General features: G+C 66.9%; 174 protein-coding genes, 1 tRNA gene and 3 pseudogenes. 84 read left to right on the top strand and 94 right to left on the bottom strand.

Translation table 11 applies throughout. From position 1 onward, the window contains the following. Both AC5Y46_RS13270 and AC5Y46_RS13265 read right to left on the bottom strand, forming a co-directional pair. On the bottom strand, nucleotides 1-496 hold a 496-nt coding region (locus AC5Y46_RS13270), incomplete at its 3' end, for a DUF222 domain-containing protein (protein ID WP_499991541.1). 152 nt (nucleotides 497-648) lie between these two features. After that, nucleotides 649-888, bottom strand: a complete 240-nt coding sequence (locus AC5Y46_RS13265; RefSeq protein WP_499991540.1) for a hypothetical protein — start codon at nucleotides 886-888, stop codon at nucleotides 649-651. 68 nt (nucleotides 889-956) lie between these two features. Here AC5Y46_RS13265 and AC5Y46_RS13260 point away from each other — a divergent pair, with 68 nt between their 5' ends. Together AC5Y46_RS13260 and AC5Y46_RS13255 are read left to right on the top strand one after the other, a co-directional pair. Continuing rightward, entirely contained in the window at nucleotides 957-1,451 is a 495-nt protein-coding gene (locus AC5Y46_RS13260) for a UCP032817 domain-containing protein (protein WP_499991538.1), read from the top strand. 106 nt (nucleotides 1,452-1,557) lie between these two features. Continuing rightward, the gene (locus AC5Y46_RS13255) at nucleotides 1,558-2,346 is read left to right on the top strand and encodes a thioesterase family protein (protein WP_499991557.1); all 789 of its coding nucleotides are present in this window, start codon (nucleotides 1,558-1,560) and stop codon (nucleotides 2,344-2,346) included. Here AC5Y46_RS13255 and AC5Y46_RS13250 read toward each other — a convergent pair. The 5 genes from AC5Y46_RS13250 to AC5Y46_RS13230 all read right to left on the bottom strand — a co-directional run bounded on the left by AC5Y46_RS13250 (nucleotide 2,340) and on the right by AC5Y46_RS13230 (nucleotide 6,581). After that, nucleotides 2,340-2,915, bottom strand: coding sequence for a DUF998 domain-containing protein (locus AC5Y46_RS13250; protein WP_499991537.1), 576 nt, complete (start codon nucleotides 2,913-2,915; stop codon nucleotides 2,340-2,342). The genes AC5Y46_RS13255 and AC5Y46_RS13250 overlap by 7 nt on opposite strands. A gap of 25 nt (nucleotides 2,916-2,940) precedes the next feature. Next, the gene (locus AC5Y46_RS13245) at nucleotides 2,941-3,369 is read right to left on the bottom strand and encodes a hypothetical protein (RefSeq protein ID WP_499991534.1); all 429 of its coding nucleotides are present in this window, start codon (nucleotides 3,367-3,369) and stop codon (nucleotides 2,941-2,943) included. A gap of 42 nt (nucleotides 3,370-3,411) precedes the next feature. Then, nucleotides 3,412-4,623: an acyl-CoA dehydrogenase family protein gene (locus AC5Y46_RS13240; protein ID WP_499991533.1), complete on the bottom strand. Its 1,212-nt coding sequence runs from the start codon at nucleotides 4,621-4,623 to the stop codon at nucleotides 3,412-3,414. Beyond that, nucleotides 4,620-5,249 carry a TetR/AcrR family transcriptional regulator gene (locus AC5Y46_RS13235; protein WP_499943742.1) on the bottom strand — a complete coding sequence of 210 codons (630 nt, stop codon included), beginning with the start codon at nucleotides 5,247-5,249 and terminating at the stop codon, nucleotides 4,620-4,622. The genes AC5Y46_RS13240 and AC5Y46_RS13235 overlap by 4 nt, the downstream gene beginning before the upstream one ends. Nucleotides 5,250-5,366: 117 nt before the next feature. Next, nucleotides 5,367-6,581 (bottom strand): GNAT family N-acetyltransferase, encoded by a 1,215-nt coding sequence (locus tag AC5Y46_RS13230; RefSeq protein ID WP_499991532.1) that lies wholly within the window; start codon nucleotides 6,579-6,581, stop codon nucleotides 5,367-5,369. Between the two features lie 241 nt (nucleotides 6,582-6,822). Here AC5Y46_RS13230 and AC5Y46_RS13225 point away from each other — a divergent pair, with 241 nt between their 5' ends. The 3 genes from AC5Y46_RS13225 to AC5Y46_RS13215 are packed head-to-tail and all read left to right on the top strand — an operon-like array spanning nucleotide 6,823 to nucleotide 9,158. Beyond that, complete coding sequence (locus tag AC5Y46_RS13225) at nucleotides 6,823-7,767, top strand: metal-dependent hydrolase (protein ID WP_499943744.1); 945 nt, start codon at nucleotides 6,823-6,825, stop codon at nucleotides 7,765-7,767. Next, nucleotides 7,764-7,952 (top strand): ferredoxin, encoded by a 189-nt coding sequence (locus AC5Y46_RS13220; protein ID WP_499943745.1) that lies wholly within the window; start codon nucleotides 7,764-7,766, stop codon nucleotides 7,950-7,952. Before AC5Y46_RS13225 ends, AC5Y46_RS13220 begins: the two co-directional genes overlap by 4 nt. 3 nt (nucleotides 7,953-7,955) lie before the next feature. Further along, nucleotides 7,956-9,158, top strand: a complete 1,203-nt coding sequence (locus tag AC5Y46_RS13215) for an NAD(P)/FAD-dependent oxidoreductase (protein WP_499943746.1) — start codon at nucleotides 7,956-7,958, stop codon at nucleotides 9,156-9,158. A 3-nt stretch (nucleotides 9,159-9,161) separates the two neighbouring features. Here AC5Y46_RS13215 and AC5Y46_RS13210 read toward each other — a convergent pair whose 3' ends face one another. Beyond that, on the bottom strand, nucleotides 9,162-10,640 hold the full coding sequence (locus tag AC5Y46_RS13210) for an FAD-dependent oxidoreductase (RefSeq protein WP_499943747.1): 1,479 nt from the start codon (nucleotides 10,638-10,640) through the stop codon (nucleotides 9,162-9,164). Beyond that, a complete protein-coding gene (locus AC5Y46_RS13205; protein ID WP_499943748.1) occupies nucleotides 10,637-11,038 on the bottom strand; it encodes a hypothetical protein in 402 nt (133 codons plus the stop codon). The genes AC5Y46_RS13210 and AC5Y46_RS13205 overlap by 4 nt, the downstream gene beginning before the upstream one ends. Before the next feature lie 94 nt (nucleotides 11,039-11,132). On the opposite strand from AC5Y46_RS13205, the gene AC5Y46_RS13200 reads away from it, so the two are divergent. Continuing rightward, entirely contained in the window at nucleotides 11,133-11,708 is a 576-nt protein-coding gene (locus AC5Y46_RS13200) for a TetR/AcrR family transcriptional regulator (protein WP_499943749.1), read from the top strand. On the opposite strand, the gene AC5Y46_RS13195 is transcribed toward AC5Y46_RS13200, so the two are convergent. The 3 genes from AC5Y46_RS13195 to AC5Y46_RS13185 are packed head-to-tail and all read right to left on the bottom strand — an operon-like array spanning nucleotide 11,695 to nucleotide 15,448. Beyond that, complete coding sequence (locus tag AC5Y46_RS13195) at nucleotides 11,695-13,164, bottom strand: flavin-containing monooxygenase (RefSeq protein WP_499943750.1); 1,470 nt, start codon at nucleotides 13,162-13,164, stop codon at nucleotides 11,695-11,697. The genes AC5Y46_RS13200 and AC5Y46_RS13195 overlap by 14 nt on opposite strands. Further along, nucleotides 13,161-14,396, bottom strand: coding sequence for a sulfotransferase family protein (locus AC5Y46_RS13190; RefSeq protein ID WP_499943751.1), 1,236 nt, complete (start codon nucleotides 14,394-14,396; stop codon nucleotides 13,161-13,163). The genes AC5Y46_RS13195 and AC5Y46_RS13190 overlap by 4 nt, the downstream gene beginning before the upstream one ends. Further along, the gene (locus tag AC5Y46_RS13185; RefSeq protein ID WP_499943752.1) at nucleotides 14,393-15,448 is read right to left on the bottom strand and encodes a DUF1214 domain-containing protein; all 1,056 of its coding nucleotides are present in this window, start codon (nucleotides 15,446-15,448) and stop codon (nucleotides 14,393-14,395) included. The genes AC5Y46_RS13190 and AC5Y46_RS13185 overlap by 4 nt, the downstream gene beginning before the upstream one ends. 97 nt (nucleotides 15,449-15,545) lie before the next feature. On the opposite strand from AC5Y46_RS13185, the gene fdh reads away from it, so the two are divergent. From fdh to nrfD, 3 genes are read left to right on the top strand one after another with little or no spacing between them, the layout of a single operon-like run. After that, nucleotides 15,546-18,821, top strand: a complete 3,276-nt coding sequence (gene fdh / locus AC5Y46_RS13180; protein WP_499943753.1) for a formate dehydrogenase — start codon at nucleotides 15,546-15,548, stop codon at nucleotides 18,819-18,821. Then, complete coding sequence (locus tag AC5Y46_RS13175) at nucleotides 18,821-19,786, top strand: 4Fe-4S dicluster domain-containing protein (RefSeq protein WP_499991523.1); 966 nt, start codon at nucleotides 18,821-18,823, stop codon at nucleotides 19,784-19,786. Before fdh ends, AC5Y46_RS13175 begins: the two co-directional genes overlap by 1 nt. Further along, nucleotides 19,783-20,853 carry an NrfD/PsrC family molybdoenzyme membrane anchor subunit gene (gene nrfD / locus AC5Y46_RS13170; protein WP_499943755.1) on the top strand — a complete coding sequence of 357 codons (1,071 nt, stop codon included), beginning with the start codon at nucleotides 19,783-19,785 and terminating at the stop codon, nucleotides 20,851-20,853. Before AC5Y46_RS13175 ends, nrfD begins: the two co-directional genes overlap by 4 nt. On the opposite strand, the gene selD is transcribed toward nrfD, so the two are convergent. Next, nucleotides 20,850-21,815, bottom strand: a complete 966-nt coding sequence (selD, locus tag AC5Y46_RS13165) for a selenide, water dikinase SelD (protein WP_499943757.1) — start codon at nucleotides 21,813-21,815, stop codon at nucleotides 20,850-20,852. The two genes, nrfD and selD, sit on opposite strands and share 4 nt — an antisense overlap. 129 nt (nucleotides 21,816-21,944) lie before the next feature. On the opposite strand from selD, the gene AC5Y46_RS13160 reads away from it, so the two are divergent. From AC5Y46_RS13160 to selB, 3 genes are all read left to right on the top strand, one after another. Next, a tRNA-Sec gene (locus AC5Y46_RS13160) sits at nucleotides 21,945-22,038 on the top strand. A 32-nt stretch (nucleotides 22,039-22,070) separates the two neighbouring features. Then, nucleotides 22,071-23,378: an L-seryl-tRNA(Sec) selenium transferase gene (gene selA / locus AC5Y46_RS13155; protein WP_499943758.1), complete on the top strand. Its 1,308-nt coding sequence runs from the start codon at nucleotides 22,071-22,073 to the stop codon at nucleotides 23,376-23,378. Between the two features lie 11 nt (nucleotides 23,379-23,389). Then, nucleotides 23,390-25,168, top strand: coding sequence for a selenocysteine-specific translation elongation factor (gene selB / locus AC5Y46_RS13150; RefSeq protein WP_499943759.1), 1,779 nt, complete (start codon nucleotides 23,390-23,392; stop codon nucleotides 25,166-25,168). A gap of 103 nt (nucleotides 25,169-25,271) precedes the next feature. Here selB and AC5Y46_RS13145 read toward each other — a convergent pair whose 3' ends face one another. The 3 genes and pseudogenes from AC5Y46_RS13145 to AC5Y46_RS13135 all read right to left on the bottom strand — a co-directional run. Then, nucleotides 25,272-26,309 (bottom strand): phosphotransferase family protein, encoded by a 1,038-nt coding sequence (locus tag AC5Y46_RS13145; RefSeq protein WP_499943760.1) that lies wholly within the window; start codon nucleotides 26,307-26,309, stop codon nucleotides 25,272-25,274. Further along, nucleotides 26,306-27,526, bottom strand: a complete 1,221-nt coding sequence (locus AC5Y46_RS13140) for an acyl-CoA dehydrogenase family protein (protein WP_499943912.1) — start codon at nucleotides 27,524-27,526, stop codon at nucleotides 26,306-26,308. Before AC5Y46_RS13140 ends, AC5Y46_RS13145 begins: the two co-directional genes overlap by 4 nt. Nucleotides 27,527-27,583: 57 nt before the next feature. Continuing rightward, a pseudogene (locus AC5Y46_RS13135) lies at nucleotides 27,584-27,691 on the bottom strand (hypothetical protein); the annotation flags it as partial. A gap of 98 nt (nucleotides 27,692-27,789) precedes the next feature. Between AC5Y46_RS13135 and AC5Y46_RS13130 the strand changes: the two are divergent. Then, nucleotides 27,790-28,383, top strand: a complete 594-nt coding sequence (locus tag AC5Y46_RS13130; protein WP_499943761.1) for a hypothetical protein — start codon at nucleotides 27,790-27,792, stop codon at nucleotides 28,381-28,383. Between the two features lie 485 nt (nucleotides 28,384-28,868). Here AC5Y46_RS13130 and AC5Y46_RS13125 read toward each other — a convergent pair whose 3' ends face one another. Further along, complete coding sequence (locus AC5Y46_RS13125) at nucleotides 28,869-29,486, bottom strand: TetR/AcrR family transcriptional regulator (protein ID WP_499943762.1); 618 nt, start codon at nucleotides 29,484-29,486, stop codon at nucleotides 28,869-28,871. Nucleotides 29,487-29,636: 150 nt separating this feature from the next. On the opposite strand from AC5Y46_RS13125, the gene AC5Y46_RS13120 reads away from it, so the two are divergent. Both AC5Y46_RS13120 and AC5Y46_RS13115 read left to right on the top strand, forming a co-directional pair. After that, the gene (locus AC5Y46_RS13120) at nucleotides 29,637-30,464 is read left to right on the top strand and encodes a phytanoyl-CoA dioxygenase family protein (protein ID WP_499943763.1); all 828 of its coding nucleotides are present in this window, start codon (nucleotides 29,637-29,639) and stop codon (nucleotides 30,462-30,464) included. Between the two features lie 14 nt (nucleotides 30,465-30,478). Further along, nucleotides 30,479-30,865, top strand: coding sequence for a RidA family protein (locus tag AC5Y46_RS13115; RefSeq protein WP_499943764.1), 387 nt, complete (start codon nucleotides 30,479-30,481; stop codon nucleotides 30,863-30,865). On the opposite strand, the gene AC5Y46_RS13110 is transcribed toward AC5Y46_RS13115, so the two are convergent. The 12 genes from AC5Y46_RS13110 to AC5Y46_RS13055 form a co-directional block, all read right to left on the bottom strand. Next, complete coding sequence (locus tag AC5Y46_RS13110; protein WP_499943765.1) at nucleotides 30,801-31,079, bottom strand: ribbon-helix-helix domain-containing protein; 279 nt, start codon at nucleotides 31,077-31,079, stop codon at nucleotides 30,801-30,803. The genes AC5Y46_RS13115 and AC5Y46_RS13110 overlap by 65 nt on opposite strands. Before the next feature lie 226 nt (nucleotides 31,080-31,305). After that, the gene (locus AC5Y46_RS13105) at nucleotides 31,306-33,543 is read right to left on the bottom strand and encodes an NADP-dependent isocitrate dehydrogenase (protein WP_499943766.1); all 2,238 of its coding nucleotides are present in this window, start codon (nucleotides 33,541-33,543) and stop codon (nucleotides 31,306-31,308) included. Between the two features lie 115 nt (nucleotides 33,544-33,658). Further along, nucleotides 33,659-35,356: a class I adenylate-forming enzyme family protein gene (locus AC5Y46_RS13100; RefSeq protein ID WP_499943767.1), complete on the bottom strand. Its 1,698-nt coding sequence runs from the start codon at nucleotides 35,354-35,356 to the stop codon at nucleotides 33,659-33,661. Between the two features lie 2 nt (nucleotides 35,357-35,358). Then, the gene (locus tag AC5Y46_RS13095) at nucleotides 35,359-36,540 is read right to left on the bottom strand and encodes a MaoC family dehydratase (RefSeq protein WP_499943768.1); all 1,182 of its coding nucleotides are present in this window, start codon (nucleotides 36,538-36,540) and stop codon (nucleotides 35,359-35,361) included. Between the two features lie 12 nt (nucleotides 36,541-36,552). Beyond that, entirely contained in the window at nucleotides 36,553-37,536 is a 984-nt protein-coding gene (gene acuI / locus AC5Y46_RS13090) for an acrylyl-CoA reductase (NADPH) (RefSeq protein ID WP_499943769.1), read from the bottom strand. A gap of 7 nt (nucleotides 37,537-37,543) precedes the next feature. Beyond that, nucleotides 37,544-38,977: an aldehyde dehydrogenase family protein gene (locus tag AC5Y46_RS13085; RefSeq protein ID WP_499943770.1), complete on the bottom strand. Its 1,434-nt coding sequence runs from the start codon at nucleotides 38,975-38,977 to the stop codon at nucleotides 37,544-37,546. 24 nt (nucleotides 38,978-39,001) lie between these two features. Then, a complete protein-coding gene (locus AC5Y46_RS13080; RefSeq protein WP_499943771.1) occupies nucleotides 39,002-40,708 on the bottom strand; it encodes a thiamine pyrophosphate-binding protein in 1,707 nt (568 codons plus the stop codon). A gap of 2 nt (nucleotides 40,709-40,710) precedes the next feature. Continuing rightward, entirely contained in the window at nucleotides 40,711-41,928 is a 1,218-nt protein-coding gene (locus tag AC5Y46_RS13075; RefSeq protein ID WP_499943913.1) for a CaiB/BaiF CoA transferase family protein, read from the bottom strand. Nucleotides 41,929-42,049: 121 nt separating this feature from the next. Next, entirely contained in the window at nucleotides 42,050-42,973 is a 924-nt protein-coding gene (locus AC5Y46_RS13070) for an SDR family NAD(P)-dependent oxidoreductase (protein ID WP_499991511.1), read from the bottom strand. After that, nucleotides 42,974-44,824 carry a flavin-containing monooxygenase gene (locus tag AC5Y46_RS13065; protein ID WP_499991507.1) on the bottom strand — a complete coding sequence of 617 codons (1,851 nt, stop codon included), beginning with the start codon at nucleotides 44,822-44,824 and terminating at the stop codon, nucleotides 42,974-42,976. It lies immediately after the preceding gene. Beyond that, the gene (locus AC5Y46_RS13060) at nucleotides 44,821-46,206 is read right to left on the bottom strand and encodes an aromatic ring-hydroxylating oxygenase subunit alpha (protein ID WP_499991504.1); all 1,386 of its coding nucleotides are present in this window, start codon (nucleotides 46,204-46,206) and stop codon (nucleotides 44,821-44,823) included. The genes AC5Y46_RS13065 and AC5Y46_RS13060 overlap by 4 nt, the downstream gene beginning before the upstream one ends. After that, nucleotides 46,206-47,051, bottom strand: coding sequence for an SDR family NAD(P)-dependent oxidoreductase (locus tag AC5Y46_RS13055; protein WP_499991499.1), 846 nt, complete (start codon nucleotides 47,049-47,051; stop codon nucleotides 46,206-46,208). The genes AC5Y46_RS13060 and AC5Y46_RS13055 overlap by 1 nt, the downstream gene beginning before the upstream one ends. Before the next feature lie 215 nt (nucleotides 47,052-47,266). Here AC5Y46_RS13055 and AC5Y46_RS13050 point away from each other — a divergent pair, with 215 nt between their 5' ends. Genes AC5Y46_RS13050 through AC5Y46_RS13035 form a run of 4 tightly spaced genes read left to right on the top strand, consistent with a single transcriptional unit; the run spans nucleotide 47,267 to nucleotide 52,007 of the window. Further along, complete coding sequence (locus tag AC5Y46_RS13050) at nucleotides 47,267-48,877, top strand: Vgb family protein (protein ID WP_499991495.1); 1,611 nt, start codon at nucleotides 47,267-47,269, stop codon at nucleotides 48,875-48,877. After that, complete coding sequence (locus AC5Y46_RS13045; protein ID WP_499991492.1) at nucleotides 48,877-49,626, top strand: GntR family transcriptional regulator; 750 nt, start codon at nucleotides 48,877-48,879, stop codon at nucleotides 49,624-49,626. Before AC5Y46_RS13050 ends, AC5Y46_RS13045 begins: the two co-directional genes overlap by 1 nt. Before the next feature lies 1 nt (nucleotide 49,627). After that, entirely contained in the window at nucleotides 49,628-51,232 is a 1,605-nt protein-coding gene (locus tag AC5Y46_RS13040; protein WP_499991489.1) for an AMP-binding protein, read from the top strand. After that, nucleotides 51,225-52,007, top strand: coding sequence for an SDR family NAD(P)-dependent oxidoreductase (locus AC5Y46_RS13035; RefSeq protein ID WP_499991487.1), 783 nt, complete (start codon nucleotides 51,225-51,227; stop codon nucleotides 52,005-52,007). The genes AC5Y46_RS13040 and AC5Y46_RS13035 overlap by 8 nt, the downstream gene beginning before the upstream one ends. A 1-nt stretch (nucleotide 52,008) precedes the next feature. Here AC5Y46_RS13035 and AC5Y46_RS13030 read toward each other — a convergent pair whose 3' ends face one another. Next, the gene (locus AC5Y46_RS13030) at nucleotides 52,009-53,169 is read right to left on the bottom strand and encodes an NDMA-dependent alcohol dehydrogenase (RefSeq protein WP_499943780.1); all 1,161 of its coding nucleotides are present in this window, start codon (nucleotides 53,167-53,169) and stop codon (nucleotides 52,009-52,011) included. Nucleotides 53,170-53,235: 66 nt separating this feature from the next. Between AC5Y46_RS13030 and AC5Y46_RS13025 the strand changes: the two genes are divergently transcribed. Beyond that, the gene (locus AC5Y46_RS13025; RefSeq protein WP_499991483.1) at nucleotides 53,236-54,177 is read left to right on the top strand and encodes an alpha/beta fold hydrolase; all 942 of its coding nucleotides are present in this window, start codon (nucleotides 53,236-53,238) and stop codon (nucleotides 54,175-54,177) included. Here the strand turns inward: AC5Y46_RS13025 and AC5Y46_RS13020 are convergent. The 4 genes from AC5Y46_RS13020 to AC5Y46_RS13005 form a co-directional block, all read right to left on the bottom strand. Continuing rightward, nucleotides 54,153-55,769, bottom strand: a complete 1,617-nt coding sequence (locus AC5Y46_RS13020) for an FAD-binding protein (RefSeq protein ID WP_499991482.1) — start codon at nucleotides 55,767-55,769, stop codon at nucleotides 54,153-54,155. The genes AC5Y46_RS13025 and AC5Y46_RS13020 overlap by 25 nt on opposite strands. Beyond that, nucleotides 55,766-56,416, bottom strand: coding sequence for a hypothetical protein (locus tag AC5Y46_RS13015; RefSeq protein WP_499991480.1), 651 nt, complete (start codon nucleotides 56,414-56,416; stop codon nucleotides 55,766-55,768). The genes AC5Y46_RS13020 and AC5Y46_RS13015 overlap by 4 nt, the downstream gene beginning before the upstream one ends. A gap of 9 nt (nucleotides 56,417-56,425) precedes the next feature. Further along, the gene (locus AC5Y46_RS13010) at nucleotides 56,426-57,130 is read right to left on the bottom strand and encodes a PP2C family protein-serine/threonine phosphatase (protein ID WP_499991479.1); all 705 of its coding nucleotides are present in this window, start codon (nucleotides 57,128-57,130) and stop codon (nucleotides 56,426-56,428) included. A gap of 118 nt (nucleotides 57,131-57,248) precedes the next feature. Continuing rightward, entirely contained in the window at nucleotides 57,249-58,472 is a 1,224-nt protein-coding gene (locus tag AC5Y46_RS13005; protein WP_499991477.1) for a cytochrome P450, read from the bottom strand. A 209-nt stretch (nucleotides 58,473-58,681) separates the two neighbouring features. Between AC5Y46_RS13005 and AC5Y46_RS13000 the strand changes: the two genes are divergently transcribed. Continuing rightward, nucleotides 58,682-61,987 carry a LuxR C-terminal-related transcriptional regulator gene (locus AC5Y46_RS13000; RefSeq protein WP_499991474.1) on the top strand — a complete coding sequence of 1,102 codons (3,306 nt, stop codon included), beginning with the start codon at nucleotides 58,682-58,684 and terminating at the stop codon, nucleotides 61,985-61,987. Between the two features lie 67 nt (nucleotides 61,988-62,054). Here the strand turns inward: AC5Y46_RS13000 and AC5Y46_RS12995 are convergent, their stop codons facing one another. The 4 genes from AC5Y46_RS12995 to AC5Y46_RS12980 all read right to left on the bottom strand — a co-directional run bounded on the left by AC5Y46_RS12995 (nucleotide 62,055) and on the right by AC5Y46_RS12980 (nucleotide 66,069). Continuing rightward, nucleotides 62,055-63,347, bottom strand: a complete 1,293-nt coding sequence (locus AC5Y46_RS12995; protein ID WP_499991472.1) for an aromatic ring-hydroxylating oxygenase subunit alpha — start codon at nucleotides 63,345-63,347, stop codon at nucleotides 62,055-62,057. Nucleotides 63,348-63,357: 10 nt separating this feature from the next. Beyond that, nucleotides 63,358-65,118, bottom strand: a complete 1,761-nt coding sequence (locus AC5Y46_RS12990) for an N-acyl-D-amino-acid deacylase family protein (protein WP_499991470.1) — start codon at nucleotides 65,116-65,118, stop codon at nucleotides 63,358-63,360. 102 nt (nucleotides 65,119-65,220) lie between these two features. Then, nucleotides 65,221-65,649, bottom strand: a complete 429-nt coding sequence (locus AC5Y46_RS12985; RefSeq protein ID WP_499991468.1) for an ATP-binding protein — start codon at nucleotides 65,647-65,649, stop codon at nucleotides 65,221-65,223. Between the two features lie 42 nt (nucleotides 65,650-65,691). Further along, nucleotides 65,692-66,069 carry an STAS domain-containing protein gene (locus AC5Y46_RS12980; protein WP_499943790.1) on the bottom strand — a complete coding sequence of 126 codons (378 nt, stop codon included), beginning with the start codon at nucleotides 66,067-66,069 and terminating at the stop codon, nucleotides 65,692-65,694. Between the two features lie 311 nt (nucleotides 66,070-66,380). On the opposite strand from AC5Y46_RS12980, the gene AC5Y46_RS12975 reads away from it, so the two are divergent. Together AC5Y46_RS12975 and AC5Y46_RS12970 are read left to right on the top strand one after the other, a co-directional pair. Then, on the top strand, nucleotides 66,381-67,430 hold the full coding sequence (locus AC5Y46_RS12975) for an ABC transporter permease (protein ID WP_499991465.1): 1,050 nt from the start codon (nucleotides 66,381-66,383) through the stop codon (nucleotides 67,428-67,430). 3 nt (nucleotides 67,431-67,433) lie between these two features. Beyond that, the gene (locus AC5Y46_RS12970) at nucleotides 67,434-68,435 is read left to right on the top strand and encodes an ATP-binding cassette domain-containing protein (RefSeq protein ID WP_499991464.1); all 1,002 of its coding nucleotides are present in this window, start codon (nucleotides 67,434-67,436) and stop codon (nucleotides 68,433-68,435) included. 237 nt (nucleotides 68,436-68,672) lie between these two features. Here AC5Y46_RS12970 and AC5Y46_RS12965 read toward each other — a convergent pair whose 3' ends face one another. Further along, entirely contained in the window at nucleotides 68,673-69,605 is a 933-nt protein-coding gene (locus AC5Y46_RS12965; RefSeq protein ID WP_499991462.1) for an extracellular catalytic domain type 1 short-chain-length polyhydroxyalkanoate depolymerase, read from the bottom strand. Nucleotides 69,606-69,673: 68 nt separating this feature from the next. Between AC5Y46_RS12965 and AC5Y46_RS12960 the strand changes: the two genes are divergently transcribed. Beyond that, on the top strand, nucleotides 69,674-70,123 hold the full coding sequence (locus AC5Y46_RS12960; protein WP_499991460.1) for a MarR family winged helix-turn-helix transcriptional regulator: 450 nt from the start codon (nucleotides 69,674-69,676) through the stop codon (nucleotides 70,121-70,123). Here AC5Y46_RS12960 and AC5Y46_RS12955 read toward each other — a convergent pair. The 4 genes from AC5Y46_RS12955 to AC5Y46_RS12940 all read right to left on the bottom strand — a co-directional run bounded on the left by AC5Y46_RS12955 (nucleotide 70,120) and on the right by AC5Y46_RS12940 (nucleotide 74,188). Continuing rightward, nucleotides 70,120-71,463, bottom strand: a complete 1,344-nt coding sequence (locus AC5Y46_RS12955) for an acyltransferase family protein (RefSeq protein WP_499991459.1) — start codon at nucleotides 71,461-71,463, stop codon at nucleotides 70,120-70,122. The genes AC5Y46_RS12960 and AC5Y46_RS12955 overlap by 4 nt on opposite strands. Nucleotides 71,464-71,516: 53 nt before the next feature. Then, the gene (locus AC5Y46_RS12950) at nucleotides 71,517-71,828 is read right to left on the bottom strand and encodes a hypothetical protein (RefSeq protein WP_499943797.1); all 312 of its coding nucleotides are present in this window, start codon (nucleotides 71,826-71,828) and stop codon (nucleotides 71,517-71,519) included. Nucleotides 71,829-71,954: 126 nt separating this feature from the next. Beyond that, on the bottom strand, nucleotides 71,955-73,127 hold the full coding sequence (locus tag AC5Y46_RS12945) for a sulfotransferase family protein (protein ID WP_499991457.1): 1,173 nt from the start codon (nucleotides 73,125-73,127) through the stop codon (nucleotides 71,955-71,957). Beyond that, a complete protein-coding gene (locus AC5Y46_RS12940) occupies nucleotides 73,124-74,188 on the bottom strand; it encodes a DUF1214 domain-containing protein (protein WP_499991455.1) in 1,065 nt (354 codons plus the stop codon). Before AC5Y46_RS12940 ends, AC5Y46_RS12945 begins: the two co-directional genes overlap by 4 nt. 17 nt (nucleotides 74,189-74,205) lie before the next feature. Here AC5Y46_RS12940 and AC5Y46_RS12935 point away from each other — a divergent pair, with 17 nt between their 5' ends. Next, a complete protein-coding gene (locus AC5Y46_RS12935; protein ID WP_499991454.1) occupies nucleotides 74,206-74,814 on the top strand; it encodes a TetR family transcriptional regulator in 609 nt (202 codons plus the stop codon). On the opposite strand, the gene AC5Y46_RS12930 is transcribed toward AC5Y46_RS12935, so the two are convergent. Continuing rightward, on the bottom strand, nucleotides 74,804-75,373 hold the full coding sequence (locus tag AC5Y46_RS12930; RefSeq protein WP_499991451.1) for a TetR/AcrR family transcriptional regulator: 570 nt from the start codon (nucleotides 75,371-75,373) through the stop codon (nucleotides 74,804-74,806). The two genes, AC5Y46_RS12935 and AC5Y46_RS12930, sit on opposite strands and share 11 nt — an antisense overlap. A 142-nt stretch (nucleotides 75,374-75,515) precedes the next feature. On the opposite strand from AC5Y46_RS12930, the gene AC5Y46_RS12925 reads away from it, so the two are divergent. From AC5Y46_RS12925 to AC5Y46_RS12885, 9 genes are all read left to right on the top strand, one after another. Continuing rightward, complete coding sequence (locus AC5Y46_RS12925; protein WP_499991448.1) at nucleotides 75,516-77,738, top strand: acyl-CoA dehydrogenase family protein; 2,223 nt, start codon at nucleotides 75,516-75,518, stop codon at nucleotides 77,736-77,738. A gap of 9 nt (nucleotides 77,739-77,747) precedes the next feature. Further along, a complete protein-coding gene (locus AC5Y46_RS12920; protein ID WP_499943803.1) occupies nucleotides 77,748-78,956 on the top strand; it encodes a thiolase family protein in 1,209 nt (402 codons plus the stop codon). 15 nt (nucleotides 78,957-78,971) lie between these two features. Beyond that, nucleotides 78,972-79,388, top strand: a complete 417-nt coding sequence (locus AC5Y46_RS12915) for a Zn-ribbon domain-containing OB-fold protein (protein WP_499943804.1) — start codon at nucleotides 78,972-78,974, stop codon at nucleotides 79,386-79,388. Nucleotides 79,389-79,551: 163 nt separating this feature from the next. Next, the gene (locus tag AC5Y46_RS12910; protein ID WP_499943805.1) at nucleotides 79,552-80,910 is read left to right on the top strand and encodes an amidohydrolase family protein; all 1,359 of its coding nucleotides are present in this window, start codon (nucleotides 79,552-79,554) and stop codon (nucleotides 80,908-80,910) included. Further along, nucleotides 80,907-83,237 (top strand): CaiB/BaiF CoA-transferase family protein, encoded by a 2,331-nt coding sequence (locus tag AC5Y46_RS12905; RefSeq protein WP_499943806.1) that lies wholly within the window; start codon nucleotides 80,907-80,909, stop codon nucleotides 83,235-83,237. Before AC5Y46_RS12910 ends, AC5Y46_RS12905 begins: the two co-directional genes overlap by 4 nt. Before the next feature lies 1 nt (nucleotide 83,238). Continuing rightward, nucleotides 83,239-83,568: a hypothetical protein gene (locus tag AC5Y46_RS12900; RefSeq protein ID WP_499943807.1), complete on the top strand. Its 330-nt coding sequence runs from the start codon at nucleotides 83,239-83,241 to the stop codon at nucleotides 83,566-83,568. 12 nt (nucleotides 83,569-83,580) lie between these two features. Next, nucleotides 83,581-84,741, top strand: coding sequence for a thiolase family protein (locus tag AC5Y46_RS12895; RefSeq protein ID WP_499943808.1), 1,161 nt, complete (start codon nucleotides 83,581-83,583; stop codon nucleotides 84,739-84,741). Next, nucleotides 84,738-85,151, top strand: a complete 414-nt coding sequence (locus tag AC5Y46_RS12890; RefSeq protein WP_499943809.1) for a Zn-ribbon domain-containing OB-fold protein — start codon at nucleotides 84,738-84,740, stop codon at nucleotides 85,149-85,151. Before AC5Y46_RS12895 ends, AC5Y46_RS12890 begins: the two co-directional genes overlap by 4 nt. After that, nucleotides 85,148-85,789, top strand: a complete 642-nt coding sequence (locus tag AC5Y46_RS12885) for a PadR family transcriptional regulator (RefSeq protein ID WP_499943810.1) — start codon at nucleotides 85,148-85,150, stop codon at nucleotides 85,787-85,789. The genes AC5Y46_RS12890 and AC5Y46_RS12885 overlap by 4 nt, the downstream gene beginning before the upstream one ends. Here the strand turns inward: AC5Y46_RS12885 and AC5Y46_RS12880 are convergent. Both AC5Y46_RS12880 and AC5Y46_RS12875 read right to left on the bottom strand, forming a co-directional pair. Continuing rightward, entirely contained in the window at nucleotides 85,786-86,547 is a 762-nt protein-coding gene (locus AC5Y46_RS12880) for an SDR family NAD(P)-dependent oxidoreductase (protein WP_499943811.1), read from the bottom strand. The two genes, AC5Y46_RS12885 and AC5Y46_RS12880, sit on opposite strands and share 4 nt — an antisense overlap. Before the next feature lie 299 nt (nucleotides 86,548-86,846). Then, a complete protein-coding gene (locus AC5Y46_RS12875) occupies nucleotides 86,847-87,677 on the bottom strand; it encodes an alpha/beta fold hydrolase (RefSeq protein WP_499943812.1) in 831 nt (276 codons plus the stop codon). A gap of 64 nt (nucleotides 87,678-87,741) precedes the next feature. Between AC5Y46_RS12875 and AC5Y46_RS12870 the strand changes: the two genes are divergently transcribed. Beyond that, complete coding sequence (locus tag AC5Y46_RS12870; RefSeq protein ID WP_499943813.1) at nucleotides 87,742-88,347, top strand: TetR/AcrR family transcriptional regulator; 606 nt, start codon at nucleotides 87,742-87,744, stop codon at nucleotides 88,345-88,347. 78 nt (nucleotides 88,348-88,425) lie between these two features. Then, entirely contained in the window at nucleotides 88,426-89,571 is a 1,146-nt protein-coding gene (locus tag AC5Y46_RS12865; RefSeq protein WP_499991439.1) for an LLM class flavin-dependent oxidoreductase, read from the top strand. A gap of 59 nt (nucleotides 89,572-89,630) precedes the next feature. On the opposite strand, the gene AC5Y46_RS12860 is transcribed toward AC5Y46_RS12865, so the two are convergent. Continuing rightward, nucleotides 89,631-90,194 (bottom strand): DUF3558 domain-containing protein, encoded by a 564-nt coding sequence (locus tag AC5Y46_RS12860; protein ID WP_499943814.1) that lies wholly within the window; start codon nucleotides 90,192-90,194, stop codon nucleotides 89,631-89,633. Between the two features lie 165 nt (nucleotides 90,195-90,359). Further along, entirely contained in the window at nucleotides 90,360-91,169 is an 810-nt protein-coding gene (locus tag AC5Y46_RS12855) for a polysaccharide deacetylase family protein (RefSeq protein WP_499943914.1), read from the bottom strand. 213 nt (nucleotides 91,170-91,382) lie between these two features. On the opposite strand from AC5Y46_RS12855, the gene AC5Y46_RS12850 reads away from it, so the two are divergent. Beyond that, a complete protein-coding gene (locus tag AC5Y46_RS12850) occupies nucleotides 91,383-91,850 on the top strand; it encodes an SRPBCC family protein (RefSeq protein ID WP_499943815.1) in 468 nt (155 codons plus the stop codon). A gap of 21 nt (nucleotides 91,851-91,871) precedes the next feature. Here the strand turns inward: AC5Y46_RS12850 and AC5Y46_RS12845 are convergent, their stop codons facing one another. Together AC5Y46_RS12845 and AC5Y46_RS12840 are read right to left on the bottom strand one after the other, a co-directional pair. Next, nucleotides 91,872-92,588 carry a cutinase family protein gene (locus AC5Y46_RS12845; RefSeq protein WP_499943816.1) on the bottom strand — a complete coding sequence of 239 codons (717 nt, stop codon included), beginning with the start codon at nucleotides 92,586-92,588 and terminating at the stop codon, nucleotides 91,872-91,874. Nucleotides 92,589-92,651: 63 nt separating this feature from the next. Beyond that, nucleotides 92,652-93,299, bottom strand: a complete 648-nt coding sequence (locus AC5Y46_RS12840) for a TetR/AcrR family transcriptional regulator (protein WP_499943817.1) — start codon at nucleotides 93,297-93,299, stop codon at nucleotides 92,652-92,654. A 55-nt stretch (nucleotides 93,300-93,354) separates the two neighbouring features. On the opposite strand from AC5Y46_RS12840, the gene AC5Y46_RS12835 reads away from it, so the two are divergent. From AC5Y46_RS12835 to AC5Y46_RS12820, 4 genes are all read left to right on the top strand, one after another. Further along, nucleotides 93,355-93,987 carry a TetR/AcrR family transcriptional regulator gene (locus AC5Y46_RS12835; RefSeq protein WP_499991435.1) on the top strand — a complete coding sequence of 211 codons (633 nt, stop codon included), beginning with the start codon at nucleotides 93,355-93,357 and terminating at the stop codon, nucleotides 93,985-93,987. Between the two features lie 69 nt (nucleotides 93,988-94,056). Next, nucleotides 94,057-95,850 (top strand): flavin-containing monooxygenase, encoded by a 1,794-nt coding sequence (locus AC5Y46_RS12830; protein WP_499991433.1) that lies wholly within the window; start codon nucleotides 94,057-94,059, stop codon nucleotides 95,848-95,850. Further along, nucleotides 95,847-97,400, top strand: coding sequence for a flavin-containing monooxygenase (locus AC5Y46_RS12825; RefSeq protein WP_499991431.1), 1,554 nt, complete (start codon nucleotides 95,847-95,849; stop codon nucleotides 97,398-97,400). Before AC5Y46_RS12830 ends, AC5Y46_RS12825 begins: the two co-directional genes overlap by 4 nt. 84 nt (nucleotides 97,401-97,484) lie before the next feature. Beyond that, nucleotides 97,485-99,047, top strand: a complete 1,563-nt coding sequence (locus tag AC5Y46_RS12820) for a PE domain-containing protein (RefSeq protein ID WP_499991429.1) — start codon at nucleotides 97,485-97,487, stop codon at nucleotides 99,045-99,047. 22 nt (nucleotides 99,048-99,069) lie between these two features. Here the strand turns inward: AC5Y46_RS12820 and AC5Y46_RS12815 are convergent, their stop codons facing one another. After that, nucleotides 99,070-99,552 (bottom strand): hypothetical protein, encoded by a 483-nt coding sequence (locus AC5Y46_RS12815; protein ID WP_499991427.1) that lies wholly within the window; start codon nucleotides 99,550-99,552, stop codon nucleotides 99,070-99,072. Between the two features lie 63 nt (nucleotides 99,553-99,615). Here AC5Y46_RS12815 and AC5Y46_RS12810 point away from each other — a divergent pair. Beyond that, nucleotides 99,616-100,101: pseudogene (locus AC5Y46_RS12810) on the top strand (STAS domain-containing protein); the annotation flags it as partial. Between the two features lie 4 nt (nucleotides 100,102-100,105). Here the strand turns inward: AC5Y46_RS12810 and AC5Y46_RS12805 are convergent. Both AC5Y46_RS12805 and AC5Y46_RS12800 read right to left on the bottom strand, forming a co-directional pair. After that, on the bottom strand, nucleotides 100,106-100,927 hold the full coding sequence (locus AC5Y46_RS12805; RefSeq protein WP_499991426.1) for an SDR family oxidoreductase: 822 nt from the start codon (nucleotides 100,925-100,927) through the stop codon (nucleotides 100,106-100,108). Between the two features lie 188 nt (nucleotides 100,928-101,115). After that, nucleotides 101,116-101,934, bottom strand: a complete 819-nt coding sequence (locus tag AC5Y46_RS12800; protein WP_499991424.1) for an SDR family NAD(P)-dependent oxidoreductase — start codon at nucleotides 101,932-101,934, stop codon at nucleotides 101,116-101,118. A 93-nt stretch (nucleotides 101,935-102,027) separates the two neighbouring features. On the opposite strand from AC5Y46_RS12800, the gene AC5Y46_RS12795 reads away from it, so the two are divergent. The 5 genes from AC5Y46_RS12795 (at nucleotide 102,028) to AC5Y46_RS12775 (ending at nucleotide 105,968) form a co-directional block, all read left to right on the top strand. After that, nucleotides 102,028-102,888, top strand: a complete 861-nt coding sequence (locus AC5Y46_RS12795) for a helix-turn-helix domain-containing protein (protein WP_499991553.1) — start codon at nucleotides 102,028-102,030, stop codon at nucleotides 102,886-102,888. A 108-nt stretch (nucleotides 102,889-102,996) separates the two neighbouring features. After that, nucleotides 102,997-103,773 carry a DUF2127 domain-containing protein gene (locus AC5Y46_RS12790; RefSeq protein WP_499991422.1) on the top strand — a complete coding sequence of 259 codons (777 nt, stop codon included), beginning with the start codon at nucleotides 102,997-102,999 and terminating at the stop codon, nucleotides 103,771-103,773. 67 nt (nucleotides 103,774-103,840) lie between these two features. Beyond that, the gene (locus AC5Y46_RS12785) at nucleotides 103,841-104,335 is read left to right on the top strand and encodes a PaaI family thioesterase (protein ID WP_499991551.1); all 495 of its coding nucleotides are present in this window, start codon (nucleotides 103,841-103,843) and stop codon (nucleotides 104,333-104,335) included. 24 nt (nucleotides 104,336-104,359) lie between these two features. Next, nucleotides 104,360-104,827, top strand: a complete 468-nt coding sequence (locus tag AC5Y46_RS12780) for a winged helix-turn-helix transcriptional regulator (RefSeq protein ID WP_499991421.1) — start codon at nucleotides 104,360-104,362, stop codon at nucleotides 104,825-104,827. Nucleotides 104,828-105,161: 334 nt separating this feature from the next. Further along, nucleotides 105,162-105,968 carry an SDR family NAD(P)-dependent oxidoreductase gene (locus tag AC5Y46_RS12775; protein WP_499943830.1) on the top strand — a complete coding sequence of 269 codons (807 nt, stop codon included), beginning with the start codon at nucleotides 105,162-105,164 and terminating at the stop codon, nucleotides 105,966-105,968. A gap of 1 nt (nucleotide 105,969) precedes the next feature. Here the strand turns inward: AC5Y46_RS12775 and sigC are convergent, their stop codons facing one another. After that, complete coding sequence (gene sigC, locus AC5Y46_RS12770) at nucleotides 105,970-106,536, bottom strand: RNA polymerase sigma factor SigC (protein ID WP_499991419.1); 567 nt, start codon at nucleotides 106,534-106,536, stop codon at nucleotides 105,970-105,972. A 106-nt stretch (nucleotides 106,537-106,642) separates the two neighbouring features. Here sigC and AC5Y46_RS12765 point away from each other — a divergent pair, with 106 nt between their 5' ends. Next, a complete protein-coding gene (locus tag AC5Y46_RS12765; RefSeq protein ID WP_499991417.1) occupies nucleotides 106,643-108,880 on the top strand; it encodes a heavy metal translocating P-type ATPase in 2,238 nt (745 codons plus the stop codon). A gap of 17 nt (nucleotides 108,881-108,897) precedes the next feature. Here AC5Y46_RS12765 and AC5Y46_RS12760 read toward each other — a convergent pair whose 3' ends face one another. Next, on the bottom strand, nucleotides 108,898-109,599 hold the full coding sequence (locus tag AC5Y46_RS12760) for a zf-HC2 domain-containing protein (RefSeq protein WP_499991415.1): 702 nt from the start codon (nucleotides 109,597-109,599) through the stop codon (nucleotides 108,898-108,900). 63 nt (nucleotides 109,600-109,662) lie between these two features. Further along, nucleotides 109,663-110,472 (bottom strand): class I SAM-dependent methyltransferase, encoded by an 810-nt coding sequence (locus AC5Y46_RS12755; protein WP_499991414.1) that lies wholly within the window; start codon nucleotides 110,470-110,472, stop codon nucleotides 109,663-109,665. A 97-nt stretch (nucleotides 110,473-110,569) separates the two neighbouring features. Here AC5Y46_RS12755 and AC5Y46_RS12750 point away from each other — a divergent pair, with 97 nt between their 5' ends. From AC5Y46_RS12750 to AC5Y46_RS12725, 6 genes are all read left to right on the top strand, one after another. Then, the gene (locus AC5Y46_RS12750) at nucleotides 110,570-111,976 is read left to right on the top strand and encodes a PPE domain-containing protein (protein WP_499991412.1); all 1,407 of its coding nucleotides are present in this window, start codon (nucleotides 110,570-110,572) and stop codon (nucleotides 111,974-111,976) included. 184 nt (nucleotides 111,977-112,160) lie between these two features. Next, on the top strand, nucleotides 112,161-113,030 hold the full coding sequence (gene scoE / locus AC5Y46_RS12745; protein ID WP_499991410.1) for a (3R)-3-[(carboxymethyl)amino]fatty acid oxygenase/decarboxylase: 870 nt from the start codon (nucleotides 112,161-112,163) through the stop codon (nucleotides 113,028-113,030). Further along, nucleotides 113,027-113,587, top strand: coding sequence for an FcoT family thioesterase (locus AC5Y46_RS12740; protein WP_499943837.1), 561 nt, complete (start codon nucleotides 113,027-113,029; stop codon nucleotides 113,585-113,587). The genes scoE and AC5Y46_RS12740 overlap by 4 nt, the downstream gene beginning before the upstream one ends. 25 nt (nucleotides 113,588-113,612) lie before the next feature. After that, complete coding sequence (fadD10, locus tag AC5Y46_RS12735; RefSeq protein WP_499991408.1) at nucleotides 113,613-115,199, top strand: fatty acid--CoA ligase FadD10; 1,587 nt, start codon at nucleotides 113,613-113,615, stop codon at nucleotides 115,197-115,199. Beyond that, nucleotides 115,192-115,437, top strand: a complete 246-nt coding sequence (mmaB, locus tag AC5Y46_RS12730) for an acyl carrier protein MmaB (RefSeq protein ID WP_499943839.1) — start codon at nucleotides 115,192-115,194, stop codon at nucleotides 115,435-115,437. Before fadD10 ends, mmaB begins: the two co-directional genes overlap by 8 nt. Continuing rightward, on the top strand, nucleotides 115,424-119,581 hold the full coding sequence (locus AC5Y46_RS12725) for an AMP-binding protein (protein WP_499991406.1): 4,158 nt from the start codon (nucleotides 115,424-115,426) through the stop codon (nucleotides 119,579-119,581). The genes mmaB and AC5Y46_RS12725 overlap by 14 nt, the downstream gene beginning before the upstream one ends. Here the strand turns inward: AC5Y46_RS12725 and AC5Y46_RS12720 are convergent. Then, nucleotides 119,567-120,178 carry a DUF5134 domain-containing protein gene (locus AC5Y46_RS12720; RefSeq protein ID WP_499991405.1) on the bottom strand — a complete coding sequence of 204 codons (612 nt, stop codon included), beginning with the start codon at nucleotides 120,176-120,178 and terminating at the stop codon, nucleotides 119,567-119,569. The two genes, AC5Y46_RS12725 and AC5Y46_RS12720, sit on opposite strands and share 15 nt — an antisense overlap. 61 nt (nucleotides 120,179-120,239) lie before the next feature. Between AC5Y46_RS12720 and AC5Y46_RS12715 the strand changes: the two genes are divergently transcribed. Further along, the gene (locus AC5Y46_RS12715) at nucleotides 120,240-122,204 is read left to right on the top strand and encodes a cytochrome c oxidase assembly protein (protein ID WP_499991404.1); all 1,965 of its coding nucleotides are present in this window, start codon (nucleotides 120,240-120,242) and stop codon (nucleotides 122,202-122,204) included. An 8-nt stretch (nucleotides 122,205-122,212) separates the two neighbouring features. On the opposite strand, the gene AC5Y46_RS12710 is transcribed toward AC5Y46_RS12715, so the two are convergent. The 10 genes from AC5Y46_RS12710 to AC5Y46_RS12665 form a co-directional block, all read right to left on the bottom strand. Then, nucleotides 122,213-122,431, bottom strand: a complete 219-nt coding sequence (locus tag AC5Y46_RS12710) for a heavy-metal-associated domain-containing protein (RefSeq protein WP_499991403.1) — start codon at nucleotides 122,429-122,431, stop codon at nucleotides 122,213-122,215. Further along, the gene (locus AC5Y46_RS12705; RefSeq protein WP_499991402.1) at nucleotides 122,428-124,680 is read right to left on the bottom strand and encodes a heavy metal translocating P-type ATPase; all 2,253 of its coding nucleotides are present in this window, start codon (nucleotides 124,678-124,680) and stop codon (nucleotides 122,428-122,430) included. Before AC5Y46_RS12705 ends, AC5Y46_RS12710 begins: the two co-directional genes overlap by 4 nt. Before the next feature lie 22 nt (nucleotides 124,681-124,702). Next, a complete protein-coding gene (gene lipJ, locus AC5Y46_RS12700) occupies nucleotides 124,703-126,070 on the bottom strand; it encodes a bifunctional lipase/adenylate cyclase LipJ (RefSeq protein WP_499991399.1) in 1,368 nt (455 codons plus the stop codon). Between the two features lie 34 nt (nucleotides 126,071-126,104). Beyond that, nucleotides 126,105-127,190, bottom strand: coding sequence for an enolase C-terminal domain-like protein (locus AC5Y46_RS12695; RefSeq protein WP_499991550.1), 1,086 nt, complete (start codon nucleotides 127,188-127,190; stop codon nucleotides 126,105-126,107). Beyond that, nucleotides 127,190-128,767 carry a GMC family oxidoreductase gene (locus AC5Y46_RS12690; RefSeq protein ID WP_499991548.1) on the bottom strand — a complete coding sequence of 526 codons (1,578 nt, stop codon included), beginning with the start codon at nucleotides 128,765-128,767 and terminating at the stop codon, nucleotides 127,190-127,192. The genes AC5Y46_RS12695 and AC5Y46_RS12690 overlap by 1 nt, the downstream gene beginning before the upstream one ends. An 89-nt stretch (nucleotides 128,768-128,856) precedes the next feature. Next, complete coding sequence (locus AC5Y46_RS12685) at nucleotides 128,857-129,564, bottom strand: gluconate 2-dehydrogenase subunit 3 family protein (protein ID WP_499991397.1); 708 nt, start codon at nucleotides 129,562-129,564, stop codon at nucleotides 128,857-128,859. After that, complete coding sequence (locus AC5Y46_RS12680; protein ID WP_499943848.1) at nucleotides 129,564-130,019, bottom strand: hypothetical protein; 456 nt, start codon at nucleotides 130,017-130,019, stop codon at nucleotides 129,564-129,566. Before AC5Y46_RS12680 ends, AC5Y46_RS12685 begins: the two co-directional genes overlap by 1 nt. Next, a complete protein-coding gene (locus AC5Y46_RS12675) occupies nucleotides 130,016-131,815 on the bottom strand; it encodes a thiamine pyrophosphate-requiring protein (protein WP_499943849.1) in 1,800 nt (599 codons plus the stop codon). Before AC5Y46_RS12675 ends, AC5Y46_RS12680 begins: the two co-directional genes overlap by 4 nt. Beyond that, entirely contained in the window at nucleotides 131,808-132,323 is a 516-nt protein-coding gene (locus AC5Y46_RS12670; RefSeq protein WP_499943850.1) for a hypothetical protein, read from the bottom strand. Before AC5Y46_RS12670 ends, AC5Y46_RS12675 begins: the two co-directional genes overlap by 8 nt. Nucleotides 132,324-132,336: 13 nt before the next feature. Beyond that, the gene (locus tag AC5Y46_RS12665) at nucleotides 132,337-133,347 is read right to left on the bottom strand and encodes an SDR family oxidoreductase (protein ID WP_499943851.1); all 1,011 of its coding nucleotides are present in this window, start codon (nucleotides 133,345-133,347) and stop codon (nucleotides 132,337-132,339) included. Nucleotides 133,348-133,488: 141 nt separating this feature from the next. Here AC5Y46_RS12665 and AC5Y46_RS12660 point away from each other — a divergent pair, with 141 nt between their 5' ends. Genes AC5Y46_RS12660 through AC5Y46_RS12650 form a run of 3 tightly spaced genes read left to right on the top strand, consistent with a single transcriptional unit; the run spans nucleotide 133,489 to nucleotide 135,345 of the window. After that, entirely contained in the window at nucleotides 133,489-133,974 is a 486-nt protein-coding gene (locus tag AC5Y46_RS12660; RefSeq protein WP_499943852.1) for a MarR family winged helix-turn-helix transcriptional regulator, read from the top strand. After that, a complete protein-coding gene (locus AC5Y46_RS12655) occupies nucleotides 133,971-135,041 on the top strand; it encodes a hypothetical protein (protein ID WP_499943853.1) in 1,071 nt (356 codons plus the stop codon). The genes AC5Y46_RS12660 and AC5Y46_RS12655 overlap by 4 nt, the downstream gene beginning before the upstream one ends. A 10-nt stretch (nucleotides 135,042-135,051) precedes the next feature. After that, the gene (locus tag AC5Y46_RS12650) at nucleotides 135,052-135,345 is read left to right on the top strand and encodes a hypothetical protein (protein WP_499991392.1); all 294 of its coding nucleotides are present in this window, start codon (nucleotides 135,052-135,054) and stop codon (nucleotides 135,343-135,345) included. On the opposite strand, the gene AC5Y46_RS12645 is transcribed toward AC5Y46_RS12650, so the two are convergent. From AC5Y46_RS12645 to AC5Y46_RS12625, 5 genes and pseudogenes are all read right to left on the bottom strand, one after another. Next, on the bottom strand, nucleotides 135,342-135,629 hold the full coding sequence (locus AC5Y46_RS12645; protein WP_499943855.1) for a hypothetical protein: 288 nt from the start codon (nucleotides 135,627-135,629) through the stop codon (nucleotides 135,342-135,344). The genes AC5Y46_RS12650 and AC5Y46_RS12645 overlap by 4 nt on opposite strands. Nucleotides 135,630-135,631: 2 nt before the next feature. Next, complete coding sequence (locus tag AC5Y46_RS12640; protein WP_499943856.1) at nucleotides 135,632-137,122, bottom strand: molybdopterin-dependent oxidoreductase; 1,491 nt, start codon at nucleotides 137,120-137,122, stop codon at nucleotides 135,632-135,634. 15 nt (nucleotides 137,123-137,137) lie between these two features. Next, nucleotides 137,138-137,638 carry an oxidoreductase gene (locus AC5Y46_RS12635; RefSeq protein WP_499991390.1) on the bottom strand — a complete coding sequence of 167 codons (501 nt, stop codon included), beginning with the start codon at nucleotides 137,636-137,638 and terminating at the stop codon, nucleotides 137,138-137,140. 44 nt (nucleotides 137,639-137,682) lie between these two features. Next, nucleotides 137,683-139,472: pseudogene (locus tag AC5Y46_RS12630) on the bottom strand (glycoside hydrolase family 15 protein). Continuing rightward, nucleotides 139,465-140,100, bottom strand: coding sequence for a TetR/AcrR family transcriptional regulator (locus AC5Y46_RS12625; protein ID WP_499991388.1), 636 nt, complete (start codon nucleotides 140,098-140,100; stop codon nucleotides 139,465-139,467). Before AC5Y46_RS12625 ends, AC5Y46_RS12630 begins: the two are co-directional and overlap by 8 nt. A 131-nt stretch (nucleotides 140,101-140,231) precedes the next feature. Between AC5Y46_RS12625 and AC5Y46_RS12620 the strand changes: the two genes are divergently transcribed. From AC5Y46_RS12620 to AC5Y46_RS12610, 3 genes are all read left to right on the top strand, one after another. Continuing rightward, nucleotides 140,232-141,152, top strand: coding sequence for an oxygenase MpaB family protein (locus AC5Y46_RS12620; RefSeq protein ID WP_499943860.1), 921 nt, complete (start codon nucleotides 140,232-140,234; stop codon nucleotides 141,150-141,152). Nucleotides 141,153-141,339: 187 nt separating this feature from the next. Further along, nucleotides 141,340-142,224, top strand: coding sequence for an SDR family NAD(P)-dependent oxidoreductase (locus AC5Y46_RS12615; protein ID WP_499943861.1), 885 nt, complete (start codon nucleotides 141,340-141,342; stop codon nucleotides 142,222-142,224). 10 nt (nucleotides 142,225-142,234) lie between these two features. Then, entirely contained in the window at nucleotides 142,235-143,797 is a 1,563-nt protein-coding gene (locus AC5Y46_RS12610; protein ID WP_499943862.1) for an AMP-binding protein, read from the top strand. A gap of 100 nt (nucleotides 143,798-143,897) precedes the next feature. Here the strand turns inward: AC5Y46_RS12610 and AC5Y46_RS12605 are convergent, their stop codons facing one another. Both AC5Y46_RS12605 and AC5Y46_RS12600 read right to left on the bottom strand, forming a co-directional pair. Beyond that, on the bottom strand, nucleotides 143,898-148,739 hold the full coding sequence (locus AC5Y46_RS12605; protein ID WP_499991383.1) for a cation-translocating P-type ATPase: 4,842 nt from the start codon (nucleotides 148,737-148,739) through the stop codon (nucleotides 143,898-143,900). Between the two features lie 264 nt (nucleotides 148,740-149,003). After that, the gene (locus tag AC5Y46_RS12600; protein WP_499943864.1) at nucleotides 149,004-149,228 is read right to left on the bottom strand and encodes a hypothetical protein; all 225 of its coding nucleotides are present in this window, start codon (nucleotides 149,226-149,228) and stop codon (nucleotides 149,004-149,006) included. 91 nt (nucleotides 149,229-149,319) lie between these two features. On the opposite strand from AC5Y46_RS12600, the gene AC5Y46_RS12595 reads away from it, so the two are divergent. Next, the gene (locus AC5Y46_RS12595; protein ID WP_499991382.1) at nucleotides 149,320-150,174 is read left to right on the top strand and encodes a rhomboid family intramembrane serine protease; all 855 of its coding nucleotides are present in this window, start codon (nucleotides 149,320-149,322) and stop codon (nucleotides 150,172-150,174) included. A 216-nt stretch (nucleotides 150,175-150,390) separates the two neighbouring features. Beyond that, on the top strand, nucleotides 150,391-150,852 hold the full coding sequence (locus AC5Y46_RS12590) for an SRPBCC family protein (RefSeq protein ID WP_499991380.1): 462 nt from the start codon (nucleotides 150,391-150,393) through the stop codon (nucleotides 150,850-150,852). A 24-nt stretch (nucleotides 150,853-150,876) separates the two neighbouring features. Here the strand turns inward: AC5Y46_RS12590 and AC5Y46_RS12585 are convergent, their stop codons facing one another. Continuing rightward, complete coding sequence (locus AC5Y46_RS12585; RefSeq protein WP_499991378.1) at nucleotides 150,877-151,407, bottom strand: hypothetical protein; 531 nt, start codon at nucleotides 151,405-151,407, stop codon at nucleotides 150,877-150,879. 335 nt (nucleotides 151,408-151,742) lie between these two features. On the opposite strand from AC5Y46_RS12585, the gene AC5Y46_RS12580 reads away from it, so the two are divergent. Then, nucleotides 151,743-153,695 (top strand): SGNH/GDSL hydrolase family protein, encoded by a 1,953-nt coding sequence (locus AC5Y46_RS12580; protein WP_499991547.1) that lies wholly within the window; start codon nucleotides 151,743-151,745, stop codon nucleotides 153,693-153,695. Here AC5Y46_RS12580 and AC5Y46_RS12575 read toward each other — a convergent pair. The 4 genes from AC5Y46_RS12575 to oxc form a co-directional block, all read right to left on the bottom strand. Then, the gene (locus tag AC5Y46_RS12575) at nucleotides 153,692-154,348 is read right to left on the bottom strand and encodes an O-methyltransferase (protein ID WP_499991375.1); all 657 of its coding nucleotides are present in this window, start codon (nucleotides 154,346-154,348) and stop codon (nucleotides 153,692-153,694) included. The genes AC5Y46_RS12580 and AC5Y46_RS12575 overlap by 4 nt on opposite strands. Nucleotides 154,349-154,548: 200 nt before the next feature. After that, complete coding sequence (locus AC5Y46_RS12570; RefSeq protein ID WP_499991372.1) at nucleotides 154,549-155,304, bottom strand: L,D-transpeptidase; 756 nt, start codon at nucleotides 155,302-155,304, stop codon at nucleotides 154,549-154,551. 202 nt (nucleotides 155,305-155,506) lie between these two features. Further along, nucleotides 155,507-155,722: a hypothetical protein gene (locus tag AC5Y46_RS12565; protein ID WP_499943871.1), complete on the bottom strand. Its 216-nt coding sequence runs from the start codon at nucleotides 155,720-155,722 to the stop codon at nucleotides 155,507-155,509. 60 nt (nucleotides 155,723-155,782) lie between these two features. Further along, a complete protein-coding gene (oxc, locus tag AC5Y46_RS12560; protein ID WP_499991369.1) occupies nucleotides 155,783-157,474 on the bottom strand; it encodes an oxalyl-CoA decarboxylase in 1,692 nt (563 codons plus the stop codon). 159 nt (nucleotides 157,475-157,633) lie between these two features. Between oxc and AC5Y46_RS12555 the strand changes: the two genes are divergently transcribed. Further along, nucleotides 157,634-159,175 (top strand): FadD7 family fatty acid--CoA ligase, encoded by a 1,542-nt coding sequence (locus AC5Y46_RS12555; protein ID WP_499991368.1) that lies wholly within the window; start codon nucleotides 157,634-157,636, stop codon nucleotides 159,173-159,175. Here the strand turns inward: AC5Y46_RS12555 and AC5Y46_RS12550 are convergent. Next, nucleotides 159,172-161,325: an elongation factor G-like protein EF-G2 gene (locus tag AC5Y46_RS12550; RefSeq protein WP_499991367.1), complete on the bottom strand. Its 2,154-nt coding sequence runs from the start codon at nucleotides 161,323-161,325 to the stop codon at nucleotides 159,172-159,174. The two genes, AC5Y46_RS12555 and AC5Y46_RS12550, sit on opposite strands and share 4 nt — an antisense overlap. A 153-nt stretch (nucleotides 161,326-161,478) precedes the next feature. Next, nucleotides 161,479-161,895, bottom strand: a complete 417-nt coding sequence (locus tag AC5Y46_RS12545; protein ID WP_499943877.1) for a TIGR03668 family PPOX class F420-dependent oxidoreductase — start codon at nucleotides 161,893-161,895, stop codon at nucleotides 161,479-161,481. A gap of 253 nt (nucleotides 161,896-162,148) precedes the next feature. On the opposite strand from AC5Y46_RS12545, the gene AC5Y46_RS12540 reads away from it, so the two are divergent. The 4 genes from AC5Y46_RS12540 (at nucleotide 162,149) to AC5Y46_RS12525 (ending at nucleotide 167,237) form a co-directional block, all read left to right on the top strand. Beyond that, the gene (locus AC5Y46_RS12540) at nucleotides 162,149-163,192 is read left to right on the top strand and encodes a S1C family serine protease (protein ID WP_499991366.1); all 1,044 of its coding nucleotides are present in this window, start codon (nucleotides 162,149-162,151) and stop codon (nucleotides 163,190-163,192) included. Between the two features lie 122 nt (nucleotides 163,193-163,314). Then, nucleotides 163,315-165,132 (top strand): maltose alpha-D-glucosyltransferase, encoded by a 1,818-nt coding sequence (gene treS, locus AC5Y46_RS12535; RefSeq protein WP_499991364.1) that lies wholly within the window; start codon nucleotides 163,315-163,317, stop codon nucleotides 165,130-165,132. Then, the gene (locus tag AC5Y46_RS12530) at nucleotides 165,116-166,489 is read left to right on the top strand and encodes a maltokinase N-terminal cap-like domain-containing protein (protein WP_499991363.1); all 1,374 of its coding nucleotides are present in this window, start codon (nucleotides 165,116-165,118) and stop codon (nucleotides 166,487-166,489) included. The genes treS and AC5Y46_RS12530 overlap by 17 nt, the downstream gene beginning before the upstream one ends. A 46-nt stretch (nucleotides 166,490-166,535) precedes the next feature. Continuing rightward, a complete protein-coding gene (locus AC5Y46_RS12525; protein ID WP_499991362.1) occupies nucleotides 166,536-167,237 on the top strand; it encodes a YoaK family protein in 702 nt (233 codons plus the stop codon). Nucleotides 167,238-167,291: 54 nt separating this feature from the next. Here the strand turns inward: AC5Y46_RS12525 and ag85C are convergent, their stop codons facing one another. The 5 genes from ag85C to AC5Y46_RS12500 all read right to left on the bottom strand — a co-directional run bounded on the left by ag85C (nucleotide 167,292) and on the right by AC5Y46_RS12500 (nucleotide 171,097). Further along, nucleotides 167,292-168,326 (bottom strand): diacylglycerol acyltransferase/mycolyltransferase Ag85C, encoded by a 1,035-nt coding sequence (gene ag85C, locus AC5Y46_RS12520; RefSeq protein ID WP_499943882.1) that lies wholly within the window; start codon nucleotides 168,324-168,326, stop codon nucleotides 167,292-167,294. A 185-nt stretch (nucleotides 168,327-168,511) separates the two neighbouring features. Continuing rightward, the gene (locus AC5Y46_RS12515) at nucleotides 168,512-169,339 is read right to left on the bottom strand and encodes an ABC transporter permease (RefSeq protein ID WP_499943884.1); all 828 of its coding nucleotides are present in this window, start codon (nucleotides 169,337-169,339) and stop codon (nucleotides 168,512-168,514) included. Beyond that, nucleotides 169,329-170,123, bottom strand: coding sequence for an ATP-binding cassette domain-containing protein (locus AC5Y46_RS12510; protein WP_499991360.1), 795 nt, complete (start codon nucleotides 170,121-170,123; stop codon nucleotides 169,329-169,331). Before AC5Y46_RS12510 ends, AC5Y46_RS12515 begins: the two co-directional genes overlap by 11 nt. Next, nucleotides 170,120-170,581, bottom strand: a complete 462-nt coding sequence (locus AC5Y46_RS12505; protein WP_499943919.1) for a MarR family winged helix-turn-helix transcriptional regulator — start codon at nucleotides 170,579-170,581, stop codon at nucleotides 170,120-170,122. The genes AC5Y46_RS12510 and AC5Y46_RS12505 overlap by 4 nt, the downstream gene beginning before the upstream one ends. 18 nt (nucleotides 170,582-170,599) lie before the next feature. Continuing rightward, nucleotides 170,600-171,097: a metallophosphoesterase family protein gene (locus AC5Y46_RS12500; RefSeq protein WP_499991358.1), complete on the bottom strand. Its 498-nt coding sequence runs from the start codon at nucleotides 171,095-171,097 to the stop codon at nucleotides 170,600-170,602. A 40-nt stretch (nucleotides 171,098-171,137) separates the two neighbouring features. Here AC5Y46_RS12500 and AC5Y46_RS12495 point away from each other — a divergent pair, with 40 nt between their 5' ends. After that, the gene (locus tag AC5Y46_RS12495) at nucleotides 171,138-171,593 is read left to right on the top strand and encodes a MaoC family dehydratase (protein ID WP_499991356.1); all 456 of its coding nucleotides are present in this window, start codon (nucleotides 171,138-171,140) and stop codon (nucleotides 171,591-171,593) included. Nucleotides 171,594-171,670: 77 nt separating this feature from the next. Here the strand turns inward: AC5Y46_RS12495 and AC5Y46_RS12490 are convergent, their stop codons facing one another. Both AC5Y46_RS12490 and AC5Y46_RS12485 read right to left on the bottom strand, forming a co-directional pair. Beyond that, the gene (locus tag AC5Y46_RS12490; protein WP_499991352.1) at nucleotides 171,671-172,966 is read right to left on the bottom strand and encodes an acyl-CoA dehydrogenase family protein; all 1,296 of its coding nucleotides are present in this window, start codon (nucleotides 172,964-172,966) and stop codon (nucleotides 171,671-171,673) included. A gap of 85 nt (nucleotides 172,967-173,051) precedes the next feature. Continuing rightward, nucleotides 173,052-173,762, bottom strand: coding sequence for a GAF and ANTAR domain-containing protein (locus AC5Y46_RS12485; RefSeq protein WP_499943889.1), 711 nt, complete (start codon nucleotides 173,760-173,762; stop codon nucleotides 173,052-173,054). A gap of 131 nt (nucleotides 173,763-173,893) precedes the next feature. Here AC5Y46_RS12485 and AC5Y46_RS12480 point away from each other — a divergent pair, with 131 nt between their 5' ends. Together AC5Y46_RS12480 and AC5Y46_RS12475 are read left to right on the top strand one after the other, a co-directional pair. Further along, nucleotides 173,894-174,499 (top strand): GNAT family N-acetyltransferase, encoded by a 606-nt coding sequence (locus AC5Y46_RS12480; protein WP_499943890.1) that lies wholly within the window; start codon nucleotides 173,894-173,896, stop codon nucleotides 174,497-174,499. A gap of 110 nt (nucleotides 174,500-174,609) precedes the next feature. Next, nucleotides 174,610-174,939: a hypothetical protein gene (locus tag AC5Y46_RS12475; protein ID WP_499943891.1), complete on the top strand. Its 330-nt coding sequence runs from the start codon at nucleotides 174,610-174,612 to the stop codon at nucleotides 174,937-174,939. Nucleotide 174,940: 1 nt separating this feature from the next. On the opposite strand, the gene AC5Y46_RS12470 is transcribed toward AC5Y46_RS12475, so the two are convergent. Then, nucleotides 174,941-175,639: a TetR family transcriptional regulator gene (locus AC5Y46_RS12470; protein WP_499943892.1), complete on the bottom strand. Its 699-nt coding sequence runs from the start codon at nucleotides 175,637-175,639 to the stop codon at nucleotides 174,941-174,943. A 70-nt stretch (nucleotides 175,640-175,709) separates the two neighbouring features. Between AC5Y46_RS12470 and AC5Y46_RS12465 the strand changes: the two genes are divergently transcribed. The 4 genes from AC5Y46_RS12465 (at nucleotide 175,710) to AC5Y46_RS12450 (ending at nucleotide 179,615) form a co-directional block, all read left to right on the top strand. Continuing rightward, nucleotides 175,710-176,807 carry a ferredoxin reductase gene (locus AC5Y46_RS12465; protein WP_499991342.1) on the top strand — a complete coding sequence of 366 codons (1,098 nt, stop codon included), beginning with the start codon at nucleotides 175,710-175,712 and terminating at the stop codon, nucleotides 176,805-176,807. A gap of 29 nt (nucleotides 176,808-176,836) precedes the next feature. After that, a complete protein-coding gene (locus AC5Y46_RS12460) occupies nucleotides 176,837-177,949 on the top strand; it encodes a fatty acid desaturase family protein (RefSeq protein ID WP_499991340.1) in 1,113 nt (370 codons plus the stop codon). Nucleotides 177,950-178,059: 110 nt separating this feature from the next. Then, nucleotides 178,060-178,575, top strand: coding sequence for an SRPBCC family protein (locus AC5Y46_RS12455; protein ID WP_499943895.1), 516 nt, complete (start codon nucleotides 178,060-178,062; stop codon nucleotides 178,573-178,575). Then, nucleotides 178,575-179,615 carry an LLM class flavin-dependent oxidoreductase gene (locus AC5Y46_RS12450; protein WP_499991338.1) on the top strand — a complete coding sequence of 347 codons (1,041 nt, stop codon included), beginning with the start codon at nucleotides 178,575-178,577 and terminating at the stop codon, nucleotides 179,613-179,615. Before AC5Y46_RS12455 ends, AC5Y46_RS12450 begins: the two co-directional genes overlap by 1 nt. Before the next feature lie 63 nt (nucleotides 179,616-179,678). Here AC5Y46_RS12450 and AC5Y46_RS12445 read toward each other — a convergent pair whose 3' ends face one another. Both AC5Y46_RS12445 and AC5Y46_RS12440 read right to left on the bottom strand, forming a co-directional pair. Continuing rightward, nucleotides 179,679-180,797 carry a DUF1214 domain-containing protein gene (locus AC5Y46_RS12445; protein ID WP_499991337.1) on the bottom strand — a complete coding sequence of 373 codons (1,119 nt, stop codon included), beginning with the start codon at nucleotides 180,795-180,797 and terminating at the stop codon, nucleotides 179,679-179,681. Then, on the bottom strand, nucleotides 180,794-181,369 hold the full coding sequence (locus AC5Y46_RS12440; RefSeq protein ID WP_499991336.1) for a TetR/AcrR family transcriptional regulator: 576 nt from the start codon (nucleotides 181,367-181,369) through the stop codon (nucleotides 180,794-180,796). Before AC5Y46_RS12440 ends, AC5Y46_RS12445 begins: the two co-directional genes overlap by 4 nt. A 111-nt stretch (nucleotides 181,370-181,480) precedes the next feature. On the opposite strand from AC5Y46_RS12440, the gene AC5Y46_RS12435 reads away from it, so the two are divergent. Both AC5Y46_RS12435 and AC5Y46_RS12430 read left to right on the top strand, forming a co-directional pair. Continuing rightward, nucleotides 181,481-182,644, top strand: a complete 1,164-nt coding sequence (locus tag AC5Y46_RS12435; RefSeq protein WP_499991334.1) for a sulfotransferase family protein — start codon at nucleotides 181,481-181,483, stop codon at nucleotides 182,642-182,644. Between the two features lie 10 nt (nucleotides 182,645-182,654). Next, entirely contained in the window at nucleotides 182,655-183,545 is an 891-nt protein-coding gene (locus AC5Y46_RS12430) for an alpha/beta fold hydrolase (protein ID WP_499991333.1), read from the top strand. On the opposite strand, the gene AC5Y46_RS12425 is transcribed toward AC5Y46_RS12430, so the two are convergent. Beyond that, complete coding sequence (locus tag AC5Y46_RS12425; RefSeq protein ID WP_499943900.1) at nucleotides 183,542-184,147, bottom strand: TetR/AcrR family transcriptional regulator; 606 nt, start codon at nucleotides 184,145-184,147, stop codon at nucleotides 183,542-183,544. The two genes, AC5Y46_RS12430 and AC5Y46_RS12425, sit on opposite strands and share 4 nt — an antisense overlap. A gap of 125 nt (nucleotides 184,148-184,272) precedes the next feature. Between AC5Y46_RS12425 and AC5Y46_RS12420 the strand changes: the two genes are divergently transcribed. Further along, nucleotides 184,273-185,601 carry a cytochrome P450 gene (locus AC5Y46_RS12420; protein WP_499991328.1) on the top strand — a complete coding sequence of 443 codons (1,329 nt, stop codon included), beginning with the start codon at nucleotides 184,273-184,275 and terminating at the stop codon, nucleotides 185,599-185,601. On the opposite strand, the gene msrA is transcribed toward AC5Y46_RS12420, so the two are convergent. Beyond that, nucleotides 185,598-186,113: a peptide-methionine (S)-S-oxide reductase MsrA gene (gene msrA, locus AC5Y46_RS12415; RefSeq protein ID WP_499943902.1), complete on the bottom strand. Its 516-nt coding sequence runs from the start codon at nucleotides 186,111-186,113 to the stop codon at nucleotides 185,598-185,600. The two genes, AC5Y46_RS12420 and msrA, sit on opposite strands and share 4 nt — an antisense overlap. Nucleotides 186,114-186,195: 82 nt before the next feature. On the opposite strand from msrA, the gene AC5Y46_RS12410 reads away from it, so the two are divergent. From AC5Y46_RS12410 to AC5Y46_RS12400, 3 genes are all read left to right on the top strand, one after another. After that, nucleotides 186,196-186,702, top strand: coding sequence for a nuclear transport factor 2 family protein (locus AC5Y46_RS12410; protein WP_499991327.1), 507 nt, complete (start codon nucleotides 186,196-186,198; stop codon nucleotides 186,700-186,702). Beyond that, complete coding sequence (locus AC5Y46_RS12405) at nucleotides 186,699-187,724, top strand: NAD-dependent epimerase/dehydratase family protein (protein ID WP_499991325.1); 1,026 nt, start codon at nucleotides 186,699-186,701, stop codon at nucleotides 187,722-187,724. Before AC5Y46_RS12410 ends, AC5Y46_RS12405 begins: the two co-directional genes overlap by 4 nt. A gap of 91 nt (nucleotides 187,725-187,815) precedes the next feature. Continuing rightward, a complete protein-coding gene (locus AC5Y46_RS12400) occupies nucleotides 187,816-188,190 on the top strand; it encodes a DUF427 domain-containing protein (RefSeq protein ID WP_499991323.1) in 375 nt (124 codons plus the stop codon). Here the strand turns inward: AC5Y46_RS12400 and AC5Y46_RS12395 are convergent. Continuing rightward, entirely contained in the window at nucleotides 188,187-188,531 is a 345-nt protein-coding gene (locus AC5Y46_RS12395) for a nuclear transport factor 2 family protein (RefSeq protein WP_499943921.1), read from the bottom strand. The genes AC5Y46_RS12400 and AC5Y46_RS12395 overlap by 4 nt on opposite strands. 98 nt (nucleotides 188,532-188,629) lie before the next feature. On the opposite strand from AC5Y46_RS12395, the gene AC5Y46_RS12390 reads away from it, so the two are divergent. Together AC5Y46_RS12390 and AC5Y46_RS12385 are read left to right on the top strand one after the other, a co-directional pair. Then, entirely contained in the window at nucleotides 188,630-189,541 is a 912-nt protein-coding gene (locus tag AC5Y46_RS12390) for a DNA-3-methyladenine glycosylase family protein (protein WP_499991321.1), read from the top strand. Between the two features lie 76 nt (nucleotides 189,542-189,617). Beyond that, nucleotides 189,618-190,163, top strand: a complete 546-nt coding sequence (locus AC5Y46_RS12385) for a Dps family protein (RefSeq protein WP_499943907.1) — start codon at nucleotides 189,618-189,620, stop codon at nucleotides 190,161-190,163. The last annotated feature ends 453 nt before the right edge of the window (nucleotides 190,164-190,616 follow it).

Raw genomic sequence — 190,616 nt, 5'->3', positions numbered from 1 at the left:
GGCGGAATCCGGTGGCCACCAACACCAGCTTGGCTTCGGCATCAGCACGGGTGGCCGCGTCGACCGCCTCGGGCAGCTTCTTGAAGAACTTCTGGACGATCCCCACCTGCTCGCTGCCGAGCAACCCCTCACGCTCCGCCGCGGCGGTTTGAGCCAGCACCGGCTCCAGCGGCTCACCCGTGAGCGCGCGGCGCGGACCCAGATCCGCGGCGTGGGCGATGCGCTGAGCGGCCTCGGCCTTGGTGATCCGCAACCGGTTCGCCAACGCCTCGCGCAACGAACCCCCCAGCTCCTGCGCGGTGGCTTCGGCACCGAGTTGGTTGATCAACGCGTGCTGGGGCACCCGGGCCCGACGGATCCCCCGCTCGATGCGGTCCATGATCTCCATCCGCCGCGGATTGTCCTGCGCATCAAAACTCAGCTCGCACAACCGATCCAGAGCATCACCATACGCGACGAGGACCTCCTCGATCTCCGCGTACGTGCTGGCCGGCATGCCATGATTCTACGAAGGGGCACCGACAAGCACGCGAAGCCAAAGACCAAGCTGTGCACAAACATTCAACTGTGGAAAAGTGCTGCGAACCACAAAACGTCTGCGGCAGCGACCAATTCGTCAACGTACGTCGATCCGCGCTTAGGCGAGACCTAGTCGCCACCGCCGCAGCCGCCACCACACCCGCCGCCGCAGCCTCCGCCGTCGCTGCCACTGCAACCGCCGGCGTCGCCGCCGCCGCAACCACCCGACCCGTCCGAACCCGATCCGGACGACCAGATCCCACGGCCCCCATTGCGTCGGGCGTCTGGCGAGTTGCGCAAACCTTGGACGACGCCCCAGAGCAGCAGGCCACCGGCCCCGCCGATGATGCCCAGTACGACGCTCGACATGCGCCAAGGTTACGCCGGATATCACGCGTATCTGCCGGCATCTCGATGCGCCGCTCTACAGTGATGCGGTGCGGTATCGACGACAGGATCGATACGAACGAGCAAGCCGTGCGGTCGCTGATCTCCAGTTGCCGGAGGCCGTCTTCAAGACGTGCCCCTGGCAGCCGCGCGCGCTCATCGAGACCGGGCTGCGCCAATGGCTTCGGTGCTGCGCACCGGCGTTGCGGGACAAACAGGTGATCGGCATGCCGTCCCACGCGGTAGACGAGGCCTGGCACGGTCTGATCCTGTGTACCGCCCGGTATGCGACGTTCTGTGATCAGGCGTACGGCCGGTTTCTGCACCACCACCCCGATGGTGCTGCGCCGGAGGGGAGCCGCGCGGCGAGCGATTCGGCCGACGAGCAACTGCGCCGCACCGTGATCGCCTGGCACTTGGTGGCTCAACCCGGAGAGCAATGTGTGCTGTGGGACCTCGACGAGCAGGTCGGAGTCGAACATCCCTGGGGCATCCCGGCGGCCCGGGTCAACGAGATCCGGACCGCGGCCGCGCGGCTCGTCTGACGGGGTTGACGTGACCCGCCGCGGAACCGATCCGGGTGTGCTGTAGAAAAATCATGTGCCAGGCGATTTTCCCGACGCCACCGACGCGGCTTCGTTGCCGTACTTCGTGCGTGACGAAAACCATTACGTCCCAACTGTTATCGCTCGCGGGGGCTGGGGGCCTTCGCTGAGCGGCCACGTTGTCGGTGGCCTGCTCGGCTGGGCGACGGAACGCGCGGTCGACGACCCGCAGTTCCAACCGGCACGGCTCACTGTCGACCTGCCCCGGCCGACCGCGCTGAAACCGCTCGAGGTGCACACCCGCGTGCAGCAGGACCGGCGACGGCTGCGAACCGTCGAAGCCACCTTGATCCAGGACGGGGCGATCGTCGCGAACGCCAGCGCGCTGTTCTTGCGGCGCGGTGAACAGCCCGACGGGCAGGTGTGGTCGACACCGGTGCAACTGCCGCCGCTGCCAACCGATCCGGACGGCGTCCAGTCACTGTTCATCCGGACCTACGGTTGGGGCACCGACGTGCAGAATCCCGATCCGGAATGGACGCAACAGCAGGGTCCCAAGTACACCTGGCTACAGGAGACCCGGCCTCTGATCGACGACGAACCGTTCACGCCCTTCACCCGCGCCGCAATGGCAGGCGACATCACGGCGTCGATCGCCAACTGGGGCACCAGAGGGTTGCAGTTCATCAACGTCGACTACACGCTCACCCTGAGCCGACTGCCCGACGGACCTCATATCGGTCTTGCGTCACTGACGCACTACAGCAACGACGGGGTCGCCACCGGCGCGGCCGTCCTAGTCGACCAGAACGGGCCGATAGGCAACGGTGTCGCGGTCGCCATCGCGCAATCCGGATTCCGTCCCACCTCGGCGAAGCCATCGGACGGTCAATGATCCCGATCACTCAACAGGCACAGCGCGGTGAGCAACTGCCACAACAGGATCGAGTACACACTGCCGCGTTCCCATGTGCCCTTGGGAATCGACTGCAGCACCGGCAACCCGCTGGCGAACCCGACAAAGCATAGGAAGCCCAGCGCTGCAATCGCTTTGGAGACCCTGCGGTACCAGGCGCGCTGACTGAGCACGCCCGAACCGGCCACGATGGCGGCATTTCCGCCCACGATCGCCAGCACGGCCCCGACAGCGTGCAACGTGCCGCGGTGCACGGTGCCGACTATGCAGTTGCCGACGGCATTCGCGGCGGCCAGGCCGAGCAGGACACGGGCACCGCCCGTGGGCGGCCGACCGATGATCAAACCCGCTCCGAGCAGGAACAGCACGCCTTGCCAGCAGAACGCGAAATGCATCAGGCGCGTCCGAGGACCGAACAGGCCGAGGTCACTGATGTAGTTGTGCGCGTAGCTGTAATCGGATCCGAGGGCGGTCGCCGCGATCGCTTCCAGGAGCAGGTATCCGACTGGTCCCAGGATCCACAGGACGGCCCCGAGTCGCGCTGCCAAGCCGGCTAACCTCTTCCGTGCCTACTCACGCCGCGGGAACCAGATGAATGTTCCTGGCGCCCTTGACGTTTCGCAAACCCGAGCAGTTAACGCAGCCGATGCAACCGACGCAATCGGTGCAGCGCACGCACGCGAAGCAGGCAACGCAGCGGGTGCAGGCCACGCAGGCCAGGCACGCCACGCATTCCCGCACGGCGACGCACACCACCGTCAGCAGGCTTGCGACCACAGCGACGCTGCCGGCAGTGGCCGCCGATGCCGCGACCGCCACGCTGCCCGCGGTCGCAACCGATCCCGCGACCGCGACGCTTCCTGCGGTCGTCGCCGACCCAGCCACCGCGACGCTGCCCGCAATCGCGACCGAACCCGCCACCGCGACGCTGTCCTGGACGGCGATCGAGCCCACCACCGAGTCACTGTCGGCGGTAACCGCCGAATCCAACGCAATCGCCATGGCTGCCATCATGGCAGCCGTCCGACGGAGCCTCGGCGCGGCCTAGCGGATAGCCAACCCGGTCAGCGCGCGGGAGATCACCAGGCGCTGGATTTCGCTGGTGCCCTCGAAGATCGTGAAGATCTTGGCGTCCCGGTGCATCCGCTCCACCGGGTAGTCGCGCGTGTAACCGTTGCCGCCCAGGATCTGGATCGCCTCGTCGGTGACGTAGACGGCGGTCTCGCTGGCGACCAGCTTGGCCATCGAGCCCTCGGCGGATTCGAAGTTCTGGTTGTTGCGGGCCATCCAGCCGGCCCGCCATACCAGCAGCCGGGCAGAGTCGATCCGGCTCTTCATGTCGGCCAGCTTGAACGCCACCGCCTGGAACTCACCGATCTTGCGGCCGAATTGCTCACGCTGGCAGGCGTAGTCGAGCGCGTACTCGTAGGCGGCGCGGGCCACGCCGACGGCCATCGCGCCGACGGTGGGCCGGGTTCGCTCGAACGTCTTCATCGCCGCCTGTCCGCCTGCGGACGCGCCGGACTTGACCCGGGCGATCCGGGCCTCGAACTTCTCCCGGCCGCCCAGGATCGCGTCCTCGGGCAACCGGACGTTGTCGAGCACCACCTCGGCGGTGTGCGACGCGCGGATGCCGTGCTTTTTGAACTTCTGGCCCTGCGCAAGGCCTTTGGTGTCGGGCCCGATGACGAAGCTGGCCTGGCCCCGGGTGCCGAGTTCGGGATAGACCGAGGCCACCACGATGTGCACATTGGCGATACCACCGTTGGTGGCCCAGGTCTTGGTGCCGTTGAGCACCCACTCGCCGGTCGCCTCGTCGTAGCGCGCCCTGGTGCGGATACCGCCGACGTCGGAACCGGCGTCGGGCTCCGAGGAGCAGAACGCGCCCAGTTTGGGCTCGTCGGCGGTGCCGAACATCTCGGGCAGCCATTGTCCGAGCTGCTCGGGAGTTCCGTTGCCCGCCAACGCCGCTGCGGCCAGCCCGGTGCCCATGATGGACAACGCGATGCCGGCGTCACCCCAGAACATCTCCTCGAACGCGGTCAGCATGCCCAGTCCGGTCTCCTCGGCGGCCTGCTGTGCGAAGAAGTCCGGTGAGTACAGACCGACCTTCGCCGCCTCCTGAATTACCGGCCACGGGGTTTCCTCGCGCTCGTCCCATTCGGCGGCGGCCGGGCGGATCACGTCGGCGGCGAACTTGTGCACCCAGTCGCGCACCTCGATCACGTCGTCGCTGAGTTGCATATTGAAAGTCACGGCTGTGCTCCTGATGGTGTCGATTTCGGTGTTCGGTACTGCGCGAGGACGCTGAGCGTCTGATTCACCCACGCCTCGAAGTAGCGGTCTTCGTCGATGTTGCCGGGCAGCCGGCCGGTCAGCGCCTGCAGCGTCGCGGCGTACGACAGCGATCCGATGGCCACCGCCGCGGCCGCCTCGGGATCCGGGATGTCGGTGCGGCCGGTGCGGTTGGACGCGGCGAGTTCGTCGGCGAATCGCTGGTAGGCGTTGTCGGTGATCACCTGCCAGGTCTTGTCGTCGAGGTCGCCAAGTTCGTCGGGCTCCCGGAGCATGACCTTCAGCAGGTCCTCGCTTTCCTTCATGTGGTGCCAGATCAGCCGGCCCGCGGTGCGCACGGCGTGTTCGACGCCCTCGGGCTCTTCGGCGTCGTACTGCTCGCGGGCGGCGACGACCCCGTCGATGCGGTGCGCGACGGCGGCTTCCAGCAACTCGCGTTTGGAGCCGAAGTGCTTGTAGAGCGCCCCGGATCCGGGTGCCAGACCCGACGCCCGTTGGATGTCGGCCACCGACGTGGCCGCGTACCCCTTGGCCGCGAACAGCTTCAGCGCTTCGGCGAGTAGCCGGTCGCGTCCAGCGGTTCCCATAAGGTGAGAGAGTACTCACTCACCGACGTGACCGGCAAAATCTGTGGCAAGCATCACCGGGCCGTCAGGCGAGGACCACCAAGCCGCAGCTTCCCGCGCCGACGACGACGATCCTCGTCAGAAGTAGAACCCGGCGTAGGGCGCCTGCGGCACGGCGAACAACCGATCGGCCGCCGCCAGCACGGCAGGATCCTCCGCCTGCACCAGTCCGGCCACCGCGAGGCCGGCCCAGGTCGCACCGCCCAGCAGTACGCTGCCGAGCCCGGCGATTCCGACCCGCAGTTGCGGACGCTCCACGGTCGGCTCGGCACCGTCGCCGGTGACAGCGTAAGTAGCCGAATTCTGTTGCAAGAGCGGGTCATCGACTGCGATGGTGACCGAGTCCGCACCGGCATAGCGGCGGGCCGCCAAGGCCTTTGCGACGTCGACGATGCGCAGCCAGGTCTCGTCGTACACCGCGGTGACCTTCGCGGCCCGCCGATCGCGCAGCAGCACCGGCAGCGGATCGTCGAGCGGCAGCATCCAGAACAGCACGCGGTCAATGAGATCCAGTCCGAAGAGGAACCGCAGCAAGCCGAGGTAGGCGTCGGGGCTTGGTGCGAAGAGGTCTTCCACCACAATGGTGCGCTGATCGCTGACGAACCATTTCTCGGTGTCGATGGGACGGTAGCGCACGAAGCCCGACTCGGCACCCGGTTCACCGTGCACCGCGAAATACGAAGGCCCCGGCGATGATTCGTTGCGCAGTCGCACGCTCTGCCACCACACCTGGGGCCGGTCGAGGCTGCCCGGCCGGGACGGCCGATGCTCGGAGTAGATGCGCGGCAGCAGCTCCCACGCTTCGGCCGCATCCAACAGCCGAACCGGACCTCCCGAGCCGGCGCCGGGACGTAACACCGCCCGCGCCGTCGTGACCTCCACGCTCTGCACCGAACTCGCCACGCCGTAGCCGTAGCGCTCGTAGATCGTCGCCTCCGACGCCCGCAACGTCGCGACCACTTCGCCGCGGGCGGCGAAGTCGCGTAGTTGGTGGTGCACCAACTCGGTGGCGATGCCCTGTCGGGTGGACGACGGCAGCACCCCGATATGCGTGACGGCGGCATGGCCGACGATCGCTCCGCCGGGCAGCGTCAGCCGGCTGGTCACGGCATCTGCGGTGCCGACCAGTCGGCCGTCGACGAACGCACCGATGGTGCGGCCCGGTTCCAGCAGGGTGCCGATCTGGCCGGGCTGCAGGCTGAGGGGCGGGAATCCGACCATCGCCGTGCGGAACACGTTCGACGCCGCGATGAGCTGTTCCTCGGTGTCGAGCACGCGGATTTCGGTGTTCACCGGCCTATCATGCCGCGAGGCAAGAACTTTGGAGTGCGCGGCTCGACACTGACGGTCGGCCGAAGCAGATCAGCTGGCGGGATTACGCGAGCGCTCGCAGCAAATTGCCAGGGAAGTGTCCTTCGCTGAGGCGTTAGGCCATGGCGCCAGGTGGGTACATGTTTGAGTGAACGGTTGTTCGCAGAGCTAAAACGGGGCGCGGCAGCAGCGCCTTGAAGGCTCGATTCGCGGAGGAGTATTCATGCCTGAAGTCGCACTTCATCACGACGGATACCCGAAGTATCGCCGGATGGTGCGCTTCGATTGGTCGGACACGCCCCTGCACTGGGTGCCGGATGACCCGTTCTCGACGCACATGATCAATGTGTTGCACCTGCTGCTGCCGGAGGGAGAGCGGCATTTCATCAAGGCCGTCCTCGAGGCGTCGTCGCTGGTCGACGATCCGGAACTGGAAGCGGCGATCAAACCTTTCATCCAGCAGGAGTCCTGGCATGCCTGGGCGCATCAGATCGTGCTGGACCATCTGGCCGAACAGGGCATCGACACCAAGCCGTACACCGACCGGCTCGGCAAGACGTTGTCGGTCAGCCTCGGTGATCCGCCCAAGTTCTTCCCGCCGGCGCTCAAACGCTGGTGGCTGTATCGACGCCTGGCGGATGTGGCCGCGCTGGAACATTTCACCGCGATGCTGGGCGAGTGGGTGCTGACGAACCGCGGTCTGGACTACGCTAAGGCCGACCCCATGATGCTGGATCTGTTGCGTTGGCACGGCGCCGAGGAGGTCGAGCACCGCTCGCTGGTTTTCGACGTCTACCAGCACGTGTGCGGGAACTACGCCATCCGGGCTTTCTCCATGCTGATGACCGCCCCGTTGTTCATCGGCTGGTGGATCGCCGGCGCCAGATACCTGATGAATAGCGACCCGACCATCGACGACAAATGGCGGTGGCGCGACTGGATGCGGGCGGCGCGTCAGTACCGGCTGCCCGGACCCTGGAAACTGCTGGTGACCTCACCCGCCCGGTACATGCGGCCCAGCCATCACCCCGGCGCCGAAGCCGACAGCCAGATGGCGATCGATTACCTGAACTATTCGCCGGTGGCCAAGGCGGCGCGCGAACGCGCGCGTGGCGCAGCACGTTTCGACAGTTTCGATGGGGGAGCGGAGAGGGTCGCGGTGCGATGAGAGTCTCGGTGGATCTCGACACATGCGATGGGAACGGCGTCTGCATGAGCATTTGCCACGAGGTGTTCGACGTGCGGGAAGACGGGCTGCACGTACTTCAGGACGAGCCCGAGGCAGCGCTGCGCCAGCAGTTGAAGGGCGCTGAAGTGTCCTGTCCGACTCAGGCGATCACGGTGCGGGACTAAGTGATGCCGACCGATCTGAAACGGGTGGTCGTCGTCGGCGCCGGGGTCGCCGGGACGCGGGCCGCCGAGACGTTGCGGTTGGAGGGCTACGACGGCGAACTCACCGTCGTGGGGTCCGAACGGCACGCGCCGTACCATCGTCCGCCGTTGTCGAAGAAGTTCCTCAGTGGGCAGGTGCACCGGGCCGGCATCGATCTGGCTCCGCAATTCGATATGGAGGCACGCGTACTGCGCGGAGCATCGGCGCTGAGCGTCGACATGTCCTCGAGGACCGTGCGGGTCCGAGACGGTGACGACGAACTCGCGCTGCCGTTCGACGGTCTGGTGATCGCCAGCGGCGCAGTCCCCCGCGAATGGCCGGCGGGACCGGTTCCCGACGGCGTCTTGGTGCTCCGCACGGTCGAGGACTGCCTGGCCATCCGCGAACGCCTTGCCTCGCGACCCCGGGTAGTGATCGTCGGTGGGGGATTCATCGGTGCCGAGGTCGCGGCAACCTGCCGCTCGATCGGGTTGGACGTGGTCCTCGTCGAGCAGGGTGATAATCCCTTACTCGGCGCGCTGGGAAAGGAGTTGGCTCCCCGTTGGGCCGACCTGCACCGTCAGCATGGCGTCGACCTGCGCGTCGGCGTCGGCGTCGACGAGTTCATCGGCAACGGGCAGGTCCAGTCGGTGCGACTGACCGACGGGTCGGAGCTGCCGGCCGACCTTGTCATCATCGGGCTGGGGGTGACTCCGGCCACCGATTGGCTGGACGGCTCGGGACTGCGCGTCGACGACGGCGTCGTCTGCGACGCAACAGGCGCAGCCGAAGGCGGTGAGGGCGTCGTCGCCGTTGGTGACGTGGCGTCGTGGTGGCATCCGCTCTATGAGCGCCAGCTGCGTGTCGAACACTGGGACCATGCCGGCCAGCAAGGCGTGGTGGCGGCTCAAACGCTGCTCGCGGGGCCCGGACACGGACGTGAATATGACGAGATTCCGTACTTCTGGTCCGATCAGTATGCCGTCAAGGTCCAGATGCTGGGTGTGCCAACGGATTACGACGCAGTCGAGGTTGTCGAAGGCGATCCGGACGGGTGGGAATTCGTTGCCGCCTATGGACGCAACGGCCAGACGATTGCGGTTTTGGCAACCGTGACAGGGCGAGTGGGGGCTTACCGCGACGCGATCGCCGACCGCGCGCCGTTCCCGCCCAGCCGGCCGGATTAGAAATCAGTTGCCCGCCAGATGGTTACCGGCGGCGGTGACCAGAGCCGCTTCGGTCCAGCGCCGCAGCACCGCGGACCACGCCGGTCGATCGGTCGAGTCTCCCGCCCAGGCGATGTAGCCGTCGGGACGCACCAGCACCGCCGGGCCGTCGTCCGTCCGTTCGGCCTGGACCAGGTCGAACGCATCGACGGGGTGTGCTCCGCGTTCGCGGACGAGCACGAAACCCGGTAGCAGACGCTGCAATTCGGTCAGTCGCCGTCCGGTCATCAGCGGAATCTGGGTGGCCCGGGTGCCCACCAGCGGGCTCTCGCCGCGCCGGCGCGGATACCGCAGCGCCGTCCCGGCGAAACTGCCGGCTACCGCGTCCCGTACCCGGGGCCGACGTAGCAACAAGGGCGCCAACATGTTTCGCAGCGCGCGTGCCGGCCGCGGATGGAGGGTGACGGCCCGGGCCAGCAGGCCGGATTGCAGCAGGACTCGCTTGCCGATCGGGTGACGCTCGTCGTGATAGGTGTCCAGTACGGCATCGGCGGCGCCGTCGAGTACCGCGTCGATCTTCCATGCCAGGTTCGCCGCGTCCTGGATGCCGGTGTTCATGCCCTGCCCTCCCATCGGGGAGTGGACGTGCGCGGCGTCGCCTGCCAGGAAGACGCGGCCGTGCCGATAGCGCGTGACTTGCCTTTCCTCAGAATGGAAACGGGACTTCCACTCGATGTCGAGCACGTCGAGGTCGGCGCCGATCGATTGGGCCAGGATGCCGGTGATTTCGGCGTCTCGTACCGGTTCGCTGTCGGGTAGCTGGTTGTTGCGGTCCCAGACCATCGTGCGGTACCAGGTGCCGGCGGCGTCGGTGCGGCGGTAGGGCGCCAGGAACGCGAAGGTGTTCCGGGTGCTGCCGACTCGCAGGCTGTCGCCGGCCGGTCGGCGTGCCACCTTGATGTCGGCCAGCACCACCGACGACAAGATCGTCTTTCCGGGAAAGTCCGCGCCCAGTAGCGTGCGAACCGTGCTGTGCGCACCGTCAGCACCGATGACATAGCGTGCGCGCCAACGGGTTCCGTCTTTGGTCGTGACGGTGACACCGTCGGCGTCTTGCTGGAGTTCGGTGACTTCGACGCCGCGGCGGATGTCGGCACCGTGGGCGGCGGCGTAGTCATGTAGTGCCTGGTCGACATTGACCTGCGGCGTCACCATCACGAAACGGTAGGCCGAGTCGAGATGGGTCAGGTCGATGCGCGCACCGCCGAAAATCGTCACACCCGGCGCCCGATGCGCCTGAGCCAGCAGATCCTCGGCCAGGCCGCGGGCGTCCAGCACCTCGAGAGTGCGGGCCATGGTGGCGAACGCGCGGCTGGACGGGTTCACCGTCGGCCAGCGGTCGAGCACGATCACCGACCGGCCCGCCCAGGCCAGGTCACCGGCGGCGGTGAGTCCGGTGGGTCCGGCGCCCACGACCAGCACGTCAACGTCATGAGCGGTCATTTCGCCACCGCCTCGGGGTACCAGCGCCGGATGTCGTCCGGGGTGGACTGGGCCGCGCGATTGAAGACGAATCGACAGCCGGGTTGGCTGATGTGCGCGGCGTTGATGATGGCTTCGAACAGCAACGTGTTGGCTGCGACCAGTCGTACGCCGGCTCCGATGAGTACCGCGTCGTAGTGGCCGGCTTCCAGCCACCGGCGGGCTTTGGCGGCACCGGGCTCGCCGAAGCCGATCAGGCAGTTGTCGACGTGGTAACCGGCGGCGCGCAACGCGGCGACGTTGTCGTCGTTGGCGGCGCGCAGCCCCTCCCTGTTCAGGCCCGGGAACTGGGCGAAGTCGGGCGAGGAGTAGTCGATCACGTCGGGATCGAGCCCGATCTGGATTGCTGTGACGGCCATGTCCGCTACCTCCTGCCGCGAGTTCAACAACTGTTGAATCTCAACGTAGACCCCGCGGATGGCCATGTCAACAGTTGTTGAATACACTGCTGGCATGGCTTCCAGGACGCGCGATACCCGAGACGGGCAGACCACCCGGGCGACGATCCTGGCCACCGCGCGGTCCCAGTTCGGTGACCACGGTTTCGAACGCACGACCATCCGTTCGGTGGCGTCCGCGGCCGGTGTCGACCCCGCGCTGGTCATGCACTACTTCGGAAGCAAGGCCGAATTGTTCGCCGCCGCTTCGCGATTCGACATCACGTTCCCGGATCTGTCCGGTGTCGCGCCCGAGCGCCTCGCCGACGTGCTGCTGCCGATGTTCGTCTCGGTGTGGGGTTCGGAGGGACCGTTTCTGCCCCTGCTGCGCGCCGCGGCCACCAACCCCGTTGCCGCGGACGCGTTGCTCGAGGTGTTCGTCGAGCGGGTGGCCCCGGCCCTGGCCGCAGCCGTTCCCGATCGCGCCGCCGAGCGCGCCGCGCTGGTCGGATCGCAGATACTGGGCTTGGCGACCGCACGCTACGTGTTGCGGATTCCGGCACTGGCCGACATGGACGACGCGACTCTGACCGAGTGGTTGCGGCCGGTGCTCGCGCACTACCTGACCGGGGCCGGCCCTAGCGGACCGTGAAGTGGCCGGACTCCGGTTCGGCGAGCATGCTCGTCAGCGTCGCGCGGTCGTACGGCCACAGGTCGACGCTGTTGTTCTCGGTCAGATACCACGAGTTGCAGCCGGTGTTCCACACCGTCGGTCCCATCGCCTCGGCCACGTCGGCATTGAATTCGTCGGTGGCTTCCTCGGTCACTTCGATCGACGTGGCCTCGCCGTCGCGAAGCATCTCCAAGAACCGGGCGATGTAGTTGGCCGTCCGTTCCGCCGAATACTGCAGCGAGATGGATCCGGTGGGGGAGTTGGGGCCCAGGACGGTGAAAAGATTGGGGAATCCCGGGATCGCCGTCATCCGGTACGCCCTCGGTCCGGCGGCCCAGGCCTTGTCGATGGTCAGGCCGTCGCGTCCGGTGATCTCCATGGGGCGCATGTAGTTGTGCGCCAGGAATCCGGTGGCCAGCACGATGACGTCGGCAGGCCGGGTCCGGCCGTCGGCCGTGCGGACACCGGCCGGGGTGACCTCGGCGATCCGCTCGGTCACCAGCTCGGCGTTGTCGGATTGGATTGCGCGGTAATAGGTTCCCGAGACCACTTGCCGTTTGCACAGCGGCTGATAGTCGGGAGTGAGCTTTGCCCGCAGTGCTTGGTCACGCACCTGTATACGCAGACACAGGCGGGCATAACCCTGTACCGCGCGCCGCCGCCAGGACGGGCGGGTGGTGACGTCGGCCAGAATGCCCGAAACCCACAGCAACCTCTGATACATCCAGTCGTGGGCGGTAGGGAAGCGCTGTAGCGCGGCCCCGAGAAAGCTGCTCTGCCGCAACGACATCGGGGCCCACAGGATCCATTGCGCAGAGCGGACGTAGTGAGTGACGGAGCGCGCCTTCGGTTGCAGGGCGGACACGATCTGCACGCCGGTGGATCCGGTCCCGATCACCGCGATCTGCTTCCCGACCGTGTCGACGGTGTCGTCCCACCGTGCGGTGTGCACGACCGGGCCAATGAACTCATCGAGTCCGGGTATGTCGGGGATGGCGGGATGGTGCAGCACGCCCGTCGCGCAGACGACCACGTCGGCAGCGATCTCCTCGCCGGCGTCGGTGCACAACGTCCAGCCGGCACGGTCCTCATCCCATTGCGCGGCAACGACTTCGGTGTTCAGCCGGATCCGCTCGGCGAGCCCGAGTCGGTCGACCACGTCGCGGTGGTAGCGCTGGATGGCGTCCCCGTCGGCCCAGATATGGGACCAATCGGGCTTGGGCGCGAACCCGAATTGGTAGATCTGCGAGGGTACGTCGCAGGTCAGGCCGGGGTAACGGTTCCAGTGCCAGACTCCGCCGACGTCGGTGCCCTTCTCCAGCACGGTGACGTCGTCGAATCCGCGTTGGGTGAAGACGTGCAGCGCGGTGATCCCCGCCAGCCCCGCGCCGATGATCACGACTCTGGGCGCAGATGTCGTGCACCGGTCCGTCATCGCTTCTCCCTCGAGGGTCTAGGGGCACCCGTTCGGGACAGAAAGGCGAACCGTTCCCGCAGCTCGTCCTCATCGATCCCGAACTCCGCTGGCGTGTAGCGGTGCCGTCCCCTGTCGGCGGTGTGCGACGAATGGTAGTCGGCGACGAATTGCTCGAGTGCGCCCGGCGGCTCCATGCCCGCGGCACGATAGATGACATCCAGTGCGGCAGCAGGATTCGCGGTGAATCGGCGGTAGTCGAGGTCGACGAAGGTCACGTCGTTCGCTGCGGGCGACGCGCGGAACTCGCTCGCCCGACGCAACCACAGTTCGCTCTGCTCGACCTGTTGTCGGCCGACCTCGACTGCATCGACGTCGTCGCTGTAGGTGGACCGGTACACGGCGAACAAGCTGGATCCCGACGTCAGCGTCTCCACGATGTCGCGTTCGATCTGTACGACGACGGCGCCGGGAAAGGTGGCGACCAGATGCCGCAGTTCCGCGGTGTGGGCCGGTGCTTTGAGGACGAAGCGGCGGTCGTCGTGCGTCGCCAGCAGCTGCAAGACTTCCCGATAGCGGGCGTAGCTGGCGCCGAAGTCCTGCTCGGACAACCACTTTGCGTACTGCGGCAACCGCAGCATCGACGTGAAACCCCAGTTGCGCAGGTCGGTCCCCATCCCCAACACGCATTCCTCGGGCAGCGTGGGTCCCGACGGATGAACGAACGCCATATCGGGATTGAGTGTGTGCAGCATCAGGGTTGCCGGCGCGGTGATGAACGGGTCCGGGGGCGGTTGTGGGCCGGCGAACAGCCATGGGGCGACGAGTTCTGCGGGCAGCGGAGCGCGCAAACGTGGGTCGCTACCCAGCAGCCGGAACAGAAACGTCGTTCCCGTCCGCCAGCCACCGATGATGACGATCGGCGGGACGAGCTGTGCGGCAGCGACTTCGGGGTGATCGGCACGGTACTGAGCGATGGTGGCACCGGCGGTCAGTCTGCCGACGGCCAGTTGACGCGCCATTCGTATCCCGATCGCGTTGAGCCGCGCATCCTGGTGCGCTGACTTCAAGAACGCGTCCAGTCCGTTGCGCCAGCCGTCGGCGAACAGCGATTCGTCGCAGCGGCGCGAGGCCTTCTCGATCACGGCTTGCGGATCGAGGAGGTATCGCTCGGGATGCTCTGCGCGTTCCCGTTCGGCGGCCGCATAGATGGCGGCTGCCTCCGGGCTTCGTGCCGGGGCGCGCCAGCTCATCCGAGCTCACCGAGTGGGACGCGGCGCACGGTGGGCAGCTCCGGTTCGGTTGCCGGCTGCAGGAACCGCATGACGAACAGGCCGAAGGCACGTCCTTCGGTGTCGAGCCAGTCGTATCCGGCGACGTGCGGATCCCGGCCGGCGAGTACGAAGCGAAAGCGTCCGTCGGTGAGCGTGCTGGTCGCCCCGGTACGTGAAACGACCCGATGGCGATAGTCCAGCGAGTTCAGGAAACGGTTGTACAGCACGATGTTCCAATGCCGGCATGTCACCGATGGCCCCTCCACGACAAGCGCTTCGTCGGGTCCCAGCTGCCAGGCTCCGCGTAGATAGTGGATCCCGGGCTCGGTGAACGCCGCCCCGCCGACCATCGACGTCCAGTGACGTACGGTGTTGGGCGCCTTGAGGTCGTCGGCCACAGCGAACCCGAGCAGCGTGGGCAGCTGACCCACGAACGTGCCGACCCGAGACAGCTCGCGGTCCACGCGTCGCCGGTCGACCGGTGCCACGGCCGCACCGTTCAGCGCCTCGATGCGACACCACCCCGGACGGGCCGGACGAGTCTCGTCGTGGACGTAACGCACCCACACCGAGGTCGAACCTTCCGGCAACCGCAAAGCCACACCATCATCGGAGCTGTTGGGGGACAACGCGATCGAGAACTCACCGGCGGCGTCGGGTACCAGGTCGCCGCTGTCGATGCGCGCCACGGCGCTCGTCGTCGCGATATTCGTCCCGGCGTAGACCGTGACCGACTGATACACCGAGTCGCCGATGTTGCCGGTGATCCGGTACTCGCCGTCGTCGCGGATGTCGGTGATCCAGTAGCGGTAATCCGGATTGTCCATGAAGAACTTCTCGCGCCAACCGTTGAACGGCACGAGTTCGGGGACATCACGGTCGATTTCGACCCGTCCGAGCAGATTGTTCAGCGCCCGCAACAACGCGAGTTGAGCGTCGGCATCGTCTTCGGCAGCCGACATCGCTTCACTGGCAGCCGACAGCCCGGAAATCAGATCCCGCCAGCCGTCGCCCGAGCCGCCCGTGACCATCGGAAGCGAGTTTCGCTCAGCGGCACTGGCCTGTCAACGCGCGAAGAGCCCGCGTTCGGCGTGGCTGTCGTCGACGCGGACGCACTAGTCTTCGACTATGGCTCCCAAAAACCTGTCCCGCCTGTTCCTGGAATGGCCCGTGGTGCGGCAGTTGCGGTCCGGTGACGTGTTGGGCCGCGGTCCGGCGGTGACCTCCAAGCAGACCCGGGCGCTCACCCCGCGCACCGCCACGGCCGACCGGGTGGTGCAGAGCGTGTGCCCGTACTGCGCGGTCGGTTGCGGGCAACGGGTCTACGTCAAGGACGAGCGAGTCGTCCAGATCGAAGGCGACCCGGATTCGCCGGTTTCCCGCGGCCGGCTCTGCCCGAAGGGTTCGGCCAGCGAACAATTGGTGAACTCGCCGGGGCGGCAGACCAAGATGTTGTATCGGCCGCCCCGGGCCACCGAGTGGCAGTCACTGGACGTGGACACCGCTATCGACATGGTGGCCGACCGGTTCATCGAAGCGCGCCGCCACGCCTGGCAGGACATCGACAAGAAGGGCCACCCCCTGCGGCGCACCATGAAAATCGCGGCGTTGGGCGGGGCCACGCTGGACAACGAAGAGAACTACGTCATCAAGAAACTCTTCACCGCCGCGGGCGCCATACAGATCGAGAACCAAGCGCGTATTTGACACAGCTCCACGGTTCCCGGTCTGGGAACCTCCTTCGGGCGCGGCGGCGCCACTCAATCACTGCAAGACATGGCCAACGCGGACTGCATCGTCATCCAGGGCTCCAACATGGCCGAGTGTCACCCCGTCGGCTTCCAGTGGGTGGAGGAAGCTAAAGCCCGCGGCGCCAAGGTCATTCACGTCGACCCGCGCTTCACCCGTACGTCGGCGGTGTCCGACAAGCACATCGGGATCCGGGCCGGGTCGGACGTGGTGCTGCTCGGTGCGTTGATCAACTACGTGATCACCCACGACCTGTGGTTCGCCGACTACGTCATCGCCTACACCAACGCCGCCACGCTGATCAACGAGAAGTACCGCGACACAGAGGATTTGAACGGGCTGTTCTCCGGGTTCGATCCCGAAACGGGCCACTACGACCCCTCGACGTGGGCCTATGCCGAACACGAATCAGACGACGAACACGGCGCGAGTGCTTCGGCGCGCGCCGCAGGGGATGATCATGGCAGCGGCGGCCCCCCGCTGCGGCATGCCCACGTGCAACGCGACGAGACGCTGCAGCATCCGCGCACCGTGTTCCAGATCCTCAAGCGGCATTACGCCCGCTACACACCGGAGATGGTGCGCGACGTCTGCGGCATCAGCATCGAGGATTTCACCTACCTGGCGCGCGCGGTGACCGAGAATTCGGGACGCGAACGGACCACCTGTTTCGCCTATGCCGTGGGCTGGACCCAGCACACGCTGGGTGCTCAATTCATCCGCGCCGCAACGATTCTGCAGCTGCTGCTGGGCAACATCGGCCGTCCGGGCGGCGGCATCATGGCGCTGCGCGGCCACGCCACCATCCAGGGCTCCACCGACATCCCGACACTGTTCAACCTCCTGCCCGGCTATCTGCCGATGCCCAAAGCCGGCAGTCACGACACCTTCCGCGACTACGTCGAGGCGGTCGGACCCAAACAGCAGAAGGGTTTCTGGGCCGACGCCGACAGGTACCTGGTCAGCCTGCTCAAGGCGTGGTGGGGGGAGGCCGCCCGCGAGGACAACGACTGGGCCTACGACTACCTGCCGCGGCTGTCGGGTCCGCACGGTACCTATCAGACCGTGATGGCGATGCTCGACGACGAAGTCGACGGGTACTTCCTGCTGGGCCAGAACCCGGCCGTCGGATCCGCGCACGGCCGGATGCAGCGGATGGGTATGTCGCACCTGAAATGGTTGGTGGTGCGCGACCTCAACCTCATCGAGTCGGCCACGTTCTGGAAGGACGGCCCGGAGATCGCGTCGGGCGAGCTGAACACCGAGGACATCGAGACCGAGGTGTTCTTCTTCCCGGCGGCGACGCACGTCGAGAAGGCCGGCTCGTTCACCCAGACCCAACGCATGGTGCAGTGGCGGCATCAGGCCGTCAACCCGCCCGGGGACTGCCAGAGCGAGCTGCAGTTCTTCGTCGAGTTGGGTCACCGGATCCGCCGGCGCCTCGCCGGTTCGACCGACCCACGCGACCGGCCATTGCTCGATCTGACTTGGGACTATCCCGTCGACGAGCACGGCGAGCCGGACTCGGAGGCGGTGCTCGCCGAGATCAACGGCTGCCACCTCGCCGGCCCCGACGCCGGCCGACCTGTGTCCGGCTATCCCGAATTGCGGGCCGACGGCACGACGTCGTGTGGGTGCTGGATCTACGCCGGGGTGTACGCCGAGGGCGTGAATATGGCCGCGCGCCGCGCGCCGCTGGGCGGACCGAGCCCGAGCCAGTCCGAGTGGGGTTGGGCGTGGCCCGCCGACCGGCGCATCCTCTACAACCGTGCCTCGGCCGACCCCGACGGCAGGCCGTGGAGTGAGCGCAAGCGTTACATCTGGTGGGACGAGCAACGGGGTCGCTGGGTCGGCGACGACGTTCCCGACTTTCCCGAAGACCGCCCACCGCACGCTCGGCCCGACCCGGACGTCGGCGGGCCGGATGCGTTGGCCGGCGACGATCCGTTCATCATGCAGGCCGACGGGAAGGCCTGGCTGTTCGCGCCCAAGGGCCTGGTGGACGGACCGCTGCCCACCCACTACGAACCGCAGGAGTCCCCCGTCGCCAACCTGCTCTACCCGCAACAGCAGAATCCGTCACGGATCATGTTCCCGCGCAAGGACAATCTGTGGGCGCCCAGCGCGGGGGAGCCCGGCGTCGACGTCTACCCGTTCGTCTTCACCACCTACCGGCTCACCGAACACCACACCGCCGGCGGCATGAGCCGCTGGCTGCCGTACCTGTCCGAGTTGCAACCGGAGATGTTCTGCGAGGTCTCACCGGAACTGGCCGCCGAACGCGGTCTCGAACCGTACGGGTGGGCCACCATCATCTCGCCGCGCGCGGCGATTGAGGCCAAAGTGCTTGTGACAGAACGAATGTCACCGCTGGTGATCGGCGGGCAGACCATCCACCAGATCGGCCTGCCCTATCACTGGGGCGTCGGGGGTGACGCCGTCGTCAGCGGGGACGCGGCCAACGATCTGCTGGGTGTCACGCTGGACCCGAACGTGCAGATCCAGGAATCGAAGGCGGGGTCCTGTGACATCCGGCCCGGTCGCCGACCCCAGGGTGAGGCATTGCTGCGGCTCATCGAGGAATACCAGTCGCGCGCGGGGGTAACCGTCGAGACGGACAATAGGCGCGTCACCGACGCCGAGAGGGAGGGCTGATGGGCCAGCTGGCCGGGCCGACCGATCCCACCGCGGACGCGAGATGGCCGCAACCTCAGCCACGCAAGGGTTTCTTCACCGACACTTCGATCTGCATCGGCTGCAAAGCATGTGAGGTGGCCTGCAAAGAGTGGAACCGCAATCCGCTCGACGGCGACCTGCAGATACTCGGGTCGTCCTACGACAACACCGGCCAGCTGGGTGCCAGCACCTGGCGGCACGTCGCGTTCGTCGAGCAGGGGCGCGAGCGCATCGAACAGGCCCGCGAATCCGGGCGTGCGCTGGTCGATTTGGGGATGCCCGGGGTCGCGGGACGTCCGGACACCAGCCCGCCGGACACTCCGGAGTTTCGCTGGTTGATGGCGTCCGACGTGTGCAAGCACTGCACGCACGCCGGGTGCCTGGACGTCTGCCCGACGGGTGCGCTGTTCCGCACCGAGTTCGGCACCGTCGTCGTGCAGCACGACGTCTGCAACGGGTGCGGCACGTGTGTGGCCGGGTGTCCGTTCGGGGTGGTCGAACGCCGCAGTGACGGCACCTACACCACACCGGTCAAACGCTCCGAGCAGCCGGGGCACGAGTTCGTCACCGGTGTCGCCCAGAAGTGCACCCTGTGTTACGACCGGTTGCTCGAGGACCAGACACCGGCGTGCGCGCAAGCCTGCCCGACGACGTCCATCAAGTACGGCGATCACGACGATCTCGTCGCCCAGGCCCGCGAACGCGTCGCCAAACTGCACGCGCAGGGACTCACCGAAGCCCGCCTGTACGGCGCCAACGAGCACGACGGGGTGGGCGGCATCGGTTCGGTCTTCCTGTTGCTGGACGAGCCGGAGGTCTACGGGCTGCCGCCCGATCCGCGGGTGTGCACGACGGACCTGGTGACCATGTTCAAGCGCGCTGGCCTCGCCGGAGCGGGCATGGTCGCCGCGGCGGCTTGGGCATTCCTCGGGGGGCGCCGGTGACGACGTCGGAGTTCGACAGTCTGCGTCCGCCCGAACCCGCCCGCGGCCCGAAGCGTCGCCGTCGGGGTAACCGGCGCCGCCGCGACGAGTCGCTGATGGTGCCGGAGGCGGAGTTCAGCAGTTACTACGGACGCCCGGTGGTCAAGCCGGCGCCGTGGGGCCACGAGGTGGCGGCCTACCTGTTCCTGGGCGGTCTGGCCGGAGGTTCGGGCTTGCTGGCCGCGGGTGCGCAGCTCACCGGGCGGCCGTTGCTGCGGCGCAATACCCGGCTGTCCGCTCTGGCGGCGGTGGTGCTGAGCGCGGGTGCTCTGGTGTACGACCTGGGCCGGCCGGAGCGGTTCGTCAACATGTTGCGGACCATCAAGCTGACGTCCCCGATGAGCGTCGGGTCGTGGATTCTCAGCGCCTTCAGCGCCGGTATCGGCGTTGCCTCGGTGTCGGAACTGGATCGGCTGACGGGGTCGCGGTTGCCGCTGGGTGTGTTGCGTCCGGTGCTGCGGGCGGTGGAGGGGCCGGCCGGTCTGGAGGCCGCGGTGTTTGCCGCGCCCTTGGCGGCTTACACCGCGGTGCTGCTGTCCGACACCGCGACCCCGACCTGGAACGCGGCTTACAAGGATCTGCCGTTCGTGTTCGTCAGTTCGGCGAGCATGGCCGCGTCCGGATTGGCGATGATCACCACGCCGGTCGCCGAGGCCGGCCCGGCGCGGCGGCTCGCCGTCATCGGTGCGATCGGCGATCTGGTCTCCGCCCGGGTCACCGAGCACCGGATGGACCCGGTGACCACTGAACCGCTGCACCACGGCACGCCCGGGTGGATGCTGCCGTGGAGCGAAAGGCTCGCTATCGCAGGCGGTTTGGCCGCTTTGCTCGGTGGACGGCACCGCGGCGTCGCCGTGTTGTCTGGCCTTGCCCTCATGACAGCGTCGGCTTTCATGCGGTTCGGCTTCTTCGAGGCGGGCAAGGCGTCGGCGCGCGATCCGCGCTACACCATCGAGCCGCAGAAGCGGCGGCTGGCGGCGCGGCGCGCGGCGGGTATCACCGACGACTCGATCACGACGGCCGGTTAGCGGATCTGGATCCCCGGTTCCGTGACGGTGTGCCCGATCACCGCATAGCCGGGCACTTCGCCGACCACCAGCAGCCCACCGGAGGTCTGCGCATCGGCCAGCAGCAGCAGGTCGTCCTCGGGCACGTCGTGACGTAGGTGTGGCCGCACCCAGTCCAGGTTGCGTCGGGTGCCGCCGGAGACGAACCCGTCCCGCAGTGCCGCGCGGGCGGCCTCGAGCACCGGCACAGCCGCGCGGTCGACGACCGCACCCACGTTCGAGGCCCGGCACATCTTGTGCAGGTGACCGAGCAGCCCGAATCCGGTGACGTCGGTGGCCGCCTTTGCACCCGCCGCGGCGGCGGCTGCGGCGGCGTCCCGGTTGAGCTGAGTCATTGTTGCGACGGCTTCGGCGCAGACCTCGCCGGTCTGTTTGTGCCGGTTGTTGAGCAGGCCGGTGCCCAGCGGTTTGGTGAGGGTGAGCGGCAGACCTGGTTCGGCCGCGTCGTTGCGCAGCAGCTTGGTCGGGTCGGCGACGCCGGTGACGGCCATGCCGTACTTCGGTTCCGGGTCGTCGATCGAGTGCCCGCCGATCACCGGGCAGCCGGCTTCGGATGCCACGGCCAGCCCGCCGCGCAGCACTTCGGTCATCAGCTCGAGCGGGAGTTTGTCGCGCGGCCAGCCGACCAGGTTGATGGCGACCACCGGGCGGCCGCCCATGGCGTAGATGTCCGACAACGCGTTCGCGGCGGCGATCCGGCCCCAGTCGTAGGCGTCGTCGACGACCGGGGTGAAGAAGTCCGCGGTGGACAGCACCGCGAGGTCGCCGACCAGCACCGCGGCGGCGTCGTCGCCGTCGTCGAGACCGACCAGCACGTTGTCGCCGTGCTGGCCGACCAGACCGCGCACCGCTTCTTCGAGCTCGCCGGGCGGGATCTTGCAGGCACAGCCGCCGCCGTGGGCGTACCCGGTGAGCCGCGTCATGGGGCGAGCGTACGCGGGGGGCGGGTGGCTGCCGGGTTGGTCCGCCCGGGCGCCGAACGTGCGGCTGGCCGCACACCGGGCGCGAGGTCCCCGGGTGGACGGCCCGATTGTCCGACTAAATTCACCGGTGGAGGCGTTTGGGTTCCTGGTGGTCCCCCCGGTCTTCAAAACCGGTGAGATCGAGTATCTCGGTCTGGCGGGTTCGATTCCCGTCCGCCTCCGCGTACGGCCCCACCACGGAAGCAGGGACGAGCAGTGACGCAAACGGACCCGCGCCGGGCGATTCCCCGCACGGATCAGTTGCTTGCCCTATCCGCCGTGCGGGAGGCGCGAAATCGGCTCGGCGACAACGTTGTTCGCGCGATTGTGCGCGAGTTGCAGGACCGGGCCCGCCGCGGTGACCTGCCGCCCGATCAGGTGCAGGACGCCCTCGCGGCAGCGCTGGAAAGACACCGGACCACCTCGCTGCGCCCGGTGCTCAACGCCACCGGCGTCGTCGTCCACACCAACCTCGGACGCGCACCTCTGTCGGAAGGCGCGGTCGAGGCGCTGGTCGCGGCCAGCGGCTACGTCGACGTCGAACTCGACCTGGGCACCGGCACCCGGTCCAAGCGCGGCGTCGGCGTCCGCCAAGCGCTGCGCGACGCCTGCCCCGCCGCCGAGGACGCGCTCGTCGTCAACAACGGCGCCGCCGCGCTGGTACTGGTCACCACCGCGCTGGCCACCGGTCGCGAGGTGGTCGTCAGCCGCGGCGAGCTGATCGAGATCGGCGCCGGCTTCCGGCTGCCCGACCTGATCGCCTCCACCGGCGCCCGGCTGCGTGAAGTCGGCACCACCAACCGCACGCATCTGCACGACTACCAGACCGCCATCGGGCCCGACACCGGCTGCGTGCTCAAAGTGCATCAGAGCAACTTCCGGGTGGACGGGTTCACCGCCGCCACGTCGCTCACGGAGTTGCGAAAGTTGGCCGACGCCAACCAGATTCCGCTGATCGCCGATCTCGGCAGCGGCCTGCTGCAACCCGACCCGCTGCTACCCGACGAGCCCGACGCCGCCACCGCACTGTCCGAGGGCGCCGACGTCGTCACCGCCAGCGGCGACAAACTGCTCGGCGGCCCGCAGGCCGGCATCATCCTGGGGCGCGCTGAGATTCTCGGCCGCCTCGCACGGCATCCGCTGGCGCGCGCGGTCCGCGCCGACAAGCTCACGTTGGCCGCCCTGGAAGCCACCGTCCGCGCCGACCAATCCCCGGTGACGCAGGCGCTGCACGCCGACCGTGAACGGTTGCGGAGCCGCACCGAAACGCTCGCCGCCGCAGTGGGAGCGACCGTCGTCGCGCACGACGGACGCGTCGGGGGCGGGGGAGCACCCGGGGTGCCGCTGCCGGGATGGGCAGTGCGCCTACCGGAGTCGACGGGCGCCGCGTTGCGCGCTGGTGACCCGGCGGTGCTGCCGCGGGTGCATGACGGGGCCTGCCTGCTGGACCTGCGCTGCATCCCCGAAGCCGACGACGACAGGCTGCTTGCCGCGGTACGTACGGCGTTGGGTGCACAACGCTGAACACGACGCACGTGGTGGCCACCGCCGGCCACGTCGACCACGGCAAGAGCACCCTTATCCACGCGCTCACCGGCATGGAGCCCGACCGGTGGGAGGAGGAACGCCGCCGCGGCCTGACGATCGACCTCGGGTTCGCCTGGACCAGCCTGCCCTCGGGTCGACGAGTCGCGTTCGTCGACGTGCCCGGTCACCACCGGTTCCTCGGCAACACACTGGCCGGACTCGGACCGGCCCCAGTGGTCTGCTTCGTCGTGGCCGCCGACGAAGGATGGCAGGCGCAGTCCAGTGACCACCGCGATGCCGTTGCGGCACTGGATATTCGACACGGACTCATCGTCGTCACCCGTGCCGACCGGGCACCGGACCAAGGCGCCGAAGCTCTGGCGCAGGCCCGCGCGGAGCTGGCCGACACCGGTCTGCGCAACGCGCCGTCAGTCGTCGTCTCGGCGACAGCCGGCACCGGTTTGAGCGACCTGCGTGCTGCCCTGGACGATGTCCTGGCACACCTTCCGGCTCCGCAGACCAGCGCCCGGCTGCGGCTGTGGGTCGACCGGTCGTTCACCATCACCGGTGCCGGCACGGTGGTGACCGGAACCCTGTCGGCGGGCTCGCTGGCCGTCGGTGACCGACTCGAACTCCTCGGCAGCTCACGCGGCCGGGGCGTGACGATCCGCGGACTGCAGAGCTGCGGCGAACCGCATCCGAGGCTGGGTCCGGTGACCCGGGCGGCGCTGAACCTGCGCGGCGTCGCTCGCGACTCCGTCCGCCGCGGTGACGTGCTGGTCACTCCCGGCGCCTGGCCGAGCACCCGGACGCTCGACGTTCGGCGCACCACCGGCGGGCCGTTCACCGACGCGCCCGCGCAGCTCGTCGTCCATGTGGGCACCGCGGCCGTGCCCGCGCGGCTGCGGCCGTTCGACGGCGAGAACGCCCGCCTCACCCTGGACCGTCGGTTGCCGTTGGTGTTGGGTGACCGCCTGGTGTTGCGTGATCCGGGCAGCGCCCGGGTGCTGGGTGGAGCTCAGGTGCTCGACGCCGAGCCGCCCGCGCTCCGGCGGCGCGGCGACAGCGCCCGGCGCGCCGCGGCGCTGAACGGGTTGGACGCTGCCGGCGACGTCGGCCACGAGGTGGCGCGTCGGGGAGCGGTGCGGGCCAGCCACCTGCGGCGGCTCGGGCTGTCGCCTGGCGCGGTCCCGGAACAGGTTCACGTAATCGATGATTGGTGGATACACACCCCGACATATGACGCTTGGCAGCAGCGGTTGCGAGCGGCGATTCAGGATCTGGCCGCACGAGATCCACTGGCCGACGGCATCTCTCGGGGTGCCGCGGCCGATCTGCTGGCGTTGCCGGACGAGGCCCTCATCGATGCCGTCGCCCGGGACGCGGGTCTCGAACAGCACGCCGGCCACTTCAGAGCGACAGGCGCTCGCACCGACCTCGGCGCTGCAGAAACCGCGATCACCGAATTGGAAACCCGGCTGCAGGCCGAACCGTTCCGGGCCCCGGAAGCTCACGAACTGCAAGCACTGACACTCGGCATCCGTGAATTGGCAGCCGCCGAGCGCGCCGGAAGGGTGCTGCGGTTGCGTGACGGCATCGTGCTGCTGCCCAACGCGCCCGCGCTGGCGATGCGCCAACTCGCCCAGCTCGATCAACCCTTCACCACAAGCCAAGCGCGACAAGCACTTAACACCACCAGACGTGTCGCGATACCACTACTGGAACATCTCGACGCCCGCGGCTGGACCCGCCGAGTCGACGCCGGCCACCGCGAAGTCGTGCGCTAGCGGCGATACGCGGCTTAGCCAAACCGTTCGAAGAGCGCGGCGCCGTCGACGTCAAAGACAAGGATGTCATGCGCACCTGGCACCTGGTTGGTCGGCGGCAGAGTTAAATGCCTGCCGCGTCGGCGATTTCGCGTGCCCTGCGTACCCGTGCGTCGATCCAGCTGGTATCGGGAGTGCCAGCCGACGCCTTGTTCAGGGGATGGTCCAGCGCGCGGCGCATCACACCTTCGGCGATGATCGCCAGTTTCCACAGCCCCAGTGCGTGCCAGTACTGCAACGCACTCGAATCACGCCCCGTCGCTTCGAGATACAGCCGGGTCATCTCCGCGCGGTCGGGAAAACCCGGCAGCGTCGACGGCGCGTAGTCGCCCTGCAACGCTTCACCCGGCTCCGCCCAGTAGGTGAGCAGTGAACCCATGTCGGCCAACGGATCTCCCAGGGTGGACAATTCCCAGTCCAGGGTCGCCACGATCTCCCCGGTCTCCGGCGAAGTGATGAGGTTGCGCAGGTGAAAATCGCCGTGGACCAGGCTGATTTCGCGTTGTTCGGGTGCGGCGGCAGTGAGTCGACGGGTGAGGTCGTCGAGTTCCGGCAGATCCCGCGTCTTGGACAACTCCCATTGGCCCGTCCAGCGTTTGATCTGGCGTTGCGCATACGGCTTATGGCTGGCCAGGTCCGCCAATCCCACCTCGGCGAGGTCGACGGCGTGAATCCTGGTCAGCGTGCGCGGCAGGTCCACCGCGATCTGATGACGCTGCTGCGGGGTCAGCGCCTCGGCGACCTTCATCGTGTCGACGACCAACCCGTCGACGAACTCCATCAACACCAGCGGTGCGTCGCAGAACTCGGGATCGGTTGTGGTGGCAAGGATTCGAGGTACCGGCACATCGGTGTCGGCCAGGGCTGCGATGATGCGCGCTTCCCGCAGGACGTCGTGCGCTGACGCCAACAAGTGACCCAGCGGCGGGCGGCGCAGCACCCAGGCGCGCCCGGCGGCGTCCTCGACGCGATACGTCAGATTCGACTGACCCAGGCCGATCCGCTGGAACTGCAGAGGCATCTCGAACTCGATGCCCAGCGTGGTGAGCCAGCGGGCGACGGCGTCGGGGTCGAGTCCGGCGGTTCTTGCTTCGGAGGTCATGACGGTGCCTCTGCGCGGTACTTGCGCAATTCCTGGCTGGCGATGGCGCGCTTGTGCACCTCGTCGGGCCCGTCGGCCAGCCGCAGCGTGCGCAGATGCGCCCACGCCATCGCCAGCGGAAAGTCGTCGGTGACACCGCCGCCGCCGTGCACCTGGATGGCGCGGTCGACGATCTTCAATGCGATGTTGGGCGCGGCTACTTTGATCGCGGCGATCTCGGTGCGGGCCTCTTTGTTTCCCACGGTGTCCATCAGGTAGGCGGCCTTCAGGGTGAGCAATCGGATCATCTCGATGTCGATGCGGGCCTCGGCGATCCAGTCCCGGATGTTGGCATTGTCGCTGATCGGCTTCCCGAAGGTGACGCGGGATTGGGCCCTCCTGCACAACAGCTCCAGCGCGCGTTCGGCCATCCCGATGGCGCGCATGCAGTGATGGATGCGTCCGGGTCCCAGCCGGGCCTGGCTGATCGCAAACCCCTCACCCTCACCCTTGAGGACATCTTTGACGGGCACTCGCACGTCGACGAAGTCGATCTCGGCATGTCCCTCGCGGTCCTGGTAGCCGAAGACCGAGAGATTGCGCCGAACAGTGAGCCCGGGCGCGTCGATCGGCACCACCATCATCGACTGCTGGCGGTGCGGGGCGGCATCCGGATCGGTCTTACCCATCACGATCAGCACCTTGCAGTTGCGGTGCATGCCGTTGGAGGCGAACCACTTTCGACCGTTCAGAAGATAGTCGTCACCGTCTCGGACCATCGACATCTCGACATTGGCCGCATCTGAGCTCGCAACCGCCGGCTCAGTCATCGCGAAGGCCGACCGGATCGTGCCGTCCAACAGCGGCTTGAGGTAGCGCTCCTGGTGCTCTCCGGTGCCGAACAACGTCAGCACCTCCATGTTGCCGGTGTCCGGGGCGCTGCAGTTGCACGCCTCGGATGCCAAATGGCTACGCCCCATGATCTCGGCCAGCGGCGCGTACTCGAGATTGGTCAGTCCCGGGCCCCACTCGGGGTGCGGGTGAAACAGGTTCCACAGACCGCGCTTTCGCGCCTCGGCCTTCAGATCCTCCAGGATGGGCGGGTGGAAGTGCGGATCACCGGCGTCCCGCATCTGCTGGTCGTAAACGGCCTCGGCCGGGTAGACATGCGAATCCATGAACTCGAGCAGATCGGACTGGTATTGCCGGGCGCGATCGGAGATGTCGAACAGGGACATGAGGACCTCGGCCATCTAGGGAGACGGTGTGTTCTTCCCTTCCTACACCGTGCGCCCCTAATGGATGATGACGCCGCGAATGTTCTTGCCGTCGCGCAGATCCTGGTTGACCTGGTTGACCTGCGCGAGGGAGTACCTGGTCGTCACCAGTTCGTCGAGCTTCAGTCACGGATGGTCTTTTCGGTGAGGGTGAGCCTCGCACCGGAGACTATCCTTGATTCGGGCGGCACTCTGTTACCGGATGGATCGGGAGCCAATTTGTCATGACGCAGCCGTTTCCCGGGACTTCTATTGCACGTTTTCTGTCAACAGCATCGCCAGTTCATCGGGGGTTGTTTGCGCTCTCGAGCGCACAGCGGGCGTGGACGTTAGCCGAAGACGTCCTACACGGCGTGCAAAGTGAGGATCGCGAAGTTCTGCTCGGTGCACTCGATACATGCTGGTCTGTGCGCGACACACGGGATGTATCCACTCTGACCGCGTTGCTTCCGCCTCTCATGGCACGCCTCGTAGACGAGGACGACGAGTCCTACGGTTTTTATAACTCTGTCGTGAATGATGCGCTCACTTCAACGATTTACTCTATTCGCGCATGGGAGGACTCGACTGAGTCGCGCTCGAGCGCGCGATATGCGGCAGAAACTTTTTACAATCTGGTGGACATGCTCCTTCATCGCGACGAAGTCCGATATGTCAAAAACCTTGCTGCTGAGCCGATGATGCATGATGCGGCCGAGTGCATCGAACGGGATACGACGAGCGTGGGTAATATCACCGGACCAAAAGACAGTGCTTACTATCGCGACCTATGCATCGCTGATGGCCATCACATTGCGCGACTTGCCAGCGATAACTGAACTCCGCCGCCACTCGCGAGCCATTCCGAGAGTTGGCTGCTGCCTTCGCACCAAGGCATGGGGTGCGATACCAGCGTGAGTCGGACCGCGGGCTACTTCCGACGGCGAGCATTCGCTGGTGCCATTTCATGCTTGCTTGTGAACCGTTGGCGTTCATTGTGAAACTACGGCGTTGAGAGTGAGCTCAGGGCGGGATTTCGGCCAGATCCACACCCAGGCTTCACGCCCGACGCCCAGGCTTCACACCCAACGCCCAGGCTTCACGCCCGACTATCTCGGACCGCGGGCTACTTCCGACGGCGAGCATTCGCTGGTGCCGTTTCATGCTTGCGTGTGAACCGTTGGCGTTCATTGTGAAACTACGGCGTTGAGAGTGAGCTCAGGGCGGGATTTCGGCCAGATCCGCACCCAGGCTTCACGTCCAACGCCCAGGCTTCACGCCCAACGCCCAGGCTTCACACCCAACGCCCAGGCTTCACGCCCGACTATCTCGACCGGCGTGCCGCATACGTCTGGAGATAGGCGGTCAACAAACGACGCACCTCAGCCAGCACCGCTTCGTCACCGGCGGGAGACCCCCGAAAGGCGACGTCGAACAGTCGGTTGCCGGCCTCGAAGGCCAACTGCACGACAAGCTGAGGTGTGTCGGCGCGAACCAACTTCCGGTCGATCAGATAGCTCCAGAACTGCTTGGCCTGGAACTCGTCGAATTGCAGCGCCAGTTCGCTCAGCGTCGGGGTCCGACCGGCGAACCACAGTTGCAGGAAGTCGGGGTGCTCGCGGAAGTAGGCGAGGTAGGGATCGACGACGGCGTCGACGGCGTCGCCCAGGGTGCGCACCTTCGAATTGCCCACCGAGGCGGAGATCTGCGCATCGAGTTCGCGCAGATGACGTTGCACCAGCGCGGCGTCGACCTGATGCCGGTCCGAAAAGTAGTGGTACAGCGAGGCGGTCGGGATGCCGGCACGCTCGCCGATCGCCTTCAGCGTCGCGGCTTCGTAGCCGTGCTCGCCGAGCAGAAACTCGGCCGCATCGAGGATCGCCTGCACGCGTTCGATCCCGCGGCGCTGCACCACGGCCGGGCGGGCGGAATCATCGAACACGAGTCGAGATCGTATCAGCCGCCGATGGCTCGGCTCAATCATGTTGTGCGGTAACCGTGTTCGACAAAGACTCGACTCGTGCATTGACAACCGCTCATCGCAAACCTTAAAGTCGATTACGAATCGAGTTTGAGAAACTAGGAGCATGCCATGCTAGTCACCCAGCAAATGAAGCACGACCTGGCCACCGACGGCGCCATCGTCGTCCGCGGTCTGTTTCCGCCCGAACAACTGCAGCGGGTACGGGAGTGCTTCGATTACGGCATCGCGCACCCGGGACAGGCCAGCAAGGTCTACGAGGGAACCGACGACGAACACTTCAACGAGTACGGCAACCCCGCCAACATCGAGCAGTACCTGGCGCTCATCAAGGAACTCGAACTCGAAGAATTCGTTGCGTCCCTGTGGGATTCGCAGAACGTCTGGTTCCTCGGCGAGGAACTGTTCATCAAGTCCGGCGGCAAGGCCGGCCGCTCACCCTGGCATCAGGACACCGCCTACATGCCGGCCAACGGCCCCCACCTGCTCAACATCTGGATCAGCTTCGAGCGGATCCCGAAGGAGAACTCACTGGAGTTCGTGCGCGGCTCGCACCGCGGCGTCGAATACGACGGTACGTCCTACCTCGATCCGACAGATCCCACCGCGCCGGTCTGGGGTGCGGAGCACTTCCCCCGGCTGCCTGACATCGAGACCGAGCGCAAGCAGGACCCGACGTCCTGGGACGTCATCTCGTGGGACATCGAACCGGGCGATGCGCTGGTGTTCCACTCCGGAAGTCTGCACGGCGGCGCTCCGGTGTCGCCGGCCTGCCCGGTCCGTCACACCCTGGTGCTCAGGTTCTTCGGCGACAAGTTGTTCTACCGGCCGCTGCCGGAGAAGCGGGCCAATTTCGCGGCCGATCCGAGTTCCCTCAACGACCCGTCGCTGGTCGCGGGAGATCCCTACCACCCCAACTACTTTGCCCAACTGCGCTGAGTGAGGACCAAGCCATGAAGCAAATCATTCCGGAGTGGATGAAGCCGCTCTACGACACCCATCATTTCGCGCCCGCGCTGATCGACGGCGAGCACCTGCGGTGCTCGGGAATGATCGGGCTGCGACCGGATCTCAGCGTTCCGGAAGACCCGGCGGCACAGTTCACTCAGGCCTTCGAGAACCTGCGCGGACTTCTCGACGAGGCCGGTCTGACATTCGCCGACGTGACGGAGATCAACTCTTACCATGTCGGATTGCAGACGCACATAACGACTTTCACGACGGTCAAGGACGAGTTCATAGTCGCACCCTATCCGGCGTGGACGGCGGTCGGCGTCACCGAACTCGCCGTTCCCGGCGCGCTGGTGGAGATTCAGTTGACTGCGCGGATAACGCGGTAGCGGGCCGAGTTCCATTGCGCCGCGGTAGCGGAGGGGGCGGCGCACCAGTCCCCAGATCGGCGACGCGGGTCTGGAAGGGCGGCGGTGCGGGACGGCCTCGGGCACCGGCGCGTATTGCGTCATTGAGCGCCTGCTTGAACGACACGCCACGCTCCCGCATCAGTTGCTGCACCACGACGACCGTGTCGTCGTCCAGAGTTACGGTCGTGCGCATTGTGACAACATAGCGTCACCCCCAATGACAGCATGCTGTCATTGAGGGGCGTGGCCGCGAACGTGACGTGGCTGCGATTTTCCGTTCAAAATTTCGCAGTGGCGTCACGCTCGCGGCCAAGCCCGAGGGCGCGGCCAAGCTTGAAGCGCCGCCAAGCCTGAGGGCGCGGCCAAGCCCGAAGACGTGGCCAAGCCGGGAGCCAAGCCAAGCTCGCCAGGGCGCGGCGTTACTCCCGCGCGTCGTCCAGCGCGTCGTTGAGTGTCTTGCTCGGCCGCATCACCGCCGCGGTCTTCTCCGCATCCGGGTAGTAGTAGCCGCCGATGTCGGCTTCGCTGCCCTGCGCCTCGTTGAGCTCGGACACGATCTTTTCTTCGTTCTTGGCGAACACGTCGGCGAGCTTGCCGAAGTGCTCCTTCAGTTCTTCGTCGTCGTCCTGATTGGCTAGTTCCTGCGCCCAGTACAGCGCGAGGTAGAACTGGCTGCCCCGGTTGTCGAGCTCGCCGGTCTTGCGCGACGGACTCTTGTTGTTCTCCAGCAGTTTGCCGATCGCCTGATCCAGAGTCTTGCCCAGGATCTTGGCCCTCGCGTTGTCCGTCTTGATCCCGATGTCCTCGAAGCAGGCGCCCAGCGCGAGGAACTCGCCGAGTGAATCCCAGCGCAGGTGGTTCTCCTCCTTGAGCTGGTGCACGTGCTTGGGCGCCGAACCGCCTGCGCCGGTTTCGTACAGTCCGCCGCCCTTCATCAGCGGCACGATGGACAGCATCTTCGCGCTGGTGCCGAGCTCCAGGATCGGGAACAGGTCGGTCAGGTAGTCGCGCAGGATGTTGCCGGTGGCGGCGATGGTGTCCAGGCCGCGGATCAGGCGCTCGAGGGTGTACCGCATGGAACGCACCTGCGACATGATCTGAATGTCCAGACCTTCGGTGTCGTGATCCTTCAGATAGGTGTTGACCTTATTGATCAGCTCGTTCTCGTGCGGGCGGTACGGGTCGAGCCAGAACAGCACCGGCATGCCCGAGTTGCGTGCCCGGTTGACGGCCAGTTTGACCCAGTCCCGAATCGGTTCGTCCCGCACGATGGGCATCCGCCAGATGTCGCCTTCCTCGACGTTCTGGGTGAGCAGCACTTCACCCGATTCGAGATCGACGATGTCGGCCACCCCGTCCTCGGGGATCTCGAATGTCTTGTCGTGCGAGCCGTATTCCTCGGCGCGCTGGGCCATCAGACCGACGTTGGGCACGGTGCCCATCGTGGTGGGATCGAACTGGCCGTTGGTCTTACAGAAGTTGATGATCTCTTGGTAGATGCGGGAGAACGTGGATTCAGGGTTGACGGCCTTGGTGTCCTTCTGCCGCCCGTCGGCGCCGTACATCTTGCCGCCGGCGCGGATCATCGCGGGCATCGAAGCGTCGACGATCACGTCGCTGGGGGAATGGAAGTTCGAGATCCCCTTGGCCGAATCGACCATCGCCAACTCGGGGCGGTGTTCGTGGCAGGCGTGCAGGTCCCGGATGATCTCGTCGTGCAGGGACGCCGGCAGTGACTCGATCTTGTCGTAGAGGTCGGTCAGCCCGTTGTTGACGTTGACGCCCAGCTCGTCGAACAGCTCTTGGTGCTTGGCGAAGGCGTCCTTGTAGAAGATGCGCACCGCATGCCCGAACACGATCGGGTGGCTGACCTTCATCATCGTCGCCTTGACGTGCAGCGAGAACATCACACCGGTTTTGTGCGCGTCCTCCATCTCCTCTTCGTAGAACTCGATCAGAGCCTTCTTGCTCATGAACATGCTGTCGATGATGTCGCCCTCGAGCAGCTCGACTTTCGGCTTGAGCTCGATGGTCTCCCCGCTCTTGGTATTCAGCACCATCTTCACGTTGCGCGCCCGGTCCAGCGTCATCGACTTCTCGCCGTGATAGAAGTCGCCGTGCTTCATGGTCGCGACGTGGGTGCGGGAGGCCTGTGACCACTCGCCCATGCTGTGCGGGTGCCTGCGCGCGTACTCCTTGACCGCCTTGGGCGCACGCCGATCCGAGTTGCCTTCCCGCAGAACGGGATTGACCGCGCTACCCAGGACGTTGGCGTAACGCTGCCGAATCTCCTTCTCCTCGTCGGTCTTCGGGTTGCCGGGGAAGTCCGGAATGTTGTAGCCCTTGTTCTGCAGTTCTTTGATTGCCGCGACCAGCTGCGGCACCGAGGCACTGATGTTGGGCAACTTGATGATGTTGGTGTCCGGATCCTGGGTGAGTTTGCCCAGCTCTGCCAGGTTGTCGGGCACGCGCTGATCTTCGTCGAGTTCGTCCGGGAACTGGGCGAGGATCCGGGCCGCGACCGAGATGTCACTGGTCTTGATCTTGATGCCGGCCGGCTCGGCGAAGGCCCGCACTATCGGCAGGAAAGCGTAGGTCGCCAGCAAAGGCGCCTCGTCGGTCAGCGTGTAGATGATGGTCGGCTGCTCGGCGCTCATGCGTAGTCTCCCGGCGTCAGTGTCGGTCGGATTGTGGAGGGCTCAGTTCTTCGTCAGCCACACCAGCGACCCTAACGTACGGGGCCGATCGGGGTTCGGGTCAGACGCTGCGACGTCACCTGGCTGACAGTCTCTGAACGGCCAGTTCGCGGAGCTCACCGGCCTTGATCTTGGCGTTCCCGGTGACCGCCACTTCGTCCTCACGGAAGAACAGCACGTGACGCGGCACCTTGTAGCTGGCCAACCGCTGCCGCAGGAACACCAACAGCTCTTCGGTGTCGATGGTCGCTCCGTCGTGCGGGACGACGCAGGAGACGACGAGCTCGCCGAGCTTGTCGTGCGGGACGCCGACCGTCTGCGCAACCCGGACCCCGGAGTGCGCGATGAGCGCCTCGTCCACCTCGCGTGGCGAGACGTTGGCCCCGCCGGTCTTGATGATGTCGGTGAGCCGGCCCTGCCAGAAGAGCCGGCCGTCGTCGTCGAGGTAGCCGCCGTCGCCGGTGGGGAAGAAGCCCTCCGAGTCCAGCGTTTCGGCCAGCGGGATGCCGATATAGCCGAGCATCAGCGTGGGTCCCTTGACGCCGATCTCGCCGGGCTCCCCGCGCGCAACGATCTGCCCGGTGAGCGGGTCGGTGATCTTCAGGGTCACCCCGGACAACGGCACCCCGAAACTGTCCCGATGGACATCGGGCGGGGTGTTGGCCGGGTAACCCGTTGTGATGGTGAATGTTTCGGTGTTGCCGTAGGCGTGGCCCGGCTCGTACCACTCGCCGGAGACCGTTGGATGATGCGCGATCGGGGTCTTGAAGTCCGCGAACCTGACGCAGCTCAGGTCCACCTCGTTCCAGTTCGGTGCGCCCTCCAATTGGGCCCATTGGTGCGGCCAGGCGAACGGGAAGTTCACCCGCTCGGCCTGCATCAACTCGAGCGCTCCGGCGGCGTCGAAGGTGGACTGCAGGACGAGGGATCCGCCGCTGGCCAGTGTCGAGCCGAGCACCATCGCGAAGTTGCCGGACCAGAAGAAGCCGTTGGCGGTCCAGCCCCGGACGCGGTCGTCGGGGGTGAAGCGGTACATGCGGCGGAACCGCCACAGCTGGATCGAGACCCCGCGGTGGGAGCTGAGGATTCCCTTGGGCTTGCTTGTCGAGCCCGACGAGAAGAACAGCACCGCCGCATCGCTGGGCAGCACCGCCGCGGCTGTCGCCTCGACGACTTCGCGGGGCTCGTCGTAGCCGGCGGCCAAGAACTCATCCCATGTCTCGATGCCGGGCGCCGCGTCGCCCACCGCCGCGATGCGGCGCAGGAACGGATACTTCGCCGATTGCAGCGGGCCCGCAACGCCGATCGCCGGCTCCAGCTCGACCAGAGTCGCCGCGAAGTCCTTGGTCAGCACCCGGCGCTCGAGGAGCAGCACCGAAACCGAGGAGGCCCGCAGCAGATAGTCGAGTTCGGCCGGCGTGGAGAAGGTGCTGAGGGTGACCGCCACCCCGCCGGCCAGCGCCGTCCCGAATACCGCGGCAAGCCATTCGGGCCTATTGGTCATCAACACCCCGACCCGGGCGTCCTTACCCAGTCCGCACCCGCGCAGCGCCTGCGCTACCTCGACCGCCCGTTCCCACAATTGCGTATACGTCCACCGGGTGACGTCGTCGCCGGCGTGCCAGACCAGCGCCTCGCGTTCGCCGTAGGCCTGCGTGACCTCGCGCAGAAATCCCGGCAGCGTCAACGTCCCGAGCCCGGGCTCCTCGGACAGCGGCGGCCCGGAGACGAGCGAAAGATTGTGCGCCGCTGGCGGTTCCGTATCGTCAACCATGGCTACAGCGGCAGCTCGACCTCGGCTGTGCAGCCCACCAGCAGCTCGCCGTTCTGATTGGTCAGACGCAGCTTGACCTGCACCAGGGGAACACCCCAGGTCGATTCCGCCTTCTTGTCGACGACCTCGGCGTCGAAGTAGGTCACGTCGCCCTCGAAGGCGGGGGTTCGGAAGTCGGCCTTGGAGTGGCGCACCATGCCCTCGTGGCCGGCCCAGTACGCCAAATAGTCGGTGCACCAGGCGCCCATCGTCGCGCCGTAACCGTAGGCGCGCGCCATGCCGACCTCGCTGGCCCGGTCGGCGTCGATATGCCCGCGCGACGGGCCGACGTACAGGCCGTCGCGCTTGCGGGGATCGATCATCGCGTCTTCCTCGTCGAAGGCGAAATCCTTGCCCCAGCCGGGATCCTGGTAGACCCACGGATCGTCCATACCGGGCGGCGCGACCCAGTGGAACGTCCCCCAGATGTTGAACAGAAACGCCCGGTATTCGGTGGTGAAGCTGGCGATGCTGTGCGGGCCGATCACCCGGCGCGGCAACGTATCACCGATCTTCACTTCGTCGAAGCGCGGCGAAACACCCGTCCGGTTGGACTCCAGCCAATCCCGGCGCAGCCGCTCGATCTCCTCCAGTTCGAGTTGGGTCCAGCGCTTGATCTCACCGAGCTGGCTTTCGAACATTCCCCGTTTGGTCGCTTCCTCGTAGAGGTAGCGGATCGCGGTGGAACGCTCCCGGGCGACCAGGGTGCCGTGCTGGTTGGTGTGGGTGGTGTCGCCGCGGGAAAACATCGTCGGGCCCGCGAATTTCGTCTCGGTCACCTTGTAGTCGTGAAACCGCCGCTCTTGGAACAGCTTGTCCCCGGGTCGCACCGGACAACCGTAGAACCACCATTCCTCACCACCGAAGATCAAGTGGCTGTTGGGAATATGGCCCACGCAGGCCGGCGCGGCGCCGTGCCCGTAGTCCAGGGCGACCGCGATGGACTGGGGCGCGACGATGCCGCCGAACTTCGAGTCACGGGCGAAGCGCTCGTCCCAGTGCAGCGGGTTCGGGTAGTCCATCGCCATCACCCAGCGGCGGATGTCGGAGGAACTACACGGGTCCCACAATTGGCCGCCGCCCACGGGTTTGCCGACCCGGTGCTCGACGTCGGACAGATCGAGTTGCGGACTGTGCTCGGGCATCTCAGCGCTCCCTCAGCGGTTGACGTCGACGACGATGCGCCCGCGCACCTTGCCGTCCATCAGTTCTCGTGCCGAGTCGATTGCCTCGCCCAGGCCGATCTCCCGGGCGATCGAATCCAGCGCCTGCGGGTCCAGGTCGCGTGCCAGTCGTTCCCAGGCTGTCAGGCGGCGCTCCTTGGGTGCCATCACGCTGTCGATGCCCAGCAGCGAAACACCCCGCAGGATGAACGGGGCAACTGTCGCCGGAAAGTCCATGCCCTGCGCCAGTCCGCAGGCGGCTACCGCCCCGCCGTAGCGGGTCTGCGCGCAGGCGTTGACCAAGGTATGGCTGCCGACGGTGTCGACGACACCCGCCCACCGTTCCTTCTGCAACGGTTTGCCCTTCTCGCTCAACTCGGCGCGGTCCAGGATCGCGACGGCACCGAGTTGCTTCAGGAACTGCTCTTCGGACGATTTCCCGGTGGAGGCGACCGGTTTGAATCCGGCTGCGGCCAACAGCGCGACGGCGACGGTCCCGACGCCGCCGGTGGCGCCGGTGACCAGGATCTCACCTGCATCGGGTGAAACCCCTTGCTGGATCAGAGCTTCCACGCACAGGCTGGCGGTGTATCCGGCGGTGCCGATCGCCATCGCCTGGCGGGTGGTGAACTGCGACGGCAGCGGCACCAGCCAGTTACCGTCGAGCCGCGCACGCTGAGCCAGTCCGCCCCAATGGGTTTCGCCGACGCCCCACCCGTTCAGTACGACACGGTCACCCTGCTTCCAGTCGCTGTGGTCGCTGTCGGTCACCGTTCCGGCCAGGTCGATACCGGCGACCATCGGAAACTTGCGTACCACCGGAGATTTGCCGGTGATGGCCAGCCCGTCCTTGTAGTTCAGCGTGGAGTACTCGACCTCAATGCTGACATCACCGTCGGGCAGCTGCGCCTCGTCCACCTCGGTGACGCCGACCGTCTGGCCGTCCCCGCCCTTTTCGATCAGAACTGCGGAAAACATCTGTGTCTCACTCCTTTTCGTCGGGTGCGTAGCCCAAGGCGCTTTTGACCTCCAGGTATTCGTGGAACCCGGCGTCGCTCCACTCGCGGCCGTTGCCGCTGTGCTTGTAACCGCCGAACGGTGCGTTCATGTCGAAAGCGTGATTGATCGTCACCCAACCGGCGCGGATCTTGCGGGCCACCTCCCGCGCCTTGCCCAGGTCGGCACCCGACACGTATCCGGCCAGACCGTAATCGGTGTCGTTGGCGATCGCGACGGCCTCGTCCAGGTCGTCATAGCCGAGGATGCACAGCACCGGACCGAAGATCTCTTGGCGCGCGATGGTCATGTCGTTGGTGACGTTCGCGAAGACGGTCGGCTTGACGTAGTAGCCGTTGTCCAACGAGTCCGGCCGGCCCGCGCCACCGGCGACCACGGTCGCGCCCTCCTCGATGCCTTTCTGGATCAGGCCCTGGACTTTCTCGAACTGCATCTTGGACGCCACCGGTCCGATTGCGGTCTTGTCCGCGGGATCACCGACCTTGACCTGCTCGGCCGCCTCCCGCGCGATGTCGATCGCTTCGGCCATCCGCGAATTCGGCACCAGCATCCGCGACGGTGCGTTACAGCTCTGCCCCGAGTTGGGCATCATGTTGCGCACCCCGGCGCGCACACTGTCCTGAAAAGCCGCGTCGTCGAGGACGATGTTGGGGCTCTTGCCGCCGAGTTCCTGCGTCACCCGCTTCACTGTCGGCGCGGCGTTGCGCGCCACTTCGACTCCGGCCCGGGTGGATCCGGTGAACGACACCATGTCGATGTCGGGATGGCTGGAAAGAGCCATGCCGACGCCCGGACCGTCTCCGTTGACCAGGTTGAACACCCCGGCCGGCACTCCCGCCGACGCGAGCACCTCGGTGAAGATGTGGGCCGAGTACGGCGCCACCTCCGACGGTTTGAGGATCATGGTGCAACCCGTCGCCAATGCCGGGTAGACCTTGACCGCGATCTGGTTGAGCGGCCAGTTCCACGGGGTGATAAGCCCGCAGACGCCGATCGGCTCCTTGAGGATCAGCGTCGCGTCACGCTGTTGTTCGAAGGAGAAATTCTTCAGCACGTCGATCGCCGTCATCAGGTGACCGATACCCAGCTGGACCTGCGGGCCGGCAGCCAGCGACGGCGGTGCGCCCATCTCCTCGGTGACCGCATCGGCGAGATCCGTTGCCCGCTTCTGGTATTCGGCGAGAATGGCCTGCAGCAGGTCCAAACGCTCTTCGCGGCTGCTCTGCGACCAGGAGGCGAAGGCGCGCCGGGCCGCGTTGACCGCCACGTCGACGTCGGCGGCCGAACCGAGTGAGATCTTTCCCGAGACCTGTTCGGTGGCCGGGTTTTCGACGTCGAAAGTGTTGGGCCGCAACGGGTCGACCCATTGGCCGTCGATGTAGAACTTCAGGTATTCACGCATGGGATCAGCCTTCCTGCTCGCGCATCACTGGGTGCCTTCGGCGTACCACGTTCTGAATTCGTCGTACTTGGGCATCTCTTCGGAGTTTGCCTTCGGGTCGATGCAAACATGAACCACGGCTGTCTTGCCGCTGGCGTAGGCCCGCGCGATGACGGGGCCGATCTCGTCCTCCTTCTCGACATACTCACCGTGGCAACCGAATCCCTCGGCGATCTTGTCGAATCGCACGTCCTTACTCCAGTGCACCCCGGGTTGCGCCGACGGCTGGGCGAACGTGCGCTTGTAGACGCCTACCTCCAGCCCCCACTGGTGGTCGACGCCGACCACGCACACCAGCGGAAGATTGTGCCGCGCAGCGGTTTCCAATTCGGCGATATGGAACAGGAACGCGGAGTCACTGGTCAGCAGCATGACCGGGCGCTTGCCGCCGTCGGCGACCGACGCGCCCACCGCGTACGGCAGACCGGTGCCGAGATGGCCGAAGTTCTGATTCCAGATCACGTCGTGCGGCTTGGCTTGCGAGTAGGTCCATTGGAAGATCACAGTCGCCCCGCCGTCGCGCACCAGGATGCCGTCTTCGGGGAAGGCTCGGGTCGCCTCGACGACGAAGCGGGCCGGATGCACCGGGGTTCGCCCGCTGGGCGCATTCTCCGCGAGTTGGGCGAGTTCTTCGGCGTCCTCCCGAATCCAGCGATCGAGGTCAGCGGAGGGCTGGCGCGGATTGTCGCGCAGCGCGTCGACGAGCTGGGGGACGACGCCGCGCAGGTCCCCGACCAACGGCACGTCGATTGGACGGTTCACACCGATCGCAACCGGATCCTGCTCGACCAGAATCCATTTGCGTTCGGCGTTGTTCTTCGCCCAGTGCCGCGTCCTGCCGTAATGGCTCGGCTCGCCGAGTTCGGTGCCGAGCGCCAGGCACAGGTCGGATTGCACCACTGCCTCGACAGCGGCCGGTGAGAAGCCGTAGGCGAAGGTGCGGTCCTCCAGCCCGGCGATGAACGATGTGCCGCCGGAAGTCTGAATCACCGGGCAGGCCATCAGGTCCGCGAGTTCCTTGACCGCCGCCCCGGTGCGGGAGGTGTGCACGCCGTGTCCCACCAGCAGGATCGGGCTCTTGGCCGCCCGGATCAACCGGACGGCTTCGTCGACCTCACCCGCTCCGGCGCCCTGGTTGACGAGGCGATACCTGTTGGGCGGCAACGGGTCGGCGACGTCGAGCTCTTCGAGGATCACGTGCGACGGGAACTCGATGTAGGACGGTCCCGGGGTACCGGACATCGATCGGCGGATCGCTTCGTGGACGATCTCGTCGGTCTGGTCGGCGTACTCGATCGAGCTGCTGTATTTGACCGACGGGGTGAACAGACCTTCCTGTTGCACGAATTGGATTCGGCCGCGGCGCACCCGCCGTTCGGTGATGCGGGCTCGCTGACCCCCGAGGAAGATCACCGGCGAGTTCTCCACCAAGGCGCACATCATCGCGCCGGCGATGTTGGCGACACCGGGGCCCAGGGTGCCGATGCACAGGCCGGGCTGGCCGGTCATCCGCGACACCGCCTCGGCCATGAACCCGGCGCTCAACTCGTGGTGCGGTGCCACCACCGACCAGCCACGCGCGTCCGCCTCGTGGAACATGTGCACGAAGTTCGGGTCGGGGATGCCGAAAATCGTGCGCACACCTTCGGCTTCGAACAGATCCAGGATCCGTTTGTACACGGGCACGGTCATGGTCAGACTTCCTTTCCTTCGCGGGCCGGGGGTACCGCCCGCTTGCGGGGGAGTGTGAACTCCCCATCGGGCAGGCCATTGGGGGAGTTGTTGCGTTTGCGCGCGCCGATTTCAGCGAGCACTTCCTCGGTGTGGGCGCCCAGTTCTGGTGCCGGGCCTGCAACGCGGCCGGGCGTCTGGGAGAACCAGGTGGGCACGCCGGGGAAACGCACCGGTCCGTGCGGGGTGTCGACGGTCTCGAACATGCCGACGGCGTTGAGGTGCGGGTCGTCGAACAACGCGCCGGGTTCGTTCAGCGGGGCGGCGGGGATCTCGAGTTCGTCGAACAGCCTCAGCCACTCACCGGTGGTGCGTTCCTTCATGGTCTCGGCCACCAATCCGTAGATGGTGTCGATCTGACGCGCGCGCTGCTCCAGCGTCGAGTACGACTCGTCGGCCCACGGGGGCCGTACCGAGTTCATGAACGCGTTCCAGTGCTTGTCGTTGTAGATCAGCGCGGCGACGAAGCCGTCGCTGGTGCGGTACGGACGACGGTTGGGTGCCACGGTGCGTGGATATACCGCCGGTCCCAGGGGCGGATCGAACAGCGCACCGTTGGCGTGTTCGACGAGCATGAACGACGCCATGGCTTCGAACATGGCGACTTCGACTTCCTGACCCGTCCCGGTGCGCTCCCGGTGGAACAAAGCCATGGTGGTCGCGTACAGCGCCGTCAACCCGGCGATCTTGTCGGCCATGATGGTCCCGACGTAGTCGGCCTCGCCGGTGAGTTGCTGCTGGACAGCCGGCAGGCCGCATTCGGCTTGGATGGTGTCGTCGTAGGCCGGCCGGTCACGGGCGGGTCCGCGACGGCCGTACCCGTAACAGTTGGTGTAGACGATCGCCGGGTTGATGGCGGCGACGTCGTCGTAGCCGAATCCGAGCTTGGCAATGGCTTTGGCGCGCATCGAGTGGATGAAGACGTCCGCGGTCTCGATCAGCATCCGCAGTTCCCGCGCCCCGGCGTCGGTCCGCAGGTCCAGCACGACACTGCGCTTGCCGCGGTTGACGTTCACGAACACCCCGCTCATGCCCGGTGCGGGGCCCACCGAGATATAGCGGGTGTTGTCGCCTTGTGGCGGTTCAACTTTGACGACGTCCGCACCCATGTCGGCCATGATCTGCGTGCAGTACGGCCCCATCACCATCGCGGTGAGGTCGATGACGCGGATGCCGGCCAGTGGACCGCTAGGTCGATTGGCGGCGACCCGCGGCGCCCGGCTATCGCCGCGCTTGCGATCGCCGCTAGGTCCATTGGCGGCGACCCGCGGCGCCCGGCTATCGCCGCGCTTGCGATCGCCGCTAGGCACGGCGCGCGTCCTGGACGGCCATCGAAAAGCTGTAGCGGATGTGCTCACCGTGCCCGTCCGGCACCACCGGGAACACGACCGGGTTCGACGTGTCGCGGATCGCCTCGATATCGGCGTCCACATCCTCGATCGACCACGACGGCCGATACACACCCGGCGCTTCGGCGACGACGGCCCTGGCTACCCGACCGGCCAACGCGATCAGCACTTCGCCTGTCACCGAACAGGACTCGTGCGCCAGCCAGCCCACCACCGGTGCCACGAGTTCGGGTTCCATTGGCGGATATGCCGACGTGTCGATGCCTTCGGCCATCCTCGTCACGGCCGCCGGCACGATCACGTTACTCTTCACTCCCTCGGCCGCCCCCTCCAGCGCGGCGACGTGGGACAGCCCGATCACACCGGCTTTGGCGACCGCGTAGTTGGCCACCCCGTGGTTTCCGTACAGCCCGCCGATGGACGACGTCAGGACGATGCGGCCGTAGCCCGCGGCGCACATCACCGGAAACGCCGGCCGCACAACATGAAAGGCCCCACGTAGATGGACGTCGAGCACCGCCTCGAAGTCTTCGTAGTTCATCTCTTTGAGCGATGCGCGGCGCACGATCCCGGCGTTGTGCACCAGGATGTCGAGGCGGCCATAGGTGTCGAGCGCCGCGTCGACGATCGCCTTACCGCCGGCTGCGGTGGCCACGGAGTCGGTGTTGGCGACGGCGTGACCGCCGGCCGCGACGATCTCGCGCACCACCTGATCGGCCGGAGCGCCGTCGGCACCGTCACCGGTCAGACCACCGCCGGGATCGTTGACGACGACCGCCGCGCCCCTGGCCGCGAGCAGGGTGGCGTAGCTGCGGCCCAACCCGCGCCCTCCGCCGGTGACAACCGCCACCCTGCCGTCGAATCGCAAGTCGGCCACCTATTCACCGAGAACCAGGCCGGAGAGGTCGCCTTGGGCGCGCCATTGCGTGAGGAGTTCGTCGAAGACGTAGAAGCCCGGCATGTAGGGGTCCCCGATTGCCGAACGAATGCCTTCACCACCCCCGCCGCCCTCGTTGTTGTAGTAACCGGGTGTGCAGGAGATCGCGAACTCCGATGCGTCGATGGAGGTTTCGCGGATCGTCTGGACCCAGTCGTCCTGGGCTTGCTGGCTCGGTTCGACGGTCGCCGCGCCGCGCGCTGTTGCCTCGGAGATGATGTAGGCGATGTGTTCGGCCTGTTGCTCGAGCATCGCGGTGGTGTTGCCGGCCACTCCGCCCTGGATGAAGCCGGTGAAGAACTGGTTGGGAAAGCCGCGGCTCGTCATGCCGTGCAGCGACTTGTATCCGTCGCGCCAGTGATCGAAGAGCGACAGGCCGCCGCGGCCCTCGATCGCGTCGAGCGCGTACCGCCGGCTGATGTCCGTGGTGATCTCGAAACCGCTGGCGAAGATCACGCAATCCACCTCGTACTCGACGCCGCCGGCGACGATCCCCTTCGGGGTAAGCCGTTCCACCCCTTTGGATTCCGACACGTCGACCAGCGTGACGTTCGGACGGTTGAAGGTCGGCAGGTATTCGTCGTTGGAGCAGGGACGCTTACACATGAAGCGGTAGTACGGCTTCAGGGCCTCGGCGGTCGCCGGATCCTCGACGACCTCCTCGACACGACGCCGCAGTCGCTCCATGACCTTGTAGTCCTCTTCTTCGCGGAAGGTCATGATCTGCTCGATGCTCAACGCGGTGGGATCCTCGGAAGCGGCGATCCGCGCGGTCAGGTTGCGCCCCAGTTCCGTCCAGAAGTCGCAGACCATGTCCGGTTCGTCGAACACCGCGCCCTCCCCGAGTGGCGACCAACGGTGGAAGTTACGCTTGCGTTCTTCCTGCCAGCCCGGCTGCAGTGCTGCCGCCCACTGCGGGTCGGTGGGCACGTTGCCGCGCAGGTCCACCGACGAGGGAGTGCGCTGAAAGACGTACAGATGCTGCGCATCTCGGCCCAGGTGGGGTACCAGCTGGACCCCGGTCGCACCGGTGCCGACCAGCGCGACCCGCTTGTCGTGCAGCTTGTGCAGTCCGCCGTTGGCATCCCCGCCGGTGTAGTCGTAATCCCAACGGGCGGAATGGAAGATGTGTCCCTGGAAGTCTTTGATTCCTGGGATGCCGGGCAGCTTCGGACGGTTGAACGAGCCCTGCGCCATGACCACGAACCGGGCCCGGATGTCGTCGCCGCGATTGGTACTCAAGCGCCACCGCTTGATCGACTCGTCCCAGCGCGCCTCGCGCACCTGGGTCGAGAAGATCGCACCGTCGTAGAGACCGAAATGCTTGGCGATGCGCTGGCAGTGCTGGTAGATCTCGGCGCCGTCGGCGAACTTCTTGGACGGGATGTAGTTGAGTTCCTCCAGCATCGGGATGTAGCAGTAGGCGTCGTTGTCGCACTGGATGCCCGGGAAGCGGTTCCAGTACCAGACCCCGCCGAAGTCTCCGCCCATCTCGATGATGTGGACGTCGTCGACGCCCGCCTTCTTCAGGTAGGCGCCGGCCAGCAGGCCGGTGATGCCGCCACCGAGGACCGCGACTTCGATGTTCTCGTCGATCGGCGTTCGGGGCGTCACCGGGGTGTGCGGGTCGACCTCCGAGAACTCCGAGAAGTCGCCCGCGAGTTCCAGGTACTGCTTGGACCCTTCCGGGCGAAGACGCTTGTCGCGCTCGATCCGGTACTTCTCTCGCAGCGCGTCGATGTCGATGTCGTCGGGGGTCCGCGTGGGTCCGCAGGTCTCGAATAGTGTCATTTGTCTCGAAGCTCCTGCGGTTCGCCGGTACCCATGTATTTCGCCAGTTGGTAGTGGAGGTTGACGGTGCTGCGTTCGCGGTACGGGTTGGGCTTGGTGCCCGGGAAGCCAAGGGATTTCATGCCCTGCTGTACCGCGGCCATGTTGGAGAAGTCCTGCGGCAGCACCGATCGCCACCTGGGGTCACCCACCGGGGTGTACTCCCACTCCGTCTGCGGCTCTTGACCTTTCGGGTACAGCTCGAAGACCGAGACCTCGAAGATGCATTTGTCGGGGTTGTAGCTGGGGTGCGGCCGCGCGCCGTAGCACAGCGCGCTGGTCAGGCCCTGCCCGATCTGGAAGTTCGGAAAGATCTGCCACGCGGTACCGGCCTGACCCAGGATGTCGGCCGGAATCGTCGGCCAGACCACGCCGCGCGCTTCGTCGTCTCGGCGTGCCGAGGCCAACCAGTGTTCGAGCACCTTGTCGGCCGGTGTCCCCTCGGGCAGTTCGTCCACCAGTCGCTTGGCGGCGTTCACCAGCGTCTCGGTGGTGGTGGCGTTGGTCTCCTCCATCGTGTAGATCTGCATCTCCGCGGTCGACACACGCGGATCGGTGCCGATGCCGAGGCGGATCTTGGACTTGGTGGCCTCCATGTCCTTCGGAGCGTCATAGCCGATGTTGCTGTGCCGGCCCTGCGCCTTGGCCCAGCCCTTGAATTCGCCGAACTTGTTGAATTCCGGGTGCGTGGTGAAAACGTGGTAGGTCTCGTTGAACGCCTCGAGCGCGACCTTCCAATTGCAGTCGAAGGACAGCCATTTGCGCCATTTGCAGCGCATGTTCTCCAGGCCGAACGGGTCGAGGATCTTGGCGGCGGGAAACAGGTAATCGGCCAGCGGCTCGCAGTCGGGGTCCATGTTGATCCACAACCAACCGCCCCAGGTGTCGACGCGGACCGGACGCAGTCGGGTGTTGTCGGAGGACAGCGTTCCCTGCCAGTCGTCTTGCTCGCGGATGTGGGTGCATGCCCCGTCCAGGCTGTAGCTCCAGCCGTGGAAGCCGCAGACGAACGATTTGCGGGCACGCCCGCGGGCGTTCTTGGCGCCCTCGGGGGTGTCGATCAAGCGACGGCCGCGGTGCATGCAGACGTTGTGGTGCGCGTGAAACTCGTGCTCGCCGGTGCGCACCACGATGATGGAGTCGTCGAGAATGTCGTAGGTCAGGTAGCTGCCCACGTCGGGCAGTTCTTCGACCCGGCCGACCTGCTGCCAGACTTTCCGCCACAGCTTGTCGCGCTCTGCTCGGGCATAGTCCGCGCTGATGTATGCGTCGACACCGATGGTCATCGGGGTCGAGAGTTCCTCAGCCGCAGCAGAATTCACGTCTTTCGCGACATCGGTCATCACATCCTCCTAATCGACGCGCGGAAGGATTCGTCTTTGAGAAACAGCGACGTGTTGTCGGCACCCAGATGGTTCCATTTGAGGTTGAGCCCGCCGTCGACGAGCAGCGTCTGCCCGGTGATGTAGCCCGATAGCTCCGAGAGCAGGAAGAGGATGGCGCCGGCCTGCTCCTCGGGGCGGCCCCGCCTGCCCATGGCGATCGCCCGCTGATCCCGTTCGGGGTCCGCTTCGGTGTAGGTGCGCGAGGCCGCGGTCTCGGTGACCCCCGGCGCGACCGCATTGACCCGGATGCCCGACGGTGCGAGCTCGACAGCCATCGTGCGTGTCATGGCGACGACCGCGGCTTTCGCTGTGCCGTAGGCGATGTGGAAGGGCGCGCTGTTCATGCCGCTGATCGACGAGATCGACACGATCGATCCGGGTAGCTGCTGCGCAACGAGTTCGGCTGCGACGGCGCGGCTCATGAAGAACGCCGTTTCGAGGTTGTCGGTGAAGATCTGGCGCCAGTCGCTGCGCGCGACCCGGGTGGACGGCATCCACGTCGATGGCGCGGCGCCGCCGGCGACGTTGACCAGACCGTAGAGGCTGCCGTCGGTACGCCGCGCCTGCTCCATGATCGACTCGATGCCTTCGTCGGTGGACGCGTCGGCCGCGACAGGGATGACCGCGAGACCTTCGCGCGCCAGCGGTGCGACGTGCTCGTCGAGGTTTTGCTGCGATCGGCTGACCGCGATCACGGTGGCGCCCGCACGGGCCGTCATCGCGGTCACCGTGGTGCCGATACCGCCGCCGCCGGCGCCGGAAACGACCACGATGCGACCGTCGAGTCTGAGGAAGTCGTCCATACCTGCTTCCGTTGCTGCGGCCGGAGCAAAGTCGCCGCCGCCATTTTGTCCGGACAAAATATGGCATTCTGTCTACACGAGAACACTATTTCGATCGTGAGACGGGCCTGTCAAGATGAGGGCAGCTGCTTGCGCAGCTATTGTCTGGACTAGCTGCATCTTGATAACGTCCCGACGACGCACGTGTTTCGAAGCGGAAGGATCCGGGCGGGACCATGGCTCTGATGGCGCAGCCCTCGCGGTACGCACTGGCGCACCCGGTCGAAGTCGCCGAGGGCTGGCGACTCGAACGGGTCACCCCGCCGAGTCGTCTATTCGGCGCCAACGGTCTGCGAACGGGCCCGGACGGCCGCATCTACATCGCGCAGGTGACCGGCAGTCAGATCAGCGCATTGGATCACCGCACCGGACTGGTCACAACGGTCAGCGCCAAGGGTGGCGACATCATCGCGCCCGACGACGTCGCGTTCGACAACAACGGGAACCTCTATGCGACCGAGGTGATGGACGGTCGGGTGAGCATGCTCGATCCCGCCGGGCGAACTCGTCTGCTGCGCGACGATCTTCCGTCGGCCAACGGCATCACCGTCTATCGGGACCGGTTGTTCATCAACGAGTGCCGGGAAGGTGGCCGGCTGCTGGAACTGGATCTCAACGGCGGCCCGCCCCGGTTGCTGTTGGAGAACCTGCCGATGCCCAACGCGATGGAGGTCGGTCCGGACGGACTGCTGTACTTCCCGGTGATGGGCGCCAACGAGATCTGGCGTGTCGATCCGGAGGGCGGCGAAGCGCAGGTTGTCGCAGGTGATCTCGGTGTGCCCGACTCGGTGAAGTTCGACGCGCAGGGCTTCATCGTGTCGACCCAGGTGGCCAGTGGGCAGGTGCTGCGCATCGATCCGCGCAGCGGCGCCAAACAGGTGCTGGCCCAACTCAATCCGGGCCTGGACAACTGCACCTTCGTCGACGACAAGCTGCTCGTGTCCAACTTCACCGGCGAGATCACCGAGCTGTCCCCGGACGGTGGGATGCGGATGGTGTTGCCGGGTGGCCTGAACTGGCCGCTGGATCTGACCGTCGGCCACGACGGGCGGCTCTACATCGCCGACGGCACGTACTTCTACGCCGCTGAGCCCGGCGGATCTCTGCAGACCGTGGCGATGCTGTTCAGTCCCGGCTATCCGGGATTCCTGCGCGGCGTCGACGTCAGCGGACCCGGTGAGTTCATCGTGACCACTTCCATCGGACAGGTCACCCGCTACCGACCGGCCGCGAACGAAAGCGAAGTACTGGCCGAGGGTTTCGACCAACTCTATGGTGTCGCGGTCGTGCCGGGCGGGGTGATCGTTGCCGAGTTCGGCACCGGGCGGGTGCTGTCCGTGCGGTCGGGACACACCGAGGTGCTCGCGACCGGGTTGCGCGAGCCGATCGGGGTCGCGATCGGCGCCGACGGCGCGTGTCTGATCGCGGAGGCCGGCGCCGGGCAGGTGGTGAAAGTCGGTGGTCTGAATGCCGAGGCCGTCGTCACCAATCTGCAACGCCCGGAAGGCATTCTGGTGCGCGACGGTGTGTTGTACATCGTCGACTCCGGAGCCAAGCAGTTGATCTCCTACGATCTGCAGACCAATGCGCGGCGCACCCTGGTGTCCGGCCTGCCGGTCGGACCTGCGCCGGGTGTGGTCGCCAAACCGTTGAAGGGCATGCCGCCGTTCTCCGGACCCCAGGGACCCTTTGCTGGCATCGCGGCCGCGCCCGACGGCACGTTGTTCATCTCGGCCGACGCCGACGGCAGCGTACTGGCCCTGCGTCCGTCACCGGACGGGCCGTGATGTCCCAAGCTATCTCGAACGATCACCGTTATCTGCAGATCGCGCGCACTCTGCGCAAGGAGATCGTCGACGGTGTGTATCCGGTGGGCTCGCAGCTGCCGACCGAGCAGCAATTGTGCGAGCGATTCGCGGTCAGCCGCTACACGGTGCGCGAAGCGCTGCGGCGGCTGCGTGAGGACAACCTCGTCGCGTCGCGACCACGCGCGGGCACCCGCGTGGTACCCCGGGCGACGGCGAGTTCCTATGCGCAGGACGTGATGTCGATCGACGACCTGCTCGCCTTCGCCTCCGGTGCGCAGCTCACCATCGAGTCCAACGCGATGGTGACAATCGACGACGAGCTTGCCGGCCGCACCGGACTCGACGTCGGCACGCAGTGGCTGTCGGTGCGCGGCTACCGGCAGGCCGACGACGCGTCGGTGCCGCTGTGCCGGGCGGAGTACTACATCAACCGGGCATTCGCCGCGGTCGGCAGGCTCCTGCAACGACACACCGGCCCGGTTTTCCCGTTGATCGAGGACTTGTTCGGCGTCAGTATCGCCGAGTTGCAGCAGGAGATCGCCGCCGTGCTGCTGCCACCCGAGGAAGCCGGCCCGCTCGGCGTCGAGACGGGAACGGCTGCGCTGCAGATGCGGCGCACGTACAAAACCTCGGACGGCGAGATCGCGCAGGTGACCGTCAACACGCACCTGTCGTCGAGCTTTCGGTACGCGATCACCATGCGCCGCGTAACTGGATACGCCGGTTGAGGTGACGGTCCGGGCGCATCAGGACCCGGCCCGCGCGGCGGAGGCATACCGGCGCGGGCTGTGGGTGCATACCACGCTGGCGGACTCGATCCGCGCTGCCGCGGCCAGCTCGCCCCAGCGAATAGTATTGGTGGACAACGATATCCGGCTGGACTGCGCGACGCTCTACGACCAGGCGACCACCCTGGCGGGCGCGCTGCTGTCCCGCCTGCGGACCGGCAGCGTGGTGTCGTTCATGTTGCCGAACTGGCACGAGGCCGCCGTGGTGTACTTGGCCGCGACGCTGGCCGGGATGGTGGTCAACCCGATCCTGCCGTCGCTGCGGGATCACGATCTGCGGGTGATCCTCGAAGACGTCGGGGCTGGGATGATCTTCGTCCCGGGCCAATTCGGCGGTCACGACTACGCGGGGATGCTTGACCGGGTGGCGGGCGCGATGAGCTCGCCCCCCGAGGTGGTGGTGGTGCGTGGGGAATCCGGCTCACACACATCGTTTTCGGCGGTGCTGCAGCGAAACGATCCCGAACCGGAGCCGCTACCGGAGCTCGACCCCGACGCCGTGCGCCTGGTGCTGTACACATCAGGTACCACCGGACGCCCCAAAGGTGTTCTGCACAGCCACAACTCGATCCATGCGCTGATCCGCCAGATCCGCGAGGCCTGGGCCGTCGAGCCGGGCGACACCTTTTTGGTGCCGTCCCCGGTCGCGCACATCGGCGGCTCGATCTACGCGTTCGAGTGCCCGCTGCTGCTGGGCACCACCGCGGTACTGATGGACAAGTGGGATCCGGCAACGGCGTTGGCGCTGATGGACGGTGAGCGGTGCACTCACATGGCCGGGGCGACACCTTTTCTGCAGCAACTTCTGGCGGCCGCCGACAGGACCGGCAACCGCCTGCCCCATTTGCGGGTGTTCATCTGCGGGGGTGCCGCGGTGTCACCGACGCTGATCCGCCGTGCCGCCGCTCATTTCGAGCGGGCGGTGATCACCCGGGTCTACGGTTGCACCGAGGTGCCCGTCGCGACCGTCGGCGCACCGCGACCCGACGAAGCGGAGTACGCCGCAGACACCGACGGACGACCCGGCATCGCCGAGATCACGCTCGCCACCCACCCCGCCGCGCCAGCAGGCGAAGGTGAGATCTGTCTGCGCGGTCCGCAGATGCTGGTGGGTTACCGGAATCCGGAGGACGACCGCGACTGCTTCGACGCCGCCGGGTTTTTCCGCTCCGGCGATCTGGGCCGTTGGGTCGAGGACCGGTACCTCGTCGTGACCGGTAGGGCCAAGGACATCATCGTGCGCAATGGCGAGAACATTTCGGCCAAAGAAGTCGAGGACTGGCTCATCGGCCACGACGGCATCGCCGAAATCGCGGTCGTCGGGGTTCCCGACCAGCGCACCGGGGAACGGGCGTGCGCGGTGATCGTGCCGGCCGGCCCGCAACCGCCGGACGTCGCAAGTCTGGGGTCGATGCTCGAACGGATGGGTGTCGCGAAATTCAAAGCACCGGAACAGGTTTTCATCTGGGATGCGTTGCCCAAAAACGATGCGGGGAAAGTTCTCAAGCATCAGATCAGAGCGGTGCTGGTGCAGAAGGATGGCTGAGATGCAGGTCGCAATCGTCACGGGAGCAAGCAGTGGCATCGGTTTCGGGTGCGCGACGAAACTCGCCGAGATGGGAATGGCGGTCCTGGGTACCGGGCGCAGCGACGAGCGGTTGGCGGAGCTGGAGGACGCCATCGACGATCCACACCGGGTCGCGACGCTGGCTGTCGATCTGACCGACGACGACGCACCGCGGCGCATCGTGGAACGTGCGGTAGATCGGTGGGGCCGCATCGATTTCCTGGTCAACAACGCCGGGGTGGGCAGTCCCAAGCCACTACACGAAACCGACGACGAAACGCTGGACTATTTCCTGGATCTGATGCTGCGTGCCCCGTTCCGGTTGGCCCGCGACGTGCTGCCCCACATGCGGGCCGGAGCGGCGATCATCAACGTCACGTCGACTTTCGCTGTCATCGGTGGTCTCCGCGGCGGCGCGTACTCCGCTGCCAAGGGCGGACTGACCGCGCTGACCACCCACATCGCCTGTCAATACGGGGCGTCAGGCATTCGTTGCAACGCGGTCGCGCCGGGGGTGACGGTGACGCCGATGACCGAAAAGCGTTTGGAAGAACCGCGATTCCGCAAGATCAACACCGAGATGACGCCCCATCAGCGGCTGGGCAGCATCGACGACATCGCCAGCACCGTCGCGTTCCTGTGCTCACCGGGGGGGAGTTTCATCAACGGGCAGACGATAGTCGTAGACGGCGGCTGGAGCGCGACGAAGTACCTCTCCGAATTCGCGCTGACATCGGAGTGGATCGCCCGCTGACTCACAGGTCGCCAAACTCGATGATGCCGCGGATGTTTCGGCCGTCGCGCAGGTCCTCGAAGGCTTCGTTGATGTCGTCGAGCCGGTATTGGCGGGTGACCAACTCGTCGAGTTTCAGGGTCCCGGCGCGATACATCGACAGCAGCTTCGGCACGCTGGTGCGTGGATTCATCCCGCCGTAGAGCACCCCTTTGAGTTGTTTGGCCGACAGCACCATCTCCTGCAACACCAGCGGCACCAAGGGTTCGCTGTACGGGGTGATGCCGGTGACCACGCACGTACCGCCCTTGCGCAGCAGCCGCATCGCCAACGGGATCAGGTCCACATGCACCACGCCGGCTGTCACGATGACGCGGTCTGCCATCACCCCGGCGGTGAGGGCTTCGGTGAGTGGGATCGCCTCCTCGCAGCTGGCGACGGTATGCGTGGCGCCGAAGATCTTGGCCGAATCCCGCTTGGTGTCAACGGGATCGACTCCGACGATATAAGTTGCCCCCGCGGCGCGCGCACCCTGCAGCGAGTTCATCCCGACACCGCCGGTGCCGATGACGACAACGGTGTCACCGGGCTCGGTGCCCGCCGACACCGTCGCTGAACCCCAGCCGGTGCTGACGCCGCACGACACCAGCGAGGCGGCGTGAAAGGGAATCGCGTCGTCGATCTTGATGACGGACCGTTCGGACAGCACCGCGTATTCGGCGAACGTGCCGAGTTGGCCGTAAGCCAACAGCTTTTCGCCGTCGAGGTGCCGACGACAGGTTCCGTCCGTGGGCATCTCTTTAGCGAACAGGCTGGCGCCGGCATCGCAGATGTAGCTCTGGCCGTTGACGCAGAATCGGCAATTTCCGCATGCGGGGATGAAAGACATCGCCACCCGGTCCCCGGGCTGCACCGTCGTCACGCCGGGACCGACCTCTTCGACGACGCCAGCGCCTTCGTGACCACCCAACAGCGGAAACCAGTCCGGCGCGACCATTCCGCTCGCGGCCAGCACTTCCGGCGTCGGCACCACATCACCAGTGATCAGGTGGTCATCGGAATGGCAGACACCCGCGACGGCCATCCGCACCAGGACCTCACCGGTGCGCGGCGCGCCGAGATCGATCTCGACGATCTCCCAACGCTCACCGACCCCCCGCAGCACAGCGGCACGACATTTCATTGCATCCTCCGTGGTGACGTGAGGCTCAACCTACGCGCCGGTGCGCACACCCGACACAATGACCCAATGCTGGCATCGGGTCTCCGCCAATCCTTGTTGATCGCTGCGCTGCTTCTCGCATTGACGGGCTGCGCCGGCAAACCTGCGGCCAGCCGGCCCGCGCCGCTCGCCCCGGGTGACATCGCCGGTCCGGTAGAGATCGGCAACGGACGCCACCTTTATCTGGAGTGCCGCGGCCAGGGCACCCCGACGGTCATCCTGGAATCCGGCTACCACAACTCGTCGGATCCGTGGAGCAAGTCCGACGCGACCGCTCCGGCGACCGGTCCCGCGGTGCTGCCCACGATTGCCCGCGAACATCGTGTCTGTGCCTACGACCGGCCCGGTACGTTGCGCTTCTCCGATCCGCCCGTCGTCGTCGACAGCAGCTCACCTGTGCCCATGCCGCGCACCGCACGCGACGTGGTCACCGACTTGCACACGCTGCTCGACGCCGCGCACGTGCCGGGCCCGTACGTGCTCGCCGGGCACTCGCTGGGCGGCCTGTTCGCGCGGTTGTATGCCCAGACCTACCCGGACCAGGTGCGCGCGGTGGTGTTCGTCGACGCGTTCGGCATCGAAATCCCCGACCTGATGGGACCCGACTGGCCCGACTATCGGCGCGAACTGGACGCACCGCCCCCGCAGATCGGGGACCCGAAGTGGTTCGAGGAGATCGACATCGACGCCAGTGTCGCCCAAGTCGCCGCGGCAGCGCCGTTCCCGGCCATCCCCACCGTCGTCCTGACCCGGACCGAACCGTTCCTGATCCCGCCGGACCTGCCGGCCGACAAAGCCGCCAAGCTCGAGCAGGCCTGGCGCGACGCCACCGCCAAACTCGTCGGTCTGCGGCCGCAGACCCCCCACGTGCAGGCCACCGGCAGTGACCATTTCGTCCAGATCCACCAACCCGACCTCGTCGCGGCCGCCGTCGAGCTGGTGATTCAGCGGTCCGGCACCAACCGCTGAGCGGCGGCATGCGTGCCGGCGCGCCGGCCGCCGAACACGCAGTCGGCCAGCGACAGTCCGCTGACGTAGGAGTTGGAGCAGATCCCGGTCGCGGTGCGTCCCGCGCTGTACAGGCCGGGAATCGGTGCGCCCGATCCGTCGAGCACCGCTTTGGTGGTTTCGTCCACCCGGATACCGCCAAGGGTCAGCATCGGGGTCGGATTGAACAGATTCGGCCGGATCGAAATGTTCAGCAGGGTGTACGGAGGCGTGCTGATGCGGCGCACGAAATCGCTTGGCTTCCCGGCGGGATCCGGGTGGCCGGCGTCGAACGCCTGGTTGTGCGCATCGACGGTGGCTGTCAGTCCGTCGGGGTCGATGCCGGCGCGTTCGGCGACCTCGCGCAGTGAAGCGCCTTTGGACGACGAGAGCAGCATCTGCGCGGCGGATTGCCCGCGCTGAAACCACAACGGTTGCGAAATCATCTGCCGCCGTGCTTCTTTCATCAGATCAGCGTCGGCCAGAATCCAGCCCTTGCCGTCGTGGTGCCGCACCATGGCGTGTCCGACCGCCGCGCCGTAGCGGGTCTCGTCGATGATGCGCCGGCCCTGCTCGTCGACGATGATCGCGCTGATGAAAGCGCTTGGCGGCGTGATGAATCGCCACGCCGAGACATTGTCCATCCGCTCGGTGACGGCGCCGGCGCTCTGCGCCAGCGCGATGCCGCTGCCGTCGTCACCGCTGGTGCCGAGCTGCAGACCCCCGGCGTATTGCGGCGCGTACCGCTGGATCCACTCGGTGTTCGCCATATAGCGGCCGGCACAGAGGATTACGCCGCGTCGCGCTTCGATCTGTATCGGGCGTGCGTACCGGCGCTCGAGACCTCGCAGCCGTCGTTCCATCTGAGTGCGCAGCGGCGGGTAGTAAATACCGGGTTTGGTCGACAGCGCGGCCAACCGGGAGTACACCTGCCGGATGCGGGGCGGCGCATCGCGCATCGTCATGGCACGTATCCCGGTCACCCGGGCGGCCGAGTCCTGCACCAAATCCGTGACCGTGGTGTGCGGATGGAATTGAACACCCAGGGCCAGTGCGGATCTCGCCAGCGGCGCATACAGCTCCTTGCCGGAGGTGCCTTTGCCCTTCACCCGGTGTCCCCGCTGGACGGGCGGGGTGCGGCTGCGGAAGGCGCCGGCGTTCTCACTGCCGGAGTGGTACAGGTAGTAGCGGTTGTTCGGGTACGACGTCTTGTAGGGGCACAACGTGGAGTCGAACGGCACGCCGCGTTCGCTGAGCCAGCGGATCATCTCCGGGCTGCCCGCCACGAAGGACTCCAAGGTTTCGGGACTGACGGCATCGCCGACCTCGAGGCGAAGGTAGGCCAGCATCTGCTCGGCGGTGTCCTCGACGCCGGCCTCTTGCTGAACCCAGGTACCGCCGCCGGCGTAGATGATTCCACCCGAAATCGCGGTCGAGCCACCGCCGTTGGCGCGATCGACGGCGACGACGTCGGCGCCTTCTTCCCGCGCGGCGATCGCCGCGCACGTTCCGGCCGCCCCGAAGCCGACCACCACGACGTCGGCGGATTCGGACCAGCGCCCCTCATCCCTCATGATGGTTCCACCGAAAACCGAAGGGCCGCCGCGGGACTGGGGCCGATCGGATCATGGGTGCCGACGTTGGTCCTGGTGACGTTCACGGCGCCGTCGCCTTTGCCGACGGTGAAGTCCTGGTGCGCGTCGAGCTGCAACTCGAGTTGATAGTTGACGATCTGCCCGGCCTTGAGGTCGAACGGCGGCACCAGCGTCTGCAGCAGGAAATCCATTCCGCCTGCCTGCCGGTTGTAGGGAGCGACGACCCACTTGTTTGTGTTCGGGTCGAGCATGCGCAACGACCCGAGCGGCATCATGTGTTCCTCGGGTGAGCCGCAGCCGCAGTGACCCAGGGACACCACCAATCCGATCTGGCTCATGTCGGCCGGGGTGGTGTTGAGCAGCGCGACGTTGAATGACAGCGGCGGCCCGCCCGGTCTGATGGTCGTGTCGCCTTGCGGAGCAAGGGTGATGGACAGGCCGTCGGCCGTTCCGTGGCGCCTTGGCCCTTCGGGTGCGGGCGTCGTGGACGTGGTGGTTGCCGGTCGATTCGACGGGGACGACGCGCTGGTGCTGGTAGCAGCAGGTCGGCTCGACGTCGAGCACCCGGCGACGGGCACAATCAGTGCGGTGAGCAGGGCCGCCATCACGGCCAAGCGACTTGTCATCGCGTAAGGCTATTGATCGTCGGAGATATCGACAACCAGCGCGGTGATGTTGTCCGGCCCGCCGGCCTCGTTGGCCGCGGCGACCATGGCTGCGCACGCATCCGACGGTTCGGGATCCGAGTCGAGAATCGCGGCCAGAGTGGCGTCGTCGAGGACACCGTGCAATCCGTCGCTGCACAGCAGGATCCGATCACCCGGCAGCAGATCCACGGCGGCAGTATCGGGCAACGGATCCGGAATCATCGCCACGTGCCGGGTCAGGATGGCGCGGGCGGGGTGTTGTTCGGCCTCTTCGGGCGAGACCTCGCCCGCGTCGATCAGGTCCTGAATCACGCTGTGATCGCGGGTCAGCTGGTCGATCTTGTTGTCGCGGAACAGATATGCGCGGCTGTCACCGAGGTGAGCCAGCAGTGCGCGTGACCCGGCGACGACGGCGGCCACCACGGTCGTGTTGGCGCCGGCGGCGCGGGTATCGGTGGCCGCGTAGGTGCGAAAGTCGTTGCAGTACTCGATCATTGCCTGTCCCAGTAACTCGGCTGTGGCGTCGTCGTCCGGCTTGAGATGGCGGGCCACATAGGTGGGCAACAGTTCGACAACCAGGTGGGCGGCCAGGGCGCCGTCGGTGCTGCGAGCCACCCCGTCGGCGACGATGAACAGCGACTGATCGGCGTCGACGCCCCAATGGTCCTGGTTGGTGGCGCGCAGTCGACCCACGTCACTCAGACCCGCGAACTGGACCTTGCCGGATGTCGTGTCACCGCCGGGCGCGTTCGCGTTCTCCGGCAGCGTGGGGTCACGGTCTGTGTCGATGGGTGAGCACGATACCTGGCTGTCAGGTGTCGAATTCGATCGGCAGGGTGACGGGCCCACCCAACGCGCTCACCCGGTTCCACAGGGCGGGCCCGGTGCGTCGGGCATTGGGCATCCGCCGGGTCATCACCGCCAGCGCTTCGGCCAACTCGAGACGGGCCAGGTTGGCGCCCAGGCAGTAGTGCGCGCCGCCTCCGAACGTTTGCATCGGTGCGGCTCCCACGCGGGTGATGTCGAGACGGTCGGGATCGTCGTAGACGGCGGGGTCGCGGTTGGCGGCACCGGTGTTGACGACGACGATGGTGCCCGCCGGAATGGTGACGCCGGCGAGTTCGACGTCCTGTACGGCGATGCGCAGGGTGACGAACGACATCGGTGAGTGACGGATCAACTCGTGGACGGCGTCGGCGGCGAGTTCGGGCTGCCGGCCCAGCAGTGCCCACTGGTCGGGGTGATCGCAGAGCACGTGCACCGCCGCAGCCAGTTGCAAGCGGGTGGTGTCGGTACCTGCCAGCAGCAACGCGGCAACCATGTTGCGCAGTTCGTCGCCATTGAGGCGGTCGCCGTCGTCCTCGGCGCGGATCAGCTCGGAGATCAGGTCGTCTTTGAGTGCCCGGCGCCGGTAGGCGAGCATGTCGTCGAGGTAGGCGTCGAATGCCTCCCACGCTGCCAGGATCTGCGGCGCCTGGCTCGCGGCGTTCCAGCCGAAGGCCTCCATGATGTCATCGGCCCAGTCCGAAATCAGCTCCCAGTCCTCGGGTGGCGCACCGATCAATGCGCAGATGACCGGAATGGGATATTGCCGGGCGATGTCGGTGACGACGTCGCATCGCCCGCTCGCGCTCACGCTGTCGACCAACCCGGTGATGATGTCGACGATCGTCGTGCGTAGCCGCGCCGTCGCCTTGGGTGTGAAGGCTTTACTGACCAGTCTGCGCAGCCGATGGTGCTGTTCGCCGTCGAGACTGATGATGAGATCGCCGATGCGGTCCCACAGCGGTCCGGACGTAATTCCCTGCGCCGCAAGGAACATGCCCTGCGGTACCCGGAACCGAGGGTCGCGGAGTGCGGTGTGGACGAGGTCGTAACTCAGCAACTCGGGTCCGTAGGCGCCGACGGCGATCGGCGACTCCGCGCGGACGCGCTGAATGATCGCGTGAGCGTCGTCTGGGTGCTGGGCGGATTCGTAGTCGACGGTCGGAAGCCCGGCTTCGAAAACACCGGGGCACTGCGTCGTGACGGTCATGGAGGTCCTCCTCGAGTCGGTTCGAAATCGACTATCTGGTGTTCGGGGCCGCGCATCATCGGGGAGAACGCGGAAATCCGAAGACGGCGCATCTGCGGCTACGGCGACGAAAGCGCGAGCAGGGTTCGCTCCGAGCGCAGAGTGAATGCGGCCCCGCTACGGGGTTTCCACGATGTTTTGCAGCCCTTCGCCAGCGGATGCTGGCTAGCATGACCGAGACTGATCCACGTGCGGATCCGCCGTCGTTGACCTGGAATGAGTTGGTCGTGGGTGAGCTGCCAACCGGCACGGTGACGCTGCTGCTCGCCGACGTCGAGAACTCCACGCGGTTGTGGGAAACCCAACAGGAGGAGATGACGGCGGCCGTTGCCCATTTGGACCGGGTGCTGGACGAACTACTCGTCGTACACGGCGGGGTGCGGCCCGTGGAGCAAGGCGAGGGCGACAGCTTCGTGGTCGCGTTCGCTCGCGCCACCGCTGCGGTTGCCTGCGCACTGGCGTTGCAGCGGGCGCCGCTCGCTCCGATCCGGTTACGCATCGGCCTGCACACCGGTGAGGTGCAGCTACGGGATGAGGGAAACTACGTCGGCCCGACCATCAACAGGACGGCGCGGCTGCGCGATCTCGCCCACGGCGGCCAGACGGTGCTGTCCGGCACCACCGAAGACATCGTCGTCGACTCGCTGCCGCCCGATGCGTGGCTGACCGAACTCGGCAGGCACGAACTGCGCGGAATCGCGCGTCCCGAACGGGTGGCCCAGCTATGCCACCCAGACATCAACAACGACTTCCCGCCGCTCAAAACATCCAGACACGTTGCCGCTGAACATCTTCCGGTTCAACTGACGAACTTCATCGGCCGGGGCGCCGAGATCGACGGGGTGAAACAGATCCTTGCAGGCAACCGGCTGATCACCCTGACCGGCGCCGGCGGCGTGGGTAAGACCCGGCTTGCCATCCAGGTGGCGGGGCAGGTAGCGGCCGATTTCGGCAACGGCTCCTGGTATGTCGACCTCACGCCGATCACCGATGCCGATCTGGTGCCGGACGCGATGATGGGTGCCTTCGGTTTGGCAGATCAACCGAGCCGTTCCACTACCGAAGCGTTGATCCGGTTCATAGCAGACCGTCAGATGTTTGTGGTGCTGGATAACTGCGAACACCTTCTCGACGCGGTTGCCGCACTGGCGGTCGCGCTGCTGTCCCCATGCCCCGGGTTGACGTTGTTGGCGACCAGTCGCGAGCCGATCGACGTGCCAGGTGAGGTGACCTGGCGGGTGCCGTCCCTGTCGCTGGATGACGATGCGGTCGCGCTGTTCGTCGACCGGGCGCGGCGGGTGCGATCCGATCTGGACATAGCCGACGCCAAAGTCCTTGCAATCAAGGAGATCTGCCGTCGCCTGGACGGCATGCCGCTGGCCATCGAATTGGCGGCGGCGCGGGTGCGGGCGTTGTCACTCGACGAGATCGTCGACAGCCTGCACGACCGCTTCCGGTTGCTGACCGGCGGCGGGCGCCTTGCGGTGCGTCGCCAGCAGACGTTGCGCGCGTCGGTCGACTGGTCACACGCGCTGCTGACCGACTCCGAGCGGGTGCTGTTCCGGCGCCTCGCCGCATTCCAGGGTGGATTCGACCTCGCCGCCGCGCGTGCCGTCGCCGGAGACACCGGGATCGAGCGGTACCAGGTCCTCGACCAGCTCACTCTGCTGGTGGACAAGTCACTGGTGGTGGCCGACGACACCGGCGGTCAGATGCGCTATCGCCTGTTGGAGACCGTGCGCCAGTACGCCTCGGAAAAGCTCGGCGAATCCGGCGAGGAGGACGCTGTGCGGGCACGTCACCGGGACTATTACCTGGCGATGGCTGCCGTGCTTGATGCGCCCGCCGCCACCGGCCACCAGCACCGGGTCGAGCAAACAGAATCCGAGATCGACAACCTGCGCGGGGCTTTCACCTGGAGCCGCGAAAACGGTGACATCGAGTCGGCCTTGCAGCTCGCGACGTCGCTGCAGCCGATGTGGCTCACGCGCGGCCGCCTGCGGGAAGGAATGAGGTGGATCGACGAGGCGCTCGCCGACGCGGACTCCACTGATCGCGAGGTCGCACCGGCGGTGCTGGCGCGAACGCTGGGCGACGCGGCCTTGTTCGACGGCTGGCTCGGTCTGCCGGCGCGGATGGAACAGGCCACCGAAGCGCTCGCGATCGCTCGCCGACTCGACGACCCTGTGCTGCTGGTCCGTGCCCTCACTGGCTGCGTCGCTACCGCGGCCGCTTTGAATCCCGAGCAGGCAGAAACATTCTTCGTCGAGGCCATCGATTTGGCGCGCGCCCTGGGCGACAACTGGAGACTGAGCCAATTACTCGGCTTCCAAGCCTACGCGGCGTCCATGGCCGGCAGCTCGATCGCGGAGCACGCGGCGGCCGAAGGGCGCGAACTTGCCGACGCGATCGGTGACCGGGTCGCCTCGGGTCAGTGCCGTTTGTACGGTATTGCCGGCGGGCGCACGATGCGTGGCGACCTGCAAGGCGCTGAGGACGAGGTCCGCGATGTACTCGCCGACGCTGATGCGGCCGGCGACCTGCTGACCAGGTTCAACGCCTTGATTGCGCAAAGCTTTGTGCTCGGGTGGCAGGGCAAGACAATCGCGGCGCTCGCCGCCGCCGAGGGGGCGATCGAGTCCGCCGCCGAGCTCGGCGCGTCCATCGAGGGACTCGGCTATCTGGCGCTGGGCGCAGCGCACCTGGCCGCGGGAGACGCGGTGGCCGCCAAGGACGCTCTGGCAAAGGCCTACGGCCGCATACCGGATGCCGGATTTTCGTCGACGAACCTGATGTGGAGAGCTGACACCGAGCGCACGACAGGCGACATCGTCACGGCCCGGCTCTGGGCCGATCAGGCGGTGTCGGTGACCGCGGGATATTTCCGGATGCTTGCGTTGAATGCCCGTGTCCGCGTGGCTCTCGCCGAGAACGATTGGGCAGCCGCCGAGCGCTATGCGAACGAGGCTTTGGCGTGTGCTTCCGATACCGGGGCGCAGCTGGGCGCGCCTGACGTCTTCGAGGGACTTGCCAGGCTGGCCGCGCGAGGTGCGAGCCATGTGGAAGCGGCCCGACTCTTCGGCGCGGCCGCGGGTATCCGCCAGCGCACCGGCGAGGTGCGGTATGCAATCCATCAGGCCGACTACGAAGCATCGGTTGCGGCGCTGCGAGAGGCGATGGGAGACAGTGATTTCGACGCAGCCTGTGCGGAGGGAGCCGGGCTCTCCACCGAGGAGGCGATCGCTTATGCGCGGCGCGGCCGCGGCGAGCGCAAACGCCCGTCCACCGGCTGGGGCTCGCTGACCCCGGCCGAACTCGACGTCGTCCGGCTGGTCAGCGACGGCCTGGGCAACAAGGACATCGCCGCAAGGCTTTTCGTCTCGCCGCGCACCGTCGAGACCCACCTCACCCACGTGTACACCAAGCTGGGCCTGACTTCCCGCGTCCAACTCGCCCAGGAAGCCGCGCGTCACTAACGCCCGCGAGCAGACGCAAAAGCACCCAAAACGTGCCGTTTTGGGGCGCTTTTGCGTCTGCTCGCGCTTAAAGGTCGAGGTAGCGCTCCAGGTTGCGGTGCATGTTGATCACCCGACGTTCCTCGTTGGACAAAACCAGGTGCGTCAAGCCGGGCTGATGCAGGCCGCGCTGCAGCCCCGGCAACACCCGGATGTCCTGGGTCAGAACGATTCCCGGTTCGGCGTCGGCGGCCGACATCCGCATATCGGTGGGCTTGTTACGCGGCGCTCCCGGTGGCATCCGAGTCATCAGGAACATGGTCAACTCGCCGTGGTCCGGATCCGGGCCGGGCCGCGACGTCATGATCGTCAGGTGGTCGGCGTTGACCAGGAACGTCATGTTCGGGAACACGTTGTACTGGTGCAGGCGCGTGATGCGGTCGGTGTCGGCCCAGTCCAGATCCACCCCGCGTCCGGCCGCGAACTCCCGGGTGCGGGCCGCGATCAGGTCGGCGACGGTCTGATCTCCCGTGCGCTCGGGAAATGGCGTGCCCTCCGCCGCTCCCATCAGCGCGCCCTGGGTGTACACGTAAGCGTCCCAGACTTCTTCGTCGGTCAGGGCACCCTCGAACCGTGGGCTCTGCACCCCGTACGGCTGATCGGACTTTCCGGCGTGCACCCAAATCTGTTGCGGCGCATGAATATCGTCGACGCAGCGCAACAACTCCGGATGCAGCGTCTGGATGTGATAGGTCTCGCTGTACCCGTCGGCGATCGTCTTCCAGTTGGCCTCGACCTCGACCGTCAACGTTGCGTAGCAACGGAAGTCGTCAATGTTGCACCAGGCGATGTCGGCCGGAACAGCGTCCAGGTAGTCGATCAACGGCATCGCCTCGACGTCGAGGTTGACGAAGACCATGCCTCCCCAGGCGTCGACGGCGGCGGGCAGCAACGGGAATTCGGACATCTTCAGCGACCCGAAGCCCTTGCGGTTGGGCACCCGCTTGAGTATCCCGGCGAGGTCCCACGTCCAGCCGTGGTACCCGCACTTGAGTTCGCGCAGCCCTGAACCCGAGCCGACGCACAGCGAGTTGCCGCGGTGGCGGCACGCGTTCTGGAAGGCGCGCAGCACCCCGTCGTCACCGCGGACGATCAGCACTCCGTATGGGCCGCAACGGTATTCGAAGTAGTCGCCCGGCTCGGCGACGTGGTCCACCATGCAGGCGACCTGCCAAACCCTCGGCCACATCCGCTCGATCTCCAAAGCGGCGAACGCCGGTGAGTAGTAGCGCTCGGCGGGCACCAGGGTCGGAGACGCCGGCGGGTCACCGATCGCGTCCTCGTCGCGCACCCGGGCCGGATTGCCCGCGATCACGTCCACAGACGAAACCCTAACGCGCGCCACGCACCAATCGTCCCGGCCGCGCGCCGGTGTCGACGTCCTTGCGGCGGGTCACGGTACCGCTGACGATCGTCGCGTCGTATCCGCTGGCGCCCTGCAGGATTCGGTTTCCGCCCGCCGGCAGGTCCCACGCCATCGCCGCCGGGTGCAGCGTCAGCGCGTTCATGTCGATGACGTTGAGGTCGGCTTTTTTGCCGCGCTCGATGGTGCCGCGGTCGGTGAGGCCGAACAGATGCGCGGTGTCGCGGGCTTGTTTGCGGATCACGTATTCCAGAGACAACTTGTCCCCACGGTGCCGGTCGCGCGCCCAGTGCGTCAGCAGGAACGTGGGATAGGAAGCGTCGCAGATCATTCCGCAATGCGCGCCGCCGTCGGACAGGCCCAGCACACCGGCCGGATGCAGCAGCATCTCCCGGATCGCGTCGTGGTTGCCGTCGGCGTAGTTGAACAACGGCAGCATCAGCATCGCGCTCGCGTCCCGCTCCAGCATCAGGTCGTAGAGCGTCGAGAGCGGGTCTTCGCCGCGCGCCTGCGCGATCGCCTGCACCGTGCGCTCCGGCGTGGGCTCGTAGTCGGGCGGGTTACCCAGCGCATAAAGCCGGTGCAGCGAGTGCTGCACCAGGGCGAACATGCCGTCGAACAACAGGGACGGATCGACCGGAAGATCGTCCTCGGCCAGGATCGCGGCCTTCACCGCGGGGTCGGCCAGCCGCTGCGCGAGCGCGTCGCGGCCGCACTCGGCTTTCAGTCGCCGGTAGGTCGGCCGGTGGCTGAACCCGTGGTGCCCCTGGAAGCCGATCATCATGCCGAACGGACGCGCCGCGATCTGTGGGTACAGGCGGGCGCCTGCGGAGTGTGCATCCGCCGACAGATCCAGCATCTCCCGCCACAACCCGGGGTCGGCATCCACCTGGATCAGCGCGAACGACACCGGACGGTCGATCTCGGCGCCGAGCCGCCGCATCCACTCGAGCTCCTTCTTGGGTGCGATGATGTCCTCCCCCGCCGAGCCCTGCGGGGCGAGTTCGAAGACCGCCTGGCCGCCCGCGGCCATGGCCCGACCCAGGCCGAACAGTTCGTCTTCGGCGGCAAAAGTGCCGGGTACGGGTTCGCCATCCATGGCGCGGTGCCCCATCGTCCGCGACGTCGAGAACCCGAGTGCGCCCGCCTCGATCGCCTCGGTGACCAGACGACCCATCGCTTCGATGTCCTCGGGCGTGGCCGGCTCGTTGCGGGCACCCCGCCCGCCCATCGCGTAGGCGCGGACGGCGCCGTGCGCGACCTGGCTGCCGACGTCGATCGAGAACTGCTGCTTGTCGATGGCGTCGAGATACTCGGGGTAGGTCTCCCAGCCCCAGGTGATGCCTTCGGTGAGCGCGGTGCCGGGAATGTCTTCGACGCCTTCCATCAGGCTGATCAGCCAATCCTCGGTTCCCGGTCGTACCGGCGCGAAGCCGACGCCGCAGTTGCCGGTGACCACCGTGGTGACCCCGTGGCCACTGGACGGTTCCAGCGAACTGTCCCAGCTGACCTGTCCGTCGTAGTGCGTGTGGATGTCGACGAATCCCGGCGCCACCACACGTCCGGTCGCGTCGATGGTCTCGGCGGCCTCGCCGGCGAGCTCCGCGGAGTCCGCGCCGCGACGGAAGACCTCGACGATCTTTCCGTCCTTGATGCCGAGGTCGGCGCGATAACGTTCGGCGCCGGTTCCGTCCACGACGGTGCCACCGATGATTTTCAGGTCGAACATGATGCCTCCAGGGCAGCGAACCAGGGCCGAATGGTTATTTCGCTACGATGCGTAGCGTATGTACTGACGACGGTAGGCGCCCGGCTCGCCCGAGTCAATGACTCAGGAGGCGGTCAGATGACGCCAGGTCAACGTGACCTGCGTGCCGTGCGGCGTGCCGTCGATCCTGGCCGTGTCGGCGAGCGCACGCATCAGCGGAATGCCGCGGCCGCGGGCCAGCTCCGCCGGGCTGCCGTGCTGGCGCCACCGCCCCTGATCGTTGACGGTCACCGCCAGGGTGTCCGAATCGGGGTCGTAGGCCGCGCGGACATCCATGGTTCCCTGGTCAGGGGAGTCGGGGTAAGCGAATTCGGCGGCGTTGGCCAGCGCTTCGCTGACGGCCAGCACCAGGTCGCTGAACCGTTCGGCGCCCAACGTGAAGTGCCGGTCGAGCCAGTTGCGGAACTCGCAGCGGAGCCGGCTCGCGCTGGGCGCGTCGGCGACAACCCGCGTCCGGACGAAGCGAGAACGGTCATCCTGCTGTGGTCTCACGGGCCCGCCGATCAGAGCGTCCGGTCAGCTCCCGTTACGGGATCACGCACCACTGAGCCAGTTAAGCGCGCTGTCGAGGGTGCGGTGCAGCGGAAGCACACTGTCGATACCCATCAGCTTGAGCGGGCGGCTGGTCGCCGGGCCGTCCGCGACCACTGCCATGCGGGTCGGCGGAACGAGTTCAGCCTGCCCGTTGACCAGCACGCTCATGCCGGCGGATGCCAGGAACTCCACTTTCGTCAGGTCGACGATCAGGGCCGCGGGCTTGCCGGCCAGCGCCGTCTGCATAGCGTCGGCCAACTGAGGCGCGCTCAGCATGTCCACTTCGCCCGAGACAGCCAGGACGACGGCTCCGTCCGTCTGGTACTGCTCCACCTCGAAAGTTGTGCGATTGATTGGATCGCCGGGTTGATCGACCATGCTTTATCTCAAATCCGTCCGCCAGGGACACCAATAGTTTTCACACAACCACGCCTTGTGGGGCTGTTGATTCAACCCGCGACAACCGCCATGGATACTGCACTGCCTTGTGCAGCCCTGCGGCAGCCAACGAAATCCAATCCTAGGCCACGCACCAAAATCTTGGACGGGCGCCATTCCGGCAGGTAAACATTCTGCCATCAGTCGGGTCCGGCCGCCTTCCGACCAGCACCGGCCCGTCGCCGCCGTGATCCGGGGGGTGTGCAGGCGATATTCGATCCGACACTTGTGGGCGTTGGTAGCGTCTACGAATGCTCTTTGCCGCGCTGCGCGATATGCAATGGCGAAAGCGTCGCCTGGTAATCGCCATCGTCAGCACCGGACTGATCTTCGGGATGACGCTCGTGATGAGCGGCCTGGCGAATGGATTTCGCGTGGAAGCCCGGCAGACCGTGGATTCCCTGGGCGTCGACGCATTTGTGGTCAAGGACGGTGCAGCTGGGCCTTTCCTGGGGTCGACGCCGTTTCCTGACGTCGATCTGGCGCGGGTGCGTGCGGAGTCCGGGGTCTCGGCCGCGGCACCGCTGGGCTGCGTCGGGACGATCATGCGGGAGGACAAGTCGACCCGTAATGTGACCGCCTTCGGCGCGCCCGAGCGGGGGCCCGGCATGCCGCAGGTGTCCGAAGGTCGGGTCCCGTCGAAACCGGACGAGGTCGCGGCGTCGAGCACGCTGGGCCGACACCTCGGCGACACCTTCCAGGTCGGAGCCCACACGCTGCGGATCGTGGGCATCGTGCCCAACTCGACCGCGCTGGCCAAGATTCCCAATATCTTCCTGACGACCGAAGGTCTGCAGCGGATCGCCTACAACGGCCAACCGATGGTCACCTCGATCGGGGTCAACGGCACCCCGCGCGCGCTGCCGGACGGTTACCGGACCTACGACCGCGCCGGCGCCGTCGACGACCTGATCCGACCGCTGAAGGTCGCGGTGAACTCGATCTCCATCGTCGCCGTGTTGCTGTGGATCGTGGCGGTGCTGATCGTCGGATCGGTGGTGTACCTCTCTGCCCTCGAACGGGTACGTGACTTCGCCGTGTTCAAGGCGATCGGGACGCCGACTCGCTCGATTCTGGCGGGACTGGCCCTGCAGGCGCTCATCGTCTCGCTGGTGGCGGCCGTGGTCGGTGTGGTGCTGTCGCAGCTGTTGGCGCCGTTGTTTCCGATGGTGGTGGCGGTTCCGACGGCCGCCTATTTGTTGCTGCCGGTGGTGGCGACGGCGATCGGGCTGCTGGCCAGCCTCGCCGGCCTCAGACGGGTGGTGGCCATCGATCCCGCGCTCGCGTTCGGAGGGCCCTGAGCCGTGGGTGATCTGAGCATCCAGAACCTGGTCGTCGAGTACGACAGCGGCGGCTACGCCCTGCGGCCGATCAACGGCCTGAACCTCGACGTGGCAGCCGGTTCGTTGGTGATCCTGCTCGGGCCCAGCGGTTGCGGTAAGACGACGCTGTTGTCCTGCCTCGGTGGCATCCTGCGGCCTAAATCCGGGACCATCAAATTCGACTCGGCAGACGGGTGTGTCGACATCACTTCCCTGGAGGGGAAGGCCTTGGCGAAGTACCGCCGCGACAAGGTCGGCATCGTCTTCCAGGCGTTCAATCTCGTCCCGAGTCTGACCGCACTGGAGAACGTGATGGTGCCGCTGCGCGCGGCCGGGATGTCACGTTCGGCGTCGCGCCAACGGGCCACCGAGCTGCTCGAACGGGTCAACCTCGGTGACCGGATGAAGCATCGGCCCGGGGATCTCAGCGGCGGACAGCAGCAACGCGTCGCGGTGGCGCGGGCGATCGCATTGGATCCGCCGTTGATCCTGGCCGACGAACCGACGGCGCACCTCGACTTCATCCAGGTGGAGGAGGTGCTGCGGCTGATCCGCGAACTCGCCGACGGCGACCGGGTGGTGGTGGTCGCGACGCACGACAACCGCATGCTGCCGATGGCCGACCGCGTGGTGGAGCTGACTCCCGACTTCGCCGACACCAACCGTCCGCCTGAGACCTTCGAGCTGAAGGCCGGGGTGGTGCTGTTCGAGCAGAGCACGATGGGCGAACTGATCTACGTCGTCGTCGAAGGCGAGTTCGACCTGGTGCACGAAATGGCCGACGGCGGTGAGGAATTGATCAAGGTAGCCGGACCGGGTGACTACTTCGGTGAGATGGGCGTGCTGTTTCACATGCCGCGGTCGGCGACCGCGCGGGCCCGCACCGACGCGAAGGTGGTGGGGTACACCGCTCAGGCGTTCCGGGAGCGATTGGGCGGCGGCGGTATCCGTGAACTGATCGAACACCGTCAGCTCAGCGACTGACCCGGCGCACTGCTTCAAGCTGCAGGGGTTGAGTGTTTCGGCTGTTGCACGACTCTGGTGTGAGCTCTTGGCGTTGGTGGTGAAGTGAGGGCTTTCAAGGTGAGCCCACGGTGGGAAAATCCGCGAAATCCCGCCCAGGCTTCCCCCGCAAAGCCCAGGATTCACACTGAACGCGTAGGTTCGCCGGAACGCGCAGGTTCGCCGGAACGCGGCAGCGAATAACTGCGCGCGCGGCGTTCAGCGATGGTGCTGGGCGAAGAACCGCCAGATGGTGTCGGTGGCGTCCAGCGCGGTCGACGGCTCGGGCAGACCGAGTCTTTTCGAGACGGGTCCGCGGGCACCGCCGGGCCATTGATGCCCGGCCTCTGCTACCGAAATCAATTGCACGGCAAGGGCATCGGGGCATTCTGCTGCTTCGGTGGTGACCACCCCGGCAGTCGACGACGTCGGTGGCCCGCACCCGTCGATGGCACGCCAGGTCGCGGTCACCGACGGGACCGGCGGGCCGTCCACGCGCGGGGTCCCGTCTGCCTTCAGCGCTTTGCCCGGTCCACCGTGGTACGGAACGCTGGCGTCCGCGGTGCCGTGGATCTGCAGCACCGAGGTGGGCCGCGCCCGCGCACAATCGGTCACCAAGGTGCCCGCCACCGGGGCGATCGCGGCGAAAAAATCTGTCTCACAAGCCAGCCGCAGCGACATCATGGCCCCGTTGGACATGCCGGTGGCATAGATGCGGGTCCGATCGATCGGCAGTTGCCGCTGGATGGCAGCGACGACGGCGGTGATGAACCCGACGTCGTCGAGACGGTCCTGGGACGGGCTGCCGCAGCACGACCCGGCATTCCAGGCCCGGCCGAGTCCGTCGGGATAGGCGACCACGAAGTGGCCGCTGTCGGCTTCGGTGTCCCAGTGATAGGCACGCTCGGCCTGCGTGCCGCTGCCGTACCCGCCGTGCAGCATCACCACCAACGGCGCCGGGTCCATCAGTCCCTGCGGACGGTAGAGGTGGAAAGTTCTTGTCTTGCCGCCCCATTCGATGCTTTGGGAGGACTGACCCACCGGTATCGCCGGTGCGCCCACCGCGTGGCCGTGACTGAAACATCCGCCGACAAGGACGACCAGCGTCGCGAGGACGACGATGCCGAGTGCCCGGGTGCGCGGTGCCACCATCGACTCATCGTGACAGCCCAGACCATGATTGACAAGAAACTTGTCAATCTGTGGCACACTCTGCAGCCATGCGACGTCTGATGGATGCGCCGTGGCAACCGACCGTGCCGGCGTTGGTCCAGTTGCTGGCGGCGACCGGTGCCCCGCGGTTGAAAGCGGCTTTCGCCCAGGCCGGGCTCGACGGGATCCGTCCGGCCCAGGCGGTAGCCCTCGTCCCGCTGGCCGCCGGTGGCCTGCATGCCTCGGAGCTGGCCGACCGGCTGGCGGTGAGCCGCCAGGCCGTGGCTCAGGCGGTATCGGCGCTGGAACGCCATGACTATGTCTCCCGGGTGGCCAATCCCGACGACGCCCGCACCCTGATCATCGAGCTCACCCCACGCGGCCGCCGTGCGCTGCGGGTGATGCGTTCCAGCGCAGTCGAATTGGAGAACAAGTGGGAACACATTCTGGGTGGGCGCCGCCTCGGCGAGTTCCGCGAGATGCTGCAGCTACTGCTGGCCGCCGACCGCGACACCTAGCGCACGGCACGAATACCCAGCGCGCTACCCAATGCCCGGCCGGCCTGCGGCAGCCACGCCGCGGCCAGCACCCGAGCCGCCGCCAAGGCGATCAGCATGATCGTGACGCAGACCAGCCCCTCGTCCTTGAGGCCCCACTTCACCGCGGCCAAGATCGCCGCTCCGGCCACACACAACAAGATGCCGACCGCGGTGCCGCGTCGCGCCGACGCGACGGCGGGCGCGCCGTCCCATCCAGGCAACGGATTGTTCTCCAACGCCCGCAGGGCCACGAACAACACGGCCACCACGCCGACCATGAGGGCGAGTTGCACGAGGCTGATCGCCAGGAAGTCGGGCTGTCCCGGGAAGCGCGGGTGTCCGAGGGTGTCGAACAGCACGTGCACGCCCAGCAGCGCCGGCATGTGCCACAGGTACAGCGTCATCGCCCCGGAGTTGCCGACTGCGGTCAGCCACCAGACGCGCGGTCGCCGGGCCCACCGGTCGATCCTCGGCGCGGCAGCAATTGCCAACGCGCTGAGCACAATTGCGTGCCCGGCCAACAGCAGCGACGGAGGACTCATGTTGGCCAGCCGCTGCCCCTCGATGCCGACCAGACTCAACTCATAGGGCCCCCACTGCAGCAGCGCGAGATCTACCGCGAACATCGCCGTGGCAAGGATCACCGCGACCCGGCCGGTGATCAACCGGCGCCGGTAGGCAACGCCGAACATGCCCGGGATCAGCCACGCCGCCAGGTTGAGATAACCGAGCGGGGCCAGCGCGGACCAGTGCAACCGGACGGCGTCGACAACCGCGACCATCGCGTAGACCACAACCACCCCGCCGGCCAGTCGGGCCGGGGTGGAAATCCGGTGCAGCACCGGCATCGCCGCCAGCACCAGCACGTACACGCCGAGGAACCACAACAGCTGAATGCTGATCCCCGCGACCGGCTCGTACACGTGTCGGGGCAACACTCGATTCAGTACGACCAACGCGGCCGCCCAGAACGCGAGGTAGTAGAACACCGGCCGGAACAACCGGGTGCAGCGCTTCAACAACCAGCCGCCCCAGTTGGTGCCGGGCTGCCAGGACGCTACGCACGCCGCGGCGCCGGCGAAGAAGAACAGCGGCATGATCTGGAAGATCCAGGTCAGGGCCTGAAACACGACCGAGGTGGTGAGCAGGTTGTCCCAGATGAGTACGCCGCCGCGGATGATGCTGATCGCCATCACCGTGTGACCGATCACCACCCCGACCAAGGCGGTGATGCGGATGACGTCGATCGCGCGGTCGCGGTCGACCGGCGTGCTTGCCTCCAGTTCAGCGGCGCGCGGAAAGCCCAAAAAAGTTGTCATGAAAGCAGCTTGGCTGTCCGGCCCCCGCCGACACCTGCGTAGTACTACTCGTTCTAGGACTGATGGGCCAGGGTGAAGAAGACGTAACCGAGACAGATCAGGAAGTTCAGCGCGACCAAGACCAAGCCGGCACAGACCAGCGCGTGCTTACAGCGGCGCTGCAAGTGCACGAATTTCGCGGCCTGCTTCTCGCGGTTGTACCGGGTGGCGATCAACGCGAAGTTCACGTCCGTCATTTCCCGGTCGGCGACCACTGACCCGGTGACCAACTGCCGCAGTCGGGTCGGGGGTATGTCCACGCCGACGTGCGCGAAGCGCCGGCTCAGCCGTCGCGCCTGCCTGCGCCCAAGCACCTGACCTCGCATCTGAAGCTGCTGCGAGAGTCGCCGTCGTTCGTCGCCAAAAGGGTTCGACGGGGTCGTCACAAGCCGGAAGTCTATGTCTTTCGTCACATTTTGGGGGAAATAACGGCGTCCAATTTTTCAGCTCGTCTAGCGCAGTTCCTCGCTGGGCACCCCGTAGCGCTCTTGGTAACCGCGGACCCGGTCGCGAACCTCGCCGGCGTTCAAGCCGGTGTCCGACCAGGTGTAGCGACCGCGTCCGCCGTCACCGGGATGGGCGGCCAGAAAGTCCCGCATGCGCTGCTGGGCGTCCGGCCGCCACTCGCGACCCAGCTTCTGGTAGATGCCGCCGATCGTGGTCCACGGGTCGCCGAGGAAATCGGCGTAGTGCACGTCGATCACCCGGTCGGCAGGCACCGTGCCGCTCGCACGCAGAGCCATTTCGCGCTCGAGACCCACCACGATCTCCTCGTAGGACTGCGTGGCGCATTCGGCGATATCGGATTCGTCGCTGCCCATCCGCCGCAGGTGATGGGTGAGTGCGGCGATCGAGGAGATGACGTTGAGGGGATCGCGGTGTGTCTGCACGATCAGGGCGTCGGGGTATTCGGTGAGCAAGGCCTCGAGTTGCCACAGATGCGCGGGCGATTTCAACAGCCACTGCCCGGGCACACCGGACTGCAGATGCTGCAGGAAGATGCGGTGGAACCGGTAGGCGCCGGCATGGTCGGCCTCGTACAGCAGCCACCGGTAGTAACTGGGCAGCCGGTACTGCACCGAGAAGATCATGCTGACGAAGTCGCTGGCGGTGATGCGCACGCACTCCTGTCCGACCAGCGCGCCCATCGGGTGGAATTTCAGGAACCCGGGGATGATCTGCTCCGACATCTCCAGGCTGGCCTGCGTGACGGCGATGCGCGGGTCGTCGTGGTAGGTCTCGGGTTGCGGAACCGGGCAGGGCGCGTCGACCTCCCAGGTCAGGGGGGCGCGCAGGTCGGGATCTTGGGCGAGCAGGTCGTAGAGGATCGTGGTTCCGGTGCGGGGCTGGCCGACGATGAAGATGGGTGCGGCTACGGGCTTTTCGGTGATCCCGGGATTCTTTTTGCGCCAGGCGATCACGTCGAGCCGGTTCTTCAGCGCGCGCATCAGGTCGAGGTAGGCGATCTCGACCCCGATGGCAGACAACCGTGCCTCGGTGATTAGGCCGTCGGCGACGCGTTCGAGTCCGTCGCGCCAGCCGTCGTCGCCGAAGTCGTCGTGACCGGTTTCCTCGCACGCGGTGGCGATCAGCCGCTCCGGATCGAATCGCTCCTGCAGCGTCATGGGTGCACCGACACCGTGACGGCGGGCGGGGTCGGGTTGTCCAGCCAGCGCAGCACGACGAAACCGCGATGCCGGCCGCCGGTGTCGAGCCAGTGGCCCAGCCCGAGGTCCCGCTCGGAGATCGCGATGCGGACCCGTCCGTCCGGTCCCGGTTGCACGCCGCGGTTGGTCACCGAACTGTGCCGCCGGCGGGGTTCCAGGCACTCGTGCCAGATGCTTTCCAGGGTGACGTTCCAATACCTCGTGTCTGGGGGTTTGATGTCGAGGACCAGCGCCTGCCCGGGCTCGAGGCGATACGTCCCGATCATGTACAGGTTGTCCGGGGTGGTGTCGGCCGCGCCGAGGTCCGCGGCTTCGGCGGTCACCAGTGTGTTGGCGTTGTCCAGCAACTCGGGCTTGATGGTGCGGTGCAGCGTGGCGAGTTTCATCAGCGACCAGGCCATCGCGGTGAACTGCTCGGCCAGCGCGTCGTCGGTCAGCGGTGTGAGCGGGTCGGGGTCGAGGGCCTCGATGCGTAGGGTGGCCAGCTCTTCGTCGGCGCGGTCACCGATGTATTCCCGCACCACCACCGAGGACGCGTCGTCGGGAATCTGCAGCCACTGCGCCCCGTCGAGGTCCGCCGGTTGCCGAGCGGACAGTACGATCGCGAATTCGCCCGCGGTCAGGGCCAAATCGGTGTCGCTGAGGTACCCGGACATCCGCCGCGGCGTCAGCCCGGTGCCGGCAAGGATCTGGATGCCGAGGTAGGCGCTGGTGCCTCTGGTGCCGGTGATCCGATAGCTGCGGTCACCGCGGATCATCGCCAGGTAATAGTTGCCGTCGGGATTCGGGCCGCCGATCATCCGGTTCGGCGAGCACATGTCGAAGAACGCCGGCCGGCTCGAGTCGGCCTCGACGGCCATCTGCGAGCACAGCGACGAGACCCGCGCGATCACTCGCAGCCCTTCGAGGAGCTCCCGCTCGGTCTCGGCATCCTCGGTCACGATATTGGTGACGTCGCCCAGCATCTGCCGGAAGAACTGCCAGGCACCGACAGCCTGCGGTGCGTCGACTTGAGTCATAGTCTCATACTTAGACTATGTCTCACGTTTTGGCGAGTGGTTTCCCGGAGTCGCCCGCCGAGCGCCGGCGCGCGGCGACCCGGCAGCGCATCGCGGCAGCCGCGGCCGCGTTGGTGGCCGACGTCGGTCTGGCCGGGGCGACGGTCGAGCGGATCGCGGACGAGGCCGCCATCGGTCGGGCGACCTTCTTCCGCTACTTCAACTCCAAGGAGGACGCCGTCGCCGAAGGTGTGAACGCGCTCTGGCTGGGGCGGATCACCTCGGCGCTGGCTGCTCAGCCGGCCGGCCTGTCCGCCACCGACGCCATCGCCGGCGCCTTCGGGTCCCTCGCCGACAACTTCGTCGAGATCGAGTCCCAGGTACGGGAACTGGCCACCCTCACCAGGTCCTCGGAGACCCTGGACGCCTGGACGCTCCATATCTATGTGCGCTACGAGGCGGCGATCGCCGAGCTGGTCGCCCCACGCATGCACGGGTCGGTGCCGCAGGATCCCCGGCCGCGGCTGCTCGGGGCGCTGGCGATGGCCACCGTGCGCATCGCCCTGGACGACTGGCTGAGCCACGGCGGGTCGCTGCCCGATCGGGTTCGTGCCGGCCTGGCCTCGATAGCCGTTGCTAACGGCTGAGCGCATCCACGATCAGGCGCGTGCCCAGTTCGGCACGTCGGCGCGAATAACCCTGTGCGCCAGAAAGAATGGGGTAGACCACGCCGCCCACGATGGCATCGGCAGCGGAATCTGCGGTGACCGCGTCGATCCCGTGCGCGAGCAACCGGGTCCGGACGCTGGCGTGCAACGGCGCACTGAACCCGGCCCGCAACCTGTCGGCGGTCTCCTCGTGTTCCATGCAGGCGACGGTCAGCGTCCGCAGCATGGCCGAGCCGCGGGTCGTGGTGAGGGTGGCGGCGAGCTTGCCGACCCACTCCACCAGGTCGGCAGACAGGTCGTCGGTGTGGTTCATCGAGGCCAGGATCTTGTCGGCATCCTCGAGCATCACGTCGGCGACGAGTACCGGTCGGCTGCGCCACCAGCGGTAGATGGTCTGCTTGCCCACCCCGGCGCGGGCGGCGACCGCCTCGATGGTCAGGCCGTCGAATCCGCGCTCGAGAAGCAACTCACGCGTGGCGGTCACGATGGCCGTGCGCGACTTCTCGCTTCGGCGGCGCGGCGTGAGATCGGTCGTCATGCAGTGGTCCTCGCTCGTGGCACCGGCTTTACACACGTTGCGCTGGGCCGTAATGTCCCACAAGACGAGACGGTTCGTCTTGTAAGACGAGAGGATAGCAGCTGGTGCGGCCGAAGCCGAGTCCCATTGCGGGACCGCTGTCATGAGCGTGGGACTGACCGCCGAGCAGCAGGAGCTCAGCAACGCTGTCGCGCAGTTCGCCGCGCGGCACGCCCCCGTCGCCGCGACCCGCGACAATCTCGATGCGCTGATGGTCGGCAAGGTGCCCGACTGGTGGGAAGCTTTGGTGGGCAACGGTTTCCATGCGGTCCACCTTCCCGAGGAGGTCGGCGGCCAGGGTGGCCGGCTGATCGACGTCGCGTGCGTACTCGAGGCGGCGGCCAAATCGCTGTTGGGTGGACCGTTGCTGGCGACGGTAGCTGCGGGTGCGGTCGCGTTGCTGGCCGAGCCGACGCCGGCGAGTGAAGCGTTGCTGCGCGAACTCGCCTCCGGCGCGCCCGCCGCGGTGATCCTTCCCGACGCCGGCGACTTCCATGCCAACCTCGATGGCCAGCGATGGGTGATCGACGGGACCTCGGCGGTCACCGCGGGGCTCTGCTCGGCACGGCTGCTCCTGGTGTCGGCCCGAACCTCGGACGGAGACCTGGTGTGGGCGGTTGTCGACACCGAAAGTGCCACCGCAGCAATAGAACCCGTCGACGAGGGCACCGACCTGGTCGCCGACGTGGGAATCCTGCGCCTGACCGAACACGGTGCGACCGATGTGCTGAGCGGTATCGATGCCGAGCGCGCCGAATGCGTGGTGGTCGCGCTGGTCGCCGCCACGACAGCCGGCATCACGCAGTGGTGTGTAGACGCCGTGACCGCGCACCTGCGCATCCGGGAACAGTTCGGCAAGGTGATCGGCACCTTTCAGGCACTGCAGCACAGCGCGGCGATGCTGCTGGTCAACAGCGAGCTGGCCAGCGCCGCGGCCTGGGACGCGATCCGCGCCCTGGACGAACCCCTCGACCAGCACCGCATCGCCGCATCCGGTGCCGCCGTGATCGCGGTCTCGCCGGTGCCGGATCTGGTGCTCGATGCGCTGACCATGTTCGGCGCCATCGGCTTCACCTGGGAACACGATGTGCACCTGTACTGGCGGCGCGCGATCAGCCTGGCCGCATCGCTCGGGCCGGCAAACCGGTGGGCGCGGCGCCTGGGTAGGTTGACCTGCACGCAGCAGCGGGACATGTCGGTGGATCTGGGCGACGCCGACGCCGACTTCCGTGCGTCGGTAGCCGAAACCCTGGACGCCGCACTGCAATTGACCAACGACCAACCCGGACGCCAGGGCGACTACGACGACTTCAAGACTGGTCCGCAGCGCACCCTGATCGCCGAAGCCGGCCTGATCGCGCCACACTGGCCGGCGCCCTGGGGACTCGATGCCGGTCCGCTGCGCCAGCTCATCATCGACGACGAATTCGCCAAGCGACCAGACCTGGTCCGTCCCTCGCTCGGTATCGCCGAGTGGATCCTGCCCTCGGTGCTGCGCGCGGCGTCTGAGGATCTGCAGGACAAGCTGATTCCGCCGACACAACGTGGCGAGATCGCGTGGTGCCAGTTGTTCAGCGAGCCGGGGGCCGGATCCGATCTGGCCGCGCTGAGTACCCGTGCCACCAAGGTCGACGGCGGCTGGAAGATCAACGGGCACAAGATCTGGACGTCGGTGGCGCACCGGGCAGACTTCGGTGCGCTGTTGGCCCGGACCGATCCGGACGCCGCGAAGCACCGCGGCATCGGTTACTTCATTCTCGACATGCGCTCATCGGGTATCGAGATCCAACCGATCAAGACCGCAACCGGGGAAGCGCATTTCAACGAGGTGTTCCTGACCGACGTGTTCATCCCCGATGACATGTTGCTCGGTGACGCGGTCGGCGGCTGGAACCTGGCCATTGCCACCATGGCCGAAGAGCGTTCGGCCATCAGCGGATACGTGAAGTTCGACCGCGCCGCCGCGTTGCGCCGGCTCGCTTCGCAGGACGGACCGGACCGGGAGGATGCGCTGCGCGCGCTGGGCGAACTCGACGCGTACACCAACGCGATCAAGGCGCTGGGCGTGCGGGAAACCATCCGGTTGCTCGACGGCCAGGCGTCGGGACCGGCATCCAGCATCGCCAAGGTCGCGATGAACGTGTTGCTGCGCCGAACTTTTGCGGCCACGCTGCAGCTGACCGGACGGCTGGCCATGGTTGCCGACTCGGAACCGGCGATCGTCGAGCCCTATCTGCACCTACCCGCCGAGCTGATCGGCGGCGGCACCAGAGAGATCCAGCTGAACATCATCGCCCAGATGATTCTCGGATTGCCCCGTAAGTAAGGACACCGGATGGGATTACGCGGAGAAGCCGCCATCGTCGGATACGTCGAGCTGCCGCCCGAGCGACTGAACAAGGCCTCGCCGGCGCCGTTCGTCCTCGAGCAGTGGGCGGAGCTGGCCGCGGCCGCGCTCGACGACGCGGGCTTGACGGGTGACGTCGTCAACGGCATCGCGGCGTCGCATCTCGCCGAGTCGCAGATCTTCGTGCCGTCCACCATCGCCGAATACCTGGGTATCCCAGCACGATTCGCCGAGCTCGTGGATCTCGGCGGTGCCAGTGCCGCCGCCATGGTGTGGCGGGCGGCCGCGGCCATCGAGCTGGGGATCTGTGACGCGGTGCTGTGCGCGCTGCCGGCCCGCTACATCACGCCGTCGTCCAAGAAAAAACCCAGGCCGATGGTGGACGCGATGTTCTTCGGATCGTCGAGCAATCAATACGGTTCTCCGCAAGCCGAATTCGAGATCCCCTACGGCAACCTCGGCCAGAACGGGCCCTATGGTCAGGTGGCTCAGCGGTACGCCGCCGTCTACGGCTACGACGAGCGGGCGATGGCCAAGATCGTGGTCGACCAGCGGGTCAACGCCAACCACACCGACGGAGCGATCTGGAAGGACAAGCCGCTCACCGTCGACGACGTGCTCGCCAGCCCGGTCATCGCCGATCCGCTGCACATGCTGGAGATCGTGATGCCGTGCGTCGGTGGCGCCGCCGTGGTCGTCGCCAATGCCGACATCGCCAGGCGGACCCGGAACCGACCGGTGTGGATCAAGGGATTCGGTGAGAACGTACCGTTCAAGACGCCCACCTACGCCGAGGATCTGTTGCTGACGCCGATGACCGCGGCCGCCGACACCGCCTTCGGCATGACCGGTCTGGGCCGCGATCAGATGGACATGGTCTCGATTTACGACTGCTACACCATCACCGTGATGTTGTCCCTGGAGGACGCGGGGTTCTGCGAAAAGGGCAAGGGACTGGAGTTCGTCGCCGGTCACGACCTGACCTTCCGCGGGGACTTCCCGCTCAACACCGCCGGCGGTCAACTCGGTTTCGGGCAGGCCGGACTGGCCGGCGGCATGCACCACGTCTGCGACGCGACCCGCCAGATCATGGGCCGCGCGGGTGCCGCTCAGGTCGCCGACTGCAACCGGGCGTTCGTCTCCGGCAACGGCGGGATCCTGTCCGAACAGACCGCGCTGGTCCTCGAAGGCGATTGAGCAGCAGGAGAATTCATGGCCATCAGCTTCGACCGGCCGATGCCGGTCAAGACACCCACCACCGCGCCGTTCTGGGATGCGCTGGCCGAACACCGCGTGGTGATCCAGTACTCGCCGTCGTCGCAGGCCTTCGTGTTTTACCCGCGGGTGCGCGCCCCACGCACCCTGGCCGACGACCTGGAATGGCGCGAGATCTCCGGCATGGGGACGCTGTACTCGTTCACCGTCGCGCGCCGACCGGTCAGCCCGCACTTCGCTGACGCGGTGCCGCAACTGCTCGCCATCGTCGAATGGGACGAGGGCCCAAGGTTTTCCACCGAGATGGTGAACGTCGAGCCGGGTGACCTGGAGGTCGGGATGCGGGTGCGTCCGGTGTTCGTCGACTACCCCGAGCACGAGGTGACCATGCTGCGCTACGAACCCGCCGACTGAGTCCCCGTCGGCGAGGCGGGGCCAGCGGGGCCGACTATTAGTCACATCGGGGCTACCGGCCGATCACTGGTTGGCCTGCGGTTATGGTCGCCATGACGATTGACCCGTTGCACGTATCAGTGTCTACTAGTCCTTGAATCGGCCACCGTCGGGAAGCACGCCCATGAACAAAGACGATCTGATCCTGATCAGCGTCGACGACCACATCGCCGAGCCGGCAGACATGTTCGACGCGCACGTTCCCGCCAGGTACAAGGACCGCGCGCCCCGGGTGGTGATCGAACCGGACGGGATCCAGCAGTGGTACTACGGTGAGATCCGCGGACGCAACATGGGATTGAACGCCGTCGCCGGCAAACCCCGCGAGATGTACAACGTCGACGCGTCACGCTACGACGAGATGCGTCCGGGTTGCTTCAACGTCGACGAGCGGGTCCGCGACATGAACGCCGGTGGGCAACTGGCCGGTTTGAACTTCCCCAACTTCACCGGCTTCTCCGGACAGGTGCTCAACCAGGGACCCGACCGCGACGTGAACCTGGTCATGATCAAGGCCTACAACGACTGGCACGTCGACGAATGGTGCGCGGCATATCCGGGGCGATTCATCCCGTGCGGGATCCTGCCACTCTACGACGTCGCCGAAGCCGCCAACGAAGTGAAACGGCTGGCAGACAAGGGATGTCACGCGGTGACCTTCTCGGAGAACCCGGAAGCGTTGCAGATGCCCAGCATTCACACCAAGTACTGGTACCCGCTGTTCGAGGCGGTGTGCGAGAACAAGACGGTCCTGTGCACACATGTCGGTTCGGCGTCGCGGTCACCGATGGTCTCCCTGGACGCACCGGCCAGCGTGATGATGACGGCCTCGTCGATGATGAGCATGTTCACCTTCACCGAGCTCATCTGGGCCGAGTTCTGGTCGGACTTCCCGGACTTGAGATTCTCGCTCACCGAGGGCGACGTGGGCTGGATGCCGTACTTCGTCTGGCGCGCCGAGCACGTGTACAAACGCCATTCGGGTTGGACGCTGGCCAAATTCCCGCCCGGCTACGCCGGACCGGCCGACGTGTTCAAGCGGCACTTCTACACCTGCTTCATCAGCGACAAAGTCGGCGTACGAAACCTGGACTGGTTCAACGAGGACATGCTGTGCTGGGAGTCCGACTTTCCGCACTCCGACAGCAACTGGCCGTTCGCGCCGGAGGACGTCATCGAGACCATGGGTCACCTCGACGACTCCGTCGTCGACAAGATCACCCATGAAAACGCGATGGCCGCATACTCTTTCGACCCGTTCAAGTACATCCCCAAAGACCAGGCGCGGGCCGGCTACCTGCGCAGCCAGGCCGCCGACGTCGACGTGGTGACCCACGTCGGTCACGAAGCCAGCCAGCGTGACCGCGACGCGTGGACCCGGATGACACAGTTCGCCCTCCAGGCCCAAGGCGTGACGGCGCCGGTGACCGTGGAGGCCGCGGGGATCGCCGGTCGCGCGACCACCCTGGGCAACGGAGCGTGACCGCGGAGCCGCCGTTCACCGGGTGGCGGGTGCTGGAGTCCTCGAACGGCATCGCGGCCGCGTATGCCGCCAAGATGTTCGCCGACGCGGGAGCCGACGTCGTGAAAGTCGAGACACCGCCCGGTGATTCGCTGCGTAACTGGTCGGCGGGCGGCGGTCGCCCCGGCGCCCTGTTCGGCTACCTGGCCGCCGGCAAGAAATCAGTGACAGACCGTGATCCCGCCCTGTTGGCCGGAGCCGACATCGTATTCACCGACCTGACCGGCGGCTGGACGTTGGATGAGATTGCGGCGCAGACGAGTTCGTCCGCGGTAGTGGTAGCCGTGACACCGTTCGGGACGACCGGACCCTATGTCGACGACCAGGTACTGGCCAACGAGTTCATCCTGCAGGCGTTGTGCGGGTCGACGGCCGGGCGCGGCTGGCCCGGCGACGAACCGGTCCAGGCGGGCGGCCGACTGGGCGAGTGGCTGGCCGGCACCTGCGCCGCGGCGGTCGCGGCCGCCACGGCGCGACATGCCGCCCGGACCGGCCGCGGCGAGGTCGTCGACGTCTCGATTTTCGAGGCGATGGCGATCGCGATGGGCGGTCTCCCGGCCATGTCGGCGAGCGTGCTGGGCGCGGACTCGCTGCTGTTCGCCCGCAGCCTCGAGCTGCCGTCGATCGTCCCCACCGCCGACGGCATGGTCGGCTTCTGCACCATCACCGCACAGCAGTTCCAGGACTTCCTGGTGATGATCGAGCGCGACGACCTGATCGGAGATTCCGAGTTGGCGTCCTTCGACGGCCGGATCGCGCGGCGCGATGAATTCCTCGACATGGTCACCCGATGGACCAGCAGTCGCACCACCCAGGAGATCGTCGATCTGGCCGTGGCGTTCCGGATCCCGGTGGCGCCCATCGCGACTCCCGCCACCCTGCCGGCCGTCGACCACTTCGTGCAGCGCGGTGTCTTCGTCGAATCCGCCCTCGGCGTGCTGCAACCGCGGGTTCCGTACCGCGCTGACGCTTTCGCGACCAGAGCACCCGGACGTCCACCGGATCTGGGCGCCGACAACGGCAATGTGCACTGGCCGCCCAGGCCGACCCGGACCGTTACGGGCGATGCCGGCGCACTTCCGTTGTCCGACATCCGAGTCACCGACCTGACCGCGTTCTGGGCCGGTCCGGTCGCCACCCAGTTCCTCGGCAGTCTCGGGGCCGACGTGATCAAGGTCGAGGGGGTGCGCCGCCCCGACGGCATGCGATTCTCCGCCGGACGCCCGCCCAGCTGGGACCAGTGGTGGGAATGGGGCCCGGTGTTCCTGTGCAGCAACAACAACAAGCGCGCGATCAGCGTCGAACTCGGCACCGACGCCGGACGGGACGTGGCGCTCAATCTCATCGCCGCAACCGATCTCGTCATCGAGAACTTCTCACCCCGGGTGATGGCGAACTTCGGACTGGAATGGGATGCGGTGCAGGCCGCCAACCCGCGTGCGGTGATGGTGCGGATGCCGGCCTTCGGCCTCGACGGTCCGTGGCGCGACCGCGTCGGCTTCGCGCAGACCATGGAGCAGGCGACCGGGATGGCGTGGATGACCGGTCATACCGACGGGCCTCCGCTGATTCCGCGGGGCGTGTGCGACCCGATCGCGGGGTTGCATGCGGCGTTCGCGGCGGTGGCGGCGTTGGTGGTCCGCGATCGGGACAGCGTCGGTGTGCATGTCGAATCGACCATGGTCGAGGCGGCACTGAACGTGGCCGCCGAGATGGTGGTGGAGTTTTCGCGAAACCGAATCGAATTGCGGCGTCAGGGCAATCGCGGGCCGGGAGCCGCCCCGCAGGGGGTGTACCGCTGCCAGGGTGACGACCAGTGGGTTGCGCTCGCCGCCGTGGACGACGCCGGTCGCGGGTCGCTGGGGCGTCTGATCGGTCGGCCCGAGCTGGGTCCGGGCGAAGCCGAATGGCGGGAACATGCCGACGAACTCGACAAGCTGATCACGGATTGGGCGGTGCGGCACACCGTGTCCGACGCGGTGCGCGCACTGCGATCGCACGGCGTGGCCGCGGCGCCGCTCACCGCGTCGGCCGGATTGCTCGGTGACCCGCACCTGCTCGCCCGCGGCTTCTGGGAGCGGGTCGAGCACCCCGTCGCGGGGTCATTCCTGTGCACCGGTATGCCATTCGCCTTCGTCGGCAAGACGCGGCGCTGGATCCGCCGCGTCGCACCACTGTACAGCCAGCACACCGACGAGGTACTCAGCGACGTATTGGGTTGGCAGGCAGAAGATCTCGCGGTCCTGTCCGAGTCCGGTGTCACCGCGTCCCGCCCGGCGGGACTGTGACGTGGCTGTCACGCTGTGTGTACCGCCCCGCTCCGGTGAGCTGTGTGCGCCGGTGCGGTTCCTACTGCGTCAGGACTCGGTGGTGATGGAACTGACCGCACGGCACCGCATCACGGGGGTCGAGTGGGACGAAGCGGAGCAGGCAGTGGCGATGGTCGTCGAGATCACCGATCCACAGACCGCGCGGCCGGTCGACGTGCGGATCGACGTCGTGGAACACGGCGCACCGACCGTCGACGCGCGTGCGACGACGATCGGCGTCATCAACCGGAACGGATGCGAATACGACGTCCTGGGAAGGTATCTCGGCGTGGTAGCGGACGAAAACTGAAGTGGAGGCGGGTTGAGTGCGACCAAGCGCACGGCGGCCATCGTCGGCGTGTACAACACCGCGCAGGGCCGCCGGCTGGACGGCGCGACCTCACGCGGCTTGGCCATCGAAGCCATCCAGGGAGCACTGCGCGACGCCGGCCTGAGTCTCGACGATGTGGACGGGATCAGCGCGAGCCCGATGTCCACCTCGTTGATCTACGACTTGCGCATCGGACCGGCTTGGCAGGGAATGGGTTTCGGTGTCGGCATGATCACCGAGGCGGCCACCGCGATCGAACACGGTATGGCCGACGTAGTGGTGCTCGTGGCCGCGCAGGCCGGTGAATACCGCGACCACGAGGCCACCGCACCCTGGACGCGCCCGGAAAACGAATTCGTGGCGCCGTGGGGCATGTTCACCACCGCCGAGTTCGCGCTCATCGCGAGACGGCACATGCACGTCTACGGCACCACCCGCGAGCAGCTGTCGATCGTCGCGGCCACCATCCGTAACAACGGGTCGCGCAACCCCGAAGCCGTTTACTATCAACGCGGTCCGTTCACCCCGCCCGACATCACCGCATCCCGGCCGATCGCCGACCCGTTCCATCTGCTCGACTGCGCCACCACCTCCGAGGGTGGCTGCGCGCTGGTGCTGGCCAACTTGGAATCGACCGAGACGACGACCCGGCCGATCTACATCCTGGGCAGCGGCGCGGACTTTCACGGCCCGTCGTATCAACATCCACCCGCCTGGGACCTGAAGGGGCGCCGCAGCGATCACGTGAACGGTGTGGTGGGCCGGCACGCCGCCGATCGCGCCTTCGCCCACGCCGGGTTGCGGCGCGACGACGTCGACGTGCTGGAACTCTACGACCCCTTCTCGTTCGAAATCATCCGCCAATTGGAGGCTTTCGGTTTCTGCGGCGAGGGCGAGGGCGGACCCTTCGTCGCCGACGGTCACATCGCGATCGACGGCAGTCACCCGATCACCACCGACGGAGGAACCATGTCGTTCAGCCACGCCGGCGCCAACCCGCAGATGATGCAGCGGGCCGTACGGGCGGTGCAGCAACTCCGGGGCCAGGCGGGCGAGCTGCAGGTACCCGACGCTCATATTGCGTTGTGCAGCAACGGAGGAGCGGGAGCTCTGTTCACTACGGTGCTGCTGCTGGGGGACGAGCCGCGATGAAGCTACGACCGCAGGCCGGGCCGGTACCACACGCCAGCAGTCACCTGAGCATCCCGTTCTGGGAAGGATGCCGATCCCACCAATTGCTCTATCAGCGTTGCGGCGGATGCGGACAAGCCAATTTCCCGCCGACCGAGCATTGCCGCCAATGTCTTTCGGCGCAGCTGAGTTGGACGCCAAGTGCCGGTGAGGGTGAGATCTACAGCTGGACCGTCGTGCACCGACCGGTCACCGCGGAGTTCGAACCGCCCTATGCGCCGGCGATCGTCACCCTGGACGAGGGTTATCAGCTGCTGACCAACATCGTGGGCGTGGACGCCGATGCGCTCGAGATCGGCATGCGGGTGCGGGTGCAGTTCCATCCTGTCGATTCCGACGTCACGCTGCCGTACTTCACCGGGGCGCCGTGAGCCCGGCCCGGACCGTCGCCGGACTGCCGATCACCGCCTATCTGGTGTTGGGGGTGCTGGCCGCGAACGACGAGCAACTCACCGCCGGCGAGATCAAGATGCGCGCCGAGCTCTCCGTCGGCCACTTCTACTGGTCACCCTCGGTCAGTCACGTGCGCCGCGAACTCAACAGGCTGCTGGAACGCGGCATGGTCGACGAGGTCGAGGCCCGGTCCGGGAAGCGGTCCATCACCCTCTACGGCACCACCGACGCCGGACGGGATGCGTTGCGGCGCTGGGTGCAGCACTTCCCGGGCCAGGACCAGGTCGTCATCAAACATCCCGTGATCCTGCGGACGTGGCTCGCCCGCGGCGAGGACCCCGAACGTGTCGTCGACACTCTGGTTCGGCACCTCGAGGCCACCAGAGCCCGGCTGGACGAGGCGTTGTGGTCGAGGCAACGGTCGCGCGAGCTCGGCATCACCGACGACCCCGAGCAGCGTTACTCCTTCGCGGTCTTGGACTACGCGATCCGAGGCCTGTACTCGGAACTGTCCAATATCGCGCAGCTACGCGACGAAATCGCCACCGGCACAACGCGAGATCCGGTCAAACGGGTACGGCGAACCAAGGGACAGATCCGTCGACGCCGGGATTAGGCGCCCAGCATGACCAGACCGCCATCCACTGCCAGCAGCTGCCCGGTGATGAAGGCCGAGCCGGGCCCGGCAAGAAACACCAGGACCGGTCCGAGGTCACGGTCGGGATCGCCCAGCGCCCCGCCGAGCGGAATCCTGGTCTGGAGTTGCTGATCGATCAGGGCGCCGGCTTCGGGACCGAGAAAGTCTCGCAGGCGATCGGCGCCGGGTGTCTGCACCGCCGGCGCCAGGGCGTTGACGGTGACCCGGTCGGCGGCCCAGGCTTGCGCCGCCGAACGTGTCCACGCCTGCACCGCGCCCTTCGTCGCGGCGTAGACGGCCGAGATCGGGCTGCCCATAACGGCTTCCGAGGAGCCGAAGTTGATGATGCGACCGCCGCTACCCTTCATCACCGCGTACGCCGCCTGATTGGTCAGCATTGTCGCCTTGACGTTGGTGTCCAACAGAAACGAGATCTGTTCGGCGTCGATGTATCCGGGGATTCCGGGCTGCCACAGTCCCGCGGCGTTCACCAAAACGTCGAGACCGCCCAGCTTTTCGGCCACTTGATGCACCGTTGCCGAGACGGCGTCGGCGTCGCGTACGTCGCACTGCAACCAGGTCGCCGCCAGCTCTTCGGGTGGCGGCGTCTGGTGGTACGTCGCAGCAACCTGTGCGCCGGCATCGGTGAGTGCGGCGACCGCGGCCGCGCCGATACCTGTGGCCGCGCCTGTCACCAGGATCCGTCGGCCCGTCAGCGGCGCCATGTTGTCTGACATGACGGCCAGGCTAGTACCTGGATTTGACGATGGCGTCGGTGCCGTCTTGGTCGTTGGCCCAGCGGGCGGCTGTGGGCGCGAGGGCCTGCAGGGTGAGCCGTTTCTCCGCGTCTTCGGTGTGAAGCCTTGACTTTGGTTGTGAAGGGAGGGCTTTCGGGGTGAACGGAGGGCGGGAACTTCGGTCATATCCCACCCAGGGCGCACACTGAAAGCCCGGGATTCACGCTGAAAGCCCAGAGTTCACACCCGAAAGCCCAGGGATTCACACCCGAAAGCCCTGGCTCGCCCGGACGTGGCGACTAGGCGGGTACGGCGACCGAGGACACCAGCGCGGCAAGCCGCTGGGGTTGGTCGACCATGCAAAAGGTGCGCGCCCCCTCGATGACTTCCAGCCGCGCATTCGGAATGGTCGCAGCCAGGCGGCGGGCGTCCTCGAGCTCGAACAGGGTGTCGTCACCCGACCACGCGATCAGAGTCGGTTTGTCGAATTCGGGCAACCGGGCGGCGACGCCGGTGGTGACGTCGGTACGCAACGACAGCGTGAGTTGGCGAAGGTCTTCCGCGATCGCCGGATCGGCCAGTGCCGGACGTACCCAGATCTGCGTGAAATCGTCAATGTCGTTGTGCGCCAATCCTTCATAAGCCCGCCGCCGGGCGGCGGGGGCGCGCATCGTCTGCATCGCCGTGCGGAACAACGACTTCGACTTGGCCGCCAGGATCACCGGCTTCAGGATTGGCGGCGGAAAGTGTTCGAACGCGTCGCAACTGGTGAGCACCAGCGCACCGATGCGATCGGGATGGTGCACCGCAACCAGCTGAGCGACCACACCACCGGTGTCGTTGCCGACCAGGACCACGTCGTCGAGGCCGAGCGCGTCGATCGTGTCGGCGACGATTTTGGCGACGCCGGTGATGGTGGCGTCGGTGGCCGGTCGCAGCGGTTGCGGGTGCGCCCCGAGTGGCCAGGTGGGCGCGATGCAGCGCAGACCGTGCTCGGCGAGAAGCACGCTGACGTGGCGCCACAGTTGGCCGCCCATCAGGTATCCGTGCACGAATACGACCGGCCTGCCGTCCTCGGGTCCGGTTGCTTCGTAGTGGATGGTTCCGGCGTTAATGTCGATCGTCGGCATCAGGACTCCTACTAGAGATAAGCTTACAAACAGTCTGTCTGTTCGTAAATTACCAACAGGTTGTATGGAAATCAAGAGACGCACCCAGGAGGAACGCTCCGCGGCAACCCGCGAGGCGTTGATCTCGGCTGCCCGCAAGTTGTGGGGATCGCGCGGTTACTCGGAGGTGGGTACGCCGGAGATCGCCACCCAGGCCGGCGTCACCCGCGGCGCGATGTATCACCAATTCACCGACAAGGCAGCGCTTTTCCGCGATGTGGTCGAGGCGGTCGAGCAGGATGTGATGGCTCGGCTGGGCACCCTGGTCGCCTCATCGGGAGCGACGACGCCCGCCGACATGATTCGTGCCGCGATCGACGCATGGCTGGAGGTGTCGGGGGATCCCGAAGTGCGCCAACTGATCCTGCTGGACGCGCCCGCCGTCCTCGGGTGGTCCGGCTTCCGCGACGTCGCCCAGCGCTACAGCCTGGGCATGACCGAGCAGATGATCACCGCTGCCATCGAGGCGGGTCAGCTGGACCGGTTGCCGGTCCGCCCCCTGGCGACCGTCTTGATCGGCGCGCTCGACGAGGCGGCCATGGCGGTCGCGACCGCCGACGATCAACCGCGAGCCCGTGCGGAGGTCGGGCAGGTGCTGCGCCGGCTGGTGGACGGGATGCTCAAGGACTGACGTCGGGTAGCGCGATACCCATGCCAATCGCATTCGCCTGTCTGATACTGAACGCTCGGGCGCGAGAAAGGACAGCGCATGACGCGGTTTCGTGTAGGTGTCGGCGACGGGATCGTGGCCGCCCGTCCGACGGCGGAGATGTTCAACCGAGGCAACTATCTCGGTGCGGTCGCCAATCGCGTCGACTCATTCTGGGTGCCTGATCACCTCAATCAACTGTTCCCCCGCGCGTTGTGGCAGCAGAAGTATTGTGGTGCAACAAAATTCATACCGAAAATCGATGCCGCCATGGAGCCGTGGACTATGCTCGGGCATCTCGCCGCGCGCAATCGGGTCGGGCGTCTGCGTCTCGGTGTGGCTGTAACAGACACAGGGCGGCGCAACCCGGCCGTGACTGCACAGGCCGCTGCCACGCTGCACCTGCTCACTCGCGGCAGGGCGATCTTGGGTATCGGTCCCGGCGAGCGAGAAGGCAACGAACCCTACGGCGTGGACTGGTCCACACCGGTGGCGCGGTTCGAAGAAGCGATGGCCACCATCCGCGCTTTGTGGGATTCCGGCGGCGAACTCGTCAACCGGGACTCTCCCTACTTTCCGCTCCGTAACGCCATTTTCGATTTGCCGCCGTATCGGGGGGAGTGGCCGCAGATTTGGATCGGCGCCCACGGCCCGCGCATGCTGCGTGCCACCGGACGGTATGGAGACGCCTACTTTCCCAGCTTCTGGCACCCTCCGGAGGAGTACTCACAGCGCCTGGACCTCGTGCGGTCAGCGGCGTCCGACGCCGGCCGCGACCCGATGGCCATTCTTCCGGCCATGCAGATGTTCGTCATCACCGGCCGCACCCGCGATGACGTCGACGAAGCGTTCGACTCAGAATTGGTTCGGGCGTTTGGGCTCAACTGCTCAGACGCAGTTTTCACCCGCCACGGTGCCCAGCATCCCCTCGGTGCAGGTTTCAGCGGTGCGCAGGATTTCCTTCCGCACGACATGAACGAGGAAACCGCGTTGTCGCACGTCGCGGGCGTCCCACCGGCTGTGGTGCGAGAGGTCCTGCTCAACGGAACACCCGATGACGTGATCGATCAGGTCGCGCACTGGCGGGACTGCGGTGTCCACTACATGGTGTTGATCAACCTCAGCTTCTTGCAGCGGAGTCTGCGCAAAGGGTTGGCATCGGTAGTGCCGTTCAACGCCATCGTCCGAGGGGTCAGGAAGTTGTGATGGCGCAATCACCGAGGCTGAAATTCTGCAGCAGAAGTGCGAGTGCGAGTCCGTAAGAGTCACTTCACCGTCGCGATCGTCCGGCGGGACAGCTCGGTGGCGATGTCGCACGGATTGGGAAACGGCTTCTTGACGAACTGGACCGACCACTCGAAGAAGTCGTCACCGAATTGGATGGCGACGTCGCACAACCGGGTGCCGATCCGGTCGCTGGCCATCGCGATATAACCGCTGTGCCCGTCGACGGTGATGTCGCTGACGGTGGAGCGGGTGAGGTCCTCGTTCTTGCGCTCACGGCCGATGGGACTGCCGCGAAACCAGCTGAAGGAGAACCACGGGCCGTCGATGCTGCCGCGCACCAGCCACTGGCAACCCATCGGGTTGCGTGCGGTGACGACGAGCCCGGCTGTGTTGGTCAGTTCTGCGATGGTCTGGTCGCTCACGCCGCCGCACTCCGGGAACGACGGGCCGTGGTTTGCCGCTCGGGTGGTGTGCTTGGGCGAGGTCGACGGACGGTCCGCGGGTGCGTGCGAGCCACCCTGGCAGGCGGCCAGCGGAGATATCAAGACCAACAGTGCCCATGCGCTCACCCGATACCGGGGCTTTCGCTGCGCAACGGGCACCCGTCCATCATCGCCGATGACACCGCACAAAGACGTCGGCGGTGAGGGTGCGCAGATGTACAGGGACACGCCGGCGCGGCCGCCATTCTGCGCAAGCGCACGGCGCGCCGAGGCGAGCGGCCCTTCGGGGGATTATCGTTGTGCCGCAGCACCTTTGACGGACGGCTACGGCGTCTTGAGAAAGACGTCGTTGAAGGTGACGGTGCGCAGTTTGCGTTCCCGGATGATGGCGACCAACTGCGGGTAGACGTGGGTGACCGGCAGGTGGTTGAGGTGCCCGATCACGATCGACTGGGGAGTGAAGTACTGGTCGGCCATCTTCACGATGTATTCCTCGGTGATCAGCGTCGAATCCGACAGCGAACCCGACCACAAAACCGGCACGTTGTATCCGAGGTCGGCGGCCACCGCGTCGACGACGGCGTTGTGCTTGGCGTACGGGGGCCGCCAGTACGGTTTGGCGCCTACGCCGTACGTCTTCTTGAGGAAGTCGTCGTTGCGGGAGAGCTGCTTGGCGATCTCGCCCTTGGAGATCGTGGTGCAGTCGGGATGCGACCAGGTGTGGTTGCCCAGCTCGATCTGGCCGGATTCGACCAGCGGCCGCAGCAAGGCCAGATTCTCGGTCCACGAGTCGTAGATCCCGTTGACGAAGAACGTCAGCCGGATGCCGGTGTCCTTGGCGAACTGCGTGTAGGCGCGCACGACCTCGGAGTTGGTGCCGTCGTCAACCGTCAGCGCGAGCAGGTCACCGCTGCCGGGGAGTTGGCTGAGCACGCCACCGCCGGGCAGTTGGATGCGGGCGCTGGGAGGGGGCGGCGGCAGCAGGCCCGCGGTCGGACCGGCAGGCGGCACGACCTCGGCGGCCGCCGGCGTCTGGGCGAACGTCCGCGGCTGCGGATCGACCATGCACCGGGCCAGGCCCACGCTGGCGATGGTTGAGGCGGCCAGTGACCCCAGGAAACGGCGGCGGTTCAGCTCAGACATCGCGGGATCCGGGCGCGCCCGAAAGGGGGCTGCTACCTGCGTTGACCAGCGACGACACCACAGCAGCGAACCGTACCACGACCCGCGCGGCCAATCCGCGAGGAACGCCGGTGGTGATCCGACTGTTGTCGCAATCACACGGCCGACGCCTACGCTGGAAAACGCCCTCGCGGCCGAGGGCCGTCGTAGCAGGAAGGACACCCGATGACCGTCACCGTTGTCGACGCAGGACCCCGGCGAGTCAGTCGGTCGGTCGAGGTGGCCGCCCCGGCTGCCGAACTCTTCGAGATGGCCGCCGATCCCCGGCGCCACAGCGAACTCGACGGATCGGGCACCGTTCGCGACAACGTCAAGGCGCCTGCCAATCTGGTCGAGGGTTCCAAATTCTCGACCAACATGAAGATGCTGGGATTGCCCTACCGCATCACCAGCACCGTGACCGTCCTACAACCGGACAAGGTGGTCGAATGGCGCCATCCGCTGGGTCACCGGTGGCGCTGGGAATTCGAGGCGCTTTCGCCGACGCTCACCCGGGTCACCGAGACCTTCGACTATCACGACGCCGGAACCGTCAAGAACACGCTGAAGTACTACGAGCGGCTGGGCTTCGCCAAGAACAACGCGAGCGGCATCGAGGCCACGCTCACCAGATTGCGCGACCGGTACGCCTAGTTCCGCGGTGCTGTCGAAAGTTCACTCCCCGAAGCCCGGCGGAGCGGGCACGGGAGCCGGTCCCGCCACCCCCACCCGGCTGGCCGCGAAGGCTGCACCCTGATCGATCGCCGCCGCGTCATTGGCGTAGGAGTTGTGCGCGGCGAAGTTCATTCCCTCCGAGCACACCGGGTCGTCGGTGGCGCAGATCTTCAGGGTTTTCGCCTGGTAGAGCGGACCGATCGCAACCTGCGGCTGACCCAGGAACTCCATGGCCCGCGTGTTCGGTGTGCCGAACAGCACCACCGCGGAGACGTGCTCGGCCACGGCAGGATCCAGCGGTTTGGGAACGGTGGCCGGGTCTACTCCGTCGGGCACCCGGGCCGACGTGACGAAGCCCATGACTGCCGCGCCCTGGGAGAAGCCCGAGAGCACCATTTTGGTCTTCGGGCAGGCCCCGGCCATCGAATTCACGTGGGCGCCGGCGTCCCTGATGCCGTCGATGCCGGTTGCCCACTCCTCGCTGGCCGGGTAGTTGACCGAGTACACGTTCAACGATTGCGCGCCGATACGCGGCCGCAGCGCGTCGACGAACGCGTCACCCGTCGCCCCCAGCCCTTCCTCGCCGGTACCCCTGGCGTACACCACTTCCACGTCGGGACATGGCTCGGCGAACGCAGCCGGCATGGAGGACGTCATCACAGCAGAACTCACCCCTGCGGCAACAGTTGCCGCGGACCCAAGAATGCGCAAAATCATGCATCTATCTTGCCCGCCTGAACACGTCCCAAACCAGTGCGGTCCAGCCACGCCGAGAATTTTCTAAGACTCGTCAGGCCTATCAGCTGAGGAAGCGAACAAACTCCCCCTGAGCAGGCGCTTCACCGCGTCCAGGGTGGCGTCGTACTGCTGCGGCGCCAGTCTGGCCGCTTGCTCCGACAAACCGCGGGTGAGCGCGCAGATGGCTTCCGCAGCCGCGGTCACACTGGTGCCCGAAGGCAGCACGCCCTGGTTTCGGGCGTCCTCGACGATCTCGGTGACGACGTCGCGCAGCGCTTTGGATCCCGGGTATGCCGGGGCTTCGCGGCGCGACTCCACCAGGCCTTGCGCGCGCGTGGCACGCAGGAACCCGGCCAATGACGGATAGTCGCGCATCAACTGCTTGGACTCGTCGAGCACCGCCTCGAGTCGCTCGACGACGTCGTCGGATCCGGCGGCGGCCGCGCGTAACCGTGGCAAGACGATCTGCTCGATCTCCTCGGCGGTGGCTCTGAGCAGCTCGCTCTTGTTCGGGAAATAGTGATACAGGCTGCCGCTGGTCATCTCGGCAGCCCGCGCGATCTCGCGGATCGAGGCCTGCGAATAACCCACCTCGGCGACACATCGAATGGTCGCGTCGATGATTCTGCGGCGAGTTTGCGTACCAACCGCTCCAACCGGCCGCCCGAGCTGCGACGAGCCGACCGTCATGCCGGGTACCTCCGCGAAGACCGGAATCAATTGATCGATCGAATATATTCGACCCGTGACTCGCCCACAGTTGGGACGTCCCGTCGGCGCGACCGGTGCGCAGACGCGGCAGCGGATCATCCTGGCGACGATGAAGTGCGTCGCCGAGGTGGGCTACGCGCGAGCGACGATCCGCGAAATCGCCCGGATGGCGAATGTCACGAGCGCCAGCCTGTACAACTACTTCCCGACCAAGTCCGAGTTGATCAAGGCCACCATCGCGACGAGATCCGACACCGCCATGCCACGGTTGCGGGAGGCCGCCGACGGACCGATCGGCATCGTCGAACGCGTCGCAGCAGTGCTCGACGAATGTGGTCAACTCCTCCGCGAGTACCCCGACCTTGCCGCGTTCGAGTGGGCGATCCAGGCCGAGAACCTCGGCACCTACGGCGAGCGCGACGTCACACCCGACGACGGGCATCCCCGTTTCGAATCGGTGCGCGAACTCCTGGCCGACATAGTCGAGGACGCACGGCGAGACGGCGAACTCGGTTCGGATCCCGACTCGCAGGCCGTCTTGGAGGCGGTCTACGCCTTGATCTACGGACTGACCGAACTGGCGGCGACCCTGCAGCCCGCGGAGTTCCAGGAGGCACTCGGCGCCTCGAAGGTGTTGGTGACCGGGGCGCTGTTGGGAACCGCATAATCGTCGGGGACCTTGATGCGATCAAGTGATTGATTATAGAGTCGGCGCACGACGAGTGGGACCGAGACATTGACCGAGACTGTCGGCTGCGCATTCGATGTCGACGCGCTGCGCCAGAAGTATGCCCAGGAACGCGCCAAGCGGCTGCGGCCTGACGGAATCGCGCAATACGTCGAAATCGCGGGTGAATTCGCGTGTTTCGGGCAGGACCCGTGGGCAGACCAGACCTTTGCCCGCGAACCGCTCAGCGACGAAGTCGACGTGGCGATCGTCGGTGCGGGCTTCGGTGGCCTGCTGACCGCGGTGCGACTCCGTGAGCTCGGCGTGCAAAGCATCCGGCTGATCGACCGGGCAGCCGACGTCGGCGGCACCTGGTACTGGAATCGCTATCCGGGGATCGCCTGCGACGTCGAGTCCTACGTGTACGTCCCGCTGTTGGAGGAACTCGGCTATATCCCCGAACACAAGTACGCCGGCGGGGCGGAGATCTTTGCGCACTGCCAACGTATAGCTCGGCACTACGATCTGTACCGCAACGCGTGCTTGCAGACCGATGTTCGCGAAATCCGTTGGGAGACCGAGACTTCCCGGTGGGTCGTCATGACCGACCGCGGTGACGAGATGCGCGCGAAGTTTGTCTGCATGGCCAACGGGTATCAGGCCAAGCCCAAACTGCCTGGCATTGCGGGGATTTCGGCGTTCGGCGGCCGCATGTTCCATACCAGCCGGTGGGACTACGGTTACACCGGCGAGAACCTCGAGAATCTGGCCGACAAGCGGGTCGGCATCATCGGTACCGGAGCGACCGCTGTGCAATGTGTGCCGCACCTGGCCGCGGCGGCTCAGCAGCTGTTCGTTTTCCAGCGCACCCCTTCTTCGGTGGACGTGCGTGCCAACGGACCCACAGATCCGCAGTGGGCCAACGCATTACAGCCGGGGTGGCAGCGTGAACGTATCGAGAACTTTCAGGTCCTCACCGCCGGCGGACAGGCGGAGCGGGACCTGGTTGCCGACGCCTGGACCAGCATCACCCGCAAACTTCCGGTCATGCGCCACGACAGCGACGGGACGGTAAGCCCCGAGCAACGCACCCGTGACATCGAAATGGCGGACTTCGCCAAGATGGAGGAGATCCGGGCGCGGGTGGCTGGCATCGTGACCGATCCAGCGACGGCCGAAGCGCTCAAGCCCTGGTACGGCTACTTCTGCAAACGGCCCTGCTTTCACGACGACTATCTGCAGGCGTTCAACCTGGACAACGTGGCGTTGGTCGACACCCGAGGCATGGGCGTGCAGGCAATCAGCGAGACGGGCGTAGTTGTCGACGGGACGACCTACGAGCTCGATTGTTTGATCTTTGCAACGGGTTTCGAGGTGGGCACCGACTACTGCCGCCGGACGGGATTCGAACTGGTCGGCCGCGACGGGGTGACGCTGACCCAGCGGTGGCGTGACGGCGTGCGCACCTTCCAAGGCCTGTGCACCAACGGTTTTCCGAACTGCTTCATCGAAAGCATTGCCCAGGCAGGGTTGACCGTGAACTTTCCCTATCTGCTCGACGTGCAGGCGACGCACGCCGCGTGGATCATCGCCTGGGCCCTGCAACGGGGTGTAGGCGAAGTCGAGGCGTCGCTTGCCGCGGAAGCCGAGTGGGTCCAGACCGTGGTGACGCGCTCGGAGGCTACCGCGGAACGCTCCAGGACCTGCACGCCCGGGTACTACAACCGAGAGGGCAGAGCGGACGCCAAGACCCGGCAGGGCAGCTTCTTCTTCGGTGGACCCACCGAGTACGCCGACACCCTTGCGGCTTGGCGTACTGACGGGGATCTCGCGGGTTTCGAACTGCGCCGGGATCGTTCATGAGGTCGCGGTATGCCGTGGGCCGACTGCGCGCCGCGACCCGGCGTCGGCACCCGCCCAAGGTGGCGATCATCGGCGCCGGGTTCGGCGGCCTGGGCACCGCGGTCGCGCTTCGGCGCCGGGGCATCGATGACCTGGTGATCATCGACGGGGCCGACGGAGTCGGCGGCACCTGGCGGCGCAACACCTATCCGGGTGCCGCCTGCGACATCCAGAGTCACCTCTACTCATTTTCGTTCGCGCCCAACAAGAACTGGAGTCGCACCTATGCCCGGCAACCGGAGATCCTGGCCTATCTGGAGTCGGTGACCGACGAGTTCGATCTGCGTCGCCATCTGATGCTGAAAACCTCGGTGCGCTCCGCGCGATGGAACCCCGACACCTGGCGATGGGACCTGCACCTCGACGATTGCGACCAGACCCTGTCCGTCGACGTCGTCGTCTGCGCCGTAGGGCTGTTCGGTGCGCTCAAACTTCCGGCGATCGCGGGCCTCGGGGATTTCGGGGGAACCGTGATGCACACCGCCCAGTGGGATCATGGCGTCGACCTGGCCGGCAAGAAAGTGGCGGTGATCGGAACTGGGGCCAGTGGCGTGCAGGTCGTTCCCGAACTGGCCAAGATCACCGCAGGTCTCACGGTGTTTCAACGGACCCCGCCCTGGATGGTGCCCAAAGAGGACCGGCCTTACACCGCAGACGAATTGGCGCGCTTCCGGCGCAATCCACTGGCCGCCCGTCGGGTCCGATGGCAGATCTGGAAGTTCCAGCACGACAACACCGCGACCATGGTCGACGATCCGGTCGTGGCGGGCAGGTCGCGGTTCGCGACGTCGTTTCTGGAGCGCACCGTGACCGACGCGGAACTGCGCCGATCCCTGACGCCGTCGTATCCCTTCCGGTGCAAACGTGTGCTGCTCGGAGACGACTTCTACCGGGCGCTGCAGCGAGACGACGTCGAGTTGGTGACCGAACCGGTCGAGCGGGTGACCCGGAAGTCGATCGTCACCGCCGACGGCAGGGTGGTGGAGGTCGACGCGATCGTTCTGGCCACCGGATTCGAGACGTCGCAATATCTTTCGGGTATCGAGGTGGTCGGTGCCGAGGGCCGGCGGCTGCACGAACGGTGGGGCGCCGACCCCAGCGCGTATCTCGGTACCGCCGTCGCGGGGTTCCCGAACTTCTTCATGCTCTACGGTCCCAACACCAATCAGGGCGGAAACTCGATCGTCTACATCCTCGAAGCCGGAGCGCGGTTGGTGGCCAGCGCCGTGTCTCGGCTGGCCCGTCGCGGTGGCTATATCGACGTTCGGCCGGAGGCCGAAGAGCGTTTCAACGATCGGTTGTCGGCGGACCTGGACCGCACCATCTGGACGCAGTGCGACAGCTACTTCCGTTCGCCGTCCGGACGCATTGTGACCCAGTGGCCCTATACCGAACTGGACTACGCGCGCCGCACGTGGCGGGTGCGACCGCGCGACTGGGTGCACCGGACCGGGGTTCCGAATTGCCGCACGGACCGCCCCGCGGCCCCGCTTAAGCTATCAATTGATTGATTTTCCGGAGAAAGCCCTCGTCTTCACCGTACCTGTGCATATGATCAATCGATTGATTAGTTCTACTGCCCCGGAGGAATAGCGATGTCGTACCTGCTAGCGGCCCCGGAAATGTTGTCGTCCGCGGTGACCGAGTTGTCCGCGATCGGTTCCGCGGTGGGGGCGGCCAATGCCGCCGCCGCGCTGCCGACGACCGGTATAGCGGCCGCCGCAGCAGATGAAGTGTCGGCCGCCGTCGCTGCGCTGTTCGCCGGCAACGCCCGCGACTATCAAGCGTTGAGCGCGCAGATAGCGGAATTCCACCAGCGCTTCGTGCAGCTGCTGGGCTCGGGGTCCGCAGCGTATTCCGCCGCGGAGGCGGCCAACGCCAACCCGTTGCTGGACCTGATCAATGCGCCTACCCAGACCCTGCTCGGACGCCCGTTGATTGGAAATGGTGTGGACGGGGTGGCAGGCACCGGGCAGGACGGTGGCCCGGGCGGATTGTTGTACGGCGACGGCGGTGACGGCGGATCCGGTGCGCCGGGCAGGGCCGGGGGCAGGGGTGGTGATGCCGGACTGATCGGAAACGGTGGCGCCGGCGGGCGGGGCGGCCCGGGCATCGGTGGCGAGGCTGGGGCGCCGGGAGGTCGCGGCGGCGCCGGCGGATGGTTGCTCGGCAATGACGGGGCCGACGGCGCCATGGGCGCCAGGACCGCCAACCCCGGCGGGCCGACCGACCCCGGCGGTCCGACCGACCCCGGTGAGCCGACCGACCCCGGCGAGCCGACCGATCCGTCGCCGCCGAATGTCGTCGACGCGGCCCGCGACGGCGACGTCGTCGCTTCCAACGGCGGGACCGTCACCGACGGCAACCTCACCGAAATCTCCGGCATCGACGCGGGGATCAACAACCCGGACGTGTATTGGGTGCACAACGATTCGGGCGACTCGGCGCGCATCTTCGCGATCGACGCCGAGACGGGACAGACGTTGGCGACCTACGAGCTCAGTGGCGCGACAGCCAACGACTGGGAGGATATCGAGGTCGCCAGAGGACCGGACGGTAAGTCCTACATCTATGTCGGCGATATCGGCGACAACGGCCAATCCCGCAGCAGCATAACCGTTTATCGAGTACCCGAGCCGATCGTCACCGGCACCGCCGCCAATCCGACCACCGGCAGACTGACTGGAGTGGAGCAGGTCCGGCTGGTCTATCCCGACGGTGCGCGGCTGAACTCGGAGGCGCTGGCCGTCGACCCGGTCAACCACAATCTGATGCTCATCGAAAAAACCGACGCCGATGTCGCCCGTGTCTATTCGACGCCGGATACTGGGTGGAGCAACGCGGGCAGCAGCAGTGCCAGCAGAACGCTGACACAGGTTGCCACCCTTGATCTTTCGGACGCCAACGAGCAACTCGTCACCAGCGCCGACTTCTCCGCCGACGGTTCGCAGTTGGCCGTGCGGACCTATGACGACGTGCTGCTGTGGAACCGCGCTCCCGGCACCAGCTCGTGGTCGCCGTTCAGTCAGCAGCCAGTGGAAGGCCCCGTCATCGAGGAGACCCAAGGCGAGGCGATCGCGTTCCATCCGGACGGTCGGGGATACGTGACGGTCAGCGAGTATGCCAACCAGAGACTGCACGAGTACAGCGTGCGCTGACCCGCGACCAACCCGAGAACTACTAGTACGCGCCGCCAACCGTCACGTCGGCGTTCCGCGAACTCTGGGCCGGCCCGAAGATGCACCAGTACGGCTGGGCGCATTGGGCGTCGAACAGGACGGGTGACGAGCCGACATCGCTCACCTGCTGTATGCGGACGGGGACCGTCTTCGTCGATGCTCCTGTGACCGTCACCGAGTACTGCACCCAGGTCTTGTTGTAGGTGCACTTGCCGAAGGGACTTCCGCCCTGGTCCACCACGAAACCGTCTTTCGTGGGGTTCGTGGCGCAGGTCTCGCCGGTCACTTCTACGTTCGTGATCAGTGGTTGGTCGTGCCGATCCGCCCCACCACCGCCGGGCACTTTCCAGTGCAGCTGTATGGAGAAGTCCGCATGGGCAGGCGCAGGACAGCCGATGGCCGATGCGCCCAGGGTCGACAGGCATACCAGAGTTGTCATTACCGCGCGGCGGCTCATCAAGCCCCTTCCAGCGTTGCCGGTCAAATTTACTCAGCATAAATAAGGCACCCGAACGATGCGTCAACTGCGCATATTTAAGCTCACCCTGCGAAGCTGCGGGCCAAGGTACTGGTAGTGACCCCCGAACGTGTTGTCCGGGAACGTGTTCCGGGAGATCCCTCGGACCCCGAGACGGTCATCTATGACCTGGAAGGGGAATTGTTCTTCGGGGCCGCACCGGAATTGGACCGCCACCTCTCGGAACTGCAGGGGCGGATCAGGGCCGAAGACGAAGGCAAGATCGTGATCCTGCGCCTCAAGCGGGTACGACATCCCGACGTCGTCTGCATCGAACGCATCGAGCACTTTCTACATGACCTGACCGACCACGGGACGACGGTGCTGCTGGCCGGGGTGCGCGCGGACACCCTCGCGGTATTGAACAACGTCGGCTTCTCGCGGTGGTTTCCCGCCGAACACGTCTTCCCCGAAGAGGACAAGGAATTCTCGGCGACCCTCCGCGCGGTGCGTTACGCGCACGCGAGGACGAAGGCCGACCACACCGAACAACCGGAGCTCTATTACCTGGTCTGAGGTCTCAGGGGTTCCCGGCCTTGACGGCGGCGATCACGCCGCCGTCGACCAGCAGATCGGTACCGGTGATGAAAGTCGCTCGCGGACCGAGCAGGAACGCCGCCGCGGCCGCGATGTCGTCGGGCGTCCCGATCCGGCCGGTCGCCGACATCGCGATCATCGCGCGCATGCCGTCCCCGACGGGGGAGGCGAGTTCTTCCTGCGACATCGGCGTGGAGATGATGCCCGGGCTGATCGAGTTGATCCGGGCGCCGCGACGGCCCCAGTGCGCGCTGGCCGCGCGTACGCGAAGTAGATTGGCCTGCTTGGCGATCGGATAAGCCATTGTCGATTCGGTGATACTGCTGACGAAGTCCAGGTCCAGCAGTTCGCCGGGGGGGTTGTGCGCCAGCGCCTTTTCCCGCTCGGCGTCCATCGGCGGGAACATGTGGCCGGCCATGCTCGCGATCACGACACCGGCACCGCCCGGCGCGACGATGTCTCCGAAATCCTGTAGCACCAGGGCGACACCGAGCAGGTCGACGGCCATCACCGCCTGTGCCGAGGCTTGCGCCGGGGACAGACCGGCGGTGTGCGCCACCTGAGTCACGGGCCCGAGGGAGCCGGCGAAGTCGGCCAGCGCGCGCACCGATTCCGCTGACGAGACGTCGACACGCTGGGTTTCGATCTCGTAGCCGTCGGCTCGCAGCGCTTCGGTCGCCGAGCTCAACGTCGCCTCGCTGTTGTCGGCCAGCAGCACCGTCTTGCCGGAACCGAGTCGCCGCGCGATGGCCAGGCCCATACCGCCGGCGCCGATCACGGCGAGAACTTCTCGAGTTGCGGTCACTGCATCTCCTTCCGGGCCAGATCCCAACCGAAGAATAGGATGTCCGCGGCTAGGTTGGACGGGGTGTCGGCCGAACAACCGTGGAATATCAACTGCCGACCCATCTGGGCGCGGTACTGCCCGATGCCCGAATCCGGCGCCTGCGCTACGGCCGGGTCCTGATCACCTGGCGCGCGCCGATCCAACCGTCAACCGTCCGAGCCCATCGCCGCAGCACTGGCCTGTGAGATGAGCTCGACAGCCTGATTGCGCGGGAGCGAACCCAACATCTGCATTGCGGCCCGCATGTCGTCGCCGACGATCCAGGTCGGTCCGTTGGTCAGGTTCTCGAACGCCTCGGCGATGACGTCCTCGACGCTGGCCGCGCCCGGCGGGACGTCGTCGGGCGAGGCGATCTGACCGCGGCTGTATTCGAGTTCACGCAAGGCGGGTGTGTTGGTCTTGCCCAAGATCAGCCCCAGGACATCGACACCTTTGTCGTGGAGTTCGGCCCACAACGCTTCGGCGAAGACCATGCCGAAAGCCTTGGATGCACCGTAGGCCACCATGTTCGGGCCCCCGGCGAAGCCGGCACCCGAGCCGAAGATGACGATCCCGCCGCGTCCCCGCGCCACCATCTGCGCAGCGAAATGGTGGCACAACTGCATCGGCACCACGCAGTTGCGCTGCACCATCGCCTCGGCGGCGGCGAGTGGATTGGTCAGGAACGGCTGGAAATCGGGGTCGGCACCGGCGCAGTACACCAGGAATCCGATGTCGAGGTCACCAACCGCCTCGACGATGGTGCTCGACGCGTGTGGTTGCGCGAGATCCACTGCGAGGGTGCGGGTTTGAACAGATGTCGCCGAATTGATCTCGGCGGCAACCTGATCCAGCACGGCTTGCCGGCGCGCCAGCAGCACGACGTTGATGCCGCGCTCGGCCAGGCCTTTGGCGAACGCGGCGCCCACGCCGTCGGATGCCCCCGCGACCAGTGCCCACGGGCCGTACTTCGCTGCGAATGTCACGTGCGCCCCGCTCCGGCAATTTCTCAAATAGACGAGATATACTCTCGAAATAGTGGTCCAACTCTAAGAAGACCGGTCAGAGGGAGTCAAGCCATTCGCGGATCCACTTCTGCCCCGACCGCGCGGGTACTCGACGTGGTCGAACTGCTCGCCCGCTCGACCGACCGGCAATTGCGTTTCTCCGACGTCGTCCGCGAACTCGATCTCACCCAGGCGACCGCGCACGCCATTCTCAAGACGCTCTGCGACCGGGGGTGGGTAAGCCGCGACCCGATGGACAGGACGTTCACGCTGGGTCCGGCGTTGGCGGTGGTGGCCGCCCGTGCCGACATCGCCCGGCCACTCGCCCATCACGCCCGCGCGGCGGCGCTGCGGGTGTCCCGCGAGGTGGGCTTCGCCGGCTCGGTGGTCGAGCGGTTCGAGGACTCGCTGGTGATCACCGCGTTCGAGGGAGACGGGGCCACCGAACCCTCGGGACTGCCCGGCGACCGTATCCCATACGCGCCGCCGTTCGGCGTCGCCTTTGCCGCCTGGGACACCGCCGAGGGTCAGCGCGACTGGATCCGCCGCGGAGCAGGCAACGATGCCGAACGCGTGCAGCGCCTGCGATTGGTGCTGGCGCGCACCCGCGACCGTGGGTTCGACGTCGACTGCACCACGCCCGCGTTGGCGCGGGCCGCGCAGTTGGTGGGCAGGCTGCACAACGACGAGATGCCGGTTACGGTCCGCGAGATCCTTGATCAGCTGCTCGTCGAATTCACTGCCAGCGGAGCGCTTTTCGAGGACGGCCGGGCACCGCAACCGGTGGCCACCATCGCCGCCCCGGTGTTCGGTCCCCGACGGCAGGTCGCACTGATCATCGCGGTCCATCCGCTCAGCGCCATCACGGCTCGCCAGATCCGGTCGATAGGTAGCCGGTTGGTGCAGGAAGCCGAGTTGGTGTCGCAACAGTAGGCATGGCGCCCGATACGCGCGTTCCCCTTGCGTGGTTTGCTTCTGGCATTGAATGATCGGCGCATCCGCGGCGTCGATTCGGCCGCGATTGGTTCCGAAGGAGCGCACGTGGCCAAAAAGGAGAACCGTACGGTCAACCGGTGGGAACTGGTCACCTGCGCGCTCACCGGCCATGCCACCTACGCGCCCGACGACGAGGCATTGGCCGAAAGGCTCAGTGCCACCACCGAACTCGGGGAGGCGTGGCGCTGCCTACGATGCGGTGACTTCGCCCTGGGGGAGCCGCACGGGCGCGGACGTCCCGAAGATGCGCCGCTGATAACCAGGGGCAAGGCGTTGCGGCAGGCCATCATCATCCGCGCGCTGGCTGTCGAGCGCCTGCTGCGGGCGGTGGTGTTGGCACTCGCAGCGTGGGCGGTGTGGACCTTCCGCGGTTCCCGCGGTGCCATCCAGGCCACCCTGGACCGGGACCTGCCGATCTTCCGTGCAGCCGGATTCAAGGTCGACCAGATGACCGCCGTCCAAGAACTGGAGAAGGCACTGGCCGCAAAACCGTCCACGCTGGCGTTGATCACCTGCATGCTCGGCGCCTACGCGGTGCTGCAGGTTGTCGAAGGCGTCGGCTTGTGGCTGCTGAAACGCTGGGGGGAGTACCTGGCGGTGGTGGCCACGTCGCTGTTTCTGCCGCTGGAGATCCATGACCTGCTCAAAGGCGTCACGATGACCCGGGTGGTGACGCTGGCCATCAACCTGGCAGCGGTGGTGTACCTGCTCGTCTCCAAACGACTGTTCGGGCTGCGCGGCGGACGCCGAGCCTACGACGAGGAACTGCACGGCGAGCAGTTGCTCGACCTGGAAAGGGCGGCCATGACGGCCGAGGTGTGACCGAGGCGACACGCCCCTGGCTTGACTAGAGTTTAGTCAGGGGGTGACGATGAAGCGCGTGAGCGAAATGGCCTGCGACACCAGAACCCGCACCGTCGAATGGGCAGATCCGATGGTCGCCGCAGCTGCCGCCCGCGGCCGCGGTGGTCTGGAGTTCTTGCAGGCCATGGCCGCCGGCGAGATACCGCCGCCACCGGTGATGAGCACCATCGGCGCTCGCCTGGAATCGGTTTCGAAAGGCACGGCGGTCTTCACCATGACGCCGGCCGAGTTCCACTACAACCCGATCGGCTCCGTCCATGGCGGCATGTACTGCACCTTGCTCGATTCGGCTGCCGCGTGCGCAGTCCACAGCATGCTGCCGGCCGGGGTCGCCTACACCAGCCTCGACCTGTCGGTGCGGTTCATCGGTTCGATCAGCGTCGACACCGGGCCGGTCCGGTGCACCGGCACGGTGACCCATCTGGGCCGGCGCACCGCGCTGGCCGAAGCCGTGCTGACCAGTGGCACCGGCAAGTTGTTGGCGTCCGCGACCAGCAATTGCCTGATTCTCAATCCCTAACCGCCGCAACGAGATCGGAGTCAGGTGAAGCTGTCGGGTGGACTGGCTGACCGGGACCGCTGGACGGTGGCCGATTGGTGCCCGATGGAATATGCGCTGCAGTTCATCGGCACCCACTCGGCCATGGTCTTGCTGCGTGAAACATTCTTCGGCGGAAGGCGTTTCGACGAACTGGCCCGCCGCGCGGGAGTGACCGAACAGATCGCCGCCAAACGGCTCCGGCAACTCGTCGATGCCGGACTGCTGGAAAAGCGGCCGTACCAGGAACCCGGGCAGCGCACCCGCTACGAGTACGTGCTCACCGAGGGGGGCCGCGAATTGTTCCCGGTGCTGATCAGCCTGATCGAATTCGGCAGGTCCCTGCAGGGCGAAGCCGGCGCCATGGAACTCGTCCACGACGGATGCGGCGCCGCCGTCGTCCCCCGCGTTCGATGTACGGCGGGCCACGACGTTTCGCTGACCGATGCGGCCGTACGGATTGCGAAGCGCTGACGGTTCACCGCTGTGACAAGAGCGGCAGGCACGTGGCGATGTGCCGGACTCCACAGGGCCGCTTCGCCCGTTATTAACCGCAGTGCGGGGAGTGTGTAAAGCGGACGGGCTGCAATTTGACCAACCGACGACAGGACCGACGCCATGACAGCACTCCACCACGGGAAGCTGAGCCCCCCCGGCTTCGACTTCGTCGCGCCGATCCGGGCGCGCGCCTGCCTTGCCTGGCACGCCGTATCGAGAAGCAAGACGCGCGGCTTCCGCCTGATGCAACCGGGGGCCGAACGCTGCTGACCTCTTTGGGCCTGGACAGCGGCCCGGGTACGGTCAGCTGATGGCACTCCCACCAGCAGGAAAGGACGGCGCCGCCGTCGTCACCGGTGCATCGTCGGGCATCGGCGAACAAGTCGCGCGAATACTCGCACAGCGCGGCTATCAAGTCGTGTTGGTGGCGCGCAGCGTCGATCGCCTCGAGGAGATCGCCGGCCGGCTGGGCGCGCAGGCGCACCCGCTGCCGGCGGATCTGTCCGACCGCAATGATCGCGCGAGCCTGCTCGATCGCGTCGTCGCGTTGGGCCTGACCCCGGACATCCTGGTCAACAACGCCGGGTTGTCCACGACGGGCGTCGTCGCGAAGTCCGACCCGGCGAAGGAACTCAACCTGGTCGAGGTCGACGTGGCCGCGGTCGTGGACCTGACCAGCAGGTTCCTGCCCGGAATGGTCGAGCGCCGGCGGGGCGCCATCCTCAACGTGGCGTCCGTGGCTGCATTCGGCCCGCTGCCGGGTCAGGCGGCCTACGGCGCGGCCAAGGCATTCGTGCTGTCCTACACCCACTCGCTGCGTGGGGAGTTGGGCGGAACGGGGGTGTCCGTCACCGCGCTGTGTCCGGGACCGGTGGACACCGGATTCGGCGAGGCGGCCGGGTTCTCCAAAGAAGAAGCCGACGCGGCGTTACCCAAGGTCATGTGGATTCCCGCCGACAAGGTGGCGCAGGCCGGCATCGACGGGCTGGCGGCCGGCAAGGCTGTAGTCGTCCCGGGACTGGTCAACCGGGCGGCCTCGGCGTTGTTCCGGGTCGCGCCCCCGGAATGGATGCTGCCCCTGCTCACCCGCAGTCATCCTGCGCTGAAACGCAATTGAGCTATCCGGCGCGGTCGTCCTCGGTGGCCGCGCGCAGCAGGTCGTCGCGGGCGCGCGCCACCCGGGAGCGGACGGTGCCGACCGGACATCCGGCGACTTCTGCGGCTTCGTCGTAGGACAGACCGAGGATCTGGGTGAGGACCAGGGCCTCGCGGCGCTTCGGATCCAACCCGTCGATCAACATCCGGACTTCCACCATGTTCTCGATCCGGTTGCCACGCGGACCCGGTGCAGAACTGGCGGCGAGCGCTTCGTCGAGGTCGGCCACGTGGGCGGTCCGGGGCCGGCTCGTGTCGTGCCGGATCTGATCGACGACCACGCGACGGGCGATCGACAGCAACCAGGTGCGGGCGGTGGACCGGCCGGCGAAACGCGGCAGCGCACCGATCGCCCGCAGGAACGTCTCCTGGGTCAGGTCGTCGGCGCTGGCCGGGCCGGCGAGATAGGCCACCATCCGCCACACATCGCGCTGGGTGGCCTGGATGAATTGCGACAATGCCGCCCGGTCACCCCGACCGGCGCATTTGGCGAGGTGGGTAATTTGGTCATCGTCGCCGCCTGTCGCCACGGATCTCGAGGATAGGCCATAACTGCGGTCGATACGTCGGGAACTAATCAGCCGGTCGCGACGACTGATCTGTATCGGACGGTTTGACAGGAGGTGAGGAACCGCGATGACCACGACGACCACGACCGACGCATCTTCCGAACGCGCCGAGGTGGTGCAGCTCGATATCACCGGGATGTCCTGCATGGCCTGCGCGCACCGGGTCAAGTCGACGCTCAACAAGCTGCCGGGTGTGCGGGCCTCGGTCAATTTCGCCACCCGCGTCGCGACTGTCGAGGCCAGCGGGGACGTCACGGCCGACGAACTGTGCGCGGCGGTACGCGGCGCCGGTTACGACGCCGAACTGCGCCGAGGCGGCGACCTGGATGCCGATCCCGATGCCGACCGGGCGCGGTACCTGTTCACCCGGTTTGCCGTCGCCGCCGTGTTCTTCGTGCCGCTGGCGCACCTGTCGGTGTTGTTCGCCGTGATGCCGGGCACCCGCTTCACCGGCTGGCAGTGGCTGCTCACTGTGCTGGCTCTGCCGGTGGTGGCCTGGGCGGCGTGGCCGTTCCACCGGGTCGCGCTGCGCAACGCGATGCACGGCGGGGCGTCGATGGAGACGTTGATCTCCGTCGGTATCACCGCCGCCACGATCTGGTCGTTCTACACCGTTTTCGGTGAGCACCAGACCACCGAGCGCCGGGGCGTGTGGCAGGCCCTGTTGGGCAGCGACGCCATCTACTTCGAGGTGGCCGCGGGCGTCACGGTCTTCGTCCTGGCGGGCCGCTATTTCGAGGCCCGCGCCAAGTCGAGGGCGGGAAGTGCGCTGCGCGCGCTCGCGGCGCTGAGTGCCAAGGATGTCGCTGTCCTGCAGCTCGACGGGTCCGAAGCGGTCATTCCGGCGGACGAATTGCAGGAGCAGCAGCGCTTCGTGGTACGCCCCGGTCAGACGATCGCCGCCGACGGACTCGTCGTCGAGGGATCCGCCGCGGTCGACCTCAGCGCGATGACGGGCGAAGCCAAACCCGTGCGGGCGCGTCCGGGATCGCAGGTGATCGGCGGCACGATCGTGCTCGACGGACGGCTGATCGTCGAGGCCGCCGCGGTGGGCGCCGACACCCAGTTCGCCGGCATGGTCCGGCTGGTCGAGCAGGCGCAGGCACAGAAGGCCGACGCGCAGCGACTCGCCGACCGGATCGCCTCGGTGTTCGTCCCGTGCGTCTTCGTCATCGCGGCATTGACTGCCGCGGGATGGCTGCTCGCCGGCGGGCAGCCGGACCAGGCTTTCTCGGCCACCCTGGCCGTGCTCGTCATCGCCTGCCCCTGCGCGCTGGGTCTGGCCACCCCGACGGCGATGATGGTCGCTTCCGGGCGTGGCGCCCAACTCGGCATCTTCCTCAAGGGTTACCAGTCGTTGGAGGCCAGCCGCGCCGTCGAAACGGTGGTGTTCGACAAGACCGGCACGTTGACGACGGGGCACCTGACGGTCGGCGCGGTGACCGTCGCGCCCGGCTGGGATGCCGACGAGGTCCTCGAACTGGCCGCGACGGTGGAAGCCGGATCCGAGCACGCGGTGGGATTGGCGATCGCCGCCGCCGCAGCGCAGCGCGAACCCGTCGCCGACTTCCGTGCCGTGCCCGGCCGGGGGGTCAGCGGCAGCGTCAGCGGCCGGACCGTGCGAATCGGCAAACCGTCCTGGATCGCCGCCGCCGACCAGGAGCCGGTACTGCTCGCGGCCCGGCGCAACGCCGAATCACGCGGTGAGACAGCGGTATTCGTCGAGGTGGACGGCCACCCGTGCGGCGTCATCGCGGTGGGTGACGCGGTGAAGGACTCGGCGGCCGACGCGGTCACCGCGCTGCACCAGCGCGGCATCCGAACCGTGCTGTTGACCGGCGACAACCCCGCATCCGCGGGCGCGGTGGCCGCCCGCGTCGGGGTGGACGAGGTGATCGCCGACATCCTGCCCGAAGGGAAGGTCGACGTCATCGAGCAGCTGCGTGAGCGCGGCCACGTCGTCGCCATGGTCGGCGATGGCATCAACGACGGACCTGCGCTGGCCTGCGCGGACCTGGGTATGGCGATGGGTCGGGGCACCGACGTCGCGATCGGCGCCGCCGACGTCATCCTGGTCCGGGACGACCTCGAAGTCGTGCCGCTGGCGCTGGACCTGGCCGCAGCCACCATGCGCACGATCAGGGTCAACATGATCTGGGCGTTCGGCTACAACATCGCCGCGATTCCGATCGCCGCCGCCGGACTGCTCAACCCGCTGATAGCCGGCGCGGCCATGGCGTTCTCGTCGTTCTTCGTCGTGTCGAACAGCTTGCGGCTGCGCAACTTCGGCGCGGTGCGGGACTAGAGACCAGGGCGCTGCGGCTAAGCGGCCCCGTCGGTCGGCCACAGATGGCCGCGTCGGCGACCACGAGATGCGTTCTGCGGCAACACGATCTCGGGCTCCGATGCGGATGCTGAGGGTACCGGTGCCGGGTCGTCGCGCCGCCACACCAGGATGGCCAGTACAGCGCCGACGAGCACTGGAAGGTGTGTCAGTATCCGCATGATCGTGACGGTCCCGGACACCGCGTCCACCATGACGTAGACGCTGAGCGCCGCGGCAAAGGCGGTCAGCACCGTCGCGAGTCCGGCCGCGGCGCGCGGCCAGAGCGCGGCGCCGAGCATCGTCACGGCCAGCGCGAGCGACCACGACGTCGACTCGTGCAGGAGATGGTTGCCCGGGCCGCTGTGATCGTGGGTGAATCCGACGCTCAGGCCCAACCCCTGCGCACCCGCCACCACCAGCTGCGTCGCACCGACCGACAACAAAGCCCAACGCCGCCAAGACAATCCGGCCCGTCGCGGACGTGGTGGCCGGTCGAGTCCGAACGGCCCGAGCGGCGTGATCACCGGACGGGACTGGACCAGCCGCCGGAGCAACTCGGCCTGTTCGCCCGCCTGCTCGAACCACGTCCGGCACGGGGCACACCCACCGAGGTGCTCGTCGACACGCGCCGTGGGCACCGGCTCGCGCTCGCCGTCGAGCCGAGCCGACAAGGCTTCGCGGGCCACCTCGCAGTCCATGCCCTTATAGTCGCGCAGTACGCGCGAATAATTCCCGCTCCGGCCGACTTTTCTCTGCAGCGGTCAGCCGAATTCGACGAGCGTCGTCGGAGCCCGCAGCCGGCGCAGCGCAGAGATCCGGTACGCCAGCGGGACCACGGACCGCAGGAGCCTGCCGCGCCCCGGTGGGGCGGGCAACTCGCGCACCGCGCGGACGCCGGGAACGGCGAGCAGCTCGGCATATTGGTTGGCGGTGAACCAGAACGGCATTGGCGGCGCCGTGTAGAACTTGCTCAGCCGGAACCCGCGGCGGCGCGAGTACACACTCAGCAGCCGCGGAATGCTGTCGAACACCAGCTGGCCGCCGGGAAAGCGTTGCGCACACGCCGCGATCAGCTCGAACACCGTTGTTCGGTCGAGGTACTGCAGCAAACCCTCGGCGGTGATCAGCACGCCTTCGCTATCGTCGACCCGGTCCATCCAGGAGTAGTCGAGGGCGGACTGGGCGCAGTAGCGCAACCGGTCCGACGCGGGCAGTAGCTGCCGGCGCAGCTGCACGATCGGCTCCAGGTCCACCGAAATCCAGCTGAGTTCACCGTTGTCGACCCGCCAGAAACTGGTCTGCAGCCCTTCGGCCAGCGCGACGACGGTCGCCCGCGGATGCCGGGACAGGAATTCCCGAGTGGCGTTGTCGAATGCCAGCGCGCGCAACGCCGTGGCTTGGTGAGTGCGGCCGAAGTGCTGGTAGTCGTAGTCGATGCTGTCACGCAGGGTGACGGCCATCGGGTCGTCGATGATGCCGTCCGGCCGCGCTGCCTCGGTGGCTCGCTGATGCAGTGTGATCAGCGCGGTCTCCGAAACCCCGGTCAGGTGGCGGCCGTCGACGACTGACATGAATCTGACTGTACTGATCGGGAACTTTGGGGCCGCTCCGCACGACTACACCACCGACGCGCATGCAAGGAGGTGAAGCCTGACCGGGCCGATATGGATGGCAATGCCTCCGGAGGTGCATTCGGCCCTGTTGAGCGCCGGGCAGGGACCGGGACCGCTGCTCGCCGCCGCAGCGCAATGGCACGAGCTCGGCATCCACTACCGCGACGCGGCCGCCGAGCTGAGCCTGCTGCTCGCCGACGTCCAGTCCGGTAGCTGGCAGGGCAGCAGCGCCGAGAAGTACGTGACGGCGCACGGCCCCTACCTGGCCTGGCTGGAGCAGGTCGCGGTCGACAGCACCGTCTTCGCCGCTCAGCACGAGACGGCGGCGGCCGCCTACACCAGCGCGCTCGCCGCGATGCCGACCTTGCCGGAGCTGACCGCCAACCACGTCGTCCACGGGGTTCTGGTGGCCACCAACTTCTTCGGCATCAACACCATTCCCATCGCCCTCAACGAGGCCGACTACACCCGGATGTGGATTCAGGCTGCCGAGACGATGGCGGCCTATCAGGTGACGACCGAAGCGGCGACGGCCGCGATGCCCGTCGCCCGGCCGGCGCCTGCCATCCGCGCCCCCGGTGATGCCGCCGCGGAGAGTTCGTCGAACGGGTTGAGCTCGATCACGCAGCTGTTCACCGAGCTGACCGAACTCATCGCCGACCCGTACGCGTACTTTCTGCAGTTCTTCCAGCAACTCGGATTCAGTCCCGCGACCACCGTCGTACTGGCCGTGATCGCGCTGCTGTTGTACGAAATCCTCTGGGTCCCTTACTACGCCTCGTATGCGCTGTTGCTGCTTCCGTTCTTCACGCCGGCTCTCAGTGCGCTGAGCGCGTTGAATGTGTTGTGGCAGTTGCTGAATGGCTGGCCGTCGGTGGGACTGCTTCCGGTCCCCGTGGTGGCCGGCGAGGCCCATCGGGGTGTCTCGGAGACTCCTGTCGCGGTGGCGCCGGTCCCCTCGATCGTTACCGGTATGGGAGCGCAGGTGGCCAGTCCCGCGCCCGCCGCGACCGCCCCGGCGCCATCCGTCGGCACCGCTTCGGCGCCCGGAATCGGTTACGCCGTCATGGGTTTCGCGCCCCCGGGGGTCAGCTCAGGGCCGAAGGTCGGCGCGAAGTCGCCGGACACCGTGGCTGACGGGATCGAGGCCGCGGCGGCGGCGCGGGTGACTCCGGCCCGCCTCCGGGACCGTCGGCAACGACGGGCCAGCACCGGTGTGCGCGGCTACCGGGACGAATTCCTCGACGCCACCATGGACGGGCCAATCCCCGACGACAGCGACACGGAACCGTCCTACACCGCCAGCGGGCACGGGTCCGGCCCACTCGGCTTCGCCGGCACCGTACCGACCGCTGCGAGCGTCCCGTCCGGACTGGTCGGGCAGATGGGCGAGGGCGTAGCGGTGCCGTTGCTTCCAGCGACGTGGCCCGATGACGCTCACACCGCGCCGGGGCGGCGCTGATGCTCCAAGAATCCGCCAAGAATCTGTTGAGAATCCTCGGAGTGATCGATGGCAGTCTCAATTTTCATCGGAAGCCAACGGGGGCGGAAGTGAAATCACTCGAACGTTATCCAGGAGGTCGATTCCCGCTGACTGAGGAAACCGAAACACAACGTTCTGTTCGACAATCGACAAAGGAAACCAAATGACGCTCAACGTCAAAGGCGAGGGACTCGGTGCACAGGTCACCGGACTCGATCCCTCGAATTTGGAACACCTCACCACCGAAGAACTGCGAGAGATCGTCTACACGCACAAGCTCGTCGTTCTCAAAGATGTGCACCCGACTCCGGAGCAGTTCATTCAGCTCGGTCGGCTGGTGGGAGAAATCGTGCCCTATTACGAGCCGGTCTACCATCACAAAGACCATCACGAGATCTTCGTTTCGTCCACCGAGCAGGGTCAAGGAGTACCGAAAACCGGCGCTTTCTGGCACATCGACTACATGTTCATGCCGGAGCCGTTCGCCTTCTCGATGGTGCTCCCGCTCACGGTGCCCGGACACGACCGCGGCACCTACTTCATCGACCTGAACCGGGTCTGGGATTCGTTGCCGGCCGCCAAGCAGGACCCGGTGCGCGGCACGTTCAGCACTCATGATCCACGGCGCCACATCAAGATTCGTCCCAGTGACGTCTACAAGCCCATCGGGGAAGTGTGGGACGAGATCAACCGGACCACGCCGCCGATCAAGTGGCCGACGGTGATCAGGCACCCGCACACCGGGCAGGAGATTCTCTACATCTGCGCGACAGGGACCACCAAGATCGAGGACACAGAGGGGAATGTCCTCGACCCGGCGATATTGCAAGAACTAATGGAGGCGACCGGTCAACTCGACACCGAATACAAATCGCCTTTCATTCACACCCAGCACTACGAGGTCGGCGACATCATTTTGTGGGACAACCGTGTTCTCATGCACCGTGCAAAGCACGGTACCGCCGCAGGCCATTTGACCACCCACCGGCTGACCATGTTGGACGGCCTTATCACACCAGGATATGCAGTATGACTACCATCACGTTATCTCCGTACACCCAACCGGTTGAATTCACCGACATCGGCGACACCGCGCCGATCGAAGAGCACCTGCTCGCTCGGGTCCTGGAACCCTATGCCTACAAAGGCTGCCGCTATTTGAAGGACGCGAGTTACAAAGCGACCGCCGATTCGGTACTCGCATACGGGAACTTCAGTATCAGCGACCCCGCCTACATTCGCAGCACCGGGCATTTCAATGCCGTCGAACTCATCATCTGCTTCAACCAACTCGCCTACAGCGCTTTCGCGCCGGCCATTCTCAACGAAGAGATCCCGGTGCTGCGAGGCTGGTCGATCGCCGACTATTTCGATCTGCAGTTGCCCAGCATGCTGATCAAGAACACCTCGTCGCGGTTCAAGAGGATCATCCACGCGCAGAAGTTCTCCGCACGCTTGCTGTGCCAGAATTTCAAGGTCATGGAACGGTCGATGCGCTATCTGTCGGTCCCCTGCACCATCGAGTTCTGGGACGAGTTCGGCGGTGCTGCGACTGCTGAGGTCGAGCTGGCCGCACTCAACATTCCGTAAGTTCGGCAGGAGAGCACTTCACGTCATGTCTCAGTTACCAAACACCGTGCTGGAGCGGGTTTTTCAGCAGGCCCGACAGCGGCCCGGGGCCATTGCCCTGCGCCGCTGCGACGGCAGCAGCTCGCTCCGGTACGGCGAACTCGTCACCGAAGTGGATCGGCTGGCCGCGGCTCTTCGCGCGCAGTCGATTTCGCGCGGATCGCGGGTGCTCGTCATTTCCGACAACGGACCCGAGACCTACCTGTCGGTGTTGGCTTGCGCCAGGCTCGGTGCGATTGCGGTGATGGCCGACGGCAACCTGCCGCCGGCGACGATCGAACGGTTCGGCCAGATCACCACGCCGGGCGCGATTCTCGTCGCGCCCGGAAGCCGGATCGCGGCTTCGGCGCTACCGGCGGGCCTGCAGTCGATACCGGCGACGAGGGTCGACGTCAGCGCCGGCGTGACGGGCGCCGACGAACTGACCGAGGCCGGCGACGGCGCCCAAGACGCCGAGGACCCGCTGGCGATGATCTTCACCAGCGGAACGACCGGCGAGCCCAAGGCCGTGCTGCTGGCCAATCGCACCTTCTTCGCCATCCCGGACATCCTGCGCGAAACCGGATTGGACTGGGTCAGCTGGGTGGACGGGGAGACGACCTATTCCCCGCTGCCCGCAACGCACATCGGCGGGCTGTGGTGGATCTTCACCTGCCTGATGCGCGGCGGCGCGTGTGTCACCGGCGGGGAGAACACGACCTCCCTGATGGAGATCCTGAACACCAACGAGGTTGCGACCACCTGCCTGGTGCCCACCCTGCTGTCCAAACTGGTCGCCGAACTGAAGTCCAGCGACGGCAAGATTCCGTCGCTGCGCCTGGTCGGCTACGGCGGGTCCCGGGCGATCGCGGCCGACGTGCGCTTCATCGAGGCCACTGGCGTCCGCACCGCACAGGTCTACGGTCTGAGCGAAACAGGTTGCACCGCATTATGTCTGCCCACCGATGACGGGTCGATCGCCAAGATCGAGGCGGGCGCGGTGGGCCGTCCGTACCCCGGCGTCGAGTTCTATCTGGCCGGCCCGGACGGCGCTACCCCGACCGCCCCGGACGCTGCGCCGTCGGCCTCCTTCGGCACCCTGTGGATCAAGTCGCCGGCAAACATGTTGGGGTACTGGAACAATCCCGAACGCACCAGCGAGGTGCTTGTCGACGGCTGGGTCAACACCGGTGATCTGCTCGAGCGCCACGAGGACGGCTTCTTCTACATCAAGGGAAGGTCGTTGGAGATGTTCATCTCCGGTGGCGTGAACGTCGCGCCCGACGAGGTGGACCGGATCGCCGAAGGTGTGCCCGGCGTGCGGGAGGCCGCCTGCTACGAGATCCCGGACGCCGAATTCGGGGCACTGGTCGGCCTCGCCGTCGTTCCCTCGACCGACCTGGACGAACCCGGGGGCCGCAAACTCAAGCAAGCGATTGCCGCGCACTTCCGCGAGCAGTCGGAGTCGGCGGCGCGGCCGGCCGCCATCGTGATCGTCACCGAAATCCCGCGCACCCAGTCCGGCAAGGTCATGCGTGCCTCGCTGGCGGCCACGGTGAGCGGCGACAGAGTAGGAGTGAGTGCTCGTGGTTGAGACGACGAGGGAACGAATCCTGGCCGCTGTCTGCGACGTGTTGTACATCGACGAAACCGACCTGATGGATGGCGACGCCACCGATCTCAGAGATCTCGGTCTGGACTCCGTGCGGTTCGTCTTGCTGATGAAGAAGCTCGGCGTGGACCGGGAATCCGATCTGCCGTCCCGATTGGCCGAGAACCTGTCGATCGCGGGCTGGGTCCGGGAGCTGGAGTACTCGAGTGAGCCGGCTTGAAAACGGTTGTGCTGACGCGGTTCCGCTGAGCCGATCACAACGCAACCTCTACAACGGGGTGGTGCAGGACGGCGACCCGACGCTGTACCTGATCGGGAAGCAATACCGCTTCCGCCCGCTCCCACTGCCCCGTTTCATGACCGCCCTGCAGGCCTCGGTGCTGGAGAACCCGGTGCAACTGTGCGTCCTGGAACCGGGTGACGACTATCCGGAACTGGTGGCGCGGTTGTCATTCGACGACATCGTGCGGGTGCGTTCGGGTGAGGGTGATCATGCCGAGGAGGAGCTGACGCGCGAGTGGTCCGCCGGCATCCTCGGTGTGCCGCTGGTGCGCTACACCGTCTGGACCGACGAGCACGGCGACGTGACCGGCATGGACGTCCACTCCCACCACATCGTCGTCGACGGCGGCGCCACCGGAATCGTCGAGGCGGACCTGGCGCGGCATCTCGCGGCCGGAGATGAAGTCGAAGTGCCCAGTGTCGCAACGGGTGTGGCCCGACTGGCCCGAGCGCACCGACGCGAAGACGCCAAGGTCGAAGAGTCGCTGCAGCGAGTCGCGGGTGCCGTACAGCGCGAGCTCGCCGACGAAGCGCGATTGGGCGCACCCGGTCAGACCGCCCAGAGCACCCCGGGCTCCGCCGCCAGAGGTGTCCTGCGGGAATCGGTGACGATCTCCGGCGACGCCTTCGAGGCGATCCTGGCCCTGGCGGAGGACAAGCAGGTCCCGCTCAATGTGCTGGTGGCAACGGCGGCCACGGCAGTGCACGCAAGCCTGCGGCAGAGTACCGAGTGCCTGCTGGTCCATGCCGTGGACAACCGGTTCGGCGACCCGGAACTGAATGTCGCGACCTGCCTGGTCAATTCGCTGGCGCACTCCGTCCGATTTCCTCCCTTCGCGTCGGTACAGGACGTGGTTCGCGCCCTCGACCGGGGTTATGTCAAGGCGGTCCGACGTCGATGGCTGCGTGAAGAACACTTCCGCCGTATGTATTTGGCGATCAACCGGACCTCGCACGTCGAGGCGTTGACGCTCAACTTCATCCGCGAGGCGTGCGCGCCGGCCCTGCGCCCGTTCCTGTCCGAGGCACCGACAGCGACGGCAATCGGTCCCGTCGAGGGCATGACCGTGGCGAGCGTGCTGGACGAAGAGCGGCGCACCCTCGACCTCGCCATCTGGGACCGGGCGGATCTGCCTGAGACCAAGACACCGATAGCGGCACGGATCGCCACGGCGCTGGAATCGATGGCGACCCGATGGGAGCAGCCGATCGCCACGATCGCCGACGAATGGTTGGCGGCGGGCCCGGACGGGGCGCTCACTCGGGACGGTGGGGTGATGCGGACGCCTCCGCCGCCGGTGCCGGCCTGGTTCGTGGGCGCCGGCGTCGCCGACATCCTGCAGACCCGGCCGTTCGTGCACCGCTGGGTTGTGTGGCTGGCGCAGAACGGCGGTGCACCCGGTGCGGTGCTGGTCTTCACCGACGACGACGGTGACAAGACGATCGATCTGATGATCGCCTGTCACCTGGCCGGTTTCGCGTACAGCGTCTGCGACCGCCCCGACGACGTTGCGGTGCGGGTGACCGCAATCGGCGAGCACGGTGCTGATCTGACCGCGCACGCCCTCGACGTCACTGCGGCAGACCTTCCCGCGGTCCTCGACGATGCGCTCCGCGACCTCGCCGACGCGCGTATCGCGCAGGTGACCGCCGACGAGTCCCTCGCCGGCCAAACCGCTTACATCATGCCGACATCGGGGTCCACCGGGCAGCCGAAGCTGGTCCGGGTGTCGCACGGCTCGCTCGCGCTGTTCTGCCACGCGGCCGGCAGCGCCTACGGGTGGGGAGCGCAGGACACCATCCTGCAGTGCGCTCCGTTGACGTCCGACATCAGCGTCGAGGAAATTTACGGCGCCGCCCTGTGCGGCTCGCGGCTTGTCCGGACCACCGCCATGAAAACAGGCGACTTCGGCGCTCTGACAAAGGAACTCGGCGTCACCGGTGCGACGGTCGTCGACCTGCCGACCGCCGTTTGGCACCTGCTGTGTGAGGACGGCGACGCGATCGCGGAGATGCGCCGCTCCGATCTCCGGCAGATCGTCGTCGGCGGTGAAGCCATCCGCCCCGGCGCCGTCGACAAGTGGATCGAATCGGGAGCGGCACAACGGATCTCACTCGTCTCGAGCTACGGGCCGACCGAGACAACCGTCGTCGCCACGTATGTGCCGGGTATTTGCGACCAGGCACGCGCCCGGCTCAGGGTGGGTCGTCCCATCGTGCCGGGCAGCGTGTTCGTTGCCTTCGGTGAAATCGTCATCCTCGGCGACCTGGTCTCCGCGGGCTACCTCGGCACCGACGACCGCGCCTTCGGTACCGTGACCGCCGGCGACGGTTCGACATACCGCGCGTTCGCCACCGCCGACCGGGTAACCGTTGACGCCGAAGGCTTTCCGATCTTCTCCGGACGCAAAGACGCCGTGGTCAAGATCTCCGGCAGGCGTGTCGACATCGCGGAAGTGACCAGGCGCATCGCCGAAGACCCCGCAGTGTCCGACGTCGCCGTCGAGTTGCACAATGGCGGCCTCGGCGTGTGGTTCGAGACGGCGCGGACCCGGGAAGGCGTCGAGGACGCCGCGGCGGCCACCCGCATCAGGCTGATCCTGGTGAGCTCGGGAGTGTCCTCGTTCTTCGTCGTCGGGGTGCCCAACGTTCCCCGCAAGCCCAACGGCAAGGTGGACAGCGACACCTTACGGACCCTGCCGCAGTTCGTGGAGACGGAGCTCGACGACGCCGATACCGATGACCGGGCCGCCGCGCTCGCTCAGATCTGGAGCCGCCGACTCGGCACGGCGCTGCGCGCGGACTCGTCACTGCTGGGCGAGGGAATCGGCTCCCTGGACCTCATCCGGATCCTGCCGGACAGCCGAAAGTTCTTGCGGCGCCAGGTCACCATCTTCGATCTGATCAGTGCCGACACCGCCGCCAACCTGGTCGCCGACGTCGCGTCCACCGGTGGATGGATGGACGCCGACACCGCCGCCGAAATACAGCGCGACCTCGACGCGCTTTCGCGGCAACTGCCAGCGGGGGACGGCCGGCGAACCGACGCGGACGGCGCGATCGTCGTGTTGGGCGCGTCGGGAATACTGGGCACCGGCTTCGCCGCGGCGATACTGGACCTGAAGCGATCCGGAGTTCGGTCTCCCGACGTCGTCTTGGCGACCAGGTCGGCACTGCCTGAAGAGGGGCCGTGGGGTGCGCTGCGATCCACCGACGGGGTACGGATCGAACGACTTTCGGCCGACTTCGGTGCACCAGAGCTGGATGCGTTGCTGCGCGACACCGCCGCCGGGACCGTCATCAACTGCATCGGCAACACCAACGTGCTCGTCCCGTATCGCGAACTACGCACGGCCAACGTGGATTTGGTCTCCGCGCTGGTGGAGGCGTGTGTCGAGCACGGTGCGAGGCTGGTGCATCTGTCGACCTTCGTCGTCGATGCGGAAGTCACCGCGCCCCGAGTCACCGATCCCCGCTGCGCACCGTATCCGTATGCGGCGTCCAAGTCGCTCGCGGAGCTGATCGTCGCCGGCGCCCCACCTGCATTGGACTTCAGCATCGTGCGCCTTCCCCGGGTGCTCGGCGAGGACTACCAGCTGCGCGACTCCGCCGACGTCCTGGTGTCGGTCGTCGACGCCTGCCGCGCGGTGCAGGCCTATCCCGCATTGACTTTGACCGAAGAGGTGACCACCGGCCACGGCGCGGCGAGCGCGATCCTGGGCATCGTGCCGGAGCTGGGCGGGGCCCCAGAGTTAGGGCGGAACATCACCGTATTGCGCGGTGAGACAATGGAATACACGAAGTTGCTCGACGAGTTCGCGCTTGAAGAACTCGACGTCGCCGAGTGGAAACACCGGTTGGACCACAGCGACTGGGCGCGCCGGAATCCGCGCAGATGGTCGGTGGTGGATGGCTGGGTGAGCCTGGGCATGACCGTCGGCGCACGCACGTACGCGGAGTTCCTGGCGGACTACCCGACGATTCCGCTCGGGATCGAACCCGTCGCAGAACTCAACGCGCCGGCACAGCCGATTTCGAGCGTGCTCGCGCACGGATGTGACTCGACGTCAACCCTGCACTGACAGCGCGGCGAACACGATCGCCATGCCGGCCGCCGTCGTCGCCTGCACGACGCTGGCTAACCGCTTGCGGCGCAGGCGCGTTCCCCGGCGGCGCCGCAGCGTGAGGAACCGGTAACCCCAGACGCAGGCGGCAACCACGAAGACCGCAACCCATATCCAGTTCGCAATGCCGACCCAGCCCACGGGTGCCAAGCTTGCGGGTTCGGCCATCTCCATTCCCGGCATCGAGACATCCGGTGCCGCGTGCGGATTACTCGGAGTCAGGTGGCCACCCATTACCGCATACATCCACGCCATCGCCAGCATCTTCACCGCGTGATAGCTCCGCAACAGCCGGGTCGCTATCGCGCGGGCGGCGAGGACGGCCGTCATCACGAACCACCCGGCGGCCGCCAGGAAGAAGAGTTCGGCCGGCGTCGCGGGCAGCTGCAGGCCCTGCGGCCACGCCATCACCACCATCGCGACCGCCATCGCGAGATGCAGTGCGAGGCCGATCTTCGCGGTCCAGGATCGCCGGTCGGTGGCGACCGCGACACCCACCGCGCTCAGCAGGAACAGGGCGGTGACCGCCCAGCGCAACGGCAGGTCCTCGATCATTCCCCGCAGACTATGCGGTCGCACCGACGAACCGGCGAAAGTGCCGCCGTAAGCTGCAGGGGTGGAGACCGACGAGCTGAGCGCAGCCGCGACGTCGCCCGCGCGAGGGTTTCGCGGGCGGACCGCGTTGTTGCTCGGTGTGGTCGTGACCGTCGCAGTCGCAGTCGCCGGCTATGGACTGATCGCGGGGCCGCGGCACTATGCCGCCGCCGGAAATGGGTTCCCCGGCGCCTTCGTCAGCGCCGCCGAGCCGCTCGGGTACTTCGTCGCGTCGATGCTGGGCGCCTTGTGTCTGGGCGCGTTGCTATTGGTCGCCATGACGTCGCGGCCAGCACCGGACGGGCTGCTGGATCCGGCGGCATTCCGGATTCATCTTGTGGCCGAACGGGTTTCACTCTGGTGGCCGGTGACCGCCGCACTGATGGTGGTCGTGCAGGCCGCGCATGACACGGGCGCGCGGCCAGACGTGCTGTTGGGCAGGGGCATGCTGCTCGACGCCGTCGGCCTCTCCGAAGCGGCACGGGCCTGGATCGTCGTGCTGGTCTGCTCGGTGCCGGTCGCGATCACCCTGCGTTTCAGCACCCGGTGGCTCAGTCACGTCGTGCTGTTGATACCCACGGTGCTCGCCGTCGTCGCGACCGCGGTGACCGGCAACGCGGGGCAGGGTCCCGATCACGACTACGCGACCAGCGCGGCCATCGTCTTCGCGGTCGCGCTGGCCGCGTTGACCGGACTGGCTGCGGTGGCGGCGCTGCTCGGCGTGCCGCCCACGCGTCGGGTGCTGGTGCTGCGGGTTGTCTGCGGCGCGCTGGTCCTGGCGTACGGGATGGTCCTGCTGTACCTGCTGATCCCCGGTTGGGTCCTGGACTCCGAGTTCGCCCGTCTGGGTCTCGTGGCCGCCGTCCTGGTGGCGTTGGTGTGGTCGGCGGACTTGGGAAGCTGCCTGCGGTCGCAGCGACACGTGGTCGACGGCGCGGTCTCAGGACTGGTCATGACGGTGGTCGTGGCAGCGGTCTCGCTGATGGCCGTACAGACCGCGCCCCGGTTGCTGACGCACGACTTCACCGGCTGGGACGTTTTTCTGGGTTACCAACTGACGCGGCCGCCGTCCGTCCTGGGCGTGCTGAGCTTCTGGCGTTTCGACGGACTGATCGGCACGGCCGGTGTCGTGCTGGCGATCGCGTACACGGCCGGCTTCCTCGGGTTGCGCCGCCAGGGCAACTCGTGGCCGGTCGGTCGGCTGGTGGCGTGGCTGAGTGGTTGTGCCGCTTTGGTTTTCACCAGCAGTTCGGGGCTGCGGGCGTACGGGTCGGCGATGTTCAGTATCCACATGGCCGAACACATGATCTTGAACATGTTCATCCCGGTGTTGCTGGTGCTGGGCGGCCCGGTGACGCTGGCGCTGCGAGTGCTGCGGCCGGCCGGCGACGGCAGGCCGCCGGGGCCGCGGGAATGGCTGACCTGGTTGTTGCACTCCCGAGTGACGAAGTTCTTCTCCCACCCCGTCGTGGCCTTCCTGCTTTTCGTGGGCTCGCCCTACGTCGTCTACTTCACGCCGCTGTTCGACACACTGGTCCGTTACCACTGGGGCCACGAGTTCATGGCGGTCCATTTCCTGTTGGTCGGCTATCTCTTCTACTGGGCGATCATCGGCATCGATCCCGGACCGCGCCGACTGCCCTACCCGGGGCGCATCGGTTTGCTGTTCGCGGTCATGCCGTTCCACGCGTTCTTCGGGATCGCGTTGATGACGATGACGTCGCCGGTCGGCGAAATGTTCTACCGGTCGGTGAATCTGCCGTGGCTGTCCGACCTACTGGCCGATCAGCACCTCGGTGGGGGAATCGCTTGGAGCCTCACCGAAGTGCCGGTGGTCATCGTCATCGTCGCGCTGGTGACGCAGTGGGCCCGGCAGGACCGTAAGGTGGCGAATCGCGCCGACCGCCACGCCGACAGCGACTATGCCGACGACGATCTGGCGGCCTACAACGCGATGCTGCGCGAGTTGGCGCGGATGCGGCGCTAACCGCGGCGCTAGCCCAGCACGGTGAAGTTGCCCTCGCCCCTCAGCGCCGCCTGAACCTGTTCCCGGGTGAGCTCGACATCGGTCGAAATGCGTACTGCGGACGTGCCTTCGGAGTTCAGATCGACGCTGACCGCGCTCACCGGCCGCAACGCCGTCAGCGCGGTGGTGACGGTTTGTACGCAACCCTGGCAGTGCAGTCCGTCGACCGAGAATGTCTGTTCAGTCATGGTGAATAATCATACTGACGGCCAAAGTTACGCAGCCGCAGGCTGTTTGACACGACGAAGAACGACGAGAACGCCATCGCGGCGCCCGCGATCAGCGGATTGAGCAGGCCGGCGGCAGCCACCGGGATGGCCGCGACGTTGTAGCCGAACGCCCAGATCATGTTCAACCGGATGGTCCGCAACGTGGCGCGCGCCAGGTCCAGCGACTGCGGAACGATGCCGAGATCGTCGCGCACCAAAATGATGTCGGCCGCGCCGATCGCGACGTCGGTACCCCGTCCGATGGCCAATCCCAGATCGGCACAAGCCAAAGCCGGACCGTCGTTGATGCCGTCGCCGACCATCGCGACGGTCTTGCCTTGCTCGCGCAGTCGCTCGATCACGTCGACCTTGCCCTGCGGCAGCACCTCGGCGACCACGGTGTCGATGCCGACCCGGGCGGCAATCGACTCGGCCGCCGCTTTGTTGTCGCCGGTGAGCAACACCGTGTGCAGCCCGCGCCGGTGCAACGCGGCTACCGCATCGGCCGCTGAGTCCTTGACGGTGTCCGAAATCGACAGCGCCGCGCACACCGTGCCGTCGACCGAGACGAAAACGACTGTCCCACCGCGTGACTCGCCGTCCAGCCGCGCGGACTCCAGCGCGTCGTCGCACGGTGACGTCCGGGTGATCCAGGACGGCTTACCCACTTCGACCCGGCGACCGTCCACGATGCCTGAAACGCCACAGCCGGGAATCGCGACGAAATCCTTGACCGGCAACGGATTCGGCGAAGCGGCCACGATCGCCGCCGCGATCGCATGCTCCGAGGCGGCTTCCACGGCCGATGCCAGCGCCAACACGTCGTCGCGACCGAACCCCTCGACAGTCGTCACGGAACCCACCGTCAGCCGCCCGACCGTCAAGGTGCCGGTCTTGTCGAACACCACCGTGTCGACGCCGCGGACGGTCTCCAGTGCGCGGTGACCCTTGATGAAGATCCCGAGTTGGGCGCCCCGCCCGGACGCCACCATCATCGCCGTCGGGGTCGCCAGACCCAGCGCGCAGGGACACGCGATCACCAACACGCCGAGCAGCACCGAGAAGGCGCGGTCCGGCCCGGCGCCCGCGGCCAGCCAGGCCGCCCCGGCCACCAGCGCGATCGCGAACACCACCGGGACGAACACCGCTGCAATGCGGTCGGCGAGGCGCTGGGCGCCCGCCTTCTCCGCTTGCGCTTCCTCGACCAGCCGGACCATCGCGGCGAACTGGGTGTCGGCGCCGACCGCGGTCGCCTCGATGATCAGCCGGCCGTCGAGGACGACGGTGCCACCGACCACGGCTGCTTCCGGATACGCGCGCACCGGTTTGGCTTCCCCGGTCATCGCGCTGGTGTCGACGGCCGCGGTCCCCTCGACGACGACACCGTCCGCGGCGATGGTCTGTCCCGGTCGGGTCACGAAGCGCTGCCGCTTCTTGAGTTCCGCGGCGGGGATCACCAGCTCGGCCCCGTCGGGCAGCAGGACCGTGACGTTCTTGGCACCCAACGCCGCCAGGGCACGCAGCGCGCTGCCCGCCTTGGACTTGGCACGCGCCTCGAAATACCGTCCCGCCAGCACGAACACCGTGACGCCGGCGGCGACCTCGAGGTAGATCGCGTCGCTGTGCAGAATCGCCTGCCAGATCCCGTGCGTTTCCCGCGGCGGTGTCGGCCGAAACACCGTCGCCAACGACCACACCGTGGCGGCCACGATGCCGACCGAGATCAACGTCTCCATCGAGGCCGTCCGGTGCCGCGCGTTGCGCAGCGCGACGGAGTGGAACGGCCACGCCGCCCAGGTCACGATCGGTGCCGCCAGCGCGGCCAGCACGAATCCCCAGCCGGGGAACCGGGCGCTGGGCACGATCGCCAACATGCTGGACAGGTCGGCCAGCGGCACGAACAGCACCGCGGCGATCAGCAGCCGCCGCAGCAGGCCGCGCGCGTGGGCGGCGTCCGGGTCGACCGCGTCTGTGTCCGGGACGGCGGATTCGTCGTGCGGGGCCGCCCGATAACCGGCTTCCTGCACCGCCGCACAGAGGTCATCGTCCGCGACGTCGACAGCGTCGACGGTGGCGACGCGGGTGGCGAAGTTCACCGAGGCGCGCACCCCGGGGATCTTGTTGAGCTTGGTCTCGACCCGGGCGGCGCACGCCGCACAGGACATGCCGGACACGTCGAGCCGGACCCGACGCGCCCGCGCAGAGTCCTGCACAACGGGAGTCGCCATCCACGCCAGCGTACAAGCGCAGTCAGGACGTGACCGGCGCGTGCTCACGGGTGAGCGCGCACAGCCGCCACTGGCCGGGAACCCCCTTGAGCGCACGTTCGCTGTGCTCGGTGAAGCGGTGCCGCGAGCCGGTCACGATGTCACGCACCGTCGAGGAGACCAGCACCTCGCTGGGGCCGGCCAGCCCGGCGACCCGGGCCGCGATGTGCACCGCCATACCGGCGACGTCGGAGCCCCGCACCTCGACCTCGCCGGCGTGAATGCCGACCCGAATCTCGATGCCCAGCACGCGGACGGCGTCCACGAGGGCGTCGCAGCACGCGAGCGAGGCGCTCGGACTGGTGAAGGTCGCGACGAATCCGTCTCCGGCGGTGTTGACTTCCCGACCGCCGAACCGCTGGATCTCGTGCCGGACGATGGTGTCGTGGTTGTCCAGCAGGTCGCGCCAGCGGTTGTCACCGAGCAGGGCCGCGCGTTCGGTCGAGCCGACGATGTCGGTGAACACGATCGTGGTCAGCACCCGTTCGGCGTCCCCGCCGCGCCGCACCCCGGTGACGAACTCCTCGATCTCGTCGAGCATCGGCGCCATGTCGCCGACCCAGTACAGCGTGTCGTTGCCGGGTAGTTCGACGAGGCGCGCTCCGGTGATGTGCTCGGCGAGGTAGTGCCCGTGCTGGACCGGGGAGAAGCTGCGGTTGTCGCGGTGCAGGATCAGCGTCGGTGCGGTGATCCGCGACAGGGTGTCGCGCACGTCGGAGTGCCGCACTGCTTCGATGATGGCCCGGGCCATGCTGGGGGACGCGGCGCGGTTACCGGCCATGTCCCACCACGCCCGGAACGCGGCGTCGTCGGCGACGCTCGGCGCGATGATGCGCAGGATGTCGAAACCGCGCTCCACGGCGTCCGGTTCGATCGCGATCGTGGTGAACGGATCGCTGGCTTCCAGCTCGGCACCGATCGGGTAATCCTGGCCGCGCAGCGTGCGCGCGGCGCCGTTGATGCACACCAGGCTGCTCACCCGCTCGGGATAGTCGGCGGCCAGAACCAGTCCCGTCATCGAGGTGAACCCCGGGGCCAGGATCGTCGCGCGCTCGCAACCGACGGCGTTCATGACGGCGATCGCATCGTGGGCCCAGTGCTTCGGTCCGATCGTGTCCAGCGACGACAACCGGGACGACAGCCCGATGCCGCGCTGGTCGTAGCGGATCACCCGGGCGAACGAGGCCAGTCGCCGGTGAAAGCGGTACATCGACGGTTCGGAGTCGACCGTGTCGATCGGGATGGACGGCCCAGGCAGGACCAGCAGGTCGATCGGTCCGTCACCGAACACCTGGTAGGCGATGTCGCCCTCGCTGCAGCTGGCATAGCGAGTGCGGGGAACCTGCGCCACGGCTACAGGCTAATGACCGGTACCAGGCCCGATGTCAGCGCCCGACACGATACCGGCCGGCGGCGTCGGCAAGCGTCAGTCCGTGACCGGGGCCGGCGGTGTTGGCGATCAGGGCGCCGTCGGCCGCGGCGGGCACCCCGTCGAACAGCAGTTGTTCCAGCCGCACATGGTCGACGAAGTATTCGAGGTGGCGCAGGTTGGCGACGGCCGCTGCCACCGGGGTGTGCAACGCCGGAGCGCAATGCCCGGAGACTTGCAGGTTGTACGACGCGGCGACGGCTGCGGCGGCCATCCAACCGGTGTAGCCGCCGCAGCGGGTGGCGTCGAGTTGCAGGCAGTCCACCACGGGCGCGAGACGACGGGCTTCGAAGAGATCAGACACGTATTCGCCGGCCGCGACGTCGCAGCACAAGACGTGGCGCAGGACGTCGAGACCGGCGGTGTCGTCGCTGCTCACCGGTTCCTCGAACCAGACCACGCCGAGATCGTCGAGGGCAGCCCCGACCCGGCGCGCCTGACCGACGGTGTAGCCGCCGTTGGCGTCGACCATCAGCGCCACTCCGCTGCCGGCCAGGTCGCGCAGCTGCCGTACCCGTTCCAGGTCGCGAGTGACGGCGGATCCCCAGCCCTGTCCGATCTTGATCTTCATCGCGGTGCATCCGGCCAAACGCCAGTCCTGCACCTGTTCGGCGAGTTGAGCTTCGTCGAGTGTGGTGAAACCTCCCGAGCCGTAGATCGGGATCGCGCAGCGGGCCTGGCCCAGCAGCGCGGTCAGTGGCTCGTCGCGCAGTCTCGCCTTCAGATCCCACAGCGCCACATCGACGGCGCTGATGGCCTGCATGACCAGACCACGGGTGCCGAAATTGCGGCAACTGCGCCGCATCGCCTCCCAGGCGCCGGTGATGTCGTCGGGATTGCCGCCGGTCACCACCTTCGACAGCTGTTCGGAGATGACGGCGGCCCCGGCCGCCGAACCGTACGTCCAGCCCAGTCCCGAGGTCTGGCCGGCATGTACGTGCACGACGACGGCGGTGGTGGCGTCCCACTCGAACGTTCCGTCAGCCTCGGGCACCGGGGTGTCCACGGTGTAAACGGCGACGTCGATGCCGTCGATCCGGATCACGCGAGCGACCTCTCCCACCGGTCCGCCCGGCCTCGGGCGTGCTCGGACATCAGGTCGGCGGCACGCGCGGCCAGCGCCATGACGGTCAGCGCCGGGTTCGCGGAGCCCTGTGTGGGCATGGTGCTGCCGTCGACCACATAGAGGCGATCGACGCCGAACACGCGATGCTGCCCATCCACCACCCCCTGCTCGGCGCGGGCGGCCATCCGGGCACCACCCACGAGGTGGGCGTAGCGCTCGATGGTGATGACTTCCTGTGCACCCGCTGCGCGCAGGATGTCTTCCATGACCGAGGTGGCGGCCTTGATGAGTTGTCTGTCGTTGTCGCACTGGGAGTAGGCGAAGTGCGCCACCGGAAGGCCGTGGCGGTCGGTTTCGTCGGCCAGCGTGACCCGGTTGCCGGCCTGGGGCAGCAGTTCGCACAGCGCGCCCAGGGTGGCCCAGTGGATGTAGTCGCGCATGTATTCGCGCAAGGTGGTACCCCAGTGCCCTTGGGCGGCAACATGTTCGGACCAGGTAATCGGCAACGGGCTGACGGTTTGAATGGCCCAGCCCCGGTGGTACGGTTTGCTCGGATCGGTCTCGTAGAACTCCTCGGTGCTGACCTCGGGCGGTGGCGCCTTGTACATGCGTATCTCGTCGTCGAAGCGCCCGGCGACCTGAGGCGCACCCTGCACCATCAGGTAGCGGCCGAGCTGATCGTGTTCGTTGCCCAGCCCCTGCGGGTAGCGGTTGGTGGCCGAAAGAAGCAGCAGCCGTGGCGTTTCTATCGAATAGCCGGCGACGACGACGGCAGCGGCCCGTTGCCGGCGCACCACGCCGGCGTGGAAGTACTCGACGCCGGTGGCGCGACCGGTGCGGTCGTCGACGAGTATCCGCGACACATGGCAGTCGGGCCGGATCTCGGCGCCGTGGGCCAGCGCGTCGGGAATGTGAGTGATCAGCGGGCTGGCCTTGGCGTTGACTTTGCAGCCCTGCAAGCAGAATCCGCGATAGATGCAGTGCGGCCGGTTCCCGAAGCGGCCGTTGGGGATCGCCACCGGACCCACCCGCGTCGGGATACCCAGTGCGGCGGCGCCTTTGCGAAACACCCCGCCGTTGCCGCTGACCGGGTGCGGCCGGTGCGGATAGGTGTGCGGGTCGCCCCACGGCCAATCCTGCCCGGCGACCGGCAATTCGGCTTCGATCTGTTCGTAGTAGGGACGCAACGTGGCGTAGTCGATGGGCCAGTCAGCGCCCACCCCGTCGGCGCTGTAGGTGTGGAAATCCGAGGGGTGGAAGCGCGGCGTGTAGCCGGCGAAGTGCACCATCGATCCACCGACCCCGCGCCCGGAGTTGTTGGAGCCCAACGGAACCGGATCCTCGCCGCCGATCTGGCGGGGTTCGGACCAGAACAGCACATGCGAGCCGCGCTCGTCGCTTACCCAGTCGGTGTCCGGATCCCAGAACGGGCCGGCGTCCAGCACCACGGTGCTCCAGCCCGCCCGGGCCAGTCGCTGCGCCAGTGTGCCGCCCCCGGCGCCGGCCCCCACGATGACGACGTCGACCTCGTCGTCCTCGGGGTATCGGCGCATATCGGCGCGCAGCCGGTGATTGGTTCGCGAACCGTCATTGGGGATGAGCCAGGCGGATTCGTTGCGCGCCCGGACGGCGCGGTAGTCACTCACGCCGGACTCCGGCCGGACAGGTCGTCGTCGGCCTTGCGGGCGCGCTCCACCCGTTCGGCGAACGGCGCCGGGTCGGACTCGTCGTGATCGGCGACCTCCCATTTCTCCCGGGTGTTGATTCCTGGATTGAGATAACCGCGCGGGTAAGCCGGTCCGCTGAAACCGATCTCGTTCCACGCCCACGGATGCGAATAGAACGCGGTGGTGGCGTATCGCGTCCACAGGCTCCAGACGTGGTTGGCGGCGAAACCGTGCCAGGATTCGCCGCTCTCGGCCAGATCTTGCACATCCTGCAGCAGCCGCGCCTGGTCAGGCTCGCCGAGTTCGGCGTACCCGACGCCGTGCCGCGTGTGCGCGTCCTGGTCGAGGTGCGCCAGTGTGTCGCGCCAGGCCTGGCCGTCTTCGGGCATGTCGTCGTAGTGCCAACCGTCGGTCTCCGCCGTGGCCAGCCGGGTGTCGATCAGTGAAACCACCGGCACCCGCGGGTCGCGGTCCTGAGCAAGCAGCCGATCCAGCATCGGTGTAGCGATCCCGACTTCGTGAGTGGTGAAGAACGCCAACATGTTCGGCAGCGCCAGGCGCGCCAACACCACACCGGCCGTCACGTCATCCCACACGTGCGCCTGATCGAGCACGTCGAAGCCGGGGAACCGGCCTCGGCCCTGCGGGGTGATCGCGTGCTGGGTGGGAGGACGGAACGGCATCAGCGGTTCCCCTTGTCCGATAGCGGGCCCGGCAGGTCCTCCCGCCGCAGCACCGCTGCCAGCAGACCCATCGCACCGACCAGGGAGGCCAGCAGCGGCGCGAAGGCCGGCGGGCCGGACTCCATGTTGTATTTCGTGAAGCCGCCGGGCCGCTGCACGATTCCGCGCCAGTGCAGATACGTGCCCTGCACCCCGTTCACCACGATCGCCGCGCTGGCCGCCGGCAGCACGGTTTTGGCCGCCCGCCGGGAGAAGAACCCCGCCACTCCGGCTGGTATCGCGGTGGGCAGCACCACGACCGGCCACCACATCATCTTGTTGCCGAAGCTGGCGCCGTCATGGGACAGGTAGATCTCGCCCGCGGTGACGGCCGCACCCGCCGCAGTCAATGCCGAAAGCGTGCGTTCGAACCGGCCGGTCCGAATGTCGTGCACTGCTTCGTCGATCAACTTCATGATCGGTCCTCCTTCTCGCCCGGCAGATATTGCTGCACCTTCTGCTTGACCCCCTGTTTGATGAATCCGGCGGCGTCCTCGTCGCCACCGAGCACCGACTTGGCCAGCGACTTGGCCTGCTCGAAAGTGGCGTGCGGGGGGATGGGTGGAACGTCGGGATCACAGCGCACATCCAGCACCGTCGGCCGGTCGGCGGCCAGCGCACGCTCCCACGCCGGGCCCAATTGCCCGGCCTGGTCGATGTTTTCGCCGTGCAGACTCAGGCTGCGCGCAAACCCGGCGTAGTCCACATCCGGAAGTGATTGCGACGCTTCGAATTTCGGCGAGTTCTCCATCGCGCGCATCTCCCAGGTGACCTGGTTGAGATCGTTGTTGTGCAGGACCGCGATGATCAGCCTCGGATCGGTCCACTGCCGCCAGTACTTCGCGATGGTGATCAGCTCGGCCATGCCGTTCATCTGCATCGCACCGTCACCGACGAAGGCGATGCTGGGGCGGTCGGGATGTGCCCACTTGGCGCCGATCACGTACGGCACCCCAGGGCCCATGGTGGCCAACGTGCCCGACAGCGATCCCCGCACTCCCGCAGTGAACTTCAGGTGGCGCGCATACCAGTTCGCCGCCGACCCGGAGTCAGCCGCGATGATGGCGTTGGACGGCATCCGCGTCGACAGTTCGTAGAAGATCCGCATCGGGTTGAGCGGGTCGGCGTCGGTCATCGCGCGGCGCTGCGCGGTGTTCCACCACTTGTCGACGTACTTCTCGATCTTCTCCCGCCAGCTGCGGTCAGACTTGCGTTGCAGTAGCGGAATCAGTGCCTGCAGTGTGGCTTTGGCGTCGCCGACCACGTTGAGTTCATACGGGTAACGCATGCCGATCCACTTGCCGGACCGATCTATCTGGACCGCCCGGGCCTGGTCGAGTTTCGGCAGGAACTGGGTGTAGGGGAAGTTGGACCCGACGGTGAGCAGCGTGTCGCAACCCATCATCAGATGCCAGCTGGCCGTCGTCCCGAGCAGCCCGATCGATCCCGTCACCCAGGGCAGGTCATCGGGCAATACGTCCTTGCCCAGCAACGCCTTTGCGGCACCGGCGCCGAGCAGGTCGGCAACCTCGGTCAACTCCTCGACGCATCCGCGTGCCCCCTGACCGACCAGCACCGCCACCCGCTCACCGGCGTTGAGCAGATCAGCCGCCGCACGGACCGCAGAGTCGTCTGCCGCGACCCGCGCCGGGCTGATTCCGAGGCTGGACGGAACCTGCTTGAACGCGTGCCCGGGCGGTTCATATTTCAGTTCGAAGACGTCGGACGGGACGATGATGCAGGTCGGGCAGCCTTCGCTCAACGCGATCCGGATGGCCCGGTCGATCAGGTTCGGCAATTGCTGTGGCACTGTGCACATTTGGACGTACTCATGGCACACATCCTTGAACAGGCTGATCAGATCGATCTCCTGCTGATAGGAACCGCCCATCGCCGAACGCTCGGTCTGCCCGACGATGGCGACCACCGGTACGTGGTCGAGCTTGGCGTCGTAGAGCCCGTTGAGCAGGTGCACGGCACCGGGGCCGCTGGTGGCCACGCATACTCCGAAGCCACCGGAGAACTTGGCGAACCCGACCGCCTGGAACGCGGCCATCTCCTCGTGACGGGCCTGCACGAACTGAGGTTTGTCCCCAGCCCGTTGCCACGCCGCGAGCAGACCGTTGATGCCGTCTCCGGGAAAGCCGAATACCTGTTTAACATCCCACTCCCGGAGTCGGGACAACAACACATCGCCAACGGTTTCAGACACTGTTCATCACTCTCCTGCTAGCCGGAATATCAAGGGATTGGGGTCGACCGACAGCACTGGCCGCCGGGCGGGCACAGGCCGATAGCCGGCGCCCGCCGGGCAACCGCGGCAGGATCGCTGCCGCGAGCCGGTCACGACCACGCTGTCGGACCGGTGGCGATGTGTCGGTCGCCAGATCGTGTGCGCCGAAGGCCGCCCACGCCGCGGCCACGGCGGCGTCGGTGAGTGCGGCCCGCGCCCGGTACCGGTCGGCAGCGGCCAGACCCAACGCGGTCAGCGAATGAACCGAGTCCACCCAGGTACCGGCGGCGACGAGTTCGGGGCTGGGACGGATGCCTGAGATGGCGGCCTGAAGCAGATGACGTGCGCCCAGGATTCGGGCGACGACGACGGCCTTCCGGTCGACTCGCACCCGGTGAATCCAGCCCAACACGAATTCCGGGGCAACCAGAAGCGCGGCGCCCCAAGCACTTCGGAGTACCTCGTTGTATCGCAACGGTGCGGTCATCGGATCCGCCCGCTCACCGGCGCCACCGCAGCGCGGCGACCGCGGTGGCGGCGACGGCCGCCGCGCCCACCCCCGTCAGTGTCCGGCTGTGTTCGGAGAACCAGAGTTGGGGTGCGCGGCCGACCGCGCGGTCGTCGAAGACGCCGTGTGCGCCGTGGTCGCTGCCGGCTTCCTCGTCGCGCGGCTCCCACAGGTTGTGCGGACGGTCGGGGCTGGCAGGCTCCGCCGTCTGCTGCGAGGAGTAGCCGGTCCTGGCAAGGTACCGATCCAGTAGCGCGGGCATCACCCGCTGGCCCATGATCGTGGCCGCCGTGCTCGCGCCGACCCAGTACTGCTTGCGCCGGGGGTGTTCGGCTGCGAATACCACCGCGCGCCCGGCGATTTCGGGCTGATAGATCGGTGGGACCGGCTGGGGATGACGCGGTAGCCGGGACAACACCCAGGAGAACTGCGGTGTGTTGACCGCGGGCATCTGTACCACGGTGATGTGGACGTTGCTGCCCTCGTGCATGAGTTCGGTGCGCACCGACTCGGTGAATCCGTTGATTGCGTGCTTGGCGCCGCAGTACGCCGACTGCAGCGGAATCGCGCGGGCGCCCAGGGCCGACCCCACCTGCACGATGGTGCCGGCGTCGCGCGGACGCATGCGCGCCAGTGCGGTCATGGTGCCATGCACGAATCCGAGGTAACTGACCTCGGTGACGCGTCGGAACTCCTCGGCGCTGATCCGGTGGAACGGGGCGAACACCGAAGTGAACGCGACGTTCACCCACACGTCGATCGGACCGAAGGAGCGTTCGGCTTCGTCCGCCGCGGCCTCGACCGCCCGGTGGTCGGCAACGTCGGTGGGGAGTGCCAAGGCTTGCCCGCCGGAGTTCTCGATCTCTTTGGCGGCGGCCTCCAGCCCGGCTGAACCGCGGGCGAGCAGAGCGACCTTGTCGCCCCGTGCGCCGAACAATCGTGCTGCGGCCCGGCCGATTCCGGCGCTCGCTCCCGTGACCACGACAGTGCGCGACGTCGTCATCAAGTCTCCTTTCGGCGTGATCGAACTTCCCCTCCGGACAATACGCCTAGTTCATGCGTCGCGCACGACATGCAATACACAGGATAATCTCAGTGCAATATATGAGTCGGGGATGTATTGTGCGGGTACGAAGGGAGCGGGATGGTCTCAGCGCGGAACAAGAGTCGCTCCGACGCGACCGCGGGGGCGTTCGATGACTTTGCCGCCGAGCTGGAAGCGGCGACCCGCGGATTTCTCGACATCAATGTCGGGGTGCTCGAAGAGATGGAGAAGAAGATAAGCCTGGGCGCGCTGCACGCACTGCAGTCGCTGGAGCGCCTGGGCCCGAGCCTGGTCACCGAACTCGGTGACGATCTGAACCTGCTGCCGTCGACCGCGAGCCGGCTCAGCGACCGCCTCGCCGAGGCCGGTTGGATCACCCGGCGCGTCTCACCGACGAACCGCCGTGCCACCTTGCTCGAGCTCACCCCGAGCGGGCGCACGGTGCTGCGGGAATTGCTCACGTTGCGCAAGAATGCATTGAAAACCGTTGTGGGACAGATGAACGACGACGACCGCGCAGCCCTGCTGCGGGGCACCCGGGCGTTCACTGCGGCCCGCGAGAAGCTGACCGAGCAGCGAACGTGACAAGCGCGGAGCCGCACCGCGACGACCGCCGGCGCCGGTCGGCTTGCTGGTGTGCCGTAGCCGCGGTAGCCACCATCCTGGTCGCGGGCTGTGCGGCGCCGGGACACACCCTCGAAGCCACCCCCGAGACGGTGGCAAGCCGGGTCGATGCGGCGCTGCACGCACCCGTGTGGTCATACCGCATGAACACCCTGGTTGCCCTCACCGACGATCAGCGACTCGCCGAAGTAACCGATCCCGCCGACCCTGCCAAGACCCGGACGCGGCTTTCGCCTCCGCTGGCCACCGGGCGCAACCTGCAAATCAGTCGCCGGGACGAAGGACGGGTTTTCCTACCGCAACCGCAGCGCGGCCGGGTTGCGGTGGTCGACCTGGCGAGCTTGCAGCCGATCGACTACGTCGACGCCGGACCGGCGCCGGCGTATCTGTCCGAAGACGCGGGCCTGCGGGTGCTGCTCGCGCTGTCAGCCGACGGATCTTCGGTGACGCCCGTCGAGGAGTACGGACATCGGAAGTTGGCCTCCGCCAAGCTCGGTGCTCCCGCGGACGCGATCGACGGGGCCAACCGCGGACGCTCCATCGACTACCACGTCTTCGGCCCGTCGGGTATCGGCTATTACAAAGGTCCGTCTTCGCCGCCCACGGAACGCGGTTCGATCCCGATGGACGTCGCGGTGTCGGCCGGAGACGGGACGAAGGTGACGCGCAGCTACGTGGCAAGCCACGACGACCCGGTGCTGTATGCGGTCGATTCCCGCCGTGGCGGAACGGGATTGGAGGTGCTGGCCCAAACCAGGCTGCCGTCGCCGGTGCTTGCGCTCGGCACTGACGAGACCCGCATCTACGCCGCAACCGATCGTCAGCTGGTGGTGCTGGAGACGGCCAGCATCATCGGGTACCCGCGCCAGACGATACCGATAGTTCATGTCGCCGACTATCGTGCCGGCCTGCCAGCCGGTCCGGTGCAATCCGCGCCGGTATCGGGCCTGGCGGTGGGCCCGCACCGGGTGTACCTCACCCTGCAGGGCGCCAAATATGTGATCAGCGTGGCGAAACCGCGCCTGTGAAGGGGGCTGAGTGTCGGTGAATATCGATGACGACCTCGAGTTCCTCCGCGAACAAATCGAGGCGCTCAAGCAGCTGGGACAACGAGATACGGTGAGCGAGGGCGAGATCTACGACTTCAGCATCAGGTGGGGCACCGCATTGGCCGGACGCCTTCCCCGCCTGGTGCACTTCAATTCGTTGAATCAACTCGACGAGACCGGCGAGCGGGAATTCCGGTCGTTGTGTGACGAACTACGCGCGCTGGCAGCATTGATCGGGCGCTTCGAGCTTGTCGAGCCCGAACTCTGTTCGGCCACAGATTAACTCGCGGCGGGTTCGGTGTCGGGAGCCAAGAACTCGTCACGGTGCAGCACGATGCCGCTGCGCGGCTTGGGGCACTCGGGATTGCGGCAGGTCAGCGCGATCATGTAGGCATCCAAGTCCTCGTTGAGGAACAGGTAGCCCAGGTACAGGGCATCTCCGATCTGAAAGCCGGTCGCGCCGCAGCCGTCGCAGTAGCCGCCTTTGGCCGCGATCTGTTCGGAAACCCGTTGTCGGGAAGCGTCGTTCAAGTCGAACAGCTCGGGCCGGACCGGTACCTCGGCCATGTTCAGATCTCCACGTTCTTGTCGTAGTAGACGTTGTCTTCCCGCCACCCACCGGTGCCCTTGCCGATACCGGCATAGTCGTTGATGAACTCGATCTGGCTGATCCACTTGGCCATCTTGAAACCGACTTGGGTTTCCACCCGGAGCCGCAGCGGTGCGCCGTGTTGAATCGGCAAGGGCTGACCGTTCATCTCGTAGGCAAGCAACGTCTGGGGCTTGTAGACGAGTTCGAGGTCGATCACCTCGTAGAACTGTCCGCCGCCGTGCGAGGCGGGCTCGTCGCGGTCGTTGTCCTGCATCGTCAGGAAACAGACGTACCTGGCCTGCGGCAGCGGTCGCACCAAGTCCGCGAGCTCTGCCAGCGGAATCCCGCTCCACTCGCCGATGCTGGTCCAGCCCTGCACACAGTGATGCATGACTCGCTGTGATTGCCGGCCGGCGAGGGCGCGCAGCGCCGCCAGATCCAGGGTCACCGGGTTTTCCACCAGACCGCCGACGCGCAATCGCCAATCGACGAAGTTGTGCACCGCCATCACCTTGTATTCGGTGCTGGCCGGGGGCTTTCCGTTGACCCGATGGGACTCGGAGATTTTCTCCGCAGGATAGTCCTGCCGAGAATCCAGCGGACGCAGCAGAACCCGGCGTGCGAGGTTGACCACCGCGCCCAGCACCCGCTGGACCGACCGGGGTCTGCGCAGGCTCCAGATCGTTGCTGCGGCATGGACGGCGACGATTGCCGCGATGATCACCAGCGACAGCACCGTGGCCAGCGTGGTGTTGCGCACCGAGCCGAAGATCATCGAGGCGGTCAGCGAACCCCAGCCCCAGAAGAAGACCATTGAAAGATGGATCACGATGAATATCAGGAAGGCGAGCAAACCCAGGAAGTGCAGGCTGCGCGCCCACTGGCGACCGCCCCACATCCGGACGTACCACGGGAATCGTGCTGCGATCGCGGGGGATTGCGCAGCGCCGGTGAGGATCTGGAACGGCGCGAGCACGAAGACGACGCCGGCGTAGGTCAATTTCTGCATGGCGTCCATCGGTTCGCCGGGCAGCAGCGGCGGCAAGTTGAAACTCAAATAGGTGACGACGTCGTCCCAGGCGGTCGAGAAGATCGACCAGGAAGCCGGCCAGTACCGGTGCCATTGGCCGGTGGCGAACAACAGCACGTAGTAGGACAGGCCCAGCAGAATCCAGCCGATCACCGCAAAGAAGTGCCAGTGGCGGCCCATGCCGAGTTGTGCGTGGCCGGGTAAGGCGACAATCGGGTGGTAGGTCTCCTCTTCGTCGAGGGTGTCGTACAACCGGTCGCGCGGCATCACCTTGCGGGTGAACCGCGCCCATTCGGTGCCCGGTCTGCTGTCGTCGTGCCAATACAGCTTGGGGTGGGTGGCGAGGATTTCGATGCCGCTGCGGATGATCAACGTCACGAACAGCACGTTGAGCCAGTGCTCGATGCGCAGCCACGCCGGGTAATCCAGAGTTGTCATCGCAGAAGGATCCGTTCAGTCTTGCCAGCCTTGCCGGCGTGGATAAGCCACGTTCACCCCGGAAAGAACCGTGACGTGCACGGCGACGAAGCCAGCGGCCAGCGCCATCGCCAACGTTCCGGGCGCCACATCCCACCGACCGGTCAACGCTTCAAGGCCGGGTAAGCCGATCAGCCTGCTGCCCAGGTAAATTCCGAGGAAGACCACGCAGACGAAGCTACCGAGATACCAACCCCGTTGCGGCACAGCATCGTTGACCGTCGCCACCAGCGCCGTCGCGGCAAGCAGGCAACCGGCGATCAGTGCCACCGCGTAGCCGATGAAATAACCGGGCAAACTCGGCCCAGTGGTGAGGACATAGACGTGGACGGCAACCAGGCCGAGCAACAGGACTTCACCGATCGCGGTCACCGTCCGGGGCAGATCGAAAGCGATCCACCCGTCGAACGTGAGCAGTCGAGACGACAGGATGCCGTGCCAGACTTTGAGCCATAGCCGTCCGACTAAACCGACCACCAGTGGGAGATACCCGCGGGAGGTGGTGGCAAACGCGCCGCGGGTCACCGGCGACCGGTCCCGCTGCCGATCGGCCCGCCATCGCCGTCGGCGAGCCGGTGCGCCGTCTCGAACAACAGCGCGTGGACGAACGCCTGCGGCAGGTTACCCCGCAGTTGGCGCTGCGTGACGTCGAATTCCTCGGCGAACAGGCCCGGTGAGCCGCAGGCGGTCCGGTTGCGTTCGAACCACCGCACCGCCAGGACGGTGTTGCCCTGTTGGTGATCGGCCAACGCCATCAGGAAGCCGCACAACAGGAATGCTCCTTCCGCCTCGCCCAACGGCCGCTCGTCCGGTTGGAAGCGATAGACGAATCCGTGTCTTCCCAACTCGGCACGCACAGCTTCGATGGTCTTCACCGTCCGTGGATCATCGGACGGCACCGCGCCCCGGATCGCCGGGATGAGCAGTGCGGCGTCGATCCGCGAATCATCCGGTGCCCGTTGCCATCTGCGCGTTGGATGCAAACAGTCCGAGTCGGTGCTCGAGATCAGTTGGTCGGCCAGTTGCCGCCATTGCGAACCCTGCGGTGCCGGTGCCACCTCACTGATGTGCCGTAATCCCGCCGCGCACGTCAATCGCGAATGCGCCCAATGCTTGTCGGCCAACTCCCAGATGCCGGCGTCGGGCTCGCGCCACCGGTCCTCGATGGTCTGCGCCAATGTCTGCGCCGCGCGCCAGTGATCGCTGTCGAGGCGGTCGAGGCGTGCCGCCGCGGCCAGCAGGAGCAGCGCCTCACCGCAGGCGTCGAGCTGGAACTGGTCGGTCACCCAGTTGCCGCTCTTGACCACGGCACCGGGATAACCGGGCAGATCGAGATCCCGTTCCCGCGGCAGCGCGCTGCCGTCCACCGAGTAGGCCGGCTGGAGTCGGGGTCCGTCGGCCAGCACGCGCTCGCTGACGAACCGGACAGCATCGTCGAGCAACGGGTAGCCACCGGCACCGGCGATCGCCTGTCCGGCGTAACACTGGTCGCGGATCCAGCAGTACCGGTAGTCGTAGTTGCGGCCCTGTTCGGCGCGCTCCGGCAGCGACATCGTCGCCGCCGCAACCATGCCGCCCCCGCTGTTGGTCAGGCCGCGCAGCACCGCGTAGGCGAGTTCGGCACGACATCGGCCAGGGTGCCCGAGACATCGGGAACCGCGTCGTGCCAAGCACTTTCGGTCTGCCGCCAGGCGTCGTCGGGCCGCACCGGGCCGGATCTCAATTCCCGGTCCGAGCATTCCAGGACCAGGTCGCGGTCCTGTCCCGGCAGCACCTGCACGATCAGCTCGAGCAAACCGTCTGCGCAGCGTTGCGCGTCGTGCGCACCGGTCCAGCGGAACCGGTGTGGTCCGCAACGGCCGGTCCAAATCCCTTCCGTGCGGCTCAGATCGCGCATCGGCTCGGCGCCGAAGTCGGCACGTAAGTCCAGCACGATCCGCACTTGCACCGGACGATCGAGCGCGGATACGCGGCGCAACAATACCGCCTGGTGCCGATCACCGGGATACGCCAACGCTTCTCGGCATTCGACAATGCCGTCGGTGGTCACCCACCGCGACCGCCAGATCAGCGATCGCTTCTCATAGTGGCCACCCCACACGAACCCGGTGTCGGCCGGGCACACGACGTAGGCACCGCGCCCACCTAGCAGCGAGCTGAAGACCGCCGGACTGTCCCAGCGCGGCAGGCACATCCAGCAATAGTCACCACGCGGTCCGACGACGACTCCCCGCTCTCCGTCGGCGAGCAACGCGTAGTCGCGTAACACGTGCGGAGACAACAATCCTGCACTGGCTTGCTTGTCATTCATCGGCCCTGACCACGCTACAAGCGTGACCTGGGGACTTGCTGTCAATGATCGGGACCAGGTAGTGCGCCGCATAGTGGCGGACGGCCTGGGGGTCCGAGGTGTCGAGGCGATCGGTGGGGAACACGATGATGCCGACGGCCACCCGCAGCAGGATGTCGGCGATGTTGGCCAGGTCTGCCTCGGGCATGTCGGCGCCGCACCGGCGCAGGGTGTGGGCGATCCCGTCGGCGAACTGGTTGATCGGAAAGACCTGCGAGCGGGAGAACATCCCGAACAACTCGGGTTCGCTCTCGGCGATGCGCGAATACAGCGGGGAATCCTGGATGAGTCGGACGCCGAGGGCGAACGCCTCGATGACCGCCTCCTGCGGGTTCCGGCCGCTGGTGGCGTGGTCCAGAGTGGTGAAGAAAAGCTTGCCCTCGCGTCGCACTACCGCCTCGAAAAGGGCGTCCTTGCTGGGGAAGCGGCGGTAGATGGTGCTGCGGCTGACGCCCGCGCGGGCGGCGATGTCCTCGATGTTGGCCCGGCGCACCCCGTAGGTCTCGAAGATGGCGCGGGCGGTGTCCAGGATGGTGCGGTCGAGGTCGGTGAGGTCGGCCGACGCCTGCGGGCCCATCTTGGACGGCATGACTGTGATTCTCTCTGCACCGCGTGTGGGGTCGACGCTGTGGTGGTCACCACATTGGTCGCCGGGTCCACTAAGGGTAAGGTGAAACAAAAGTACAAGTTTGTGTCTGTGCTTCACAACCGGGGGACACCATGACGGCTGAACTGGATCTGGACTTCGACACCGGCGTGCGCGAGGGGACGCCGATGGTCGTCGACGAGATTGACGAGACGGCACCGGTGCTCGGTCCGGATTCGCTCATCTGGAAGTTCTACGGGGACCACCGCACCCAGATCTTCGGCTTTCAACGGGTCGCGGGCACCGAGAACTGCATCGAACAACTGGGCCAGGGCGTGCTGGACCATTCGGTGATCTTCAGCGACACCCTCGGTCGGGCCAAGCGGACCGGTCCGCCCCTGATGAAGACGGTGTACTCCGACGACCCGCACGCCTGGGGCCGGACCGTGCGCGACTTCCACAAGCCGATCAAGGGCACCATCAGCGACGGCTCGCGCTACCACGCGCTGAATCCCGAGCTGTTCTACTGGGCGCACGCGACCTTCGTCGACCAGGTGCTCTACAACACCGACACCTTCATCCGGCGGTTGTCGCACGCCGAGAAGGAGCAGATTTTTCAGGAGAGCAAGGTCTGGTTCAGCCTCTACGGCGTCAGTGACCGCGGGCAGCCGCAGACCTACGACCAGTTCGTCGCCTACTGGGACGGCATGCTGGAACGCTTCGTGCCGCACAAGACGGTGTTGTACGGCACCGGTTACATCCGGAAAGGCATCCCGGCGCCGCGCCGGATTCCGCCGCCGATCTGGAAGATCCTGTCGGCGCCGATCAATGCCTACGCTCGGCTGGTCATCGTCGGAACGTGTCCGCCGCAGATGCGCGAAGTGTGCGGCTTGGCCTGGAACGATAAGAAGGAGAAGCGTTTTCAGCGCTTCGCCGCCGTCATGCGGGCGCTCAATCCGGTGTTGAACCGGTTGCCGGTGCGCGTGATCTACACGCCGTGGGCGGCGGATGCGTGGGAGCGGGTGGGGGTCGACCCACGCAAGCGGCTCAACTGAGAGATTGACAGCCGCCTAGTCCGATGGTCGTGACCCGCTGCGAGCGGCCTAGCGGCCGCTCTTGCGATCGCGACTAGTCCCGCTTGCGGGTCGCCGCCGCGGGATGGGAAGTCCCATGCACCCGCACGGTGACCGTGGGTCATGATGGTTCGAGGCAGATCGAAGAGCGATCGGGAGACCCGGACCCATGAATCTGGTAGCGGCGGTTCTTGACCGGCTGGCCAATCCCGCGCGCGTGGCGGACCCCGACAAGTTGCGCAACGCCGTCTCCGGCAAGACCGTGCTGGTGACCGGTGCTTCGTACGGCATCGGCGAGGCGACCGCCCGCAAGTTGGCCGCAGCCGGGGCCGGCGTGCTGCTCGTGGCGCGATCGGCCGAGCGGCTCGAGGACCTCGCGGCCGCGATCAACGCCGGTGGGGGACAGGCCGCGGCCTACCCGACCGATCTGAGCGACGAAGCCGCCGTCGCCGTGCTGACCAAGCAGATCAACGAGAACCACGGCCCGCTGGACATCGTGGTGAGCAACGCGGGAAAGTCGCTGCGCAGGTCCCTGCACCACCAGTACGACCGGCCGCACGATTTCCAGCGCACGATCGACATCAATTACCTCGGGCCGATCTGGCTGCTGCTGGGACTGCTGCCGGCGATGCGTGAGGCCGGTGGTGGGCACATCGTCAACGTGTCCAGTGTCGGTGTGCGCGTGGTGCCCGGTCCGCAGTGGGGCGCTTATCAAGCGTCCAAAGGGGCTTTCGACCGATGGCTGCGCAGCGTGGCCCCGGAACTGCACGGCGACGGCGTCGGCGTCACGACCATCTACTTCGCGCTGGTGCGCACCCGGATGATCGAGCCCACCCCGCTGTTGGGCAGGCTGCCCGGGTTGACGCCGGATGAGGCCGCTGACGCGATCGCCAAAGCGATCATCGAACGGCCGCGCACCAGCGAACCGCCGTGGGTGTGGCCGGCCGAACTCGCGTCGGTGCTGCTGGCCGGCCCTGCCGAAAGTGCGGCGCGGCTATGGCACCGGCGGTTCTTCGCCGAGCCGGCGTCGAGCGGTCGCGGGGCATCGGGTTAGCGTGACGGTCATGGCGGACAGCGTGCTGGGTACGGCGGCTCGTGCGGTGCTGTCATCGGGGTTGCTCGCCCCGCCGGGTCCGGTGGCGGCGCTGCGGCTGGTACGTGAGGTCGCTCGCAGCGGCACGAATCTGTATACGCTGCTGGCGATTTCGGCGGCACGCTGGCCGGACCGCACCGCGATCATCGACGACGACGGCGCGCTGAGTTACCACCAACTGCAGGCGATGACCGATTCCCTGGGCCGCGCACTGCTGGACGCCGGTGTCGAGCCGGGGCAACCGGTCGGCGTGATGTGCCGAAACGGGCGCAACTTCCTCGCCGCGGTCTTCGCCACCGGGTTGGTCGGCGCGGACGTCGTGTTGGTGAACACGGAATTTCGCACCGACGCGCTCGCCGGAGCGCTGGACGTCAATCGGGTCCGGACGATGTTCTGCGACAACGAGTTTCTGCACCAGATACACCAGACCACCGAATCCGTCACGGCGATCGACCCGGAGCAGGTCGAACCGGGCGGCGGGCGCTCCCGGCCCAAGGTCGCGCGCTCAGGCCGGATCATCCTGCTGACGTCGGGCACCACGGGTGTGCCCAAGGGTGTGCCGCGCAGTCCGAAGGTGAGTTCCGGTCTGGGCGTCGGTGTGACGATTCTGCAGCGCACCGGGCTGCATGCCGGAACCCGAATGGCCATGGCAACGCCGATGTTTCACGGTCTGGGGTTCGGCATGCTGACGCTCACCGTGAGCCTGGGCGGCACGGTCCTGACTCACCGTCGCTTCGACGCCGAAGCGACCCTGGCGCAGGCCTCGTTGCATCGGGCCGACGCGATGAGTGCGGTGCCGATCATGCTGTCCCGTCTCCTAGACCTGCCCGAGCGGGTCCGAAAGCGAAACCCGTTGCCGGCCTTGCGGGTTGTGGTATCCAGCGGTGACCGGCTCGACCCCGGGCTGGCCCGGCGGTTCATGGACGCCTACGGCGACGTCGTCTACAACCTGTACGGCTCCACCGAGGTCGGCATCGGCTCGCTGGCGACACCGTCGGAGCTACGCCGCTTTCCAGAGACCGTCGGCAGGCCCGTCGCCGGTTGCCCGGTCCGCATCTACAGCCGCAGTGGCAAACCCGTTGGTCCACGAGTCACCGGTCGCATATTCGTCGGCGGCGAACTGAATTCGCAGGGTTATATCGGCGGCGGCGCCAAAGCGGTGATCGACGGCATGGCCAGCACCGGTGATATGGGTTATCTCGACGAGGCGGGCCGGCTGTACATCGTGGGCCGCGAGGACGACATGATCGTCTCGGGCGGCGAGAACGTCTATCCCCGTGCGCTGGAGAACGCGTTGGCCGGTCATCCCGACATCGCCGAGAACGCGGTGGTGGGGGTGGCCGACGAACAGTTCGGGAAGCGCCTGGCCGCCTTCGTGGTGTTGCGGCCGGACGCCGATGTCGACGAGTCGGCGATACGAGAGTTCCTGAAGGGCAAGGTTTCCCGTTTCGAGCAGCCCCGGGATATTGCGATCGTCGAGAGCATCCCGCGCAATCCCGCGGGCAAGGTGATACGCCGGGAACTGTCCGGCTAGCTCATGGGCGCCTGGTATTCGGCGAGGGCGCTCATATGTACGCCAAAACACCGGATTGAGTGGCATTTTGGGGACGCTCGCGGCCGAATCGGGGCCTAAGCTACTCGGCGCCTTCCTCCAGTTCGGGCTGCACGGCCTCGACGGTCTTGGCCAGCCATTGCGGGGCCAGCACCGAGATCGCGGTCGTGCCCGCCGTCGCACCGATCACGCCGGTCCAGGCCACCGGGCCCAGCGGGGTGCATCCGAAGAACTGACTCAGCACCGGAGTCTGGATGATGCCGACCAATACCCCCGCACTGCCCAGGGCCGTGGCCACCACCAGCGGGCTGTGGCTGCGGGTCACCAGCGTCTGCGCCAGCTGAGTGGTCACCAGAGCCGTCAAACCCATTGTGGAGGTGCGTCTTTCGGTACCGGGCGTCCACCGCCCGATGGCCCACGCCGCCGTCGCGCCGGCGGCCGTGATCACGCCGCGGTTGACGATCTGACGCATCAGGGCGTCACCGAGTGACGGCGTCGGCTGGGTCAGCACCTCGCGCTGACGTATCCGGCGCTCCTCGTCGACCTCTTCGGGCGAGAGGTCGTCGTCTTCCTCTGGGTCGTCGTACTGCGAGGTGACGGCGACAGCAAGAGCCGGGAACATGTCGGTGAGCAGATTGACCAACAACAGCTGTCGGGTTCCCACCGGTGCCCGTCCCTGGCCGAACGCGGTGCCCAGGATGGTGAACAGGACCTCGCCCACGTTGCCGCCGACCAGGATGGTGACCGCGTCGCGCACCCCGGTCCACATGCTGCGGCCCTCAACCAGTGCGTCGAGCAGGACACCCAGGTCGTCGTCGGTCAGGACGATGTCGGCGGCGGTGCGGGCGGCCGAGGAGCCCCGACCGCTGACCCCGATGCCCACGTCGGCCATTCGGATGGCGGCGGCGTCGTTGGCGCCGTCGCCCACCATCGCGGTCACCCGGCCGCAGCGTTGCAGCGCCGCCACGATCTGTACCTTCTGTTCCGGACTGACCCGGGCGAAGACCTGGACGTCGTCGGCGAGCTTGGCGTGGCCCTCCTCGTCCATGCCGGCCAGTTCGGCGCCGGTCACCACCCGCGCGTCCTCGGGCAAACCCAGCTGACAGGCGATCGCTCGCGCGGTGACGGGATGGTCTCCGGTGATCAGCACGACGTTGCGGTCCGCCGCCACCAGCTGCTCGATCAGCGGCCGGGCGGACTCCCGCGCCGTGTCCGCCAGTCCCACATAGCCGAGCAGTTCGAGGTCGTGCGCGGCGACGTCGACGGCTTCGGGATCAGTGTCCTCGTCCTCGGCGGTGCCGTTTTCCCACGTGCGTTGCGCCACGGCGAGTACCCGCAGCCCCCGCTCGGCGAGGTGGTGCACCAACGATTCGGCTTGCTCCCGCTCGGCTCCGGGATCGGTGAATCGGCAGCGGGGCAGGATCACCTCCGGTGCGCCCTTGATCATCAACATCGGCGTCGCGTCCGCGTCCAATCCGATGCCGATCGAAGCGGCAAAGCCCCGACTGGATTCGAACGGCACGTCGGCGAGGATCGTCCAGTCCGAATCGCCTTGTCCGTTCAGTGAATTCGAGGCGTTGATGATCGCTTCGTCGGTCGCGTGCGCGTGTCCTTCGCCATTCTGGGGTTGCGTGGACGCGCGCGCCGCGGCGCGCAGCACCTCGGCGTAACGCGCATCCGTGCGCTCGGGCAGCGGGTCTTCCGGCCCGGCACTGCTCGGCACCGAGCACACCACGCGCAGCCGGTTCTCGGTCAGGGTCCCGGTCTTGTCGAAGCAGATGGTGTCGACCCGGCCCAGCGCCTCGATGGTGCGCGGCGACCGCACCAGCACCCCGCGCGCGGTCAGCCGCTGTGCGGCGGCGAGCTGGGACAGCGTGGCCACCAGCGGCAACCCCTCCGGAACGGCGGCGACGGCGATCGCGACCCCGTCGGCGACCGCCTGGCGCAGCGTGGTCCGGCGCAGCAACGCCAGACCCGTCACCGCCGCGCCGCCCGCCAGGGTGAGCGGCAGCACCTTGGACGTCAGGTCGCGCAGCCGGGCCTGCACACCGGCCGAGGTCTCCACGTTGGCGACTGCCGAGATGGCCCGCTGGGCGGCGGTACCGACACCGGTGGCGACCACGATCGCCCGCGCACGTCCGGCGACGATCGTGCTGCCCTCGAACAGCATGGAGGCACGCTCGGGATCGTTGACGGCGACCGGATCGACCTGTTTGTGGACCGGCAGCGACTCGCCGGTGAGGAAGGACTCGTCGACCTCGAGGTCCTCGGCCACCAGCAGCCGCGCGTCGGCCGGCACCACCTCCGGCGCGGCCACGTCGATGACGTCACCGGGACGCAGCTTCTTTGCTGACACGGTGGCGGTGCGGGTGGCGTGCTGCGCGGCCTCCAGCCGGCGCCGCGTCGTCGCCACCGCGGGCACCACCACGCGTCGCACCAGCTGGTCCTGTTCGGCGAAGAGCTCGGCCGCGGCGGCCTCGGCACGCAGCCGCTGCACACCACCGGTCAGGGCGTTGACCCCCATCACGCCGGCCACCAGCAACGCGTCCACATTGCTTCCGACGATGGCCGACGCCGCGGCACCGACCGCCAAAATCGGGGTCAGTGGATCGCTCAGCTCGACTCGCGTGGCCGCTGCCAGCCGGCCCAGCACCTGCACCGGGCCCCGCAGCGGCGAGATCAACGGCGCGTACGACAGGTCGTCGAGGCGGCGTCGCCAGGTCGAGGTGCCCGGTTCGACCGCGATCGGGCGCGACCCGCCGGACAGGCGCGAGTACACGATCTCGGGATCCAGCGCGTGCCAGGCGGTCAGCGGCTGCGGGGTGGGATCGGGCAGTCGCAGCACCCGGGCCGCCGAGAAGGATCCGGACAACATAGCTGTCGCGGCGGCGGTGTTGACCGGGTTGAGCCAGCGCCGCAGCGACGGGGTGTTGGTGGTTCGGCCGTCCTCACCGGTGACCAGCAGCAGGCCGGCCAGCGTGGTGCCGCCCTGAGCCAGATGCACTCCGGATTCGCTGGCCGCGCGCGCCACCGGCAGCGCCGACAGGATCCGCACCGCGGCGGCCAGGTCGGTGCCGGTGATGATGTCGGCCGTCCACGGTGTGGCGGCGCGCGGGTCGTCCAGGGCGACGCCGACGTCGGCGATGGCCAGCGCGGCCAGCGTGTCGGTCGACGCGAAGTCGCGGTGCAGGGCGGTGATCAGCAGCACGGGCCCGCGGTCGATACGGAGGTCCCGGACCAACTTCAACAGCGGCGTGCCGGGCGGGTGCGTCGAACCGACGCTGGCCGAGAGGTCTTCGGTGCCTGCCACATGACGCAACACCACCCGGGCTCCCGTGCGGTGAGCGGTCTGCAGCAGGGGGATCGCGAAGGGGTCGACTTCCCAACCGACGTCGACGCCGCCGACCCGTTCGCCGTCGTTGATCAGGTCCGCGTGCTCGAGGCCCTGCGCCGGCGTCGCCGACGACCCTTGCGGCCGAATCCATTTCAGCCGGGCGCCGACGGCGGGCAACTCGTCGGGGTCGGGTTCGGGAGCTTCCTCCCCGTGCAGCAGCGCGTCGGCCACCTCGTAGACGCGGTCGTCGTCCCAACCCGGCTCGTCGCCCTGCGCGCGCAGGACCGCCCGGTGATCACCGCGCAATGCGGCGCCGTCGATCACCACCACCTTCACCCGATCCAGCCGCCGCAGCGCGCCCGGGTCGAGCAACAGCAACCCCGCGTTCGCCAATCCGCGCCCCAAGGTGGTCGCGAACGCCTCACGGCCGACATGCGCGGCTTTCGGCACGCCGGCCAGGATCGCTTCGGCTGCCTCGGCGGCACCGCCCCCGGCGAACAGCGCTCCTGCCGCCGCCACCACCGAACCGCTGGCGGCCTGGGCTCCGTACTCCTCGACCGGGCCCTTCATCGAGCGCTTGTCCTGGTCGATCGCGGAATCGATGGCGCCGTCGACGACGACGTGCGAGGCCTCGCCCGCGGCCGCGGCCGCCCAGTTGTGCCGTGGGGTGTGCTCGACCTCGGCCGACGACAGGACCGGGACCACCGGAGCCTGCGGCCGGTCGGGTGAGGCGAGTTGCGGCTCCCGTTCCCGCCACCGTTGCCGGTGCGCCGCGGCCTCGGACAGCTGCAGGCTGCGTTGCACGAGGTCCAGCAGCGGCGTGCTGATGGACTGGCTCAATCCGTAGGCCAGCGCGGTCGAACCGCTCAGGACGATGTCGGTGCCGACCCGGCCGAGCCGGGACTCCAGCGCGGACACCACCCGCGGTTGGTAGTTGATCAGTGCCGCCGCTGCCTTGGCGCTGCTCGGGGCTACGGGCATCCGGGTGAACCACCCGGTCACCGCGGCGCCCACCGCCACGGCGTCCATTGCCGCCGCGGTCAGTGGCACCAGGATCGCCAACGGGTTGCCCGGGTCAGCGAACGGGGCGGCCCGGGGTGCGGAGGCCTTCCCCGACTCAGCGAGATCGCGCGCCACCGCTGTGGCGGTGTCGCGCACCTCCTCCAACACGTCATCGACGTCCGCGCCGTCGGAGATTTCCACGACCAGCCGGCCCAGGGCACCTTCGACGTGAGCGCTGGCCACTCCCGCGAGGCGCCGAACCGGCTCCTCGATCACCGGCGCGTACTCGTGCCACCGGGGGAAGGGCAGCAGCGGGTCGAGATCCAGGTGCACTCGTCGTCCGCTCTCCCACCGCACCGGCGGGGTGACGGGCTCGGGCGCACCGTCGGTGGAACCACCCAGCCCGATCGCCCGGCCGGTGGTGTGCGCCACCGACTGCACCACCGGGCCGACCAGCTCGGCGACCGGACTGGTCAGCTTCTGCACCGCGTCGGCCGTGTCGGCGGCACCCTGGACACCGGCACGCACGATCTGCGTTGCCCCTCCGGTGAGAGCGCCGACGATGTCGGCCACACCCGGAATCTTCAATTCATCACCCTTCGCTGACGTCTACCGTGCCAATCCTTCCGGCGCCTTGGTGACCTGTCCACACGGCCCGCGGATAGCCGCCGGGATACCCCGTCGGCGACAACCTGAAAGACGAAGTGGCAGACGAAATTCGACAGGCTATCGGGGGGTGGGCGAGGAAGCGCGGCGGCGGCTCGATGGTGGCGGAAAACATGAGCCGGCGGTAGCCGTCGAGCGGCTACTCGTCGCGCGATCCCGGCCGAGGAGGTCGGATCGACGAATTATCTAGAGAGTTCGGTGATGTGCCCGGTTGACGTGATAGCCGGTCGGAAAAGACTTTTCGATAACCTGCAGGTGGTGGTCCACTCGGGACTCCAATTCAAGAACCACGCAGCCGTCGCCGACGGCTTTGGACTCGAGAACTATGTAGCGCTGACCACCGTCGGTGATCGGGTCACCGGAATGCAGATTTTCGACGGCCACCAATTCTGGGGTTCCGTTTGACTCCACCCGAATCACAGTAGGTGAACCGAGCGGGGGAAGGGAATAGCTCGCCTGCCCATTCGACGGCGTGCCGGTGTGGCAGGCAAGAATGGGCGCAATGAATACACCGCAGCTGCCGGCCGATGCGCCGACCTGCTACCGGCATCCCGACCGCCAGACCTACCTCCGGTGCACCCGATGCGAGCGGCCGATCTGTGGGGACTGCATGCGCAGCGCCGCCGTCGGTCACCAGTGCGTGGAATGTGTCCAGGCGGGTGCGGCCAGCATCCGGCAGCCCCGCACCCAGTTCGGCGGGCGGGAGCGCGCCGGTCGGCCGGTGGTCACCTACGTGCTGATCGCGATCAACGTGCTGGCGTTCGTCGCGGAGTACCTGTCGGTCGATGCGCAACGGGCTTTCACGCTGTGGCCGCCGGCGGTCGCGGGCGGCGAGTTGTACCGCCTGGTGACCTCGGCGTTTCTGCACTACGGACCCCAGCATCTGCTGCTGAACATGCTGGCGCTCTACTTCGTGGGAGCACCCCTGGAGCAGTGGCTGGGCCGGTTGCGATTCGTCGGTCTTTACGCGTTGAGCGGGCTGGGTGGTTCGGTGCTGGTCTATCTGCTGGCGCCGTTGAACACCGCGACGGCGGGTGCCTCGGGTGCGATCTACGGACTGTTCGCGGCCATCTTCGTGGTGGCCAAGCGGCTCAACCTCGACGTCCGCATGATTGTCGCCGTCATCGTCCTCAACCTCGCGTTCACCTTCGTGGTGCCGGCGGTCAGTTCCCATCAGATCAGCTGGCAAGGGCATGTGGGCGGTCTGGTGACCGGCGGATTGGTCGCCGCGGCGTACGTGTACGCACCCCGGCAGCGGCGAGACCTCGTGCAAGCGGCGGCGACGGCCGCGACCCTGGTCGTCTTCGCGGCGTTGATCTGGTGGCGGACCGCGCAGTTGGTTGCGCAGTTCGGTTAGCCGCTGGGCGTGTTGAGCGTGAAGCCTGGGCTTTGAGCGTGAAGCCTGGGCGTTGAGCGTGAAGCCTGGGCGTTGAGGGTGAAGCCTGGGTGGGATCTCGTCGATTTTCCCGCCCTGGGTTCACCCCGAAAGCCGTCGTTTCACAATCAACGCCAAGGATGCACACCCAAAGCCGCGGAGGCGCCTGCGCTTAGCCTGCGCACGTAGGGTGACCTGGTGGCGTGGTGGGTAGGACGAGCCGAACGGACGCTGACCGCAGACGTGCCCGCGCCCCCGGCCCAGGTACGCGAGTACTACGTCGACCTGGACAACCTCAGACTGGTGCACCCGCTGATCGTGTCGGTGCAGTTGCTCTCCCGCGACGACACGCCCGCGGGCTACCGGGTGAGCTACCGGGTCGTCGACCGAATCCCGTTGGGGCCGCTGAAAACCAAGGTCCGCTACCGCGCGCGGCTACACGTGCCGGTCGAGGGCGAAGTGCACACCGAAGCCGACCAGTGGCCGGGCGTGCGACTACGCGCGACGGTGAGTTTCCAACCCGTCGACGGCGGCACCCGCGTCACCGAGCGGATCCGGTTCGCCGCGCCGCGGCCGTTGGTCGCGTTCACCGTGCGCGAGGCGGTCGACGCGCACACGAAGATGCTCGACGGGATCCGGCGCCACCTCGAATCCCGTTGAGCGGCGGGCTGTTTGACGGGTCGGCTAGGACGGGAACGGGTTCTCGGTGGTGAACACGCGGTAGAAGTACGGCAGGTTGTCCGGATCGCCGTAGTCGACGCGTTTGAAGGCCTTGTCGATCGGGTTGGCGCGGGACCGGGTACCGGGGTGGTAAACGGTGAGCCTGCCCAGATGCTGGACGAGGTCGTCGGGTGTCTCGACCCACTGATAGCCGGCGTGGCGGACCATGACTTCACCAAGATAGCAGCCGAACACGAAGATGGACTCGGCCAGAAAGTCCGATCCGGCCGTGCGAAAGCCGTCCAGGATCTCGTCCACCCGGTGCAGCGAGGCCGGGCTGTAGTCGAGCTCGATACCGGCCACCTGTAGGGCCGCATCGGCGGCGCTTTCGGCCAGTTGGGACGCGGTCGCCGGGCTGGGTGCCGCGGGGAGTTGCAGCGCGCGGCCGGTCCACGGCGGCCCGGCGCCTGACTCGGGGATAGGCAGTTGGGCGTGGGGTGCGCTGGTGACTTCCGGCTCCGGCCTGGTCTTGCGGCGCCGGGAAAACCAGCCCATGTCGATGCCTTCTGCTCGTGCTGCGGTGCGTCCGCGACCAGGATACGGACCGGGATGAGCAAATCCGTTGCGTGTCTTGGACTATCCCGCGTGTCCTGACCGAGATCGGAGCGTCCCGCACCTAGGCTTGCTGGGATCAAGAGGAGGGGCAGCGACGTATCGCCACCAAATTCGGCGCCGGACGACCGAATGGTCAGGGCGCAGCAGCGGCAGACGCTGAGCCGGGCGGGACGGACACCGCACCGGCTTCGTCCGCATCCCGTAAACGTTGGGTCGCCCCGGTTCGTCGTGCCGGACGGTCAGCAGTCTGGGACCGGACCGAACGGCACAGCGGCATCCCAGCTTTGGACGGCCTGCGCGCGATAGCGGTCGGGTTGGTCCTGATCGGGCACGGCGGCATCCCTGGTGTCGCCGGCGGATTCATCGGTGTCGACATCTTCTTCGTGCTCAGCGGCTTCCTGATCACCTCACTGTTGCTCGACGAACTCGGCCGCAGCGGTCGGATCGACCTGACCGGCTTCTGGATACGACGGGCGCGCCGCCTGCTGCCGGCGCTGCTGCTGATGGTTCTGACGGTCAGCGTGGCCCGGGAGTTCCTGCCGTACCAGTCGCTGAACGGTCTGCGCGGTGACGCGATCGCCGCGTTCTGCTGGATGGCGAACTGGCGGTTCGTGGCCCAGAAGACGGACTACTTCACCCAGGGCGCACCGCCGTCGCCGCTGCAGCACACCTGGTCGCTGGGGGTCGAGGAGCAGTACTACATCGTCTGGCCGGTGCTGCTGATCGCGGTGACCCTGTTGTTGGCGGCCCGCGCCCGGCGCTATTTCGCCAAGACCACCGTCGGGCACGTCCGGTTCACCGCCTTCGTCATCGCCAGCCTCGGCGTGTTGGCTTCGGCCGCGGCCGCCATCGCGTTCGCCAGCGACGCCACCCGCGACCGGATCTACTTCGGCACCGACACCCGGGCGCAGGCACTGCTGATCGGTGCCGCGGCATCGGCCCTGCTGGTCCGCGACTGGCCGTCGCTGAACCGGGGATGGTGCCTGATCCGCACCCGCTGGGGGCGGCGCACCGCCCGGGTGCTGCCAATGGTCGGGTTGGCGGTACTCGCGCTGGTCACGCACTACGCGAAAGGCAGCGCCGGTGAGTTCCGGCACGGACTGCTGATCGTGGTGGCCGTCGCCGCCGTCCTGGTGGTGGCACCCGTCGCGATCGAGCAGCGCGGTGCGGTGGCCCGCGCGCTGGCCTGGCGCCCTCTGGTGTGGCTGGGCACCATCTCCTACGGCGTGTATCTCTGGCACTGGCCGATCTTCCTGGTGCTCAACGGCGAACGGACCGGGTGGTCCGGCGCCGGATTGTTCGCGGCCCGCTGCGCGCTGACGCTGGCGGTGGCCGGTGTCTCGTATTGGGCGATCGAGCAACCGATCCGGCGTTGGCGACCGGAGCGGGTGCCGCTGCTGCCGTTGGCGGCAGCGACCGTCGCCAGCGCCGCCGCGGCGACGATCCTGGTGGTTCCGGTCGGCACGGGACTGCGTGAAGTCGGGCTACCGCCGGGGGTTTCCGCGGTCGCGGCGGTGTCGCCGTCGCCGCCGGGAGCCGGCCAGCCCACCGCGGTCCCCGGCCCGCGGGATCCCAACCAGCCGTTCACCGTTTCGGTGTTCGGCGATTCCATCGGCTGGACGATGATGCACTTCCTGCCGCCGACGCCGGGCTTCAAGTTCGTCGACCACACCGTCATCGGATGCAGCCTGGTGCGCGGCACGCCGTACCGCTACATCGGTCAGACGCTGGAGCAGCGGACGGAATGCGACACCTGGCCCGGTCGCTGGGCGACGCAGATCAACCAGGACCGGCCCGATGTCGCACTGCTGGTGATCGGCCGGTGGGAGACGGTGGACCGGGTCAACGAGGGCAAGTGGACGCACATCGGCGACCCGGCCTTCGACGCCTACCTCAACTTCGAGCTGAATCGGGCCCTGGACATCGTCGGCTCCACCGGTGTCCGGGTGATGGTGGCCACGGTGCCCTACAGCCGGGGCGGGGAGAAGCCGGACGGCCGGCTGTATCCGGAGGACCAGCCGGATCGGGTCAATCAGTGGAACACGATGCTGCGCAATGCAATTGGGCAGCGCCGGAATGTCGGGATCGTCGACCTGAACAAGAAGCTCGGCCCGGACGGCGTCTACACCGCCAAGGTCGACGGCATCAAGCTGCGCAGCGACGGTGTGCACCTCACCCCGGAGGGGGTCAAATGGCTGCTGCCGTGGCTGGAGGAGTCACTGCGTTAGCCGGTCCAGCAGCTGAGTTCCATGCTGTCGCTGTCCCTGGCGGGGAAGTTGAAGCTGACGTAGCCGTTGCCGGGGCCGCGGACGTGGTCCAGATAGGGCCGGGTGTCGGGGGCTTCGGTGTTGTCGGCGATCACCAGCGCGCCCGACGAGAGCGCAGGCTCGAGCAGCTTGATCACCGGGACGTACAGGTCTTTCCAGCCGTCGAGCAGGACGAAGTCGACCGGCTCACCCAACTGTTGGAGCGTGCTCAATGCATCGCCTTCCAGGATGGTGATCACGTCCTGCAATCCGGTGTCGGCGAAGGTCTGCTTGGCCGCGGCGATCTTGGTGTCGCTCAGTTCGGTGGTGATCACCCGGCCGCTGCCGTTGTCGCGCACCGCGGCGGCCAGGTGGATCGCGGAAATGCCGAAGGACATGCCGAATTCGACGACTGTCGCGGGCCGGGTAGCCCGCACCAACGCGTAGAGCAACCGACCCGCATCGGGAGTCACCGGGATGTAGAACTCGCTCATCGCCTCGGTGCGCTCCTGCGCCGTCATCGGACGGTTGAACTGATCGTGCCGTGCGCGCAACAGCGACATCTGGTCCTTGGCGGCGGTGTACATCCGGTCGAGCGTCGAGGCGACCCGCGGGTCCTGCAGGGTGTTGGGCATGCTTCCGACTGTATGCCCCACTTCGCTGTGACTCCTCGGCTTCGGTTGTGAAGCGACGGCTTTCAGGGTGAGCCCAGGGCGGAAAAATCGCCCGAAATCCCGCCTAGGCTGCCCACGCAAAGCCAAGGATTCACGCTGAAAGCCGAGGATTCACGCGCAAAGCCGAGGATTCACGCTTGAAACGCGGCAACCGCTGGGGTTCAGGCCACGACGTCGATCGGGTCGCCGATGGTGACCATGTTGAAGTACCAGGCGGCGTTGTCCGGGCTCAGGTTGATGCAGCCGTGGCTGACGTTGGCGTAGCCCTGCGAGTTCACCGACCACGGCGCCGAATGCACGTAAACCCCACTGCCCGTGACGCGTACCGCGTACGACGCGGTGATCAGGTACCCGTCCGAGGAATTGAGCGGAATGCCGATGGTGCGGGAGTCCATCACGACGGTGCGTTCCTTGGACATGGCGTTGAAGTTTCCGATCGGCGTGGGACGACTGGGCTTGCCCATCGACGCCGGCATCGTTCGAAGCACCTCGCCGTTGCGGCTGACGGTGAAGGTGTGCGCGGAAATACTGGCCACACCGCGCAATTCGTCGCCGGTCTCGAAGCCCTCCGTCAACTCCTGCACGCCCACCGAGACGCGGGTGTGGCCGGGCCAGTACCGGTCCGGTACCCACTGCACGACATTGCCGTCCAGCCACTGGAAGTGGCCGGTCATATTGCTCGGTGAGCTGATGCGGATGGACCGCTCGGCGGCGCGATGATCGGCCACCGGAGCTGTGAAGGTCACCACAACAGGTGTGGCGATGCCTACCACCGCGCCTTGGCTGGGAAACACCGACGCGACAGCGGGAAGCGGATGCGGTACCGGAACGGCGCCGGTGGCGGGGCTGCCCGACCCGGCTGCGGCCATCGTCGTGGTCGCGACCAGGACGAATAAATCACGAACCGCTCGACGCATGGCCTTCACCCTTCGGGATGGTGCTCGGGATGGTGCGGTGGACACAAGCGAATATTCTAGTGGCTATCCGCCCCGAGCGGCCATAGCAAACAATTCGGCATAGCCGGGCGCCGATGAAGTCACCCGAGTGACGCGGGTGACGTCGAAGTGCACGCGGTTCTCGGGCCGCTCGGCCCTCTCACTGGCAAAGCTAATCGGGCGGCTAGACCGCCCGCCATTGGTCGGGCTTCTTCCTGTCGTCCAGGTGTCGGACGCGGGCGACGTGAGGTGCGTGTCCCTGCTGTTTCGCCCACTCGACAGCTTCCTGCTGGGTGTTGAACTCGGCAAGAACGCTGTCTGCGTGTTCTTCCACGACATAGTGGGAAATCGGGTCTCCGTCACGGCCTTTTGGCCGTGGTTCGACGAATACGTGGGCCATGGTGTCTCCTTCTCGGCATCGATCAATCGTTCCTTGAATACCCAGAGTTCGCAGGCATTCTCACTTGGATTGCACGTCGCGCCGCTGGGGGTTGAGGCCGGCCAGGTGGCCGCTCTCCACTCCGGCGGCGGGGTCGAGGGCGCAGTCGATCAGCGCCGGGCCGTTGGACGCCAGCGATTCGGTCAGTGCCGCCTCGAGTTCGGTTGGTGTCGTGACGTGGTAACCCTTGCCGCCGAAGGCTTCTGCGAGCAGTTCGTGCCGGGCGCTTGCGTTGAGGACGGTGGGCGCGGGATCGGCGCCGGTGACGGATTCGTCGCCGCGGTACACGCCGCCGTTGTTGAGGATCACCACGGTCACCGGCAATCGGTAGCGGCAGATCGTTTCGATCTCCATGCCGCTGAAACCGAACGCGCTGTCGCCTTCGACGGCGACGACGGGCCGTCCGGTTTCGACCGCGGCGGCGATGGCATAGCCCATCCCGATGCCCATCACGCCCCACGTGCCGGTGTCGAGCCGATGCCGCGGGAGTTCCATCTCGATGACGTTGCGGGTCAGGTCCAGCGCATTGGCACCCTCGTTCACCAGGTAGACGTCCGGATTCTGTTGTAACACACCGCGAATGGCGCCCAGGGCGTTGTAGAAGCGCATCGGGTGCGGGTTCTCGGCCAGCCTCTCCCGCATCTTCGCGTCGTTGCGGGCTTTGCGTTCGGCGAGCTCGTCGGTCCACGCGGCGTCGACCGCGATCGGATGCTCGGCCAACCCGTCCAGCAGCGCCGACATCACCGAACCGATGTCACCGGTCAGCGGCGCGGCGATCGGCTGGTTGCTGTCGAACTCCGCTGGGGCGATGTCGATCTGCACGAACTCGGTCTCCGGCGACCACTGCGGCGATTCCCCATGGCCCAGTAACCAATTCAGCCGTGCCCCGACCAACAGCACCGCATCCGCCCGGGCGATCGCCAGGGAGCGGGCTGCGGCGACCGACTGCGGATGCACGTCGGGCAGCAGGCCTTTGGCCATCGACATCGGCAGGTAAGGGATACCGGTGGTTTCCACGAACTCCCGAATCGCGTTGTCGGCCTGGGCGTATGCCGCGCCCTTACCCAGCACGATCAGCGGCCGCCGAGCCCGGGCCAGCACCTGTAGCGCCCGGTCCACCGCATCGGGTGCCGGCAGTTGCCGCGGGTCCGGGTCGACGACGCGCCAGACCGAGGCGGCGGCCGGGCCGGCCTCCATCACCTGGCCCAGCACTTCCCCGGGGATGTCGAGATACACGCCGCCGGGTCGACCGGAGATCGCGGTCCGGACCGCCCGCGCGACACCCCGCCCGATGTCCTGCACCCGGCCGATCCGGTAGGCGGCCTTGACGAACGGGCGCGCCGCGTTGAGTTGGTCGATGTCCTGGTAATCCCCGCGCTGCAGATCGACCACGGACCGCCCGCTGGAGCCGGAGATCTGGATCATCGGAAAGCAGTTGGTGGTGGCATTGGCCAGCGCGGGCAGGCCGTTGAGGAAGCCGGGCCCCGATGTCGTCAGGCACACACCGGGCCGACGGGTCAGAAAGCCCGCGGCCGCAGCGGCATTGCCGGCCGAGGCCTCATGCCGGAAGCCGATGTAGCGGATCCCGCGGGCCTGCGCGGTCCGTGCCAGGTCGGTGATCGGGATCCCGACGACCCCGTAGATCGTCTCGACGTCGTTGGCCTGCAGCGCGTCCACCACCAGGTGGAAGCCGTCGGTCAGTTCGGCGCTCATGCTGGGTGCTCCTCGTATGTGATGTCTCAACATCACTGTCGTCGGGTTCGTCGGCCGTGTCCAAGACCCGGCCGCCATCCGATGATCCACGCCGTCTATCGAGACCGGTAGCGCACCGGTATTGGACAGCGAGCGCTCTGGCGCGGCAGGGTGCTGCATATGGCATTCGAACGGCATCCAGGCATCGTGGAGATGATCGCGGCGGCCGCGGCAGGCGCACCGGAGGCGGCTGCCCTCGTCGTCACCGCCGACCGCGTCCCGGTCAGCTACCGCGGCCTGATCCGACTGGTCGACGACATGGCCGGGAAACTGCGGCAGGCCGGACTGGCATCGGGGGACCGGGTGGGGCTGCGCACCGGCAGCAGCGCCGAATTCGTCGTGGGCCTGTTGGCGGGATTGCGGGCGGGCCTGGTCGTGGTCCCGTTGGATCCGGCGCTGCCGGTGGCCGATCAGCGTGCCCGCAGCGAGGCGGTGGGGGCGCGGGCGGTGCTCGTCGAGGGGCCGGGTGACCCGTCGGAGCCGTCGGTGCGATGGTGGCCGATTTCGGTGACCGCCGCCGACGGGGACGGTGGCTGGGCGGCCCACCTGGACGCCGGCACCCCGCCCGACCCGGCCGCTTCCACACCGGCGGGGTTGCGCGACGACGACGCGATGATCATGTTCACCGGCGGCACCACCGGGCTGCCCAAGATGGTTCCCTGGACGCACGACAACATCGCCACCTCGGTACGGGCCGTCGTCGCCGGATACCAACTGACCGAACATGATTCGACGGTCGCGGTGATGCCGCTCTATCACGGCCACGGCCTGATCGCAGCACTGCTGTCGACGCTGGCCTCCGGCGGCACGGTGCTGTTGCCCGCACGCGGCAAGTTCTCGGCGCACACATTCTGGGATGACATCGACGCCGTCAAGGCCACCTGGTACACCGCGGTGCCGACCATCCACCAGATCCTGCTGGAGCGCGGTTCGCAAAACCGCAGTGCCGCTTTGCGTTTCATCCGCAGTTGCAGCGCTCCGCTGACGCCGGAAGTGGCGCGCGCGCTGCACGCGGAGTTCTCCGCACCGGTGCTGTGTGCCTTCGGCATGACCGAGGCCACCCATCAGGTGGCCACCACGTCGGCCGATCAGGAGATGAAGCCCGCCGTCGCGACCGGTCTGGTCGGGCGCTCCACCGGACCCGAGATCGGCATCGTCGGCCCCGACGGACAACCCCTCGCGCCGGGCGCGGTCGGAGAGGTGTGGCTGCGCGGGGCCACGGTGGTGCGCGGCTACCTCGGTGACCCCGAGATCACCGCGGCGAACTTCACCGACGGCTGGCTGCGCACCGGAGATCTGGGGACACTGTCCGAAGCCGGCGACCTCAGCATCCGCGGCCGGATCAAAGAACTCATCAACCGCGGTGGTGAGAAGATCTCACCCGAACGCGTCGAAAGTGTGCTCGCCACCCATCCCAACGTCATGGAAGTGGCGGTGTTCGGGGTGCCGCACCCGATGTACGGCGAAGCGGTGGCCGCGGTGATCGTGCCCCGCGGCGCGGCGCCCACCGCCGAGGAACTGACCCGGTTCTGCCGGGACCGGTTGGCGCCGTTCGAGATTCCGGCCAGCTTCGAGGCGACCGGCGAGTTGCCGCACACCGCGAAGGGATCACTGGACCGCCGCGCGGTAGCCCAGCAGTTCGGCCCACAACCGGAGAGCTAAGCGCTGGTCTTCACCCGGGCCGCGGCGGATTCCGGCATCGGTTCGTAGCGGGCGAAGGTGCGGGTGAACGACGCTGCCCCATGCGCCAGGGAGCGCAAATCGATGGCATAGCGGGTCAATTCGACCTGCGGCACTTCGGCGTTGACGACGGTGCGCTCATGGCCGGCGGTGTCGGTGCCCAGCACCCGGCCGCGACGGCTGGACAGGTCGCCCATCACCGCACCCACGTAGTCATCGGGCACCAGCACCGAGATCTCGTCGATCGGTTCGAGCAGGATCACCTTCGTCGCCGCCGCGGCCTCGCGCAGCGCCAGTGCGCCGGCCATCTGAAACGCGAAGTCCGACGAGTCGACGCTGTGCGCCTTGCCGTCGAACAGCGTGACCCGCAGGTCGACTACCGGATACCCGGCGTGCACACCCTTGTCCATCTGGGCGCGCACCCCCTTCTCCACACTCGGGATGAAGTTGCGCGGCACCGCCCCACCGACCACCTTGTCGACGAACTCGAACCCCGAACCCTCCGGCAGCGGCTCGACCTCGATGTCGCACACCGCGTACTGGCCATGGCCGCCGGACTGCTTGACATGGCGACCGTGCCCTTTGGCCTTGCCGCCCAGGGTTTCTCGCAGCGGCACGCGCAGCTCGACGGTATCCACCGTCACCCCGTACCGGTTGGCCAGTGCATCCAGCACGACGCCGGCATGGGCCTCTCCCATGCACCAGAGCACCACCTGATGGGTCTCCGGGTTCTGCTCGATGCGCAACGTCGGGTCTTCGGCCGCCAACCGGCTCAACCCGACCGACAATTTGTCCTCATCGGTCTTGGCGTGCGCCGCAATTGCGATCGGCAGCAACGGTTCTGGCATCGTCCACGGCTTGAGCACCAACGGCTCGGACTTGTCGGACAACGTGTCGCCGGTTTCGGCGCGGCTCAGCTTGCCGATCGCGCAGATGTCGCCGGCCACCACGGCGGGGGCGGGCCGCTGCTGTTTTCCGAGCGGGAACGACAGCACCCCGATGCGCTCGTCTTCGTCGTGGTCGGGGTGGTTGCCGCCGTGACCGTTGGCGGTGCCGAAGAAGGACGAGAAGTGGCCCGACACATGAACCGTGGCATCGGGTTTGATCCTCCCGGAGAACACCCGGACCAGGCTGACCCGCCCGACATAGGGATCCGAGGTGGTCTTGACCACCTCGGCCAGCAGCGGCGCGTCGACGTCGCAGGCCAACTCGTCGTGCGCGGCGCCCTGCGGCGTGAACACCTCCGGCAGGGGATGTTCCATCGGGGACGGGAAGCCGCGGGTGGCGACCTCGAGCAGTTCGAGGGTGCCGACGCCGGTGCTGCTGCACACCGGGATGACCGGGAAGAACGAGCCGCGCGCGACGGCCTTCTCGAGATCCTGGATCAGCACCGATTCGTCGATCGTCTCGCCGCCCAGGTAGCGCTCCATCAAGGATTCGTCCTCGGACTCCTCGATGATCCCTTCGATCAGGCTGCCACGCGCCTCCTCGATACGGTCGGCGTCGGACTCGTCGGGCGCGGACGTCGTGCGGCCGCCGTCGGCGTAGTTGTACCGGGTTAGCGTCAACAGCCCGATCAAGCCTGGGGAACCGGGCGGGCCGGTCGGCAGATACAACGGTAAGACCTTGTCGCCGAACGCATTCTGCGCCCCGGCGAGCGCCTCGGGGTAGTCGGCGCGGGCGTGGTCGAGCTTGGTGATGACCACGGCTCGGGGCATCCCGACCTGGCTGCATTCCTGCCACAGCGACTTGGTCGGCTCATCGACGGCCTCATTGGCGGCGATCACGAACAGGGCGCAGTCGGCAGCACGCAATCCGGCGCGCAACTCCCCGACGAAGTCGGCGTATCCGGGTGTGTCGATGAGGTTGACCTTGACGCCGTCGTACGCCAGCGAGGCCACCGCGACACCGACCGAGCGTTGCTGGCGGATTTCGGCCTCGTCGAAGTCGCAGACGGTGCTGCCCTCGGTGACCGATCCCGGCCGGGACAACACCCCGCCGGCGACCAGCAGTGCCTCGATCAGGGTGGTCTTGCCGCCGCCGGAGGGTCCGACCAGCACGACATTGCGGATGCCGTCGGGACCGCTCGCGGTGGGGGCCGTCCCCTGAGCAGCACTCACTCTGTCGGCCATGATGTTCCTCCAGTTCTCCCGCGGTACGGGTGATCCAGCTCACAGGGCGCAGGTTCAACTTTTCTCCCAACCGACGCCCAGCACAAGGGTCGACGCGCCCGCCGGGGGATCGACGCGCGGGCGGGTCCCGCGTCGTTCAGTCCACGCCGCGCCTCAGGCGTGCCAGCCCGACCAGCGCCGCACCGTCACCGCGATGACCGGACCGTCCAATGAAACCGATTGATACTGAGGGTATTTGGCGCGCAGCAGCCGGTATCCGGTGTGCAGCACCGGGCCGTCGCGGACGATCGTGGCGCTGCCGTCGGCGCGGACCCACCACAGCCTCGTCCAGTCGGCGTCGTAATGATCGACGAGCAGGCTCACCGCCGGGTTGCTTTCGATGTTGGCCAGCCGGCGCAGCCGCCGAGTGCTTTTGGGTTTGGCGTCGACCGCGGTGTAGACGACGGCTGCGTCTTCTTCGTGGCAAACCGCGAACACCACCGGCACCAGATGCGGGACGCCCTCGGCGGTGACCGTGGCCAACCGCGCGACCGGCGACCGCGCGAACCAGTCCGGCGGGTCGAATTCCACCCGGCCAGCTTATGAGCGGGACAGTGATTAAAGTCACCGGTCCGGTTGGACGATTAGGCAATTTCCGCCTCGGTGCCGGGTTTTGGCTCGATCGGACGCCATTCGACCCATATCGCGAACTGAATTTTCCCGATTCGGCGGCTGACCTCCGTATTAAATGGGTATTTGGATTACGGTGGTGGCACCAAACGCCGCCGACCGGACTCACGGCTGGGACATGCGGTAATCGATCCGACGCAGGAGGTTCTACGGGATGAACACAATGCGCCACCGTTCGCTGACTTGGGTTATCGCCCTGCTGACTCTGGTCGGATTGAGCCTGGCTATTCCGCCGGCGCCCGCGTCGGCAACGCCATTGAAAGAATTCCCGGCCAAACCACTCGACCCGGCGGCCACCGTTGCACAGGTGGGTCCGCAGGTGGTCAACATCAACACCAAGTTGGGCTACAACAATGCGGTGGGCGCCGGCACCGGCATCGTCATCGACCCGAACGGTGTGGTGTTGACGAATAACCACGTGATTTCCGGCGCCACCGACATCAGCGCGTTCAGCGTCGGTGACGGCCGGACCTACGGCGTGGACGTGATCGGGTACGACCGCAGCCAGGATGTCGCGCTGATCCAGCTGCGCGGCGCGGGTGGCGTCCCGACCGCCGCGATCGGCGGTCCGGTGAGCGTCGGCGAGCCTGTGGTGGCGCTGGGCAACACGGGCGGGCAGGGCGGCACCCCACGCGCGGTGCCCGGCAAAGTGATCGCCGTGAACCAAACCGTCCAGGCGTCGGACGCGCTGACCGGGGCCGAGGAGACCCTCAACGGTCTGATCCAGTTCGACGGCGCGATCGCGCCCGGCGACTCCGGCGGCCCGGTGGTCAACAGTGCCGGTCAGGTCGTCGGCGTCAACACGGCCGCCTCCGAAAGCTTCCAGCTGCAGGGCGGCCAGGGCTTCGCCATTCCGATCGGCACCGCGATGGGCATCGCCAATCAGATCCGCGGCGGCGGCGGTTCGCCCACCGTGCACGTCGGCCCCACTGCGTTCCTCGGTCTCGGCGTCGTCGACAACGGCGGCAACGGTGCACGGGTGCAACGCGTGGTGGGCACCGCGCCGGCGGCGTCCGTCGGGATCTCCAACGGCGACGTCATCACCGCGATCGACGGCGTGCCGATCAACTCGGCCACCGCGCTCTCGGACGCGCTCACACCGCACCATCCCGGAGATGTGATCTCGATCAGCTTCACCACCAAGTCGGGTGTCGCGCGCACCGAGAACGTGACCCTGGCCGAGGGACCGCCAGCCTGATCCCGAGTTGCGGTGAGCGAAACCTTTTGGTATTAGCGGCAATTCACGTTTTTGTTCCAGGCATGTTGCCATCCGGTGATTCTTAGCCGGGTGGGTCGGGTACCCGTGGCATCGTGGAATTGATGAACGACGAGAGAGATGCCGGCCGGCACGATCCCGCGCACGATCCCTCTCATGATCCATCAGAGGGCAGTCACGTCGAGGGGGGTGTCGTCGAGCATCCGAACGTCGAGGACTTCGGCAACGCGGCCGCCCTGCCCGCCGACCCGACCTGGTTCAAACACGCGGTCTTCTACGAGGTGCTGGTCCGGGCGTTCTTCGACTCGAACGCCGACGGCTCCGGTGACCTGCGCGGACTGATCGATCGCCTGGACTATCTGCAATGGCTCGGTGTCGACTGCCTGTGGCTGCCGCCGTTCTACGACTCGCCACTGCGGGACGGTGGCTACGACATCCGCGACTTCTACAAGGTGCTGCCCGAGTTCGGCACGGTGGAGGATTTCGTCGCGCTGATCGACGAAGCGCACCAGCGGGGCATCCGGGTGATCACCGACCTGGTGATGAACCACACATCGGATTCGCATCCCTGGTTCCAGGAATCCCGGCGCGACCCCGACGGCCCGTACGGCGACTTCTACATGTGGAGCGACACCAGCGAGAAGTACAAGGACGCCCGGATCATCTTCGTCGACACCGAGGAGTCGAACTGGACGTTCGACCCCGTCCGCCGCCAGTTCTACTGGCACCGGTTCTTCTCCCATCAACCGGACCTGAACTACGACAGCCCGGCCGTGCAAGAGGCGATGATCGACGTCATCCGGTTCTGGCTCGGCCTGGGCATCGACGGATTCCGGTTGGACGCGGTGCCCTATCTGTTCGCCCGGGAGAACACCAACTGCGAGAACCTGCCCGAGACGCACGCCTTCCTCAAGCGGTGCCGCAAGGTGGTCGACGACGAGTACCCCGGCCGGGTGCTGCTGGCCGAGGCAAACCAGTGGCCGGCCGACGTAGTCGAGTATTTCGGCGACCCCAGTACCGGCGGCGACGAATGCCACATGGCGTTTCACTTCCCACTGATGCCAAGGATCTTCATGGCGGTGCGCCGCGAGTCCCGGTTCCCGATCTCGGAGATCCTGGCCCAGACGCCGGCTATCCCCGATATGGCGCAGTGGGGGATCTTCCTGCGTAACCACGACGAACTGACCCTGGAGATGGTCAGCGACGAGGAACGCGACTACATGTACTCCGAGTACGCCAAGGATCCGCGGATGAAGGCCAACGTCGGCATCCGGCGCCGGCTGGCACCGCTGCTGGAGAACGACTTCAACCAGATGCGGCTGTTCAACGCGCTGCTGCTGTCGCTGCCCGGTTCGCCGGTGCTCTATTACGGCGACGAGATCGGCATGGGTGACGTCATCTGGCTGGGTGACCGCGACGGGGTGCGCACCCCGATGCAGTGGACCCCCGACCGCAACGCGGGATTCTCGAAAGCCAACCCCGGCCGGTTGTATCTGCCGACGATCCAGGATTCGGTGTACGGCTATCAGGCGGTCAACGTCGAAGCCCAACGCGACACCTCGACGTCGCTGCTGAACTGGACCCGCACCATGCTCGCGGTGCGACGCCGCCACGACGCGTTCGCCATCGGGTCTTTCCACGAACTCGGTGGGTCCAACCCGTCGGTCCTGGCCTACGTCCGCGAGGTCCCCCGCGAAGACGGGGAAGACGACGTCGTCCTGTGCGTGAACAACCTGTCGCGGTTCCCTCAGCCCATCGAACTGAACCTGCAGCAGTGGAACGGCTACACACCCATCGAACTGACCGGACAGGTGGAGTTTCCGCGGATCGGGCATCTGCCGTATCTGCTGACGCTGCCGGGGCACGGGTTCTACTGGTTCCAGCTGTCCGCAATCGAGGAGGACCATGAATCGCATCGGTGACGCGGGGCAGTTGCCTTGGTCGCATTGGTTGCCGCAGCAACGCTGGTATGCCGGCCGCAACCGCCAACTGTCGAGCGTCGCGCCCGCGGTGGTCGTGCCGTTGCGCAATGACCTGGACCTGGTGCTGCTCGACGTCGCCTACACGGACGGTTCCACCGAGCGTTACCAGGTGATCGTCGGCTGGGACACCCAGCCCGTCTCGGAGTTCAGCAACCAGGCCACCATCGGCGAAGCCGGCGGGCACACCGGCTTCGACGCGCTCTACGACGGCGCCGCACCGTGCTTCCTGCTGTCACTGATCGACGCGGGGGAGGTTCGGGACTCGCCCGATCTGCGGGTGAAGTTCAGCCGGGAACCCGACATCGAACTGCCGGTGGACGCCTACCCCCGGGTTTCCGACGCCGAGCAGAGCAACACCAGCGTGATCTTCGACCGGACGCCGGCGGCGATTCTGAAGATATTCCGCCGGGTCAGCGCGGGGATCAATCCCGACATCGAGCTGAACCGGGTGCTCGGCCGCGCCGGAAACCCGCACGTGGCCCGGTTGCTGGGCAGCTACGAGATCGGCGCGCCGGACGCTGCGCCGGAGTCCGCGTCCCCGCTGGGCATGGTCACCGCCTTCGCCGGCAACGCGGCCGAAGGGTGGGCCATGGCGACCGCCAGCGTGCGCGATCTGTTCGCCGAGGGTGACCTGTACGCCCACGAAGTCGGCGGGGACTTCGCCGGTGAGTCCTATCGGCTCGGCGAAGCGGTGGCCTCGGTGCACACCACTTTGGCGGAATCGCTGGGGACGTCGCAGGCGCCCTTCCCGCTGGACCACATGCTGGCGCGCCTGTCGGCTTCGGCGGCCGCGGTCTCCGAACTCGACGAGTACGTACCGACCATTCAGGAGCGTCTCGGCAAGCTCGCCGACGAGCAGATCACCGTCCAGCGCGTGCACGGCGACCTGCACCTGGGTCAGGTGCTGCGTACCCCGGAGAGCTGGGTGCTGATCGACTTCGAGGGTGAACCGGGTCAGCCGGTGGCCGAGCGGCGCGCCCCGGATTCGCCGATGCGCGACGTGGCCGGCGTGCTGCGGTCCTTCGAGTACGCCGCGTACGGGCCGTTGGTGGATCAGGGCTCCGACAAACACGACAAGCAGCTGGCGGCCCGCGCCCGGGAATGGGTCGAACGCAACCGCGCCGCATTCTGCGACGGTTACGCCGCCGCGTCGGGAACCGACCCCCGGGATTCGGCGCTGCTGCTGGCGGCCTACGAGCTGGACAAGGCGGTGTACGAGACCGGCTACGAGTCCCGGCACCGACCCACCTGGCTGCCGATACCGTTGCGCTCGATCGCGCGCCTGGCCACCGCCTGACCTTCGCCGTTATGCCCGTCGGGCGCAGCTCTGGAAGCATGCTCGTGTGCAGAAGGAGATGTATGACAGCGAGGCCAGGTTGTCCTGGCTACTGGCCGCGCTGGCCGGCGTGCTGGGCGCCACCGCGTTCAGCCACTCCGAGGGTTATTTCGTGACGTTCATGACGGGCAACGCGCAGCGCGCGGTGCTCGGGGTGTTCCGCGACGACGTCTGGCTGTCGATCACCGCGGGCACGTTGTTGCTGTGCTTTTTGGCCGGCGTGGTGGTGTCGTCGGTCTGCCGGCGGCGGTACTGGGCGGCCCACCCGCACGGCCCGACGGTGTTGACGACGTTCGCGCTGGTGTTCGCGACAGGCCTGGACATCGTGTTGGGCGGCTGGGAGGAGACCATGCTCGACTTCGTGCCGGTCATGTGCGTGGTGTTCGGGGTCGGCGCGTTGAACACGTCTTTCGTCAAGGACGGCGAAGTGTCGGTCCCGCTGAGCTATGTGACCGGGACGCTGGTCAAGATGGGTCAGGGGATCGAACGCCACGTCGCCGGCGGCAAGATCGAGGACTGGTTCGGGTACTTCATGATGCTCGCGACCTTCATGTCGGGCGCGGCTATCGGCGGAGCGATCAGCCTGGTGACCAGCGGGACCCAGATGCTGGGTGTGGCGGCGTTCGTGTGCGCGGTGACGACTTGCTACACCTACCTGCACGCCGACCGGCGCGGCCTGCTGGACAAGGGATCGCAGAACCCGGAATAGAACATCGGCAGCAGCGCTGGCCGTTGCGCTGCTGCCGATGTGGTCTGGCGGTACTCAGGCCCCCTGGCCGGGCGCCGCGGGCGCCGGTGCCGGTGCCGGTGGGGGCTGGTTGACCGCATTCAGGACTTGCAGCATGTCGGGTTTCATGGCCATCAGCTGCTGGTTCCAGTAGTTCCACGAGTGCGTGCCGTTGTTGGGAAACTGGAACACTCCGTTGCGTCCGCCCGAGGCGGCGTAGGTCTGCTGGAACTGCTGGTTGGTGCGCAGCGTCAGGCCTTCGAGGAACTTCGCGGGCATGTTGTCGCCGCCGAGGTCGCTGGGCGTGCCGTTGCCGCAGTAGACCCAGATCCGGGTGTTGTTGGCGATCAGCCGGGGGATCTGGACCATCGGGTCGTTGCGCTTCCACGCCGGGTCGGTGGACGGGCCCCACATGCTGTTGGCGTTGTAGCCGCCGGAGTCGTTCATCGCGAGGCCGATCAGCGTCGGCCACCAGCCGTCGGACGGGTTGAGGAAGCCCGACAGCGACGCCGCGTAGGGGAATTGCTGGGGGTAGTAGGCGGCCATGATCAACGCCGAACTGCCCGACATCGACAAACCGACGGCGGAGTTGCCGAACGGTGAAAGGCCCTTGTTGGCCTGCAGCCAGGTCGGCATTTCCCGGGTCAGGAAGGTCTCCCACTTGTAGGTGTAGCCCTGGCCGTTGCCCTGGGACGGCTGGTACCAGTCGCTGTAGAAGCTGGACGTGCCGCCGACGGGCATCACCACGGAAAGCCCGGACTGGTAGAACTCCTCGAACACCGGGGTGTTGATGTCCCAACCGCTGTAATCGTCCTGGGCGCGCAGCCCGTCGAGCAGGTACACCGCGTGCGCGCCGCCACCCTGGAACTGCACCTTGATGTTGCGGCCCATCGCCGCCGATGGGATCTGCAGGGTCTCTACCGGGAGACCGGGCCGGGAGAACGCGCTCGCGGTGGCCGAGCCGCCGACGACACCGACGAGACCGGTCAGCAGGGCAGCGCTCAACGTGGCAACTGCCAGCCTGCGGGGCATGGTTTTTGCTGCGCCACACAGCTTTTGCACGAGCTTCATCGCTTGACCCATCCTTCGTCTGCCACTCGTCGCGGTCGAATCTGTTCGGGGCGAGTCAAACACAGCCGGTCGGGTCGGCCGGGCTGTCGCGGCCGCAGCAGGATGTCGCGGTTGGCTAACGATTAGGCCTCGGGCGGGACTCCGCAGCGATCGGGTCGCATTCGGGTAACGATCGGGTCACCCGGCTAGGCGACGAGTCGTCGTAAAACCTTTGAGGCCGCGATGATTCCGACGATCGGAGCGATCAGCAGCACGGCAACGTCCACCAGGTGGAAGGGGCTGCCGATCAGCAGCGCCCGCAACACGTCGACCTCGTAACTCAGCGGATTGACCTTGCTCAGCACACGTAGCCACGACGGCATGACCTCGACCGGGTACAGGGCGTTGGACGCGAAGAACAACGGCATCGTGATGGCCTGGCCGAGGCCCATCAGCCGGTCACGATTCCGGACCAAACCCGCCAATGTCATTGACAGACAAGCGAAGAAGGCGGCACCGAGCATGACGGCGGCCATCGCCGCCAGGATCCGCAGCGGGTTGGCCGTCAACCCGATGTTCATCGCGTACGCCAGCACCAGCACCCCGACGATCTGCGCCACCGAACGGACCCCGGCGGCAAAGGACTTGCCGGCGATCAGCGCCGAAGCCGGTGCCGGAGTCACCATCAGTTTGGCCAGTACGCCCGCGTCGCGGTCCCAGATGATCTGTATCCCATAGAAAATCGAGATGAACAGTGCCGACTGGGCGATGATCCCCGGCGCCAGGAACGCCAGATAGGACACATTTCCGGTGTCGATGACGCGCAGATGGCTGAAGGTGGTGCCGAAGATCAGCAGCCACAGTGCGGGCTGCACCATCCGGGTGACGAGTTCGGTGCGATCGTGCCGGAGCTTCTGCAGTTCGACGATCGCGAATGCGCCGACGCGGCTCAGCGTCGCTTTGGCCCGCTCCACTCCGCGCGGCGCGCGGACCGGGTTCACCTCGATGGGCTGACAGGCCCGGTCAACCGACATGCCGGTTTGCTCCTCTGCTAGAACGGATTTCGCGGCTCGACGGGGCGTCCAGACTGGAAGCGGCATAGTGCCGGAAGACGTCTTCGAGCGTGGCGTGCGGCGAGACGGTGGCTTTGAGCTCCTCGGGTGTCCCCACTGCCTGCAACGCGCCGCGGTGCATCAGCGCGACCCGGTCGCACAGCGCGTCGGCCTCCTCCATGTAGTGGGTGGTGAGCAGCACGGTCATGCCGAACTGCTGCTGCATGGCCTGCACCTGTGTCCACACGCCGTCACGGGCAATGGGATCCAGCCCCACCGTCGGCTCGTCGAGCACCAGCAGCGACGGCCGGTTGACCAGCGCCTGGGCCACCTCGAGCCGCCGAACCATGCCGCCGGAGTAGCTGGAGGCGAGCTTGTCGGCGACGTCGAGCAGGTCCATGGCGTTCAGCGCCTGCTCGACGCGATCGCGACGGTCGCGGCGGGGCACCCCGTACAGCCGGGCGAACCACTCCACATTCTGCCGTCCGGTCAGGGCCGTCTCGATCGAAAGTTGTTGCGGTACATAGCCGATATTGCTGCGGATATCGATGGTCTGGCGGCGGGCGTCCAACCCGAAGATGCGCAGTTCGCCGTCCTGGACCGGCGCCAGCGTGGTCAGCACCCGCACCACTGTCGTCTTTCCGGCGCCGTTGGGACCCAGCAGGCCCATCGTCTCGCCCGGCCGCACCTGAAAGGTCACGTCGTCGACCGCGGTGTGCTGGCCGTAGCGGTACGTCAGGTGGCGGCAGTCGATTGCCGGGGTCATGCGCTTCGCTCCTGCAGTCTCTTGGTCATGTGTTCCAGGACCTCCAACCCTTTCGCCAATACCCCCATCTGCTGTTCGTCAAGCTCGCCGAGCAGGTCGGTCAGCACCGCACGCCGCACCTGTGCCGTCGTGTCCATCACCTGCTGAGCCGGCTCGGTGAGGCGCAACCGGCTGATCCGGCGGTCGGTGGGGTCCGGCGTGCGCTCCAGCAAACCCGCGCATGACAGCTTGGTGACCAGGGTGGACGCGGTATTCGGGACCAACCCGAGTTCGGTGGCGGCGGCGCTGACCGACACCCCGGGACGGTGGGTCACCAGGCGCAGCAGCTCGGCCTGCGACTCGGAGAGCTGCCCGGGGGCGTACCCGGTGCCGACCGAGCGGCGCAGCTGCCGGCGGAACCTGCCCAGAATGCGGGGGAGGTCGGCGGCAAGATCGGCGGGGGTGCTCACCGTCGCAATAATACCTCTGTAGTCGAGCTATTTATTGAGTCGGTGTAGCGCGACGTCGTGCAGGGCCCCGTCGTGCGCCGTGGCGGTCAGGTATGTGCAGTGCGGCTGCCTGCGGCGATCGGTGGGCGAGCCCGGATTCAGCAGGCGCAGCCCGGTAGCGGTGGTGGTGTCCCACGGGATGTGGCTGTGGCCGAACACCAGCACGTCGGTGTCCGGGTAGAGCCGCGACATCCGGGCTTCGCGCCCGGCGGTGGCGCCCGTCTCGTGCACGACGACGAAGCGCAGGCCGGCCAACGTCGCAGCAGCCCGCTCCGGCAGCCGGGACCGCAACTCCGGGCCGTCGTTGTTGCCCCAGCACGCCAGCAGCCGTGCCGACCTGGCTTCGAGTTCGTCGAGCAGGTCGACGGTCACCCAGTCGCCGGCGTGGATGACGACGTCGGCGGTCGCGACCTCGTCCCATACCTGCGCGGGTAGGTCGCGGGCCCGTTTCGGGACGTGCGTGTCGGCGATCAGCAGTAGCCGCATAAGTTCTATGCATACCCCCGATAGACACAGAGGAGAGACCATGCGCAGCTTCGAGTCAGTCGCCGAGCTCACCGCCGCGGCGGGGGAGACCCTCGGGCACAGCGACTGGGTGACGATCACCCAGGACGACGTCAACCTGTTCGCCGACGCGACCGGCGATCACCAGTGGATCCACGTCGACCCGGAACGGGCGGCCAAGGGACCGTTCGGCACGACGATCGCGCACGGTTTCATGACCCTGGCGCTGCTGCCGCGACTGCAGCACCAGATCTACACGGTCAACGGCGTCAAGTTGGCAATCAACTACGGACTCAACAAGGTTCGCTTCCCGTCGCCGGTGCCGGTCGGTTCGCGGGTGCGCGCGACGTCGAAGTTGGTCAGCGTCGACGACCTGGGTGAGGGCACCGTTCAGGCGACGCTGTCGACCACCGTCGAAGTCGAGGGAGCCGCCAAGCCGGCCTGCGTGGCCGAGAGCGTGGCCCGCTACATTTCCTAGCGCGAGCAGACGCAAAAACCCCCATTTCGGCACGAAATGGGGGGTTTTTGCGTCTGCTCGCGGGGAAGCCGGCGCGGTCAGAACTCGGCGATAGAGTGTTCCAGGCGGGCGGCCAGTCGCGCCTCGGCTTCGGCCTTGCGGGTGGGTATGTGCTGAGACGGGAAAGGCGTTGTCACCGGCTGATATTCCTTCAACGTGCGGCGTGCCACGGTCATCTTGTGCAACTCGGTGGCCCCGTCGGCGATACCGAGTGACTCGGCCGCAACCAGCATCTTGACGAACGGCATCTCGTCGGAAACCCCCAGTGCGCCATGCAGATGCAGGGCGCGCTGGGCGACATCGTGCAGCACCTGCGGCATCGCGACTTTCACCGCCGCGATGTCGCGGCGCACCTTCTGGTAGTCGTGGTGCTTGTCGATCAGCCACGCGGTGCGCAGCACCAACAGCCGGAACTGCTCGATCTGAATCCAGCTGTCGGCGATCTTCTCCTGCGTCATCTGAAAGTCAGCGAGCGTCCCGCGCCGGGTCCGGCGTGACACCGCCCGCTCGCACATCATGTCGAATGCCTTGCGCGACAACGCAATTGTGCGCATGGCGTGATGGATGCGACCGCCGCCCAGGCGGGTCTGGGCGATCATGAAGGCCTGGCCCTCACCACCGAGCACGTGGTCGGCGGGCACTCGGACGTCGTTGTACCGGACGTAACCGTGGCTGGCGCGCTTGGACGATTCGGCTCCCACACCGACATTGCGGATGATCTCGATGCCCGGCGTCTCGGCCGGCACGATGAACAGCGACATCTTCTCGTAGGTGCGGCCTTCGGGGTTGGTGACGGCCATCACGATGAAGAACGACGCGTGTCTGGCGTTGCTGGAAAACCACTTCTCCCCGTTGATCACCCAGTCGTCGCCGTCCCGGGTTGCGGCGGTGACGAACATGCCGGGATCCGAACCGCCCTGCGGTTCGGTCATCGAATAACACGACGTGATCTCACCGTCCAGCAGCGGCTGCAGGTAGCGGGCCTTCTGCTCCTCGGTGCCGAACAGCGCCAGGATCTCGGCGTTGCCCGAATCCGGTGCCTGACAACCGAACACCGACGGCGCCCACCGCGAACGCCCGAGTATCTCGTTGAGCAGCGCGAGCTTGACCTGACCGAATCCCTGCCCGCCGAGTTCCGGGCGCAGGTGCGCGGCCCACAGGCCCTGATCCTTCACCTGCTGCTGCAACGGCCGCAGGATCGCCATCATCTCGGCGTTGTTCTTGTCGTACGGATCGAGCGAAACCAAATCGAGCGGCTCGAGTTCGTCGACCATGAATTGCTCGACCCAGTCCAGCTTCGCCTGGTATTCAGGATCGGTTTCGAAGTCCCACACCGTAGATCACCGTTCCCCGGCGCAGCGTCGCACCGGCATCGTCGAAGGAGCGACACCATCGTAAGGTCGGCACGGCACCGCCCGATCAGCTGTCCGGAATAGCCTTCCTGAGATCGACCACGCGCCGGGCGATGTCGACCAACGGCGTGTTGGACTCCTGCGACAGCCGCTTGAGCAGCTCGAACGCCCGCACGGCATCGATGTCGAACTGCTGCATCAGGATGCCCTTCGCCTGGCCGATGATGTCCCGACTCGCCAGCGCACTCTGGAAACTGCCTTCCCGACGGACGCTGTCCCACACCAGCGCGGCATGCGTCGCGAAGACGATCCCCACCTCCACGGCTGCGTGGTCGAAAGCCCCGGGCGCATCGGCGTAGATGTTCAGCGCCCCCAAAGTCTGGTCACTGGTGAACAGTTCGAACGACAGAATCGAGCGGATCGGTGTCTGCCGGAGCGCGGCGCATCTGTACTTCGGCCACCGGGTCTCGGTCGACAGATCATCGACCAGCACCGTGTGGTGCTCCCAGGCGGCCATTAGGCACGGACCCTCCCCGTAGCGCTGTTGAATCTCGTCGAGCACGATCGGGTATCGATGGGTGCTGGCCGGGGTGGTGATTCCGGCTCGTGGGTTGGTGACGGTCAGACCGCCATACTGTGCGCCGGGAATCGTCTGGGCGGCCTCGACCACCAGCTGGTCGATGACATCTTGGCTGTAGACGCCGGGCCGGCTGTGCAGTTCGCGCGCCAGCCCCGCAATGCGCTGGTGGAGTTGCGCAAAACCTTCTGCCACGGCCATCCCCTCGGTCAAAGTCCTCGCGCGCGAGGGCCGGTTAGACTCTACGCCCACCGGACTCCGAATGGTCCTGCCCGGGACGGACCCAGGCGTGCACTAGCTGCCGCGATACCTGTTCGCCTAACGTGACTGCGGTGACCCCGCACGTGCGCCCCGCGCAAAGGAGCGATGTCCGCGCTTTGGGACGCACTCTGGGCCGCGCGTTCTTCGACGATCCGGTCGCGATGTACCTGCTACCCGACGACGACGTGCGGCGCAGGCAACTGCATCGCGTGTTCGCCACGACGACGCGCCATCACCACCTGGCTCACGGCGGTGTGGAGGTGGCGGTCGACGGCCCGGGTATCGGTGCGGCGGCACTGTGGGACCCGCCGGACCGGTGGCGCGAATCGCGCCGCGCGGAGCTGGCGCAGATCCCGATGTTCTTGCGGGTGTTCGGCTTTCGTTCGGGGCCGGCCCGTCAACTGCTGGAATTGATGAAGCGGGCCCATCCCGAAGAGCCGCACTGGTATCTGGCCGTCATCGGAAGCGACCCGGCGGTGCGCGGCAAAGGGTTCGGCCAGGTGTTGATGCGGTCGCGGCTGGAGCGCTGCGACGCCGAATACTGTCCGGCCTACCTGGAATCGTCCAAGCCCGAAAACATCCCGTACTACGAACGTTTCGGGTTCACCGTCACAGGTGAGATCAAAGTCCCGGGCGGGGGACCGACGCTGTGGCCCATGTGGCGAGAACCGCGATGACATCCGTTGCTCGCCAAGCGATCTGACCTCAGTTCGGCCACGAGGTTCACGTCAACGGCGATCCGCGGTTCTCGATGGGTGTGCGGCATGCGGGTTTAGCTGACGCGGACATGGGCAACCAGTCGGCTATGGAAGGCGGCCCCGGCGACACCCTGAGACCACAAGAGTCAACCGATTCCGACGAACTCCGCAACGACGACGGCGACACCGTCGTCGACCCGCCTGAGCAGTGGAGCGAGGCCGACAAGTACGGCATGACACCGCGTGAAGAGCGCGAAGGGGAGTCACTCGACCAGAAGCTGGCCGCCGAAGAGCCCGATGTGCTCCGTCCCGCGCCGGGACCGAGCATCGAGGACGCGTTACCCGGTGGCGTGCACCGCGGTCAGGTGGACGGCACTCCCGAGGACGGCGATTCGCTGTACACCGTCGTCGAGGAGTGACTCAGGGGCTGGATTTCCAGCCCGCCACCCCGATGGCGATCATGCGCAGCTGCTTGACGGCGATCCGGTGAATCTCCTGTAGCGCCTCGTTGCTCTGGGCGTCCTCGATCGCCTCGGCGGTGACGATCATCGCGTTGACGAACAGGCTGGCCAGCACGTTGAGATCCTCGGTGCTCCATTCGTTGAGCCGGGGAAACCGGGCCAGGTCGGTAGCCAGCTCTGAGGTGATCAACCGGATCTCGGTGCGAATCGCATAGCGCAGCACCGAAACTCCGGTGGAGCGTTCCCGGGAGATGAAGCGCCAGTGCTCGCGCTTCTCGGCGACACTGCCGATCAGGATCTCGACCGACGACTCGATGACCCGGTTCGGGTCGAGTTTCCCGGCGCGCGCGCCGCGCAGCGTATCGCGCAGACTGCGGAACGATTCGTCGATCAGAACCAGCCCGAGCGCCTCCATCGACTCGAAGTGGCGGTAGAACGCCGCAGGCACGATGCCGGCTTCCCGGGTGACCTCGCGCAGGCTCAGACCGCTGAAACTGCGGTCGTTGAGCGCCTTCAGGGCCGCGGCGATGATGGCGCGCCGGGTCGCCTCCTTGCGTTCCTCGCGGGAGGGCGTGTCACGGCCACCGTCGCGGCTTCTGTCCCGGGGCCGATCCTGGACGCTGCGCCGCGAATGTGAGCTAGGAGTACGACTGTTCACTATGTGAACCGTAACACAGGACCGTGGAAAACCCTTGACCACCAGCGGGTATTGATGTCACGGTGTACACATGTTCACTCAAACTTTCACTCGGACGTTCGCCCGGAATTTCGGTAAGCGGGTCCTGGGTTCCGACCTGGTCGACCTGCTCACCGGTCCCCACGGCGTCGACCGGTACACCGAGCTCGTGACGCCCACCTGGACGTCGGCAGAGGCCCGCGCCAAGGTGGTCGAGGTGCGGCGGACGACGCCGCGCAGCGTCACCCTGGTGCTGGTTCCCAACGACGCATTCACCGACCGCTACCCCGTCAAGGCCGGGCAGTTCGTCAACGTCACCGTCGAGATCGACGGGCGCATGCACTCGCGCTGCTACTCTCCGGCCAACGTCGAGGGCAGCACACACCTGGAGCTGACCATCGGCCGGCACGACGGCGGGTTGGTCTCGACGTACCTGTATGAGCAGGCCCGCCGCGGCATGGTGGTCGGGCTGGACGGTGTCGGCGGCGACTTCGTGTTGCCGGCGCAACGGCCGCGCCGAATCCTGTTCGTCTCCGGCGGCAGCGGAATCACGCCCGTGCTGGCGATGTTGCGCACCCTGGTCGCCGAAGGACATCTGCGGAAGTCGGGTCACGACATCGCATTCGTGCACTACGCGCGCTCCGCCGCCGAAGCCTGCTACCGCGCCGAGCTGGCCCAGCTGCCCGGCGTACGAGTGCTGCACGGCTACACCCGGTCCGGTTCCGGCGACCTGGACGGCCGTTTCGGAGCAGCACACCTGGCGGCGGCGATGCCCGAACCCGACGCGGTGTTCGTCTGCGGGCCAACCGCTTTGGTGGATGCCGTCAAGGCGGTCTGTGAAAACGTGTTCACCGAAAGCTTCGTGCCCCCGGTGATCGACGCACCGGCCGAACCGACCGGCGGCCGGCTGGCCTTCGCGGACAGCCAGGTCGACGTCGTCGACGACGGTCGTTCGATCCTGGAACAGGCCGAAGGGGCCGGCCTGCAACCGCAGAACGGGTGCCGGATGGGCATCTGTCACACCTGCACGCGCCGCAAGACCTCCGGCACCGTGCGCAACCTGGTCACCGGCGCAATCTCCACCCAGCCCGACGAAAAAGTACAGATTTGCGTCACCGTCCCCGTCGGTGACGTCGAGATAGACCTCTAGCCCACCAACGAACTCAAGGAGGAAAAGTCATGTCACAGAACAAGATCTCCCTCACCAAAGAGCAGGCCGACTCCTTCGGCCGCGAGCTCGACGCCATCCGCGAACGCGTGATGGCCGACCTCGGCGAAGAGGACGCCGACTACATCCGCCGGATGATCAAGATCCAGCGCGGCCTGGAGGTCGGCGGGCGCGCCCTGCTGTTCCTGCCACCGTTCTGGCTGTTCGGCACCGGCATGCTGGGCGTCGCGAAAATCATGGACAACATGGAGATCGGCCACAACATCATGCACGGCCAGTACGACTGGATGCGTGACCCGACGATCTCCGGCCGCGACTTCGAATGGGACACCGCCTGCCCGGCCGACCAGTGGCGGCACTCGCACAACTACATGCACCACACCCACACCAACATCGTCGGGATGGACCGCGACATCGGCTACGGCATCCTCCGGATGAGCAAGGACCAGCCCTGGGAGCCGTACTTCCTGGGCAACCCGGTCTATGCGTTTCTGCTGATGGTGTTGTTCCAGTACGGCGTCGCTCTGCACGAGCTGGAGACCGAGCGGATCCGCTCCGGGGAGATCAGCGTTCGGGACAAGCGCGACACCTTGAAGGAAATCTGGAAGAAGACCCGCCGGCAGTCGCTGAAGGACTACGTCGCCTTCCCGCTGTTGGCCGGCCCGTTCGCGCCGTTCGTCTTCACCGGCAACCTGACGGCCAACCTGATGCGCAACGTGTGGTCGTACATGATCATCTTCTGCGGCCACTTCCCGGACGGCACTCAGGAATTCACCGTCGAGGAGACCAAGGACGAGACCCGCGGCCAGTGGTACTTCCGCCAGGTGCTGGGTTCGGCGAACCTGACCGGCGGCGACATCTTCCACGTGCTGTCCGGCAACCTCTCGCACCAGATCGAGCACCACCTGTTCCCGGACATGCCCGCCCGTCGGTACCCCCAGATCGCGCCGGAGGTGCAGGAGATCTGCGAGCGCTACGGGATTCCCTACAACAAGGGTCCGCTGCTGCGGCAGTTCGGCACCGTCGTGCGCAAGATCGTGCGGCTGACGTTCCCCGACTCGTGGAAATTCCGGTCGCGCAGCAAGGCCGAGGAGCCTGTCGGGCAGGAGCTGATCGCCGCATAACTCCCATCACTAGCTGGTGGCGCCGAGACTGCGGCCAGGGTGTGTCGTTCACGACATCGGGTCACCCTGGGCGCAGTCTCGAAGCGTTTCATCTGGGGGACAATGGATCGATGGAGTGGACCGGCGCGCGATATTCGGACAAGCCGACAGTAGAAGCCACGACCTGGATCGACGCCGACCCGGAGCGGGTCTGGAGTCTGGTCTCCGACATCGAGTTGATGCCGACCCTGTCCAACGAGCTGCAGGCCGTCGAGTGGCTGGACGGAGCCACCGCTGCGCGGCTCGACGCCCGCTTCGTCGGGCACAACCAACACGACGCATTCGGCGAGTGGAGCACCACGTCGCGGATCGTCTCCTACGACCAACCGCGCGAATTCGCTTGGGCGGTAGGCGAACCCGCCGACCCCGCGGCGACCTGGCGGTTTCGCCTGACTCCCCGCGACGGTGGCACCGCGCTGTCGTTCTGGACCCAGCTGGGCCCGGGCCGTTCGGGACTGTCCAATGCCATCGACGCGATGCCCGACAAAGAGCAGAAGATCGTGTTCGTGCGGCTGCGTGAATTCGAGGCCGCGATCGACAAGACGCTGGGCGCGATCAAGAGGTTGGCCGAACACGGGGTGCGCTGATGCGGACCGCGACGACCGTCGAGTTGTCGGTGGCCTCGGCCGAGACCGTCGACTTCGTGGTCGAAGCCGAGAAGCTGGGCCTGGACATGTGCTGGGTCGCCGAGGCGTGGGGAACGGATGCGCCGTCCGCGCTGGGATATCTGGCCGCCCGCACCCGGCGGATGCTGCTCGGCTCCGGCGTGCTGCAGGTCGGCACCCGCTCCCCGGTGCTGGTGGCGCAGACGGCCATCACCCTGGCCAACCTGTCCGCCGGGCGTTTCCTGCTCGGGCTCGGCGCCTCCGGACCGCAGGTGATCGAAGGCTTGCACGGCGTCGGCTTCGAGGCGCCGCTGGCCCGGGTCCGCGAGACCGTCGACATCGTCCGGCAGGTGTTCGCGGGTGGCAGAATCTCTTACTCCGGCAACGAGTTCCGCATTCCGCGACCGGGCGGCGAGGCGAAGCCGATGCGACTGTCGACCCGCGCCGAACACCCGATTCCGATCTATCTGGCCAGCTTGTCACCGGCCATGCTGCGGTTGACCGGGCGGGTCGCCGACGGCTGGCTGGGCACCAGTTTCGTTCCGGAAGGGGCCGACGAGGCCTATTTCGCCCATCTCGACGCGGGCCTGACCGCTGCCGGCCGGACCCGCGCCGACCTCGACATCTGTCAGGGTGCCGAGGTCGCGTTCGCCCGCGACGAGGACGAACTGCGCACCATGGTCGGGGCGCGCAAGACGGAACTGGCGTTCAGTCTCGGCGGCATGGGATCGGCCAACACGAACTACTACAACCAGGCCTACAGCCGGCAGGGCTGGGCAGAGGTCGCCGCTGCAGTGCGCGAGGCATGGCAGCGCGGCGACCGGCCCGGTGCGGCGGCACTGGTCACCGATGAGATGGTGTTGGCCACCACGCTGATCGGGACCGAGGACATGGTCCGTGCGCGCCTTGCGGATTGGCGCGACGCCGGGGTGGACACCGTGCGGTTGTATCCCGCCGGTGAGAGCTTGGACGCCAAGCTCGCGACGTTGGGGCGTGCCATCGAGCTGGTCCGGGAGACTTAGCGATAGCGGCGCCGTCATCGAACGTGTAGCTGCTGTCAAAATCGTGCGATTTTTTCGCGGTGGCTACACGCTCGGTGATGACGCCACCTTCGTAGGTGCCTCCGAGAGCTTCACCAGTTGCACTTCGGGCCGCGCCGGCACCTCGTCGGCCAGGAACCAGCGAAACGCCAGGTTCCCGCGCGGATAGCCCAGCGTCGTCAGCGAATTCGGGTGCGGCGTCGTGCCGTTGGACAACACGACCGTGACCGAGCCGTCAGCGTTGGGAACCGCGCTAGCGCAGTTGACCGAGCACCGGCCGTCTTCGGCGCCGTAGGTGGCCATGAACTGGTTCCACACCACCAGATTCCAGAACCTGCACGGCGGCGGCCGGTGTGTGATGACCAGCGCCTCGTCGTCCTCGAGCACGAAACTGCCGTAGGCATAGCAGGCGTCGCGAGCCGACCAGCCGAAGTTGGCGTCGGGCACCTGGTAGGGATCGGCGAATTGGTTTGCGCTGTAAGCGACTTCGTGCCCGAGTGCGTGCCCGTCCTGAGTGCGTACGCCCACGGCCAGCGGAACGATGGCGAACATGGTGCGCATCCAGGTGGCGATCGCGCGCAACCGGGCCGCGGTCTCGGCGTCGCCGTGCCGGATCGGGTCCGGCTCGTCGAGCGCCTCGATGTGCCAACTGACGGGCCGCCCGGTGACCGGGTCGGCCTGGTAGTCGCGCGTCATGAGCACCGCGGCATCAGGTGTCGGCGGAAACTCGAACGTGAAGTTGCCGTCGGCATCGACGTCGAGGTCGGTGTCGCGGACGATCGCGACCACCCGGTCGGACCAGACGCCGGGCGAAGGTTCGTTGTAAGCGGTCAACGAGAAGTACACGCTGTCGCCCTTGTTGCCGCTGATGCGGTAGCGCCGCTGCGGATCGACCGGGCAGACGAAGTAGTAGGCGTCGGTGTTGTCACCGCCCCACCGCCGGTCGCGCCGGGACGGCGTGTTGACCGCGACGAACTGGGGCCGACCGGGCTCGGGGAACAGGTAGGTGTCGAAGCCGACGCCCAGGGTGGTGGCCAGCATCCGGTAGCCGTCGGCGACGTGGCGGTCGTCGGTGACGGCTTTGTCGCCTTCGAGGAACGAGCGGTCCAGTTCCCCGAGGGTCGTCAGGAGTTCCTGCCAGGCGCCGGTCGATTCGTGTGTCATGCGCCGATTCCTTTCAGCAGCAATGTGGTGGTGCGTTCGACCCAGGCGTCGTCGAGTTCGCTGATGCGGGTGAGTAGCGCGATCAACGTCAGACCGGCGATGGCCTCGGCCAGCTCGGAGGCGCTCACGTCGGGCCGGACCTGGCCGCTGGCCGCGGCGCCGCGGAGGCGTTCGGCCAGCCCGCCGGCGAAGATCCCGGCGAACCGTTCCAGCAACGCCGAATGCAGGCTCGGGTCGGCGGCCATCTCGGCGACCAGGCCGGGCAGCGCCGCTTTGGCCGCGGGCGTGGTCAGCACGGCGGTGGTACGCCGGACCATCTCCCGGAGATCGTCGGGCAGCGACCCGCTGTCGGGGATCTCGGTCGCGGCGTTGATCGGGAACACCGCCTCGTGCACCAGGTGAGCCTTGCTGGGCCAGCGACGGTAGATCGCGGGCTTGCTGGTGCCGGCCCGTTCGGCGATCGCAGAGACCAACAGGCCCGGGTACCCGGTTTCGGCGAGCAGCTCGACCGTGGCGCGCAGTACTGCCGCGTCGATACGCGGATCCCGAGGCCGGCCCAGATCTACTACCATTACGAAACTCAGAGTAACATAACTCGCCGTGACCGATCCGCTCGCCAGCCCGTCCAGCTCGACGACCTGGGCCAGCCCCGGTTCAGCGCCGAGGCCCAGCCGATCCTGGACATGATGGCCGCGATGGCCCCGCAGTGCCCGCTGCAATCCGACGCATTGCACGCCCGGGCCAGCGAGGACACCGGCCTGACCGATTTCGGCGCCGACGACTACCGCGAACGGCTCGACGTCTACCTCGCTGCGCTGCGCGAGATCGACGGCCTGCATGAGGCCGGGGTGGTCAACTTCTTCGGCCAGCTGCTGCAGCTGCTCAAGAACCGGTTGCTGTTGACCGATCTGCAGCGCCGCCATCCGGAGATCGACGATATCGAGCTGCGTGCGCCGGTGGTGATCGCCGGGTTGCCCCGCACCGGCACCACCCACCTGCACAATCTGCTGGCCGCACCGCCCACCTTCCGCACCATGCCGTACTGGGAGAGCAACGAGCCGTTCCCGCTACCGGCTGAACACGGCATCGATCCGGACCCGCGCCGCGCCCGCATGGACGTCGCGGTCAACGTGATCAACCTGGTGATGCCGCATTTCGCGCTCATGCACGAGATGACCACCGACCACGTCCACGAAGAAATCCAGCTGCTGGCCAACGACTTCTCCACGATGCTGTTCGAGACGCTCGGCGACGTGCCCCGCTGGCGGGACTACTACCAGACCCACGACCAGACGCCGCACTATGTCCACCTGGCCCGGCAACTCAAGGCGATGCAGTTCCTGCGCGGCGGTAGGCGCTGGCTGCTCAAATCCCCCCAGCACCTCGAACAGGTTCCCGTGCTGAACCGCGTCTTCGGCGACAGCATCGTGATCTTCACCCACCGCGACCCCGTGCCGGTGGCGCTGTCGATGATCGCGATGATCACCTACTCGGCGCGGATGCACCGCTCCCCGGTGCCGGTCCGGCAGATCGCCGACTACTGGATCGACCGGTTGGAGTACATGCTGACCGCGTTGGTCCGCGACCGCGACACCATCGGCCCGGACCGTTCGGTCGACGTTCGCTTCGACGACTTCATGGCCGACGAACTCGGCGTCGCCGAACGCGTGTACGCGCTGGCCGGCGAACCCTTCACCGACGAGGTGCGTACCGCCGTCGGTGACTATCTGGACGGCCACCAGCGCGGCCGGCTGGGCAGCGTCGAGACCTCGTTCGAGATGTTCGGGCTGGACGAAGCCGATCTGCGGAAACGCTTCGCCCCCTACGTAGAGCGGTTCTTGCAGTAGTTTTTCGGGCATGACCACCATGCCCGAGTTGGACGGCGTCGAACACCGCTACGTGGACCTCGGCGACGGGCTCACCATCCACGTCGCGGAGGCCGGCCCGGCCGACGGTCCGGTGGTGATGCTGGTGCACGGGTTCCCGGAGAACTGGTGGGAATGGCACGAGCTGATCGGACCGCTCGCCGCCGACGGGTACCGGGTGTTGTGCCCGGACCTGCGCGGCGCGGGCTGGAGCTCGGCGCCGCCGTCGCGGTATCTCAAGAGCGAGATGGCCGAGGATCTGGCCGGCGTCCTGGACCATCTCGGCATCGACACGGTGAAACTCGTCGCACACGACTGGGGTGGACCGGCGGCCTTCATCATGATGCTGCGCCATCCCGAGAAGGTGACCGGATTCTTCGGGATGAACACCGTGGCGCCCTGGGTCAAACGTGACCTGGGGTCGATCCGCAACAGCTGGCGGCTCTGGTATCAGATCCCGATTGCGGTGCCGGTGCTCGGTCCGCGACTGCTGCGCGATCGCAAGGCCCGGTTCGCCCGCGCACTGGGTTCCTGGGTCGGCGGCGGCTTCAACCTCGCCGACGAAGACATCGCTGTCTACATCGAGCGGATGCGGCAGCCCGGCCACGCCGAGGCCGGCTCGCGGTGGTACCGCTCGTTCCAGGCCGGGGAAATGCTGAGCTGGATGCGCGGCGAATACGACTCGGCTCGAGTCGAGGTGCCGGTGCGCTGGCTGACCGGTACCGAAGACCCGGTGATCACCCCGGATCTGGCCGACGGATATGCCGAGCACATCACGGATTTCGAGGTCGAGCTGGTTCCCGGGGTGGGGCACTGGATCGTCCATCAGCGCCCAGACCTGGTGCTGGACCGAGTTCGCGCGTTCCTGCGTCTTCAGCCCTAGTGCCGCGGCCCGAGTAACGCGATGGACGCATCCACCGCCGGCTCGACGATGTCACGCGCGGGCTTACCGTCCTCGACGGCCAGCGCGACGAGTTCCCGCAGGCCGCCCACCAGGATGACCGCCAACGGCGGCGTCAGTGGCGGCAAGCCGGCGCGCCGGAAACCGGGGCTGCCGCTCAGGTCGATCAGCAGGTTGGTCAACAATTCCAGCCCTTGCCGCTGCACGGGGCGAGCGATGTCACCCAGGTACGGCAGCTCCCGGATCCAACTCAGTGCAATGGCCGGCCGGGATTCGATGCTGCCGACATAACCTTCGACGGCCTGGCGAATCTGGTTGTGCCAGTCGGCCTCTGGGTCCACCGCGCCGCGGATGTCGGCCGCCATGATCTGGACCTCCAACCGCAGCAGTTCCAGGAAACACTGTTCCTTGCTCGGGAATTGGTCATAGAAAGTGCGCTTGGAGGTGCGCGCGTGGCGGACGATGTCGGCGACGGTGGTCGCGCGGTATCCCCGCTCGCGGATCGACGCGTCGAGACCGTCGAGCAGCCGAAGCCGGAACGGGTCGGGTTCGGCCGACACCGCGTCGTCGACAACCGCCGTCACGTAACGAACTCCTCCCGATCCCGCTTGTCATGCGTGGTACCACCGAGTACCGTACCAGGAAAGGCCGGTGGTACATCGCAGTACCAACCCCCGTTCTCGGGGTTCGAGGAAGGAAGTCGCGCTCGATGAGCCAAGCAGTGACCGACGCCCCAGTCCTACCGGCCGGCAAGGCGCCACCGGCGGCCCGACTGCCGAAGCTGTTGCAGGGTATGGGTTTTGCGTTGGTACGGCGACGGATGCTGCAGAGCTTCACCCGGCGTCTCGGCACTGCGTTCACCCTGCACATCCCGATGTACGGTCGCATGCTGGTCGTCTCGGATCCACGACTGGCCAAACAGGTTTTCACCACCAGTCCCGACGTGTTGGGCAATATCCAGCCCAACCTGAGTCGCATGTTCGGCTCGGGATCGGTGTTCGGCCTCGAGGGCGAAAATCACCGGAGACGGCGCCGGCTGTTGGCACCGCCGTTCCACGGCAAGAGCATGAAGAACTACGAGACGATCATCGAGGAAGAGACCCTGCGCGAGACCGCTGATTGGCCCGAAGGCCAGGCGTTCGCGACGCTGCCGTCGATGATGCACATCACCCTCAATGCCATCCTGCGCGCGGTGTTCGGAGCCGAAGGTGCCGAACTCGACGAGTTGCGCCGGATCATTCCGCCCTGGGTCACCCTGGGCTCGCGGCTGGCAGCTGTGCCCATGCCGCGGCGCGCTTTCGGCCGGTTCAGTCCGTGGGGCCGGCTGGCCGAATACCGCCGCCGGTACGACCTGGTGATCGACAAGCTGATCGACGGCGAACGGGCGGACCCGAACTTCGCCGACCGCAACGACGTGCTCGCGCTGATGTTGCGCAGCACCTATGAGGATGGTTCGGTCATGTCGCGCAAGGACATTGGCGACGAGTTACTGGCGCTGCTGGCCGCCGGCCACGAAACCACCGCTTCCACGTTGGCCTGGGCCTTCGAACGGATCACCCGTCACCCAAAGGTGTTGGCGGAGTTGGTCGAAGAGGCCGACAACGGTGGCGGCGAACTACGCCAAGCGACCATCCTCGAAGTCCAACGCTCCCGGACGGTCATCGATCTGTCCGGCCGGCACGTCTATCCCGAGGTCTACCAACTCGGCGACTGGGCGGTTCAGCGCGGCGAATCGATCGTCGTCAACATCGGGCAGATCCACGAGAATCCGGAAGTCTTTCCCGATCCGGAGCGCTTCGACCCTCAGCGCTACATCGGCGGCAAGCCCTCGACGTTCGCCTGGATCCCGTTCGGCGGCGGCACCCGTCGCTGCGTCGGCGCCGCATTCGCGAACATGGAGATGGACGTGGTGCTGCGAACGGTGTTGCGCCAGTTCGTCATCGAATCCACGACGGCACCCGATGAACGTCGCCACTGCCGCGGGGTCGCGTTCACGCCCAAGGACGGCGGGCGCGTGGTCGTGCGCCGGCGCCGCTAGCGCTGCGCGTCAGCCCGCCGCGGCAGCTTCCAGCCGGGCCGCACGAAGTGACAGGTGTACCCGTGCGGGTAGCGCAGCAGATAGTCCTGGTGCTCGGGTTCGGCCTCCCAGAAATCACCGACCGGGCTCACCTCGGTCACCACCTTGCCGGGCCACAGGCCCGACGCGTCGACGTCGGCGATGGTGTCCAGCGCGATGCGCTTCTGCTCGTCATCGACGTAGTAGATGGCCGACCGGTAGCTGGGTCCGCGGTCGTTGCCCTGCCGGTCCTTGGTGGTCGGATCGTGGATCTGGAAGAAGAACTCCAGCAGGGTGCGGAAGTCGGTGGCCGACGGGTCGAAGATGATCTCGACGGCCTCGGCGTGCCTGCCGTGGTTGCGGTAGGTCGCGTTCGGCACCTCGCCGCCGCTGTAACCGACCCGGGTGGACACCACCCCGGGCTGTCTGCGGATCAGATCCTGCATGCCCCAGAAACAGCCGCCCGCAAGGACCGCTCGTTGCGTGCTCGTCATTTCTGTCCTCCTAACCGGCCCGGGGACCGGCTCGCCGCCGCAACGCCCCAGGCTACACTCCGCCCGTGAGGTGTAACGGCGCGTGAGCAGCCCGGAATTCCCCCGCAGCGAATTGGCCGCGGCCTTCGAGAAATTCGAGCAGACGGTGGCCCGTGCCGCCGAGACGCACGACTGGGACGCCTGGGTCGAGCACTACACACCCGACGTCGAGTACGTCGAGCACGCGGCCGGCACCATGCGCGGTCGCGACGAGGTGCGCACCTGGATCCAGCGGACGATGACCGCCTTTCCAGGCAGCCACATGGTCGAGTTCCCGTCGTTGTGGTCGGTGATCGACGAACCCACCGGCCGGATCATCATGGAGCTGGACAACCCGATGCGCGACCCCGGCGACGGCAGCGTGATCACCGCGACCAACATCTCGATCATCACCTACGCCGGCGACGGCCTGTGGCGCCGTCAGGAAGACATCTACAACCCGCTGCGCTTCGTGCAGGCCGCGCTCAAGTGGTGCCGTAAAGCCCAGGAGTTCGGCAACCTGGACGAGGACGCCGCGCGGTTCCTCCAGCAGTACGGCGGCGCGCAGTGAGTGCCAAACCCAAACTGGTCATCGGCGCCAACGGGTTTCTCGGTTCGCACGTCACCCGGCTACTGGTCGGGGACGGTCACGAGGTGCGGGCCATGGTGCGCGCGGGCGCCAACACCCGTTCCATCGACGACCTGTCGGTCACCCGCTTTCACGGCGACGTGTTCGACACCGCCACCGTGCGCGAGGCGATGGACGGCTGTGACGACGTGTACTACTGCGTCGTCGACACCCGCGCCTGGCTGCGCGACCCGGCGCCGTTGTTCCGAACCAACGTCGAGGGCCTGCGCAACGTGCTCGACGTCGCGAAAGACGTTGCGCTGCACCGGTTTGTGTTCACCAGCACGTACGCGACGGTGGATCGCCGGCACGGGCACGTCGCGACCGAATCCGACCGGATCCCGCCGGATCGCCGGGTGAGCCCGTACGTGCAGTCCCGGGTGCAGGCCGAAGACCTGGTGATGCGCTACGTCGCCGAGCGCAACCTGCCGGCGGTCGCGATGTGCGTCTCCACGACGTACGGCACCGGCGACTGGGGCGGCACCCCGCACGGCGCCTTCATCGCCGGCGCGGTGTTCGGCAAGCTGCCGTTCCTGATGAAGGACATCCAACTCGAGGTCGTCGGTGTGCAGGACGCCGCGCGGGCGATGATCCTGGCCGCCGAGCACGGCCGAAACGGTGAGAAGTATCTGATCTCGGAGAAGATGATCCCGTTGACCGAGGTGATCCGCATCGCCGCCGACGAGGCCGGTGTGCCACCGCCGCAACGCTCGATCCCGGTGCCGGTGCTCTACGCCCTCGGCGGCCTGGGCAGCCTGCGGGCCAAACTCACCGGCAAGGACGCCGAACTCAGCCTGGAGTCGGTGCGGATGATGCGGGCCGAAGCCCACGTGGACCACGGCAAGGCGGTGCGGGAATTGGGCTGGCAGCCACGCCCGGTCGAGGAATCGATCCGGGAGGCGGCCCGGTTCTGGGCGGACATGCGCAAGCCACAGGCGGCGCGCGACCTGTTCAAGCCGGACTGATTGTCCGGGCACCGGTGCCGTACCTGGACCGGGCGGGAATGGCCGATTCCGGGGTCGCGTTGAAATCGGTCAGCGACGAAAGAGGTGCAACATGAGCCACCCGGAAATCAAGGAACCCAGCGCCGGGCACCCGATCACGATCGAACCGACCGCCGGCCGGGTTCAGGTCCGCGTCCGCGGCGAGCTCGTCGCCGACACGACCGCGGCCCTGGGACTGCAGGAGGCCACTTTGCCTCTGGTGCAATACATTCCGCTGGCTGACGTGGTTCAGGACCGGCTTACCCGCTCCGACACCGCCAGCTACTGCCCGTTCAAGGGCGAAGCCAGCTACTACAGCGTGACGACGACGTCCGGCGAGACCGTCGCGGACGCGATCTGGACCTACGAGAACCCGTATCCGGCGGTCGCGGCGATCGCCGGGCACGTCGCCTTCTACCCGAACAAGGCCGAGATCGAGGTCAGTTAGGGGAACACCTTCGCCAGCGACTGCGTGTCGGTGTACTCGCGCACCGACACGATCAACCCGTCGCGGGTGTCGAAGATGCAGACGAACGGGCTTTCGTATTGGAGGCCGTCCGCTGTGGTGCCGTCCACCTGGCCCTCCACGACCACCGTCTCGCCCTCGTTGACGCAGCGGAGCAGGTCGATGTTGCACTCGAAGACCTTGCGGCGCCGCTCGAAGGCGTCCCGCAACTCCTGCTTGTCGTATTCCACCCGGGTGACGATGCTCCAGTAGGTGAAGTCGTCGCTGAGCAGCGTGAAGCCCTCGTCGGTATCCCCGCCCTCGCACATGCTCTGCAGGAACATCCAGGCCAGCTCGGCCTGCGGGTCGTCGAAGGGCGTCGTCACACCGTCATCCTGTCTCGACTGACTGTTTGCGGTCAATCAAGCGCAGACTGGTCACGATGCAGATCGCGCGAACCGTGACGTTCCCCGGAGCCGGCGGCTTCGGGCCCGCCTTGGCGCCGCACCGGCGCGGCCACGGCGACCCGTGCTTCCGCGCCCCGGGTGACGGAACGATCTGGCGCACCAGCCTGCTGCCGAGCGGACCGGTGACGGCGCGCATCAGCCGCGTGAGCCGCGACACCGCCCGGTGTGAGGCGTGGGGCGACGGTGCCGCGGAGTTCGCCGAGTTGTTCCCGGCGATGCTGGGCGCCGACGACGACACCTCCGACTTCGTGCCGCACCATCCGACGGTGGCCCGCGCTCACCGCATGGTTCCGCACCTGCGTCTGGGACGCACCGGACAGGTGCTGGAAGCCCTGATCCCGGCGGTCATCGAGCAACGCGTCCCCGGAGCCGACGCGTTCCGGTCCTGGCGGGTGCTGGTCACCAAGTACGGCACCCCGGCGCCCGGTCCGGCGCCGGAGGGAATGCGGGTGCGGCCCTCGGCGGACGCGTGGCGGTACATCCCGTCCTGGGAGTTCCACCGCGCCAACGTCGACCCCGGGCGGGCCCAGACCGTGGTGCGGTGTGCGCGGGTGGCCTCGTCGCTGGAGCGCCTGACGTCGCAACCGGCGGCCCAGGCCCGCGAAGCGCTGATGTCGCTACCGGGCGTCGGGGTGTGGACCGCCGCCGAGACCGCGCAACGGGCGTTCGGTGACGCCGACGCCTTGTCGGTCGGCGACTACCACGTCTGCAAGATGATCGGCTGGACGCTGCTGGGCTATCCGATCGACGACGCCGGCATGGTCGAACTGCTCGAACCGATGCGTCCGCATCGGCACCGGGTGGTGCGCCTTTTGGAGGTCAGCGGGCTGGCCTACGAGCCGCGCCGGGGGCCGCGACTGCCGGTGCAGCAAATCCATACGCTGTAGTGGCGATGGTTAAGGCCGTGGCCATCGGGTATTCGGTCCGGGAAAAGACGTAGGCGAGTTTTTCAGGGAGAAACCGATGACGCAGTTCACCATTCCGGGCTTGGGCGACAAAGAGGCAGCGCGACTGACCGAGATCCTGCAGCGGCAGTTGAGCACATACAACGACCTGCACTTGACGCTCAAGCACATCCACTGGAATGTGGTGGGCCCCAACTTCATTGGCGTACACGAGATGATCGACCCGCAGGTCGATGCGGTCCGGGGTTTCGCCGACGACGTGGCCGAGCGCATCGCCGCGCTGGGCTCCTCGCCGAAGGGCACTCCGAGCGCCATCATCGAGGACCGGGACTGGGACGACTACTCCGTCGGCCGCGACACCGTGCAGGCGCACCTGGCGGCACTGGACCTGGTTTACAGCGGTGTGATCGAAGACATCCGCAAAGCCATCGAGGAGACGGACGAACTCGATCAGGTGACCCAGGACCTGCTGATCGGACAGGCCGGTCCGTTGGAGAAGTTCCAGTGGTTCGTCCGGGCGCACCTGGAAAGCGCCGGCGGACAGTTGGCTCACCAGGGCGCGTCGACTGAGAAGGACGCGGCGGAGTCTGCCCGCGGGAGCTGAGGGTGTGAAGCCTGGGCGTTGGGAGTGAAGCCTGGGTGTTGGGAGTGAAGGTCGGCGCTGAGTGTGAAGCCCGGCGTTGGGAGTGAAGCCTGGGCGTTGGGAGTGAAGCCAGGCGTTGGGAGTGAAGCCTGGGCGTTGAGTGTGAAGCCTGGGCGTTGGGAGTGAAGCCCGGCGTTTTGGGAGTGAAGCCCGGGTGTTGAGTGTGAAGCCTGGGCGTTCGGAGTGAAGTCTGGCGTTGAGTGCGAAGCCCGGGCGTGGGGAGTGAAGCCTGGGCGTTGAGTGTGAAGCCTGGGCGTTCGGAGTGAAGCCTGGGTGGGAAATCGTCGGAAATTCCGCCCTGGTTACCCGCTCAACGCCAAGCTTTCACGCTCAACGCCAAGCTTTCACGCTCAAAAGCGTGAGGCCTACCCTGAGCTACCCCGGGTTTTGTACACACTCGGTTACTGGTGTGCC

Source organism: Mycobacterium sp. NGS59 (assembly GCF_059812345.1).
The sequence above is the reverse complement of the archived record's forward strand: the minus strand, read 5'-3'. Positions and strand labels throughout refer to the sequence as shown.

Coding starts and splice junctions, on each gene's coding strand:
- AC5Y46_RS12445 (WP_499991337.1), bottom strand. CDS start 180,797: ATGACACACGAATCGACCGGCGCCTGGCAGGAACTCCTGACGACCCTC.
- AC5Y46_RS12875 (WP_499943812.1), bottom strand. CDS start 87,677: ATGCCGACGATCGACATTAACGCCGGAACCATCCACTACGAAGCAACC.
- AC5Y46_RS12980 (WP_499943790.1), bottom strand. CDS start 66,069: ATGGTCGATCAACCCGGCGATCCAATCAATCGCACAACTTTCGAGGTG.
- AC5Y46_RS13185 (WP_499943752.1), bottom strand. CDS start 15,448: ATGGTCACGGGCGGCTCGGGCGACGGCTGGCGGGATCTGATTTCCGGG.
- AC5Y46_RS13200 (WP_499943749.1), top strand. CDS start 11,133: ATGGCTTCCAGGACGCGCGATACCCGAGACGGGCAGACCACCCGGGCG.
- AC5Y46_RS13095 (WP_499943768.1), bottom strand. CDS start 36,540: ATGCCCGAGCACAGTCCGCAACTCGATCTGTCCGACGTCGAGCACCGG.
- AC5Y46_RS13190 (WP_499943751.1), bottom strand. CDS start 14,396: ATGAGCTGGCGCGCCCCGGCACGAAGCCCGGAGGCAGCCGCCATCTAT.
- AC5Y46_RS12510 (WP_499991360.1), bottom strand. CDS start 170,123: ATGACCCCGGCAATCGACTGCCGCCACCTGACGTACCGCTACGGCCAG.
- AC5Y46_RS13100 (WP_499943767.1), bottom strand. CDS start 35,356: ATGGTTGACGATACGGAACCGCCAGCGGCGCACAATCTTTCGCTCGTC.
- AC5Y46_RS13145 (WP_499943760.1), bottom strand. CDS start 26,309: ATGACCTCCGAAGCAAGAACCGCCGGACTCGACCCCGACGCCGTCGCC.
- msrA (WP_499943902.1), bottom strand. CDS start 186,113: ATGACGAGCACGCAACGAGCGGTCCTTGCGGGCGGCTGTTTCTGGGGC.
- AC5Y46_RS13020 (WP_499991482.1), bottom strand. CDS start 55,769: ATGAGGGATGAGGGGCGCTGGTCCGAATCCGCCGACGTCGTGGTGGTC.
- AC5Y46_RS13060 (WP_499991504.1), bottom strand. CDS start 46,206: ATGACCGATGTCGCGAAAGACGTGAATTCTGCTGCGGCTGAGGAACTC.
- AC5Y46_RS12615 (WP_499943861.1), top strand. CDS start 141,340: ATGAATCTGGTAGCGGCGGTTCTTGACCGGCTGGCCAATCCCGCGCGC.
- AC5Y46_RS12680 (WP_499943848.1), bottom strand. CDS start 130,019: ATGAAGTTGATCGACGAAGCAGTGCACGACATTCGGACCGGCCGGTTC.
- AC5Y46_RS12640 (WP_499943856.1), bottom strand. CDS start 137,122: ATGACAACTCTGGATTACCCGGCGTGGCTGCGCATCGAGCACTGGCTC.
- AC5Y46_RS12550 (WP_499991367.1), bottom strand. CDS start 161,325: ATGGCCGACAGAGTGAGTGCTGCTCAGGGGACGGCCCCCACCGCGAGC.
- fadD10 (WP_499991408.1), top strand. CDS start 113,613: ATGTCTCAGTTACCAAACACCGTGCTGGAGCGGGTTTTTCAGCAGGCC.
- oxc (WP_499991369.1), bottom strand. CDS start 157,474: ATGAGCGCCGAACTGACCGACGGCTTCCACCTGGTGGTGGACGCGCTG.
- selD (WP_499943757.1), bottom strand. CDS start 21,815: ATGACGCGGCTCACCGGGTACGCCCACGGCGGCGGCTGTGCCTGCAAG.
- AC5Y46_RS12955 (WP_499991459.1), bottom strand. CDS start 71,463: ATGACAACTTTTTTGGGCTTTCCGCGCGCCGCTGAACTGGAGGCAAGC.
- AC5Y46_RS12975 (WP_499991465.1), top strand. CDS start 66,381: ATGCTCTTTGCCGCGCTGCGCGATATGCAATGGCGAAAGCGTCGCCTG.
- AC5Y46_RS13110 (WP_499943765.1), bottom strand. CDS start 31,079: ATGCGCACGACCGTAACTCTGGACGACGACACGGTCGTCGTGGTGCAG.
- AC5Y46_RS12750 (WP_499991412.1), top strand. CDS start 110,570: ATGGCAATGCCTCCGGAGGTGCATTCGGCCCTGTTGAGCGCCGGGCAG.
- AC5Y46_RS12880 (WP_499943811.1), bottom strand. CDS start 86,547: ATGTCAGACAACATGGCGCCGCTGACGGGCCGACGGATCCTGGTGACA.
- AC5Y46_RS13045 (WP_499991492.1), top strand. CDS start 48,877: ATGTCCCAAGCTATCTCGAACGATCACCGTTATCTGCAGATCGCGCGC.
- AC5Y46_RS13225 (WP_499943744.1), top strand. CDS start 6,823: ATGCCTGAAGTCGCACTTCATCACGACGGATACCCGAAGTATCGCCGG.
- AC5Y46_RS12840 (WP_499943817.1), bottom strand. CDS start 93,299: ATGACGGTCGGCTCGTCGCAGCTCGGGCGGCCGGTTGGAGCGGTTGGT.
- AC5Y46_RS12850 (WP_499943815.1), top strand. CDS start 91,383: ATGACCGTCACCGTTGTCGACGCAGGACCCCGGCGAGTCAGTCGGTCG.
- AC5Y46_RS12390 (WP_499991321.1), top strand. CDS start 188,630: ATGCAGATCGCGCGAACCGTGACGTTCCCCGGAGCCGGCGGCTTCGGG.
- AC5Y46_RS12785 (WP_499991551.1), top strand. CDS start 103,841: ATGGCCTGCGACACCAGAACCCGCACCGTCGAATGGGCAGATCCGATG.
- AC5Y46_RS12720 (WP_499991405.1), bottom strand. CDS start 120,178: ATGATCGAGGACCTGCCGTTGCGCTGGGCGGTCACCGCCCTGTTCCTG.
- AC5Y46_RS13080 (WP_499943771.1), bottom strand. CDS start 40,708: ATGACCGTGCCCGTGTACAAACGGATCCTGGATCTGTTCGAAGCCGAA.
- AC5Y46_RS13215 (WP_499943746.1), top strand. CDS start 7,956: ATGCCGACCGATCTGAAACGGGTGGTCGTCGTCGGCGCCGGGGTCGCC.
- AC5Y46_RS12865 (WP_499991439.1), top strand. CDS start 88,426: ATGACGCGGTTTCGTGTAGGTGTCGGCGACGGGATCGTGGCCGCCCGT.
- AC5Y46_RS12440 (WP_499991336.1), bottom strand. CDS start 181,369: ATGGTAGTAGATCTGGGCCGGCCTCGGGATCCGCGTATCGACGCGGCA.
- AC5Y46_RS12395 (WP_499943921.1), bottom strand. CDS start 188,531: ATGTTCCTGCAGAGCATGTGCGAGGGCGGGGATACCGACGAGGGCTTC.
- AC5Y46_RS12765 (WP_499991417.1), top strand. CDS start 106,643: ATGACCACGACGACCACGACCGACGCATCTTCCGAACGCGCCGAGGTG.
- acuI (WP_499943769.1), bottom strand. CDS start 37,536: ATGTTTTCCGCAGTTCTGATCGAAAAGGGCGGGGACGGCCAGACGGTC.
- AC5Y46_RS12555 (WP_499991368.1), top strand. CDS start 157,634: ATGGCATTCGAACGGCATCCAGGCATCGTGGAGATGATCGCGGCGGCC.
- AC5Y46_RS12420 (WP_499991328.1), top strand. CDS start 184,273: ATGAGCCAAGCAGTGACCGACGCCCCAGTCCTACCGGCCGGCAAGGCG.
- AC5Y46_RS12890 (WP_499943809.1), top strand. CDS start 84,738: ATGAAGCTACGACCGCAGGCCGGGCCGGTACCACACGCCAGCAGTCAC.
- AC5Y46_RS12670 (WP_499943850.1), bottom strand. CDS start 132,323: ATGACCGCACCGTTGCGATACAACGAGGTACTCCGAAGTGCTTGGGGC.
- AC5Y46_RS12660 (WP_499943852.1), top strand. CDS start 133,489: ATGGTCTCAGCGCGGAACAAGAGTCGCTCCGACGCGACCGCGGGGGCG.
- AC5Y46_RS13000 (WP_499991474.1), top strand. CDS start 58,682: ATGACCGAGACTGATCCACGTGCGGATCCGCCGTCGTTGACCTGGAAT.
- AC5Y46_RS13245 (WP_499991534.1), bottom strand. CDS start 3,369: ATGGCGATTGCGTTGGATTCGGCGGTTACCGCCGACAGTGACTCGGTG.
- AC5Y46_RS12740 (WP_499943837.1), top strand. CDS start 113,027: ATGACTACCATCACGTTATCTCCGTACACCCAACCGGTTGAATTCACC.
- AC5Y46_RS12945 (WP_499991457.1), bottom strand. CDS start 73,127: ATGACGCTGCAGGAGCGATTCGATCCGGAGCGGCTGATCGCCACCGCG.
- AC5Y46_RS12540 (WP_499991366.1), top strand. CDS start 162,149: ATGAACACAATGCGCCACCGTTCGCTGACTTGGGTTATCGCCCTGCTG.
- AC5Y46_RS13050 (WP_499991495.1), top strand. CDS start 47,267: ATGGCTCTGATGGCGCAGCCCTCGCGGTACGCACTGGCGCACCCGGTC.
- AC5Y46_RS12515 (WP_499943884.1), bottom strand. CDS start 169,339: ATGTCGGTTGACCGGGCCTGTCAGCCCATCGAGGTGAACCCGGTCCGC.
- AC5Y46_RS12565 (WP_499943871.1), bottom strand. CDS start 155,722: ATGGCCCACGTATTCGTCGAACCACGGCCAAAAGGCCGTGACGGAGAC.
- AC5Y46_RS12430 (WP_499991333.1), top strand. CDS start 182,655: ATGACCACCATGCCCGAGTTGGACGGCGTCGAACACCGCTACGTGGAC.
- AC5Y46_RS13085 (WP_499943770.1), bottom strand. CDS start 38,977: ATGCGTGAATACCTGAAGTTCTACATCGACGGCCAATGGGTCGACCCG.
- AC5Y46_RS13030 (WP_499943780.1), bottom strand. CDS start 53,169: ATGAAATGTCGTGCCGCTGTGCTGCGGGGGGTCGGTGAGCGTTGGGAG.
- AC5Y46_RS13105 (WP_499943766.1), bottom strand. CDS start 33,543: ATGAGCGCCGAGCAGCCGACCATCATCTACACGCTGACCGACGAGGCG.
- AC5Y46_RS13015 (WP_499991480.1), bottom strand. CDS start 56,416: ATGACAAGTCGCTTGGCCGTGATGGCGGCCCTGCTCACCGCACTGATT.
- AC5Y46_RS13265 (WP_499991540.1), bottom strand. CDS start 888: ATGTCGAGCGTCGTACTGGGCATCATCGGCGGGGCCGGTGGCCTGCTG.
- AC5Y46_RS12910 (WP_499943805.1), top strand. CDS start 79,552: ATGAACAAAGACGATCTGATCCTGATCAGCGTCGACGACCACATCGCC.
- AC5Y46_RS13055 (WP_499991499.1), bottom strand. CDS start 47,051: ATGGACGACTTCCTCAGACTCGACGGTCGCATCGTGGTCGTTTCCGGC.
- AC5Y46_RS12620 (WP_499943860.1), top strand. CDS start 140,232: ATGACGGCTGAACTGGATCTGGACTTCGACACCGGCGTGCGCGAGGGG.
- AC5Y46_RS13195 (WP_499943750.1), bottom strand. CDS start 13,164: ATGACGGACCGGTGCACGACATCTGCGCCCAGAGTCGTGATCATCGGC.
- AC5Y46_RS12530 (WP_499991363.1), top strand. CDS start 165,116: ATGAATCGCATCGGTGACGCGGGGCAGTTGCCTTGGTCGCATTGGTTG.
- AC5Y46_RS12460 (WP_499991340.1), top strand. CDS start 176,837: ATGTCACAGAACAAGATCTCCCTCACCAAAGAGCAGGCCGACTCCTTC.
- AC5Y46_RS12755 (WP_499991414.1), bottom strand. CDS start 110,472: ATGTCAGTCGTCGACGGCCGCCACCTGACCGGGGTTTCGGAGACCGCG.
- AC5Y46_RS12760 (WP_499991415.1), bottom strand. CDS start 109,599: ATGGACTGCGAGGTGGCCCGCGAAGCCTTGTCGGCTCGGCTCGACGGC.
- AC5Y46_RS12455 (WP_499943895.1), top strand. CDS start 178,060: ATGGAGTGGACCGGCGCGCGATATTCGGACAAGCCGACAGTAGAAGCC.
- AC5Y46_RS12450 (WP_499991338.1), top strand. CDS start 178,575: ATGCGGACCGCGACGACCGTCGAGTTGTCGGTGGCCTCGGCCGAGACC.
- AC5Y46_RS12465 (WP_499991342.1), top strand. CDS start 175,710: ATGTTCACTCAAACTTTCACTCGGACGTTCGCCCGGAATTTCGGTAAG.
- AC5Y46_RS12870 (WP_499943813.1), top strand. CDS start 87,742: ATGGAAATCAAGAGACGCACCCAGGAGGAACGCTCCGCGGCAACCCGC.
- AC5Y46_RS12625 (WP_499991388.1), bottom strand. CDS start 140,100: ATGCCGTCCAAGATGGGCCCGCAGGCGTCGGCCGACCTCACCGACCTC.
- AC5Y46_RS12775 (WP_499943830.1), top strand. CDS start 105,162: ATGGCACTCCCACCAGCAGGAAAGGACGGCGCCGCCGTCGTCACCGGT.
- AC5Y46_RS12990 (WP_499991470.1), bottom strand. CDS start 65,118: ATGTTCGACCTGAAAATCATCGGTGGCACCGTCGTGGACGGAACCGGC.
- AC5Y46_RS12495 (WP_499991356.1), top strand. CDS start 171,138: ATGCGCAGCTTCGAGTCAGTCGCCGAGCTCACCGCCGCGGCGGGGGAG.
- AC5Y46_RS12705 (WP_499991402.1), bottom strand. CDS start 124,680: ATGGCGACTCCCGTTGTGCAGGACTCTGCGCGGGCGCGTCGGGTCCGG.
- AC5Y46_RS12845 (WP_499943816.1), bottom strand. CDS start 92,588: ATGATTTTGCGCATTCTTGGGTCCGCGGCAACTGTTGCCGCAGGGGTG.
- scoE (WP_499991410.1), top strand. CDS start 112,161: ATGACGCTCAACGTCAAAGGCGAGGGACTCGGTGCACAGGTCACCGGA.
- AC5Y46_RS13115 (WP_499943764.1), top strand. CDS start 30,479: ATGAAGCAAATCATTCCGGAGTGGATGAAGCCGCTCTACGACACCCAT.
- AC5Y46_RS12595 (WP_499991382.1), top strand. CDS start 149,320: ATGAATACACCGCAGCTGCCGGCCGATGCGCCGACCTGCTACCGGCAT.
- AC5Y46_RS13205 (WP_499943748.1), bottom strand. CDS start 11,038: ATGGCCGTCACAGCAATCCAGATCGGGCTCGATCCCGACGTGATCGAC.
- AC5Y46_RS12485 (WP_499943889.1), bottom strand. CDS start 173,762: ATGGCCGTGGCAGAAGGTTTTGCGCAACTCCACCAGCGCATTGCGGGG.
- AC5Y46_RS12610 (WP_499943862.1), top strand. CDS start 142,235: ATGGCGGACAGCGTGCTGGGTACGGCGGCTCGTGCGGTGCTGTCATCG.
- AC5Y46_RS12585 (WP_499991378.1), bottom strand. CDS start 151,407: ATGGGCTGGTTTTCCCGGCGCCGCAAGACCAGGCCGGAGCCGGAAGTC.
- AC5Y46_RS12925 (WP_499991448.1), top strand. CDS start 75,516: ATGAGCGTGGGACTGACCGCCGAGCAGCAGGAGCTCAGCAACGCTGTC.
- AC5Y46_RS12710 (WP_499991403.1), bottom strand. CDS start 122,431: ATGACTGAACAGACATTCTCGGTCGACGGACTGCACTGCCAGGGTTGC.
- ag85C (WP_499943882.1), bottom strand. CDS start 168,326: ATGAAGCTCGTGCAAAAGCTGTGTGGCGCAGCAAAAACCATGCCCCGC.
- AC5Y46_RS12950 (WP_499943797.1), bottom strand. CDS start 71,828: ATGCGAGGTCAGGTGCTTGGGCGCAGGCAGGCGCGACGGCTGAGCCGG.
- AC5Y46_RS13210 (WP_499943747.1), bottom strand. CDS start 10,640: ATGACCGCTCATGACGTTGACGTGCTGGTCGTGGGCGCCGGACCCACC.
- AC5Y46_RS13140 (WP_499943912.1), bottom strand. CDS start 27,526: ATGTCCCTGTTCGACATCTCCGATCGCGCCCGGCAATACCAGTCCGAT.
- AC5Y46_RS12570 (WP_499991372.1), bottom strand. CDS start 155,304: ATGCGTCGAGCGGTTCGTGATTTATTCGTCCTGGTCGCGACCACGACG.
- AC5Y46_RS12825 (WP_499991431.1), top strand. CDS start 95,847: ATGAGGTCGCGGTATGCCGTGGGCCGACTGCGCGCCGCGACCCGGCGT.
- AC5Y46_RS13005 (WP_499991477.1), bottom strand. CDS start 58,472: ATGACCGTCACGACGCAGTGCCCCGGTGTTTTCGAAGCCGGGCTTCCG.
- AC5Y46_RS12435 (WP_499991334.1), top strand. CDS start 181,481: ATGATGGCCGCGATGGCCCCGCAGTGCCCGCTGCAATCCGACGCATTG.
- AC5Y46_RS12915 (WP_499943804.1), top strand. CDS start 78,972: ATGGCCATCAGCTTCGACCGGCCGATGCCGGTCAAGACACCCACCACC.
- AC5Y46_RS13025 (WP_499991483.1), top strand. CDS start 53,236: ATGCTGGCATCGGGTCTCCGCCAATCCTTGTTGATCGCTGCGCTGCTT.
- AC5Y46_RS13220 (WP_499943745.1), top strand. CDS start 7,764: ATGAGAGTCTCGGTGGATCTCGACACATGCGATGGGAACGGCGTCTGC.
- AC5Y46_RS12685 (WP_499991397.1), bottom strand. CDS start 129,564: ATGCCGTTCCGTCCTCCCACCCAGCACGCGATCACCCCGCAGGGCCGA.
- AC5Y46_RS12665 (WP_499943851.1), bottom strand. CDS start 133,347: ATGACGACGTCGCGCACTGTCGTGGTCACGGGAGCGAGCGCCGGAATC.
- AC5Y46_RS12690 (WP_499991548.1), bottom strand. CDS start 128,767: ATGCGCCGATACCCCGAGGACGACGAGGTCGACGTCGTCATCGTGGGG.
- AC5Y46_RS13130 (WP_499943761.1), top strand. CDS start 27,790: ATGACGCAGCCGTTTCCCGGGACTTCTATTGCACGTTTTCTGTCAACA.
- AC5Y46_RS13035 (WP_499991487.1), top strand. CDS start 51,225: ATGGCTGAGATGCAGGTCGCAATCGTCACGGGAGCAAGCAGTGGCATC.
- AC5Y46_RS13120 (WP_499943763.1), top strand. CDS start 29,637: ATGCTAGTCACCCAGCAAATGAAGCACGACCTGGCCACCGACGGCGCC.
- AC5Y46_RS12385 (WP_499943907.1), top strand. CDS start 189,618: ATGACGCAGTTCACCATTCCGGGCTTGGGCGACAAAGAGGCAGCGCGA.
- AC5Y46_RS12500 (WP_499991358.1), bottom strand. CDS start 171,097: ATGCGGCTACTGCTGATCGCCGACACGCACGTCCCGAAACGGGCCCGC.
- AC5Y46_RS12920 (WP_499943803.1), top strand. CDS start 77,748: ATGGGATTACGCGGAGAAGCCGCCATCGTCGGATACGTCGAGCTGCCG.
- AC5Y46_RS12645 (WP_499943855.1), bottom strand. CDS start 135,629: ATGGCCGAGGTACCGGTCCGGCCCGAGCTGTTCGACTTGAACGACGCT.
- AC5Y46_RS12575 (WP_499991375.1), bottom strand. CDS start 154,348: ATGCCCAACACCCTGCAGGACCCGCGGGTCGCCTCGACGCTCGACCGG.
- AC5Y46_RS13235 (WP_499943742.1), bottom strand. CDS start 5,249: ATGGGAACCGCTGGACGCGACCGGCTACTCGCCGAAGCGCTGAAGCTG.
- AC5Y46_RS12930 (WP_499991451.1), bottom strand. CDS start 75,373: ATGACGACCGATCTCACGCCGCGCCGCCGAAGCGAGAAGTCGCGCACG.
- AC5Y46_RS13175 (WP_499991523.1), top strand. CDS start 18,821: ATGGGCCAGCTGGCCGGGCCGACCGATCCCACCGCGGACGCGAGATGG.
- AC5Y46_RS12475 (WP_499943891.1), top strand. CDS start 174,610: ATGGGCAACCAGTCGGCTATGGAAGGCGGCCCCGGCGACACCCTGAGA.
- AC5Y46_RS12960 (WP_499991460.1), top strand. CDS start 69,674: ATGCGACGTCTGATGGATGCGCCGTGGCAACCGACCGTGCCGGCGTTG.
- AC5Y46_RS12935 (WP_499991454.1), top strand. CDS start 74,206: ATGTCTCACGTTTTGGCGAGTGGTTTCCCGGAGTCGCCCGCCGAGCGC.
- AC5Y46_RS12940 (WP_499991455.1), bottom strand. CDS start 74,188: ATGACTCAAGTCGACGCACCGCAGGCTGTCGGTGCCTGGCAGTTCTTC.
- AC5Y46_RS12965 (WP_499991462.1), bottom strand. CDS start 69,605: ATGGTGGCACCGCGCACCCGGGCACTCGGCATCGTCGTCCTCGCGACG.
- AC5Y46_RS13065 (WP_499991507.1), bottom strand. CDS start 44,824: ATGACACTATTCGAGACCTGCGGACCCACGCGGACCCCCGACGACATC.
- treS (WP_499991364.1), top strand. CDS start 163,315: ATGAACGACGAGAGAGATGCCGGCCGGCACGATCCCGCGCACGATCCC.
- AC5Y46_RS12820 (WP_499991429.1), top strand. CDS start 97,485: ATGTCGTACCTGCTAGCGGCCCCGGAAATGTTGTCGTCCGCGGTGACC.
- AC5Y46_RS12400 (WP_499991323.1), top strand. CDS start 187,816: ATGAGCCACCCGGAAATCAAGGAACCCAGCGCCGGGCACCCGATCACG.